We start from the raw sequence: 230,686 nt of genomic DNA, 5'->3' as shown, positions 1-230,686 counted from the left end.
AAACCTGCTTCTTCTGCTGCTGAACCTGCTTCTGTTCCTTCTATTAAAACTCCATTATCTGCTTCACTCAAGTGCACACCCAGAAATGCTTTTTCTGTTGCCATTCCCATGGTGGAATCATTCCATTGCATTTCAAATTCCTTCCCCCAATCTTCCCATTGCTTACCATATTCTTCCCACTCATTCGATTCAAAATAATTTGCATTTTCTTTTAATGTGGTTTTAGCAGTTTGTGTTTTTCCATTACGAATATAAGTTACATTAATAGCAGTACCCGGTTCAAAATCTCCGATTATTTCAACCAGATTATTAGTTGACTCAACCGTCATTTCATTAATTTTTGTAATTACATCACCCACTAATAAACCGGCTTCTTTTGCAGCAGAATTTTCCACTACCTCGGTTATAATTACACCACCCTTTGTTTTTTCAGAAACCACTCCTAAGAAAGATTTATTACCATTAAAAAACATCATATTCGCAGTGCCGGGCATCGGGGGCATTTCAGGAATTGGCGGACATTCAAAATGCTGCATCTGCATTTTCATTTCTTCAAAAGAAGAATCATCTATATTCATTTCAAAAGGAGGAGGGGGAGGAGGAGGTCCATCATTTATATTAATATTTAATTCAGCTACTTCATCGCCAAGGCCAAGTTCTTGTAAATATTGTTGAATATCGAAATCATTCATATTGTCAATAGTAGTATCTATCACAATAGATTTACCATTCACGTTTGCATCAATTTTTATTGTTACTTGCTCTTGATTTTGAGCCGATACTGTGAGTCCGATTAATGAAACCACTGTAATGAAACCGCTAATAATATTTCTCTGAAAATCCATGCGCACCATTTTATTTGTATTGAGAATAATTCTTTTTCTGTGATTACAAATTTAATTCAGCAACTTACCGTTGGTAGTTAATACGCAACTAAATTCTGTTAACATTTAGTTAAACCACCCAAAAGCGATTTTAACATATTGTAGATTTGTAGAGATGAAGAAAAGCCGTATCTGGATTATCATTGGATTAATGAGTACCGCATTGCTCGGTATAATCATGGTACAGGCGTATTGGATTAACAGTACCATTTCGCAAAAAGAAAAAATATTTAGTTTTCAAGTTCAGGAAGCATTAAAAACGGTAACTGAAAAATCGGAGAAGCATTGGATAGCAACTATGTTTCAAAAGCAATTGGCAGATCCGGGATTTGATAGTTTATATGCAGCAGTTTCTGTGGATGATTTAACGGCAGAACAAATATTAAACGACAGCATAATTTTACAGATAGTAAAGGACACAAAATCCAACGAAATTCTTACTCAGGATTTGAAGGGTATTCGGGGTACAATTATTTCAGAAGGAATTTCCGGTTCTCGTCCAACGATGTATTTAACACCAATGGAATTTAATGGAAATATTTCCGGCGATCCATATTCAACAGGTGATGAATTAGCTTCAAATATTTTAAGTGAAATAGATAAACAATTTCAACTGAATGCAGGTAAACTAAATGAAGTGATGCAGCAAATGATGTTGGAAATGATGAGCCAGGGAATTACACCGGCAGAAAAAATTGACTCTGCATATTTAAATAAATTATTGTTGGAAGAATTGGGAGCAAGAGGTATTGAAACCGAATTTCATTATGGTGTTTTAGTGGATAATAAATATTTATTTTCAACACAAACATCAGATCAAAAAACTACACTTATTAATTCGCCATATAAAGCAAGTTTATTTCCGGGAAATATTTTTACGACTTCGGATATCCTGTTGGTGGATTTTCCTAATCAGCAAACCTATTTGATGAGCTCTGTAAAATTATTGTTGTTTGGTTCGCTGCTGTTTACTGCGATTATTATTCTGATGTTTGGTTACACCATGCAAATCATTTTCAGACAGAAAAAATTATCTGAAATAAAAAGTGATTTCATTAATAACATGACGCATGAATTTAAAACACCACTTGCCACAATTTCATTAGCGGTGGATGCAATTAATAATCCGACTATTTTAGGTAATTCTGAAAAAGTAAAATACTATTCGCATTTGATAAAAGAAGAAAACAAACGCATGAATGGGCAAGTGGAAAAAGTATTGCAAATGGCGCTGTTGGATAAAAATGAAATTGCAATAAGTACGGATGAAGTGGACATGCATGACATCATTCAGCGGGCAGTAGAAAACATCAGTTTGCGAGTAGCAGAAAGCGGAGGAAAAATTACCACAGAATTACATGCTGTTAATTGCGAAATAGTAGCCGATGAAGTGCACATGATGAATGTGATTTCAAACTTATTGGATAATGCTGTAAAATATTCCGACGATAAAGTGGAAATAAAAATTACTACGGATAGCGATGATAAGGGAGTGCATGTTTCCATTCAAGATGCCGGTATAGGTATGAGTGCGGAACATCAGAAAATGATATTTGAAAAATTTTATCGTGTGCCTACCGGTAACTTACATAATGTGCAGGGTTTCGGACTTGGACTTACTTATGTGAAGGCGATAGTGGAAGCACACAACGGACTTATTTCAGTAAAAAGTAATCCCGGAAAGGGCAGCAGATTTAATATTTTTTTACCCTTTAATAATTAACCTAACAAACCAAACTAGAAAACTATGGAAGAGCAAAAAACAAGAATTCTTTTAGTAGAAGACGACCCTAATTTTGGAGCCGTATTAAAAGATTATCTCACCATGAATGATTTTAATGTAACACTTGCTACCGATGGTGAAAAAGGTATTGAGATTTTTAAGAAAGATGATTTTAATCTTTGTATTCTGGATGTGATGATGCCTAAGAAAGACGGCTTCACAACAGCTACAGAAATTAAGCGCATGAACCCTGAAATTCCCCTCATTTTTTTAACTGCAAAAACTTTGCAACAAGATATTATAGAAGGGTTTAAATTGGGTGCAGATGATTACATCACCAAACCTTTTAATAGCGAAGAATTATTGTATCGGATAAGTGCTGTATTAAAACGTGGCAGACTAAAACAAAACAATCAGCAGAAAGAATTTCAGGTGGGGAAATATCATTTCAATTATAAATCACGCATACTCACTCATGAGGGTATTCAGGAAAAACTATCTCCTAAAGAATCAGAATTGTTGCGCATGTTTTGTATGAAAGTAAATGATATTTTATATCGTGAAGAAGCATTAAAACAAATTTGGGGTAGAGACGATTATTTTACTGCCCGTAGTATGGATGTGTTTGTAACAAAATTGCGCAAGTATTTAAAGGATGATCCTACACTCGAAATTGTAAATATTCATGGCAATGGATTTCGTTTGAACATGGAAGAAGAGGAAGTGGTAGAGAAGTAATCATTCAAATACATTTCTTGTTTTTTAATAATTTATTCGAATAGATATTTTGATTATATCCGTGTGTGATTACAATTAGTTTTTTAGTTGTTGATAATTGTAAAATAGATTTTACGTTTTACGGGCAACTTTGTAAATATGAATAATATATCACTGCGTAATCTGTATTTAATTTTTCTCGGATTTTTTTCACAGATTGCATTTACTCAAACAGAAGGCACGTCTTATATCAATACCGGAAGAGGTGGAACTGCAACTACTTTTGCTACCGACTATCAAGCTTTGGGAATTAATCCTGCTAATATTGATTCCTTTGCCAAGCATACTTCTCTTACACTCGGAATTGGTGAAACAAATATTTCGTTTTATTCCGAAGCACTTAAAAAAACAGATGTGCGAAATATGTTATTTGGGAGAAAAAACCCTATCACATCGCAAGAGGCTGAAGAGCTTGGGCAATCATTTGCCGAAGAAGGGATGACAGTAAATTATGATGTGCGGGCATTCGGTCTTGGTTTCAAAATTGGTAAAGCCGGTGCACTTGCTTTTGCGGTGGATTTACATGCTTCACATTATTCTATATTAGGAGAGCAGGCTTCTTCATTAATTTTTGAAGGATATAATTATGCAAATTATTTTGATACAATTGTTTTAACACCACAGGATACTTTTGGTGTAGCTAATAACCCACTTTCGTTTTATCAATTGGCAAAAGGAACTAGAATAAAAGGATCTGCGGATATGACTTTTAATGCCGGTTGGGGAATGCAGGTTTATGAAAATGAATTTATAAAAGTGCGATTAGGAATTGGTGCTAAGTATGTGTTGAGCTATGCTTACTATGATTTGAATGCAAACGAAAATTTTCTTGGTGGTTACACTGCTATTTCAAACAATCCATTTGATTTGACAACTACACAAACACCTTCTCAGATTTATAATAATTACAAACCTGTGGGTAAAGGTTTGGGATTTGATTTGGGGGCAAATATTACGCTCTTTAAAGATTTGGATGTGGGAATTTCCGTAGTAAACATCGGTACTATGAATTATACCGCCAACCTGATATCATTTAATGATTTTGTTTTGGATACTGTGAGTTTTTCAGGATTGGATAATACCAATCCGGTGGATATGATGTATGATATTGTAAATGAAGAAAACCTCATTCAATATAATGGTATTGAAAAAATAAGTGTGTCAATGCCTACAACATTGAGGCTGGGGATTGGATACCGCATTTTTAATAACCTGCAATTGGGTGCCGATCTGGTAATGCCGTTAGTAGAAGTTGCTAATAGTTACCCCGAACCATACTTTGGTTTAGGTGCTGAATTGCGTGTATTGAAAATTTTAAAAATTTCTTCCGGTATTGCAGTTGGCGGTGGTTATAAAAGTGCAATTCCTTTTGGTTTAGGTCTTGACTTCGGCATTTGGGAAATTGGTGTTGCTTCAAGAGATGTTACTACATGGTTTGGTCAGAGTTCTCCTTATGTATCTGCTGCGGCTGGACTATTAAGATTCAGATTGTAAGTAATTTTTCTTCTTATTCAATTACTTTATAGCGCATATTTGCTTCTTCTCTTGTGCAAGAATTAAAATGCCACCATTCACTTTCTATTCCTGTAAATCCGGATTGAAACATTACCGACCTCAATAATTTTCTATTCGCAATTTGATCTGCAGTTAACCTCCCTTCTTTCAACATCTGTTCTTCAAGTGTGGGATAAGCTAATTGCCCGATAAAATCATAAGGAGTTCCCATATCTAAAGGCACACCCTGAATAGTTGCAATAGTTAAGTCAACAGCGGCACCGTAATTATGTAGAGATTTATTTGTGGGATTGCTGAGAAAATTTTTCTTCTCTGCCAATGGCACATCCAAACTGTCCCACATTAATTGCTGTATATGCAATGGTCTTACACAATCATACACCAACAAGGTGAGTGTCGAATCTTTTAATTGCAATAATTTTTCTGCCTTCTTAAGTTTATCGGCTACATCAGTTTGTAAATATGCATTTATCAAGTCTCCATACATATCCTTTCTCAAAAAATTATTTGTGGTGGAATACCTAAGCTCAACCAAAATTCCAGGGATTATATCTGCAATATTTACCAGCCCTGCAGCTATCAATTCACTTTCGAGTTTACCAGGGGGAGGAGGCAAACTATCTTTTATTTGTATTGTAATGGATTCAGTCTCAATCATAGTTTGATTTTGTTCATTCGAATGAGCGCAACTTACTATAAACACAAGCAGCAAGCTGTAAAACACTAACCTATAAATTTTTTGCTTTTTTTGCATATATAAATTCATTCTAGAATAATCCTGAAAATACCTTCCTTTTTTAGGCTTAAACATCTACCTTTGCAGCGGTTTTTAAAGCCATATATGATCAAAGTTGTGAAATACTTATTAATAGGCTCGTGTTTTCTATTTTTTGGAATAGGAAATTCTATGGCCAAAGCTGAAGGTGAATTCAATGCAAAAGAATTTGCATTACACCACATTGCCGATGCAAACACATGGCATATTGTAGGGAATTTTACAATTCCACTTCCAATTATTGTGTATCATCCGGAAAGGGGTTTGGATATGTTTATGTCCTCTAAACTACCTGAGGCTCATTCTACTGAAGCAATATCTGAAGAGCATATTGAAATACATGCAGAAGAATCCGAAGGTGGTACTATAGAAGAAATGCATACGGAAACTACGGAGCATCATGCTATTGATTCCTATAAAGGATATGTGATGTCCCATGATAGAGTTGCTACAGCGGATGGCTCTAAATTTTATGATCTTTCAATCACAAAAAATGTTGCTACACTTTTAATCACATGCGCAATTATGTTGATTATATTTATTTCTGTAGCTAATGCATATAAACGCAATACAGGAAAAGCGCCATCGGGTTTACAAAGTTTAATGGAGCCTATAATTCTTTTTGTTAGAGAAGATGTAGTGAGGCCAAACTTAGGTGATCAGACAGACAGGTTTCTACCTTATATGCTCACCTTATTTTTCTTTATTTGGATTGCAAATATATTAGGACTTATCCCTTTTATTTCAAACCCTAACCTAACAGGAAATATTACAATTACAATGGCGCTTTCATTAATGACATTTGTAATTACTAATATTAACGGAACAAAAGATTATTGGAAACATATTTTTTGGCCTCCGGGAGTGCCTTTGGGGGTTAAATTTATCTTGGTGCCAATAGAAATTCTGGGTATTTTTATTAAGCCTTTTGCCTTAATGATACGTTTGTTCGCAAACATTACTGCCGGACATATTATAGTGTTGAGTTTGATTGGGCTAGTATTTACTTTTGGAAATGCAGGTGAAAGTTTAGGTGGCGGATTGACAGGTGCATTAATCGCAGTGCCATTTGCAATTTTCATGAGCTTTTTGGAATTGCTTGTAGGATTTTTACAAGCATTTATTTTCACGATGTTGAGTGCATTATTTATTGCCTTAGCTCTTGAATCTCATGATCATCATGTGGAGCCGCATGAACCAGGGCCAATTATTTAACGGATATTATTTATCACAATAAAAAACCAGTAACAATGGAATTAATGACAATTATGCAAGAAGCATCCATCAACGGCATCGCAGCTATTGGTGCAGGTATCGCTGCTATCGGAGCAGGCATCGGTGTAGGCCGTATCGGCGGAAGCGCTGTTGAGGCAATTGCCCGCCAGCCGGAAGCAACAGGCGATATCCGTGCAAACATGATCATCGCTGCGGCACTTGTAGAAGGTGTTGCTTTATTTGCAGTGGTAGTAGCTCTTTTACAAGGGTAATCCACACAAACTACATCCCCGGGAAGGCGGTTGGCTATACCGGGGAATTTTTAAAAACAATAACTATTAAAATATATGTTTCTTCTGATTGATGCTCTTGATTTAGTAAAACCGGATCCGGGTTTATTTATCTGGACTGTGTTAGTGTTTCTCATTGTATTCTTTATACTTTGGAAATTTGCATTCAAACCCATTGGCGATGCTTTACGTGATCGTGAAAATCACATCACCAATTCTTTGCTCAGCGCTGAAAAAGCCCGTGAAGAAATGGCAAATTTGAAAGTAGATAACGAGCGCATTTTAAATGAAGCAAGAGAAGAGCGCTCGAAAATGTTGCGTGATGCAAAGGAATCGAAAGAACAAATTATAACTGAAGCAAGAGACAGAGCGAATAGCGAATATAACCGCATTGTATCCGAAGCTCAACGTCAAATTGATAATCAAAAAATGGCGGCACTAATTGAAATAAAAAATAGTGTCGGTAAAATGGTGCTGGAAGTAAGTGAAAAAGTATTGCGCCGTGAATTGAGTTTGGAAAAAGATCAGGAAGACTTTGTACGCCAGATGGTGGATGAAATAAAAATAAAATAAAGCATAAACTATGTCAGTAAGTCGTATTGCCACACGTTATGCTAAATCACTTTTGGATCTTGCAATTGAGCAGGGATTATTGGAGGAAGTGTTTGCAGATATCCGCCAGTTAAATATTGCAACGGATGAAAGCAGAGAATTTTATTTAATGCTTAAAAGTCCAATAGTAAATACGGATGATAAGCATAGTGTAATTGAAGCAATATTTGCAAATAAAATACATGCAATCACGGAGAACTGGCTTTCGATAATGGTGCGTAAAAAGAGAGAATCTTACTTACCTGAAATTATTGATGCATTTATTGTTCAATACAATCAAAAAAAACAAATTACACCTGTTACCATTACTACTGCAAAACCAATTTCAATTGCATTGCGCAATGAAATTATAGAGCGGTTGAAAATTCAGGCAAACCTTGTTCATATAGAATTAACTGAAAAAGTTGACGAGTCATTAATCGGTGGATATATTCTGCGCTTTGATAATAAATTAATTGATACAAGTATAAGCCGTGGGTTAGCTATTCTGAAAGATGAATTCGACAACAACGATTATATACGCAAATTTTAAACTTTTATAATAACGAATTATGGTTGATGTAAAACCTGATGAGATATCGGCGATTCTCAGACAACAATTGTCAAACTTTAAAACTGCTTCTGATTTAGAAGAAGTGGGAACCGTACTACAAGTGGGTGATGGAATTGCCCGCATTTATGGATTAAGAAATGCAAAAAGCGGCGAACTTGTTTTGTTCGAAAGTGGAGTGCGTGCAATCGTACTTAACTTAGAGGAAGATAATGTGGGAGCGGTATTGATGGGTGCTTCGGATCAAATAAAAGAAGGTGATACCGTGCGCCGTACCGGAAAAATTGCTTCCATTAATGTTGGTGAAAGTATGGTGGGCCGTGTGTTAAATACACTTGGAGAACCTATTGATGGCAAGGGACCTCTTTCAGGCGAATTGTTTGAAATGCCTTTGGAGCGCAAAGCTCCAGGCGTAATTTATCGTCAGCCGGTAAAGGAACCTTTACAAACCGGAATAAAAGCAATTGATGCAATGATTCCGATTGGTCGTGGCCAACGTGAATTAATTATTGGTGACAGACAAACAGGTAAAACTGCAATTGCAATTGATACGATAATTAATCAAAGAGAATTTTTTGAAGCAGGTAATCCTGTGTATTGTATTTATGTTGCTTGCGGACAAAAGAATTCAACTGTTGCGCAGGTTGCTAAAACATTACAGGATAATGGTGCAATGGGGTATACAGTTATTGTTGCGGCTTCGGCTTCTGATCCTGCTCCTTTACAATTCTATGCGCCGTTTTCAGGTGCTGCCATCGGAGAATTTTTCCGTGATACAGGAAGATCTGCACTGATTATTTATGATGATCTTTCTAAGCAGGCAGTTTCCTATCGTGAAGTATCTCTTTTATTGCGTCGTCCTCCTGGTCGTGAAGCATACCCCGGTGATGTGTTTTATCTGCACAGTCGCTTATTAGAACGTGCCGCAAAAATTATTGAGAATGATGAAATCGCTTCTCAAATGAATGACCTGCCTGCCTCTCTGAAAGGTAAAGTAAAAGGTGGTGGTTCATTAACTGCATTGCCAATTATTGAAACTCAAGCAGGTGATGTTTCTGCATATATTCCTACAAACGTAATTTCAATTACGGATGGACAGATATTCCTTGAGTCAAACTTATTTAACTCAGGTGTTCGCCCCGCAATTAACGTTGGTATTTCGGTATCTCGTGTGGGTGGAAATGCACAGATTAAATCTATGAAAAAAGTAGCGGGTACTTTAAAACTCGATCAAGCGCAGTACAGAGAATTAGAAGCGTTCTCAAAATTTGGTTCTGATTTGGATGCCGCTACGATGGCGGTGATAAATAAGGGGAAACGCAATGTGGAGATATTGAAACAAAAACAATATTCACCAATGGCGGTTGAAAAACAAATTGCGATTATTTATTTGGGAACACGTGGATTACTTAGCGATGTTCCGGTAGATAAAATTCATGAATTTGAAACCACCTTTATTGCAAATATGGAAACACATCATCAAGGAATTTTAAATGATTTGAAAGCTGGGAAAATGACAGATGAGATTACGCACACACTTGAAAAAGTGGGTAAGGATATGGCCAAAAAATACGTTGCAGTTTAATATAGCTTATGTCGGGTAAATTAAAAGAAGTACGATTACGCATAACCAGCGTTACCAATACACAGCAAATAACCAAAGCGATGAAAATGGTTAGTGCTGCAAAATTGCGTAGAGCACAGGATGCTATTTTACAAATGCGTCCTTATGCAATTAAGATGGGCGAAATGCTTTCGAATATTGCCGCTGCAACGCAAGGTGATATAAACATTGAATTCGCTAAAGAAAAGGAAGTAAAACATCCTTTGATTGTAATTATTACTTCCGACAAAGGATTGTGCGGTGCTTTCAATACCAATGTAGTAAAAGCTGCAAAACGATTGATTGATGAGCGATACAGCAAATTACCTCAGCAAAATATTCATCTGATATTTGTTGGAAAAAAAGGATACGACCAATTAAAGAGAAGTAGTTGCAACTTGAATACAAGCTTTCAGCATTTGTTCCATAAAGTAAGTTTTGAATCGGTTACAGAAGCAACGGAACATATTAAATCCGGCTTTGTTAGCGGGCAATATGATGAGGTATTCGTTATCTATAATAAATTCAAAAATGCAGCTACTCAAATCTTGGAAACAGAACAATTCCTGCCCATAAAAAAAGTAGAATCTGAAACCACAAAAACTTCTAATACCGATTATATTTTCGATCCGGATAAATTCAAATTAATTGAAGAGCTGGTTCCGAAAATTTTAAATACCACTTTCTTCAGATATATACTTGATAGCAATGCTTCTGAACATGGTGCACGTATGACGGCTATGGATAAGGCAAGTGAAAACGCCAATGATTTATTGCGTGATCTTAAAATTCAATACAACCGTGCACGACAAGCAGCAATTACAACAGAGCTTACAGAAATCGTAAGTGGAGCTGCTGCATTGGAAGGTAATTAAACAGAAATATTTTATTTTATTAATACAGGTGTTTGCAAATGCAGGCACCTTTTTCTTTATAAGATATTTTCATCAATTACTACCCTATTGCGCAAAAGCAGTTATTACTTTTCTCAATACATCTGCGTGAATTTTTAAATCCGCATAATTCCTTTCTATAGTTCTAATCATTTCTGCCCGTTTCAAAAAAAATGTGAGTTTAAAAATCTGAATGCAGATTACCCTCGTAGGTAACTCGATATCAAATTTTATTTCACATTAAATTTTACAAAATGAAACGTTATGTACCGCAGCTTTTTCAGCTTGCCAAACATACCTGCTTTGCAGGTTTAGTTTCGGTGTTAGGGTTTAGTTCTCTGATGGCTTCAAGCCATAGGGAAGCGCCCTTTATTGCCAATGATCCGTTGGCTGACAACACCGATTTGTATGTATTCAGGAGTCCGGATGATCCGAATACAATTACCATTATTGCCAATTACATTCCGGCAGAATTGCCCTTCGGCGGGCCTAATTATCACACCTTTGGTGAAAACATCAGATATGAAATTCATATTGACAATGATGTTACCACTGTAGGTGATGATATTATTTACCGATTCACTTTTACTCGGGTGAATGAAGATCCCACCACTTTTTTTAACATCCGATTAGGTGCTCAAAATTTAAAGACTACCTATACTATGGAAAAAAGTACTGATGGTGGCGCTTCATTTACAGCTATCGTAACTGATGGCACTGTACCTCCGCCAAACATTGGTGCTCGTTCTATTGAAGATCCAGTAGTTGGTTTAGGTACTACTTACGAAACACTGATGACCAATGCAATTACGACCTCTGCAACTGGTGAAAAAGTATTTTGTGGTCCTGCTGATGATCCTTTCTTTGTGGATCTTGGTGGAATTTTCGATTTGGGTAACGCACCTCGTCAGGGTGAAAATCCCAGAGATGGTTTAGGGTATTATAACTGCCATACCATCGCTATTCAAATACCTATTAACATGTTGCAAAAAGATGGTTTAGGTGCGGATGATGCTGAAAATATTCTTGACGGCAATTATGTAATCGGTGTTTGGGCTAGCTCAAGCCGACCTGCTATGCGCACATTAAATGGAGATGGTACTGAAACTGTTTCTGGCGATTGGGTACAGATTTCTCGTTTGGGAATGCCTTTAACGAATGAGGCTATTATTCCAATTGGAGAAAAGGATTATTGGAATTCATTAACACCTTACACTGAAGATGCTGCACATAATGCGTATTTCTATAACCCTGAATTAGCATTGTATATGGATGATGATTTATTTGGTGGTGCAGTGCCTCAATTTAAAAAATTGCGCATTCAGAAAAATTCTTTAGGTGCTTATGGTTTTGGCAATGGTCAGGACGGATTGTATGCATTAAAAGGAACTGATGCCGTAGCCGGAACAGCTTTGGATGATGCTATTTTCGGAACGCTGTTATTACCTGCTGCTGGAAGTCCACGTTCGGTTGATTTATGGCCTTTGTTTTATACCGGTGCACCTAATCTTGCACCCTACCAATTAGCCACAGGCAAAGAAGGAAACCCATTAGCTCCCGGCAAACCATTCATCAACAATTTCCTGCCTTCAGGTGGTGATATGTTGCGTATTAATATGGCTGTACCGCCAACAGACCGCATGGATCCTTTATTCAGTTCTGAAGGATTATTATTTGCTGCGGTTTTGGGATTAATTAACTCAGACTATAATACAACTGCAGATTTGCAATTCATTCCTAATATGGATGGATTTCCTAACGGTCGTCGCCTGGAAGATGATGTAACTCGTATTGAGTTGCAAGCTGTCGGTGGAATCGTATTAGCCGCAATTGGTTTGTGGTATGATGATTATGATCCTGCTACCTCTGCTACTCCATTGACAAGTGATCTGCTTAAAAACATTTATTACACAACACGAGTGGAGGCAAATGATAAGCCATTTCAATCTTCATTTCCTTATGTGGCTGCTCCTTGGAGAGGCACAGATGTAAGTTTCGATTAATCCATTTTTAAATCAAATTATATGAAAAATATTTTAAATAACACAAGTAAAAAGCTAAGCACCATGCTAATTGCCGGCGCAATGGCTTTTACTGCAATGGCATCCAGCCACAGGGAGGCACCGATGATATCGGGAGATCCGCTGGCGGATAATACCGACTTGTATGCCTTTCGCAGTCCGGATGATCCCAACACGATCACCATTATAGCGAATTATATTCCGTTACAATTGCCGCATGGCGGACCAAACTATGCAAGCTTTGGTGAAAATATTCGCTACGAAATTCATATTGATAATGATATTAACACAACCGGTGATGATATTATTTATCGTTTCACTTTTAGTCAGATGAATGAAGATCCAACAACGTTTTTTAATATTCGTCTTGGCGCTCAGAATCTGAAGACTACCTACACTCTTCAAAAGAGTATTGATGGTGGTGCTTCCTTCACTACAATTATTACAGATGGTATTGTACCACCAAACAATATTGGTGATCGTTCCATTTCAGATCCTGTTGTAGGATTAGGAACTACTTATGCGGAATTAATAGCAGGCGCTATTGCTACCACAGATGGTGGTGAAATGGTGTATGCAGGTCCTGCAGATGATCCATTTTTTGTGGACCTCGGTGGTATTTTCGATTTGGGTGATGCACCTCGTGCTGATGGTATGCCGCATGACGGCGTGGCTTGTTTAAATGTACATTCCATCGCATTAAAAATTCCTATTTCTCTTTTGCAAAAAGATGGTCTGAGTGCCGATGATGCAGAAAATATTTTAGACGGTAATTTTGTGATTGGTGTTTGGGCAAGTGCAAGCCGCCCTGCAATGCGTACTTTAAATACTGATGGAACTGTTTCTGATTCCGGTGAATGGATTCAAGTTTCTCGTTTAGGTATGCCGCTTACTAATGAAGCTGTAATTCCAATTGGTGAAAAAGATTATTGGAATTCTCTTTCTCCATATGCAGAAGATGCTTCACACTCTGAATATTTCTACAACCCTGAACTTGCATTGTACATGGATGACGATTTGTTTGGTGGAGCCGTTCCAGGATTTTCAGCATTACGTATTCAAACTGCATCTTTAGGTGCTTATGATTTTTCAAATGGAGCTGATGGTTTATATGGTTTAAAAGGTTCTGCAGCTGTAGCTGGAACTGCATTAGATGATGCTATTTTCGGAACACTGTTATTACCTGCTGCCGGTAAGCCTCGTTCAGTTGACCTTTGGCCGCTATTTTTAACAGGTGCTCCTAATCTTGCCCCTTATCAATTGGCAACAGGTAAGTTAGATGGTAACCCATTAGCTGATGGTAAGCCTTTCATCAATAACTTTCTTCCTAACGGAGGTGATATGTTGCGATTGAATATGGCAGTTCCTCCAACGGATAGAAACGATCCTGCATTTAGTTCTCTTGGACTTATTCAAGCGGCTGTGTTAGGACTTACTGATCCTATTTATACAGCAACTGCAGATTTGGAATTTATTCCGAATATGGATGGATTTCCAAATGGTCGTCGTTTGGAAGATGATGTAACTCGCATTGAATTACAAGCAGTGAGCGGTGTAGTATTAGCCGCAATCGGTTTGTGGTATGATGATTATATTCCTGGGACTTCACCATCTCCGGTTACTACCGATTTGTTGAATGTATTAGGTTATACTACCGGTGTAGAAAGTAACGATACTTCTTTCAAAGCTGAATTTCCTTATGTGCAAACTCCTTGGAGTGGTACAGGAAAATGCAGTGGAGTAGTGGTTGATTATTTTGCTACTGCCGGCGATTGTTCTGCACCTACAGATTTAGTAGCAACTTCTATCACAGATAATTCTGCGGTTTTAAGTTGGACTTTAAACGGTTCATTAGCATACGATATAAAATATGCTGCAGTGGGATCAGGTATGTTTACTACAGTAACTACCACAGAAGGATCATTAACTATTACTGATTTAATGCCATGTACCGCTTACCGTTTTAAGGTATCCGCTATTTGTGCTACAACGGGTAAAGTTGTATCTGCTATTTATTCTTTCACTACTACTGGAGAAGGATGTGGCAGAATTGCAAACAATGAATCTTTTGCCGAAGTATTTCCAAATCCTGCAAAGGATGTATTGCAAATAACTTATGCAATGCAGGGAGCATCAACTGCCCGTGTTTTGGATATTACAGGTAAAGTATTTCTACAACAATCTTTTGCCGCTTATGATGGCATACAAACAGTTAATTTAAATGTACAATCACTTCCTTCAGGAATGTATTTCCTTGAAATGAATAATAGTACAAATCAGATTATTAATAAAATAGTAATCGCCAAATAGTTTTCATTGTGTGGGTGGTGCGCAGGTATCACCCACACATTTTTTTTACAACACAAAAAGTTACCACAATGAAAAAAATATTTTACACTGTAATTCTGGTTTCAGCAATCGGTATTACCACGTTACAATTTTCTGCATGTTCCAATACACAAGGCAACACAGCACAAACATTTAGCGGAATTGAAATTCCTGATTTAATTGACAGAGATATTGCCGCAGGTTCAGAAACGGAATATGAAGAATTACATACTCGTTTTGATAATGCAATTTTAGTTTTAGAAAAACATCCCGATGATATCAAACAATTTCTCACTATTGCTTCAGTATATATTGCCGAAGCTCGCATTACTGGAAATGGAGCGTATTATAATGATGCTGCATTGCGCATGTTGAATCATGTAATTGATCAGAGTATGGGAAATAATGATAACCTCTATCTTGCAATGAGTATGAAGAGTGGTGTGCTTTTAAGTTTACATCAATTTGGTATGGCCTTAAATACAGCGCAAAATGCATTGGCTTTAAATAACCATAATGCAACCGTGTATGGTGCACTTACAGATGCAAATGTTGAGTTAGGAAATTATAATGAAGCAGTAAAAGCATGTGATGCCATGTTGAGTTTAAAACCGGATATCCGCTCTTATGCAAGAGCTTCTTATATACGCCAGATTTATGGTGATAATGCAGGTGCCATTGATGCAATGAAAATGGCTGTAACTGCAGGTGTTGCCGGTATGGAAAATACAGAATGGGCAAGAGTTACTTTGGGTGATATTTATTTTACCATGGGCAAATTGGATATTGCAAAACAAATTTATAATACTTCATTACAATATCGTGCGGATTATACTCCTGCACTTGCCGGACTTGCAAAAGTGGCAATGACAGAAGGAGATTATAAGCAAAGTATTGATCTTTTAGAACAAGCTATTACTATCAGAAGTGAATCACATTATGTAAGTATGCTTGCAGAAGCTTATCAATTATCCGGTAATACAAAAAAAGCAAAAGAAATTAATGAAGATGTGCTTGAGTTATTATTAGATGGTGAAAAAGAGCAGAAAAATTATGTGGTAAAACATCATAGTGCAAGAGAATTAGCACAAGCATATTTTGCAGCAAATGATTTAAAAAATGCAATGAAGTATGCATTGCAAGATTTAGAAATGCGTCCGAATAATATAGATGCAAATGCACTTGCTGCATGGATTAGTTATAAGAGTGGTGATATGCAAACTGCAAAAATGTATGCAGACAAAATGCTTGTAACCGGAATTCAAAACAGTGATTATTTATATAAGGCATCATTGATTTATAACAGCAATGGGGATGTAGCAAATGCAGAAAAGTATGCGGAATCAGCAAGCAATATTTCGCCATACTATAACAAAGTGTTTTCAAGTATTTAATGCTCCTGTAAAATTCAAATGATGAAAAAGTATTTGATCTTTTGCGGGTTGCTATTGCTTGGCATCAGTGTATCCGCACATACTATAAATTATACGCTGGAAGAAACAAGTGGTAATAGAGTATTTATTGATTATGTGTTGCTTGGGTTTAAACATATTTTGCCTTTGGGTTTAGATCATATTTTATTTATTCTGTGTATTTTCTTTTTAAATAAAAATCTGAAATCCGTTTTAATTCAGGCGAGTATGTTTACACTTGCGCACTCTATTACACTTGGATTAACAGCCGCAGGAATTATTAATCCACCGGGTAGTATTGTTGAAACTCTGATAGCACTTTCAATTGCAATGCTTGCTATAGAAAATATTTACAGAGATAAAGTAACCGGAGCCCGATTGATTACCATTTTTGTTTTTGGTTTAGTTCATGGAATGGGTTTCGCCGGTGCGCTTGCGGAAACAGGAATTCCCAACGATGCATTCCTGGAAGCAATAATCGGATTTAATGTTGGTGTGGAGTTAGGTCAGGCAACAATTATTCTTCTCGCATTTATAACTATCAGCTATAATTTTTCTAAGAAAATTTGGTATCGCAGGCGCATTATTATTCCTATTTCTCTTTCTGTGTTATTGATTTCGTTGTGGTGGACAGTGGAAAGATTTTTAACAATTCAATTCTAAAACAATGAAAAATTTTATACTACTTTTTTTATTCTCAGTTGTAATAGTTAAAACAAATGCGCAATCATTGCATGGTGTAATTTATGATAATGACGGTGTAACTATTCCAGATGTGTATTTAACCAATACTACAAATACAGAACATGCACATACAAATATTAATGGTGAATTTACTATCACCGGAATTGCAATTGGCGATACTTTAAATATCAGTCATATTGGATATGCTTCTACAATTTTTGTTGTGCAAAATGATGAGGAAATTAAAATTACTTTACCTGATAATGCAGTGGAATTAAATGCCGTAGTTATTTCGCCTTCGGTGCAATCACTCAATGTGATTTCTAAAGTGGATTTACTTACAATGCCTGTAAATTCAAGTCAGGAATTATTGCGCAAAGTACCCGGCTTATTTATCGGCCAACATGCCGGTGGTGGCAAAGCAGAACAAATGTTTTTACGTGGATTTGATATTGATCACGGAACAGATGTAGCAGTTACAGTTGATGGTGTTCCGGTGAATATGGTTTCGCATGCGCATGGACAAGGATATGCTGATTTGCATTTTGTTATTCCAGAAACAATTCAATTTATTGATTTTGGTAAAGGCGCATATTATGCTGATCATGGTAATTTAAATACTGCAGCATATATAGATTTTCATACTGTGGAAAGGCCTGAAGAAAGTATTATTAAAACAGAATTTGGAAGTTTTAATACAATGCGTTTAGTTGGTTTATTAAATCTACTGAATACCAAAAATCATCACTTGTATTTTGCAGGAGAGAATATTAATACCGATGGACCATTCATTGCTTCTCAGAATTTCAGACGATATAGTGGAATGATAAAATACAGCGGCATTTTAGCAAATAAGGATAAAATAATTTTCACCGCTTCTGCATTTAATAGCAGTTGGGATGCAAGCGGTCAAATACCAAACAGAGCAGTGGAAGAAATTGGCAGATTTGGTGCTATAGATTCTACCGAAGGTGGAAATACCGGCAGAAGAAATATTGCTTTGCAGTATAACAAATATATCAATCGCAATACTTCAATTCAGAATACTATTTATTTTGTGAATTATGATTTCGAATTGTTTTCCAACTTCACTTATTTTTTAGAAGATTCAATTAATGGTGATCAAATCAGACAATACGAAAATCGAAATTTATATGGTGGTGTTTCTGAATTATTACATGAAATACAAAAAGGTGCAGTTGATATTACACTGAAAGCTGCTATCGGTTTGCGCAATGATCAGGTGAATGAAATTGGATTATCACATACGGTAAACCGAACAGAAGAATTAGAGGTAATTCAATCTGGAATTATTAATGAATTAAATGTATATAGTTATCTCGATCTTGAATTTGCTTTTGGAGATTTTTTAATTAATCCGGGTGTAAGAGTTGATTATTTTAATTTTATGTATGATGATAAAACCGCAGAATTATATACAAACGAATCACAATCAAAAGCGATAGTAAGTCCAAAATTTAATCTGATATATAATCCCAATAATACCATTCAATATTATTTTAAATCTGGTATGGGATTTCATTCCAACGATACACGCACTATTATTTATGAGAATGTAGAAAATGCATTGCCAAAATCAATAGGTTCTGATTTAGGCGTATTATGGAAACCTTCGCAAAATGTGTTGGTGAATGTAGCAGTTTGGACTTTATTTCTTGAGCAGGAATTTGTATATGTAGGTGATGCAGGTGTGGTGGAACCCAGTGGTAAAACATGGCGCAGTGGAGTAGATGCAGGTGTACGTTTTCAAATTACCAAAGGCTTATTTATGTATTCTGATTTTACCTATGCTTACGCACGATCAGTGGATGAAGAAGAGGGTGAAAATTATATTCCACTTGCTCCTATTTTTACATTAACCGGTGGTATTACTTATAATACCGGAAAAGGATTTTATGGCGGATTGCATTACAGAGGCATGGGCGACAGACCGGCCAATGAAGATTACTCAGTAGTTGCAAAAGGGTATAATGTATTTGATGGAAATATTGGTTATGCATTTAGTAAAATTGACATTGCTTTTTCAGTGCAGAATTTATTGAATACCGAGTGGAATGAAACACAATTTAATACTGAATCCCGCTTGTATGATGAGCCTGCTCCGGTAGAGGAAATTCATTTTACACCAGGTACCCCCTTTGCATTTAAATGCAGTTTTCAATATGCCTTTTAACGCAGATAGAATATTGATTGTGGAATAGGTGCTTATTGTTTTACTGAGAAATCTATACTGTTTAATAAATAGAAATTCTCAAAAGTATTATCTTCATACGAAATCTGTAAACTGTATGAAGTACCACACCTATCTAATCCTTGCATGTTTAATGGCAATTGTTTCATGCAACACATCAGAAAAAATGGATGCAACTTCCTTACAAAATTTTGGAGAAAAATATGCAGAGGCTTGGAGCAGTCAAGATCCACAGAACCTTGCATCGTTTTATGCCGAAGATGGCTGGTTGCAGATAAATGATGGAATTCCCGCAGTAGGACAAACAGCAATTGCGGTATCCGCTCAGGCATTTATGTTTGCCTTTCCTGATATGAAAGTAACTATGGATAGTCTTGTTACAAACGATACGATAACTGCATTTCATTGGACACTAAATGGCACCTATAAAAAGAATGGAAATAAAGTACAAATCAGTGGAATGGAATTATGGAAGTTGGATACACATGGTTACATCACACAATCCAAAGGAAGTTATAATCAGGAGGAATATGATAATCAACTTAAAGATTCTATAAATGGTATCGGGTATTGAGTATCGGGTATCTCTAATTAACATTGACTATTGACTATTGAGCGTTGACAAAAAATGTTTCGGGTTTCAGGTTAAAAAACTCATCGTTAATTAGAGATTACTCACCATAAGGCTATTGGCAGTTGGCAAAAAAACTATGACTTTTGACTTTGACCATTGACAAAAAAAAATACTGAGACTATTTTACAAGAATGTTTCGGGTTTCAAGTTATACAACTCATCGTTAATTAGAGAGCACTCACCATAAGGATATTGGCAGTTAGCATTTGGCTATTGGCAAAAAATTTTGACTTTGAAAAAAAATCATTACTCATTGCTGATTTTTTTATTCACTATTCACCACTCACTATTCACTATTTGCGTTTTGCCAATTGCTTATTGCTAATTTTTCTCACCATTCACCATTCACCAATCTTCATTGTCTGAACTGTGATTGAATGATTTGTTGATTTGTAGGAATTAAAAAATTCCACTCACTACAATAAGTTATTTTTTAATTGCTTTGCGTTCTTTGCGTATTTTTTCTTAGCGTTCTTTGCGGTAATTTTTTCACTATTCACTTTTCACCACTCACCATTTACCATTGCATTTTGCTTATTGCTAATTGCTAATTGCTTATTATTTATTCACCATTCACCATTCACCAATCTTCATTGTCAGGAATTCAAATTCCACTCACCACATAAGTTATTTTTAATTGCTTTCTTCTGCATTTTTTAGCTCTTGCGGTAATTTTTTCACTATTCACTTTTCACCACTCACCATTTACCATTGCATTTTGCTTATTGCTTATTGCAAATTATTTTTCACCATTCACCATTCACCATTCACCATTCACCATTCACCATTCACCATTCACCATTCACCATTCACCATTCACCATTCACCATTCACCACTCACTTTTCACCATTCACTACTTAACCGCAGTTACACCTTGTTGCAAATACGCATCCAATCCACATTGTAAAAACTCTGCATACTTACTTACATCCGGTTCGTAAGGTGAAGGTTGATTCAGCATTTTTCCATCAGGTGAAATAAGTACATAATACGGTTGTGAATTCACGCCGAAATAACTGCTTTGAAAATCACTCCACTTATTGCCAACCGTGCGAATTTTTTTACCACTAAATGCAGAAATATATTGATCCTCTTCCGGCAACATTTCTTTATCATCCACATATAAACTCACCAATACATATTTTGAAGAAATCAAATCATACACTTCTTTCTCCGGCCACACATGCTCTTCCATTTTTCTGCAATTCACACAAGCCCATCCTGTAAAATCTATCATTAGTGGCTTACCTGTTTCTTGTGCAAATGCAATTGCTTCATCAAAATCATGAAAGCAATTAAGCCCTAACGGACAATGTGAATCCTGCTGATAAATACTATAGAACATCGGTGGTGCAAATCCACTTGCCAATTTCGGATTAGAACCTTTAATTACTCCATATCCAAAATATCCCGTAAAAATAAAAATATCACAGCAAGAATTCCACGTACAGGAGAAAGTTTTAATTTCCCCGGACTATCATGCGGAAATTTCAGCCATCCCATCAGATAAATAAATATGCCTAAACTGCAGACTGCCCATATCGCAAAAAATATCTCTCGCTTTAATAATCCCCAATGCGAAACAAGATCCGCATTACTTAAAAATTTAAATGCAAGTGCCACTTCTATAAATCCCAATACCACTTTCACACTGTTCAGCCATCCACCGGATTTTGGAAGTTTATTCATCATCTGCGGGAATGCCGCAAATAATCCAAATGGAATTCCGAGTGCCACACCAAAGCCTATCATGCCTACTAATAAATTCATTTGTCCGCCTTCTGCTGTTAGTGTGCCCACTAATAAACTGCCCAGTATCGGACCAGTACATGAAAACGAAACTAAAGCTAAAGTCAGAGCCATAAAAAATATACCTACCAATCCGCCAACAGAAGAAGCATTATCCGCTTTATTCAACCATGAAGCCGGTAGTGTGATTTCGTAAAAACCAAAAAATGAAAATGCAAACACCATGAACACCACAAAGAATCCCACATTCAAATACACACTTGTAGAAATTGCATTTAATGTATCCGGAGGTAGTTTATAAATTACAAACGGCAGAGATAACAATGCATAAATAAGCACAATACAAAAGCCATAGAAAAATGCTTCGAATACACCCTTCGATTTATTTTGCGAACGCTTCGTAAAAAAACTCACCGTCAGCGGAATCATCGGGAACACACACGGCGTAAGCAATGCAATTAATCCCCCGATAAATCCCAATAAAAAAATACTCATAAATCCTTTGTTCGCTTCATCAGCCGCCACTGCCTCGCCACCACATAAACTCAACGGTGTATTATCAATATTAAATTGCAGTGCAGCAGTATCCACTTGTAGCGAAGTTTCTTCACCCTCTTCAGATACTACACCACTTATTAAATCAACAGAAAACTCTTTTATTTCCGATGGCAAACATTGCGTAGCATCACAACACATAAATTCATAAGAACCTTTCACGGTTGCGCTGCTGTCGTTAACCGTAATTTTTTGTCGGAAGTGTGCCTCATGTTTAAAATATTTCAGCAGCATATTATCAAAAAGCGGTTCCTTCTGTTCCTCTGGTTTTATCACCTCTTCCACCTTACCATTTAAAGTATAGCCACCCGTTTTAGCATTCGAAAAAGTAAACGAAGTTGGTATCGGTCCGCCCGGTTTTATATCCTGCGCATACAGTTTCCATCCATCATCTATCGTAGCCTTAAAATGAATATAATATTCCGTGTCCGATATCTTTTCCGAACTCACCTTCCATTTCACCGGAGTCAGCAAGCCATTCGTAGTAGTAATTTTATTATCAAGTGTTTCGCCCGCATCCGCTTTCAGATTAAAAGTAAAATCAATTGCATCCGGTGGCAGACATTGCTTATCGTCGCAAGTCATAGATTCCACATATCCTTTCAGCACCACATCTTTAGTAACCGTAACCACTTTGCGCAGCGTCAGTCTTTTCTTGTAATAACTCAGCGTCATGTTGTCGAACAGCGGTTCCACAGCCACCTCTTTTCTACCCAATGCCTCCAATGGTTTCGACAAATCAATACCCGCAGGCACCCCTTCAAAATTCACCGAAGTCGGTATCGGTCCACCCGCATCTATGTCTGTACCATACACTTTCCAGCCATCCTCTATCGTCGCTTTAAATATTAAAGTGTATTCATTAGGTCCTGTTTTTTCCGAGCTCATTTCCCATTGCACAGGATTTAATATCTGCGCCCGGGCCACAAAAGCGAATAATACCGATACTATTAATGTGCTGATTGTATAAAAACTTAATTTCCTCATACCGTTAAAAATTACATCGGTAAAGTTAACCCATTCACCTTTTAATTAATTCCTGAATGGCTTTCCACTTCTTATCTTGACATGTGGAGGAGAAGAATTTTGAAATAGATTTTTTAGGAGCTATTTCCTGGAAAAGATTTCGGATGAAGTGTTGCAGCAATTTAATAAACAAGAATAAAAATAATTAGGAGCTATTTCCCGCTATCCGTTCCAAGTCCGCCCCCGTGAAAAACGGGGGGGCTTCTTCTCCCTGGGGGCTAAAATGCTATGTGTTTTAAAAGTTCTAATTCTTCAATATAAAAATCTATAAAAAAAAAAATTGGATTAAAATAATTTTAAGCTTTCAACACTTAAAGTATCCAATTTTCGATGTAACATGCGATGACAATTTGAACATACAAGTGCAAGATCAATTAGACTTGTTTTAGTTGTGCTTGTAAAATCTGAAAGTGGAATACGATGATGACATTCAATATATTTATATCCTAACTCACCATATTTTTTATGAAAATCAAATTCGCAAGCTTCACATAATAAATATCCATTTCTCTTAAATTCTGCTTCCTTCTTTTTCTTAATAATAGTAGAGTCTCTTTCACGATACTTATGTAGCTTAAAAATAACGGCGCCTTCTTGAACGGTATTAAGTTCTCCTTCTTCCTCTTCAGGAATAATATAAAGCTTGTTTGGCAATTCAGGATCTGAAGCAATTTGCCTTATATGTATAGCTAATTTATGAAGATGCTCAGTATTAAATTGAAATTCTTCAAATACTTTTTTATCTAAATGACTATATGCTTGCATTCCTTTACCAGTATAACTTGAATCTATTGCAAGAAAATTACTGAGCTTTAATCCAACCCCATTTGGATTTCTAAATTTCACCTCATCAGGTCTTATATCAAAAATGGGTAATCTATTAAGCAATCGGGAAAGCTCAATAATGTCTGGATTATTTGCATGTATTTTACCTGGCTCTAATCTGGAATAAAGGTCAAGTGCTAAAATAATTTCATCTCTATGCCAAGGTGGATTACGCATTTGAACCTTTAACTATTTATTCTCAAGATTTATTTAATGGTTTGAAGATAGTTATTTCTTGCTCATTCTATCCCATTATGAAAATAAGACTTAGATTGATAAAAATCATATAGACTTTTATTTCGGTAAATACCCAGTACTCTTTTTCCAATAATAAATAACCGAACATCAATACTCACCCGTTTTTTCAATTTCTAGTTTTATGCTACTTTCATGCTCACCTCAGATTAGTAATAGTACTTAAGGTCAAATAAAATTTCGTTCTTCATTTTTTTTATTTCCAACTTTAATAAAAATTTTTTTTTGATAACAATATTATTAATCAACAATTGTACTTTAGCCTATTCATAGTTATTAATTAATAATTACATAGCTCTAAGGTGCTAATCAATTATGGAGTAGCATTATTGCAGCTATCTAAATAAAATTAATCATGCAAAAATATTTGTACCTAATTCTTATTTCTTTTTTTGGTTCTAATTCTTTCTCTCAAGACTATAATTTAACATTAGAACTTCAAAGAACATATAATATTCTAAAGGATAGTGCAACTGGAACATGTTTTTTAATAGAATCAAATCAAAAGAACTATTGGGTTACAGCAAAACATGTATTAGGTCAAGTTAAAAACAATCAAAAGATTGATTTTTATATTTTGCACGATAATAGTTGGACAATTAGTTCTGGAATTGTTTTATTGCATTCAAACCCTTCAATTGATATCGCATTAATAGTTCCATCTGACACAACTAAAGTAAATGCAATAAGTATAAGACAAGTCGAAGCTGTATTGGGAGATGAAGGCTTTTTTCTTGGATATCCTTTTGGTATGAGGACTAATGATAATAGCAAGTTAAATGGAGGTTTCCCTTTTCCTTTAATTAAAAAATGTGTGTTCTCTGGCAACTACAATGAAAACGGACTTAATATCTTGATTTTTGACGGAAATAATAACCCTGGATTTTCAGGAGGACCAATATTCATTAACGATAGATTCGACTCAAATAATACTAAGCTATATTTATTTGCAATTGTTTCTTCTTATTATCCTCAGAAGAATCAAATGATAACACCTGTTGGTACATTCGACTACGTTGAAAACTCAGGGATTATTTTCGCCTACAGTTCAGGATACATAAAAGAAATACTTTCACTAAATGGACTTTAAATTTTTAATGATGATAATCTTTTATCATCTATCCATTAACAATCAGAACCCCACATCCCCCTTCCCCACCTTTTTAAATTTAGCTTTACACTTTGCAAAATCAGAACTTTTCTTTCTATCTGAAATAGCAACTCCTCAAAACAAAAACAATATACCCAAAACCGAAAAATGATTTCTAAAATTAAAGTATCCACTATCTATGAATGCTCCTTAGAAAGAGCATTTAAAACACCAATGCTTTGCGATGTTTCAAAAGTGCATACCGGTTTTGGAATTATGCCCAAAGTAACTCACTGCACCGAAGATGAAAATTGGGGACAGCCGGAAGTACAAAGAAAGTATTTGCTGCAAAATCATTCTCTCAAAAAGGGGGCTTTGCTTCCGTTGATAAAGTAATTGAACGCATTGAAAATAAATATTGGAAAATAGAGGTGAGTGATTTTCAATCTTGGATGTTAGGCTTCTATAAGTTTGAAGGCGAATGGAAAACGACAGAACTCGAACCTAATAAAATTGCTGTTGAATATGTGTATTCCTTACATTCAAATATTGCTATTCTTTATCCATTAAATTGGTTGTTTGCAAATGCATTCTGGAAAACATATATGAAAAGAGTGTTAGAAAATGTAAGAGTGATGGCATATAATAATGAACCCTATTTATATGCATAGAAAAAGTTAAAAACGTTTTAATAAATAAAATTCAACAATTTTGAATCGTAAAGAACTTCTAATATTTTTTACCTTCTTTATACAAGCTTGCAATACTCCTGATATGAAAATTACTGTCGCTGATAAAATAATAATTGCAAACATTCCCAGTGGTTCAGGTATTATTAAATCAGGTGATGCCTATTATATTATTGGCGATGACTCTCCTTTTTTATTCGCATTGAATAATGAATTTAAAGTCACTTCCCAAACACAGCTTTTAGATGCAGCTAATTTTTCAGATAATAGAATTATTAAATCAGAAAAGCCTGACTTTGAAGCAGTGGAAATGATTGGAGAAAATGAAGTCGTGATTTTTAGTTCCGGTTCTAAATCTCCTCAAAGAAATATTTTTTTTCGTATCCTATTAAACGATTCTTTAATTATCGAGAAGCATGATGTTACTGACTTTTATGATAAGCTCAGAAAATTACCGATACTAAAAGATTCAGAATTAAATATTGAAGCAACTGCTTTTACAACAATCAGATTTTTCTTTTTAATCGCAAAAAGAATGTAATTATACAATTTGATTATAAAGATTTATTAGCTTACTTAAGAGAAGAGATTGCATTTCCAAAACCGGAAATCAAACAATTTATCTTGCCAAAAATAAATGGAATAGAAGCCGGCTTTTCCGGAGCCACAGCTTTAAAAGGAGAACCCAAAATTATTTTTACCGCATCGGTGGAAAATACAAATAATGCGTATGATGATGGTGAAATCTTAGGAAGTGTTATTGGTGTAATTGATATTTCAAATAATACAATCTCTGATGCTATTATTTATTGTCAAATACCTAATACAGATATTAATTTAAAAGTGGAATCAGTAACTGTTGAAGAAGAAATTGCAAAAGGAAAAATAAAAGTGATTCTGATTACTGATGATGATCAGGGTAATTCAACTATACTTAAAAGTATCCTGGAATGGCAAAATTAATTCTCAAATAATTCACTCGTTAAGTACTTGAATTAATTTAAGTTTTATATTGTGATATCAGAAAGCATCACCCTGTTCTCTCCATTCCCTGCACCGGAAAACTATTAATACACCATCTAAACCTATTAAAAAAAATACACGGCAAAGTGCAATAAGATGCACTTTAAGTGGTAATAGATAGGAAATTTTTTTCTTTTCCAATTAAAAGAGCCGTATAATGCACCTTTTTTAAATAAAAAAACAAAACACACCTATTTACAATTCTATCAAACCAGATATAAAAAACTGATAACGGAATGAATCACGATATTGACAATTTTTATTTAACCAAAGAAGAACCCAACAGAAGTTGTTTGATTGCATTGCGAAATATTATTCTTAATCAGGATACTGATATTACCGAAACTCAGAAATATGGAATGCCTTGTTTTTGTTTTAAGAACAACATGTTTTGCTATTTATGGACTGACAAAAAATCGAATGAACCATACATACTTATGGTAGAAGGTAAATATCTTAATCACCCGGAATTAGAAGAAGGCAATCGTAACCGAATGAAGATTTTAAGAATAAATCCAAACAAAGACTTGCCGATAAAAACTATTGAAAGCATTTTGCTAAGCGCACTGGAATTATATAAGAATGGTAAGATTAATTCAAAAAAATATGAAAATTAATATTTCGTACTATTTTTAGAAATCATCAAAAATTATCACTTCTAAAAAATATGTATGTCACCTGAAGAACAAGAAGAGCTATTCAAAAAAATTTTTTATGGACTTGAAGTAACTTATGAAAAACTTATTGAATATTAAAAACAGAAGAATTCTGTGCTAGTTATTTTACAGGAGGGTAAAATCGTAAAAACAAAACCGGAATAAACGTATATTTTCTAAACATGAATTATTGATATACCTATTTTTTTTTACATATATCCCTGCGCTCTTCGCCCTCTGACCACAGTAAAAAAATAATTATTTACACGCCCACCGGCACACCTTTTAAAAACGATTGAAAAATTAATCTGCCATCTGTGTTTTTAAGAATTTCTTCCGATGCTCTTTCAGGGTGTGGCATCATACCAAACACATTGCGATTTGCATTACAGATACCTGCAATATTATACAAAGCACCATTCGGATTTGCGGCATCTGTTATATTGCCTTCTTCATCGCAATAGCGAAATAATACTTGTCCGTTATTAATTACTTGTTGTAAAGTTTCTTCATCTGCATAATATCTTCCTTCTCCATGCGCCATAGGAATTTTTAATACTTTCGACAATGGAATATTTGCAGTCATGCGGTTATCATTATTATCCGCTTTCAGATAAATATTTTTACAAATAAATTGTTGACTTGCATTTTCTAATAATATACCGGGCAACAATCCAGCTTCACATAAAATCTGAAAACCATTGCAAATACCTATTGCATAACCACCATTATTACAATGCGCAATCACTGCTCCCATTATCGGACTGAAACGTGCGATTGAGCCTGTGCGCAATGCATCACCATAAGAAAATCCACCGGGCAATAATACACAGTCGTTGGTGGTGAGTCCGCCAAGATCATTTTGTTTGTGCCATAATTCTACTACTTCACAATGCATTACGTTGCGCATTACGTGAATTAAATCCTGATCGCAATTACTTCCCGGAAAGGTTACTACTCCAAATTTCATAGTTGAAAATTATTATGCAAAGTTAATATATTGAAAAGTGAAAACAATTCCCATACATGTCAAATGTAATATCTCGGCAGTGTCCCGATTTTTTAAATACGATAAATAGTAACCAATGATAATTGCAAATGGAATTGCAGCAGAAACAAATGCAGGAATGGTGATATAGCTATATAGAAATCCGGAAACTGCTCCAAATACTGCAAGGATCATCAGGGCATAAAGGTATTTTCTAATCTGTACTAAAAAGCCTCTCGAACGCTGATTTACAAAAGCAATAGCTGGTAATAAAAAACAGAGTACAAGAAAACATTTTATATACACGATAAAATGAGTTTGCGGAATTGTATTTTTGAAAATGGAATTATTACAGAAGTGGTCAATAAATCCGTGGAATCATACCAGAAACAAGCAGTAAACACTAAAAAATACTATTGTAATAAAACCGGAAATAAAAACGAAAAATTCACGCACAGTAGAAGAGCGCAATGCATATAATGCGTAAATACTAAACAAGGAATAAATTGCTGCAGGGAAATAAATAATACTCATGCATCCATTTAAAAAACCCGAATTGAAAAATGTCGTATCTGCACTTTTTTGATTATACACGCCAAACAACATTGCAATTAAAAGTGGTATAAAAAGATTAAGTATCAATGCTGGGGTAAATGCAATGAACTCATCAAATAAATAAATCAATAAATAATAAATTGCTGCCGGCACCAGATTTAATTTAGATGTAATTTTAAAAGCACGCAACAGTATAGAAAGTAAAATGCCCTGAATAAAAATGATGGTTATAGTGATATAGAATAATTGCTCCGGACTCAAATTATCCATATTTAGAACGTTTATAAAAAACCAATCAAAAATAGGAGTATGTAATTCAATGGGATTATAAGCATTAAACAAAACAGGATGTATGTTTAATGCAGCAAAATAGAGCAGCAAAAAAACAAAAGAAAAAGGATTGGCCGACTGCAATAATTTTAGCACCGTGTGAAATTAAAACTCAATACTGATAAAGGCTAAATTGCGCTTGTGAATACTTGGAATGATTACTTCATTAAATGCCACTTGTTTACCGGCTTGCGGTCGCAATTCTACTTCTTGCTTAGATGGATTGAACAAGCTTTTGCGATTTAATGTGCCGTCTGCCAGCATTTCATATTGTATCACATTCGAATTTTGTGAAATGTCTTCATTGTAAATAAAAAATAACCGCTCGATACAATTTGCAAATACAAAAGAGGAATATGCACCACGATCTTCTTTAGATACCTGTCGCTTGCGAATAATATTTGTCCAGTCAATTGTTCCCAGAGGGGATATACTTATAAGAAATACATCATTGTATTCGTAATAATCAACTTCCCGGGTAGAAGTGCGATAACCGTAATAAGGATCGTAATTAGTAAAGTCGTAATTCTCTGTTGTTTTTTGAAAATATTCCGATACCAACAATGCACCACCATCGGCTCTTGGAATTATCTGCATTGGTTTGTAAACAGGTATATACTTTTCTGATTTATCTGTTTTTGAAGAAATACTACTCAGCAATTCGGGTGAAAATTGTTCTGCATTTCTATTTAAAATTTCTCCGTCGAAAGGATCTATTTGCAGAAATACATAACCTGTCATCGAATTTTTATTTTGATCACCTGTAAAACCAATTGCAGTTATTGTATTGGTATGATTATCTACATCCAATTGCATCTCCCGCATACAATCCTCTTCTTTTATGTAGGCAATAATATAACTGTCTTTCACCGTTCCGCATGCAATGATATAAGAAACTTCCGCTTTTTCTTTTTTACAGGAATATTCTTTATTGCTGAATAAAAAAATAGGTATTCCTGCATTGCTCACCAAAGATTTTTCATTGGTAGCATCAAAATTAGCAGTGGGCATATCCACCACATTTACACTGGTTATTTTTCCTGTTGAATTTATAACTGCGGAAAGTAATTTACTGATTTTTCCTCCGCCAAATTCATATTGATATGCCATTGCAAATTCACCATTGCCAGAACGCAAGATGGTGTAATCAGAAAAATTATCTCCTATACGTCTGCTTGTTGAATCAATAATAATCGGTTCACCTTTTCTATCCGCATCTTCTCCAAATACCTGTGCAATTAGGAATGTTTGTTTGTTTTCTTTTTTAGTATAAAAATGAAATATTTGATTGCCAATTTTCAATACTTCTTTGCTTTGATATTCAGGTGCTTTTACGGTGATTTCCTTTTTGCGTCGCAAAGTCATTTGAGCATCATAAAACTCAAGTTCATCTTTATACTTGTATTTTTTATAGACTACAAGATCGCCGCCATTCATTCTGCCAACCACATCAAAACCCTCTAATTCAGAACTGAGTTTTTCTTCGTTAGAGATATAAATATTTTGAGCAATGGAAACAGAACCATTGTAAATGGTGAAAAGGAGAATTAAAATTTTAAAATAATTTTTCATTGCAAAATATAACGCAGCCAAACATAGCTTGTTTTGATTGTAAATTTACAAATATCAATTGTTAAGCTTCGGGTCAAATGCATCACGCAAACCTTCACCTATCAGATTGTATGTAGTTACAGTAATAAAAATTGCCAATCCCGGGAAAACAACCAGCCACCATGCATTGAAATTTGAACGACCTTCATTTACTAAGGAGCCCCATGTTACCGATTCCGGTGGAACTCCTACACCAAGAAATGATAGCGAGGACTCTACTAAAATAGCGGAAGCAATTCCAAATGCAATGGCAACCAACGCCGGAGCAATTCCATTGGGCAAGGCATGTTTTAATAACATACGTTGCCGGCTATAACCTAAAGATTGTGCTGCTTGCATAAATTCCAAATTGCGAATGCGCAACATTTCCGCACGGGTAAATCTTGCAATACCTGTCCATGATGTGAGCCCGATAATTATCATCACATTGACAAGCGAAGGTTTTGCAATTGCAGCAATAGTAATTATCAAAATAAAAATTGGAAGGGAATGAATGATTTCAATTAAACGGGAAACAATATTATCGGCAGGAATGTGGATGACTTTTTTTGCAAAAGGAAGCATGCCAATAAACTTTCCAATAAATGAAAACATAAAAACAATAATTGCAAATATGCAAAGGCTGATTAAGAATTGAAATGCAGCAGCTATTCCGGAATGTTGCAATGCATCTTCCAAAATAAAAGTGCGCATATGAAATGCATAATACCATGCAAAGAAAAATCCGAGGATAGTTGTCCAGAATCTGCCTCTGCTTGTTTGTAAAATATTATCGCCAAAAAATCCTGCAATCATGCCGAGTAATAATCCGACTATAGTTGCAATACCCATTGAAATAATTCCAATGCTAAGGGAAATACGTGTGCCGTGAATTAATCCGGCAAGTACATCTTCTCCTAAATTATTTGTGCCCAACCAATGACGAAAACGAGTGGGCATTTCAATCAATTTTCCATCCGACGATTTAAAAAATTGTTGACCGGAAGGACTTTTAAAATTGCTGTTCGCATAATCTTTTACTCCGGGAGAATAGGGAATAGGTGCCCAAATTACATTATCAAAAGGCAATTGTTTCCAATCGTCATACTGTGCATTTATTTGTAAAGTAGTTTCATTATTCTTTGTTAGTGTATAATTTTTTTTATGACTGAATGCAGGAAAAATAGTTGTGTGGCCATACTTTGCATATAATGGTTTTTCATTTGCAATTATTGGAGCTAATAGTGCAACACAAATTAAAATGAACAATACATATAAAGCAAAATAAGCAGGGCGATGTTTTTTAAATTGACGCCACACCATCTTATTGTAATGCTGATATGTAATTTGTTTTTGCATTTATTTGTTGTAAATAATTCTTGGATCTGCAATGCTGTATAAAATATCCGCAATTAAATATCCCAACAAAGTGAGTACACCGGTAATTGTAAAAACACTTACTATAACCGGGTAATCCTGATTGTAAATTGCCTGTATTATTTCCCTACCCATTCCCGGTATTGTGAAAATAGTTTCGAGGATTACAGAGCCACCTATTGCTGCCGGAAAAATATTTGAGAACACAGTAATTATTGGAAGCAAAGCATTGCGGAAAACATGTTTGTACAACACTTTATTTTCACTCAATCCTTTTGCTTGTGCAGTGCGGATATAATCCATAGAAATTATTTCGAGTGCGGATACTCTTGTAATTCTGCTGAGGAAAGCAAGTTGAGCATAGGTGTAACATATTGTCGGCAAAATAAGATAGGGAATATGAATACGAATCATTTCGAAAAAGCTAGCATCTTTTGGAATTCCTTCTACAGGCTGCACACCAGAAGCAGGAAATATTTTTAATATATCCGGATTTGAAAACGTCATTAATAGTAAGGTTGCAGTCCAAAAAACAGGCATGCTGTATAACACAAATAAAATCACTGTACTGCTGCGATCAAACAATCCATTTTTTTTGCTGCCGCTTTTAATCCAATTGGAATGCTAATTAAATATGCCAACAGCACAGAAGTGAATGTGAAGAATAATGACCAGCCAATGCGTGAACGGATAATATTTGAAACGGGTAATTTCGTGGTATAAGAAATTCCCATATCACCACGAATAATTCCTTTTGAATTCAGTGCATTTTTTCCGGTTAACCAATTGCCATCACCAAATATCCAACGATGATATTGATTGTTGGAATGCCAATGCAATTGTGGAATATAATTTTTCCAGAGTGATTTATTTTCTTGAAGTGCTACATATTTATTTCTGACATCATTCACCAATGCAATATCAGAATTAAGGAAAGGATTGTCAGTATATATTTTTTCTAATGTACTGATACGTGATTCAATGATTTCAGTGTCATAAGAAATCAGCAATGCCTTCACCGCAACTATTCCATTATTGGTTTCACTCACTGCATCAGCATGCGAAACAGGTGCAACAGAAACGGAGTCTAATTGAATATTTTGGAAGGAGGTATATAAATTATGTAATGCAGAATTATAATCACTTATTAATTGCCAGTTACCATTTTGTGCAATCAATCTTTTTAACGCATTGCGTTCGTTAGCATCTGCAATTTTATACAATGTATCCGGGGTGGCGATATTGCTGACATTGATATAAAATACAGGAAGGTCAAGTCCTAATTGTTTTCGAACCACCATTTTTTGTTCCTGCAAATTTTGTGGTTCCAATTGCAAATCTCCTCCCGATTGTGAAATAGATACCATGCGGTCAACAGGATCTCCGGGCGCATTAATACTGATTATAAATGCAAGCAGAGATATCAGAATAAGCGTAGGAATAAAAAACAACATTCTTTTCAGAATATATCTGCTCATTCTTTTACATTTTCCTGGAACAAATTATTTATTGATTTCTGTTTGCTGCATTGCCGATGTCAGCAGTTTTAAATTATTAAGAACTACACCCGGCCGCTCGAAAGTCATATATACATTTCCAAATCGTTTATGCATGACTATTTTTCTTGAACTGGAAAAAATCATGATATAAGGTTGTTCATCGTAAATGATTTTATGCAAATGTTTTACCATGGGTAAACGCAAACTATCGCTTACCGTAGTTTTTATAGAATCAATTAACGCATCAGTTTGTGCATCTCCGAAACCGGTATAATTACTACTGCCATTTGCCCATGAGCTTGTATGCCAGAGTTGGGTATAATCTTCAGGTAAAAAACTACCTGCCCATGCACCCATATACATATCGAAATCATGTTGTGATACTTTACCGGCCAATGTAGATAAATCCATTTGCGATAGTGTTACTTCATACCCTGCTTTTCGTAATTCACCTGCCACCATTTCTGCCATTTGCTCAATAAATTTTCCTCCCATGCTGAATATAAATTCAATTTGCAGCTTTTCTTTTTTACCATCAATTACTTTATCTAAAATATTATCGCCATCCGTATCTGTCCATCCTGCTTCTGCTAATAGTTGTTTTGCTTTTTCGAAATTATATTTTACTAAAGGTAAATCATGATTATACCCATCTTTAAATGGCGGGATTGCCGCATTCCATTGTTCTGCTTTTCCTGAATAGACTATATTGATAATATCATCAGTAGGGATTAAATACGAAGTTGCCCATCGCACATTGATGTCATCAAAAATTTTCTTGTGTTTTACTCCATCGGGTTTCATATTTAAACCGATATAATTAAAATTATAATTGCGGGCAAAAACATAATTATAATTCTTTATGAAATTAGAATCTTTCTCCAGATCAATGACATTTTGTGTAGAAAGCCAAACGCTCACATCAATATCCTGAGATTTTAATTCCAGCGTTTGTGCATTTGCATCCGTAATGATTTTAAAAATGAGTTTATCTGGAAAGGCTGTTTGAAAATTTTGTTTATCTGCAATATTTGTACTCCAATGGTTTTGTTTTTTTTCCAGAATCATGGATTGCCCTCGTTCCCAACTTGTTACTTTATATGCGCCTGACCCATTAAATAATGTTATGTCATTTCCATACTTTCCATTGTTGAATTCCGTACACCAATTTTTTATTGGTGCATCCGCTGTATTGGCAAATTCTGTATTATTAAATTGTTCAAAAGAATAATTATTGAGTACACCATTCGGATCATAAAATTTTTGTTGAATTATTGCCAGGTTAGTTGTAAAAGCAATGCTTTGCACATAAGGCCTTTTCATCACCATTGTAAAGCGTTGTGGATTGGATGCATCAACAGTTATTGTCTGTAAATTTTCCATGTATGATTTCTGCATCGCATTTTCAATCAATGGGCATTTATTTACTTTATAGGTGAAAATAATATCTGCAACAGTTATAGGTGATCCGTCATCCCATTTTGCATCAGATCTTAATTCATAAGTAAACGACAATCCATCATCAGAAACTGTCGGTAAAGCGACTGCAAGATCAGGTGCTAACGTCAAATTAATTGCATCACCCGTTAATAAATAATTATAAGTAAGATTTAGTAACCATGATCTGGCGGAAGTACGGCCATTTGTAGGATGTATATTATCCGGATCACCAATCCAATGATTCACCACAACATTATCCGTTTTCCATCCGGGCAAAAATTCTTTTGCATCTTCAATAAAAATAGATTTTTGACTTTCTGTGATATTCTTTACTTCGGCAGATTCACCTGAGTCCTTATTGTTACATGCGGAAATACTTAAAACAAGAATATAAGCTCCGGAAATAAATAATGTCTTATTAAATTTCATAATGGATGATTTATGTTACGATTAAAAGTACTGTATTTTGAAATACCTATTTTAACCGATACACAATTTGAATGTTAGATTGAACAATTTGACTACATTTTACTTTAATGAGAGAGAATGATGAAAAAAGTATTAATAGCAGGAGGCAGCGGGTTAATTGGTAGCCGCTTAACAAAATTGTTACTGAAAAATAATTATGAAGTTGCTTGGTTAAGCCGTGGTAAAAGAGCGATACATGGAGTGCAATTATACCATTGGGATATTGATAAGCAAGAAATTGATATTACTGCTGTGTTATGGGCCGATGCAATTATTCATCTTGCAGGTGCAGGCATTGCAGATGAAAAATGGACTGAAAAACGCAAGAGTGAAATAATTAATAGTCGTGTGAAAAGTATTGCTTTGTTGCGCAATACAATGATTTCTCAGCAGCATTCCATTCAATGTATTATCGCTTCTTCTGCTGTGGGATTTTATGGTGATAGAGATAATGATTTACTTACAGAAACTTCAGCTTCCGGTGATGGTTTTTTAAGTAGCTCAGTAGCGAAGTGGGAAAATGCAATTGATACATTTGCAGATGCAAAGGTGCGTTTGGTTAAACTGCGTTTTGGAATTGTGCTTTCTGAAAATGGTGGTGCTCTTCCGGAATTAAAAAAAACATTACCTATTGGAGTTGCGCCGTTGTTAGGAAATGGGAAGCAATTGTATCCATGGATTCATATTGATGATATTGCAGGATTTATTTTATTTGCTTTGCAACAAGAAAATGTGGTGGGATTATATAATGTAACAGCAAATGTGAATTCCCAAAAACAAATTATGCAATCCTTGCAAAGCGTATATAATACATTTTCAGTTTTAATTCCTGTACCTGTTTTTGTATTAAGAATTATGTTGGGAGAAATGGCAGATACTGTTTTGGTAAGTCAGAATGTGAGCAATAAAAAAATGTTAGATACAGGATATGATTTACAATTTTCGGAAATAAAAACTGCATTACAACAAATAAAAAACAGCCACACCTAAGCATGACTGTTTTATTTACCAGGACGACAATTATTTTACTTGCGCAAAGCCGATAAAAGTTTGCACCATGCCGATGAATTCAGCACGATATCCTTCTTTATCCGAGCCTTTCGCACCATTTGCAAGTTTTACAACAGACTCATAAGTGGCACTGCCTTTATATTCTGAATCACGCAACAACATTCCGAACTCGATAACACTGGAAGCAAAACGAAAATTATCGGATGTCTGTGCAAATGGAATTTTAGTATCTGTAATTGATTTTTCTACAAGCTTGCTTACATCTCCATCCGGTTTTTTATAGCGTAGTTTCAATGTCATTATCTCATTGCTGTATTTTGCATTTTCATTTACTTGTGTTGTTTGATATTTCAAATCTTCACCATCTGTTTTTGATCCTTGCGGAGAAAAATTTGCATTGTCTTTCAGCTTTACTTCATACATGGCAGTAACACGATGTCCTGCACCTAATTCGCCGGCATCTTTTGCATCATTATCAAAATCTTCATTATTTAATAATCTGTTTTCATAACCAATCAAACGATATTCAGCAACTTTTGCAGGATTAAATTCCACTTGTATTTTCACATCTTTTGCGATGGTAAATAATGTGCCCCGCATATCAGTTACAAATACTTTCTTTGCTTCATTTTCATTATCTATGTAATAATAATTTCCGTTACCATTGTTTGCGATACCTTCCATTTTTGAATCTTTATAATTGCCCATTCCAAAACCGCAAATGGTTAAGAACACACCGCTCTTTCTTTTCTCTTCAATTAATCTAACCATATCTGCATTGCCTGATGAGCCAATATTAAAATCACCATCTGTGCATAATATCACACGGTTATTTCCGCCTTCAATAAAATTTTCCATAGCAGTTTTATAAGCAAGTTCAATACCCGCACCACCGGCTGTAGAACCACCGGATTGCAATGCATTTAAAGCATCATTTATTTTTTGTTTTTGAGTTGCAGGTGTGGATGACAATACTAACCCGGCTGCACCTGCATACACTACAATTGCAATGCGATCTTTTTCATCTAAATTTTCAATTAATTTATTTAAAGCAGTTTTTACCAAAGGCAATTTATTTTCTTGCGACATGGAGCCGGATACATCTATCAGGAATACAAGATTTGATGGATCAGCTTTTGAATAATCAATATCTTTCCCCTGTAAGCCTATCATAATTAATTTGGTTTCCGGATTCCATGGACAATCAGAAATTTCAGTATTAATTTCAAAGGGATGTTCCCCGGTTGGATGCGCATAATTATAGTCGAAATAATTTATCATCTCTTCAATACGGACAGCGTCTTTTGGTGGAGCTTGATTATTAGAAATAAATCTGCGAATATTTGAATAGGATGCATTGTCCACGTCAATAGAAAATGTAGAAAGCGGATTTCCAATTACTTTTTTAAATCCATTTTCGTTGATGAAATCGTAGTCTTCTGTATTAAAATCTTCATTGTAATAATCAGAATAGGAATCCTGCATTACAGCACCAGATGAATATTCTCTCTTAGAAACAGCATTTGTATTATATCCAAGTGTTTTACTTTCATATACTGATTCTGCCGGAGTGGAGATAATTATTTCTTTATTCTCAGATAAAACATCTTGTTCATCAATTATAACTTCTTGTTCTAATTGTATTGTAAATTCTAAAGATTGATTTTCTTGTAATTGGATTAAAGTGTCTTTTTCTACATATCCCTTTGCTGTAAATTTCAATGTATAGCTTGCTGCTGCAAGTGCGTTAAAACTAAACGCACCTTTCGCATCGGTGCGTTGAAGAATTTGTTTCCCTTTTATTTCTACCAGTACATTAATAATTGGTGAGCCGGCATCTGTAACAGTTCCGCTGATACTGGAATTTTTATTTGATACAAATGTGGAATGGTGTGTAATTCTCGGTTGAATTGTAAAAAGAGTGGCTGCGGATAAAACAGTTCCCAGAACAATTGCATGTACTATTTTCATTATAATATATTTAATCTGTGATTAATTAGCTGACGAGGAAGAGATGCACAGATTATTTTATTCCATAAATATTTAAGTAAGCATTTATAATTTACAATTGATTCATTTTTTCTTTCGCACTCAAAAATTCTCCCCACATATTATTTAAAATTTCTGCTGCCGGTAAAATGGAATTAAATGTTGCGGATATTTGACCTATCTCTAATTCTCCTTCCTCCAAATCTCCTTCAAACATGCCTTTTTTTGCACGGGCACGTCCTAATAAATTTTTTAATGTTTCTACATCTGCTTTTTCAGAATATGCTTGTTGTACATCTTCAAAAAATTTATTCTTAATAAGTCTTACCGGAGTCAATTCTTTTAATGTTAATTGCGTACTTCCTTCATCCGTATTTATAATCGCATTTTTAAAATTTTGATGTGCACTGCTTTCTTCACTTGCCGCAAATCTGCTACCCACCTGCACACCTTCTGCACCCAACACCATACTTGCAAGCATTGCTCTGCCATCACCAATTCCGCCTGCAGCAATTACAGGAATATCAATTGCATCCGCCACCATAGGAATTAAACACAGTGTTGTTGTTTCTTCTCTTCCATTATGTCCACCGGCTTCAAATCCTTCGGCAACTACTGCATCGCATCCTGCATCCTGCGATTTTAATGCAAACTTTTTACTGCTTACTACTTGCACAACAGTAATTCCTTTTTCTTTTAAAATTGTTGTCCATGTTTTTGGATTGCCGGCACTGGTGAAAACAATTTTTACACCTTCATCTATAATAATCTGCATGTGTTTATCAATGTCGGGATAAAATAATGGCACATTCACACCAAATGATTTTGAAGTAGCTGCTTTACATTTCCTAATATGTTCACGCAATATATCGGGATACATACTTCCGGAACCAATTAATCCTAGTCCACCTGCATTAGCTACAGCACTTGCAAGTTGCCAACCACTACACCAAATCATACCTGCCTGAATTATTGGATATTCGATTTTAAATAATTGCGTGATTCTGTTCTGCATGTTTCAAAAATGTAAAATGATTTTGAAATAAATTTCTATTCAACGATTAAGAAAACAGTTCTACAGTTAATCAAATCTTTGTGAAAGATCAATCTCTGTATTATCGCCGATATTTAAACTCTGACTTAAACCTTTAATCGTTGCATCGCTGCCGATTACGGAGTGATGTAATACCACGTCATCAATAATTGCATAATTTCCTATTATAGAATCTTTAACTATGGAATAGCCGATAATGGTATTTTCTCCAATAGTAACATTTGGCCCGATGATAGAATTTTTTATGTTACATCCTTTTGCAATACTTACAGGTTCATTGATAATTGTATTTTCTACTTTAATATCCTCCGATGTATTGCCTCCGGTTTTGCGCAATAGGATTGCATTGGTTTCCAATAAAATTTCTTTTTTGCCACAGTCATACCAGTTCAACACCTTAAAGCCCTGAATTTTTATTCCTTTTGTTATCAATACCATCAGAGCATCTGTCAGGTGAAATTCGCCTTGTGTTTTAAAACCTTGTTGAATATTAAAATCCAATGCTTCGAATAGTGCATCCGACTCTACAATTTTATAAAAACCCACCAAAGCAAGATTAGATTTTGGAATAGAGGGTTTTTCAATCACACGAATAATAAAACCTTCATCATCTAATTCGGCTACACCGAAATCACGTGGATCATCTACTTTTTTTAAACCTAATGCAGAATAAGGTGAAGCTATTACACTTTCTATATCAGCATCAAAAATGGTATCACCTAAAGCGATGATGATACTTTCATTTTCTTCTATTAATGATTTGCACAACCAAATAGCATGACCTAATCCTTCACGAGTTTGTTGCGGAACAAAATAGGTTTTGATATCTGGAAAATTATTGGTGACATAATCTTCAATTTTTTCTCCCAGATAACCAATTACAAAAACAAATTCTGTAACACCTGCTTTGATTAGTCTTTCTAAAATAAAACCCAATATTGGTTTGCCTGCAACAGGCATAAGTGGTTTTGGTTGAGAGTAAGTATGTGGTCGTAGTCTGGAGCCAACACCAGCTACCGGAATTATTGCCTTCATAAGTTCAAAGATAACCGAAATGAAGAGGCTTTCAGATTTAAACACTTTGTACTTCTATATATCTATGCTTAACCGCTGTCACGAATGGTTGTTTAAGTAAAATCGACTGACAAGCGGCTGACATTAACAGGCTATTAATATGTAACTTTATACATTGTTATAATATTCACACAATGAAAAAATATTTACTCCTTCCTGTCATCTCTATTCTAATTATTTTTCAATCACTCAATGCCCAAGTGGTTATCAATGAATTTTCTGCAGCAAATTTTTCTGATGTTGCAGATAATCATAGTGAGTATGAAGATTGGATTGAATTGTATAATGCCGGAGCAACATCAGTGGACTTAGCAGGATATTATTTAAGCGATAGAGTGGATGAACCTACAAAGTGGATTATACCTTCCGGAATTACAATTGATGCAGGTGCATTTAAACGGTTTTGGTGTTCTGGTCGCAATGTGATTGAAGGAACAAATTATCACACAAATTTTAAAATAACACAAACAAGAGATGTGGAAGCCGTTGTATTTTCAGATGCTTCCGGAACTGTATTAGATTATAATGAAATCGAACAACCCAATCAGATGAATCACTCATGGGGAAGATCAACTGATGGAAGTGCAAACTGGAAAATTTTTATCGATCCCACACCGAATGCATCTAACACCACTACTTCAAAAACAGCGTATGCCACCAAACCGGATATGGAACCTAACTCAGGAAATTATGCAGGTTCTGTTTCAGTAACAATTACATCACCGGATGCGGATGTAACAATCAGATACACAACAAATGGTTCTGCACCAACAGCGGCATCCACATTATATAGCAGTGCAATTAATATTACAGAAACTTCAGTATTGCGCACTATAGCATTTTCGACTGATGGTGAAATTTTACCGAGTTTTATTTCTTCTAATACCTATTTTATTGATGAAGTAACTACAATACCTATTCTTTCAATTGCGAGTGAAAATGTAGATGATTTATTGAATGGAAATGGATGGCTGGAACCAATCGGTTCGTTTGAATTATTTAATGCAGCATTTGAATTAGAAGATGAAGCGCAAGGTACTTTCAATGAACACGGAAATGATTCATGGGCTTATGATCAACGTGGTTTCGATTATGTAACTCGTGATCAGTTTGGTTATGATGATGATATTGATTTAGATTTTTTTAGTGATGTTACTGATCGAACTGGTTATCAAAGATTAATTGTGAAAGCTGCAGCAAATGATAATTATCCGTATGAAGACGGGGCACATTTGCGTGATGCATATGTACATCACTTAACAGAGCTCGGACATTTAGAATTAGATGAGAGATCTACATTCTTTGCTATCGTTTTTGTGAATGGTGAATATTGGGGAGTATATGATGTGCGTGAAAAAGTGGATGATGCGGATTTTACAGATTATTATTTTGATCAGGATGAATATGAAATGGATTTTATTAAATGTTGGGGATGGACTTGGGCAGAATATGGCACTATGGATGAATGGCCTCCATTTGTAGATTTTGTATTGACCAATGATATGACTGATCCATTAAATTATGCCTATGTAGATGATAACTTAAATACTTTAAGTCTTTGCGATTATTTTATTACAAATACACAAACGGTTTGTAAGGATTGGTTGAATTGGAATACCGGTTGGTGGCGAGGTTATGATCCAGATGGTGGTGCATTGAAGTGGAGATATATTTTGTGGGATGAAGATGCTACTTTCGGACACTACGTGAATTATACCGGAATACCTGATGATTCTCCAGAAGCAGACCCTTGTGATCCTCTTGATATTTCTGCAGATGGCAACGGCCATGTTGACATCATTAATGCGCTGCTAGAAAATGAAACGTTCTTCTCTTTATATGTAAATCGTTTTGCCGATTTAAATGCAACTACGTTTTCTTGTGATTTTATGTTGAGTGTGCTTGACAGTATGAAAAATGTTATTGATCCAGAAATGGAAAGACAAACAGATAGATGGGGTGGATCCTATTCAGGATGGAGTAGTAATTATGATGAGCTTTATGAATTTATTGAAGATAGATGCGCCTATATGCTTGAAGGTATTGAAGATTGTTTTGATACACCTGCTTATCCGGTTACATTAAAAATAGAACCTGTGGGAAGTGCAAATCTTATTAAAGTAAATACATTAACTCCTACTGCTTATCCATTTAATGCAACTTACTATGGTGGTGTAACTTTTTCATTAAATGCATTACCTGCAACAGGATATTTATTTGATCATTGGGAATTTCTACACCATACTCCTACGCCTTCCGATATAGACCCTGCGGTTACTTTAAGTCTTACTTCTTCTGATACTATTATTGCATATTTTACTACTGCAGAATTACCGAGTTATAATTTCTCTTTAGATATTGATCCGATTGGTTCAGGAAATGTTGCAGTTAATACACTCACTCCCGGTTCTTATCCGTATGCTGCTACTTATTTAAGTGGAACAATTATGAATATGGATGCAGTAGCAAGTCCCGGCTATGTTTTCGATTATTGGGAATTGGATAATCATATTGTAAATCCGGATCCATTTACTGCGGATGTATATTTTGCAATGAGCACTTTTGATAATGTGATTGCGCATTTCAGCGATGGAACTCCGATATTAGATTCTGAAAATGATTTTAGCTTTAATATAACTCCGAATGTTACATCGGCAACTATTCAAATAAATATTTCATTAGCGAATGCGGCCGATGTACAAGCAGAATTATTTAGTGTGTCGGGTAATCGCATTGCAGAATTAATTCCTGCATCACAAATAGCCATCGGTACTTTCCAATCATCGTTTGATATATCTACTTACGGAATCAGTTCCGGAATTTATTTTGTGCGATTAATTGCAAACGGAAATACCTTTATTGAGAAAATAATTTTCAACGCAGATTAATAATCATTACATAAAAAAATTAAACGGCTACTTTTCTCAGGTAGCCGTTTTTGTTTTTCTAAATTTGCTGTTATTAAAAAAATGATATGCAACGGGATACCACAATATTTCAATTAATTGAAAAAGAATTACGTCGTCAAACAGATGGCATCGAACTTATAGCAAGCGAAAATTTTGTAAGTCAGCAAGTGTTGGAAGCAATGGGAAGTTGTCTTACCAATAAATATGCAGAAGGATATCCTGGTAAAAGATATTATGGCGGTTGCGAAGTGGTAGATGAAGTAGAGCAGATTGCTATTGACAGATTAAAGGAATTATTTGGAGCGGATCATGCTAATGTGCAACCGCATAGTGGCTCGCAGGCAAATGCTGCTGCAATGCTTGCATGTATAAATCCGGGTGATGTAATACTCGGATTTGATTTATCGCACGGCGGGCATTTAACACACGGTTCACCGGTGAATTTTTCAGGAAGAATATATCATCCGGTTTTTTATGGTGTAGAGGCAGAGACAGGTATCATTAATATGGATAAAGTGGAAGCAATTGCACAAGAAAACAAACCGAAACTTATTATTTGTGGTGCTTCTGCATATGCCCGTGATTGGGATTATAAACGCTTTCGTGAAATAGCAGATTCTGTGGGGGCAATATTATTGGCAGACATCGCTCACCCTTCCGGATTAATTGCAAGTGGCTTATTAAATAATCCAATTCCGCATTGCCATATCATTACTTCTACCACACATAAAACGTTGCGTGGCCCAAGAGGGGGGATGATTTTAGTTGGAAAAGATTTTGAAAATACCTGGGGAGAAAAAACTCTAAAAGGTGAATTAAAAATGATGAGTGCTATAATTGATAGCGCCGTATTTCCCGGTACACAAGGTGGTCCATTAGAGCATGTAATTGCAGCAAAAGCAGTTGCATTTGGTGAAGCACAAACTGAGGATTATAAAAGTTATTGCAAGCAAGTAATTCGCAATGCAAAAGCAATGGCGGATGAATTAGTGAGACGAGATTATAAAATTATTTCAGGTGGAACTGATAATCATTTAATGCTAATTGATTTGCGCAATAAAAATATTACTGGTAAAAAAGCTGATGCATTGTTAAGTGAAGTACATATCACCGTGAATAAAAACATGGTGCCTTTTGATGATAAATCGCCATTCGTAACTTCAGGTATTCGTATCGGCACGGCAGCCTCTACTACAAGAGGTATGAAAGAAAAAGATATGGTGCAGATTGTTGATTGGATTGATACATTAATTATGGCTCCGGATAACGCATCACTGAAAAATCAATTGCAAAAACAGATAAAGGAATTTGCTTCTTCATTTCCTTTATTTCAATAAACTCTTGATTGAGTCTAAAACATTTCTTACGTCTTCAATGTTATTACTACAATTTTAAATTAAGTAGATACATTACTTTTTATTCTTTATTGTATTTTTCAATTCTACACTTTCCAATTGTATAGAAGAGAATAAAACAGTATATTTAAGAATATCAAATTGAAGTGTACTTATATTATTCCTTAACCATGAATTTTCTGTTTTATCAGAGCTACCTTACTAAAATCAATTATCTATGAAAAAAATTATTTACACTTTTTTTATTGCAGTAATAGCAAATATTTCTTTTGCGCAATATGCCCCCGTGAATTTTGATTTTGAAAAATCATGGTTTAATGAAGGAGGTACCTTGCCGGCCGAACAATATTTTATTATTAATAGTCAGGTTTCTTCGGCAACACAATTAGTGGAAGTTACCATTTATAAAAGTGATCCCAACAAACCTCTGTATTTCTCAAACTGGACAAGATCTTTTGGCAATACCTCTCAATCTTTTTCGATGCCGGTGAATTTTCCGTTAAGGGGAAATTCAGATTATTCTTTTCAGATAAATTATTTTATTAATTCCACCGATTATGAAAAAAGTGAAGTGAGTAGAATATTAAATGAAAGATTTGAAGCTTATGTAGATCAAATGGTGGAAGTAAATAATAAGCATATCCGATTAAGAGATAATTATAAAGTGATAATGAGCGATCTGAATGAAATTATGAATGTGAGCATGCGAAATTATAGAAGCAGAACAGGGTTTGACTTTGAGGGATTTAGCAGTATTGTTGAAAATAAAATCAAACAGTTAGAAGATTTAAAATTGAAACGTGCATTTTTATTTGTAGGTAAAAGTGAAGATCAGGAAAAGGTAGATGCAAAATCGGAATTACTGAAAATGCAATTAGATGCGATTAAGCAATTAATAAATTCTGAAGCTGCTCAATATATAAATGTCAACCTTTTATCTCAATTTGATAAAAAAGAAATTACAGATTATCCAACTGAAAAAACAATGCGCACCTTGCCTGTAAATATTGGTTATGCAGGAATTTATGAAAGCGGAAATCTTAAAAATCTTTCTTATGGAACTGCACCCTTTGCAGGTATGTCATTTCCATTAGGTAAGAAACAATTTTCATCTCTATTCTGGAGTAATACTTCCCTATCAATTGGTGTGATGCTAACTAAAATTACGATGTCAAGCGATACGGAATATTCCGGTGCATTATTCGGTGTGCCTCTGTATGCTGCCTTAGGTTATAAGGTATTAAATGTGTTGCGGATTAACGCCGGATTTACCTTGTTGCAAAAAGAAAATAATAACGGTGTTGACGAAAATTTTAATTCTATTTATTTGAGGCCTTTTCTGGGGGCAAGCTTTGAATTTAATGTATGGGCAGGATTATCTAAATAGACTTAACATGCTACGTACAATAAAAATTTCCGGCTTTTTATTCCTGTTTTTAATGCAGGTGCAATTATTATTCTCTCAACAGAATATATATAATTGGCGCTTTGCTGTTTCCGGTGGTGCAATGATGTACTATGGTGATATAAATACAGAAATGGATTTTGATGATTTTAATTATCCTGCAATTGGAATTGAATTCGGAAAAAATATTTCTACTTCGTTGAGTTGGAGATTAAAATATTCAAATGGAAAAATTTCTGCCAATGATTTGATGTTTGATAATTCTACTTTAAACTTGAGTTCTTCAAATTTTGAAAGAGGACTAAATTTTAAAACAGACATTCATGATCTCTCTTTGCAATTCGTTTTCTCTACGGACAACAATGCAATTTTTTATAATCGCTCTTTTATTTCACCCTATATTTTTGCCGGTATCGGACATACTTATTTTGAAGTGTACAGCGATTTATACTTTAATGATTCCATGCGCTATTATTATTATAATGAGGGAATTTTTGATGAACCCGAAGGTGGAAATGCACAATCAATAATGCAGGATGGAATTTTTGAAACTAATGTTTCTGATTTGCAAACCGAAGGTGTAAACTATTCCAAATATGTATGGAATATTCCCGTGGGAATTGGTTTTAAATTTAGAATCGCAGAACGGATTACAGCAAACTTGGAAGGAACTTATACTTTTTATTTTACAGATTATTTAGATGATATCAGTGGAAAATATCCGGCAGAAAGTTTAGTGCCTTATGCCACAAATCCAACCGGATCTTCTGCAGAATACAGAGGCAATGCAGATGGGAAATATGACAACACCTTTTTAATTTCTTTTTCTATTGCTTATAGTTTTGGAAATAAGAAAAGCGACTTTGAATTATATCCGATTCAAGCGGCGAGATATGATTATTTAACTCAGGTAAATCCCGATAGCATTTATACAGATTCAATAATTACAATGTATGATTCATTAACTGTTGATTCCACAATTACAAATTACACGTATAAAGTGGACACAACATTTACCGGTGATTCAGTTTTAGCTCAAGAGATTAGATTTTATAATTTGGATACTTTAAGTTGGGATACACTTTCTCAATTGGTGAAATATGATTCTACTTTCTACAATCCTGTATATCGCATTGATACTTTATTTTCAGAAGCAGACAGTAATTCTACCGATTCGCTTTTTGTAAGAACAGCAATTGGTTTTGATTCTGTTATTGTTGATTCCACTGCAAGTATTATTACTCTTGATTCCATAATGTATTCATATATTCCTGTAACGGATACAGTATTTAAATCGGATGGGAAATATGCATATACAACGACGGTGTTAATTCCTGAAATGGTTTTGGATTCTATGATTATTGATTCAATTCAAACACCTTATTCATATAAAAAAACAATACTTATTTATGATACCATAAGAATTGCACAATTTATTGCCGATGATTATAAAATGCCACAACAACAATATTCTGATTCTACAAATCAAGACATGAATCAGAATAAAATGAATACTGATAGCAATTCACAAGCAATTGAAGATGATAAAGAACAACAAAGTAAATTATCAACTTCTACAGCAAATGATATTTCAGAAACAAGTAAAGTTGCAGCAGAGGAAACAGCAGCAGTTTTAGCAACAGAAAGTAAATCATCAAAAAATTCTGCAAGTCCTGCAGAATCCACTGTGGTAAAAGTAAATGACAATGATGCCGCAATTATGAAATCACTAAATGAAATAAAATTTTTAATTGTGGGTGGTGCTTTGGTAAGTGGATTGACAGGAAATAAATCTTCAAAAAAACAAGATGCGGCAAATACAGAAATTGATTCGGCTACTCTCAAACAAATAGATTCTTTAATTGTAGAAATGCAAAAGTTAACGGAGGCAACTCAATTTTCAGATTCAATAAAGACTGATACGACTATAATTTATAAAGAGAAAGGAATATCTGATTCCGATTATCCAACTTATATTCCTGCCACTTCAAAAGGGTATGATTACACACAACAGAATACACTCATCTTATTTAAGTTGCTGGAAGAAATAACAGCATTGAAAAGTGAAGTTTCTGAAATGAAAAATCAATTGCTTAACCCTCAGAAACCGGACACTGTTGTAATGGAAAAAACAATTACTGAAAAGGGAGAACCGGCAACACAAATCATTTATTATAAAACGGGCAAGACAGCTCCAGATCAAAATGATTTAAAAGCATTGAAAGCAATATTAGCTTTTGCGAAGGCGAATGAAACATCTAAAATTAAAATTTCTGGATTTGCAGATAAGACAGGTAGTTCAGCAGGAAATAAATCAATAACTCAAAAGCGGGCAAATGCAGTGAAGCAATATTTTATTGATCAGGGAATTGCAACATCACGCATTACTGCAATTGGTTATGGTGATGAATTTTCTCCGGCAGGTGCAAATGCACAATATCGCAAAGTGGAAGTGGAAGTGCTGAAGTGAGTTTAAAAAAATTCTGTCCAGTAAGGATTTATTTAAGAAAATATTATTTGTAGCTTAAATAATTAATTCTATTCTAGAATCCTGTAAGCATGTTTTACTTTTAAGTTTAATTGCAGAAGGAAGTGGGCATTTAATATAAATTATTCTATATAAATAAAACTTTGATCGGAGCGAAAATGACCTTATAAAAGTTTGCTTGCAAAATAAGGAATGCTTCTGTGCGCAGGGGAATGTGTAGGAAAACAATCCAGTCAGCCAGGTGATAGAATTTTTGCATTTTGTTTAAATACAATGGTTGCAAAATATAACTAATTTGAAAATACTCGGCTGACCTTATTGTTTTCTGCAAGAAGCATGACGTAGATTTTGCTGCTTGCTTTTATACAGTCTTGATTTTTTTGTTTCTTTTTGCATCAAGGCAAAAAGAAAAGAAAGAGAATATTGAAATACGGAAATTATAAGTTTAAAAAAATTCTGTTCTGTAAGGATATCGTATTTGATAAGCTTCAATAACTCTATCTAAAATTAAAGTGCGCAATTCTTCCATATTTCTTTTTTCAGTAGCGGAAATAAATACACAGTTATTATCAGTTTTTGCAATCCATGACTGTTGCATTTCAGTAATCAAATCTTTTTTTACTTCTTCCTGCAAATACGAATCGAAATATTTTTCTTCGTAGAGATCCATCTTATTAAAAATCATTATCACGGGTTTATCGGCAATACCAATATCTGTCAGTGTTTCATTCACCGTACGAATTTGATCTTCAAATGCCTGATGCGAAATATCCACTACATGCAATAGCACATCTGCTTCCCGCACTTCATCTAATGTAGATTTAAAACTTTCAATTAAATGATGTGGTAATTTGCGAATAAATCCTACTGTATCCGATAATAAAAACGGAGTGCGTTCAAACACAACTTTGCGAACGGTAGTATCCAATGTAGCAAACAATTTATTTTCTGCAAACACTTCGCTCTTGCTCAACACATTCATCAATGTACTTTTTCCAACATTTGTATAACCCACCAATGCAACACGAATCATCTCACCACGACTCTTTCGCTGTGTTTCATTTTGACGATCAATTTTTTCCAGACGACCTTTTAACATTGCAATTTTTTCTTTCGCTACTCTTCGGTCTGTTTCAATTTCTTTTTCACCAGTTCCCCGCATTCCAATTCCACCTTTAATCCTATCTAAGTGCGTCCACATACCTTTTAATCGTGGCAATAAATATTGCAACTGTGCTAATTCTACCTGAGTTCTTGATTGTTGCGATTGTGCTCGACTTGCAAATATGTCGAGTATCAGCATACTGCGATCCAGCACTTTCATTTTCAGCGCATCTTCAATATTGCGTTGTTGAGATGGTGAAAGTTCATCATCAAAGATGATAAGATCTGCTTCATGTTCTTCAGCATAATCTTTTATTTCCTGAAGCTTACCTTTTCCCACATAGGTGCGAATATCAGGTCGTTCTAACTTCTGATAAATTTTATTTATCGTCACAGCACCTGCGGTTGCTGCAAGAAATTCAAGCTCATCTAAATACTCATTTAGCTGCTCAAGTGTCTGTTCTTGCGTAACTAAACCGACAAGAACTGCTTTTTCAAATTCTTCTTTTTGTAAATCGTGCATTTATGGTGTGAAAATAAATCACAGAAGCGAAAGGTTCATTTAAGCTTTTCTATTTCTTATTTTATTTAGTATATTTTTGAAATCCATTCACTCAAATCAATGCTTAACCGCCTAATTGTCCTGAGTAAATTTATTTTCCTTTTGTTTCTTTATTCAGGGATAAGCTTTGCGCAAGCTCCTGTGTTGCCAAATGGATATGCGCCCTGGGAATTAGATTTAAAACGTTGTAATATTCCTTATTATAGTTTAAATGGAATTGTTACTCCACCACAATCACCTGTTCGGGCAAGTGCCGAATGGGAAGAGATAGATGCATTGATGGTAACATGGACAAGTTATATCCCGATAGTAAGAGATATTGTAAAATATGCCCGTGAAGAATGTGATGTATATATTGTGTGTGATGATTCCAATAGTGTAAAATCAAACTTAATAACTAATGGAATAAGCCTTGAAAATATTTTTTATATCCAGACTGCATTTAATTCTATTTGGATTCGTGATTATGGCCCATGGAATATTTATAAAAACAACACCGACTCTTTATATCTGATTGATTGGGTATATAATCGTCCACGACCTGAAGATGATGCCATTCCCGGAGTGATGGCCGAATATGCAGACTTGCCAATTTATCAGACAATTGATGTTCCATACGATTTAGTACATACCGGTGGAAATTTTATGACGGATGGTTGGGGAACAGGATTTTCTTCAAAATTAATTTTAGATGAAAATGATGGATATGATTTTAGCTTATCGGCAAAATCAGAATCAGAAATTGATTCTATCATGTTGCAGTTTATGGGTATCAATCGCTATATAAAAATGGAAACATTGCCTTATGATGAAATTCATCATATTGATATGCATTTGAAATTGTTGGATGAAGAAACATTATTGGTAGGCGAATATCCTGAAGGTGTTGCTGATGGTCCGCAGATAGAAGAAAATCTGCAATATATTCTCGACAATTATAATAGTGTATTTGGTACTCCATATAAAGTAGTACGCATACCTATGCCACCGGATTTTGAAGATCAATATCCTGACGAAGGTGCGGGTTGGAATACGGGAGATTACAGAACATATACGAATTGTGTTTTTATAAATAAAACTGTGTTGGTGCCTGTATATGAAGAACAATATGATACAACGGCAATCAGAATTTTAAAAGCACATTTACCCGGTTATAATGTGGTGGGAATTGAATGTAATGATATTATTCAATCGCTTGGTGCTATACATTGTATCACCAAAGAAATAAGTACAAATGATCCATTGGTAATAACACATCAACCATTAGCGGATACAGAAAATAGCAGTTCGGATTATGTAGTGAATAGCTGGATATTGCATAAGGATGGAATTGATGTTTCTACAATTTTTTATTCAACGGATGGAATAAATTGGTTATCATCTGAAATGGTTTTAACAGATGCAGCTTTAAATTTATGGACTGGATATATTCCTGCACAACCCATGGGTAGTTTAGTTGAATATTACATCTATGCAAAAGCAAATAATGGAAAGGAACAAGTGAGGCCGATAACAGCACCGGATGGTTTCTGGCATTTTAGAGTGGGGGAAATACTTGCTGAAATTTCAACAGATGATTTTTTAGATATCGCTTTTAATGTCTATCCAAATCCGGTAGTTGATAATTTACATTTTTATGCATCCTCTGATGATTTTATCGAATTAGGATTTGTTATCAAAGACATTACCGGACAAATTATTTATCAGCAACCGGAAATATCCGGCACTGATTTTAATTTTAATATACCCATGCAAACATTTCCTTCAGGTAATTATTTACTCCAATATTATTCAGGCAATACAACGGCTACTATAAAAGTTGTAAAATTGTGATTGCCGGGTTTGATAAAATTTATAACACATAAAAATATTGACAAGCAAAAGTGGAATGCATGTATTGACAATTCCATAAATGCTTTGCCATACGCTTACAGTTGGTATCTTGATATTGTTACCAATAATAAATGGGATGCTTTTATTGCAGATGATTACTCAGCAGTGTTTCCATTACCTTACCACAGAAAATATATTATTAAATCTTGTTATCAACCGTTGTTTACTCAGCAGTTGGGATTGTTCTCCGCCAATCATGAAATGGTAAACCAACCTTTACCATTTATCCAATTACTTAAAGAAAAGTATTTTAAATATTATTTGCACCTCAATGCATCAAATCCTTATCATGCCGGATTATCGCAAAGGATTACACAACAAGTGCCTTTGAATAAAACCTACGAATCTGTTTATGAAAATTATAGTAGTGTTGTAAAAAATAATTTGCACCGCTTTAGTAAAATAAATTTTGAAATTCATTACAGCACAGATACATCTGCAATTGTAGATTTTACCCGTAAAAACATTGGTGATAAAGTGAAAGGCTTGAAGAATGCGGATTACGAAAGGTTGAAAAATTTACTGCAAACTATCGTAAGAAATAACAAAGGATTTGTAGTGCAGATAACGGATAAAGATCACCAAATTCTTGCTGCTGCTTTTATAATAAAAAGTAATAACAAGCTGATTTATCTTTTAGCGGCTTCCACTAAAGCGGGTAGAAAATTAAATGCGATGACTACACTTATTGATGATATATTTAAAAAATATATCGGCGCTGATTTCATCTTCGATTTTGAGGGAAGTATGATTCCCGGGATATGGAATTTCTACAAAAATTTTGGTGCAGAAACAATTGAGTTTGGTGTGGTGAAAAAGTAAAATATTTTAACCACATAGGTACATAGGTTAAATTCTATTGAAAACTTATCTTTTTTATTTTCTATGTATCTATGAGGTTAAAGAGTTCATAAATAAACTAAAATTCACACGGATAATCCCCTCTCTTCCGAAGAGAGGGGCAGGGGTGAGTTGGAAGAATTATTTCACAAATAAATAAAATGAAAACTTATCTTTTATATTTCTATGTGCCTCCTATGTGGTAAAAAAAATTAAGTATTATTTGGTTTTTATCAAAGTATCTATGTGGTAAATATTTTAATTACATAAAAAAAACCATCTCGAAAGATGGTTTTATATTTTACTTAAAAAAGAAATTAAACATTAATCATAACAGGCATCACCAACATCAATAAGTCTTCTCCATCTTCTGCTTCTGTAGGTAATAAGATCCCGGCCCTGGAAGGTGTAGAGAGTTCCATTTTTACTTCTTCATTATCCATTGCATTCAGCATCTCCAATAAAAATTTTGCATTAAAACCAATCTCCATATCCTCACCTGAATATTGACAGTCCAAACTTTCTTTTGCCTCATTATTAAAGTCAAGATCCTGTGCTGACATAGTAAGTGCATTGCCATTAATTTTTAAATTCACCTGATGTGTTGTTTTGTTTGAAAATATCATTACACGACGCAAGGTGTTTAGTAAATCTGCACGGCTCACCAATAATTTATTCGGATTGTCTTTTGGTATCACTGCATTATAATCAGGATAACGAGCATCAATCAAACGGCAAATAAGTTTGATATCATTAAATATAAAAAATGCATTAGAGCTGTTGTAAGAAATCTGTACTTGAGAATCTTCCGCAGGCAACACAGATTTTAAAAGATTTAATGCACGTTTTGGAACGATGAAAGAATTGTTTTTATCGTGCTTGGTATCTGTTCTTTTATAGCGCACAAGTTTATGTGCATCCGTGGCAACAAAAGTGATCCCTTCATTACTCAATTGAAAATATACACCCGTCATTTGCGGACGCAATTCATCCGTACTTGCTGCAAATAACGTTTTATTTATCGCCTTCTGCAATACGCTAGTACTCAAAGTAAGCTCGCTCACTTCATCAGCCACAGGAATGCGGGGGAAATCATTTCCGTTTTCACCGTTCAGTTTATACTTACCTCTGTCTGTAGTTATTTCCACTGCGAAAGATTCTTCATCTATATCAATAGTAAGTGGTTGCTCGGGTAATGTTTTCAGATATTCCACTAAAATGCGGGCAGGTATCGCCACCTTTCCTTCCACTTTTGATTCAATATCAAGAGTAGTTGTAATGGAAGTTTCTAAATCAGTACCCGAAATAGTCAGTTGATTTTTATTTAATTCAAAAAGAAAATCTTCCAATATTGGTAATACAGTGTTGCTGCTAATCACTCCATTCACCATCTGCAGATTGCGGAGCAACGATGTGGTGCTTACAATAAATTTCATTTATAAGGCTCTTTTATTTTGACCAAAGGTAATTATAAGGGTTTAATTTGTTTTCAACAGATAGTGGATTACAAAGTATCTTTGACACTATGTTTAAAAGCTTGAAAATACTGGTGTTCACAGCCTTTTTATGTAACTATATCCACATCGTTGCACAACAAGATTCTATTCCCTATTCCATCAGCCTTCAGGAAATTACCTGGATGGACTGGCCGGGATTGCAATCTTCCGCATTTGGAGAGTGGGATGGTAAATGGTTTTTTTTAGCCGGAAGAATTGGAGGTATGCACGGTATGTTTCCTCCTGATCCATTTGCACAAGAAGAGGCAAATCATTTTGTTTGGATGCTCGATCCGGTGTCTGGTGAATATTGGTCTAAAGAAGTGTATGGTCTTGATTTGAATTTAGCAGATCAGTTGCGTTCTACAAATACTGAATTTTTACAGCGGGATAATTACTTATATATCATCGGTGGATATGGACTGGATTCTGCATCATTAACTTTTATTACGTTCCCGCAATTAATTGCTGTTGATCTGGAAATTTTAGAAGAGGCGTTGTTATCTGATGGTGAAATACATTCTGCTTTCAGATTTATTACTGACGAAATGTTTCGCATTACCGGTGGAGAATCACAATGGTTAAATGATAAAGCATATCTTTTTGGTGGGCAGAATTTCAGTGGCATCTACACACAAATTCATTCGGAGATGTTTACGCAGATTTATACAAATAGCGTTTACAAGTTTTTTATAAATGATGATGGTGTTTCTCTTTCTGTAGGTGAAGTGGAACAGATAACAGATAGTATAAATTTTCATCGTCGTGATTTAAATTTCAAACCAATAATGTATCCCGGAGCTGTTCCAGGATTAGCGGAATACTCCGGCGTATTTCAATACGAAAGCAATATTCCGTGGTTAACTAATATGTATTTATCCGAGGATAATTACACCGTAGATTCTTCAATGCAACATCGCTTTAGTAATTATACTTGTCCGGTGTTGAGTGTTTATGATTCTGAATCAGAAATTGCTTACACTACTTTTTTTGGTGGCATCAGTCAGTTTTATTTCGACACAATAAACAAAGTTGTTTTAGAAGATTTAAATATTCCATTTACTCCTGATATTTCTACAGTAATAAGAAATCCCGATGGAAGCAGTGCGCAATTTTTACATCCCGAATCTTTTGAAACTTTGTTGGGAAGCAATGCCGTATTTATTCCTTCCTCTGAAGTACCACAATACAGCAATCATGTAATTCAATTAGATGCAATTGATGGAGAAATTTTCGCCGGATATATTTTTGGAGGTATAGAAGCCGAGGCAGGTAATTTTGGATTAAGCAGTGCGAGTAATAAATTATTTAAGGTAATGTTGCAACGTATAATTCCTGTTGATATTCATACATCATTAAGCAATAGCCAAATTTTAATTTATCCAAATCCTGTAACAGATAATTGCAGTATTACAAATAATTCTACGATTTCAATTCAATCAATATTTGTCTATACGATAGAAGGTAAATTGATTTGGCAAAACAAGATGAGCATTGTTCCCGGTACACAATTGCAATTTCCGGTAAATCAATTTGTAAAAGGAATATATATTTTGCGATGTGATACAGACCAGGGCTCTGTTTTTAATGCATTGATAAAGCAATAATCAAAACTTCAATTTAATTTGCCAGAGGTTTTGTAATTGCATCCAATAATAAATTCTCCTGTGCCGGCCGTGTACGATAGAAATAATGCGGGCCAATAAATAATTTTCCGAAAACAAAATTCTGAATCACTGCAAGACTTTGTTTATCGTTGAAGATTGCGTAGAATTTGTCAACGTCATAGCTTAATTCCACATCTCCTTTAGCAAATTGTGTGCGACTGGTAAATCCAATTGGTTTGAAATAAATATCCACAGTATTTTCTTTGCCTTCATTATTTGTAACGGTGATAATGCACACCGGTTTTTCTTGCAACAACGAATCCATGATAAAATTATCAATCACATAAAATTCACAATTCAGTCTTTTAAACTGATTGAAAAAATATCTGCCTAACTCCGGATTCATAGTTCCCGAAGTAGTGCTTTGCATTGTAAATACAGAATCATTAGTGCGCAAAATAGTGAAAGAAGAATCGGGAATATGCGGATATTCTACTTCTACTTTTATTATTGCAGCAGGGTTGTAAGCAAAAATGCTTCTATCTTTCCATTGATCCGGTTCTAAGAAAAATCGTGAGGAAACGAATCCCTGAAATCCGGGTATAGTAACTACAAAAGGAACTTTAGAACCTTCCATCAACATGAAGTTGCCACGATAAGAACTGTTGGGAGATCCGATAAAATAGCTTTTTAGTTTTTTGTTTTTTCGATTGTAAATCTCCACTTTAATATGATCGCCGGCAATATCTCTAACAACTGTATTGTACATGGATTTAGCAACAGGTGCATTCACTTCCAATTGCATAAAAGTGATGAGTAAACTCTGTACAATTTCGGGCCTTGCATGAAAAGAATTATTTACTTCCCAATAGCCTTCTTTGCGTTCCACGAGAATAGTATTGCCTTTTAAATCAGCTAGAAATATTTTTCCAATACTTGCGGTATCGCTTACTTTAAATTCTGCTTCATTGCTTTCAAAGGAACCGGTATCCTTTTTATTAAAAATAAAAAAAGCAATTGTGCCGAGAATAATAACTATTGCGAAATAGAATAAATTTCTTTTCATGTTAATGATTGTATTTCCTGTTGCGTATATAATTATAAATACCGCTGAACAAATAAAGTAAAAATATTGGAACCGCAATATTAATGATTTGCCATTGGGTGCGGTCTGCTTTCACACGTTCCTGATTAAGTGGTCGCAATTTTACTTCTTTAGCACGAGTTTCCATTAGTCCACTGAGATCACTTAAATATTCAATGCAATTCAAAAGAAAATCTTTATTCCCGAATATATATTTCTCAATATTATTTGCTCCCAACGGATATATTTTCCCTTCCTGATCCACATAATTTTTTATCATATCACCATCGCCAATCACTATCATTTTTGCAGTTTCGCCCTTCTCTTTAAATACACCATTACCAATGCGCTGTTGCTCTAATAATTTTGCTGTGGGTTTACGTGATATAAAAGCAGAAGTAAAATTTCCTTCTAATAATACAGCCACCGGTAAATTGGGTTTATTAAACTGCTCATCTTTAGGCATATATTGCGATTGCACAATATTATAAGTAATACGGGTAGGACTTATAAGAAACCTGCTTGCAGGAGAGGTGGTGAGCAAAATAGTTTTTTTAATGCCGGGCACTGCAAGTGTATCTACAGTACTCATAAACTTTCCTTCAATGGCATCAATGTTTTTTACAATCGGACTTTGTTTATTAAAACCGGTAATAATTGGATTGTATAGCCAGGGGCGAGGTTGAAATGTATTGCCAAACGGTACCATAATATTTGTGCATTGCTTATCCTGAATTATCGTATTATTTACTCTTGCACCATATTGAATTAACTGATCCATTATCCGCAAGTCGTAATCAACACTAGTAAATTCACCACTGCGTTTCAAGCTATCAAAATCTGCAATTACCGGATCTATCAACCATAAAATATTTCCGCCGTACATCAGGTACTGATCTATTTTATATTTATCTGCATCGCTGAAAGCACTGCGTGGTTTTGCAATTACAATTACATTATAAGTGGTGTCAATATATTCTGAATTCGGTAAGTCGAGACGATACACATCGTACAATTCATTTAGTGAAATTGCAATGTCCTGAACATACAATGTGTCTAATTCATCATGACCGGCAATAAAAGCAATGGACGGTTTTTTATCATCCGATAATAAGCGGATAGCTTTTGAAAATTTATATTCCAATAATGAAATTGCAACTGTAGGATCATACACAGGAGAGAGGGGTTGAATTTGATCAATCAACATCACCGTTTTATCTTTCCCATGATAATTTACAACAGCATAAGGAAATAAAAAGGAACGGCTGCTCTGTTCTTTTTCCGAAATACCAAAGGGAATAGAAAATACTTGTTGCGCTTCCAACTCTTTTAAATATGCAGCAAGATTATTTTCATCGGGAATGTCAAATGGATTTGAAATTTCATACTGAATATTTTCGTTGCCATACGCCTGAAATTGTTTTAGCATTTCAACTGTGCTTTGTTGCAATTGCTTCAGGTTTGGTGTTAAGTCGCCACTCAAATAAATTTTCACATAAATAATATCATCCTGATTGCGCAGTAATTCTTTAGTCGGTTCGCTCAGCGAAAATCTTTTTTCTTCAGTAAGATCAATGCGATAAAATAATTGTGAGCATGCATAATTCAGCAATATCAGCATTGCGGTAACTAACAATAATCGCAGTAGAGCTCTGCGTCTGTTGCGTGAATAGTGTGAAAGATTATTTACCATTTTCTACTTTCAAAACTTGTTTTAGTTAAATAGAGAAATAATCCGATAGCACTTGCAAAATAAACTACATCTCTAAAATCAATATAGCCTTTGCTGATATTTAAATAATGTTGGTTAATGCTAAATGCATAAAATATTTTATCTGCGCTTCCCACAAAAAATGGCAACAGCGCCATGGCATCGAATGCATAATAAAAAAAGAAACACGCAAACAAACCACCAATAAAAGCAACAATCTGATTATTGCTGATGGATGAAGTGAAAATGGAAATGGCAACAAAAGTGCAGCCCAATAAAATTAAACCAATATAAGATCCGATAATGCCGCCGGTATCTACATTGCCGGGAGGCGATGCAAGTCTGCTCACGGTGAAATAATATAAAATAGTTGGCAGCACGGAGAACAGCACCAAGGTGGATGCAGCAAAAAATTTCCCGAGAATAATTTGTAAATCCGTAACAGGTCTTGTTGCAAGAAATTCAATTGTGCCTGTACTTCTTTCTTCGGCAAACGAACGCATTGTAATTGCGGGAATTAAAAACATAAAAATCCAGGGAGCAAAATTGAAAAATGGATCTAAGCTGGCGAATCCACTTTCTAAAATACTGGTATCAGTAAATACCCAATTAAATAATCCATTCGCCAACAAAAAAATGGTGATAGTTATATAACCAATTAAGGAACTCAAAAAAACATTTAATTCTTTCCTGTAGATTGCAATCACGCTTATAGATTTATTTTATTTCCTGAAGTGAGTTGTTGGAATATGTCTTCCAGTTCTTGTCGTTCTATTTGCAAGTTTAATAGTGTAAGTTGATTATCAACTGCAAAACGAAAAAGCTGTTCCCGCATATCTGCATTGCCGCTGTATTGAATAATAAATTGACTGTTTCCAATATGCTTTACATGAGTAACACCTTGAAGTTTTTTTATCAATGCTATTTCCACAGTTTCTTTAAATGTAGCATTGATTATAGATGTATCGGCAGAGGTATTGCGCAAAGCGTCAACAGTATCATCTGCTACAATCACTCCTTTATTAATAATAATGGCTCTGTTGCAAATGGCTTGTACTTCCTGCATAATATGTGTACTGAGAATCACTGTTTTTTCTTTTCCCAATTGTTTTATCAGATTGCGCACCTCCACCAATTGATTTGGATCTAAACCTGAAGTAGGTTCATCCAAAATCAAAACATCCGGATTGTGCAACATTGCCTGAGCCAATCCCACACGCTGTCTGTACCCTTTTGATAGTTGCCCGATTTTCTTTTTGCGCTCAGGAGTTAGTCCTGTTAATGCAATCATTTCCTCCACTCGCTTTCCAAAGGATTTCATCCCATGCAGCCTTGCCACAAATTCCAGATACTCCTTTATATACATATCGGTATAAAGCGGATTATTTTCCGGCAGATATCCTATATGTCTTCTTACATCTAAACTTTGTTTCTCCACATCAAATCCGCAAACAGTTGCACTACCTGATGTTTGTGGAATATATCCGGTAATAATTTTCATGGTAGTACTTTTTCCTGCACCGTTTGGCCCCAGAAATCCCAGAATTTCACCTGGGTTTACTGCAAATGAAATATCATTAACAGCAGCTTGTTCGCCAAATAATTTTGTGAGATGAGAAATATGTACAGACATAATAGCGGGTAAAATTACTATAACGGTTATAATCCTATTGTTTTATAATAACAGCAAAACAAATAATCGGATTTTTCATATTGATATTATCAAAATAATAATTGTCAAATTTTATTTGACAATTCATTTCTGCAACCATTTTATATACCTCAAGTGTCTTAGCTGTATTCAAAAGGGTTATTAGGGGTGACTAGTTTTGATCCTCCGCATACGAACAGGTAAGCGGAGGTTTTTTTTGGATATCATTGAGTTGAAAATGAATATTAAATCTGCGGAAATAAATTCCGGATAGCAATGGAGAGTCTTTGAGTATTAAGATTCAAAACTAGTTCCGCAACCGCAAGTCTTAGAAGCATTAGGATTATTAAAAGTAAATCCTCTGTTATTCAATCCTTCAATAAAATCTATTTCCATTCCTATTAAATACATGCCATGTGTTTTATCCATATAAATTGTTAAGTCATCGTATTTATAGGTATTATCATTTTCTTTGGCAGAATCAAAACCAAGAAGATAGGACATGCCGGCACATCCGCCACCTTTCACGCCAATACGTAAGCCATAGGTATCGCCGAGATTTTTTTCAATCAGTATTTTTCTTAATTCAGTATATGCGCTTGCAGTTAGGGTAACAGGTGATTGTGTTAAAACATCCATGATTGTTCTTTTCTTTTTTACAAATTTACTAAACTCACTTTTGTGTCGTTAAGTTTCTTTACATTCACTTTTATATTTTTACCACACTTAAATTATTTATGGAATTACTTTCTCAGATTTTAGTTTACCTCGTTCCAGGCATTATCATATTTCTAACTACTTATTTGGTAATCAGAGCATTTCTGGACAGGGAACAAGCCATACGATTGTTGGAATACCGACAAGCAAACCTCAGGGAATCTTTACCAGTGCGCTTGCAGGCTTATGAGCGGCTTACTTTATTTATTGAACGGATTGCATTGAATAATTTGCTGCCACGCATTCGCAAGGCGGAAATGACAGTAAGCGATTTTCGCACAGCACTCATCAGCAATATACGTATGGAGTACGAACATAATCTCAGTCAGCAGATATATGTTTCTAATGATTCATGGGCAATGATTCGAGCAGCGAAAGAAGAAATAATAAGTATGATTAATCAGCAATCATTGGAATTGCGACCAGATGCAAGCTCAATTGAACTCAGTAAAAAAATTATAGGCATTCTGGCAGACTCCGAAGAAGAAACTCCGGGAACAAAAGCAATCAATCAACTCAAAAAAGATGTGATGCTACTTTATGAAAGATAAATGAGAAATTTATTTTGTACACATATAAATATACATTTAAAATTAAAATCAATTTTATCTGAATTCTTAAGTTGAATTTCCACTTTGTCTGATTACTTTAACTCGCACATTTTGAATGAGAGATGGATTTCTTTTATTCACAAATTTTAGATTCTACACTTCTATTTTTAATTTTTATACACTTACAGATTTTAATTTTCAAATCATTTTTTATCTGATTAAAAAAAATATTTTCAATATCAGGGTTGTTTATGCATTATAGTTATTACATTAGTCGCTTCGGTTGTTTTCAGCCACTAATACAATTTTTATTTTGTATTTATTTTGAAAATAATTTGGAGAAATAGGTTAAAAGATTTATTAAAATGTTTTTAAATTTTACATTAAATAATAAAAAAAAATAAATAGACAGGAGGAAATTTTATTGGCAATAATCCTGCCCATACAATTTAAATTTTTATTATCAAGTATTAAATTTTTTGAGAGTAACATTTAAAAAAAGAATTAAAAATATTTATGTTGAAAAATGGGATTTTTGAATACACTGTTATTGGTAGGAAAAATACAAGTGCAATTAAATTTTTTTTAAAAAAATTTTTTCAACAGTTTCGTATTTCCTTATTGTTAAAAATTTATTAAGCAGAGTTTAAAAGAGGAGATGAGCATCAAAAATCATAAATCAATATGGGATAGTTGTCTGAAAGTAATTAAGGACAATGTGAATACCCAAAGTTATAAAACATGGTTTGAACCCATAGAAGCCGTAAGCCTGGAAAGTGATGTATTGACGATACAAGTGCCGAGTCAGTTTTTTTACGAGTGGCTTGAGGAACATTATGTAACTTTATTAAGAAAAACAGTAAAACGTGAATTGGGAAGCGAAGCCCGTCTGGAATATCGAATTGTAGTAGAAAACAGTTCGGGAAGTAATTCGCCGTTCACAATTAATTATCCAAATTATAACACAGGAAATAATAAAAATCCTGAAGTAGCAGCACCTTTTGTAATGGGAAACGCAATTAAAAATCCTTTTGTAATACCGGGCCTTAAAAAGGTAAACATAGAATCAGGCCTGAATCCGAATTATAACTTCGATTCTTTTATTGAAGGTGATTGCAACCGCTTGTGTCGCAGCGCCGGATTTGCAGTTTCGCAAAAACCCGGAGGCACCGCTTTCAATCCATTGGTGATTTATGGTGGTGTGGGTTTAGGTAAAACGCATCTTGCACAATCCATCGGCAATGAAGTAAAACAAAACTTTCCGAACAAGACAGTTTTATATACAAATGCGGAGCGATTCACTAATCAGTTTATTGAATCATTGAAAAATAATTCAGTTAATGATTTCGTACATTTTTATCAATTGATTGATGTACTCATTATTGATGATATCCATTTCTTTGGCAACAAGGCAAAAACACAGGATATATTTTTCCATATCTTCAATCACCTGCATCAGGAAAACAAACAAATTATTTTAACAAGTGATAGGCCTCCGAGAGATTTGGAAGGAGTGGAAGAAAGATTGCTCTCCAGATTTAAATGGGGATTAAGTGCGGATTTACAACCACCGGATTTTGAAACACGAGTTGCTATTCTTGAAAAGAAAATGTATTCCGATGGAATTGAATTGCCAAAAGATGTAGTAGAGTTTGTAGCCTATAATATCACCAACAATATTCGTGAACTGGAAGGTGCATTAGTTTCTTTACTTGCGCAAGCTTCATTAAATAGAAAACAAATTGATTTAGATCTTGCAAAAAAGATTGTAAAGAATTTTGTAAAGAATATGAGCCGTGAGGTTTCCATTGATTTTATTCAGAAAGCAGTGTGCGATTATTTTGAAGTGCCGGTAGAAAAGTTGAAAGAGAAAACACGCAAGCGGGCAATTGTGCAGGCAAGACAACTGTCCATGTATTTATCAAAAGGCTTTACTAAGAATTCATTAAAATCTATTGGTAAACATTTTGGCGGACGAGATCACAGTACAGTAATACATTCCTGTCAGGCAATACAAAACTTGATGGATACAGATACGAAGTTTAAAGAAAGCGTGGAGGAGTTAACGAAGAAACTTCAAATGAGTATTTCATAAAACGAACTTTTACTCTTATAAAAGTCTCATATAAAAAATATGAGATTTTTTTATGGGGAATTGTTTGCAGAAGTTTGGCAGTACTTAAATGTATGTATTAACTTTGCCTGCCTTCACATAAAAAGGAAGGATAAATAAAAGGAAGTAGCAAGCCTTTTAAAATTAAACTGGTGAGGTGGGTGAGTGGCTGAAACTAACGGTTTGCTAAACCGTCGTACGTGTTAAAGCGTACCGAGGGTTCGAATCCCTCCCTCACCGCAGAAAATTGAAATGTTTTTTGCACTTGCAGTTCTTACAATATTTTTCGGGGTGTAGTTCAGCCCGGTTAGAATGCCTGCTTTGGGAGCAGGAGGTCGTAGGTTCGAATCCTGCCACCCCGACAACCGGTTATTTTCCTTTCTTTGGGATGAAACGCAGTTTGCTGATTTGATTGGTAAACATATTTTTCTATTCTCTTTTTCATCCACCTCCAATTCCTACCAATACAATTTTAATTGTTTTAAACAGTATTAAATCCCATTTAAAAATCCACCAATTTGATTGGATATTTATTATGTATTTGAATATGAGTTTACAAGCCTAAAATATATAGGTAAATACTAAATACAAATACAATTTATATGCTTTCACCAAATCCAACAGGCACATATTTTCTGATTACTAAAAATGAAGTGGATGCCGAAGAATATTCTGTTGATATAAAAGATGTATCAGGAAGAGTAATTTTACAAACTGATAACTATACATTTGGTAAATTGATAGACATTCGTAATGTAGCACAAGGCATTTATTTGGTAGTTATAAGTAAACCAAATGAAGTAATGTTTACACAAAAACTTGTAATTACCAAATAGGTATTTACATTAATTTAAATACAACTTTAATGAAACAAACTTTTCTAATAACCATAGCAGCTTTACTTAGCTGCTATGGTTTTACCCAAAACAGAGCTATCAATTGGGCTTTTGGCGACAGCGCAGGTTTGAATTTTGCAACGGAGCATCCAACACCTTTTTTAAGCAGTATTGTAATGTCTGAACCATGTGCAAGCATTTCTGATGAGGAAGGTAATTTATTATTTTATACAAATGGAAAAACAATATGGAATGCAGCGCATGAAATTATGTTAAATGGTAATTTTTTAGATTTAGGTGCCGGAACCTTATCGAGTACTACTCAAGCTGTAATAATTCTACCTGATCCTGGAGATTCAAACAAATATTATATTTTTCATCATGATTTTAATTACCTAAAATATACTATAGTTGATATGAGTTTTGAGGATGGATCAGGTTTAGTTACTACAAAAAATAATATAGCATCAGATATACCATTTACAGAAAAATTGCAGGCAGTGCGCCATGCAAACGGACGTGACTGGTGGCTAATGATTGAAACAATTACGGAAGTTGAAGAAGGATCACTTATTGATTCAATAAATTTCTATTCTTTTTTAATTAGTCCTTCGGGTATTTCAGAACCAATTCTACATGAAGGAACAATTCTAACAGACCAAGAAACATTAATTTCATTAGGTCAAATGAAATTTAATCAACAAGGCAACATGTTAGCTTGCACAAATGGCCGTTCAATTAATCTATATTATTTCGATAGATGTAGTGGTTATTTATCCCACTTTTATAATATAGACTCAATTTTTATTGGAAATAATAATGATCGGTTATATGGTTTAGAATTTTCTAATCAAGGTAACAAATTATATATTACTAAACCCGGTGAAGAAGGTAAAGGTTATTTGTATCAATACACATTGGACTCAATTTCAGATATTAAAAATACAGAGGTAATTATTTATAAAAATTTAGACACAGGTTTTCAAAAGTTATATTTGGATCAATTACAATTAGGTATTGATAATAAGATTTATTTAACTTCTGTAGGGCCTTCTTATCCTACATTTCTTTCTGTTATAAATGAACCAAACTTGGGTGGATTAGCATGTAACTTTGACACTTTAACTATAAGTACAGGCGGCAAAATTGTTAGATTAGGTCTCCCGAACATGCCCAACTATAACCTTGGTGTTATGGAAAAAAGTGGATGTGATACAATAGGCACCTCAGCAGTAAATAATATTAATAAAAATGCTATACAGTTATATCCAAACCCTGCACATAATTATATATATCTAAAACACGCACCACAGGGCATAGTGCAAATACATATAGCAGATATATATGGTAAAGAAGTGTTGTATTTTAATCAACAAAGCACAGATGTAATTAACATCAGTACATTACCATCGGGCTTATATTTCATAATTATAACACAAGAAAACGCAATGCTGATAACACAGAAATTGGTGGTGGAGAGATGAATAGATATTTAGTAGAACTTGGATATAATAGATCTTGATATTTCTTTCAAAAAAAATCATACATTGCTTTTTGATTTATCCTCATTTAATTATTCATTTCTACAGCAATAAAACGAAGCCAATTCAAATACGCTTTAATTAACATTAAGAAAGATTACTATTCCTGCAATATTATCTTCCTGAATCGTCAATGCATTTTCTATAAATTTTTATTGAAATAAATTCCTATTAAAAATCTAAATCAATTAATTAAATGTCAACAGCATTAATTACCGGAGCATCCGGCGGTATCGGCTTGGAAATAGCAAAGCTGCATGCATCTAGAAAAGGCAATCTTGTTTTGGTGGCTCGTAGTCAGGATAAGTTGCTTGCAATTAAAAATGATTTGGAGCAACAATTTTCAATTCAAGTTGAAGTAATTATAAAAGATTTAACTATGGAAAATGCAGCGCAGGAAATTTATGACTATTTAAAAAGTAAAAATATTGTAATTGATTATCTGATAAATAATGCGGGATTTGGAGAGTTTGGTTTATTTACTTCTACACCATGGGAAAAAGAGAAGAGCATGATGGATTTAAATATGATTGCGCTTACACATCTCACAAAATTATTTGCACTTGAAATGCAAACCAGAAGAAGCGGAAAGATTTTAAACATTGCATCCAATGCTGCTTTTCAACCGGGGCCTTCAATGGCTATTTATTATGCAACAAAAGCGTATGTATATTATTTCTCTTCTGCATTATATAATGAGTTGAAACCATTTCATGTTTCTGTTACTTCATCACATCCCGGACCTGTTGAAACCGGATTTATGGAAGCCAGCAATTTACATACAGGCAATACACGCTTATTAAAATATTATCCAATATTAAGTGCAGAATTTGTTGCGAAAGAAAGTTATAACGCAATGCTAAAAGGAAAGCGCATTGTTATTCCCGGATTCTTAAATAAAGTGAATGCATTTTTTTCTAAAATATTACCGTGGTCAATTGTGATACCGGTTACTCGATGGTTGCAAGGAAGCTCAAAGCCATAGCTATAGCCATAGCCATAGCTATAGATGACAAACATTCTATTTATACTTTTTAGAATCAACAAACTTTGACGTTGGCAATGGCTCATATTTTTTAAAAGGCATTGTAAGTAAATTACCGATTTGTTGACTGTCTTTTTCCTGCATTAATAAATCAATTCCATACTGCAAATTTTCATTGGGTTTTTCTACACTTGCAAATGTTTTAAATAGTCTGTCCCAAATAGAAAAAATATTTCCATAATTGGTATCCGTTAATGGTTGTAAATAATGATGATGCACTTTATGCATGTTAGGTGAAACTATTACCCAGCTTACTGCCTTATCCAACCAATGGGGTAAAGTAATATTCGCATGATTGAATTGTGAAAAAACAACAGATGCACTTTGATACATCATTACCAACCACATCGGCGCACCGGAAATTATTACAGCAAGTAAAGTAAACACCGCACGAAAAATACTTTCTATTGGATGATGTCTGTTGGCAGTGGTAGTGTCCACATGCATATCGCTGTGATGCACTATATGAAATTTCCACATCCATTTTACTTTGTGTTGAATTACATGAATTATATAAGCACCGATGAAATCCAATAATAATAAACCAGCAAAAATGAATATGATAACAGGCAGATTAAACACATATAATAAACCGATGTGATGTTCTGAAAAATAATCTGCTGTTAGCACGATGACAAAAGCAAACGGGAGATTTATTAATAAGGTAGTAATTGTTAGAAAAATATTTGTCAGCGCATGTCTCGGCTTTTTATAATTGAATTTGAACAGCGGAATTACAGACTCAATCAACCAAAAAAAAGTTAATCCCCCTGCAAGAATTAATGCACGATGTAAACTTGGAATAGTTTCGAAGTAATGTATTACCGTTTCCAACTTTTTATTTTACTACAAATTTATATTTATTATTAATCTGATTTGTTCTCGTTAAATTGGCTATTGGCGGTTGGCTATTAGCAGTTGGCAATTGGCAGTTGGCTATTAGCAGTTGGCAATTGGAAGTTGGATAGAAAAAAAGGGGAAAATGATTTAAACTATGTGCCTATGTGGTTATATTTTTTTACCCTATCGGTTTGGTGTCCTCACCAACCGAAACATATAATACAACTCCGATAGAAAAGCTCAGGCTAAATATTTTTTTTTCACATAGATACATAGAAAAAAATAACTTAAACTATGTGTCTATGTGGTTAATTTTTTTTTACACAGAGCCCAAATCACAATCTCGGATTAAGAGTTTTTTCCCAACTTTATACTTCATTTTCAAACTATGCAATTAAAAACTATTATAACTCTTCTTAGTATTTCCGCAATAGGTATTTGTAATGCACAGGATAGCCTGCATTATAAAAATACGTATCAGGTAAATTGGGGATTAAGCACACTCAACCGACAAGACATACTTATTTCACCATTTGCATTTAGCGATGTTTCAATAGGAAACTTTGGAATTAAATACAGACGAGATGCGAAATTGTGGCAAGAGTTTTCTCTCACTTATAATACTTTCAATACCATTAATGGTGAATCATTTGAATATTATAATTCAGATTCAACAATTGCAGAAACATATCCTTCCTATCATACTTATGTGAACCTCGATTATTATTTGGGAAAGGAATTATACAATACAGAAAAGATAAAATATTTAGCGGGTGGACGGTTCAGCAACAATATTGATGCTTCAAATATTAATTATGGACGCAATGGAGCATTTACATATTTTGCAAATTTCGGTATTGACATTTGGGGTGCAATGCAATATCAGTTTGACGAAAAAAATGGCGTATATCTGCGATTGGGATTACCCGTATTTTCCTGGGTAGCCAGATCGCCCTATTTATTAAATGACGATGAATTTATTGAGAATATCTCTTCGCATAAATCTCTGAATACTTTTTTCGCTTATCTGGCTGATGGAAATTTAGCAACATGGAATACCATTCAAAGTTTAGATTTACTGGCCGAGTACAATTATCATTTTTATGATCAATGGGTTGTTGGTTTTGCATATAAATTTAATTTCCTGCATTATTCTAAACCATTGCCATTAACTTCTTACGAAAACAGAATTACACTAACCATTAATTATAGCTTCTGATGAAAACAAGATATTTAATATTGATATTTTCTATTGCAATTCTTGGCTCTTCTTGTAATTTATTTTTTGAAGAAGAACCTGCTAATGATCCCGTATCTGTTTTTGAATTTATCTGGCAATCATTCGATGATAGTTATGCACCTTTTGATGAACGCCATGTAAATTGGGATAGCCTGTATCTTATTTATCGCCCGATGGTGAATGCAAATACGGATGATGATTCTTTGTATATTGTTATAACAAACATGCTCGCAGTACTTGATGATGGACATGTGCAAATGACAGTGCCCGGCAAAAAATATTTCTTCTCAAATCATATTTATAATTATCAAATTGATGATGCATTGTTTGATTTAAATGTGATTGAAAATAATTATCTCGACAATGGTTTTATAAAAGATGATAGTGAATATCCGGGTTTTGTATTTGGAACAATTAACAACGATATTACCTATGTAAATTTTGCTTACATCGCAGATAATTTAGATGTGATGAATGATGTGTTGGATAATTATGATACCAAAGGTTTAATCATTGATTTACGACATAATAGTGGTGGTGATTTCACATGGGCATTTTCGAATATGAATCGTTTAATTCAAAACCGCACATTAATATTTTCATCAAAAACAAAAAACGGAAAAGGAGAAAATGATTATACCGATTGGTATGATTGGTATATAGAACCACAAACACCTTATTACTCAAAAAAAGTAGTATTGCTTACAGATAGATATACGATAAGTGCTGGTGAACGCACTGCGATGATATTTAAAACAATGCCGAATGCAATTGTAATTGGTGATACTACGAACGGCGCACATTCTACAATGATTGGTCGTGATCTTGCGAATGGTTGGTATTATACATTGCCAACTCAAAAAGTAAAATTTGCAGATTGTATTTCGTATGAAGGTATTGGTGTAATTCCCGATATATATTTTAAAAATGAGTTATCGGATATAGAAAATGGAATAGATAGATGTTTGGAAAAAGCGATTGCGGAATTTTGATTTTGCAAAGGGCTATTAGCCGTTAGCTTTTGGCTATTGGCGAAAAAACTTAAACCATTGACAAAAAAATGTTTCAAGTTTCGTGTTTCGGGTTTCGTGTTACATGTTTCAAGTTTATTTTAATTTAGTTATCGTAATTATCCTTTCTTATCGTTTCTTTCGATTACATAGTTCATTAATTCGACGATAACACTTTTTTCAGTTCTACAATTCTACAATTCTACAGTTTTACGATTCTACAATTAAACACATTTGCACATCAATCACATTTGCACATTTTTTTCCAATTCCCCGATTCCCCGATTCCACTTTTTTCAGTTCTACAATTCTACAATTCTACGATTCTACACATTCTCACATTAACCCCATCAGCTAATCTGCTAAACATTTCATTTGCACATTTGCACATTTGCACATTAACCACATTTGCACATTTTTCCCCGATTACCCGATTACACTTTTTTTCAGTTCTACAATTCTACAAATACCTCCATCGCATTTGCCAATTCCACAATTACCATTATATTTGATACATGAAAACAAAATTCCCTTCTTTTTATAAATTATTTTTTATTTTTTTATTATTTACTGGAAGTGCGCAAGGATTTACACAAACACCGGAGTTTGCACCGGTGGGTGTGAAGTGGTGGTACTATTTTCACCAATATGGATTCCCACCCAATCAAGCAGTTTATACTCTGGAGGTTGAAAAAGATACTATTTTTTTAGGAGTTCCTTGCAAAAAGATAGTTGCAACTATCTTTAATGGTTCCACTCCTATTTCAGATCAAGCATTTTATATGTATCAATTAAACGATACAATTTTTGCTTCAGTCGAAGACAGCTTCAGTATAGTTTATATTTTGAAACCTGAACCTAATGATAGTTGGGTTATGAGTGTTACAAATTTTTATTATGGTGAAATAGCTCCAATGAATCCAACTACAGTTTATGTTGATTCAATTAGTTATTTTACATTCTTTGATGTAGAATTTCAAGTAAGTCATATTCATATGGAGGATTGGTTGAGTTTATGTGTTGCAGATTCCATTGTTGAATTGTATGGAAATCCAAACTATCTCCTCCCAAGATATTGTGATCTTCCAGATTTATCCGAACCACTTGGTATAAAATGCTTTTATCATCCTGTATATGGATTATTGAATTTTGATGGAGGTGAATGTGATTTTATTTTAGAAATAGAAAATAGTGAAATTAATTACAATATTTATTATGATATTTTAAGCGCACAAATAAAAATCTCAATAAATAATTCAGAACCTATAATCCAATTTACTCTTTATGATCTAAATGGTAAATTTTTACAAGGAGGAATAAATTGTTATACTGGACTAAATATTCCGATGTATGAATATCCAAAGGGTATTTATTTGTTACATATTAAAACTAAAAGTAATTCTTCTATTTATAAATTTTTAAAATAATTTTTTATGAAAACATACTTAATCTTAACTATTATATTATTATTATCAAGAGGCCTTCTTGCGCAAATTAATTGCCTAACGGAATCTAACAATACTACCGCCGGCTCTCTTCCGTCCTAGCCGAGTCACTGGAACAGGACTCGGCGTATAATAATTGATAAACTCTATTTATTAGTTTTATAATCATGAGTACTAAAGTAAAACAAGTTAATACGGGCACTACATATTTCTGCACTTTTACGAATTTCGTCTCAGCCGAGTCACTGGAACAGGACTCGGCGTATAATAAATGATAAACTCTATTTATTAGTTTTATAATCATGAGTACTAAAGTAAAACAAGTTAATACGGGCACTACATTTCTGCACTTTTACTTTCGTCCAGCCGAGTCACTGGAACAGGACTCGGCGTATAATAAATTATAAACTCTATTTATTAGTTTTATAATCATGAGTACTAAAGTAAAACAAGTTAATACGGGCACTACATATTTCTGCACTTTTACGAATTATAATTGGCTACATCTATTTGAGATAACAAATTTTTATACTCGGATTTATAAATGGTTTGATTTCCTTATTGCAAAAGGATGCCATTTATTTGGCTACGCCCCGATAGCTATCGGGGTGCCAAACCACTGTCATATAATTTTATATTTGCCGGTGGAAAGTGTAATCATTCAAAAAGTAATAGGGGAAGGAAAACGTTTTATGGCATATCAAATCGTAAAAATTCTAAAGGGGCAGAACAATTTTAAAATACTTCAGGAAATGACAAATGGTGTAACCTCATCAGAATTAAAAAACAATGTAATACACAAAGTATTTGAAGATTCATTTGATTGTAAAGAATGTTATTCTTCAGAATTTATTCAACAAAAATTGCAGTACATACATAATAACCCTATAAAAGATAAATGGAAATTAGCGAACTTGCCTGAAGAGTATTTACATTCATCCGCAAAGTATTATTTTACCGGTGAAAAAGGAATATATCCAGTTACACATTATCTTGAATTTTATGATATACCATTGGCAAAATAGAAATAAGAACGCCGAGTCCTTTTCAAGTGACTCGGCTGGTACCTCAGAGAATAAGATGCATTTTAATAAATACATCTGTTCTGTATTGATTTTATTTCTGTTTTTCACAAATCAAATACAAGCGCAAGCTACATTTAATAAAACCATAGATTTTAGTAATGGAGATGATGTGGGGTTTGGTATTGTAAAATTAAATGATGGATATATTTTAATTGGGAACGGATGGGGTTACGAAATTGGAGAATATTTTGATGAAAAAATTAAATATGCAAAAATTGATTTTGAAGGGAATTTGCTATGGCAAAAGGTTTTGGGAAGTGTTGATTCGCAATACTATTCTTATTTTATAGCTGGTCAATTATTAACTGATGGGAATATTGTATTTGCAGGTTCTAAAGCAGCAGATGGTTTGTCAAATGTGTTGTTAGTCAAGTTTAATCCCAATACCGGAGATACCATTTTTACCAAAACTTATTTTAGCGAACAATGGCAAACAGGTATGCAGGTATTTGAATTCAGCAATGGTGATTTGCTTTTGTTTTGTGCAGGAGGCGCTTCAGTATTTTACCGCACTATCTTAAAGAAAACAGATGCAGATGGAAATTTGCTTTGGAGTAAACTGATTGGTGATTTTGGTGAGTATAATTCAACTGTAATGGGGCCTATTGACTCTGAAAATATCTTTTATTTACTCCATGCTTTTATAGACTGCCCTACACCAATATATGAAATAAGAAAGTTTGATTCTGCGGGTACAATATTAAGTGAAGAAATTCATGAAGGTGGATGTTTTACAAATGGAATAAAATCAATTGTAGGTGGATATTATGGAGGTGGTATAAACAAACCCGATTATCCTTATAACTCTTTGGTTTTCCGTTTAGATGATTCAGATGAATTACTTTGGATTTTCAATTCTACGTATGATATAGACACTATTTATGATAATTTTCTACAGCTTTCCGTTGGGTTTGAATATCCCAATGGTGATTTACTTGTCATTGGTTATCTGGCAACAGAACCCGTAGGAGATTATCATGGCTATATAGCAAGGGTGGATATAAATGGAAATGCGATTTGGGAACACAGATATCTTTCACCCGGCGGCTTAGGTCAGGATAATCGTATTCATGATATAGAACTCACCGATGCCGGAGGTATTATTATAGCAGGTGCTGCGTATGGAGAAGTGTATGAAGAAGATCAGAATTTTTGGGTAATGCAGTTGGATAGTGTGGGTTGCTTAGTGCCGGGTTGTGATAGTTTAGATGTAAGTATTTTACCCATGCCCTTCAATAATGATTTTATAGTATTTCCAAATCCGGCAAATGAATATTGTGTTATTCAAACAGGTACACCATTAAAATCCAATACAAGCATTGAACTGTTTTCAACCAATGGCGCACTCATAAAAACATATCAAATAAATGCAGGAAATATCTCAGCTACTCTAACCCTTGAAAATATTCCGGCGGGCATGTATTTTATAAAAGTGCAGAATGAGGATGATGTAAATGTTGTGTTGAAATTGATGGTGGAATGATTAAAAAAACTTAGACCATTGACTTAGGACATTGATAAAAAAAGTTTTGGGTTTCGGGTTTCAAGTTTCGGGTTAAAAAAACTCATCACTGATTAAAGGGCTATTTGTTGGTTTTTTAAAAAAATAAATTTTTTTTTTTTTTTTTTAAAAAAGGTTTTTGGGTTTTGTGTTTTGTTTTTGGGGTTAAAGACTCATTACTCTTTTTTTACTCACTACTCACTCACCTCTCACCACTCACTACTCTCCACTCACCACTCACTACTCACTCACTACTCACCACTCACTACTTCGCCTGCACCTTTCCTGAACCGGAAATACTGGTATTTACTTTTGGGCTTCCACCATAATATACATTTCCACTTCCTGAAATATTTACTTCCAAAGTATTTTGTGCTGTTATATATGTATTACCACTTCCTGATATTGAAATCTCAGCGCTATTAGCAATAAGTGTTTCACATTTAAAATTTCCAGATCCGGAAATTTCAAAATCTACTTCATTTGCTCTTCCGCTAAACATCATTTCGCCACTGCCGGCAATACTTGCATCTAACTCATCAGCATTTACATCAATAGCAATTGTGCCCGATCCGGAAATTTCAAAATCCATATCCTTTGCACCACCAAATGTTCCGTTACATTTTATTGTGCTGGAACCTGCGGCTTCAATTTCATATAATTCAGGTACAGTAATTTCAATAATTACTTTTCCCATATTATAATTTTTATTTCCGTTATTATCAATTTCAATTTTCAGTGTCTTATCTTTTACTTCAGTTTTTATATGTTTAACATCCTCATCACTACCCATAATTTTTATTGGTGTTTGTGCTCCCTGATTAATTTTTATTTCAAAACCACCGGATACTTTTATTTCATCAAAAGGGGCTACAAGTCGGTTTTCATCAGCCAATGATTTATCAGTTGTGGTTTTTTTATTTAAACTAAAAGAGAAGATCACGATTACTAAGGCAATAATACCTGTCATCGTTAAAAAATTACCCGGAAAGTTTTTCATATTACATGTATTTATAAATCCAAAGTAAGCACTTAAAAAGAGATTTAAAAAATAAGAGCGTTAAAATTTGTTATGCATGCTCTGCTATCTTTGCAAGATGCAAATAAATGATGCGGATAAATTCAAGAAAGTAATCAGTCATGCGAAAGAGTATGGATATATTTTCCAAAGCAGTGAAATTTATGATGGCTTAAGTGCTGTTTATGATTACGGTCCTTATGGTGTAATGCTGAAAAATAATATCAAAGAATATTGGTGGAAAGCAATGGTGCAGATGCATGAAAATATTGTGGGTTTGGATACTGCAATTCTGATGCATCCCACTACATGGAAAGCATCCGGACATGTGGATGCATTTAATGATCCGCTGATTGATAATAAAGATTCAAAGAAAAGATATCGTGCTGATAATTTAGTGGAAGATTATATTGCGAAGCAAGAAGATAAAATAAAAAAGGAAGTTGAAAAAGCAGCTAAACGATTTGGTGAAAGTTTTGATGAAGCGATGTTTATTTCTACGAATCCAAGAATATTAGAAATTGCAGAGCGAAAAAAAAATGTTGCTGACAGGCTCGCTAATGCAATGCGTGAAAATAATCTGGAAGAACTGAAACAAATAATTATTGATTGCGAAATAGCAGATCCCGAATCCGGTTCACGCAACTGGACAGATGTGCGTCAATTCAATTTAATGTTCAGCACAAAAATGGGAAGTGTTGCACAGGATGCGGATACAATTTATTTACGTCCGGAAACTGCACAGGGAATTTTTGTAAATTTTTTAAATGTGCAGAAAACTACTCGTCAAAAAATTCCTTTTGGTATTGCACAAATTGGTAAAGCATTTAGAAATGAAATTGTTGCACGACAATTTATTTTTCGTATGCGTGAATTTGAACAAATGGAAATGCAGTTTTTTGTAAGACCGGGTGAAGAAATGCAATGGTATGAGTACTGGAAAAATAATCGCATGCAATGGCATCTTGCTTTGGGAACAGATAAGACAATGTTGAAATTTAAGAATCATGAAAATCTTGCGCATTATGCAAATGCTGCCGTGGATATAGAATTTCAATATCCCTTTGGATTTAAAGAATTAGAAGGAATTCACAGCAGAACGGATTATGATCTGCGTCGTCATCAGGAATTTTCAGGAAAGAAATTGCAGTTTTTTGATCCGGAATTAAATCAAAGTTATATTCCGTATGTAGTAGAAACTTCTATTGGTTGCGACCGCATGTTTCTTGCGATGTTATGTAATGCATATCAGGAAGAAGCGGTGAAAGATGATGTGCGCACTGTATTAAAACTACCCGCCTCATTAGCACCAATAAAAGTTGCAGTATTACCATTAATGAAAAAAGATGGATTAGCGGAAAAAGCAATGGAAATTTTCAATACATTAAAGTATTATCATCTGTGTCAATACGATGAAAAAGATTCAATCGGAAAACGTTATCGCCGGCAAGATGCAATCGGCACACCATATTGTATCACTGTTGATCATCAAACATTAGAAGATAATACAGTAACAATTCGTGAACGGGATAGTATGCAACAAGAAAGAATTAGTATTGATGAAGTACAAAAAGTAGTTTCCGAAAAAGTGGATATCAATCAAATTTTAAAAACACTTAAGTAGTAGAAAAATTTTTCTGTAATAGCTGTCGTAAATCAGCAATAACAATTTAATAAATGGATTTCATCAAACACATAACATGGAATTCTTTAGCAAGTGCAATTCTATATTTTGCATTGTTTTTATTTGTTGTATCCTGCGAGAAAGATCCTGATGGAAAACCATTTCCGAATAATGATAATAACAACAGAGCAATTGAAGTAACGCTGCATCATGTATTTGATACCATTTTATTTACTGATAGTTTAATTGCGAATGTTGAAGTAAAAATTTACAGCAGTTACGATCAGTTTATAACAGATGGTCCTGCCGATGCAATTCGATACAGTGATTCAACAGGTGTAGCATTATTCGAATATCGCAGTGCAGATTATTACTGGATAAAATGTTTTCATCCCGCACATGGATTTATAACCGATAGTGTCAGCACACCATCGCACACAGTTGCCTTTGTACAATTGTATTATTACTTCTGAAACAATTATTTCTCCGGGATATTTGTAAACTCAAATTGTAGAGTAAGTTTTTCCCAGGATAAGTGAATTATTCCACCATCACCTACTGCATTCGGAGAAACATTAAAAGTGAGATTTTCTGCAAATGCATCTGTCATTACCGGTGTAACAGTAAAGCGAAGAGCATCGTCTGTTTCATTATATTTAAATGCACCCCATTGCTTTTCATCCAGATTAAAAATAATTGTCCAATCTGTTGCAGTTGGGATTGCAAAAAAAGCGTAAGTATCTTTTTTCAATAATTGTCCATTAATCATCACATCCTGAGTAAAGGAAATAGTGGTTGCTTCATTAGCGCCTGCACGCCAAACTTCATTATACGGAACCAGCTCGCCCCAAATTGTTCTGTCTTTCACTCTTGGTGATCCGTAATTAATTGTAACTATATTTTCTCCGATAGTTGCTGTAGCAGTTTCCGCCGGACTCACTCTGTTTTCTTTTTCACCAGTTTCTGTATTATTTTTTTTATCACCTGCTTTCTGTGAATCGCTGCAAGAAGTGATGGCTAATACAGCAACTAAAACTATAATATTGAATATACGCATTGTAATTTTTTTATTTTGGTAAAGGTAGGTATAACGCCTCATTTTATTAAAGTGAAGAATTGCATTTAAGGATTAATTAACTTTGATATCTATGAAAGAAGAAGAGCAATCACCGTTTGACAAAATGTCCAACAAAACACTTATGCTTTTTGGATTGGTTGCAATAGTAATTGTTATTGTAATTAATTTATTCTCACGTTTTTAAAGTTTAATGCGACGGGTGATACCGTACAGTATTACAACACTTACCAGCACACCAATACTAAACCATAGATATAATTTGATTATCAGCAGATAAATCAGAATTATAATAATTAAGATGATGAGAAATAAAATGCCAACCTGTATCCAGTCGCCATTATTCATTATAAATCAGGATTTTCAGATTTAAAATTTTCGAGAGAGTTCACATGTAATTCCCATTCAGTCATTACAGTTGCTAATTGTTTTTTCAATGCATTGTAATTATCAAAAACGGTGGTATTGCCTTGTTGTTCTTTATAAAAATCCGGTTCACGCAATTGCTCTTCAATTGTGGCTATTTTTTTTTCAAGATCGGAAATTTTTTCTTCTGATAATTGTACATCTCTCTCAAATTTCTTTAGCTCTTTTGTTTTATTTTTTTTTTCAAATTGATTTTCTTTCGGAGCAACAGGAATTTTCACTGCTTCTGTTTTTTTTGCAGCCACTTTTATTTCAAGTTCTTGTAGACTCTCTATTTTTTTTGCATCCAGATAATCGTAGATGTCACCAACAAATTCAGTTATTTTCTTATTGTTAAATTCAAATACACGATTGGTAAGTCCCTGTAAAAAATCTCTGTCGTGCGAAACTAAAATTACAGTGCCTTCAAAAGTGTTTAATGCATTTTTCAATACATCTTTAGAGCGCATATCTAAGTGATTTGTCGGCTCATCCAGAATTAAAAGATTTTGTGCATCCAGCAATAATTTACATAAAGCAAGACGTGATTTTTCACCACCACTCAGCACTTTTACTTTTTTATAAATAGCATCTCCACTAAATAGAAAGGTACCTAACAGACTGCGAATCTTTGTCCGTATATCGCCGGTTGCTGATTTATCAATAATATCAAAAACTGTTTCATCTCCATCTAAAGAATCCGCCTGATTTTGTGCGTAATAACCGGTAACTACATTACTTCCAATCACCATTTCGCCTTCGTAGGATTCTCTGTTTGCAATGATGCGGGATAGGGTGGATTTACCCTCACCGTTTTTTCCAACAAATGCAATTTTATCACCTCTTTCAATAGTAATAGAAATATCTTCTAATATATTTTTTACATCGTATTTCTTAGTAAGATGACTGATTTCAATTACTTTTTTTACTGATCTTGGTGGTTGAGGAAATCTGAATTTTATACTCGCAGTTTCTTCATCATCTACTTCGGTCATCTCCATTTTATCTAACTTGTTAATCAGCGATTGTGCAAACTTTGCTTTTGATGCTTTGTATCTGAATTTTTCAATTAACTGTTCAGTTTGCTCCACATATTTTTCCTGATTTTTTAAAGTATTGCGTTGTTGATCAATACGCTCTTTTCTCAATTCAGTAAATCGGGTATAAGCCACCGGATAATCATAAATCTTTTTATTTACTATTTCAATTGTTCTATTCGTTACGTTATCTAAAAACTTGCGATCGTGAGAAACAATAATTACAGAATCGGGATAAGCAGATAAATAATTTTCCAGCCATTGAATACTTTCAATATCCAAGTGATTTGTAGGTTCATCTAATAAAATAAGCGCAGGTTTACGTAATAAAATTTTAGCAAGTTCAATACGCATTTGCCAGCCACCGCTAAACTCTTCAACAGGACGGCTTAAATCATTGCGGTCAAACCCTAAACCTTTAAGTACTGTCTCCACTTGCTTCTCAACAGTAGCTACATCCATCACTTCAAAATGATGATGCAGTTCATTCAATTCATCCAACAGATCATTATAAATTTTACCGGTGTAATCAGTTTCGATTGTTAGTTGTTCGTTTATTTCTTCAATGCGTTGTTCAATTTGCAATGCTTCATTAAATGCAGAAGCAGCTTCCTCATAAACACTGCGCCCTTTCATAGCGGCAATTTCTTGTTGTAAGAATCCTAAAGTGGCACCTTGTGGTATTACTACATTGCCCGAATCATACTCCTGCAGTCCTGTAAGAATGCGCAGTATTGTAGATTTTCCTGCACCGTTTCTTCCTACTAACCCTATTCTGTCGCCGGGTTTCATAGCCATTGAAATGCTATCTATTATTACTTGTCCGCCAAATTGAAGCGATAAATTTTGTATTGAAATCACGTCGCAAAGATAGAAGGATGCACGTTAATACTTTTAATAAGATATTTTTCTTTGGTAAATAATTAATTGATGATTACTAAATTTGAGTGGATACATTATTCATTAAAGAATCTTTCTTAAGCAATGATTTCAAAAAATATATTTAGCTTTTTAAAAGCACTATCAGAAAATAATAACAGAGAATGGTTTGAAAAACATAAACCGGAGTATCAGATTATTCAAGCACAATTTAAAGAATTTTTAGAGGAATTAGTAATTGAAATGTCGAAGTTTGATGACACACTACAGGATGTAGATGTATCCAAAGCAATCTTTAGAATTTACAGAGATGTAAGATTTTCAAAAGATAAAACACCTTATAAAACAAATATGGGTGCATGGATAAATAAAGGCGGGAAGAACAGTATTAATGCAGGATATTATTTGCAAATACAGCCGGGAGGAAATTCTTTTGCCGCAGCAGGATCTTATTTTCCCGATGCATCGAATTTAAAAAAGTTGCGACAAGAAATTGACTATAATTCTATTGCTTTCAAGAAAATTTTGAATGTAAAAAAATTAAAAGAAACATTTGGCGAATTATCTGATTTTAAATTGAAAACAATTCCAAAAAGCTATGATCCCACCAATCCGATGATTGAATATCTAAAGCAAAAAAGTTTTATTGTTACCAAACAATTAAAAGATAGTGAGATTTCTAAACCTGATTTTATTCGATCTCTTTCTGATATTTATAAAACTGCTCAGCCGTTGGTTCAGTTTCTAAACAATGCATTAGACTGAGTTAAAATGGAAGCAATCTGACAAATGGTTTTTCAAAAATGTTAACTTTATCATTCAGAAATTTTTGAAAAGATGTATGGTAAGTTCATTTTTTTATTCGTTGTTATATTATTAAGCTATTCAACCTTTGCCCAATCCATAATCGTGCATCAGGATACGGTTATATGTAGCGGCGACCCGGTTACACTTTATGCTGAAGTTGATGGAGTATTAGGTACATTAACTTATGAGGTAGAAGAAATTCCATTTGCTCCCGAACCTATTGGAGGTACAAGTATGACTATGGTAGATGATACTTATCTGGGTGGTTATGATATAGGTTTTGATTTTTGCTTTTTCGGCGAAGTGTATGATGAGGTTTATATCTGCTCTAATGGATGGATAAGTTTTGTAGTGCCCGGAGCAGGTTGGAGTACGAACTGGACTCCAGATGGGACGATTCCAGACAACGCTATGAATGTTCCAAAAGCTGCAGTAATGCCTGCTTGGACGGATTGGCATACAGGATTATGTGCTAATTGTATTCATCGGGAGCTTCTAGGCACTGCACCTTACCGCAGATTTGTAATCACCTATGAAGAAGTACCACTTTTTTCTTGTACCGGTTTTGAGGGTACTTTTCAAATAATATTATATGAATCCACGAATGTTGTAGAACATCACCTTACTGATGTGGATGTTTGTGGAGCATGGGATCTTGGAATTTCTACAGAAGGAATTCATAATGCAGATGGCACTGAAGCATACACTGTACCCGATAGAAATGCTGAAGACTGGTCAGCAACCGACAACAGTTGGAGATTTAAACCCGACCAGATTACATGGTATGAACTTCCTTCAGCAACAGTAATTGGTTATGGTGATTCTATAGTTGTAAATCCTGATGTTACCACTTCCTATTATGCAGAAGTAAGTTTTTGTGATGGAGGTACACTATCTGACACAGTTGAAATTGGAATAAGCACTCCATATGATGTTGTTTATCTGGGCCATGAAATTACCTGCCATGGAGAAAGTGATGGTTGGTTAAGCCTAACTGTAACCGGGAATTCTAATCCTGTTACGTTTACATGGAGTACAGGAGCATCAACAGATAGTATTGGTGGATTAGGACCTGGAACATATTCTGTTATTGTGGAGGAAGAAGGTGGATGTAAAATAACTTTAGAATTTGAACTAACTGATCCACCATTATTGGAATTAGGAATTGCAGATACACAGAATATAACTTGTTTTGAAGGTACTGATGGTGAAATACTCTTAGATGCTAGCGGTGGTGTACCTCCTTATATATTTTTTCTGGATGGTAATGTCTATACCGATAGTCTTTTTATAAATCTTTCTGCCGGCAATTATATTTTCACAGTAAAAGATCAAAGAGGCTGTTGGGATACTTTGGAAATTGAATTAACTCAACCACCTGAAGTTATTGTGGATGCAGGTAATAATCTGATTATTCCTTACGGAGGATTAACACAAATAAATGCAAGCACCGATGCTGCCACTCCTTATAATATAGTTTGGACACCTACAATTGGTTTAAGCTGTACTGATTGCATAAACCCAATCGCATCACCTTTGCAAAACACCAGTTATCTATTATCAGTCATAGATCCAAATGGATGTATAGGTTTCGATGTAATGGATTTAATAGTAGAACTAGATCTTATTTTGCCCAATGTATTTACACCAAATGGAGATGGAATGAATGATAACTTTCATGTTTCCATGGATTTTATTGAGTCCGGAACTATGGATATATATGACAGATGGGGAGCATTGATACTATCTACAAGTGAAATAACAAGAGGCTGGGACGGGACAAAAAATGGAGCAACTCAAGAAATTGACTCCTATATATATATTATAAATGTAATAACAACCTCCGGTGTACAAATAGAAAAATCAGGTACAATTACATTATTGAGATAGTAATCAAACCTTTGAGGTTAAAGGTTTTCAAAAACGTTGCATCATAGTGTGTAAAATCTTGTTCATTTTCTTGTTTGAAAGAGTTTTAGCGCTTAGTTTTGTTTCGCTTGCAAATAAAAAATGTTTAATTCAGTCTTAAAAGTGAATTAATCTTATTGAAAGTGCTTGCATGGCTTATAGTTTAAAGCTACTTTTGCGAACAATTATTTATAAGAAAAAAATCAATACAAAAATGCAAATCATGGTTACCCGTAAATTTATCATTGCAGCATTGCTACTTATAAGTGGCTCTGCTTTTGCTCAGATCGAGCCTGTTATTAATGAAGAGTGGATCCCTGACAGCCGTATGGAACAGCACGAGCAGTTTGTTGCAGGGGATTATGCCTTTCCGGCAAAACCACGCAACCAGTGGAATATCGGAATCGCCTTAGGCGTACCACAATTAAATGGAGACGTGAGAACTGATCCATTTGGAAGCAGCCACAGCCCAGCTTGGGGTGCAGGTTTAAACATCCGCAAAGGTTTAGGATATGTAACTTCTATTAGATTACATGCCAGCTATAACACAGCCTATGGTATGGATTACGAAGATTCAGGTATTAGCGAAAATAAAACACTAAATGGTGCTTTTGCAAGCCAAGATCCAGGTACTAATTATTCAGATGGTGCAGATTATTCAACTCTACCTTGGGTTAGTAATTACAAAACCACCATTATTCATGGTTCATTTGATGTAATGTTCAATTTGAATAATGTGAATTTTCATAACGCCACTCCTAAATTCTTACTTTATGGATTTGGTGGTCTAGGCTTATTCGTTTATGAAACTCAGATGGATGCTAAAGATGCCAATGGTGCGGAATATGATTTCGTTACTATTATTGGTGATAATCCTTTATCCAACGATGATGGAAAAAGCAATCGCCTTGATAATTTACATGCTGCTTTAGATGGCGATTATGAAACTCAAGCTGAGGTTGCCAATCCAGTAACTTGGGGAGAAGGTACGCAAGTAGTAAACCCAAGCTTTTCTGTAGGTGCTGGTATTTCCTGGAAATTAGGCCGTGCAGTTGAATTAGGTTTAGAACATAGAATGAGTTATTTCTTCGATGATCTTGCTGATGGTCAAAGAGCTGGTGGTGCAAATGATATGTATCACTTCAGTACAATTAATCTTGGATTTAACTTAGGAAGTAAATCTCAGCAACCACTTTGGGAAGTGAATCCTTTGAATTTTGTTTATAATAAATTAAATGAAATAGATCCTGCTAATTTATTAGCTGATGCAGATGATGATGGCGTAATTGATTATTTAGATCGTGAGCCTAACACACCTGCAGGAACACCTGTTGATACTCATGGTGTTTCTCTTGATAGCGATAAAGATGGTTGTATTGACAGTGAAGATCCAGAACCATTCTCTACTCCTAACTTAGCTATTGAAAATTGTCAGAACATTCACATGACTGATGAAAGAGTAAATGAATTAATTGATGCAAGATTTGCTAAGCAACCTGCAGCAGCTACTAACTGGTATTTACCAATGATATTCTTTGATTTGGATAAATCCAAGATTCGTCCTGATGCAGTTCCTCAATTAGTTTATGTTGCTGATATCATGGCTCAGTATCCTAAAATGAAAGTTGAATTAGTTGGACATGCCGACTCTCGTGGAAGTGAATCATACAACTTAAAACTTTCTGAAGAACGTGCTAAAGCCGCTCTTGATTATTTATCAACTGTAAAGAAGATTGATCAAAGCAGATTTATTATGAAGTATGAAGGTGAAAGTAATAACCTTATACCTAATGCTCGTCAGGAAGCAGAACATCAAACAAACCGTCGTGTGGAATTCCACATTTCGAAATAATATAATTACATGATTTGGAAAGGGGCCGAAAGGCCCCTTTTTTATTTTATAGATTTTCTTAAGTTGAAAAATTCATACATAATTACTGCATAGAGAATTAAATATTCAATAGCAACAATAATCAAATTCTCCTGATAAGGTAAATAGTTGTAAGTGATATATGTAAAACAAATTAGAAAAGACCAAAGAATAGAATAGCGTAGGATAGTGATTGATGTAAGAGCAATTAAAGGAGTTAAATACCATGGGTGAATAGTAGTAGAACATAAGAAATATAAAGTGAAAACCAGAAGAGACAGTGTTATAAAATCTAACTTAATTCTTTTTGAAAATGCAATCAGCAATATTGTTATTGTTAATATAACAGGGAGTATGCGCTGTATAAGTATTACATAATTGTAGTTATTCTGAAACATCCATTTTAACGCATAATATATACTTGCATTAAACTCAAAAGTTTGAAAGTATAAGCGGAAGCTAGTGAAATAGTTTAAAATACTTCCTGATTTATAATAAGGTAGGAATGAAATTCCAACTATTAACAGTGCAATGACGATTATTTTTAATGCATGCCTGATTTCCAATCTTCTAAATAATAAAGGCAACAACATCAATGGCCAGAGCTTTACTGATATACTTATTCCCAAAAATATTGCAGCGGGTAAAAAGAAATTATTCAAAAGCAAATAAATACTCAGCAATAAAAAAAATATCATCATTGCTTCCATGTGAATATTGCCCGTGAGTTCAATAATTACTAATGGATTAAATGCATAGTACGCTGCTTTTGAAATAGGCAATTGCAGTTTTCTTAAAATGCGTATCAGCAACACAATTGAACCTGCTTCAAATAATACCATACATGTCTTTAATAAAAGCACATGTAGAAAGATGGAATTACCCGCAACATAACTTACACCGGTAAATATCCATTGACACACAGGAGGATATATGCTGTAATATTCTGTTGAATTCAGATTGGCATATATATCAGTTTGCAAAAACTCAGATCTAGAGGAATTATTAAATTGATTTAATAAAAATTCCGGAGTAAAAGCAAACGGATTTACATGTAAAGTATTTACAACGCCATCCCAAATAAATCTGTAATAATCATCAGAAAGATTTGGGATATTACCAATTAATAATAGGCGAATTCCAACAGCAGCAATTATTATTTCTGATGATGCAATTTTTGAAGAGAAAATATTTTTTATAAGTAATCCATACAACAAAAAGAGGCTGCTATAACAACTGATTAGTAATATAAAATCAGTTCTATCTACAAAGCGATTAAAGTAAAATGCAATTACACCAAAAAGCAAGTAGAGAAAGTAGCGGCTATTTTTAGAATTAGTGGTTTCCCATATCATGATTTAAGCCGTGAGTGTTTCACGGAAAAATAGAAAATAATTCCGAAACCAAATGCGGATAAAATATGAAATGGAAGCAAGCCATAATCCTCATAATAAAAAGCCATTACAATTCCGGTAATAAAATACATACAAAATAATCCTTCCAAATAAGTGATTGCAGTTATTTTTCTTGATATATATTTCTTGTTATTCCAAAGATCATTTGACTTCATGATATTGAATTTCGGTGTGCGGATAAATGCAGACTTATGCCCTGTCCAGCCACGTAACACAGCCCATGCATTATGTAATGAAAGTCCCATTGTTATTGCTAGAAAAATTGGGAAGCGGGTGAGAAATGCTTTCCAGGTTTGTTGTTTGGTTTCAAACGCTTGTCTTATAGAAATGTAATAAGCAAATGCGATAGAGATAGAGCCCAATAAAAATATACTGGCGTATTTAAAATAATTGAATTCTATATAAATATTTTTTACAAATAATAAAGGAACGCTTAATAGTCCTGTAAAAAATATGAAGATATAGTTAGTGGTATTAAACAAATGCACTATCGCATTTAACTTCACCTTTAATGGCAATTCAGAGTTTAATACTGTACGTCCAATTTTTTTTGCCGTTTCAGCACCGCCTTTATTCCATCTGAACTGTTGAGATTTTACTGCATTCATATCCGTGGGTAATTCAGCAGGTGAAGCAATGCTTTCTACATATTTAAACTTCCAGCCTTTTAGTTGCGCTCTATAACTTAAATCCAAATCTTCTGTGAGTGTATCACTCATCCAACCACCTGCATCATTAATAGTTGTTTTACGCCAAATACCTGCTGTACCATTGAAATTAATAAAATATCCTGCGGCACTTCTTCCTGTTTGTTCTATAGTAAAATGCAGGTCAAGTGCGAAAGCCTGTATCTTGGTGAGAATAGAATAGTCTTTATTAATATGTTCCCATCGAGTTTGCACCACACCAATTTTAGCATCATCAAAGTAAGGTAGAGTGCGTTGTAAAAAATCAGCATAGGGAATAAAGTCAGCATCAAAAATGCAAATGAATTCGCCCTTGGCATATTGCAGACCTTCTTGTAAAGCACCTGCTTTAAATCCTGTGCGGTCTGTACGTCTTATCTGTTGAATATCTAATCCTTTATTTTTCCATTCCAACACTTTTGCCGCAACTAAATCCACTGTTTCATCTAATGAATCATCTAAAACCTGAATCTGTAATTTATCTTTTGGGTAATTAAATGAAGCGATGGAGTCAATTAATCTTTCAACTACATATAATTCATTAAACACGGGTAATTGGACTGTTACTACAGGATATTCAGATTCCGGAATATTAAATTGAATATTACTTTCTTCATCCTTTAGTGACCTCTTAAATTTTAAGTAGTGTATGGCCAGATTCAATTGAGTAAGACAATAAAAAAATAATATTGTAATTGGTATAGTATAAAGTATAATTATGAGCAAGCCCATGTGTTCAGGCATATTTTATAATTGTGAAAATAATTTTATAACCCGCAAGTACAGTTCCTTTTATTGTACCGGTAATTTTTGATTTACCAATTCTTCGTCTGTAATCCACCGGTACTTCTGTATATCTGATTTTATTTTTTACTGCTTTCACCTGCATTTCCACTGTCCATCCGTAATTGGTGTCCTGCATTTGTAATTGTTTTAAACTTGACCATCGTATTGCTCTAAATGGTCCCAGGTCGCTGAAATCTGCTTTTAGAAACAACCGCATTAATGTTGTTGCCAGCCAATTGCCAAACAATTGATGCGGATACATCGAACCTTGTTCTCTGTTTCCTTTTGCCCGACTTCCAATAACCATATCAGCTTCGTTATTAATTATCGGTTTTACAATATCTATTAATTGTTCCGGATAATCAGAATAATCACCATCCATAAAAACAATTATATCCGGTTGATGCTCCGGTAATTTATTACTTATATATTCTAATCCTTTTAAACATGCAGCCCCATATCCTTTTGTAGTTTCTAAAAGTACAGTAGCGCCTGCATCCTTGGCAATACTTGCTGTATTATCTGTTGATCCATTATTTACAACAATCACTTCTTCAACCCGATCAACGGGTATATCGTTCAGGACATACCCAATGGATCCGCTTTCATTAAATACCGGAATTATTACATTTATTTTCATACCTCTTATTGCCTTTTTCGGCTTAATGTAAAGCGGTTGCTAAGGTAGTGAGAATAAATCTGTATCTAGGTTTTCAGGATAGAACATCTACATCATCTGCTGAAATAAAACTAATTGCATTCATTTGAATTTCTGTGCGTTTAGAAGTTTCCGGTCCGGTCTCCAGTTTTAATACTCCACGAGGACAAACAGCGGAACACACTCCACATCCAACACAACTTGCTCTTACAATATTCTGATTGCGCTGCGCATACCAACGTACATCAATTCCCATTTCACAATAGGTGGAACAATTTCCACAACTGATACATTGGGCGCCATTAGTTGTTATTCTAAACCGTGATTTAAATCTTTGAATAATTCCCATATATGCAGCCATCGGACAACCAAAGCGACACCAAACCCTGCTTCCTAAAAGCGGATAAAATCCCACACCAACTACTCCGCTAAAAATGGATCCTATAGCAAGGCCATAGCCTCTTGATAAACCTTTTGCTAAATTTTCACCAAGCAATCCGCCTTGAAGACTCACATCCACAAGTAGTAATATGGTGATAATAATAATTGCAGCAAGCACGGAATGAATTAACCACCGTTCTATTTTCCATGCTTTTAATGATTTATCAGAAAGATGACGAAATGGATCGCCGGCAGTTTCGGCAAGTCCGCCACAACCACATACCCAACTGCAATACCAGCGTTTGCCGGAAAAATAAGTGAGAATTGGTGTTGCAATAAATGCGAGTATCAATCCCCAGAAAATAGTAAACTGACCTAATGCGCCATTGCTTGCGATATAACTTAAATTTGATGGAAATAGCGCATCATAATCTAATGGGAAAAAATAACTCCAATAAGGTTCGTAGTTATATAATCGCAAAAGAATTCCCGGAAGCATCCATGCAAAAATTAATTGGAAAAACATTACTGAAATTGTGCGCACCTGCTGATATCTATTGTGTCTGTACTTCACAATAAATTTTATTCCCATAATAGTTACGGCAAGTGTATAAAATGATCCATATACAAACCATTGGTCGGAAGGACGGCCACGCAATAAATAACTAATCGGATCGAACATGGCGATTAATCCGCCAAGCGAATTTCCTTGTAATATTTTATCGGTGTAGTCTTTAAAATACAGGCACAGATAAAAGCCTGTAATTACAATTCCAGCTATCCATCCCAAGGCGCCTCGTGATGTTAATGATGAGAAAAAGTTGCTGTTATTTTTAATTCCTTCGGGTGAGTCATAATAAGAGCCATAAAAAAATAATCCACCTCCAATTGCAAAACCGCCAAGCATAAAGTATAAATAAATTGCCGGCGATACCAACGAAATATTTAACCATGCAAAAGTGATTGCCAAAAGACCAATTGCAATAATTGCTAAACCGATTTTTTGTAAAGTATTAAAATTTGCGGGATGTGGGTTTGCAAATGATAAGCTGTTGTTTACTTGCGACATAATATAATTATTAACCGAAAATTATTTTGTTTAACGAATTTTTTGAACGGAGTTCTATTTTATAATTTGGATTTTCTGAATTCCATTTTTTAATGATTTGCTTTTCATAAGTTCGATAAAGTTCAGGATCGAAATTAGCGGGTTTTAAATGTTCCAAAACATAATCAATGCTTCGGCTTTCTTTTAACCAAAGATTAAATAATTCATGTCTTAGTCGAATGCCAAAGTTATTTATACCTATAAATTTTCTATCACTTGTATTATAAATAAAATGCAAGCATTTTTTACCCTTAGGATGCTCCCAATAAAATTCACTTTCTCCTTCTCTTAATTGAGGTAACACAGTGCCGTATGTTTGATATTCTATATCCATAAATTTTGCACTGTTATACCAATAGCCCGGTGTATATTCTGTTTTAAAACCCAACATATTTAATGCGGCTGTTTCACCTTGAATTTTTCCTGTGTACCAAAGTTGTTCTATTGGTTTTCTATCAGTGAGTGCTTCTTGAAATTGAGCGCAATCTCCTGCTGCAAAAACATCCGAAATATTTGTTTGGAAATTGCTGTTTATTACCACACCTCTGTCGGTTTTAATTTCAGAATCTTTTAGCATTGAAATATTTGGACTTACACCAACCGTAATACCCACCACTTGACATGCAATGGATTCATTATTTTTAGTGATTACTGTTTTTACTCTTCCATTTTCATCACCAATTATTTCTTTTAATTCAGCGCCTAATCTTAAATCAATTCCATGTGCACGAATATGATTGCTAATTAATGTTGCTTCTTGTTGTGGTAAAACATTGTCCCAATAATTGGATTCTCGTACTAACATGGTAACAGGAAATTTGCGAGCATGTAACATCTCCGCCAATTCAATTCCTATTAATCCACCACCGATAATTACGGCTCGATTAATTCCATGTTTAGTATTCTGCTCCAGCAAATCCAGATCTTGCATAGAATATAAACTTTGAACTCCCTGCAAATTATTTCCCGGCCAGGAAAACATATTTGATTTGGAACCGGTAGCAATTAATAATGTATCATATTGCATTGTACTTCCATCTTCGAATACAATTTGTTTTTTTTCTGATTGTATTGCGTTTACCCATGCACGTTTCAATTCAATGTTATTTTTCTCCCAAAACCAATCTTCATACGGTTTGGTATCTTGATAGCGCATGTGCCCCATATAGATATACATTAGTGCAGTGCGTGAATAAAAATGATCAGTCTCACCGGAGATAACTGTTATTTTATCATTGCTTCTTTTGCGGATAGTTCTTGCCGCAGTTATACCTGCAATTCCATTTCCAATAATTACATGATGCATGATTAAAGTGATAAGTACAATTAAAAGTAATTAATAATTATTAAGCATACTTTTTAAGTGAGAGTTCCTTAAGAAAAAGGAATAAAAAAACCCGGCATAATTTACGCCGGGTTAAGCAATGATAAAGGTATTATCCTTTAATAAACTTGAATATTACTCTTTTATAAATTTAGCAGAAGCAATGCATTGTGTATCGTTATATATGCGTATCATATATAATCCGGAAGCAATACTATTACAGTCAATTGCAGCAATTCCGTTTGTGTTTGGTTCAATAGAAGTATAAACAATTCTGCCAGTCATATCATAGATTTTTATCAGCATATTTTCTTCTGCATAATTATTAAGTACAAGTTGAAATAATCCATCATTTGGATTAGGATACACTTGCAAATCAGAATCTTCACTTTTTAATCCAGCTTGCAATCCGGGTAAAATATTAATTGTATAATCTTCTACTTCACCTACTAAAAACGTTTCACATGGCGATGGGTAAGCGCCATTCTTCATTGCAATTCTAAACATGGTTTTACCGGTTAATGCAGATGCAGGCACAGTGAAACTGCTATTTATATTATTGGCAGATTTTGATTTTCTTGCAAACAATTCTTCACCGGAATCTTCAAAATCTCCATCTTGATTATAATCAATCCAAGCTTTGTAAAATTCTCTTGTAGGTAATAGTGTAAACCCTGCGCTGTATTTAATACTATAGGCATTTCCTGGCATTAGATCTATCACGTTGGCAGTGCCATCATAATATCCTCCATCTGAGCTTGAATTTCTAATAAATCCATTCAGTTCTATTTTATCTATCCATTCTGTTAAAGCACTTACACCTTTTGCATTACAATAATTTAAATCGGAAGCTATGAAGCTAACTGAATAATCTTCCACTTCACCATAAGAAAATAATTCGCACGTTGTTGCTCCGGCATTATATTTCATAGCTATACGCATTTTAGTTTCGCCGTTGGCAGCAGCAGGAACATAAAAAGTACCACTTACACTAGAAGTAACAGAGCCTGAATTATATACATTTTCTCCCACATCATTAAAATCCAAATCATTATTATAATCAATCCAGATACTAAAATATTCAGGATAAGCTGTTGCTGAAATATAGCCGGGAGTTAATGTAACATTTACCATTTCACCGGGTGCAAGTTCAGCGGTTAAGGCAGAAAAATCTGCATACCCAAAATTATTATCTGAAACATTACTTACTCCATTTATAGAAATACTTTGAATCCATTCGTATTCAGAATTTACACCAAGTGATGCACAATAGCCGGGATCTGTTTCTCCGGTAGCACCTTCAATACATGCAGCAGCCGTAATGGTATTTCGAATTGCGTTTCCTGGTTGTGCGCCAAATCCATTACTGAAATTAATTCCATATGCAGTTAAATGACAGTAGCTCATTATGGTTCCTCCACCAACTGGCGCAGGACCTGCCGGACAGCCACCTTCTGTAGTATAACAATTATCAATTGCACCGCCTACCCAATTGCAACTATGTGTATGATAAGAGCCAAATAAATGACCCATTTCATGTGTGATTACCATTACTGTCCATGAATATGTTGGGAAATCTGAATAGGTGGAATTCACATCGCTATAGCAATATTTATAAGTATTGCAAAGGCCGTTGATTGTATATGCAACGCCACCTAAGCCACCCGGATCCATTGCAATTAAATGTGCAATATCTCCATTAAAAGTAGGGCGGTTAATTTTAAAATCCGTTAGTGCGTTAAAAGAAGTGGCAGTTGAATAACTATCCGCTGTATTCCAAACAAATATTTCTGAAATCTCAATCGGCACATCTTCATTTGCATAAATAGCTGCTGAATTATTAAAGATGCTGGTTAAATAATTACTTGTACTTGTTACGCTTCCTTTATTTACATACAAATCGTAATCTGCTTCTAAATAAACTTTAGGGCATTTATCAATACGAGTGCCGCCACTAGTTTCAAGTAAATCGTGAAAAGTGGATTCATATCCTTCAGGTTCAGGAGTTGCACACCCCTTATTTTCATAATCCACCAAAATATCTTTATCTGAATACAGCATATATTCATTTTCTAAAGCACCTGGTTTTTTATTACGACCAATATTTATATTTCCATCTTTTTGAGAAGAGGCAACTCCAAAAATTTCATTTTGGAAAATACTAATTGCTACTATAGAATTGGGATCATCTTTTATTATCCCTCTATAATAAATTCCCGGGTTATAAGCTTCGTCACCACCTAAGGCACTTGTTACTTTAAATCCCGAAGACAATATATGCACTTGTATAAGCTCTAATTCCAATACTTCATCTCTATAAGGTATTGACAATGATATTGCATCTTTCTTTTCATTATATAATGATTCAAGAACACCTGCATCCACAGTAGTGAAGGTGATATTAGTTGCAAATGCATCGGTTTGCATTACTCGTTCGGTGGAAGGAGTAAATGGATTAAAGATTTCTATTTTACTGAAATCTTTTTTGAGTTTGCTTTCGGAAATTTCCCGAGCAACAGGTTTAATAATTTCTGATGATTGAGCTGCAATGTTGGTTATAATTAAAAAACTACATAGATACATTGCGCATTTTACAAAAAACTGGCTAGACATAATTAATCAATATTTAGGGTTAAGCAATATTGTGCGTGTGTCCAATAAGGTTTTGTAAAACTATAGTCTTACTTAATTTGGGTACTCTCTTAAATTTGTGTGGTGTGACGAGGAGAAGGCGGCAAATATATTTGCAGCCGTGCAAATGTATTTTTTCTTATTCACATTTATTCCATGCCCTGTGTTAAATTCTTAACAATTTTAATTTCGCTGAAAAATTCACGGGCAATAATTCGTATGAAAATGTAAGCAGGCACTGCTATTATCATCCCAATGATACCTGCCATGGATCCGAAAATAAGTACGATGGTAAATATTTCCAGAGGGTGTGTATTTAGACTATTTGAAAAAATTAATGGTTGAGAAATATAATTATCAATCAATTGAACACCTTGGCAAATTGCCACAATTGTAACAATTATACCCCCCAAATTGGCATCTGGATTCGTCGCAAATTGACTGGTGGTGGTGACAAGCAAAGCAAACAGGGTTCCTATAATCGGACCCAGATAAGGAATGATATTTACAATAGCACAAAAGAAGGCTATAAGCATTGCGTATTTATATCCGGCAATCGAAAATCCTATAATAATTAATATAAAAACTATTGTGGATTGTATAATAAGTCCTGTAAAATAACGGGTTAATGTTTTTTCGCTGCGGTTCATTATGCGAATTGCTTTTTCTTCAAAACGAGTGGGTGTAATACCGATTAGAATCTTAGAAAATAATTTATCATCACTCAAAAAGAAAAAAGATATAAAGGCGACAGAGAATATTGCCGTAATAATACTTCCCAGACTTACTAAGATGTTGCTAAAAATATTTGATACTGAAGTCATGGTTATCCAAGCATTAAGTTGTGCAGACAACATATCTATTAAGGAGGTATAAGTGGTGTCAGGATTATTTTGAAATTGCAAAATAAAATCTTCAAGTTGATGAAACCAGGGACCTAAACCGGCAGCAACTTCTTGTGTGTCTATACTTCCAATTACTTGCGCCTGTTCAATAATAAGTGGTATAAAAAGCATTTGTATTCCAACGATACCTGCAATAATAACTGCCAATGCAAATAAAGCAGAAAGCCATCTTGGTAATTTATATTTTCCAAAATGTATTTTATCTAATAGTCTTACAATGCGCTTTCCCAAAAGTGAAACCACCGCAGCCATTAAAAAATAACTGATGATGACATAAAAATTCCAAATAAACCAGATGCCGAAAGCAATGCCAATAGCACTTAAAATATTTCGATAAGTAAATACTCCTTTATTCAATGCATAATTAATTGAAGGCCGAAGTTAAGATGTGCAATTCAAATTGGTAAATATTAACAACCACCACCACCGTCATAGAACCATGTAGATTCTGAAATGAAAATATCTTTTCGATCCAAAGTTTGAAATTGCAAGGCAGTTTTATCACAAATAGATAATGGTTGATTTGGCATTAAGATGTGTCCTTTCTTGTCGTCAAAATAATCTGCATCACCAAAATAAATTGCTGTTTTACCTGTAAAAACACAGGGGCCGTCATTTAGCATTGGATCTTTTATAGCGCAAATTTCTGCACTCTCAATATAAATTAATTCAGGTGTATTATAATGGCCAGGATCAAGAATGCGATAAGGTCTTTTAGCTCGCACTTCAATTGTTCCAAATCCAATAGATGTGATTCGATTAATATATTCATTCAATGGCAAAGAACCACTTAAACATAAGGCCCTTAGTTTTTCATCGTCACGCAAATTATTTGGTATTGACTGCTCACAGATTGGATCACTCATTACTAATCTGCCATGTTTTTTTAATACTCGGTACATTTCTCCCAACGCTTTATTTAAATCCATATCAGTAAAAATATTGAACAAACAATTTTGTGCTGCGATATCTATTGAATTTTCTACAACGGGTAATTTAAATGCATCTCCTTTTCGCAATTCAACAAATTCACGTTTAAACCATGGATTGAGTTTTTCTGCTTCAATTAAATTTTCATCGCAAACAGAAAGCATTTCTTCTACTACATCTATTCCTATCACGCCACCATTTTTGCGATTGAAATAAGCAAATTGTAGTAACTCCATTCCGCCTCCAACACCTACATACATGATTGTTGGATTATTTATTAAATCTCTTGGATTTACCGTGCTGCCACATCCATAATTCATTTCGAGCATTTTTTGAGGAATCACTAATTCCGGCAATTGCCATACTGGTGTTGTTGTGCAACACAATCCTTTCTGTGGATTTTCGGCTGCTTCTTTGTAAACATTTCTTGTGGTTTCTAAATATGTTGTTGACATTTTGAATGTATTTAAATAAAAGTATTTTAAATTGATTAAAAGATAAATTGAATGCATAAATAAATTATAGCAGAAAGAATTGCGGCTAATGGTAATGTAATTACCCATGAACCTATTATCTTACCAACCATTTTATAATCCACTTTTTTATTTGATATGCCTATTCCAAAAATTCCACCTACAGATACATGAGTTGTTGAAACAGGCATCCCACTAATACTTGCTGTCCAAACTAAAACTGCTGTAACTAAGTTTGATGTAAAGCCCTGACCAGCATTCATACTTGTAATTTTCTTACTCATAGTAATAGCTACTTTCTTTGCATGTAATAAACCTCCAATTGCCATAGCAACAGCAACGAGTACAATAATTAATGGTACACTAAAAAAATGAATTAGCAATAGTAAACCTGCAATTTTTGGTGCATCATTCATGCCTCGGGCAAAACCTACAGCACCTGCTGAAATAAAATGAAATGCATCTAATAATTTTTGTGCAGAAATACCGACTATATCGCCGGTGTATTTTTCTACTTCAATTTGTTGAACAGAAACTCCAGGAGCCATAAATTGATTTACATTTTTTATTGGTGGATTGGCAATAAAATGTGTGTCTTTATCAATCTTCAAAAACAAACGCAATCGGCGAAATAATAAATAGAGAAATATACTCGCAAAACAAGCAATAAAAGGACTTACTAATAGCGGAAGTAAAAAAGTATATGTAAGTTGACTTAAATTTAATGCGTTGCCAACGGCCATAAAACCTGCACCTACCAAAGCACCAACTATGGCATGAGTTGTTGAAATTGGAAGACCAATTTTTGTTGCAAAGAAAACAGTTACTGCTGCACCAAGAGCTACGGCAGTGGCAATAGCGGGGTCCTTTAACGATTCATCAGGAATTAATCCCTTGCCAGAAAAATTCTGCATAAGACCATGTGCTAAATAAATTGCAAATATGCTTCCGAGTAAAGTACTGATAGTGCCCCAGCCAATTGAAATAATAAAATTACTTGTACCACTTCCAAACAATGTGGAAACTCCTTTGAAATTATCATTTGCACCATTTGAATATGCGAGAAATAGTGCACTAATAATTAGAAGAATTTCCATATATAATTATGAGGTAGGTTTTGTTAGTTCCGGGTAGTTATTTAATTCAGTAATTGTATCAATATCGGTGAGAGGATCTAACAAAAATAGCTTTCCGTTATTTTCCTGAATAGCATTTCTTGTTTCTGCTAAAAGTTTTTCTGTACTCCATGGTTTGTCTCTAAAAATCCAACGGTTCCATTTTTTCATACCGATCAGATAATAGCCACCATCTTTTGCAGGCCCGATTACAAAATCATTGTTGTCTAATGCATCAAACGCATTTTGAATTTGTAATGATGTGAGATCATAACAATCTGCACCTATCATTACAACTTTATGATATTCATTTTTAAATGGAATTGAAAATGCGTATTCCATGCGCACACCTAAATCGCCATCACACTGCACATATTTTTTAAATCCATCATTAATAAACTGATCCTTTCTATCAATTATATCACTGTAAAAAACAAAACGATCAACCTGAATCTCTGAAGCAACTTTACAAGTATGCTGCAATAATTTATTGTAAACAAACAATGCTTGTTCCTCTCCGATGTCTTTAGTTAAACGGGTTTTTACTTTCCCTTTCACCGGATTTTTTATCATAATAATCAATGCATTCTTATGTGTCATGCAACGGCTCCTCCACAACTGGAACCTGCACCTGCAGTGCATCCATAACAATGTTGATTAAAAACGATTTGACGATTCTTTAACTTTTCAATATCAAATTCATTAATGTGCTGAGGAGCATTTGCATCTACTTTAAGACCTAACATTTGATTAAAATCACAATCGTAAATTGTTCCTTCCCAACCAACAGAAATTGTATTGCGACACATTACATTTAATGCAGCACCGGGATTAAATGCATTCACTAATTTTTCCATATAAGATTCATAGTTGCCCGATTCAATCAGATAATCTAAATATCTACTAATAGGCAAATTGGTCATACAAAACAAACTATTAAACTCTATATCAAAATTTTTCTTCAGCTCTTTTTTAAATTGTTGTTCTAACATTAATTGTGAACCGGGTAAAAATGCACCGCCCGGATTATACACTAAGTTTAATATTAAATCAGAATCCGGTTTGCCATAACCTATGTTATTCAACATTTGTAATGCCTGAATACTCGCTTCAAAAACACCATCACCACGTTGGCTATCCGTTCTTGATTTATTGTAATAAGGTAAGGATGAAATCACTTCAACTTTGTGCAGTTTAAAAAATTCCGGCAGATCATGATATTTTTTATTTGCAAGAATAATTGTGAGATTACATCGCACTAAAATTTTCCTGTTAAGCTTAGAAATTTCTTCAACAAACCATCTGAAATCAGGATTCATTTCTGGAGCACCACCAGTTAAATCAACTGTGGGAATATCCGTTGCAGCCAACACATCTATACATTGCTGCATTGTTTCTCGTGTCATAATTTCCTTGCGATCAGGACCTGCATCTACATGGCAATGCGCACAGGTTTGATTGCACATGTATCCAACATTCACTTGAAAAATTTCTGTTCTTACAGGTGTCAATGGAAATATCTGATGCTCTTTTAGTTTGCTTTCAAATTTTGGGAGATCAATGGTAAGTACTTCATGTGTATCCAGCACTTTTAATTGATATGCATTATCTGCAAGCTTATGATGTTGTTTATGCAATGATTTTTGTATAGACATGCGATATGAAATTTTTAATAAAAAAAGAAAATTTTAATACGTCTGTAATTCATTTACCTACATTGTTACTTCTTTAAAGCGATTCATCATTTGTGTGCTGTGCACTAAAGATGCGCCTCCTCGGATTGCAGCGGCAACATGCACCGCTTCCATCATTTGTTCTTCATCAACACCTTTTTCTAAACTATCCACTGTATAAGCATCAATGCAATACGGACATTGAATAGCGTGTGCAACTGCTAAAGCAATTAATGATTTTTCACGTTGGGTGAGTGCGCCTTCTTCAAATACTTTTCCATAATAATCGAAAAATGCTTTTCCTAATTCTTTATCCCAATCTGAGATATTTCCGAATTTTTTTAAGTCTTTTGCGTGATAATAATTTTCTCTTTCCATAATTGGAGTTTTAATATTTAAGTGATTGTATAAAAATGATTTCAGCAATTATTGTAATTGCTGTTGGGTAATTCAGTAAGTTGCAAGTATTATAATGCAGGTGGAGACTTCAGAGAAATAGAAGTGGGTAGTAATGCAGAAATAAAATGAATGCCATTTTTAAAAATTGCATTTTGATACCTGTTAAGTAAATTTCCTGCTAATTGTTTTAGGCGGAATAAAAACGTTTGAGAATTTAATAGTAAGGCTAAATCTCCTCTTGTATGAATATCTCTTTTAATGGTCGTTTTAAATAATGATAAACCATTTAGATTGCAAAATCGAGTAATTACTTCAGCAAGATTCCCTGTTCCCCATGGCAATAATGCAAAGCGTTTTTTATTAAAATCTTTGCGATGCATTGCTATTAAATATAAACCACCTTTTTGATCAGGGCCGGTTACAAAATCATAGTTATTTAATTGTGCAGATGCATTTATAATATCATTATGCGACAATGATGCACAATCGTTGCCAATTGAAATAATTTTTTGAAAACCCAAATTAAAAATATCTGCAAATGCATTTGAATAACGTTCACCAAAATTTTCACCTTTTTGATATTCGGAATTAATAATATAATACGGCAATCCTGTTTTTCTGATTATTGCTAAGGAATGATTTATCATGCAATTTGCCACTTGCTGAGATGCAGCGGTATCGCCTGCAATAAAATGTTTTACCCGTGCTTCCTCTTCTGCACTGCGGGAAAAAAATAAAATTGCTGTGGACGAGCTATTTTTAAATTGCATATTGCGTTCTAACAGTTGTATTATATCTACGGTTCGTTTAGCGAAAATAGAAATTTTGCATTAAGTAATTCACTTATAATTTATGATTACATCATGCAAAGCAGTTATTCTCCAATAAAACAAGGATAACCATGAAAATCTCCCGATATTTGCAGTCCAAAAACTTACCATAATTAAATCTGTTTTATTTTCTGAAATTCAATCGAAATGGATAAATTTTCCTATATCAGCAATGCGGAGTCGGGTTACCTGGAACAATTATATGAGAATTACCAGAATAATCCACTTGAGGTGGACCCGGAATGGGCCAAATTTTTTGAAGGATTTGACTTTGCACAAGCTAATTTTTCTTCTAATGGCAATGGTCAAAGCATAAGTGCCGATGAATTTAAAGTGTATAATCTGATTTTAGCGTATCGTGAAAAAGGACATTTGATTGCTGATACAAATCCTATACGACCACGTAAAGACAGAAATGCACAATTAAAATTAGAGCAACTCGGATTTTCAGAATCTGACCTCGATAAAAAATTTTATGCTTCTAAATTTATCGGTTTAGAACATGCAACATTGCGAGAGATTATTGCAATGCTTCATAAAATATATTGCGGCACTCTCGGTTATGAATTTGATTATGTATTGGATCCTGAAGAAAGACAATGGCTGTTGCAAAAAATTGAACAGGAAGGAAGAAATATTCAACTCTCCACAGAAAAGCGCAAACGCATTCTGCGCAAGCTAAATCAAACAACAGTATTAGAACAGTTTTTAGAAAAAAAATATGTAGGTCAAAAACGGTTTGGTTTAGAAGGTGGTGAAACTACCATTCCGGCACTGGATGCAATCATTCAAAAAGGTGCTGAATTAGGTGTAGAAGAATTTGTGTTTTGCATGGCGCATCGTGGTCGTTTAAATATGCTTGCAAACATCATGGGAAAAACCTACGAACATATTTTTAATGAATTTGAAGGTAACGTAGTTCCTGATCTTACAATGGGTGATGGCGATGTGAAATATCATCTTGGATATTCCAGTCAGGTAACTACCGATAGCGGTAAAAAAGTACATTTAAAACTTTCGCCAAACCCATCTCATCTGGAAGCAGTAAATCCTGTTATGCAAGGATTTGTAAGAGCAAAAGCAGATGTGTTATATGAAAAAAATTGGGATCAGATTGTTCCTGTAACTATTCATGGTGATGCAGCTGTTGCAGGGCAAGGTGTAGTGTATGAAGTATTACAAATGAGTAAGCTGAGAGGATATCGCACCGGGGGTACAATTCATTTTGTAATTAATAATCAAATTGGGTTTACTACAGATTTTGTGGATGCACGTTCCAGTAATTATTGTACTTCCATTGCCACTACCATTGAAGCTCCAGTAATTCATGTGAATGGTGATGATCCGGATGCCGTGGTATTTGCTGTGGAAATAGCAGTAGAATATCGCCAGAAATTTCATAAAGATTTTTTTGTAGATATGGTATGCTATCGTAAGTATGGACACAATGAAGGCGATGATCCTAAATACACGCAACCACATTTATATAAGTTGATTGGCAACCATCCAAACCCAAGAGAAATTTATATTAAAAAATTAATAGAGTCAGAAGATTTTGATACTGCTATTGCAGAAAGAATTGAAAAAGAATTCTGGAATGATTTGCAGGCAAGATTGGATTTAGTAAAAGAAAAACCATTGCCTTATATTCTTCAGGCACCGGAAGAAGCATGGAGGCAATTGCGCAAGGATATTACAAAGAAGGATTTTGAATCATCTCCTGAAACTGGAATCGGTAAGAAGCATTTGAAACAAGTATTAGAAAATATTTATTTTCTTCCTGAAGGATTTGAACCCTTACCTAAGATTAAAAAATTATTTGAATCAAATCAGGAATTATTAAAATCCGGAAAAGTGGATTGGGCAATTGCAGAACTTGCAGCCTACGGTTCTTTGCTGCTTGATAAAAATTCTGTACGCATCAGTGGGCAAGATGTAAAGCGTGGAACATTCAGTCACCGGCATGCAGCAATACGTGATGTAAATACGGATGAAGAAATTTATCGCTTGGAATATATTGATAAAGACCAAGGTAAATTTTATATCTATAATTCATTGCTGAGTGAATTTGCAGTGTTAGGTTTTGAATTTGGTTATTCTCTTGCAAACCCTCAAACATTAGTTGTTTGGGAGGCTCAGTTTGGTGATTTTGCAAATGGGGCTCAAACAATTATTGATCAATTCATCTCTGCTTCATTTAGTAAATGGCAGCGTATGAGTGGCATTGTTTTATTATTACCACATGGCTATGAAGGACAAGGGCCGGAACACAGCAGCGCACGTCTCGAAAGATTTTTATCTTCATGCGCAGAGCTTAATATCATAGTTGTGAATTGCACTACACCTGCAAATTTCTTTCACGTTTTACGTCGTCAAATGGAATGGGATTTCAGAAGACCATTGGTTGTGATGAGTCCTAAATCTTTATTGCGTCATCCCTTAGTTCAAAGTGATGTGAGCGAATTAAGCGAAGGGAAATTTCATGAAGTGATGGACGATAATTATGTAGATGCAAAAAAAGTGAAACGTGTTTTATTATGTAGCGGAAAAGTATTTTATGATTTATTGGAGTATCAGCAAAAAAATAAAATTAAGGATATTGCAATTATTCGTTTGGAGCAATTGTATCCTTTTCCGGAACATCAATTAACAACTGTTTTTAAAAAATATAAGCAGGATGAATTATTTTGGGTGCAAGAAGAACCATTAAATATGGGTGCCTGGTATTATATTTTAAATAGGATGTGTGGTAATGGAATTAAATCTATTGCACGAAAACCATCGGCATCCCCTGCAACCGGATTTTCAAAAGTGCATAAACAAGAACAACAAGAACTTATAAAATCTGCATTTGCATAATATACTTTTCTTTAATTTTAAAAATACAATCATTCAGGTTATATAATTTACAACGCATGGCAATAGAATTGAAAGTACCTACAATAGGAGAATCTATTAACGAAGTAACATTGAGCAAATGGTTAGTGAAAGATGGAGATTATGTAGAAACAGATCAATCCCTTTGTGAATTTGATAGTGATAAGGCTACATTAGAATTTCCTGCGGAAAAATCTGGAGTAATAACAATTAAGGCAGAAGAAGGAAGTGAATTGAAAATTGGAGCAGTGATAGCAACTTTAGATACCTCTGCAAAAGCTCCTGCAAAAAAACAAGAAGTTACGAAACTGGAAAAAACTTCTTCCAAACAAGAAGCAATTCAACCAGAAAAAAAACCGGCAACTATTGAAAAAGCAATTGAGAAAACTGCGGAGAAACCTGCTGTGCATATTACACCTCTTGCAGAAACAATTGCCAAAGAAAATAAAGTAGATATTGCTAATCTTATTGGCACAGGAATCGGTGGAAGAATTACAAAAGAAGATGTGTTACAAGCATTAAATAATGGAATGCATCCGAAAGAAATTGCACAATCCATGAAACGCAATAGCCGTGATGAGCATACTGAAAAAGTAAGCAGACTGCGCAAAACAATTGCAAGCAGATTAGTGAGTGTGAAAAATGAAGCTGCAATTCTTACTACATTTAATGAAGCGGACATGAGTGCAGTGATGGCTATACGGGAAAAATATAAATCCGCATTCGAAAAGCAACATGGAATTGGTCTTGGCTTCATGAGCTTTTTTGTAAAAGCATGTTGTAATGCACTGCTCGAATTTCCAATGGTAAATGCCTATTGGAATGAAGACCAAATATTGCATCATGCATATTGTGATATCTCCATAGCTGTTTCCACACCGAAAGGATTAGTGGTACCTGTTATTCGCAATGCAGAAAGTAAAAGTATGGCAGAAGTGGAATTGACAATAAAAGATCTTGCTGTAAAAGGCAGAGATGGCACTCTAACCTTAGAAGAAATGCAGGGCGGTACTTTTACAATTACCAATGGTGGTGTTTTTGGTTCTATGATGAGTACACCAATTATTAATGCACCGCAAAGTGCAATACTTGGAATGCATAAAATTCAGGAACGTCCTGTTGCTATAAATGGTCAAGTAGTAATTCGTCCGATGATGTATCTCGCATTAAGTTATGATCATCGCATTATCGATGGAAAAAATTCAGTGAGTTTTTTAGTGCGAGTGAAAGAACAACTTGAAAATCCGGAGCAATTAATATTTGGTGCTGATCCAATTAAATTATTATTGGACATTTGAAAATTCGCATAAATACAATTTCTGTTTTTGCTGTTTGCATTATGTTGTTATGCGGCGTTTCCTGCGCAGGTCAAAAAGAATCTATCGGAGTTATGTTTTACAATGTCGAAAATTTATTCGACACCATTAATTCACCAAATACTATTGATGAAGAATTTACTCCCGACTCAAAGAAGGAATGGAATACAGAACGCTATCAAACTAAATTAAATCATCTTGCACTTGTAATTGCTTCTATGGGTTCGCCATCCATTGTAGGATTGGCTGAAGTAGAAAATAAAAATGTGCTGGAAGATCTTATCAAGCAGAATGCAATTAAAAATGCCGGTTATGCAATTGTACATTTCGACTCACCCGATGAACGGGGAATTGATGTTGCATTACTTTATAAAAAGGATATTATCACAATTATTGATTCAAAACCTATTTATGTAAGGCTGCCGGATAATAATGGTGGCGCTACACGTGATATATTATTTGTACAGGTGAAGTTGAAGCAAACAAAAAAGGATATATACATTTTTGTAAATCATTGGCCATCACGTTCTGGAGGAAGTGTAGAAACAAAAATGCGAAGAGCTATTGCTGCAAATACTTTGAAGAATACTATTGATTCTTTGAATGCAAAACTTACAGATCCCGCTATTATCATTATGGGAGATTTTAATGATACACCTTCGGATGAAAGTATAACGGAAGTATTGCAGACGAATAAATTGAGAAGTAATTATTGTGATGAATGTTTAGTAAATCTGATGACGGATATAGAACAGGCAAATGAAGGCAGTTACTTTTATGATGGTGGCTGGCAGGTGCTCGATCAATTTATTGTTTCCGAGGTATTATTACAAAATGCAAAACCTTATGTACAAACCAAAAGTGCGCAGATTGTAAAAAATGATTTTCAATTATATAACAATAAAAAATACGGCTACCTACCAAACCGAACTTATAGCGGCGAAATGTATCATGGTGGTTACAGCGACCATTTTCCTATTTATATGGAAATGCAAGTGAGATAATTACTCTTTAAATTCAATCATAAATCCACCACCACCGGCTCCGCATAATTTCATAATTAAAGTATCGTGTGTGAGTTTATTTTTCCAAATTCCCTGTATGATTGGTGGAATTGCAAAATTGAAATACTTCAATTGAAATTCAGATAGTTTGCGCAATGTTTCAAAAAACATGTTTCTGTTATCCGATAACAAATATGATATACAATCGCTATTGAGTTGTAAAAGAGTTTCAAAAATTTCAGTGCGATAATCTTCATCTTTCATACGTTCCTGAAAAGTTTCCACCAATTGATTTGTAAAACGATTGATTGCAGTATTAAATAATTGCATGTGTTCCAGCAATGGAATTTCTTTCTCAATACTATGAATACTACCATCTGCATGTATATGTAATGGTTTATTTAAATAACAAACCAGCGGATCAAAACCAGAACTTTTGCTATGAAAAAAATCTTCCATGCGACCTAATACATTTTTCAATGCAAGAAAATCATTTTTATCAATTGGAGCTTTTGCAAACCTCTCGTACACAGCAGCCACCAAAGCACCTGAACTACCCGCACCATAACCAATCGGAATATTTGATTTAATATCCAATCCGGATTCAAGTGCATTTTTAAATGCAGTAACATCAATTATTTCCAGAAAATAATTTTCTGAAAAAAGATAATCTGCATATTGTAGTAAGTAAGGTTTAAATGCGGAATCTGATTCTGTTTTCTCCACCCAGTATGCAGTAAATTTTGGATAGGGAACAGCCAATGCTTCACCCTTTAATAGGATAGCATATTCTCCAAATAATAATATTTTAGAAGGATATTTTTTACGCATTATTCTTCAATAACCTGTATTGGCCCGTTGCCCATGTAATCATAAATTGGTGATGGTGTTGAACAGAATTTTAATAGTTCAGATTGGATAAAATTGCGCACTGCTTTTTTTTCATAGTATGGATATAACACATGTACATTAGGTCCGGCATCTAAAGTAAAATACACAGGTAGCTGAGTTTTTTCTCTAAATTTTCTGATCTTTTCAATAATACTTAATGTGCCGGGCTGCATTAAAATATATGAAGGATCGGACGTCATCATTAATGCATGTAATTCCAATGCTTCTTCTTCAATAACTTTTCCGAATACATTCCAATTTCCTTTTTGCAATGCTTGCAAAATACGTTTCATTCTTAACGCTGCATTATTATATCGCAAAGCGGCAGAAGGATGGTCTTGCATCAGTGCGTGACCTGCGCTGCTTGTAACACTTTTTGCTTCGTTATTTACAATGAGTATTGTATCTTGAATTTCATTAAACGCTGTATGAAATTTTATAGGATGTTTTATTGCATATAAATCATTTGCTTTTTTAACAAGTGCCGAGTTTCCCCACACCGAAAATTCGCCTATTACACTGCGAGATGCACTGCCCGATCCGATGCGTGCATAATGCGAGGCTTGCTCATAAAATTTCTTTACCTGAATAGTTCTTTCTTCTTGAAATAAATCCAACGAACAAATGCATAAGGCAAGTGCCGACATTGAAGATGCGCTGGAAGCTATACCTGCTGAATGCGGAAATGAATTTTCAGTTATAATTTTTATTTTATAATTCTTTAACCACGGAAAATCATTTGCGAGCTTGCTGAGATAAGTATTTATTTTTTTTGCAAATGCTGCATTTCTTTTTCCCTCAAACTTAAAGTCTATTTCCAAAGAGGTTTCTTTTTTCTTTGGCAATAATTCCACACTGGTTTGAGTATATGCTTCATGCAATGTAAGTGATAAGGATGCATTATTCGGCAACTGATTGCCATGCTTTCCCCAGTATTTTATTAAAGCGATATTTGATGGGCTACGCCATGTTACTTGCATCATGTGAACAATACCATTTCGTTATAACTCAAAATTGTATCAAATCCTTTTTTGTGAAAATAACTTCTTATTTCTGTCGGCGCAATATTCGCTGCAGCTAAAATAAAATCGCCACCCCATGCTCCCAACGATTTTACCACTCCCGGAAAATCTGCAAACATTGTTGACTGCATTTTTTCTTCTTGTAAAACATATTGCATTACCTCTTCATGTTCTTGCAACAACACTATAAAATCTTCAAACACATCGCAAAATAATAATGCTTCAGAAATTTCAGAAATGGTTTCTACTTCTTCTTTAAACTCTTTTTTCTCAGCAATAAATTTTTTCACTGCTTCTTTCGAGTTGCTTTTTTTATTCAGATGAATAAAAAATAATTGTTCCTGTGCGGGCGGATTAAAATTTACCATATCCCAAACTGCACCTTCTTCATCTTTACGAAATAAAATAGGGCGATGTGATTCAGCACATGCAATATCATAACCTGAACCTCCTGTAACTTTTGTATTTATATCAATCGCATTTGTATTACTCCACTTTGCAATAAGATATATTAATGTGGAACTGCTTCCCAAACCCCAATCCGATGGAAATTGTAATTGAGTAGTAACTTTTTTATTCAGCAATTCTTGTATAAAATCAGGGTTCGCTGAAAGTGCATATTTAAGAGTTTGCATTAGTATACTATCCTCAGATTTTATTTTGGATAGCAATATTGTTTTGCTGAATTCTTCTTGTATCCAAATGCTACCATCTTGTTTTAGACTTTGCCAAATCAATGAGGATGTATTTGTTTTTTCAATTTTCAAATCTTGCCCAAACTTGCATGGAGTTGCCAATGCAAGTGCACCTTGCAAAACAAGGTATTCACCTGATAAAAGTAATTTGCCGTTTGCTGAAAATGATTGCACCGTAATTAATTCTCAGGTGCTAAGTTCTGTTTTCTGTAGCTGTTTAAGAAATCCCGCACATTATGGAAGGAAATTGTTTTATCTGCAAAATATGCAAGTGCTTTTTCTATCTCGGTTTCTGAGGCACCAAAATGACTCAACATATTAGTGAGATGCATTTTCATGTGTCCTTTTTGAATGCCGGAAGTTACCAATGCTTTTATTGCAGCAAAGTTTTGCGCTAATCCTACACTGGTAATTATTTTCATTAATTCCTTTGCACCTGGATTTCCCAATATTTCTAATGATCTTTTTGCTAAAGGATGCAGACGGGTTAGCCCACCGATAGTACCAACCGCCAATGGCATTTCTAACCAGAATTTAAATTTCCCGTTTTCAATTGTGCAATTGCTTAAACTTGAATATGTGCCGCTGCGACCGGCATAAGCATGACCACATGCTTCAATAGCACGGAAATCATTTCCGGTGGCTAATATCACTGCATCAATACCATTAAAAATTCCTTTGTTATGTGTTGTTGCACGATATACATCATTGCAGGCAATGTTAACGGCTGTTCTGAATTTCTTTGCAAACTGCATTGCATCCAAATTTGCTTCAGGAAATTCGCCAAGATCTTTTACATCACATTCTACCCAAACTTTTACAAGACAATCCGGAGTGTAATTGCTCAGAATGCTCATTACTATCTCCACCTTTTTTTCTGCACCGGTGAAATATTTATATACCGCAATTTCTTCAGTAAGACATTGCGCAAATTGCTCAAGAATAGAATTGATAAAATTGGCACCCATTGCATCCGCAGTTTCGAAAGTTGCCTTTAATTGATAATAATCCGGTTCAATATGACTGCAGTCCACTAATTCTAAACTTCGCAATCCACCTCCACGAGCTTCCATATTTTTTGTAAGGGGTAATACTTCTGCCTTAAGAATAGGTTCTATTTCAGAATAAAACTGCATCAGTTTTTCTGCATCACCACGCCATAAAAAATGTACATGACCAACTTTAGTTGTAGAAATAACTTCTGCATGAAACCCGCCTCTGTCGCTCCAAAATTTAGCTGCACTAGATGCCGCAGCAACAACAGAACTTTCCTCAATCACCATTGGTACTGCATAACTCATCCCATTGATTACAAAGTTGGGAGCTATACCATAGGGTAAATAAAAATTAGTAAGAGTGTTTTCACTAATACCGTCAAACACTTTTTGCAATTCTGTATTTGCATGCATATAGCTGGAAAATTCCCTTGCAATATCCAATGGATTGCTGGTGAGAAAATGCTTGGCGAGCCAAGTTATTTTTTCAGTTTTATTTAATTTGGAAAATCCTTTTATTGTGGACATTGCGTTACGTTATTGTTTCGATTAGTATTGAATAGAACAGAAATATATTAGCATTATGAACGAACGGTTAAATAATTTTTACACAAAGCTAATCCATCAACCTGTGTTTTCACATATTCTCTCAACTGCTCTATATCCTCTTTGGCGTATTTCAAAAATGCCGAAGCCTGCGCATACACAGCATTAAATTGTAATTTTTCCAAGCAATAGTAACCATCCAGAAAGCCTGTGATACCGCCGGAAACGATAATTTCTTTACACTTCACTTTGACTCCTAAATTCATGGATGCTGCATTTATAAATTCCACCATCTCTTCTGCGGTATGTCCTACTTTTACCAACATCTCATAACTCTTAGCACGAGAAGATGAAGTACGTAACAACTCTAGTTTTGAAAAGTTTGTTCCACCTAATGCGCCGAACTCAATTCCGGCTATCGGCAATTGTAAAAGTGCTTTGATACTCGCAGGCCCAAAGCCCTGTCCAACTTCTTTTACAATCAGTGGATATTCTAAAATATCAAGGAGTTCAACTATTGTGTCAAGAGGAGGTTTTGTAAAACGGTCACCTTCAGGCTGAAGCCATTCTTGCAAAGGATTCACATGAATTATTAAGCCATCTGCTTTAAGCGATTGCATTAGATGTTGGATTAAGTCAGACTTGCCATCCTGAAGCAATTTTTCCACTTGAGCTACGCCAAGGTTTGCATAAAAAGGTAATGTATCTCCAATGATTGGGCGCATATTAAAATCTTCAAAAAACTGATTACTTTCTAACAGGCTGCGGCAAGAGCCCAAGCCCATGCCTAATCCGAACTCAGCACATACCTCAGCCAGATTGCGATTTATTTTTCCGGCTAATGCAGTTCCGCCAGTCATGCTGCCAACCCATATTGGTGCTTGCATGTGCTTTCCCAAAAAAGTGGTTGCTAGTGTATTTCCCTGAGGGTGCGAAGCCAACATAGGTTCATAATAAAATCTATTGTCCTTTTCTATTGCCTGTACCTGACTTTCAAAGGCTAAAGAAATGTGATCGGCTTTTCTGTTTTCTGCATTTGGGTCGCTCAAAATGATACAATTATTTAGTGGCAAAGGTACTAAATGGCATTAAGCAAACTTTTAAATACAATTCAATAAAATGCTTGCTATAAAAATGCGTTAGTATGCGGTTTCAATTATATTTTTGCATAACACTTTATTTGAATAAACACACATGACATTCACAGAATTTCCTTATCACCGCCCGGACTTAAAACAGATTGAATTCGAGCATACGACATTACTTGAAAAATTGCAAAATGCGGATAGCGCCGACACTGCCGCAACAGTAATAAAAAAAGTATATATTTTGCATAATAGCTTTAACAGCATGGCGCAAATATGTGGCATCCGACATTCCATAAATACCACTGATGAATTTTATAAATCAGAGCAGGAATATTTTGATACACACTCACCTCTTTTTGAAAACCTGATTCATAATTATTATACAACCTTATTGAATTCCAATTTTAAAAATGAATTGGAGAAAATTTTTGGAGAACAATTATTTCGGTTGGCAACACTTTCATTAAAAATATTTTCACCTGCAATTATTGAAGACCTTATAAAAGAAAATACTTTAAGTACTAAATATCAGCAGTTGATGGCATCTGCTTCCATTCTATTTGAAGGGAAAGAAAGAAACTTATCGGAGCTTGCACCTTTTATGCGATCAACAGATAGAGCAATGCGTAAAAATGCCAGTGAAGCACGTTGGGGATTTTTAAAAGATAATGCAGATGTCTTGGATTCTATTTTTGATGATATGGTGAAAATCCGAACTGCTATTGCAAAAAAATTGGGTTATAAAAATTTTGTTCAATTAGGTTACGACAGAATGTTGCGTACAGATTATAATGCGAAGATGGTAGAAGATTACCGCAAAGCAGTGCAGCAATTTGTAGTACCTATTTCAATAATGTTGCGCAAAGAACAAGAGGAGCGATTAGGTGTAGAATCTTTAATGTACTACGATGAAGCTTTGGTATTTGAATCCGGCAATGCAAAACCTAAAGGAGATGCACAATGGATTTTAAAAAATGGTCAACAGATGTATGCAGAATTAGGTGAAGCCACAAATACTTTTATGCAATTTATGGTGAATCATCAATTGTTAGATCTTGTGGCAAAAAAAGGAAAAGCCGGCGGCGGATATTGCACCTATATTGCCAATCATAAAGCACCATTTATATTTTCAAATTTTAATGGTACTGCTGCGGATATAGATGTACTGACTCATGAAGTTGGGCATGCATTTCAAGTATTTAGTTGTCGTGATTTTGAAGTGAATGAATATCATTGGCCTACTTCTGATGCTGCGGAAATTCATTCTATGAGTATGGAATATTTTACCTATCCGTGGATGGATTTATTTTTTGAAGAACAAGCGGATAAATATCGCTATGCGCATTTGGCGGATGCTGTTCTCTTTTTACCCTATGGTGTTTCGGTAGATGAATTTCAGCATGTAGTTTACAGCAATCCCGAGTTATCTCCTGCAGAGCGCAAGAACGTATGGACGTCAATTGAAAAAAAATATTTACCAATGCGTAAATATGAAAATAATGCGTATTTGGAAACTGGTGGATGGTGGCAAACACAAGCCCATATTTTCCAATCACCATTCTATTATATTGATTACACATTAGCACAAATATGCGCTTTTCAATTCTGGAAAAAAGCACGCACAAATCATGAAAATGCATTTGCAGATTACTTGCAATTATGTAAAGCAGGTGGCAGTAAATCATTTCTTGAATTAGTAGAATTAGCAGACCTGAAATCACCGTTTGCAACCGGGGTGATGGAAGAGGTTATGCATGATGTAACACAATGGTTAAAAGCTGTAAATGCAGAGGTGTATAATGTACCGGCGTAGATCTGTTAGCACAAATTCAGTCCTGGAAAGGGAAGAGGTGATCACTGTTGTTGGTCAGAAATTCCGTGTGTTTGTCTATTTGGAAAAACGCTATGATTGCAGAGCATCTATTGGCGCTAAAGGAATTCATATTCGTATTGCAGCATACTTAAATATAAAACGTCGTGAGCAGGAATATGAAACACTGATTGAATGGGCAAGAAAATATATTGTTGAAAATAAACTCTACATTAAAACTCCCCAATTTCGACAATATAATAACGATGATATTTTCTCCATTGCCGGTCATGAATTTAAAATTAAAATTGAATATCACGAGAAGGAAAGCAGCTCGGCACATTTAAAAAATGGTGTTATTCATATGCAGCTATCTGAAGGAATGAAACCGATTGGAGAAATGCGACATAAATCATATTTGGTAGCACGGTTGATAGGCAATGCATTTACTCCAATTATAGAAAAGCGCTTACATGAATTAAATAATGAATTTTTCGGAAAAAAAATAAAACGTGTTACGCTCCGCAATAATGCGACTAACTGGGGCAGTTGTTCTTATGACGGACATATCAGTATTTCATCCCGTTTATTATTCGCACCACAAGACGTTATGGATTATATTTTAATTCATGAATTAGCACATTTGGTAGAGCATAATCATTCAGATAAATTTTGGAAATTAGTAGAGTCTGTAAAACCTGATTATTCGAAAGCAGAAAAATGGTTAGAGAAAAATGGCAATCAATGTATGTTTTGATTTTCCGGAGTACCAAGCGTTACAGTTTTACGTATTTTACCATTAGAAAAAGATTTTACCTGAATTAATACTCCATCTACGGAATACACATTTGCCATACCTTCGCCATTACAAATTGTTCCTGCATCTACTGCATTTCCATCCTGATCATAATAAGCGAGTACTTCCATAAATTTTCCTTTTTCATAAAACGCATGCTGACGCATCTGTCCGTTAGAATAATAATAGTAATACGAACCTTCCGGTTTACTTTTATAATAATTGCCGATTGCCAATAATTGTCCACCGGGATACCATGCATAACGCCTCATTTTTTTGCAATTCTTTTTTCCATTTTCACAAAACAATTCATATTCCAAGGTGCCATCCATATTAAAAAAACATTGCCAGCCGCTTAATACATTTTTATCATTCTCGATTAAATATCTGGTTACACTCCATATTTTATCGTAGCGATATTTTTCAAGATATTTTACTGAATCTCCATTTTCAAAAGTGGTATAAACTTTTTTATAAGTATCCGGCAATTCTTCTCCGTTTTGATATCTGTAATCCGACTGTAAAAAATTATTGCCTGGCAATTTATTGATTTGCGTGGATTCCACTTGTGCGGCAAGCGAAAGATTTATTATTAACAAAAATGTAAACAGGGGAAAATGCATACATATAAATTTTCAGGGGGAACACTAAATTAAAATCTCGGGCAATCCACTTTGCGATCACGATGTGGTAGCGGACTTGTATAAACTATTGATAATTCAGGTCCACCAAATGAATTACTTGCATTGCGCAAATCAGATACATTGATATCATAACTGAGTCCTGCAGAAAAACCTAAATAATCGAAACGGGCAGTAATAATTGTAGCATCAGAATTTAATCCGCCGGAGCTATTACCCATCCGTTGCATTGCACCTAAAGAAAAGGAGGTAGGATTCACACTTTTCTCATTCAAATAATATTTAAAACTTACTCCGAAATTATATTCATTGTGTGGACCCTGATTTAAAACTAAGACAGAAGGTATAATATCTATTGCATCAGCTACAGGAATTTGTGCGCCGATATTTCCTGAAATCTTCATGTACAAATTATCCTTATCGGAACCACTAAAAGACATGTTGGGTGTATTCACATGATAGAATGCAATTCCCATCAACAGATTTAATCTGTCCTTCGGAACAAACAAATAAGAAACACCGCCGGATAGATCTAAGAATGAAAAACTATCAAAACCAATTGTTTCACCATTCGGCATTGAAGGATCATATTCATAACCATTGTATTGACTTCCGAAAGTAAGTGCTGCATAATCAAGACTGCGTTGTGCAATACCACCCTGAAATCCCATGGATAAATAACTTCTTGAAAATCGTTTACCCAATGTTTTGATATAACCGAATGAAACATTTACCTGTTGCGTAGAAAAATCGGCATCACCTGCTTTATCAGAAAAAAAGTTTACACCAAAACCAAATAGATCATCATTCAAAATATTCTGACCAAAGTTCATATCCACAGAGCCTGCAAACGTATTGAAAGGTGCAAAAGATGTCCATTGACTGCGATAATTTAATACGCCACGAATGTTGCCATTAAACACTCCCACGTTTGCGGGATTTAATGTGAGAGGCGAAGCATAGAATTGCGAAAAGTGAATATCCTGCGCTTTAACTGAAATCAAAATACCGATAGAAATAAAGAGAGTAAAGATTTTCTTCATGCTGTATCATTTTATTTTTGTTTCGGGTTTGCCTACCAAAAGTAATAAAAAACAATTGTAGTTGTAGCCACCTCCTCCAATGTATCTTTGCAAAGATGTCCGACACTAAACAAGCAATTCGCAATTTATCATTAGCAGAAATGGAAACATTATTTGCAGAATGGAGACAACCTAAGTATAGAGCAGGGCAGGTGTATAGTTGGCTCTGGCAAAAATTTGCACACACCTTTGATGCGATGAGTAATATTCCAAAAGCACTGAGAGAAAAGTTGGAAAATGATTTTTCAATTTTTCCAATAACTCTTGATCTGGAACAAAAAAGTGCAGATGGAACAGTGAAGTGCAGATTTAAATTGCACGACGGACATTTTATTGAAAGTGTTTTAATTCCTGCCGATGAAAGAATGACTGCATGCGTATCCAGTCAGGTGGGTTGTAATCTCGGATGTAAATTTTGTGCAACAGGATTTATGAAAATGAAACGCAATCTGGAGCATTATGAAATTTATGATCAGGTAGTTGCCATGCATCAAAAAGCAATGGAGCATCATGCAAAACCGCTGAGCAATATTGTGTATATGGGAATGGGTGAACCGCTGTTGAATTATAAAAATGTAATTGATTCTGTAGAACGCATTACTGCAGAAAATGGATTGGCAATGTCGCCGAAACGGATTACTGTCAGCACAGCAGGTCTTGCAAAAATGATTAAGAAATTAGGTGATGATAATGTGAAATTTAATCTTGCACTTTCACTACATGCACCCGACGATATAAAACGCAGTGCGCTGATGCCGATTAATGATGCAAATAATTTAGCAACACTGATTGAAGCATTAAATTATTTCTATTCGAAAACGAAAAATAAAATCACGTTTGAATATATTTTATTCGATGGCATAAATGAAACAATGGAAGATGCAAAAAATCTTGTAAAACTTTGTCGCCGTGTTCCTGCCAAAGTAAATATCATTGAATACAATCCGATTGCACAAGCCGATTATCACAAATCAAAAGAAGAGCAGCGGGAACGATTTATTGCCTATTTAGAAAAGCACGATATCGTAGCCAGAGTGCGCCGCAGCAGAGGTAAAGATATTGATGCCGCTTGCGGGCAATTGGCGAATAGATAAAAAAATGCCGCACTCAATTGTGCAGCATCTCTAATTATATTTTTTTTAAAAATTAACTCACATCATCTCATCCATCGCCACCACTTCTTTCACTTCCGGAACCATCCGTTTTAATAACCCCTCAATCCCCGACTTTAATGTAATGCTGCTCGAAGGGCATCCACTACATGAACCTTGCAACATCAGCGTTACCACACCCGCATCAAACGATTTAAATTGAATTGCACCGCCATCCATTTCCACAGCCGGCTTCACATATTGATCCAGCATCAGTTTAATCTTTTCTATTACTGCATCGCTTTCCATAGGTTCACCAGTTGCTTCAGCCACCGGAATTTCTCCCACCACTTCCTTGCCTTCCACCACCCAGTTGCGGATAAATTCACTCACCTTGCTCTTTATCTCAAACCATTCCATTTCCATATTCTTGCGCACTGTTACAAAGTTGTTCATCACAAACACACCCTTCACATAATCAAATTCATTAAACATCGCTTCCGCCAAGGGTGCGTACGACACATCATCGCCTCTTTCAAAATCTGCACTCCGTCCACTTAGCAGCATTTTATTCATTACAAACTTCAAACTGTCCGGATTCGGTGTCGCTTCCGTATAGATACTTATTATTGCATTGCTCATCTTATGATTATTTATTGTTTCAAAGTTACTTAACAAGACCGATTCTAAATAAGTTTTATAGCCAAAAAAAACCTGCATTCATTAATACAGGTTTTCATTTTCTTGTTCAATTCACTACTTAATGCGAGTAGCCACTATTTCAATACTTTTCATTTCGATACCGTCGTGCACCATATACATCGTCATCTTTTGCGTATTATCATCTACAAACTCAATGGTTTGTCGCATAGTAATTTCCGTTCCTTGCATTGGGTCCTGACTTACTCCAAATAGTTCAATCACTTTATTGGGTACTTTCCAATAGCCTTGCATTTGTGTCATACCAGTACTCATGTTATCTATCCATGAACTATAAAACTTGTTAACACCATTATCATACGCCATTGTACTCATTCCTTCAAAAGGCATCCCCATCATGTTGCCAGTATATTTTCCAACAAGATATCTACCGCCCAAAATCAGTTCTTCTTTAATTTTTGTAGTGGATTCCATCGGCGGTTGCGAAGGGTCCATATACATTTTCATTATTGCCGTCCATTCCCCCACACTTTTCGCCATAAATTTTTGTACATCACCCGGCGAAATATTTTCCATCATTGTGGCCATTTCAGCTTCTGTAGGTTGTTGGGCAAATGTGTTTATCCCAAGGCTTAAGCTTAACATTACTAATAACACTTTTAATTTTTTCATAACAGGTTTTTTTTACGGTTAATTAATTGACTTCTAAACTTAAATTTAATACTTCTTTAATATTCTGCATGTGTTTAATATTCTGCATGTGCGGCGGCAGCAATGCTGATTTTAATTTCCGGTATTCGCAATAATTGCATTGCACATGATTCCAGAGTTGAGCCGGTAGTAATCACATCATCAATTAACAATAAATGTTTGCTGCTTAACTCTGCTATATATTTTGGATTCGCTGCAAATTTTTCTTTCACATTTTCCCATCGCTCCATTCTGCTTTTTTTGGTTTGTGTGCCGGTATATGCAGTGCGCAGCAAAGCATTTTCTAATACCGGGATATGCATCACATCTGCAATACCCATCGCTATCATTGTACTTTGATTATATCCTCTTTGTTCTTGTTTCATTGGATGCAGTGGAACTGGAATAATAAAATCAATTGTATTATAAGGCGATGTTGTAATGAATGCATTACCCATAATCTGCCCTAACACTTTACCTACTTCCGGCTGATGTTTATACTTTAGATTATGTAGTAATTTTTGAATATGGCTCGACTTATTAAAATGAAACATTCCGGTGGCTCCTTCAAATGGAAATTTTCCCATAAAATGTTTTGCAACCGGATTATCAAAAAAAGTATGGTAATCTGTTTTAGGTAATTGCATCCGGCAGGCAATGCAAATAAATTCTTCTCCCGCACTTAATAAATTATCGCATGCCATGCATAAATGCGGATACATAAGATCACGAATCGGTATAAATACTTTTAAGGGGAAGTTCACACTTCGAATGTAGAAAATAATTGAAAGATTAAAAAGTTTTTTCTAACTCCTCTTATTCTTTAAGAGAAAAAAGATTCTTTGTAGTAGTATCAATGTGAACATTCAAAAAGCCTGCATCTCTACCAATCTTGCATACAGCCCATTTTTACCTATTAGCGCATGATGATTTCCTCGTTCCACTATCCTCCCTTCCTGCATCACTATTATATCATCCGCATATTGAATAGTAGAAAGTCTGTGTGCAATTACAATAGAAGTGCGGTTGCGCATCAGTTTAAACAGTGCATCCTGCACTAACTTTTCTGATTCCGTATCTAATGAAGAAGTAGCCTCATCCAAAATTAGAATTGGTGGGTTTTTAAATATCGCCCTTGCAATAGTTAATCGCTGCCGCTCACCACCACTCAGTTTACTTCCCCTATCACCAATTATGCTATCGAAACCATTCTCTAATCGCATAATAAAATCGTAGGCATTCGCCACCTTCGCCGCCCGTATTACCGCCTCCGAATCCGGATTGTCAACTCCAAAAGCAATATTATTAAATACAGTATCATTAAATAAAATTGACTCTTGAGTTACTATCCCCAATAGATTCCGGATACTCGAAATTCGAATGTTTTTTAAGTTATGTCCATCAATTAAAATCTCTCCTGAAGTAGCATCATGAAATCGTGGCAACAAATCCACCAACGTAGATTTACCCGAACCCGATGGTCCCACTATTGCCGTCATGCTACCCTTTGTTATTTTAAAATTGATATTCTTTAAAACTGCCACATCATTATCATAACAAAACCCCACATCATTATAAATTATATCGCCATTAAAACTTTTTAAACTCACCGCATCAATATTCTCTTTAATATCAAGCGGCGCATCCAGAATTGTTTCTACTCTCTCCAAAGAAGCGATACCACGTTGAATATGATAATAAGTATTTGCAAGAGATTTTGCAGGATTAATTAAGTTGGCAAATATCAATATGTAGCCGATAAACATTTCACCGCTAAGATTATTTTCACCATCCAAAACCATTTGTCCACCAAACCATAAAATCACTGCCACTACAATAATTGCCAATACCTCTGAAAGTGGCGATGATAAATCCCGTCTGTTAAACACCGACGTTTGCAAATTTGCATACAAACGATTCTCCCTTAAAAACTTTCCCTTTTGATAGCGTTCTGCATTAAATGCTTTTATAATTCTTAATCCACCAAGTGTTTCTTCAATAATAGATAGTAACAACCCAAGTTGATCCTGCGATTTCTTTGATTTACGTTTCAATGATTTACCAATTACACCAATTATTAAAGCGGTAATCGGTAATAGGATAATTACAAAAATGGTTAATTGAAAACTCAATAAAATCATTGCGATAAAAAAGAATATCATCGTTATCGGATCCCGAAAAGTGGATTCAATTGTACTCATAATGCTCCATTCAATTTCATTCACATCCGTTGTCATGCGAGCAATGATGTCGCCTTTTTTCTTTTCGCTGAAAAAAGCAAGAGGTAATAAAATTACTTTATCATAAATGCTTTGACGCAGATCACGGACTACACCATTGCGCAATGGGGCAATAAAATATAAAGCCATATAGCGGCAAATATTCTTCAGTAGAAAAATGATAATTATGAAAGTACATATAATTATCAGTCCTGACGCTTCTCCATTTTCAGCTACATAATTTCCGAATTTGTAATTAAAAAAATTGAGTGCAGATTTCACATTCCAGGTGAGCGTTGGTTCTTGTTCAGGTATTTGTACTGTTTTAAAAATTACCTGTAAAAACGGAATAATAGAAAGGATAGAAAATAAATTGAAAATGGCGTAAAGAATATTAAACATCAAATTCAAAAATGCATATCGTCTGTAGCGCACAGCTATTTTTAATATCCGTAGATAACTTTTCATTGGCGGTAAATTTACCAAAACAAAGACGCACTCACCTCTGTTGTATTGCATTCGGAACAGATACAGTTAATTTTTTAATTTTAAGGGTATGGAAACGAGGCGACAACAGAAAATGCAGGTATTGATAAAGGAGGAAATGAGTAAATTTCTGCAACGGGAAGGATCTAATTATTACGGGACTCAATTTGTAACCGTAACAGATGTAAGGATTACACCCGATATGCATCTGTGCAGAATTTATGTAAGTGTATTTAATGTAGCAACGCCGCAACAAACGGTAGATAGATTGAATGCACATATCAAAGATATTCGCAAACGTTTTGGCAATATCATGCGTGGGGATTTGCGAATAATTCCGGAATTAGAATTTATTTTAGATGATACTCTCGACAATGTCTTTAAGCTGGAGCAACTTTTAAATGATCTTAAATAACCATTTAATAAAACCGTCCTCATGCGTTTTACTTTAAAAGTTGCCTGGCGGTATATTTTTTCCAAAAAATCAACTAATGTTATTAATATCATTTCAGGTATTACCATGTCGGGAATTGTTATAGGTTCTGCTGCTCTTATCATTGTGCTTTCTGCTTTCAATGGTTTTGGTGACCTTGTAGTAAATCTTTACAGTTCATTTTATTCCGAAGTGGCAGTTTCTCCAAAAGAAGGAAAAGTATTTACACTCACCAATTTGCAATACAATAAACTTGAATCTTTAGATGCCATTGAAAATATTTCAAAAACATTACAGGAAAATGTGTTGCTTGCTTATAATAAGGATGAGCATATTGCAACCATAAAAGGTGTTGACAGCAATTTTGCAAAAGTTACTGCAGTGGACGACAGCGTGTTTGTGGGTGATTATTTATTTTATTATTACTACGATAATTTGCGTGTGCAATGCGCAGTATTAGGTGCCGGAATTGCATCTACCTTAAATGTGGCGCTCGGAACAGGTTATCCTTCAATACAAGTGTTTGTACCTCGCAGAGGAATTCACTCAACTTTAGATCCACGCAATTCTTTTATACAAAAAAGTGTGCAGCCGGTGGGCATTTTTAGTTTGCAACAAGAGTTCGACAGCAAGTATATATTTACGTCATTAGATTTTGTTCAGGATTTACTGGAATATAATAATGGTGAAATAAGTACGATGGAAATTCAACTCAAAAAAAATGCAAATACAAAATCAGCAATAAAAGAAATACAGAAAATTGTGGGTGATGAATTTTATGTGAAAGATCGTTTTATGCAAAATGAATTTTTATATAAAATTATGCGCAACGAACGGTGGGTAGTTTATCTGATTCTTACTTTCATAATCATCATTGCTACTTTCAATATGATAGGCTCTATTGCAATGCTGGTAATTGATAAACGAAAAGATATTGGTGTATTGCGATCTCTCGGCGCAACGGAAAGAAGTATCCGAAATATTTTTTTCTTTCAAGGATTATTACAAACAATTGTGAGTATTATGATTGGATTTACTATTGCAATTATTCTTTGCTCAATACAAATTTATTTTAATGTAATTACCATTCCCGGTTCTGATAGTTTTGTGGTTACTGCTTATCCTATCAGTATGCATCTTATTGATTTTATTCTGGTAGCGATAACCATTTTGATAATTGGTGCAATTGCAGCATACTTACCTGCTCACTTAGCATCCCGGCAAAAATGGATGTTTAGGAATGCCGCTTAGTTTTTTGAGTAACATTCAAACGATGTTTCAAGCTTGCCACCCGCAGATTCAGCACTTCTACCATTACAGAAAATCCCATTGCAAAATAGAGATATCCTTTTTCAATATGACCTCCCCAACCTTCTACAATTAATGATGCTCCAATCATGACTAAAAAAGAAAGTGCTAACATCTTTACTGTAGGTCGTTTGTTTACAAAACTGCTGACAGACTCAGCGGCAAATAACATAATAACTATTGCAATAATAACCGCCATCACCATAATGATTAAATCACTTGCCATTCCAACAGCTGTAATTACAGAATCTAATGAGAACACAATATCTAAGACTAATATCTGTAGGATTACTGAAGCAAAAGATTTTGCTTTTAAAGTTGTTTCGTGTTCTTCATCGCCATCAATTTTATCATGGATTTCAACTGTTGCTTTGTAAATCAAGAATAAGCCTCCTATAAGTAGCACCAAATCTCTTCCGGAAAACCCTTTACCCCAAAGTGTAAATAATGTTTCCTGCATACTCACAATCCAACTCAACGACATCAACAATAAAATACGTGTGATCAAAGCCAACGAAAGGCCGAGTCGTCTTGCTTTTTTTTGCTGATGCTCAGGCAGTTTTCCTGAAAGTATGGAAATGAAAATGATATTGTCAATTCCCAACACAATTTCAAGAAGTGTAAGTGTCAGCAAAGCAATCCACGCATCAGCAGTGGCAAATATTGAAAAGTCCATTTATAAAATTTTTGGAAGGCAAAATTCAGATATTTAAAATAGAATGCAAAATGCTTGGGGTATTTTTGATTTATTATGATGCAAAAATATTTTTTATTTCTAGTGCTGATATATTCCTCATTGCTAAATGCACAGCAATACAGTGGCAAGGTGGTAAATTCTAAAAGTGGTGAAATTATTCCCTACGTAAATATTGGTATTGTCAATAAGGGTGTGGGCACGGTTTCTCTTGGTGATGGCAGTTTTCATTTAAATCTTGAAGCAGAGTACGATAATGACACACTGCGTTTTTCGATGATTGGACTTGAAAGTGTAAGCTATCTTGTTAAGGATTATAAAACTCAGTTTAATGAAACCAGTGCTGAAATTTTAATGGCTGAATCTCTAACCGAATTGCAGACTGTAATAATTAAACCGGTGAAAGTGATTTCAGTAATTAAAGGAAATACATTTGATAATAAATCATTTGCCGCAGGTTGGAAAAGCGATGATCTTGGTGGTGAATTAGGTACAATAATAAATGTAAAAAAAGGCACAACCTATTTTATAAAAAACGTGCAAATAAATATTGCATGGTGTAAGTACGACAGTATTTTATTTCGCATGAATTTATATGATTATCAAAATGGAAAGCCCGGAAATTTTTTGCAAGCAGTGCCTATTTATCTGAAAGTAAAAAATGAACAACGCTATTTGTATGTTGATCTTGAACCCTATAATATTACTGTGGAAAGTGATTTTTTAATTGCGCTGGAATGGTTAGATGATCTACCGGATAAGCCAAGTTCACTGATGTTTTGTGCAGGCATGTTCGGTGCATCTACCTGTTATAGAAAAACAAGTCAGGATGCCTGGCAAAAGGTACCAATTGGTTTAGGCTTTAGTGTGGAAATGGAATATGAAAAAAAATAAAAACGAATAATATGAATTCTGATTTTACAACCATTTTAGGTAATGGTATTAATTCCATCATTACGGAATTACAACAATATGAAAACGAAACTGATATTTGGAATATTGAAGGAGAAATAAAAAACTCCGCAGGGAATCTTGCATTTCATCTTACGGGAAGTATCAATTATTTTATTGGTGCTGTGATGGCTAATAATGGCTATGTGCGCAATAGGGATGCAGAGTTTTCAGATAAAAATATTTCAAGAGAAAAAATGATTTCGGAATTGAATACAACCAAAACAATGATGGAGGAATTTATTTCGAAGCAAGATGCAGATTTTTATAATGCAATATTCCCATTACAAACTTTCGGTGAGAACCGCAGCAATCATTATGCACTCATGATAATTGCGGTACATCTCAATTATCATCTCGGTCAGATAAATTATCACAGGCGTTTGATTGGGAAATAATTTTTAATTCAGGATATATTTCCTTTGTAACACTTAATAAATTTTTTATAACTATGGATGTTGTTTTAGGAGTTGATATTGGCGGTACCGGAATTAAATTCGGTTTAGTTACTAAGCGGGGAAAAATTCTATATACTGATAAAGTAAAAACAAAAGCATATCCCAAACCTGAAAAATTACCTGAAGACTTAAAGAAAAGAATTGGTGCTGTATTGAAAGAAAAAGATTTAACGCTGCGAGGAATTGGTATCGGCACTCCCAATGGAAATTATTTTACAGGTACAATTGATAATGCACCCAACTTGCCCTGGAAAAATTTAGTGCCTTTAAAAGAATATTTTCAAAACACATTTAATCTACCTGTTGCATTAACCAATGATGCAAAAGCTGCTGCCCTTGGCGAAATGCAATACGGTGCCGGTAAAGGATGCAAGCATTATATTTTTATTACACTTGGAACCGGTTTGGGTAGTGGTATTATCGTGAATGGAAAATTAGTGTATGGATACGATAGCCTTGCAGGGGAATTAGGTCATATAATTGTGCATCGCAATGGTCGTGAATGTGGTTGTGGACGCAAAGGATGTCTGGAACAATACGCTTCTGCAACAGGAATTGTAAAAACATATTATGAATTGCTTCGCACAAAAAGTATTGATGATTTTCGTATGAGTCTTGGTAACATGATTGATGCTGAGGCAATTTATAAAAAAGCAAAAGCGGGCGATGAAATAGCTATTGATTCATTTAAAAGGACTGGCGAAATTTTAGGTTTTGCTTTGGCAAATAGTGTTTGCTACACACGTCCGGAAAAAATATTTTTATTCGGCGGACTTGCTCAAGCAGGAGATTTATTATTTGAACCAACCATTCAAAGTTTTAATGAAAATCTCTTGCGTATTTACGAAGGGAAAATTCAAATTCTTCCCAGCGGATTAAAAGAAAGTGAAGCTGCTATTTTAGGTGCCGCTTCATTAATCTGGAAAGAAATGCCACGCAATAAAAAAAAGTAATATTGCAAATTCTTCACAAGCCTATTAGTTTAAATACATGAGACAACTATTTAATTTTCTGTTTTGCATTTCACTGTTAAATATCAGCGCACAAAATGATGTTACACAATATGTAAATCCATTTATTGGCACAGGTGGTCATGGTCATACTTATCCCGGCGCTACACTGCCTTTTGGTATGGTGCAGTTAAGTCCGGATACTCGTTTGGAAGGTTGGGATGGTTGCAGCGGATATCATTACAGCGATTCGGTTATTTATGGTTTCTCTCATACACATTTAAGTGGTACAGGAGTTCCAGATTATTGTGATATTTTGTTGATGCCAATGATTTCTGATAAGCCTTTAAATGCAATGCAAAACAATAAAAGCATTGCAGGTTATCCATCAGAATTTTCACATGCAAATGAATTTGCTTCTCCCGGTTTTTATAGTGTGCTTTTAGATGATGAAAATATATTTGTTGAGCTTACAACAACTGCAAGAGTGGGAATGCATCGCTATACATTTCCGAAATCAAAAGATGCTCAAGTGATATTAGATCTCACACATCGTGATCAATTATTAGAAGGTTCTTACATTAAAATAATTGCACCGGATAAAATTGAAGGATTGCGCAGATCAACAGGTTGGGCTGCCGATCAATGGGTGTATTTTGCAATTCAATTTTCTCAGCCTTTTGAATCTGTTGTTGCATCATCGGATAGTATGCAATATGCAATGCATTTTTCTACTTCAAATAAAAAAGCAGTAGTAGTGAAATGTGCAATCTCTGCTGTTTCAACAGAAGGTGCATGGAATAATATGAATGTAGAAATACCTGATTGGGATTTTGAAAAAGTGAAATCTGATTCAAAAACTATTTGGAATACTGAACTCTCAAAAATAGAAGTGAGCACTGCGGATATCAATCGAAAAAAAGTATTTTATTCTGCATTATATCACTGCATGTTAGCACCTAATATTTATAATGATGCAGATGGAAAATATCGTGGTCATGATATGCAGATACATACAATCGAGGGACATAATTATTACACTGTATTTTCTTTGTGGGATACTTTTCGAGCTCTACATCCTTTGCTCACAATTATTGATCAGAAACGCACCAATGATTTTATTCAAACATTTTTATTTCAATATCAACAAGGTGGAAGATTACCAGTTTGGGAATTAGCTGCCAATGAAACAGAATGTATGATCGGTTATCACAGTGTGAGTGTAATTGCCGATGCGGCTGTTAAAGGAATCAGAGATTATGATATGCAACTTGCTTATACTGCAATGCAACATTCTGCAAACACAAATCTGTTTGGTTTGAAATATTATAACGACAAAGGATTTATCGAAAGCAATGAAGAAGGTGAATCTGTAAGTCGCACTTTGGAATATGCTTATGATGATTGGTGTATTGCACAAATGGGAAATATTATTCACGGAAAAAATGGTGACTACTGGAAATACTTTTATCGCAGTATGAATTATCTAAATTTATTCGATGGAGAATTTATTCGTCCGAGATTTAATGGTGGTTTTTTAGAACCTTTTGATCCAAGAGAAGTGAATTTTAATTATACAGAAGCTAATGCTTGGCAGTATAATTTTTTCTTCCCGCATGATGTGATGTATTTTACAAATAATCTCACTTCAAAACAATTCTTAGAAGAAAAATTAGATAGTTTATTTACAACTAATTCTGAAACTACGGGTAGAGAACAATCAGATATTACAGGTTTAATCGGTCAGTATGCACATGGTAATGAGCCCAGTCATCATGTAGCATATTTATATGCGTATGCCGACGCATCTTATAAAACTGAAGAACGTGTTCGGCAAATTATGGATGAATTATATCACGATGCACCGGATGGACTTTCGGGTAATGAAGATTGCGGACAAATGAGTGCATGGTATGTGTTGAGTGCAATGGGTTTCTATCCTGTTGCGCCGGGTTCTACAAAATATATTTTGGGTTCGCCGGTTTTTGATTCTGTAAAAGTGCATTTAGAAAATGGAAATGATTTTAAAATCACTGCAACAAATTATAGCATAGAAAATAAATATGTACGCACTGCTGCATTAAATGCAATGCCGATTACTGAACCGCAAATTGATCATAATGATATCATGAATGGAAGTACACTTGAATTTGATATGAGTGCTACACTAAATAAAAACTTTGGAAAATTTGCAGATGTATTTATGGAAAGAGATTTTGTGCCGGCTCCGGTTTTTGAACCTACAAATACTTCTTTCAACGGAACACAAATTGTTTCAATCTATTCCTTATCACCCGAAACAAATATTTTATTCAACGATACAAAGAAAGATCCTACACCCGGTGATCAACCGTATTATGCACCATTTAGAATTGATAATACGGTTGAATTAAAAGCAGTTGCTTATAATTCAATTGGTACTTTCAGTTCGGTGAGTACAGCAAAATATAAATCGTTGGATCAACATAAAACAATAGAATACATTACGGAATACGATCCGCAATATACAGGAGGTGGTGCCAATGCATTAATTGATGGATTGCGTGGCGCTGAAGAATTTAGAACTGGTGTATGGCAAGGCTGGTGGGGAAATGATATGGAAGTGCTTTTAGATTTAGGTGATGTTTATAGTGCGAGCAAAGTAAGTATTGGATTTTTACAAGACAGTAAAAGTTGGATTTTATTACCAACCGAAGTAACTATAGAAATTTCTGTAGATGGAATACACTTTAAAAAATTTAATCCGATTATTAAAAAAGTGGATGCAAATAATTTAATTCCGTTTACTGAAGATTATAATTTAAAATTTGGTACAACAGCAATCCGCTATATAAAAGTGCTTGCAAAAAGTTATGGTGAACTTCCACCAACTCATTTAGGTGCAGGTGGAAAGGCTTGGTTATTTTGCGATGAAATAATTGTGGAGTAGTTGGGGAACGTTGACCATTGGCTTACTGGCTATTGGCCGTTTGCCATTGGCAGTTGGCAAAAAAGTTACGAGTTTCGGGTTTCGAGTTTTAATCAAATCAACTCATCGCCTTTTCCAATTACAAATTTCCTCATCGGCTAGTCAACTAATTTGCTAATCATCTTAATCGGCTAATCGGCTAATCAGCTAATCGGCTAATCTGCACATCCGCACATTAATCACATCAATCAGACAACCATTTTTCTAAATCATTCATCCTTAAAACCATTGTAATTGCCTAACTTTGCGCCGCCGTTTGGCCTGAGATTGCAGAAAATGACTACAGTGCAGGATAACATTCACCCAATATTCCACCGCTTATTGCAGCGGGCCGATAAAGAGGCCTTTCTGAAACAGAATGCCCGTGTGCTATGGCTAACGGGTTTATCAGGCTCCGGAAAAAGCACAATTGCAGAAGCGCTCGAAAAGAAACTACATACTGATAGTTTTCTCACCATGTTATTGGATGGCGATAATATTCGCAGTGGAATAAATAAAAATTTAAGTTTCAGTGATGCAGACCGTATTGAAAATATCCGCCGGATTGCAGAAGTCAGCAAATTATTTCTGAATTGCGGTATCATTACCATGAACAGTTTTGTAAGTCCTACAAATGAAATTCGCACCATGGCAAAGCAAATAATTGGCGAAGAGAATTTTTTAGAAATATATATCAATGCGCCGTTAGAAGTATGTGAAGCAAGAGATGTGAAAGGATTATATGCAAAAGCAAGACGTGGCGAAATTCCTGATTTTACCGGTATCACTTCTCCCTTTGAAGCACCTGAGAATCCTGCAATGGAAATCCCCACCGATAAATTAAGTATTGAAGAAAGCGTAGATCAATTATACAATTTTATATTACCTATTATTAAATATCAAGTTTAAAATATCATGTCTTATAGTTTAACACATTTAAAAGAACTGGAAGCCGAGAGCATTTTTATTATGCGGGAAGTGGCGGCACAATTTCAGAACCCTGCCTTATTATTCTCGGGTGGAAAAGATTCTATCCTGATGGTTTATCTGGCACGTAAGGCTTTTTGGCCTGCGAAAATTCCATTTCCATTAGTTCATATTGATACGGGTCATAATTTTCCGGAGACAATTGAATACCGTGATTGGTTGGTGAAAGAAACCGGTGCCCGATTAATCGTTGGCGAGGTAGAAGATTCTATTTCTAAAGGTACCGCTGTGGAAGAGCAAGGAATAAATGCTTCCCGTAATGCTTTGCAAACGGTAACTCTTTTGGAAACAATAGAGAACAACAAGTTTGATGCATGTATGGGTGGCGCAAGAAGAGATGAAGAAAAAGCCAGAGCCAAAGAAAGATTCTTCAGTCATCGTGATGAGTTCGGTCAATGGGATCCAAAAAATCAACGTCCGGAATTATGGAACATCTTCAACGGGAAAAAACATCTTGGTGAACACTTCCGTGTATTCCCAATCAGTAACTGGACTGAGATGGATGTATGGCAATATATTCTTCAGGAAAATATTCCATTACCTACATTATATTTTTCTCATATGCGGGAAGTAATTGAACGTGATGGAACATATATATCTACCCATCCAAAATGGGTGAAATTGCGTGGCAATGAAAAGCCTGAAGTTCGTCAGGTGCGTTTCCGTACTTGTGGTGATCTTCCTATTACAGGCGCAGTTGCAAGTGATGCAGATACGGTAGAAAAAATTATTTACGAAGTAGCTACAACACGTATTACTGAAAGAGGAAATCGCTCGGACGACAAACGTTCCGAAACATCTATGGAAGACAGAAAAAAACAAGGATATTTCTGATCAAAAAATCATCAATTTATTTATCGCAAACAGAACAGAAGAAAATATAATGGAGCATTTATTAGAAGACGGAAAATTCGATCACAACGGTTATCTCAATATGGAATTACTGCGGTTTACCACTGCAGGAAGTGTTGACGATGGAAAATCTACATTGATAGGTAGAATGTTATATGATTCGAAATCAATTTTTCAAGATCAGTTGGAAGCTATTGAAAAATCATCATTACAAAGAGGTGAAGATTATGTAAATCTTGCTTTGCTTACTGATGGTTTACGTGCAGAACGTGAGCAGGGAATTACTATTGATGTGGCATACAGATATTTTGCTACACCAAAACGCAAATTTATTATTGCTGATACACCCGGCCATATTCAATACACAAGAAATATGGTTACCGGTGCTAGTACTGCGAACCTCGCCATCATTTTAGTGGATGCACGTCATGGTGTTGTTGAGCAAACACATCGCCATGCATTTATTGCTTCGCTGTTACAGATACCACATATTGTTATTTGTATTAATAAAATGGATCTTGTTGATTTTAAGCAAGAGGCTTATGATAAAGTGGTAGATCAATTCAAAAACTTTTCATCAAAATTAGATGTGCAGGATGTGCGCTTTATTCCTATCAGTGCATTGAAAGGCGATAACGTGGTTGACCGCAGCACAAAGATGGATTGGTATCAGGGACCTACCTTATTATATACTTTGGAAACAGTGCATATCGGTGGTGATCATAATATGATTGATTGCCGTTTTCCTGTGCAATATGTTGTGCGCCCAATGAGCGATGAATATCATGATTATCGTGGATATGCAGGTCGAGTGTCAGGTGGTGTTTTTAAACCGGGAGATTTAGTGATGCATTTGCCCTCCGGATTAACTTCAAAAATAAAAGCCATTACTACTATTGATGGCGAATTAGAATTCGCACATCCTCCTCAAAGCGTTACTATTTTATTGGAAGATGAAATTGATATCAGCCGTGGTGATATGTTGGTGCGTGAAAATAATATTCCGGAAACTGGCCAGGACATAGATGTGATGATTTGTTGGATGAGCGACAAAAAACAATTGCTGTTGAACGGTAAGTATGCAATTAAACATACTACCAGAGATGCAAGATGTATTGTAAAAGAAATACTTTATAAAGTGGATGTAAATACCCTGCATAGAGATCCAGATGTAAAAACATTTGGTCTTAATGAAATCGGACGAATTCGTATCCGCACCACAGTGCCTTTGTTCTATGATGAATACAGACAAAACCGTATCACAGGTTCTATCATTTTTATTGATGAAGGAACAAATGAAACGGTAGCTGCCGGTATGATTATTAAATAAATAACATATTTATGCTTATTTCAATCCCGCTTCAATTCAATTGTTGCGGGATTTTTTTTTCATGTTTGTAACGAATTTCTTTACAATAGCATCTACACACTATGCAGATAAAAACAGTATTCTTTTTTTTCTTTTTGATTGCAACACAATCCATCGCATTTACCCAATTAACTGCTCCCAATAAAACAGATAAAAATGGATTGCGCACTGGTAAATGGATTTTCTTTTATGACGTTGACAATAATTTATTAAAAGATGCTGTAAATGCAGATTGGTATAACACTGCAAAATTTAAAAAAAATATACCTGTCGGATTTGTAAATGAATATTCCATTGAGAATAATAATCTCGTCTATTCAGCACAATACAAATCTATGTTTCCAGATACGCTGAATGGTATTGCAATTTTGTATTACAAAAACAACAATAAAAAATATATCTACAATTATCAGGATGGATTAATGCAAGGATTGGCCGAACAATTTTATCCTTCCGGAAACATACAATGGAGATGTAATTATACCGACGATTTACCTGATGGCAATTATACAGAGTATTATGAGAATGGAAATGTAATGCGAAGTGGTTCTGTTACTCTGGGGAAAAAGAATGGCGTATTTAATTTTTATAGAAGTACAGGTGTGATAGAAAAATCTACAACCTATGAAAATGATTTGCGCATTGGCATAACAAAAAATTATGATTCTTCTGGATTGTTAACTTCTGTTTTTCCTTACGAAAATGATATGCTGACAGGAGTGATAAAATACTATAACACCACTGGTGAAGTAGGAAAATGTGTGATGTATTATCAGGACGCTATTCTTGATTTATACGATCTGATCGGTTCCACTGCAATGATGATTGCATTGGGTGATGCAAGTGAGGAAGCATTTACAAAAGGATTTATTATGGAGGAATATTTCCGATATACCTATGGTGAAGAAAATGTACTCTACGGATTTGCAACAGGATTTTTGTCGCAATTATATTTTTTAAATGGCGATAAAGAAAATGGTTTACCCTGGACTTTAAAAACGTATGCAATTGATATAAAAGCTATCGGTACAAAAGATGAACCTACTGCGGATGGATGGCATTTATTCAGTTTAATTTTTTCTACTTACGGCGAATATGACCTTGCGTTGGAAGCTTCGCAAAAGGCAATTGATCGCAGCAGATTACATGGTGAACCTACAGCAACTACATTGGAATATTTAAACCGTATGGCTGGTTTGCAAATTACTATTGATAATTATGATGAGGGTTTTGCAGTGTATGATACCATCTTGAATATCTGCGACAATATGCCTGACTCCATGATGTATGATTGCACCAATTACGGATTGGAATATGCTTCTTATTTAAATGCAACTTTTAATTCTGAGCAAGCGCTTGCTACATTAAATAGAGTTGAAAAAATGGCTGCAGGAACAGGATTAGATTACAATGTGCTGTATGCAAAAGGAAAATCTAAAATTGATTTGAACAGGGTGGAAGATGGTCTTGCAGATTATAAAATTGTGTATGATAATTTCAGAATAGCACAATCGGATACTGTTTTGCATTTGGACGTAGTGCGTGATCTTGCAAACTATTATACAGGAACGGGAAATTATTCTGCTGCTGAAAAATTATATCTTGAATCAATTGCAGTATCAAAAAATTATTTGCAATCAGATAGTTCAGATTATTTTAACCGCATGATGGATATCGCAGATTTTTATGTAAGAGTAGGTAGATATCAGCAAGCAATTCCTCTCGCAGAGGATGTTACTATGTTTCGCACTCGTGAATTGCAAAACAATACAAATACTTTTTTTGATTTTCTAACTGGTGATTTATTGAAAAGTAATTTCAATGCGCAGCTTATGGCGATGGGTCGCATTTATGAGAGTGCGAATAAAATGGAATCGGCAGAAATATATTATAGACAAGCATTTGATTTTGCATTAGCAGAAGAAGGCGACAGCTCTTTCAATTATATAAATGCAACTGCCGCACTCGCAGGTGTTGCAATGGATCAGGAAAAATATTTGGAGTCGGAAGAATTATATGCTTCCGCTTTGGCATTAAGCGAAAAATATTTGGGTGATCTCAATATTAATTATCAAACATGGCGGGATAATGTTTCTGAATTATATATTCGAATGGAAAGATATGATGATGCGCTTGCAATTGCAGAAGAAGTGTTGGATTACAGGAAAAATAATTATAATGAAACTGATCCATTAGTACTCGCAAGTTATCGGCGCCTTGCAAGTATTTATGATGCATTAAATAAACCCGAACTGGCGAGAGATTTATATGTGCGGAATTTAGATTTACAATTGGAACAACTGAATACAAATTTTAGTGTGATGAATGCTGCAGAGCAAGAAGCATTTCTATCTACTTTCCGCTATCAATTTGATGTATTTAATGATTTTGTTTTTGCCCATTCTCAACTGCCGGGAATTGCAGGAGATATGTATAATTATCAATTGGCAAATCGTGCAATGTTATTGTATTCATCCACCAATGCACGTCGCAATTTTGAACAATCACCTGATGCGGAAATCAGAAATGTTTACACCGAATGGTTACATACAAAACAATATGTTGCGAAATTAGAATCGCAAACAGATGCCGATAAATCGTATGTGGATTCATTAAAGATTGCAGCAGATAATTATGAAAAACAATTAAATTTAAAAAGCGGTAGCAATATCAGTTATGTTGTAAATGAAAAATGGACAGATGTAAAAAAACAATTACAAGCAACAGATGCGGTAATCGAATTTTTACAGATATATAGTTATTCTGATAAGCAACATCAAGGTGAATGGTATGCGGCAATGATACTTACCGGAACTATGCAAGAGCCGGAGTTAGTAATGCTTTGCAGCGAGGATATTTTACTTCAAATAATCGCAAAAAGAAAAGATGAAACAGATGCAGCCTATGCATCTCGTTTATATGGTTTTCCTGAATATGATGAGGAAGAAGCTTATTATGATGGTCAACATTTATATCAATTACTTTGGCAACCATTACAAAAATATCTCACTGTAAATGGAAATATATATATCACTGTTTCCGGTGTAATAAATACAATTAATGTTGCTGCAATTCCAATTGCATTTAATACCTATGCAGGATTTAATTACAATATTTCGCAGATTGGAAATTCGGCTGATCTTGAAAAGATTAAAAAAGCAGATACATTTAAATCAGGTGAAATTGCAATGATTGGTGGTGTGGATTATATGTCGAGTGATGATAAATTATATGCTGCAATGCAATCTGAAAATACATTGCAGAATGCAAATGAATTACTTGTATTAAATGATAGCAGAAATGCAGTGAATACCCGTGGTGGTGAATGGAATTATTTACCCGGTACTTTACAAGAAGTGAAAAGTATAGATCTGTTATTGCAAACAAGTAAAAACAAAACAGAAATGTTTACCGGCAGCAAAGCATCGGAAGATATGTTTAAAAATTTTAGTGGCAACGCACCGGAGATAATGCATATTTCTACACATGGATTTTTTGTAGATCAATTACCCGGCAACGCAGTTTCCAATTCAGATGCAATGTATCGTTCGGGATTATTGCTTGCAGGTGGAAATCGCAGTTGGAAAGGAGAAAAATTGCCTGCGGATTTAAATGATGGTATTCTCACTGCAGCCGAAGTGAGTTATATGGATTTGAGTAAATGTCGTCTTGCCGTTTTATCTGCATGTGAAACAGGTTTGGGAACTGTGCGCAGTGATGAAGGTGTGTTCGGTTTACAACGTGCTTTTAAATTAGCCGGAGTTGAAAATATAGTGATGAGTTTGTGGAAAGTAAGTGATAAAGAAACTGCTTTGTTCATGGAATATTTTTATGGGAATTTATTGAAAGGAATGGAATTGAATTCTGCATTTCGCTTGGCACAACAAACAATGAGTAAGCGATATGGCCCTTACTATTGGTCAGCATTTATTCTGTTGCAATAATTTTTACAATATATTTATGGAATAATCCGATGGTTTGCATCAACCAACAGCCGTCGCATTTGATGGATATTATTTCACACTAAAACCAAACATTATGAATCATTTTAAAAACACAGCTTTAAAAAGTGTTGCAACACTTTTATGTATTCTTTCTCTCACATTTATTTCAGAAACAGCTTCAGCGCAAAGCGCCGATGATATGCCATTAAAACAAGCAGAGGTGATGCCCACTTTCAAAGGTGGTGATGATGCAATGATGAAATATCTTTCTGAATCAATTCAATACCCGGCAGATGCAAAAGAAAAAGGAGAGCAAGGAAAAGTGTATGTCGGTTTTGTAATTGATGAAAAGGGAAATGTTACAGATGCAGTTGTTAAGCGAGGTGTTTCGGCAACATTAAATGCAGAAGCATTACGTGTTGTAAATGCAATGCCGCAATGGACTCCAGGTGAACAAGATGGCAAGAAAGTGAAAGTGGAATATGTAGTACCTATTTATTTTAAATTGAAGTAATTGTTTTTCTGATTACAATTTTCTTGGTCAGAGTTAAAAAGGTTGAATCAATTTTACATTGTTTCAACCTTTTTATTTTATTCTCATCCAATCAATTTACCTTAAAAGTACAAGCTAAATAAAGTAAAATAAGATTCTTGCTATTTTACTTTAAGCTATCGAAAGTAAAATAGCCTAGATTTCATCATGTAGATTTATTATCTATTTTTAATGCTGAATAATGCAAATTAAAATAGAAATCCAACAAGCAAAAATTACAGATGCAAAAGCGATTGCATCTCTTTCTGATCAATTAGGATACACAAGTTCTGAAGCAGCAATCCAACAACGGCTGCATGTAATATTTCAGGATTCAAATCAATGTGTTTCTGCTGCAATTTATAATCAACAGTTAATCGGTTGGATTCATGGATTCATTGCTTTGAGAGTTGAATCTGATGCATTTGTTGAGATTGGCGGATTGGTGGTGAACGAACAATTCAGGCAACAAGGCGTTGGAAAATTGCTTGTAGAAAAAATATATAGTTGGTCGCTTAACAAACATTGTAATCATATACGGGTGCGCAGTAATGTGATGCGCAAAGAATCACATCTGTTTTATAAAAAATTAGGATTTAATGAATTAAAAGAACAAAAAGTATATGGTTTAGAATTGCTTAAAAATTCTTAATTTCAAACTCTACACAATTAAAAAATAAATACAACATAATGGATTTATCAAAATTAGAACCCGCAAATATCTGGAAGAATTTCGCTGCATTAAATGCCGTACCTCGGCCGAGTAAAAAAGAAGAAAAAGTAATTGCTTTTATTGAAGCATTCGGAAATAAACTCGGTTTGCCAACTACTAAAGATGCAGTTGGCAATGTGATAATAAAAAAACCTGCAACCAAGGGAATGGAAAATCGAAAGACTGTTGTTTTGCAAAGTCATTTGGATATGGTGCATCAAAAAAATGCAGATACAAAATTTGATTTCAATACGGAAGGAATTAAAATGTTGGTGCAGGATGATTGGGTGAAAGCAGATGGTACCACATTAGGTGCAGATAATGGAATTGGTGTAGCTGCAATCATGTCAATTTTAGAATCAGATTCTATTCCGCATCCACCCTTGGAAGCATTATTTACTATTGATGAAGAAACGGGTATGACAGGTGCACTTGAATTAAAAGGCGGATTATTAGATGCGGATATTTTATTAAATCTTGACACCGAAGATGATGATGAACTTACAATAGGATGTGCGGGTGGAGCGGATGTAACTGCAACTACAAAATACACTGAAATAAAAACACCTTCCACTGTTTCTTTTTATAAACTCAGTGTAAAGGGATTAAGCGGTGGACATAGCGGAATGGAAATTCATAAAGGGTTGGGCAATGCAAATAAAATTATGAATCGCTTGTTATTGTTTGCTGATAATAAATTCAACATTTATATAAATAGCATTGATGGTGGTGGCTTGCGCAATGCAATTCCACGAGAGAGCTTTGCAATAATTGGTGTAGAGAAAAATGATACTGTATCATTAGAAAAATTTATAGCTGAACAAACATCTATATTAAAAATTGAATATGCCTCAACCGATAAAGGATTACAAATTGAATTAGAAAAAGCGGATGCACCTGCTAAAGTAATGGAAGACGATTTTCAGAAAAAAATACTCCGTGCAATCTATGCATGTCCGAATGGAATTTATAGAATGAGTCCTGATATTCCTGATCTTGTGCAAACATCTAACAATGTAGCAAGAGTTGAAATTAAAAATGGCAATGCATCTATTCAATGCCTATGTCGGAGCTCAGTAAATTCTGAAAAAGAAGATGCCGCAATAGCAATTACAAGTGCATTTGAATTGGCGGATTGCACAGTTTCAACAGGGGGTTCTTATCCCGGTTGGCCACCTGCGCCACATTCGGAAATTGTTACTATCATGTCTGATTTATATACCGAATTATTTAAAGGTGATGCACATGTAAATGCATGTCATGCAGGATTAGAATGCGGAATCCTCGGCAGAAATTATCCCGATATGGATATGATTTCATTCGGCCCAAATATTCGTGGCGCACATTCACCGGATGAGCGAGTGCAAATTTCAAGCGTACAAAAATTTTGGAAATATTTATTAGAAACATTACAGAGGATTCCTGTAAAGAATTAAAAAGTAAACCGTTAAATGTTGTTATTAAATACATCTCTAAAATTGCGGAATAAATATTTTTATAAAAACAAATTGCAATGGAACCAAGAGCAACAATTTCAATTCAAACAATCGTAAATGCACCCATAGATAAAGTTTGGGAAAGCTGGACAACTCCACAACATATTATGCAATGGAATAATGCAGATGTATCCTGGCATACAACAGCAGCAGAAAATAATTTACATGTGGGCGGTGCATTTAAAAGCAGGATGGAAGCGAAAGACGGCAGTATGGGTTTTGATTTTGAAGGTGTGTATGAAGCAATTGAAAAAAATAAATTAATTCAATATGTACTTGGTGATGGCAGAAATGTGCGTATTGATTTTAAAGAAGTAGGAAACAGCACAGAAATAACAGAAGCCTTTGAAGCAGAAGATGAACATCCATTGGAATTTCAAAAATCTGGTTGGCAATCTATATTGGATAATTTTAAAAGTTACACGGAGGCATTATAACCGGATATTGCTTAAACCTATTTCCTGTTTTTTACTACTTTTATTATCCTATTAATTTTAAAGCTTTTTAAAAATTTTCAATTAGAGAAGCACATATTGTCTCAACAATTTTAAATCTTATGTGTTACTAATTATATCGAAAGTATTAAAATCGGGAATCAAAAATGATTACTATTTTTTACTTTAAAACCCACGAAGCACTTTAGAAATTAAGAATGTTTATATATCCTGAATTTTTTAATCAAGATATATTTTACATTATAAAAATATTAAACCAATGAAAAAAATAGTATTCTTAATAATGTGTGTTGGCCTCATAAGTTTGACAGCATGCAATAAAAAATCTGTTTCATATAAAAATGTACCTGATAAGGTTAAAGTACCATTCAAGGAAAGGTTCCCGGATGTAAAAAATGAAAAATGGGCAATGATTGACACTGGTATTTATGAAGCAGAGTTTAAATTAAATGATACAGAAATGTTTGTGGATTATAGAGAAAATGGTGAATGGATAGAAACAGAACAGAAAATAGAAAAATCGGAATTACCGCAATCAATTTCACTGGTAGTGGAAAATGAATTTGCTGCTTATAATGCAGAGGACTATCGCAAAGTGGACAACCAACAACATGGTGAATGTTATCAGGTGAAGTTGAAAAAAGATAGTGAGACAATAAGAATTTTGTTTAGTGAAAACGGTATGGTGTTGAATAAGAAAGTACTATAATCGTAATTTTCAAAACGATCTATAAATTCTGAAATAACGATTCGACAAATGGATAAAGTAAATTTAAAGACCACGTATTATTAATAAACATTTAAAAATTGAAATTATGACAACAAACAAAGAAGTAAGCGATATCCTAAACGATTTAATTCTGATCAATAATGATAGAATTGAGGGATATGAAAAAGCCATTAAAAACCTTGGTGATGGCAGTATTGATTTAAAGGCAACATTTAATCAAATGGTGGATCAAAGCCGTGGATTAAAACAAGATCTTGTTGCTGAAGTAGGTAAATTGGGAGGAGATGTGGCCGATGGCACAACTAATTCGGGTAAAATCTACAGAGCATGGATGGATGTTAAAGCCACCTTTACTGGCAACGATCGCCAGACCGCTTTAAATAATTGTGAGTTTGGAGAAGATGCTGCGCAAAAAGCTTATAACGAAGCTTTAAAAGATGAAGATCTTACCGATCACTCAGCCAGAAAGTTAGTATCTGATCAAAAAGATAAACTGAAAAGATCCCATGATATTATTAAAGGATTGAGAGATGTGCATAAAGCGCTTTCCTAAAATACGATTTTCAATATTTAAAAAGGTTGCTTTTTTTAAGCAACTTTTTTTTGTTTTGTATGGTAAATTGCTTTACCAATTATCCTCTGATTTTATTTTAAAAAAATGCTATAACCTAGATTAAAATTAAAACTCCTGTTTTTAGATGTATTATATTTTTCAGCATCTGCTAAGCCATAGTAGTAATCAAATGCAAAATAGATTTGACTTTTAGATAAGTTATAACTTAATCCTGCACCATTATATATTCCATAATCCCATCTATTTAATACACCATTATTATCTAAAGGCATTTTCATTCTTGCCGTTGGTAAATCTCCAAACAAATCATCTTGTTCTTCATAAGCAGCTACTAGAAATGAAGTACCAATTCCTACTTTGCCAAACAAGGCTATTTTATTTTTAAATAGTGGTAAACTTCCTTTAAATAAAATGGGTAATTCGGCATAATTCAAAAGATATTTTGTGTCAAACACCGGTATAAAAAAGCCGGGGACACAAGCAGCGCCACGACCTGTATAGCCTGGTTCTACTCCCACACTAAAATATGTATCGATGATATAGTATGTTGTTGCATGTATATTAAAACGGTTTACAGTAGTTTCTGCATTCTCCGGAAGAATTACATCCCCATAGTCTTCTTTTGCATTTGTATAACCTCCGTTAATTCCAATAGCAAACTGTGCGTACATTGGTATGCTGAAGCAAAATAGCAGAGTAATTAAAACTGCGCTTTTAATATTTATAGTTTCCATATTGTGAAATTTATTAACCAAATGTAAACTGAATTATTTTTATACACTATCTACTTACACAATTTAACATTAACCATTGATTTTTTAAATTGAAAATAAAAAAACTCATCACTCATCATTCATTTTTTCATTTACCATTTACCATTTATAAATTATAATTGCATTTTGCCTATTGCTAATTTTTTTTCACTCACCACTCATGATTTCATTTACCATTTACCTTTATAATTTACAATTGCATTTTGCCTAATGCTAATTGCTTATTGTTAATTTTTTTTCACTCACTACTCACTACTCACTACCTGATACCCACTACCCCTCACAATCCACCTGCTTTCATTTTCTCTGCATTTTCTGCTATTTGCAATGCATCCATTAATTCGTCAATATTGCCATTCATTACTTCGGGTAAATTATACATCGTGAAATTGATGCGATGATCAGTTACTCTTCCTTGCGGAAAATTATAAGTGCGAATTTTTGCTGAACGATCACCTGTGCTCACCAATGTTTTTCTGTGTTTGGAAATTATTGCCATGTGCTCATTATATGCTTTTTCATAAATGCGTGTACGCAGCACTTTTAATGCTTTGGCTTTGTTTTTCATCTGCGATCTTTCATCCTGACATTCCACTACAATACCTGTAGGAATATGTGTCATGCGAATTGCACTCTCTGTTTTGTTTACGTGCTGTCCACCTGCACCCGATGCACGAAAGGTATCAATCTTTACATCGTTCATATTAATATCTACATCCACTTCTTCAGCTTCCGGCAATACCGCAACTGTTGCTGCGGAAGTATGCACTCTTCCCTGACTTTCTGTTTCGGGAACACGCTGCACACGATGCACACCTGATTCATATTTCAGTTTGCCGTACACATCTTGTCCTTCCACTTCCATTACAATTTCTTTATAGCCGCCTTTCTCACTTTCATTCATGTTTATCACTTCTGTTTTCCATCCCTTCTTTTCAAAATAACGGCTATACATTTTATACAAATCTCCGGCAAAAATGCCTGCTTCATCACCTCCTGTTCCTGCACGAATTTCGAGAATAGCATTTTTCTCATCTTCCGCATCTTTCGGTACTAACAACAGTTTTATTTTTTCTTCCAATTGTTCTTTTTCATCTTCTAATAATACCAGTTCTTCTTTTGCCATTGCCCATAGTTCTGCATCTTTTTCTGTATTGATTAATAGCTTACAATTTTCTGCATTGCTCACCACCAATTGATATTTATCAAATGCCTGCACCACTGGACTCATGTCTTTATATTCTTTATTTAATTGTTTGAAACGCTTCATATCTTTTATCAACTCGGGGTCGCTGAGTTGTTCTTGAATAAGCATCCATTTTTCTTTAATCGCCTGAAGTTTCGCAATCAATTGCATAGCGTGAAGTTGTTTGTTTTACTATAAAATAAATAAGCTAATATTCAACAGAATACACTCCAATCTGCGAAGCAGTACGCAGAAATAATCTGTTGGGATGTATGCGAACTTGCAATACATCTGGTAAAGGAAGCGGATAATTTTTTCTGGACAATAACGTATTGTCAATCATCTGCATTTCGTTGTCTTGTAAAAACACAAAGTTGTTATTTACTACTTGAATATATCCAATAGTCTGAGTTCGTATTTCATTGTAAAAAGAACCGTATAAATCAAATAGCAACACACGATAATTTTTATCAAGCAGATACACACTTTGATTGTAATAAATAATTTGCGATGGAAGAACAACATCACTAAACAATGCATCAAATGCTTCACTTTCTAACACCTTATTTCCACGTTCATCTAATTTCACAAGCTTGCGACTCAATTGATCGTAAATCCAAAAGTAATTATCATCCGCTTGTGAGCAGACCACATAAGGGAGATAAGAATTTTTATCGGAAGTAGAAGTGAGGTTAATAATATTCATCGCCGAACAAGTATTATCCATAATTACTACTGTATAAAAATCAGGGAAAAATACAAGTACTCGCATCGGATTACTTGCATCAATATATGTGGGTTTGCCTAATCGTTTGTCGCTGAATGTATATTCAATTCCGGAATTGAATTCATATTTTATCACTTCATTTTTCCCATTGATATAATATAAATTTTGCAGATGGTCTGTTGTAAAATAACTACTTGTTAAATCGACAGAATACAATAAGCTATCCGTTGCAGAAACACTGAAGGAAATACATAAAAACAGTATGAAACAATTACTTTTCAAAATATAATAAACTTGCTTTTTCACCATCAAACACAAGGTAAGTGAAATGTGTTATCCAATCTCCTAAGTTATAAAAAGTACTGTTATTTTTTAGTGGCACTTCTAAAACAATATGTCGGTGACCAAAAATGAAATAATCAAAATGTTCTTTTTCTAAAATTTCTTTGGCATAAATAATCTGCCACTCTTTATCCTCACCTAAGTATGCAGCTTCTTCATTCTTATTTCTACTTCTTCCCGACCAATAACGAGCCATTGAAAAAGCAATTGTAGGATGCAGCAATCCAAATAATTGTTGATTAAATTTATTGCGAAATACTTTTTTAATAAACTTATAACCATGATCTCCGGGTCCGATTCCATCACCATGTCCAACAAAAAATTTCTTTCCTCCCCATTCAAATTGTATGGAATCATGATGTACTGGAATGCCAAGTTCTTGTTGAAAATATCCGAACATCCACATATCGTGATTGCCGATAAATACTTCTATTTCTATTCCACTATCCTGCAATTCGGCAAGTGTTCCCAATAATCTGACATGACCTTTTGGAGAAACATGTTTGTATTCAAACCAAAAATCAAAAATATCGCCGAGTAAATAAATTTTTGCAGCATCATGTTTTATGCTGTGAAGCCAACGCACAATTTTTTTTTCTCTTTCTAAACTTTGTGCATGATCGGGAATGCCGAGATGAAAGTCGGATGCGAAATAAATTTTTTTCATTCTCCTGTTTCTGTTACCCAATTATCAATCAGGAAAACATATACTGCCCTTGGACCGTGTGCACCCAACACCAAAGTTTTTTCAATATCTGCAGTGCGGCTTGGTCCTGTTGCAAGATTTACCATACTCGGCATACTGCCATCATATTTTTTTCGCACTAATGCAAATGCATCTGAAATATCAAGTACTAATTGATTGGTGCTGGCAATAACAATATTGTAAGGAGGAAATACAGGTAATGTGCGGCCTAATGCCAATCGGCTGGAAAACAATACACTTCCGGTGCGGGCAACTAACGCTTCGCAAGGTGTTAAACTCACTTCTGTTTGTATAATATTTTTATCAGTTTCGTAATCGGTAAATACATTGCGATCAAAAAGTGTAAGTAAAGATTTATCTACACAACTTATTTTTTTCCATCCTTTTTGCGCAATTAATTCTTTCAATGAATCCACACATTCTTTTTCTGTTTCGCAAAAAATAAATTCACCATTCACTTTTATTAACTCCTGAGCAAATTGAATTTCCAATGGTTCTTCACTTACCGGATATGCCGGATCCATAGGTTCATTCAACGAGAAGGGAGCCTTGGTAGGGGATAACAATGCCTTCCTGATATTGGTGAGCATTGCTTCTTTACTGGATATGTTGCGTGCCATCAGCACAAAGTTAGGGAAAAAGCATTGTTGTTATTGAGCTTTGCATTGTGTCTATCATGATAGTTTAAATTCATTATCAAAAATATCTTTTACCTTGTGTTGCAATTCAGTTAACACAAAAATTATTTGTTATGCCTTGGTATAATGATCTGCGTCCTATCAGTGATGATAAAAAGAAAAATTTTGCATTGGTTTTTCCTGAAATGACTTATATAGAAAAAATGCGCTGTATCGAAAATCTTTTAATATTAATTGAAGCATTAGATAAAGAGTTTCCAACTCGAAGAACTGAATCTAATTTAATTATTGGCACCTGGAATTTAAAGGAGTTTGGACATACTACTCAGCGACTGCCCGAGTCCTATTTTTATATTGCTGAAATAATTAATCGCTTTGATATAGTCGCTATTCAGGAAATAAAATCTACGTTGAAAGATCTGGAAATAATTATGCGACTACTCGGCAAAGATTGGGCGTATATGATTAATGATATTACAGAAGGCAGAGATGGCAATAGTGAAAGATCGGGATATATCTATAATAAAAAAAGAGTGCAGCTATCAGGATTGGCAGGCGAAATAATATTGTGGGATGACCTTACAAAAAACAGTGCAATTAAACAACTGAAACGCACTCCTTATATCACAGGATTTATAAGTGGATGGAAACAATTTGAAATCGTGAATTTGCATTTGCATCCGGGTGATGGTGAAGACGATAAAATATGGCGATTGGAAGAAGTGTCTTTATTGTTACAGGCAATTGCGCATAAAATAAAGAGCAAACATTTGTGGTCGGATAATATTATTATAACCGGCGATATGAATTTATATCATCCGATTGGAAATAATCTGAATGATAAACCAACAGTGGAATTATTTAGCAGCAATGGTTTTATTGAATTAGAATCGTTGATAGGAAAGGATACGAATGCAACGGGCACACAAATGTATGATCGTTTGTTTTTTTATATAAATAAATATTTTCATTTTGTAAAAAATACTGAACAACAGGATAGCGGTGGAGTTTTTAATTTCTTTAATCATATTTATAGAGAAGAGAGTTTTTCTAAATATGTTCTTGAAATGCAAAAGGTGTACGGAGGAAGTACAGATTTAACAGTAGCAGAGAATCAAAAAAAATATTTTAAAAACACATGGCGCAAAAATCAGATGTCGGATCATTATCCTGTGTGGGCAGAAATTGTAATTGATAATTCAAAAGAGTTTTTAAAAGAAAAGTTGGTGGAGTTTGGGGAGGGTTGAAAAAATTACACAGAGCAACACAGAGATATTACTGAGTTACACAGAGAAAAAATATATACTCCATGGTCCTTCGTGAAAAACTTCGTGATCCTCCGTGTAAATAAAAAAAATTACACAGAGCAACACAGAGATATCACTGAGTTAAACAGAGAAAAAATATATACTCCATGCGCCCCTACACAGAGATATCACTGAGTTAAACAGAGAAAAAATATATACTCCATGGTCCTCCGTGAAAAACTTCGTGATCCTCCGTGTAAATAAAAAAGAATTACACAGAGCAACACAGAGATAACACTGAGTTACACAAAGAAAAAATAACCTCCGTGGTCTCAAACACCCCCAGATAACCTCCGTGCTCCTCTGTGTAAAAAGTAAAAAATTAAACATAGGAATAACACAAAGAAATCATTGAGTATAACTGAGAAAAAATTTAATCTCCGTGGTTCTCCGAGTAAACCTCCGTGCTTCTCAGTGTAAAAAAACTTCGTGCTTCTCAGTGTAAAAACTCCGTAGTTCTACGTGTAATAAAAAATGTGAATTGTAATCCGGTTATCAAATCGGCTCTGTAATTTCCTGTAAACTTGGCGGTAAAATTTCTTCCGGTTTTAAATGTTCATTCACTGGTTTTAATTTTTTAGCAATAATAATTGCAACGAAAGTAAAAGCAATTGCAATGTATCCTACAATATTATAATAGCGCAAACTGCCATCGCCATTTTCAACAATTATTAATCCTGCCATGAGTGATGCCAATCCGGAACCTAATTGCACAATAGAAGAATTAATACTCATAAATCCACCACGTTGTTTGTTGGGAACTACACTGGTAATCATTGCCTGCATTGGCACCATTCTACCACTTACAAATACAAAGAAAATAGAAGTGGCAACTAATGCAAGTGCCAATGGTAATGGTGGCATATTGGTAATTACAAAAACAGGAATTAGAGTTAGTAAACAAAACAATGCGAATATTGGAAACTTGCCTTTGCGATCAGATAGTCTGCCGATAAGTGGTGCAGTAAAAATGGTTAATCCGCCACCGATTAGATAGATATAAGTAATTTCCTGTTCAGAGAATCCCACATTACTCACCATATATTTTGCAAGGAAAGGAATGATACTGAAATGCCCAAACATCATTATGATACTCAGCAATATAGCACGTTGTTGATTTTTGTCTGCAATAATATTTGTATATACATGAAAGAATTTTTTCTGCGTATAATTTTCCAAGTGCGACGCCATTGGCGGAATGAATTTCCAAACAAAAATTAAAACAATAAATGCTAATGCTCCAACTAAATAAAATGGCGCATGCCAGCTTGTAATGTTTGCAAGAAATAAACCGAAGGGAACACCCAAAACAGATGCTAAAGAAAATGCCGCAGTTAATGATCCCATTGCGGCACCCCGACGCTGAAATGGAAATGTATCGCCGATAATACTCAACACTTGTGCGCCTATTAATCCACCGAATAAACCGGCCATAACACGAGCAGCCATTAATGAAAAATAATCAGGTGCAATTGCACATCCCAAGGTGCCGATTATAAATCCGCTATATCCAAACAACAACACTTTTTTTCTATCAAAGCGATCAACAAAAAATGCCGCAATTAATCCTGAGAAGAATGCACTGAAGGTATAAGCTGAAACGAGCACAGCGAATTGTGCAGGAGATAAATCAAAGATGCGCATCAGTTGCGGACCGAGCGGCATCATAATCATAAAGTCTAATATATGTGTGAAGTTGATTGCCGCTAACAGGAATACGATGAGCCGCTCGTTTTTATTCATTGCGTAAAGTTGAAAGTAATTAACGGCTTATCAAACAGCGCAATTTAAAAATGGTTTGGGTTGATAAGTTGGATGGCATTATTCTTGTCCTTTGCGCAGAAAACAATTTTATATGAAAACATCTTTTTTACTTTCAATTATCACCCTTATTCTTGCTTCCTGCACATCCGATTTAATTCCTTATACACAAAGCCTTGCCAAAGATGCGCAGCTAAATGAGCAAATAAAAAAAATTCAGTTTTATGTTTCCAACGATATTATTTTATATCACTATCTGGATAATGCGACTGTGGATGTGGTAGGCGGTGAAATAAAAATTATTGATGGACGCAGAGCAGAAGAAGTAATTATTGAAAGTGGTACACCGGGTGTTGCAGTTGGAAGAGAGGGCAATCAGATAATGATAAGTTTTGATGCCGATGGTAGTTTTTTACGATTTGCACCTAACCCCGGTTATGGCGGTCAATATACTTTGATGGCAAAAGATTGGGATGGACGCAATGGAATTGTGCAATATGCAGGAAGTGATTTTTATACTTCTGAAGGTGCATCAGTTGCAACGCTTTTAATTAATCTGCAACAAATTGATGAAAGTGAAACTACTTCAAAAACTGTGGGTGGAAGAACGGTGGAATAATTGATTACTCTATATATTAAATTTCATTTTCTTAAAAAATATTATTCAGAAATCTGTCTGAAAAATATTTGAGATATCATTAATAAATTGCAGATCAAAAATGATATTATAATTTAAAGAGTTTTCTTGTGCCGATAATTTCATTTTCTTTATTTCTCAATATAACAGCGTAAGAACCTGATGAAAAATTTTCAACTTTAATTTCACTTTCAGGTTCTGAAATAATTGTTTTTAATACAATGCGCCCGGTAAAATCTATAATTTCCAAAACATAATTTTCAGCAGAATAATGTTTCAATATAAATACATCATTTACTGGATTCGGATAAATAGAAAAGCTAATTAATTGCGGAGAAAATATTTGTGTAACACCCACTGTATCTCCTGCGATAATACCTACGCCATTCTGCAACTCATAAGCAAAATCTTTAATAATAAAAACTCTTCCGCTGTCGGGTGCATCGCAGCGCATCCAGCCGTAATGTAATTGTTCTTCTTCATCTGTAAACCGAAAGCCAAGGTATTTATCGTGCACCTCGCCAGCCCAATAACCTATTTCGCTTTTAAACCATGAAGGTGTATAATTAATCCAATACTCTCTGCCACATAGAAACATTGCATCACCTTCTGCCATTGCTACACCTTCATCAATTAAACTTTCTTCATATAATTTGAATGCATAGCCATGAACTGCAACTGAGTTTGTAAATACATTTCCGGCAACTTCATTATAAGGAAAATTATTTGCTATAATTCCAGGGCCTCTTTGATAAATATAAATTGTTCCTGTTCCCAAATAATAATCCAATTGTCCCCAAGTTACTTCAAAATCATCCACACCATCTGCATTAATATCAAGATATTGAATATCACTAAATTTATCTACTACAATATCAGGTTCTATATCCTGATAGATAACTTGCCCTATCAATTTATTAACTCCCAGAAAACAAACAGCAGCCATACTATATTGGTGAAGTCGGCTCATAGCTTTATAAATTGAAGCGTAATTAAATCAGTGTGTGTAGTAAGTTTTATAGAATATGAACCTGAAGGTAAATTTGCTACATCAATTTCATTACCAATTAAAATGCCTTCTTTTATCTTATTGCCTAAGGTAGAATAAATTGTAAAAAGAGAAATGCATGTTTTCATATTGAAGAATTTAGAAACAAACATAAAATATAATTTTAAAAAGCGAAAATTATTTTATTTCTACCTCCGGATAAAAAGCTGCCCATGCAAACCAGTAAGCTATAAATCCATTCATCGGTTGAAGTCTGCTGCCTTTTGCAGGTCCACTAATACAAAAACCAAAAATATCAAATACATTTCCATCATTGTCTTCTATAATTCCGGGTAATTTATTTTTTGCAATTTTTGGAGAAATACTTTTTCCATTAATTGTATTTTCAAACACAACAATAAAATTATCATCAGTACTTCCAACAACAATTACTGGTTTGTCGGAAAGTGTATCCATTTTAATTTCCATTCCATTTTTAAAATCAGAAAATCTGTAAACAACAGCATCGTCATTTTCAAGAACACCATACACTCTTTCTTTAGGATGTAAGGTATCATTTTCAAATTCCGTAGGAAAAAAAACATCTGTATTTTCTCTATAATCATAATAGGGATATTCGCCATAGTCTCTTGTAAAACCCGTTTCAGTAGAAACAACTTTGCTATCCGGATATAATGCTTTCCATGTTTTCCAACTGGTTTCAATAACAGGATATGTTTTTGCTTTTTGTTTATACAATTCTCCGTTCACACATTTCTGTTCCATCTGACTCCAATGCGATCCTGTTTCTCTGTCGTATGGAATTACATTGCTATTATATAACAAACCTGAAACACCAAATTCAGTGAGCTTACCATTTATCATTCTGTCCCATGCCATACCCGAACCTGTGAGCGGACAATAATTAATACTAAAATCAATTGCAGCAATATTATCATTTACTATTTCATGCCAGTCTAAAATTGCATGCGGATAACAACGCACTTCATTACCCATTTTTAATCCGATTACCAAATCATCATCTTGAATAAAATCTACTTTATCTACACTAATAAATTTTGGATGATCTAAAGATTTAATACAATCATAACCACCGTTGCATCCTGATTCCATATACTCCAAATCAATAGACCAATCAGCATAGTATTTATATTCTTCAGGCTCTTCTTCCTGTTGTGATTGTGTTTGGTTTTTACAACCGGATACTATTATCGTCAGCAGACAAAATAGTGCGCTATACATATTTTTGTTTGAATACATTTGCTTCAAAGATAAAATGAAAGGAACAATGCAATACAATACAGAAATGATTAACCATTTGATTCGACACCGTCGCACAATTAAACCCGCAGCATTTAACAAAACAACTGTGTCGCCGGAAATAATTCAACAAATGTTGGAGAATGCACGATGGGCACCCACACATGCACTTACACAGCCATGGAGATTTGTGGTTTTAAGTGGAGAGGCATTACAAAAATTTGCAACACTGCGAGAACAATTATATAAAGAATCAACTCCGCCTGAAAAATTTAATGAGAATAAATTCAATAAATTATCTGAGCAAGTTTTGGATTCTAATTATGTTATTTTAATTGGTATGCATCGGCAGCCGACAGAAAAAATTCCGGAGTGGGAAGAAATTGCCGCTGTAAGTTGTGCAGTACAAAATATGCAGTTAACAGCCTTCGCTTATGGCGTTGCCACTTTTTGGAGTACAGGCGGTATGCTGAATCATGCGAGTATAAAAGATTTTATGGGACTTGATGAAAAAGACTTATGCATGGGATTGTTATATGTTGGAAATACTGATACTGAAATGCATGATGTTCCAAGGCATCCGATTGAAGATGTAGTGCAAATGCACAACAAATAATTTTTTCGTTTTACATTTGCAGTCCTGCTAAAACAGGAGGGCCTATAGCTCAGACGGTTAGAGCACCTGACTCATAATCAGGTGGTCCCTGGTTCGATCCCAGGTGGGCCCACTTCAATCCAAAAAAAAACACTTAAGATTTTCTCAAGTGTTTTTCTACTAAAATTTTTTCTATCAAAAATTACTCATCTGTTTTCGTGGACATTTCATCAAGACCTTCCTCAATCATTGAATAAAACTGATCGAGTTTTGGTAATATAACAATGCGTGTTCTGCGATTAAGACTTTTATTTTCCGGTGTATCGTTTTCAGCAACGGGTACATAGTAACTTCTTCCGGCGGCAGTCATACGTGCAGGGTTTACGTTATACTGTTCTTGCAAAATCCGAACTACTGCAGTTGCACGTAGTACACTCAAATCCCAGTTATCCTGAATACCCGGTTTACTAATAGGCACATCATCTGTATGGCCTTCCACCATAAATTCAAATTCCGGTTTATTGTTTACTACTGTTGCTACTTTACCTAATACTTCTTTGGCTTTATCGGTTACTTTATAACTTCCACTTTCAAACAATAATTTGTCGGAAATAGAAATAAATACCACACCTTTCTCCACATTGATTACAATATCTTCATCATTCATATTTCCCAAAACACCTTTCAGACTTGTAACTAAAGCAAGCGTTACAGAATCTTTTCTATTTACTGCATCCTGAAGGCGCATAATAGTTAAATCTTTTTCACGCATACTTTCCAAAGATTTTTCAAGATTCTCTGCTCCTTTGGTTGTTAGGGTGGTCATATTTCCAATTTGTATTATCAAATCCTGATTGGAGGACTTGAGATAAACTATCTGATCGTTCAATAAATTTATATTGCTCGACAATTGGGATTTTTCTGATAAACATGCATTCAGATCTGCAGTTGTCGAACTGAGTTGATCATTTGCGGCGATAAGTAATGTTTGTGTATCCCGATATTGAGTTTCCAAACCGCCATATTTCTTTTGAGAAACGCAGGAAGTTAGAATGATGCAACAACCGGAAATTATTAGGATATGCCTCTTCATAAAAATATATTTTGAAAGTTAAATAATAGTATGTTATTAAGAAAAATTTATTCGCAATGATAAAAACTTTTTTAGTAGTGATTAAATACAAACTGAATTTTGTTTTAATTGTTCAAAAATTCTATTCAATGTTAAGAGACACTATATTGCCGATTTACTTGTTTAATCCCTATTTTTACGCATTACCAAAAAAAATGCTATTCATAATGAAAAGATTTTTGATACCTATTTTGATTTGTGCCTTTGCAACACCACTTGTGGCACAAGAGATTGATGCGAGTAATCGTCCGGATATTGATCGTGATCGTTTAGTTTTTAATATCCATTGGGATGGTTGGCTCAATCACGCTGATTCATTAAAAATAAATGCATTTTCCAGCGGTATAGGATTTCACTTTTTTTATGATATTCCTCTAGATAAAAATAATCAGTTCAGCTTTGCTCCAGGCGTAGGTTATTCAACTTCTAATTATTATAACAATGCATTATTTGTAGAAGATAGTACCGATGTGGTGCAAGTGAGTATAATAGATGAATTTGTAAATGTGAAGAAAAATAAAATTGCATTAGGATTGTTGGAAGTGCCTATCGAATTCCGTTATCGTTCCTTGCCGGATAGTAAAGGCAATAGTTTTAAAATTGCTGCCGGATTTAAAGGCGGTTGGCAGTTTACAAACAAAACAAAATATGTGGGAGATGATATTATTTTTAATGGACCAACAGATGTTAAAGTAAAAATTTTCCGCTATGAAGCACTTAATATGTTTAGATATGGACCTACATTGAGAATTGGTTATGGTGCTGTAAATATTCAGGCATTTTATGGATTAAGTGAATTATTTAATGAGGGCGAAGGACCAACCGGTTTCCCAATGGAAATTGGTGTTTCTTTTAATCCATTCTAATTTTTAAAATAAAATATACGAATCCCTTCACAAGAAATTGGCGAAGGGATTTTTATTTTAGCAAATTGTTTTTCAAGTATGGAAAATTTATCAGCAAAAGATTTTGTACAAAATATTATTTCAGGGAATAAATCTGTGTTAGCTCGTGCAATTACGCTGATAGAAAGTCATTCATCAAAACATCAATTATTAGCCGAAGAAATTCTAACTGGTTGTTTACCACATGCGGGTAATTCTTTGCGCATTGGAATTACCGGTGTGCCCGGTGCGGGTAAAAGCACATTTATTGAAGCATTGGGAAATATTATTTTACAACAAGATAAACGCATTGCTGTATTGGCGATAGATCCGAGCAGTCAAAAAAGTAAAGGCAGTATTTTGGGTGATAAAACAAGGATGGAAAAATTATCTGCACATCCTGATGTATTTATTCGTCCAACGCCTTCGGGTATAACACAAGGAGGTGTTGCAGCAAAAACCAGAGAAACAATTCTGTTGCTGGAAGCGGCAGGTTATAATGTGATATTAGTGGAAACTGTTGGTGTTGGTCAGAGTGAAGTGGCTGTGCATTCCATGACAGATTTTTTTTTATTGCTGATGATTTCAGGAGCAGGTGATGAATTGCAGGGAATTAAAAGAGGTATTATGGAAATGGCAGATTTGGTTGCTATAAATAAAGCTGATGGAAAAAATTTGCAAAATGCCGAATTAAGCAGAATGGATATGAAACGTGCTTTGCATTTATTTTCTGCAAGTGAGTCAGGATGGATTCCAAAAGTTACTACTTGTTCTGCTTTGGAAAATACAGGTATTGAAACAATATGGAATTTGATTCAGGAATTTGAAACAATTACCAAGACCAACGGATATTTTAATAATAATAGAAAACAACAACGCATAGAGTGGTTTAATGCTACATTGCAAAATGAAATTGTGCTTTCATTATTAGCAAATACAAAAAATTTACAATTGAAAGAAAATTATTTATCTGCTATTAATGACGGAACATCTGTGCCATCCATAGCTGCACGAAGGCTCTCAACTATTTTGTTGAAATCCGGTTTATAAATATCAGCACTATTAAGATGAGTAAAGTCACTAGTTTTTTTAAATAATTATTTAATCTTTGAATCGTAATCAAATTAAAAAGGGCATATTATGAAATTTGAAAACAATCTTAAATTCGATGAAATCATTATGCGCTATGGCATTATGATAGTATTGGGAATTATTGCGGGAGCAACAAGACAATTTTGGATAATGATACCTATGATGTATATATTCATGGAATCAATTTTAGGTTGGTCTCCCATTAAACAAAGGTTTACTAAAAAGAGGACATAAGCTTATTTCAAACCTAAAAAGTTTGAGCAACGAAACCAATTACGGTTGTCTTTCTTTGAGTATGCCTGATCCCGCTCCTGTTAGGGAGCGGGATTCTTTTTTTAAATGTTTGCAGTATTACATTTGAAAAAAATCTACTATGGATATTTCGTATATAATAAATTCTTTGGGAGAAGAACGCAGTAATTATTTTAATGCAGTAACTCCACCAATTGTGCAAACCAGCAATTTCGCATTTCCGACAGTTGAGGATTTGCGCAATGCAATGCAACAGGAAATGACTTCGCATTTATATACTAGAGGAAATAATCCGACAGTAGAAATTGTAAGAAAAAAAATTGCCGCATTGGAACAAACGGAAGATGCATTATTATTTTCCAGCGGAGTAGCTGCTGTTGCGGCTGCTGTTATGCATGTGGTAAAGCAAGGCGATCATGTGGTTTGTGTAAGAAATCCATATAGTTGGACAAAGTATTTATTAGATGAAATATTAGTGCGATTTGGAATTACAATAACGTATGTGGATGGCAGAGAAACAAAAAATTTTGAACATGCAATTCAAAAAAATACCACACTTATTTTTTTAGAAAGTCCCAATACTTTTCTTTTGGAATTGCAAGATATAAAAGCAGTAACATCACTTGCAAAAGCAAAAAAGATCAGAACTATAATTGACAATAGTTATACAACACCATTATTTCAAAATCCACATGTATTAGGAGTAGATATTGTGATGCATACAGCCACAAAATATCTTGCAGGTCATAGTGATGTAGTGGCAGGAGTTTTATGTGCTGATAAAGAAACTATTGCTGCAATATTTAAAAATGAATTTATGTGTTTTGGTGCCATTCCTTCACCACATGATGCCTGGTTATTATTACGAGGATTGCGCACACTTGAATTGCGTTTAGAAAGGAGTGCTGCCAATGCGAAAGCCTTAACGCATTATCTTGCACAACATCCTAAAGTTGAAAAAATAATTTATCCGCATCATCCATCGCATGACCAACATACACTTGCTTTGCAACAAATGAAAAACAGCAGCGGATTATTTTCTATGTTATTAAAAACAAATGATCAGCAAAAAATAGAATTGTTTTGTAATGCATTAAAGCGATTTCTGTTAGCAGTTTCCTGGGGTGGTCATGAATCGTTAGTGTTTCCTGCATGTGCTTCTGCTCATACACAGTATCCTATAAATTTTATCAGATTTTATACAGGCATTGAACAAACAGATGTATTGTTGCAGGATGTGGAAGAGGCCTTGCGTTTAATTTAATTGTTCAATAATTTTTGGGAGAAAAATAATAATTCCAATAACTGCAGATGTAATTGCTGCCACTAATACTGCACCAGCGGCAATATCTTTTATTTTTCCGATATCCGGATGTTGCTCCTTATAAATAAAATCTGCAAGACATTCAATACTTTCATTCACTGCCTCTGCAAAAAATACGAACCCAATACATAGAATTATTAACAACCATTCAATCGTACTTACACAAAAATACCATGCTGCAATAATTGTAATGCATGCAGCGAAACTATGAAAAATGGCGTGTTCTGCTGAACTTAAAAATACCAACAATCCTTTAGCGGCATCACTAAATCTTTTTTGTTCTTTGCGAATAAATTTCTTCATATGATTGTGAAATTATACTGGTCTTTTTACTTTCTTAAAAGTATAAAAACCAATTATACCCAAATGATTGCTTGATGTATTTCCGGTGGTTGCAAAACCGGGACAAAATAATTCAGGTGAGTGAAAAATATAATCAATTGGAATTTTTACAAAAACAGATTGCGCAGGAAATGTGCCACTCAAATCTTTTCTGCTATCAAGTAAATCCGTTGATTTAAGAAACTCCGTAATTTGCGTACTCCAGGGCACAGCATTCATATCGCCCATTACCACCAATGCAGAGTCAATTGAATTACTATATTCTGCAATTAATTTAAATTGTTTTATCTGATTTGTATATCCCTTTTCACTTGTTGGTGTTGAAGTGGTTGCAGAAATAAAATGTACCTGACGGTTTTTAATGTTAACCACTCCATATAATATCGGAAAATCACGTTGAATAATTACTTCACTTTCTTTAATAGGATATTTAGAATAAACCGCCATACCAAATCCGGGAATACTTAAATCGGAAATGGAATAGGGATAAGTTTCTTTCAGTATTAAATCTATTGAATCAAGAGTAATGGTTTTTATTTCCTGAAAAGAAATAAAATCCGCATTCGTTTCCAATGCATTTCTTGTAACAGCTCCAATACGTTTATTATTTTCTTTTACATTAAAGTGGGCCACACTAAAATCTGATTTCACTTCTTCAATTTTTCTGAGTTCCTGTTTAGTGTTTGCCATTGGCGCCTGCCCCGGTTTGAAGTAAGGCCATACACCGGGAGCTAATATTAAAAGTGCAATTGCGCAGCAAGTAGATAGTATTTTTTTACCCCGAATAAAAAAGAATACTGTTACAATTGTAAGACCTACTGCATAAGGAATGCGTAATGCATCTAAGGCCCCTGCGATAAAATTGGGTTGCAAAACCAGTAGAATAGAAAACAATATTATAAATACACCAATGAATGCATACCATTTATTAAGATATAGCCACTTGAAGTAAGCCTTTATTTTTTCCTTATTGGTCACAAATAGATTGATTAAAAATTGTGAATTTAAAAAATGCAAATATCACAGAGCCGACTAAAATAAACAGACGATTTATTACAAACCGATTTATTGATAACTTTAGCGCCTCATAAAACATAATTACAACAATCATAAATAAAAAACATGAAAAGTCTCTATTTAACACTACTTTTTTTAGCAGCTATAAGTTTAGCGCAAGCACAAGTTCAATGCGATAATGATTCAACAGGAAATATTCCACTTACTGATTTAGGTGCGGGTACTTATCTTGGAGAGCAGGGTGGATTATATCCCGGTGGACAAAATACAATGCCTTCCTCTCATTTAAAGGCGGGTAGAAAAATGGCAAGATCAATTGTCCCTTTAGATTCTTTAGGTAATGAAGATTGGGTAAATGGTAAAGTACTTTTTATTGGAATGGGTGCATCCACAGCTGGTAATACATGGAATCATTTTATGGAAATTTTTGATACGCTTTCTAATGTAAACCCCTATTTAACATTAAATAATGCATGTCTTGGCGCTAAGGGAATTGAAATGATGATTGATACTACTTATAATAACTGGTATTGGGATGATGAGATTATTCCTAAACTGGCAAGTAAAAATTCTTCGCAGGCACAAGTGCAGGTGGTTTGGATTAAGACAGCTTCTAAGGTGGATACCATTATGGAATTCCCTCTTCATCCATCAGCTATTGCAGATAAGTATGAAATACTGATGGGAGTTCTGCAAGCAAAATTTCCAAATTTGAAATTGGTTTTTATTACGAGTTCTGTTTATGGTGGATATGCAGATCCTATCAAAACATTTTATGATGTGGTTTCTGAACCGGGATCTTACTGGAATGGCTTCGGTGTAAAATGGGCTATTGAAAGACAAATTCTTGGTGATCCGGATTTGAAATATAAAGGTGGTAGTAAAAAAGCACCTTTCATGGGTTGGGGACCTTATGTTTGGGCAGATGGAGTTAACCCAAGTTCTAAAGGATTATATTGGAATTGCGAAGAGGATTTTGCTGACGATGGTGGTGGATACCATCTTACAAATGGGGGTAAGAATAAAGAATCTAACTTGCTAAGAGACTGGGCGCTGACAGATCCAATTGCTAAGATATTTTTTGTGGATGGTCCGAAATGGAATCCGGTTTTACGTGAAGGTTCAAATGCATCTCAATCTTCAATTGCGAATAACAATATTTTACAACAAGGTCTGGAGATATATCCTTCTCCTAATCATGGAAATTTCTATTTACAGTTTGCACTTCCTGTAGATGGATATAGTCAATTAAGTATTGTAAATAATTTGAATCAAACTGTTTGGGAAAAAAGAATTGATAATGCAATTGCAAGTAATGGTATTGCTATTGACATTAGCGGTATGCCAACGGGTTTATATGTTGCTGTTGTAACTATTAACGGACAATTATTTTCTACGAAGTTCTTACTGAACTAACGCACTTCGATTTTAGAGTTTAAAAGAAGAGGCTGTATCTCATTTGATATAGCCTCTTTTTTTTAAAGATGTGTCCATCCTTGTGCTGTGATTTTATGTTGAGATCCACCTTTGGTTTCAAGAATACATCCATTTTCCAAATCAACAATTTTTCCAATTATAGTTATTGCAGGATTCTCCATTATTTTATTTAAATCTTTAGTTGGAATGGTAAATAACAATTCATAATCTTCACCGCCACTCATAGCACACATCGTCGGATCTAAATTGAAATTTAAAGCACTATTATATGTTTCTTCCAGTATTGGAAGTTTAGATTCATAAATATGCGCACCACATTTTGACTGTTTGCAAATATGCAGTAGGTCGGATGATAAACCGTCAGAAACATCAATCATTGCATTGGGAATTATATTTTCTTTTTCAAAAAAATCAATAATGTTTTTACGTGCAGTGGGCTTTAAAAACTTTCCAATAATATGGCTTTTATTTTCTAAGTCAGGTTGCACTGCCGGACTTTCCAAATATATTTGTTTCTCACGTTCTAACATTTGCAATCCTACATAAGAAGCACCGAGATCACCACTTACACATATGATGTCACCAGTTTTTGCACCGCTGCGATAACTTAATTTTTCTTCTGTTATTTCGCCAATTGCAGTTACACTTATTACAAGGCCGGATAAAGAAGATGATGTATCACCACCCACTAAATCCACTCCATGTTCATCGCATGCAAAATAAATTCCCTCATATAATTCCTCAAGTGATTCCACTGAAAAGCGATTCGAAACAGCAATGGAAACAGTAACTTGTTTTGGTCGTGCATTCATTGCATACACATCACTTAAATTCACAATTATACTTTTATATCCAAGATGTTTTAATGGCGTATAAGCCAAATCAAAATGTACATTTTCAATTAATAAATCTGTTGTAACAACAGTAAGATTTCCGCTATTATCAATCACTGCAGCATCATCTCCAACACCGCAAACTGTAAATGCACTTTTTAATTCAATGTTTTTTGTAAGGTGTTCAATCAGCCCAAATTCTCCCAGGCTGCTGATTTCTGTACGCTTCGTTATATCATTCATATTAACATCAAAGTAAAATCATTTATTTTTAAGGATAAAACAATACAGAAAAATGAGCGAAAATCTAACTATACTATCTCCACTTGAAATTTTTAGCAAATGGGAAAAAGAAAAAGCGGATGCTATTTATATGCGACAACCAATTGATGGTGAATGGAAAAATTATACATGGAAACAATGTGGTGATGAAGTGCGTCGAATGGCAACTTATCTCATTTCTTTACAATTGGAACCGGGCAGTAGAATTGCAATCCTTTCAAAAAATTGTGTGCATTGGATTTTAAGTGATCTTGCAATATGGATGGCAGGACATGTATCCGTTCCTATTTATCCAAATATTACGCATGTTACCTTAAATCAAATATTAGTACACAGCGAAAGTAAATTAGTATTTGTAGGAAAATTAGATGATTGGAAGCATCTTAAACCCGGCATTCCGAATGATATGAAATGCATTGCATATCCTTTTTACGGAATTACTGAATATCCGAACTGGGATGATATCATTAAAAATGTAGAACCTTATACTGGTGGTGAAAAACGCAGCATTGAAGATTTGGCAACCATCATGTACACCTCCGGAACTACAGGTACACCAAAAGGAGTGATGCATTCTTTTTACAATTTTGCTTTTGCAGTAACTTATGCATTGCCGGAAATTAATACTGGCAAGAACGAGAAATTTTTTAGCTATTTACCCATGTGTCATATTGCTGAAAGATTATTGATTGAGATGGGAGCGTTATATTCCGGTGGTATGGTTTCATTCGCAGAAACATTGGAATCTTTCCCAAAAAATCTTGCAGATACTCAGCCAACAATTTTTTTAGCAGTGCCGAGAATCTGGGCAAAATTTCAGGAAAAAATTCTAGAAAAATTGCCACAAAAAAAGTTGGACTTGTTTTTAAAAATTCCAATTGTAAACGGATTAGTAAAAAAGAAAATAAAAACAAATCTCGGATTAACTCATGCTACAAATATATTTTCCGGAGCAGCTCCAATTTCCAAAGAATTAATTAGATGGTTTTCAACTATTGGTATTCAAATTCAGCAAGCATATGCAATGACGGAAGATGCATGCTACTCCCATGTGAATGTAAAAGAAAGAGATAAGCCCGGATCAGTTGGTCAGAGTTTACCAAAGGTAGATGTACGTATTAGTGAAGAAGGAGAGATACAAATAAAACATCCTGCGATGATGCTGGGATATTATAAAGAACCGGAATTAACGAAAGAAGTATTTACTGAAGACGGATATTTTAAAACCGGTGATAAAGGTGAAAGAGATGCAAACAGATTTCTAACTATCACAGGAAGAGTAAAAGATTTATTTAAAACCAGTAAAGGAAAATATGTTGCGCCCGGACCGATTGAAATGCACTTAATGGATGATGCAGATATTGAACAAGCATGTGTAGTTGGATTAGGATTGCCTCAGCCAATTGCTTTAATAGTGCTTTCGGAAGCGGGACGAAATAAAGCAGAGCGTGATTTAGAAAATGGGCTAAGGCAAATCATTTTTAAAATAAATGAAACTTTAGACTCCTTTGAAAAACTGAAAAAAGCAATTATTGTAAAAGATGAATGGACAATTGAAAACGGGTTTATGACACCCACAATGAAAATTAAACGCAATGAAATTGAAAAAAAATACACTTCGCAATATGAGGATTGGTATAATTCAAATGAGGATATTATTTGGGAGCATAAAACATAAATTTGATTTTATTATTTGAATGAAATTGGAGAATACAAATGGAATTAATTATCACTATTTGGGTTCTCAATGCAGATTTAATTATGTTTTATAATCGGTACTAATTTGCGCATACTGGGTTCTCCATTTAATAAAATTTCAAACAAATAATTGCCATCCTGAATATAGTTTGGAATATTGTATGTAATCGAATGAGATCCGGCATTGAGTTTTAAATGGTTTTCTATAACTTGAATGCGTTTGCCTTGTAAATCATATATACTTATTTTGATTTCACTTTCTTTTTCAAGTGGAAAATTAATTGTTACAAAATTATTAGCTGGCACAGGATAAAAAGAAAAATCTTGAAAAGTACTTTCGGTTGCAACATACGTATTCAAGTTATCATATCTTATGCATATCGGTTTCCATCCATCCCACGTGGATCGCATTCCTGCTATTACAACTTTATCGTCTGGCTGGATCAAGATGTCTAATGGCCAAATATCATAAGATAAATTTAAAACAGAATGGGCATCTTCACTAAAAGTTGAATCGGCAACTCCATGCATTGAAATTTTAGCTAAATCAATTACAAGATGATCATTATCGGAAGCATAATCACTATCATGATAACCCACGGTAAAAATATTTCCATTTGAATCTGAAGCTGCATTTTCGGAATTTATGTGGGTTAGAAAGTCACCAGGGATTTCGGATTTCCCCTCCTCTCCAAAATCAGTATATAAATTTCCATCAGGTAAAAATTTATATACCGTAGGTCCATGATTAGAATCCCCTCCAATAAAAATAGTATCAAATTCATTTACCCATAAACTATGAGAGTAACCACCCCAAGGTCCCGTAATGCTTATTTCAAAAGAATTATCATAATCACCATTGGAATTGAAACGTTTGGCGTGAATTCCACCATCACATACTATTATTTTTCCATCACTTTGTAATGCTATAAAGTTGCCACGATCTAATATGTCTGACTCGAGTATTCCAATATCATTAAATGTAGAATCCAATGTGCCGTTTGGTAAAAATCGCACCAGTATTAAATGTCTAAATACTAAATCAGAAGAACCAAAATAACTATAACCACTTACTAAAATTTTCTCGTCAGGTTGGATTAAAATGTCACGTGGATAATCAGTAAGTCCTTCATTATCAAAAATAAAATATCCGACGTTATTAAATGTAGAATCTATTAAGCCATTGTCAAGTAATCTAAGTATGCAAAAATCAACACCAGATATGGGAGATGATGTTCCAGCAACAAGCATAATTTTGTTGTCGTCCTGAATTTCCATCCTGATTTTATGAGAAAATGTAATTGAATCATTCAAGAGGATTTCCTGCACACCGTCAATACCAAATTCAGGATCATAACTTCCATCAATCAATAGTCGAACAACGAATGCCTTATTATCTGAACAAAATGCAAAATAAATTTTATCATCTTTAAATGATAAACTCATTCCATCTGTATTGATTGCACTCTCTTCAAATTCCACTATTCCTTCATCACCAAATGTATTATCTAAGGTTTCGGATTGTGCTACGCTAGTCTGGCTGTGTAACAATACAATAATAAATGTGATTAGCGAGTAGAAATATTTTTTCATAACAGAGTTTTCTTATTATGTAGAATTAATATCCGAAGTTATTCAGTTGTTTTATTTTTTATCCATACATAATTCAACTAAAACTCCATTCGTAGTTTTTGGATGTAAAAAACAAATCAGTTTTCCATCAGCACCATCCAATGGTTCTTTATTCAGCAATTGAAATCCTTCCTCTTCCATGCGTTTCATTTCAGCATGAATATCATCCACAGCAAATGCGATATGGTGAATTCCCTCTCCTCTTTTTTCAATGAATTTACTAATGGCACTCGAAGCATTTGTAGCTTCCAATAATTCAATTTTTGTTTCTCCAATCATGAAGAATGAAGTACTTACATTTTCTCTTTCTACACTCTCCACTTTATAATGTTCTTTACCAAGAAGTTTGGCAAATAACGCATTCGAATTTTTTAAATCCTTCACTGCAATTCCAAGGTGTTCTATTTTTCTCATATTCTAAAATTTAAAAACGCACACATCTTAATCAATCTAATAATTATTTGTTTTCTAAAAATAGAACTTTTATAATAGCTTTGTGTTTTAGAATTTGTCTAAATAGTTAAATTGAATATGCTTAAACTACCTATATACCTTGATAACAGCGCCACTACTCCGATGGATCCACGGGTGCTGGAAACGATGATTCCTTACTTCACAGAAAACTTTGGCAATTCAGCCAGTCGCAATCATCCTTTTGGATGGACAGCAGAAGATGCAGTGGATAAGGCAAGAGAACAAGTGGCAAAACTTATAAATGCTACTGCTAAAGAAATAATATTTACATCAGGTGCAACAGAAGCTGATAATCTTGCACTGAAAGGTGTATTTGAAATGTATTCCAGAAAAGGTAATCATATCATTACTGTAACCACTGAACACAAAGCAGTGCTTGATAGCTGCAAACAAATTGAGAAAAAAGGTGGCGTAATTACTTATCTGCAAACAGATAGCGAAGGCAATATTGATTTACAGGAATTAGAAAATGCGATTACCGATAAAACCATTCTTGTTGCGATAATGTATGCTAACAATGAAATGGGAACAATTGCTCCGATAAAAAAAATAGCTGAAATTGTACATCGTAAAGGCGCTTTACTTTTTACGGATGCTACTCAGGCAGTGGGTAAAATTTCTGTGGATGTAGAACGTGATGGAATTGATTTGATGTCGTTTACTGCACACAAAATGTATGGTCCTAAAGGTGTGGGAGCATTATATGTACGTAGAAAAAATCCTCGTGTAAAAGTAACTGCTCAAATGGATGGCGGCGGACATGAACGTGGAATGCGTTCGGGTACTTTAAATGTTCCCGGCATTGTTGGATTTGGAAAAGCTGCAGAGTTGGCGATGAATGAAATGGATCAGGATGCAGAACGCTTATCTAAATTGAGAGATAAATTAGAAAAGGCATTGATGTCTCTTGAAGAATCCTATTTGAATGGAAATAAAGAAAGCCGTTTACCACAGTTATCCAATATCTCTTTTAAATATGTAGAAGGAGAAGGATTGATGATGGCTTTCAATCAAAATATTGCAGTGTCCTCCGGATCGGCTTGTACTTCAGCATCCTTAGAACCAAGTTATGTATTAAAAGCATTGGGATTAGGTGATGATTTGGCGCATTCATCAATACGGTTTAGTCTTGGTCGCTTTAGTACTGAAGAACAAATTGATTATACAATTGAAAAAGTTTCTACTGCGGTACTCAAGCTGCGTGAAATGAGTCCTCTGTGGGAAATGTTTAAAGAAGGAATTGACTTAAACAGCATTGAATGGGCTGCACATTAATTGAACAAATAAATTATAAAAGAACTTAAATAAGATATTATGGCATACTCAAAGAAAGTACTCGATCATTATGAAAACCCACAAAATGTGGGAACACTTGACATTAAATCCGAAAAAGTAGGAACCGGTTTAGTGGGGGCTCCTGAATGCGGCGATGTGATGCGTCTGCAAATAGAAGTGGATCCTGATTCACTGCTTATTACCGATGCAAAGTTTAAAACCTTTGGTTGTGGTTCTGCAATTGCTTCTTCAAGTTTGGCTACGGAATGGCTTAAAGGCAAATCCATTGACGAAGCTCTAACAATTGACAACATGGATATTGTAGAAGAACTCGCATTACCTCCTGTAAAGATTCACTGTTCTGTTTTAGCAGAAGATGCAATCAAAGCAGCGATTAATGATTACAGAAAGAAAAATGGAATGCCCGAATTAAAATTGGATGAAAAAATAGTACACTAATGATCTTTATCAGCGAAAAAGCGAAAGAGAAAGTTACTCACCTGATGAGTGAAGCCGGGGTAGGAGATGATTTTTTTATCCGGGTTTCAGTAGTTGGTGGTGGATGCAGTGGGTTATCCTATAAAATGGATTTTGATAATGAAAGCCGTGCAAACGATCAGGTATTTGAAGACAGAGGGCTCAAATTAGTTACAGATTTAAAAAGTTTTCTATATTTATGTGATACTACGCTGGAATACTCCGACGGGTTAAATGGCAAAGGATTTCATTTCAGTAATCCAAATGCTTCCCGGACTTGTGGTTGCGGCGAAAGTTTTGCGGTTTAAATCAAACTTCTGTTCATACTAGTGGGCCCTCTTGCAAGAAATTGTGGAGGGTTCTTTCATTTAATACATCTTGTATTCTTAATTCCTTAATTATTACTCTTAAATAAAAAATTTTATGCGCAACGTCCAATATGTTTTTCAAGCCGATACAATTAAACTTGGTAAATCAGATGTTTTACAAGCATTGCCAATTAAAAGTGTGGAGCAAGTAAGTCCATTTTTATTATTACATCATTTTAAAAAATTAAACATTCCTGCGGGTGAAGTGGACTTTGCTGTTTCACCACACCCGCATCGTGGTTTTGAACCGATAACATTTTTATTTGAAGGTGAATTGCATCATCGGGATTCCAGAGGCAATGAAGGATTTTTAAAATCCGGAGATGTGCAATGGATGACTGCAGGTATGGGTATCGTTCATAGCGAAGAAGCTACCAAAGAATTTATTGAAAGTGGTGGCAATTTGCAGCTTGTACAACTGTGGGTCAATTTGCCGAAAAAAAATAAAATGGCGACACCAAATTATCAGGATATTAAATCAGAAACAATTCCGGTTTATATCAGTGATGATGAGGATTTAAAAATAAGAGTGATTGCAGGAGAGTGGAATGAATTGAAAGGAGTTGCAAAAACCTTTACTCCCGTGAATGCTTTACATGTGATTTTGAATAAGGATAAGTATGACGAAATTAAAATGCCGGCAGGACATAATTTAATGCTCTATGTATTAAATGGATTTGTGGAGATAAATGGTAAGCATCATGCAAAAGAAGGATTCATTGCCATCTTTGAAAATGAAGGTGAATTTATTTCTGTAAAAGGATTAGAAAACAGTGATTTTCTGTTATTGAGTGGTACTCCTATTGATGAACCTGTTGCAAGCTATGGACCTTTTGTTATGAATAATCAAACAGAATTAATGGAAGCGGTGCGTGATTATCAGGCAGGGAAAATGGGGATATTAACCTATTAAAAAAGCAATCTGAATTAACAGATTGCTTTTTTTTAATTAGTCCATTGAGTAATCAGGTTATTTTATGATCCCTATATTTAAATTGATTTACAAGTAGTGGTAATAGTAGTGGAATCATTCACAGTTATATCTTCCCAATCATCACAAGTGGGATCGTTTCCAGCATTATGATATACATTTTTTTCTGAACTGATTACATTGCCGTTATCATTACGAGTTTCTTTTGTAGTGCATTCGCAAGTTGCATTTTTAGCACATGAAGAAACTCCAAAAGCCATAGCAAAAAGTATAAGTAATAAGAATATATTTTTCATTTTTTTATTTTTTCGTTTGATATTATTTTTTTATAGCAAAAGTTTATTCCATCATATCATGATGCTTTTTATTAAATAAGCGGTAGCTGTAATTAAAGAATACAGTATAGTCTGAAAATGCAGCATCACCATGACGTGGATCACCTGGAGGGCCCGGATCTACTTGTTGTCTTTCTATATCTTGCACACTTTGGGTACGGTTACGATACACCGAAATTGGTACACTCAATGAAAAAATATGATTGCCTGCAATGTAAGTAGCTCCCGGGTCAATAGCCGCAACTTTACCTGGTCTTCTTCTACCATTTGTTTCGCCAAAAGCATCCGTTACTGGAATTCCTTCGAATCGGAATCCCAGATTAAATGCCATGCCTGCAAATCTTGATGGCGAATAAGTAAAACCTCCACGAATTAAAAATTGATCAGGTATAGAATAATTTACCGCTGGTGGATTTGCCGGATCTATTTTGTCCACTCTTTTTTGCCATGATAACGTATCTCCCGGAGTAAACAGATAATATATGCTGTAATAGACAAACCACTGCTCTGTTTCTAATTGAGCATATCCTTGAGTTTGTAAGCTGAAGCCCCAACCACCATCGCCTAATTGAATGGATTGGTCAACTTCCTTAAATACATTTGCACCTTCGTTTCCTATGTAATAAAATGTATCTTGAAAAGCAAAGTTTCCGGTAGGAAATTTAATACCTGCACCAAGACTGAAGTTGCCTTTTAGATTTTCTTTATATGTATCCAACATCCATCTATCTGCTTGTAAACGGATATCTCCAATGCCATTTGAATGTGTGGCTTTACGTACATCTACTCCAGTTGCCGGATCATTACCATGTTCATACTTCGATGAACGGTAATTAAAAGTATATGGCAAATCCACTGTGGCGCTCCATTGCTGATTAATTCCATATGTATATATCAAGTCAAATGCATTCACATCATTTCTAACATCAGTACCTTCATCCACCCGATATATTTCTTCCTCAGTCCCTCTAAAGTGTTTATAGGAATGGAAATAGCGATAGCCTAATCCAATTTGCATATCACCTTTGTCGAGAACATTATTACCTGAAGAAACTTCTCCGGTTAGTGAGCGGACTGATACACAACCTTGTGCATTTACTCCCTGAATATTTGCCATCAATATAAAGGCAGCCGATGTACACACGATAATTAATTTAATTACGATGTAAGTGTTTTTCATAATAGTCTTTGTTTGAAATGCAAAGCTATTTTGACTATTTAGAAGTAATGTTTAACGAAGATTAAAGAAATTTAAAAATTTAATAAAATAATATTATTGTTTTGTCAATCTTGTTAAACCTCCGGCTTTGGAATAGGATTACCTGACAATTTAAATCCAATGCCCGGCCTTGCTTGAGTTTCCGGAGTAAGTGTAAATGCACTGATATCTTCCGGAGTAATTGTTTTAATTAATTCCGGTTTGCGATCCGCAGAACTTAGCGAAGCCATACGTAGATTTTGCTTATGTGTAATATCAATTACAAGCTTGCGCATAGTGCGTGCATTTCCAAAATATTTATTGCGGGTCAATAATAGTTTGGCGATGTGTTCTTTTAAAATTTCTGCAGCTTTTTCATTTAATGCAAGTGATTCTTTTGCAAATAATTTTTCTGCAATCATAAATAATTCCTCTGCACTGTAATCTTCAAAATGAATGAATTTATCAAACCTGGATTTTAATCCCGGATTGGAATCTAAGAATCGTTGCATCTCTTCTGTATAGCCTGCAACAATCACAATAAATTCACCACGAAAATCTTCCATGCGTTTCAATAAAGTTTCTATCGCTTCTTTGCCATACGAATCACCACCTTCAGTTAGTGCATAAGCCTCATCAATAAATAATCCACCACCCATTGCTTCCTGAATTAATGCTTCCGTTTGTATTGCAGTTTGTCCAAGATATCCTGCAACTAAACCTTTGCGATCTGTTTCAATTAAATGCCCTCGTTCTAAAATTCCCAGTGCTTTATAAATTTGTACAAGAATTCTTGCAACCGTAGTTTTTCCTGTTCCGGGATTTCCTGTAAAAACAGTGTGCATAGAAAAGGCTTTTTTTACATCACGATTTATCTCCTTATAATATCTTACAAGCTTTACTATTTCTTCAATATCATTCTTTACATTGGATAAACCCACCAACTCTTTTAACTGATTTAATGCATCTGTTAATAGTGCTTCATCAATAGGTAATTCAACTGATGTATTACTTCCGCTACCAAATATTACATCTATATCTTCCAATAAAATGGTAGAAAGTTCTTCATTTGTTTTATCAGCTAAATCGGTATGTTTCATTAATCGCAACGCCATATTTTGCTTGCCTTCCTCAACTACAGAATTTATTAATCGAGCATTGCCGAATTTTTCATCACGATTGCGATACAACTCTACCACTTTCATGTGCATGTATGTTTTTGCAGCTTCATTAATTGTAACGCCACGAAGATTTGCAGCGTAATCTGCTATTTGCATTAATTCATCCGGCGTATAATCTGGATAATGAATTACGTTTCCGATACGAGATGAAAGCCCGGGATTTGAATCCAAAAACTGACGCATTTCTTTTGGATATCCTGCAAAAATAAATGCGATATCTCCAGGGCCATCACTCATTTCTTTAATAATAACTTCAATCACTTCCTTTCCAAAATCTTTCCCATCATCACCTCGTGATGTGAGTGAATATGCTTCATCCACAAATAAAATTCCGCCTCGTGCTTCTTCAATCATCGCTCGGGTTTTTGGTGCCGTCTGCCCAATAAATTCTCCCACTAAATCCACACGACTTACTTCTGTTACTTCACTTTTTTTCAATAAACCCATCGCTGCATATAGTTTGCAAATTAATCTTGCAACTGTAGTTTTTCCTGTGCCGGGATTACCGGTAAAAACCATATTTAAATTTAATTTATTATCCTCTTCAAATCCTTTATCTCTTCTTATTTTTAAAAATTGCAAATAGGTAATTAATTCTTCAACTTGTTTTTTTACTGATTGTAATCCAATCAATGCATTTAATTCTTCTAATGCTTCTGCGAGAGTTTTTTCTGCTGATTCGGATTTGGGTTTGGCAATTATTTCTTCTTCATCTGTACCACTGAGCCATGTTGGATCGCCAACAAGTTCTACATTTTTTTCACCTACGATAAAGGGCACAATTGCGATAATGGTATCCATAAAAACAATTTCGCAAGTGTAGAAATCGGGGAACCAAAAGCCTTGAGTGTCTGCACCATATCCTGCATCTAACACGATATTTTTTCTGTTGTCGCTGATATGTTCAAACCAACTTGCCATGCCTTTCAGTTGATGTGTATCATTAAAAAAGAAAAAATTTAATTCTAATGGAAAATATTTTTCATCGGTTATTAAATTCTTTAAATCCAATTCTACAGAAATATATCTCGCTGTTTTAGTATCAAATTCTACTAAATATTTTCTTTGTTCTTTGGGTAAATTATTTTTTGGACTTTCATATAGACGAATTGCATTTATTTCAAAATACGGATTGTAATTCGCAGTAACTATTCCTTTATTAGTGATATAAAAATAATTGGTGCCAATTATTTCTTCGTCAATAAACACCTCCCATTTATAAGTTCCTTTTTTCCAGAAACCGGCAGTAGGTGTTCCCCATCCTTCACGCAGATAAATAATATTTTGGTCAGGCTCTACCTGCAAATCTTTCTCTACTAAACATATTTCTTTGTCGCCATAATATTCCGAGCAACGTACTTTTATTTTTGCAGACCATGCAGATTCATCAAATAGAATATTATATAATTGTACTTCTACATTTATATAAGTTGCTTCCGTTTCTTCATATACAATGCGATAATTTTTCTGATTGCCAAAAAAGTTTTCCAGCGAACCATACACTTTCATCTCTTTAAACTTGAAACGTTTTTTTTCTTCTTTTTTTTCTTCCTTATTCTTTGCCATAATGAGTTAGCTTCTATTTGTAAAAATATGGAATTGAAATTTTAAATGAATGTGAATTGCATTCTTCATGAAAATCAATTTTCGATTAATAATAATTAGTGTGAATGAAGATAAAAATAATTGCTATTTCAGAAATGAGCAATGAATAAATTATTTGATTATTAGGAATATGTATTACACAGTAGCATCCAGCTTTTCTATAAGTTGAATGGCGGCTTCACTGATTACAGTACCCGGTCCGAAAATAGCAGTACACCCAGCATCTTTTAAAAACTGATGATCTTTTTCGGGAATTACTCCGCCCACAATTACTAATATTTTATTATTGCCCTGCTCTTGTAATTGTTGAATTACTTGTGGCACCAATGTTTTATGTCCTGCCGCTAAAGAAGAAATTCCAATCACATGCACATCGTTTTCAATAGCTTGTTTCACTGCTTCTGCTGGTGTTTGAAATAATGGACCGATGTCCACATCAAATCCAATATCTGCAAATCCGGAGGCAATCACTTTTATTCCACGATCATGTCCGTCTTGCCCGAGCTTGCAAACAAGAATGCGTGGTCTGCGTCCTGCTTTATCTGCAAATGCATCGCTGAGTTCTTTTGCTTTAATAAAATTTTCGTTCATGCCCATTTCATTTTGATATACACCCGAAACTGTTTGCGTATTTGCTTTATATCGGCCAAATACGTATTCCATTGCCATGGAAATTTCACCTAATGTTGCTCTTTCTCTAGCCGCATTAATTGCAAGCTCCAATAAATTTCCATTATCATTTTCTGCACATTGAGTGATTGCATTTAAACTGGCATTTACTTTTTCATTATCTCGATTATTTTTTACGAATTGCAATCTTTCTATTTGCTGATTGCGCACAGCAGAATTATCTACTTCCAATAATTCAATAGCTGTTTTATTATCCGTAGCAAATGCATTTACACCAATAATAAAATCTTTACCAGCATCAATACGACCTTGTTTTCTTGCTGCGGCTTCTTCAATGCGCAATTTCGGAATACCTGCTTCTATTGCTTTTGCAATGCCGCCAAGTTTTTCTGTTTCTTCAATTAATTGCCATGCTTCATTTGCAATTTCTTCTGTTAATTTTTCTAATTGAATACTTCCTCCCCAGGGATCCACTGTTTTACAAATACCAGTTTCCATTTGCAAATACAATTGAGTATTGCGTGCAATACGTGCAGAAAAATCTGTAGGTAATGCAATCGCTTCATCTAATGAATTTGTATGTAATGATTGTGTTCCACCCAACACAGCAGCTAATGCTTCTATACAAGTGCGGGCTACATTATTAAATGGATCTTGTTCCGTTAAACTCCATCCACTTGTTTGACAATGTGTGCGCAACATTAACGACTTTGGATTTTTTGGATTGAATTGTTGAATCATATTTGCCCATAATAATCTGGCTGCACGCATCTTAGCAATCTCACGAAAATGATCCATACCTATTCCCCAGAAAAAGGAAATACGTGGTGCAAAATCATCAATATCTAAACCTGCTGCAATACCTGTTCGCACATATTCTAATCCATCGGCAAGTGTATAAGCTAATTCAATTGCAGATGTTGCTCCTGCTTCCTGCATATGATATCCTGAAATACTTATGCTATTGAATTTCGGCATATGCTTGCTGGTATATTTAAAAATATCTGCAACAATGCGCATACTTGGTGTGGGCGGATAGATGTATGTATTGCGCACCATAAATTCTTTCAGAATATCATTTTGAATTGTGCCTTCTAATTTATCCGGAGTTACACCTTGTTCTTCTGCAGCAATAATATAAAATGCAAGAATTGGAATTACCGCACCATTCATCGTCATGCTCACACTCATTTTATCCAATGGAATCTGATCGAATAAAATTTTCATGTCCTCAACGGAATCTATTGCAACACCTGCCATTCCTACATCGCCCAACACACGTTCGTTATCGCTGTCATAACCACGATGAGTAGCAAGATCAAATGCAACAGATAGTCCTTTTTGTCCGGCTGCTAAATTTCTGCGATAAAATGCATTGCTTTTTTCTGCTGTAGAAAATCCTGCGTATTGACGAATTGTCCAGGGGCGCATCACATACATTGTAGAATATGGTCCACGTAAAAAGGGTACAATCCCCGCTGCAGCTTGTTGCAATGTTTCAGGAATTTGTTCTGCATTTGTTGCAGACTTGAATGGTTTATAATTTTTGTAGGAAATATTTTTAAAATCCGGACGCATGCAATTATTTATTTCTTTTAAAATGAAATGGTGTTATCGGTTCAAAAGCAGTATTGGTATTATTTGATATTACTTCTTCTGCTGCTTCAAAAGTTTCATTATTATTTTCAAATACATTTACGCCAACTAATTTTATTTTTTCACTATCAAATGCAGCTTGTTTTTGTTCTCTGCTTTTGCGAATTGCTTGTTGAATATTTCCTGATTCCAGATTAAAAATAAATCCACCGCTATTTTGAATTTCAACAAAATAATTCCATGCATCTTCTGCAATAGTTGTGGTAAGTGATTCTAAATAATAAGCGCCATCAGCCATATTTTTATACTTATCTAAATACGATTCATAGCGCAGTAAATGCTGAATATTTAAAGCAAGTCGTTCTGCATTTTCATCTTTTGTTTTGCAATGCAAATCATAAGGTAAAATACTCAGCACTTCACATCCACCTAATATTGCACTCATCGCTTCTGTAGTGTTGCGCAATAAGTTTGTATGTGCATCTTCCGCTGTAATATTTGTTTGCGTAACTACGGCATGAATATATGCAGGTGCTATATAATCTGTATCCGGAATATAAGCTGTAAGCAGATTTATCCATAGCCTTTGAAATGCTTGCAATTTTGCAATTTCAAAAAAATATTCTCCACCAATACTCATTCGAAAATGCATCAATGGAAAAATCTCTTCAATTGGAACATTGCGTTTTGAAAGTGCAGAAATATATTCCACAGCCATTGCAAGTGCATATCCTAATTGTTGTATAATATCGGCACCGGCTTCTGCAGTAATTGTTGCATCTACATGAAATAGTTTGCAATCATGCAACTTGGGTGACAATTTAAAATATAAATCTGCAAGATGATTAAAGGAAGATTCTTTTTCCTGCATTGTTCCTGTTTTCATCCAATAGCCAATAGGATTAAATTCGATAGCAGTAATAAATAATTGATGTCCGCTTATGTTGTTTATTAAATCACGATACTGAGAAACTATTTCACTTTCCGAAAGATCATTATTTATACTTAGAGTAAAATGAGTTGCATCCGGACGCACCATGCGGAAATGTTTCAGAAATAAAGCAACATCACCGCTTATGCGAATACACATTGCACCATTATTTATTTCAGCATCACCCAAAGAATAAATATCACTTTCAGAATTAAAATTTAATTCTCGGCATACACTCCATGTGATGGCTTGGCCTTCCTCTTCAAATTCCATCATGTCCTCGAAATCATCATCGCCAAATTGTTCTGACTCAGGAATATCTTCTTTTGTATAAATTGGTTGTACCGGAATATTGCTGTATTCTGAAACTAATGCTTTATTAAAATCGGCGCCTTTCAAATCTTTCCGAATTTGTTCCAGCCATTCCTGCTTGCTAACCGGAGGCCAGTGACTGAATATATTTTTAGGTGTTGACATATTATGTGTTGTAAAGATAAAGCTTACCAAACAGAGCCTTTATATTTGTAAAAAAACAGAATTACTATGCAGCCGGAAAATATTTTAATAGAAGTAAAAGATGCAATATTATATATCACTATTAATCGTCCTAAGCAATTAAATGCGCTCAATATTAAAACCATTGTAGAATTGGATGAAGCATTTGAAGAATATTTATATCATAATGAAGTGAAGGGTGTGATAATTACCGGAGCAGGAGAAAAATCATTTGTTGCCGGAGCAGATATATCAGAGTTCACAGATTTTACACCTTCACAAGGAAGAACGATGAGTGAAAATGGACATGATGCATTTGATAAAATAGAAAATTTTCCAAAGCCTGTGATTGCGGCAATCAATGGTTATGCATTGGGTGGTGGTTCGGAGTTGGCAATGGCTTGTCATTTACGTGTTGCATCTGAAAATGCAATCTTCGGACAGCCGGAAGTAAACTTAGGATTGATACCTGGCTATGGCGGCACACAGCGATTAATTGAATTAATTGGCAAAGGAAAAGCAATGGAATTATTAATGACCGGCGATAGCGTGAATGCTGCAATGGCGAAAGAATTAGGACTTGTAAATTATGTGGTTCCGCAAACTGAATTGATTGCAAAATGCGAAGAGTTATTAAAAAAAATATTTACGAAAGGACCTGTTGCTGTGGGTAAGATAATTCAATGTGTGAATGCACATTTCCGCAGTGGTGGCTATGTTGGGGATTCTTATAAAACAGAAATATCACAATTTTCTCAATGCCTGGAAACAGAAGATTTTACAGAAGGCACCAATGCGTTTTTAGAAAAACGCAAACCTGTATTTAAAGGCGCATAACTTATTATTACAACTGATATTCTATTAGAAATTAAATAGGCTTGACAATATATTACTACTCAATTGAAAGACCAGCCAATTAATAAATACCTATTTGCATACAGGTATTTATTTAAAGATTTTTTAATATAAATAACAATTTAATAATTATTGAAAAATGAAAAATTTAAAGCGAAGCTGGGCCGAACCCTACAAAATGAAAATGGTGGAGTTGTTGAAAATGACAACGGAAGTCCAAAGAAAAAAAGCATTACAAGAAGCCGGATATAATACGTTTTTATTGAAGTCGGATGATGTGTATATTGATTTATTAACCGACAGCGGAACATCGGCAATGAGCGACAGGCAATGGGCCGGAATGATGATGGGTGATGAAGCATATGCAGGTAGCAGAAATTTTTATCATTTGGAAGAAGTGGTAATAGATGTATATGGATATAAATATTTAATTCCTACCCATCAGGGACGAGGTGCAGAAAATATTTTATCAAAAATTCTGATTAAAAAAGGAGATATCATTCCGGGTAATATGTACTTTACTACAACACGATTACACCAGGAACTTGCAGGAGGAAAATTTGAAGATATTATTATTGATGAAGCACATGATCCAGATAATGAATTTCCATTTAAAGGCAATGTGGATTTATCAAAGCTTGAAAAATTAATTGAGAAACACGGTGCTAAAAAAATTCCGTATGTAAGTATTGCAACAAGTGTAAACATGGCAGGTGGCCAACCGATCAGTATGAAAAATCTGAGAGAGTTGAGAGCACTTACTAAGAAACATAAGATTCGTATTATTCATGATATGACAAGGGTGGCTGAAAATGCATACTTCATTCAGCTAAAAGAAAAAGGATATGAAAATAAAACGATTAAAGAAATAGTAAAAGAAATTAATTCATATACCGATGGTGCTACGATGAGTGCTAAGAAAGATGCGCTTGTAAATATTGGTGGATTTTTAGCAATAAACGAATGGGATATTTTTGAAGAAGCCCGAAATATGGTGGTGGTGTATGAAGGCTTGCATACCTATGGTGGATTAGCCGGCAGAGATATGGAAGCAATGGCAATTGGTATTGCAGAAAGTGTAAGTGCGGACCATATAAAAGCAAGAGTGGGTCAAGTGATTTATCTTGGAAATAAAATGATGGATTATAATATTCCTATTGTAAAACCAATTGGTGGTCACGGCATTTTTGTGGATGCAAAAAAGTTTTTGCCGCATATTCCGCAGGATAATTATCCAGCACAAACATTAGCTGCAGAATTATATTTAGATGCAGGAGTGAGAACGATGGAAAGAGGAATTGTATCAGCCGGAAGAAAAGCAAATGGCAAAAATTATTATCCTAAATTAGAGCTTGTACGATTCACGGTTCCACGTCGGGTATATACACAAGCACACATGGATGTGATTGCAGAATCTGCAGCGTTTGTGTATGAACGTCGGAAAAAAATTAAGGGAATGAAGATGGTTTATGAGCCAAAGTATTTGCGATTTTTCCAGGCGAGATTTGAAAAATTAAAATGATTGTGTCAAGAGAGATTGAATGATGAGTTGATTGCATTTTAGTGTATGAGTACTATTTAAAATTTCTAAAAAAGGCTGGTGAGGACACCAACCTCGGAGAAATTAGTTCATCGGCTAATCTGCTAATCAGCACATCAGCTAATCATTTTCACATTCGCACTTTCACACAATAAATAATTTGCACATTTACTAATTTGCACATTGGCTAATCGGCTCATCCGCTAATCAATTAGAATTTGTAGATTTATCACAGATAAAAAAAAATGGCAAAACCTACTTCTATATATCACGGAATAAAATATGATACGGGAAAGACTACTGAAGTAAATGATACACTTGCTGTGGAAGAAATGCTGAGTATTTCTATTAATAGCAAACCCTTTACTATTACTATGCGCAGTCCTGGAGATGAACAGGAATTAGTGCGTGGATTATTATATGCGGAAGGTGTTTATACCGAAAAGAAAAATCCCTTAATACTTATCACCACAAAAAATAGAGAAGGTTATATAACCGGCATGAATGTGAGTGCCGAACCTGATATAGTAAATTTTGAAGCAATTGCAGAGCGCAATATTATTTCAGTTACCAGTTGCGGTTTGTGCGGACGTACAGAATTAAATATTGATCTGAATGGTAAACTCATTCACAAAGAAAAAATATATGCATCACAAGTGATTGATATGTTTGAATTGATGCGAAAAAATCAAAGTACATTTCACAGTTCCGGTGGTTCTCATGCTGCTGCTATTTTTGATGTTCATGGGAAGTTGCTTACAACAAAGGAAGATATCGGCAGACATAATGCAGTGGATAAAGTAATTGGTGATTTATTGCTTCAAAATAAATTAAAAGAAGCAGTTAGTCTTATTGTTAGTGGACGTATTTCATACGAAATAGTAAGTAAAACTTATACTGCCGGCATTCCTTTTTTGGCTGCAGTTTCAGCACCATCAAGTTTAGCAGTGGATCAATGCAGGGAAGCAGGATTAACATTGATGGCGTTTTGCCGTGATAAAAAATTTACAGTGTATAGTTGTGCAGAAAATGTAATAATGGATTAGCTGAAAATTTTATCAAAATTTACTATAAAGTAAATAATCCCTGCTATAACACCCAATACAATAAGCCAACTTACGAATTCTATAAATCTACTTTCGTTAACTTCTTGTCGGGATCGTAAATGTTCCATGTGTTCTATATGCATCGAAACTTTTTCTGAATTTGTTTTTCCATCAATTGGAATTTCATTGAGTGCGACCATGATAAAATTGTTTTATTGGTTAAAACACAAACAGCAAAATGTAGTCGAGCGTGTGTGCCTTTCTATCAGTATGCTTACCAAATATAGATATGATTTCTAATAAACCAATAATTGTGAATAAAATTAATTGTGACTTAACATTTGGTTTACACTCGCAGTAGGTAATCACTTTATAAAACAGGAAGATTGATTGATCTCCAATTTATTTTTTCCACAATTTTTTTTACAACTGTTTACTCTGCTATTGAAAGTGAAGGAAGTACAAACCTATTGCTAACTTCCTATCTTCAGAAATAATTGTAATTCCCAAACTTTAGAATCGGTTATTTTGCTGTAAAAGAAATGATTGGTTTGTAACACACTGTATAAATAAACATTATCGTAAAAAGCTGATAACCATTATAAAAAAAGTATGAGTGATAAATTACTTTTAAATTGTTATTTTTGGTAGGCATATATTTTAACAACGTAATATGTCAAAAAATCTAAGTGAGCTTTCAGGAAGAAAAGGATTAACAGATAACCTGTTTGAGAAATTGGGTACTATGGCCAAAGGAACGGGCACACCTGACGTACAAGAAATGGAAAACCTTGCAGAGGAATTTTTAATGGGCAAGGCCAACATTTATGGCAGCGCAACTTTTTATGATTTTACCCGGCCGGACAATGCAGGAAAAAAAGTTTATGTATGTAATGGTTCTGCATGTCTTACTGCAGGCACACAACCTGCTGTGGAGCAAACCTTAAAACAACATTTTGAAAACAGTGAAATAGGTGAAATGTGTTGCTTAGGTCGTTGTCATGAAAATAATTCTTTTCATTACAACGGACATTCTTATTCCGGTGATGCTATTAAAGATATTGCTGCAATAAAAAAATCTTCATCACCTAAAATGGATAAATATAATGTGCAACATATCGGCACACCAGTCCTCACCGAACCATTTCCGGGAATGGATATTTTTTATGAACTTCTTGAAACTACATTACAACAAACACCTGAAAAATTATTGGAAGAAATTCGAATTTCAAATGTGCGTGGTCGGGGTGGTGCAGGATTTCCAATGGCAATTAAAATGGAGAGTTGTAAAAGCACACCCAGCAAAACAAGATTTGTTGTATGTAATGCCGATGAAGGAGATCCGGGTGCATATAGCGATAGATATTTATTAGAAGAAAGACCACATAGTGTATTGCTCGGTATGATAATCAGCGGATATATTATTGGTGCAAGTTGGGGTGTGGTTTATATCCGTGCAGAATATCCGGAGGCAGTAAATATTGTTGAAAGAGAAGTAGAAAAATTATATGCATCAGGCTTATGCGGTGAAAATATTTTAGGGACTAAATTCAATTTTGATTTTAAAGTTATTAAAGCACAAGGTGCATATATCTGCGGTGAAGAAACAGCATTACTTTCTTCTATTGAAGGACAACGACCTGAAGTAAGAGTGCGGCCACCGTATCCTGCGCAACAAGGTTTGTTTAATAAACCTACGATTGTAAATAATGTAGAAACACTTGCAAGTGTACCTTATATAATTCGTGAAGGTGGAGCTGCATTTGCAAAAATCGGAACAGAAAAATCTAAAGGAACAAAACTGGTTTGCTTAGATGGATATTTTAATGCACCCGGCATGTATGAAGTAGATATGGGAACACCTTTGCGCAAAGTAATTGATGATTTAGGAAAAGGATTTAATCATAACATAAAAGCATTGCATATCGGCGGCCCGTTGGGTGGCTTGGTACCTGTTTCAAAAATTGATAATTTAAATGTTGACTTCGAAAGTTTTAATCAAAATGGATTTTTATTAGGACATGCATCGGTGGTTTCTATTCCAGAAGAATTTCCATTGATAAAATATTTAGAGCACTTATTTGAATTTACTGCACATGAAAGTTGTGGTAAATGTTTTCCTTGTCGTCTTGGTTCTGTACGAGGTGCTGAGTTGTTATTGAAAGCACAAGAAGAAGAATATAAAATTGACCGCAGTTTATTTAATGATCTTGTAGAGACTTTAGAAAAAGGATCGTTATGTGCATTAGGTGGTGGTTTACCATTGCCAATAAAAAATGCACTGCAATATTTTGAGAGCGAACTTTCTCCTTACTTTAAAAATGATATCGCATGAAAAATGCATTACAGCATAAATCAGATACTTCTGTTTCAGGCAATGGAAGTTTAAATGCAACACCAAAAATGAATGTATCATACATTGATGGACAGCCATTTGAATTTGTGAAGGGTGAAACTATACTTTCATTTATTCGCCGTAATCAGGGTAGAGAATTGGTGCCGACTTTATGTGATGCACCTAATTTAGAACCCTTTGGTTCATGTCGTGTATGCAGTGTTGAAGTTGCATTGAAAGAGGATGGTCCTGTAAAAACACAAGCATCTTGTCATACTCCATTAATTCCCGGATCATATATTCATACATCTACTGAAAGTGTAAAACGTTTGCGCAAAAATATTGTGGAGCTTGTGCTTACAGATCATCCATTGGATTGCATTAATTGTGTTGCAAATAATAATTGTGAATTGCAGGATGTTGCAGCGCAAGTTGGAATAAGTGAGATACGTTATCCCGAAGGAAAAAATCATTTCCATTATGAAACGGATTTATCACATCCTTATATGAGAAGTAATTTAAGTACATGTATTAATTGCTATCGCTGTATTCGTGCATGTGATGAAGTGCAGGGTGAAATGGTATTGAGTATGGCAGGCCGTGCATTCGATAGTAAAGTGATTAAAGGCTCTGATGTTTCATTTTTCGAAAGTGATTGTGTGAGTTGTGGAGCTTGTGCGCAAGCATGTCCTACTGGTGCTATCGGCGATATATTCGAGAGTAAATCTTTAGTGGGTACAGAAACTACAAGAACAGTTTGTACTTATTGTGGTGTGGGATGTAATCTGGATGTGTCCACGCTTGATGGAAAAGTAAAAAGTATTCAGGCACCTTATGATGCAGAAGTAAATGGCGGACATACTTGTTTGAAAGGTCGCTATGCATTTTCATTTTATAATCATCCCGACAGATTAACGTCACCATTAATTCGTAAAAATGGAGAATTAGTGGAAGCATCTTGGGATGAAGCTTACACTTTTATTGCTGATAAATTAACCGAAATAAAATCTGCTTACGGTCCTGATTCCATTGCCGGAATTTCTTCAGCAAGATGTACGAATGAAGAAAATTATCTGATGCAAAAATTTCTTCGCACAGTAATCGGAACAAATAATATTGATTGTTGTGCAAGAGTATGTCACTCACCAACTGCCCTTGGAATGCAATATACTTTTGGTACAGGTGCGGCAACAAATTCCATTGTGGATTTAAAAGAAACAGATTGCATAATGATAATCGGTGCAAACCCAACTGATGGACATCCGGTTACAGGAGCAAAAATGAAACAGTTTGCAATGAAGGGTGGAACTACAATCGTAATTGATCCTCGCAGAATTGAACTTGCAAGATATGCGGATTATCATTTGCAATTGCGACCCGGAACAAATGTGGCGTTGCTGAATATGATGTTGTATTACATTATTAAAGATGGCATAGAAGATAAATCTTTCATTGAATCACGCACAGAAGGTTATGATGAAATGAAGAAAGAAATTTTGCGATTGGATATGGAAGAACATGAAAAAATTACTGGTGTTGATCGCAACCTCGTTCGCAAAGCAGCACATGCTTATGCCACTTCACCCAATGCAATGAGTTTTCATGGATTGGGAGTAACAGAACATTCACAAGGAACTGCTTCAGTAATATTAATTGCAGACCTTGCGATGATTACCGGTAATATTGGTAGAAAGGGTGTGGGAGTAAATCCATTGCGAGGACAAAATAATGTGCAAGGTGCAGCCGACATGGGTTGTCAACCTCATCAGGGTGCCGGATATTTAGATGCGTATGATGCGGAAATAAATACTAAATTTCAATTGCATTATGGTAGAGAAATTCCATTAGGTAAAGGATTAAAAATTCCTGAAATGTTTGATGCATCCATTGATGGTAATTTAAAAGCATTATGGTTGATGGGAGAAGATATTGCACAAACAGATCCCAATACTCATCATGTAGTAAAAGCATTAGAACATTTAGATTTTTTAGTGATTCAGGAAATATTTATGACTGAAACCTGCAAGTTTGCAGATGTGATTTTACCTGCTTCTACATTCTTAGAAAAGAGCGGCACATTTACAAATGGCGAACGCAGAATTCAAAGAGTGAATGCTGCAGTAAAACCATATCCCGGAACAAAATCCGATGGCCTAATTATGACGGATATAATGAACCACATGGGATTTGAAATGCCGGATTATGATCCTGCAATTGTGTTGGATGAAATCTCGAAAATAGTACCCTTCTTTGCCGGTGTTAAGTGGAGTGAATTAGGTGATAATGGAAAACAATGGCCGGTGAAACCCGATGGAACAGATACGGATATTTTGCATATCAATGAATTTCAAAGAGGGAAAGGAAAATTTTATTTTACTGCCTGGCAAGAAAGTGCAGAGTTAGTTGAACACAGTAAAGATTATCCATATATTATCACTACAAATCGTGAGTTGGAACATTACAATGCAGGAACAATGACTCGGCGTACCAACAATGCTTTGATACTTTCAGAAGATGTATTATTAATTAATCCGGAAGATGCAGAATTAAATTTAATTGCAGATGGAGATATGGTTTGTGTAGAAAGTCCAAGAGGTAAAGTGGATATCAAAGCAAAAATTACGGATGATGTTTTACCCGGAATTTTAAGTTCTACATTTCATTTTCCGGAAGTGATGTTAAATAAGATTACATCGAATATTTCTGATAGCGAAGCCATGTGTCCGGAATATAAGGTAGTAGCTTGTCGTATTCGCAAAAGTAAAGGCAAGTTTAAAAATCAAAACGGAGTTGGTGTTGCATAATTTATTATTGAATACAATTATTACATGATAACCTGCAACCATTGCAACAAAGAAAATCCGGATGATTTTACCTATTGTCGTTATTGCGGAGATTTATTAAAACACTCAAAAACAACAATCAAAAAAAGTTTTTGGAAAAAACTTCCTTCCTGGGCATGGATACTGATTTTAGCAGGAGGTATTATCGGGATGATTGCAATTATCATTTTATCCTTTGTTGCCATTTCAACAATTGAAGGAGTTGCCAGCATAATTTTATTAGCAATCGCATTAGTTACGTTTGGAATTATTCCATTGCGCAAACCATTTATAACAAACAATTTTTTCAAAGGATTGAGCATTGGATTTTTTGCATTAATGGGAGCAACAATTGATCAACCGGGAAATTATATTTATAACAAGCCTGTGGAAATATGTTGTTGTGAAGATGGCAGCAAGTTAAATCGCAGTGAAAACACATTGCATCCACTACCCGGTTCTACTTATATTATACAAGACTACACATGTTATAATGATGCCGGTGAAGCAGTGAATACAATAAACATGTTTAAAGTTTTAGGAATAAGATTTATAGAATATATTTTGTTGGGTTATTTTTTGGTTGGCTTGCGCAAATTTTTGTGGCGGATGAAAATGAGAACTTAAATATTCCGTTTACACAATCTGTGTTACACAAAATGTGTTACACAAAATGTATATTTGCTGAATGGCTAAAATTATTAATCCATTTCCTGTAATTTCTTATTCGGGACCGGAATTTTTCTGTAATAGAAAAGCGGAAATTAAAACGCTGAAGTCCAACATCGAAAACGGAGTAAACACTACACTCATCTCTATCCGACGCATGGGCAAAACAGGATTGATACTCCATTTATTTTCTAAGTTATCTCGTAACGCTCAAATGAAATGCTTGTACGTAGATATGTATGCTACTCAAAATCAAAAGGATTTAATTGAACGTATTGCCTCTGCAGTTTTAAAAGAATTTCCCGCCAAGAAACCTATCGGAAAAAAAATATTTGACTTTATTACCGGACTGAGACCTATAATAAGTTATGATAATCTTACAGGACTTCCGCAGGTGTCATTCAATTATTCTCAACCTTTGCAACAAGAGAAATCACTGGAACAATTATTTCAATTTCTCGATAAATTAGGTATTACAATTGTAATCGCATTAGATGAGTTTCAGCAAATTAATATGTATCCCGAAAAAAATACGGAAGCACTTTTGCGCACTATTTTTCAAAGACTTAATACTATCCGATTCATTTACAGTGGTAGCAGTAAACATATTTTATCGCAAATGTTTACACAAAAAGCAAGACCATTTTTTGCAAGCACTCAAATGCTGAATCTTAATGAAATTTCAGAAGTGGATTATTCCAATTTTATTCAGGAAAAATTTAATCAGCACTCAAGAAAAATATCAGAAGAAGCCTTACAATTTATTATTCACTGGACTAAGCTTCATACCTATTATACGCAAGTGGTCTGCAATAGAATTTTTGCCAGCGGTTTTACTTTTACAGATATTGATGATGTGCGAAATATTTGTTACAATCTGCTGGAAGAGCATAAGCCTACATTTATACAATATAAAAATCTACTCACGCCTGCACAATGGAAATTATTAACAGCTATTGCCAAGGAAGAAAAATTATATCAGCCCGGTGGTGCTGTTTTTATTTCTAAATATAAATTAGGTACACCATCGAAAGTACAACGTTCATTACAGGCATTGCTCAGTAAAGAAATGTTATATACCGAAAATGATTCTATAGGAAATTATTATAGCGTGTATGATTGCTTCTTAGCAAGATGGTTAGAGCGAAATTGACAAGACATTTTTTTCCCGCCAAAGAAAACTTTTCCCAATTACACAATCTGTGTTACACATAATGTATAATTCAACAATCATAACCTATTCAATATTTTACTGCGCCCTTGACCTAATCTACGGGATTACTTTTTACTTGTATCAAAGCATCTGCGTTTATCTGCAAAATATGCGTGATTAATACTTTCTTTATTTATATGCGTATAATTTCTAATTTTAGGCACTATTTAAAATGTTATTAATCTAAATTTTTATGAATCATAAATTAATTCTATCCCTTTTGGTGGCTGTAGTAATATCTTCAGGTACCTTTGCTCAGCTTACTATTTTGTCAGGCATAAAACAAGCTACTCAATATAATATTGGGCAAGATATTTCTACAATCGTAGCTAAAGGATTAGACTATGATGTCTATAACAAGGAAACCAAAGGTGCAATGGATAGCTTCAATGCTTTAACAGATCCTAATTCAAAATTTAATCTGGCAATTATTCCTTCGGATCTTTTATATTATATGCAGGCGCAGGATATGCGATTGAATACCGAGAAAACAAAAAACTTGAAAGTATTAGTACCACTGGAATATCAACAAATTCATTTAGTAACTAAAGCAAGTGAAAACATAAATAGCTTGCGTGATTTACATGGTAAAAATGTTGCAATCGGATCATCGAATCAATCCACTCATCTCACTGCAAGTTTAATTAAAGATTATACCGGTATTGAATGGATTTCTAATAAGATGCCTTTTGATGAAAGCTATGAAGCATTAAGCAAAGGAGATATTGATGCTTTTTTTGTTGTGAGTGCGGCACCGATTCAAAAACTTGATATCAATCCGCAGGGAATGTCGGCTACTGATAAGCTTATTCTTGTTCCATTAACGGACATGAGTGATTGGGCGGAACATTATAAGCTTGATTCAATTACAACTGCTGAGTATAAGTGGTTGGATCATAATGTTGCTACTTATAGTGTACAAGGTTTACTTGTAGTAAATGAAAGTAAACTCGATGAAATGGAACGCAATGATGTGAAAGAATTGCGTATGGCATTAATTGCTAAATACGATCTGTTGAAGCAAAATGGTAATCCTATCTGGACAAGAATAAATCTCAAGAATTGGGATCCAAAAGCTTGGCCTGTTTTTGAATAACATAACCAGGATAAAACACACTTCGATTTATTTACACTTTAAATTTTAGTCATATTTAACTCCACAGAAATTATTCTGTGGAGTTTTAATTTTTGCATAAATAGACTGAGTCTTTAATTGCATCTTTATATCATCAAAAACAAGAACACCAAATTAAAAAGTATTCTGCTTTGGAAATGTCCACGTTGCAGAGAAGGTAATATGTTTAGCAATACAAATCCGTATCAGTTAAAAGGGATGATGCACATGCCGGATAGATGTCCGGTTTGTAAGGCTGATTTTCAAAGAGAATCCGGATTTTATTCTGCTGCCTTATGGACCAGCTATCCTATTTCAATATTAATTGGTGCTATCTGTATTGTGTTATTTTTATTTGTGTTTCATCTATCCGCAATAGTTTCATTGGTGCTGCTTGGAGTAGTTTTATTGGCATTGCAACCATTAATAATGCGCACAGGTCGTTCTATATTACTTCAGCAGTTTGTAAAATATAATCCCAACAGAAATAAATAAAATGTTATCTGCCAAAATGCATGTGCAAATTAGTTTTGGAGCAGAGGTAAACATATCAATTTGTAATTGCAATCCACGGCAATTAAAATAACATCTGTATTCGAGAAAATTATTTACATTTTACATTGGTCTATTAAGATTATCTCAATAATAATCGTTGTTGTAAATCAAGCATAGGCTGTTGACTTACTTTAATTATACTAGTGGTGCTGGTACCGCTTTTATCCAGATCGGCTATTAAAATAATTACTGCGGAAAATGCAATGGATAATATTATAAACATATACCAATTCCTTTCCTTTTTTAGTCCGAATAAATATCCCATACTCAACATCGAAAATAAAATGAGAATATATAATAATGCCCAAACTGCTGTAGGTATTCTGTACATAATACCTACAGTGTACCGCATGTTCTGCATAGTAATCAAATCATTTACGGAACCAATAAATAAAGAAACAATATCTGCATTTTGTAAATCTTCGTTAGCTAATGTTTTAGAAACAGACCAGATATCATTTTGTAATTCTATAGATCGTTGGGCATAATATTCTATACTATCCGGTGCATGAATTAACTGAACCCGGGCGTTCACATAATCAATAATATCTTTTTTCACCTGAGCCTGGTATTGTTCCGGGATTAAATCAGCACGCATATACAGCGTTTCAATTGTATTCACCTCTTCCAACAGTAATCCCTTTCTTGTATCAAACCGATTGGTGGTAACACTAAATGCAAATGCAAGAATAAAAGCAAGTAATCCCATAACAGCTGCTACCAATGTATTGGCTGGACCATCATCAATAATCGTATTTTTCTTTTTTAAATAAACTGCTAACTGATACCCAACGGTTAATGCAATGAGCACGATGAAAACAGTACTTACATAGGTAATCCATTGTGGTAAAGTTTGCATTGAAAAACTACTAAGCAATAAATTAGTTCTTGCTGATCCTCCGGTATTTGCATAAGCAAATAATCCTATAAACAGCATGCTACACAATGTGAAATACTTTTTCATATATAATTAATAAATGAGATTTATAACACAAATATCATTATTCTTTTAATGTTAAAGAGTGGTAATATCTTATCAAGTGCTAATACATTGAAATGAGCTGAAATTAGTTTGCATTATCATACACTCTTCTTCCACGCCATTCGTAATAGTGGCGGTATTTCCCTAAGATAGATTTATAGAAAAATACAGGTTGATATATCCAGCCGATAGGCATTAATAAACCCCAGAAAGGTGTGATTTTAAAATAGATTGAAAGCCCAATGCAAAGTGTGATAACAGAAACCGGCAACAGCAAAAAGAGCAGTGAAATAGTTGTAATGCCTTGCAAGAAAAATAACACGATAGCACTGATGAACCCCAGCATAATTATTAGATATCTGCTGCTTAAAAACAAAGCTTTAAAAACATTTCCTCTCAACAATCGCAGTAGCATTTTGGATATTCCTTTGGAAAGTGAATTATAGCTATCATACATACGGCAATCAAATAAATGTTCGGCAAACAGAAATGCAACAGCATATTTTTTATCGGATAAATAAATGGCGAATTCCAAATCTTCAGCAACAGTATTTTTTACAAGAGTATGTCCGCCGATGGATTTGTACACAGATGTTTTAAATAAAATAAATTGACCATTCAATGTAGTATTAGAATTGCGCAATGCGGTTGCTGTCATTACAAAAACCGGAAGCAACAATATTTTTTCGATAAAAGATTTTGCAAGCATGTGTGGAATTAAACTCAACACACCCATATCATGATTTATAGAGTAAGCTACTGCTTGTTTAAATAATTGTTTCTTTACAATTACATCTGCATCAATGAAACATAAATATTCTCCGCTTACTGATTCAGATGCAGTATGACAAGCATTACTTTTACCCGACCAATCAGAAGGTAATTCTGTAATAGTTATTAGTTTTAAGTTTTTAAATTTATTTGCAAAAGTTTGAATTATACTTTCTGTATTATCTGTTGACTGATCATTGACTACAATTATTTCTAACTTATCCGGAGGATAATCTACATTGCAAATAGATTCAAGGCATGCAGTAATTTTTTTTCCTTCATTTCTCGCTGGAATTATTACAGAGATTAGCGAATAGTTATCCAGCGATTCAACCGGTAATTTTTTTCTGAGTAATAAGGATTGTATGAGTGCATATATTTCATAAATAAAAAGCACACTTGCTATGATGAGAATTACGATACACAGTGTTGCCATTTAAAAATGTTGAGCACAAGGTTACAGTAAAATAATTGTAAGCCTCGCTTATTGAAAGTTAATCTTTTTTGACCAAAAAGTTAATGGCCGCAAACACAATTTACATGCATAAAACTATTGCTGTCTTCATGCCATTTAAAGTTGTCATTATAGCCTTCTTGTTCCCAGAAAAATTTACTTCTCGGTGTATCATAATTACCTACTTCATTCATTGTAGCAGTATTAAATAATCTTCCATTTACCATTGTGTAAGAAACATCATGTATGTTATGAATATCTGCAAGCGGATCGTTATTCAAAATAATTAAATCCGCAAGTTTTCCTTTTTCTATAGAACCTAAATATGCTTCCATGCCTATATATTCTGCACCATGCAAAGTTCCTGCTTGCAACACCTGCATATTCGTCATACTACCCTGAGATAAATTCCACATTTCCCAAATTACACTCAAGCCTTGTAACTGACCGTGACCACCAACACATATCCGCACACCGGCATCCATTAATTTTTTGCATGATTGTGATGTGAGAATATATCCGTTATCATATTCATCCTGCGGTATCATCATACGATGTCGTGATCGGCTGTCAACAATTGCACGGGGGGTATATTTCATAAGCTTTTCATCTTCCCATACATTGGTGTTTTGATACCAATAATATTCACCATTAATGCTTCCATAATTCACAACTAAAGTTGGAGTACTACTTGTTTTGCTTGCTGCCCATAATTGAATTACATCATCATATAATGGAGCTATTGGTAAGTTGTGTTCCACACTTGTATGTCCATCTAATATCATTGTAAGGTTATGATAAAATGTAGAACCACCTTCGGGCACCACCATCATTTCTAATTCTTTTGCTGCCTTAATTATTTGTTGTCTTTGTTCTCTTCTCGGTTGGTTGTAACTCTTCACACTAAATGCACCTAATGCTTTTGTGCGTTTCATAGCAAATACCGCATCTTCATAATTATTTACTACTGCTTTAAAATCTCCATCAGCGCCATATAAAATTGTTCCTGTTGTGAAAATACGTGGACCAATCATATTACCGGTGCGCACCATTTCCGATTGTGATAACGACATTTCAGAATTAGAAGAAGGGTCGTGTGTAGATGTAATTCCGAAAGCAAGATTTACATAATACGCCCAATCTTTTTGAGGACTCAAACCATACCGAAAAGCATTCAGGTGTGCATGTGTATCTATAAATCCGGGCATAATAGTTTTACCGGTTACATCCATCACTTTTGCGTCGGATGGAATTTTAATATCAGATGATTTACCTACACCAATAATTGTATTTCCTTCTACCAACACAGTTCCATCCTCAATAATTTTATCACCATTCATTGTAATAATTTTTGCATGTGTAAAGGCAATTTTTCCTGTAGGCTTATCTGATTTTAATAGTAATCCAATATCAATGTTATCGGTTTCAATTTTACCAATACTATCTGGTGAACCATCTAAAAATGTAAAGCAATTTTTTAATTCTACAGATTGATAGGTTGACCCTGTTGTCCAATGTAATTTTTTTCCATCCGCAGACCATTGCAGATTTATTCCTGAGTTATCAGAAACTTTTACCATCGGCACTGCCTTTTGATTTGCACTTACTTCAAATGTTTTTCCGTTGTCTGTAAATGGAAGTATATAAATATTATATAGCTCATTAAAGGCTAACCATTTATTATCAGGACTTAATGTAAACTGATTGGAATAGGTGGAATGGAAATGTGTCTTTTTATTTTTTCCATCCAATTGCACACTGCAATAATTTTTATTTAATGCGCCAAATAAATTTCCGCCTTCCTGAAAATATATTCTATCACCTTTAGTATTAAATACAGGATATTCACCATCATTAATTACAAATTTTGATTCACCACCTGTTGCAGACATTAAATAAATTCCGGGATTCACAGAGTACGAATATCCCATTGCGCCATTGCCTTCTTCCTTTAAAAACACAATGTTTTTTCCGTCGGGAGAATAGGAAGGAGTGCGATACATTCCTTTATCTGTTGTAAGTTTTACAGGTGTTCCACCAATTGCCGGAATTTTCCAAATAGATCCTTTGAATTCATCATTCCACGATACATAAATAATATTTTTTCCATCTGGAGAAAATGCAGGTTCAAATTCAAAATCAGTTCCTGTTGTTAATCGTATTGGGTTACCATCAGGCAATTTTTTTGTATATAAATAACCAGCTGCATTAAATACAATTAAACTTTCATCGGGAGAAGTAACTGCATTGCGAATTACATGCGATTCAAAATTTTCAGGTGCAGGATTGTGTTTAAATATTAATGCATCGGTAATTTGATGTTTCGCTTTTGCTTTAAAAGGAATTATTTCTGAAGCACCAGTTTCTATATTTATTTTTCTGATTTTTCCCTGTGCCCAAATTACGATGGTGTTATTATCCGGCATCCAATTGTAAGACGGATAGACTCCAAAAATCGCCCATGTTTCCTGTTGATCTTTGGATAAAGAATCATACACAGGAGTTTGAATTCCTGTTGCAAAATCATGAATGTATAACACGGATTTTGTGCGTACTCTTCTTACAAATGCAATCTTTTTTCCATCGGGAGAAATTTGAGGACGCACAGCACCGCCGGGTCCTTGAATTACATTTTCTACTTCACCACTTTCCATATCATAGCGGCGAATAACATAAATCTGACCGTTCGGATCTTTGTTGTATTGAAAATACCCACCGCCTGCCATGTCCTCACTGAAATATACATATCTGCCATCGGGACTTACCCATGGTTCGCCGGCATCCTGCTGATCATTTTTTCTCTTGGTTAATTGTATTCCATCACCACCACCAATATGATACATCCACATTTCGCCTGCACCTAAAGAACGCTCTGAAGAAAAATGTTTTCTTGCTACAATGTATTGCCCATCGGGAGTCCACACTGCATTATTTAATAAGCGAAAATTTTCTTGTGTCAATTGTTTAGCATCACTGCCATCTGCATGCATTATCCAGATATTATCACCTCCCCCTGCATCGCTGGTGAAGGATATTTTCTTTCCATCAGGACTAAACCTCGGTTGTACTTCAAAAGCATGTCCTTCACGCAATAGTTTTGCATTGCCCCCAGCAATTGGCATTGCATAAATATCACCCAACATATCAAACACAATTGTTTTTCCATCAGGACTTACATCTAAATTCATCCATGTGCCTTCATCCGTTTCGATGGTAACTTCTTTGTAGGGTTCCAATGGTTTTGATACATCCCATTTTTCTTTATCAGTTTGTGCTGAAAGAAATAAAAAATTACTGAGACATAGTAAAGTGCAAATCAATTTAATCATAGTGCTATGTTTTGTTTGTAAAAGCGAATGACGAAAACTACAACATTTTTTTTGAGGATTATTTTAAACAATTAGTATGTTATGATGTTTTTAAATCGGATGTATGAATTCCTCATAGAAACACTTGAAGTGTTGTTTACACTTATTTATAAAGATGTATTATTATTTTAAAATTGACTTTGTGTTATTGGGTATTTTAAATAGGGTTTTTTGCAGATGATAATTTTTAAATAACGAAATGGCGTATTCTTTTTATTAAAAGAAAACAACAACCTTAGAAAACGTATTTTCAGATTGATTTGAATAGATGGATAAATTTTTGTATATTAAGTATATAATTAATTAAATAACTAAATAAAAAAAAATATGAAAAATTCAGGAAAAATCGCACTTGGTTTGTTAGCAGGATTAGCAGCAGGCGCAGCGCTTGGAGTATTGTTCGCTCCAAAGAAAGGAAAAGAAACTAGAAAAAAACTTGCAGGAAAAGCAAAAGAATATGGTGATGCTATAAAAGCAACAGCAAATGAAACTGGTGAAATGGTTGCCGATATTCGGAAAGATGTCCGCAAGCATGCTGAAAAAATCTACAATAACTAAAACACATTCTTCAATTGAAGATTTTAAAATTCAATAATCAATGAAAAATGCAATTAGTCTCATGATTCAAAATGCCAGAGAATATCTGGAGTTGAAGATTGATTTATTTAAGGTGGAGTTTACAGAGCGAAATGCAAAGTTAGCTTCACGTTTAATTGCGACAGTTATAATCAGTAGCATCGGAGTATTTTCTCTGATGCTATTGAGCATAGCTGCTGCATTTTATCTCGGTACTATTTGGGGTGCATGGTATTGGGGATTTCTGGCAACCGGTTTATTTTATTTACTGTTGTTTATTATTGTAATAGTAAAAAAGAATGCATGGATTAAATACCCGGTGGAGGATATGATTATTGATAATTACTTTGAAAAAGAAGAAGAAAAAGAACAAGAAAAAGAAAACCAAGATGAGAAGCATGAATCGGTTGACGGCAAGAAAACAGCAGCTTGAAATAAGACAATTGGAACTAGAATCTGAATTGAAAAATGGTTGGGAAAATATTCAATCAACAGTTACAGATGGTAGTTTCATAAAAGAAACTGCAAAAGATTTCTTTGTAAATAAAATCTTTAAATCTCAGAATCCCGGTGGATTATTACTCGCTGGTAGTGCTTTATTAGCTGTTGGAGTAATGAGAACTAAAGCTCCGAAAATTCTTGCTATTGCCCCGCCTGTTATTTCAATAATAGGTAAAGGGATAAAAAACTTATTTAACAAAAAGAATAAGCGAATAGAAATTATTGAGCCTATCTCCATAGAAGAAAATCCTACAATTTTTTAACGACCAAAATCATCTTGCAATCGCACTATATCCTCTTCATCTGACGGCTGCGATTCATTTGTGTGTTGCCATATTTCAGCAACTACTCCCCAATTATTTAATCCAATTAAACGATGACGTTTACCTTTGGGTAAAGAGATGATATCCCCCGATTTTAAAATGCGTTGATGTAATTCTTTATCTGTATCGCTGAATGCTACAGCAACATCACCATCTACACATCGCCATATTTCAGATCGACGATTATGATATTGCCAACTTAGTCTTTTACCCGGAGCCACCATTAAAATTTTAGGACTGAGTTTACCTGCATTTTGCAACGTATTAAAATTTTCTTCCGGGAAAAAATGTTTTGCAAATTTTTCAGCCTGAGAATCATCAATCACAAAAAATCCACCCCATGGTCTGTGGCAATCTTCATTCACAATATTAAAATGTAGGGATTGCAATAGTGCTGCTGTATTAATAAATATATTTTCCATAATTAATTTACTTTTCAATGTTAATTAAAAATTACAATAATTTCTAAATAATAGAAATGAAACTGTTATACGAGGTATTTTAATTATGATTATTATTTAAGTACAATAAACATAATATACGCTGTCTTGTTTTTATAATTAAATAATTTAAGTAAAAATGAAAGCTACAACTATTGGCGTTTATGATACTGAAAAGCAAGTATTAGATGTAATTAAAAAATTAAAAGAACATCATTTTTCTAACAAAGAAATATCTGTAATCTGGCATAAGAAGGATACTCATGAAGAGGCGCAAGAACAGGAAAAGAAAATCACTGTTACTGCTGCCGCTGAAGTGGGGGCAGGTCTTACCATCGGTGGGGCATTGGGAGCGCTTACCGGCTTAGGAATTATTGCAATTCCCGGTTTAGGATTTCTGTTTGGTGCCGGGGCATTAGTGGGTATTGTGGCCGGAGTAGATTTTGGTGTAATAGCCGGAACAATTATCGGAGCACTTTCTATTCCCGGAATTAAAAAACATCATGAAGAAAAATATGATGCCGAATTAAAAGCCGGAAAGCATTTATTATTAGTGCAGGGAAACCGGGATAAAATGGAAGAAGCAAAAAGAATTTTAGATGAACATGGCCAACATAGTTCAGTGGAAATTCATGAATAGGAAAATTTCTATTTCCAACTTAAAAGGTTCATTAGTTAAAAATGAATTTTATAATGCAAGTAATATTTTTATAACACAAGATTTAATAATCTTAGATCAAAACATTATCTCAAATGGAATTTATGTAGTATGCCTGAAGCAAGGTGATTTTTCTATCTATGAGAAGTTGGTGGTAATAAAATAAAGTGGAGGTTCTGATATTAAGTTTATATTTTAAATGAATAAGATATTAATGCATTTGGAAGTTTGATAAGAATATCCATGTAGGAGTTCCGTTTTGGTGGTTCTATAAATCAATTAAATGAATAATGAAAATCGGCAGGTAATTGACCTGCCGATTTTAGTATTTTTAATATTTATATTCTATAATATACTCATCAATTTTTTTTATTTCATAATAAGAATATTCTTAGAAATTATTTCCTTATCAGAAATCAAATTGAGAATGTAAGTCCCGGACGAAACAGAAGAAATATCAATTTGTAAAACTGTACCTTCATTTTTGTATGTGGAATACACTATCTCGCCTAATGTATTTATAACATTTACGAGTAAGTCTGAATGTGTTAAATTATTATCAAACAATATTTGAAAATTTCCATTTGAGGGATTAGGATAAACTGTAAGGCTTTTACTTAAATCTAAATCGTTAATAGCCACTGTGTTTGTGGGGTCAACTCTCACTAATTCATTTTCATCCTGATCCACAAACCAAATATGTCCATCAGGACCTAAAGTAATTCCCATTAATCCTGTACGGCCAGTATGTAATCTTTTTAATTCAACAGCCGGAACAGTAGTGTGGTCATATATAATAATATCGCCATTTGCATGATCGCTAACCAACATATAATTATCAATTACACTAATTCCAACAGGCTCAATCAATCCCTCTGTAACTATTTCGTAATACTCACAACCAACTACTGATGTAGACTCTTCAAGTGGTTCGTTAGTAGGAGCCCAATCATCTATAATATTCCCGGTTGTTGTATTTAATTTCATTATTCTACCATTTCCTGCATCAACAATAAATAACCAAATTTTCTCCTTATCCAAAGTAATATGGCAGGGTAAGTTTTCATTAATTTTTTCAATACTAAAATCAGTATATTTTCTTACTATCCCATCGGCGTGGTCATCATTTCCCGGGCCATGATCTTTTTGAAAATCATAATAATGAATATGCCCATGCCAATCGCAAAATGCATAAAACGCATTATGTTCATCAGCACAAACACCCATAGTATATGGACTCTGATGCAGCATATCTATATGACTTCCATTTCCTCCGGAAGGCTCACCATAAATATCCATATCGCTGCTCCATAATGTTGGCCCTGTGAATGTTCCCCCACTGTGATTTGCATCTTGTGCTCCAACACCAGTTGCGAAATTTGTATTCTCACTAAATGCTATTGATGTTGGCAACAACATAAAGTGCCATGCATTTCCATCCTGTTTCCACAATGAAGTTTGATCTGGTTTTCCGGCATCCCAAAATGTTACAGTGGATCCGCCAGAAGCCATAGTCCCTTTATTAGTTATCCAAAGTTGATAATCTGAAAGCACCGGGTGAAAATCAAGATCAGTGGGATTATTTATTTCATCGGAAGCATTTCCTATTACTATATAATCTTCTACAAAATTGAAATAGTCATCAATAATATTGGGGATTGGATCACCAACAATAATCAATTTACTTAAGGTGTCATTTTCTATATTAAGGTCGTTATTGCCATTTATTTTTCCTGTTTGCAGAAGAATATTATAATCACCATTTTCTGTTACATTCCATACTATAGGATGGGAAAAACTATACTGCTCAAAAGGTGCAATATTTAATCCTGTTAGAGTGGATAAAACTTCGGGTCCACCATCAATAGAATACATTACTTCAAATGAAGTAATTGTATTTGCGCTATAATTGGCAACTGTGCCGGAAATTGTAACATCCCCCGGATTTACATATGCATTTGTACTAATAGCTGTAATACTCGCATCATAATCTAAAGGAGGAGTTACTTCAAACGTAAAAGTATTTCCGGCTCCCATTCCCATAAAATGATACATTGGGAAAATGTTATCTAAAACTATATGAAAAGTCATACCGCCATCACCCCAATCATCCACATAAATTAAATCATAAGTACCTTCTGATACACAACCAATAGATTCTGAAATTGTAATATTATCACCATATCCATAGGCAGTAGTTGCATCTTGACCACCACCACCTAAACAGCCAACTTGTACATCATTTCCTCCCTCCCAAATAGTGCCTGTTCCACATGCATTGCCAAATGGAATTAATTGCCAATAGCCTTCATATCCATAATCATCTGTTGAAACTTCTATCCTTAAGTCCATTTCACCAGGAGGGCATTGGGCCTTTAAATGTTGTGAAGTAATTGTGCTAATAACGCATATTAAAAACATGTAATTTTTTTTCATAATTATAAATTTTAGTAACCTCATAGGGGTAAATTTTAAATGAATGAATTTGTTTTGTAAAATATGAAATGCCTGAAACGATTGCCTGTTACTTATAAAAAAAATATTTTGGATTAGTATTTTAAAAATCCATTCTTTTTTAAAGTATCTACCTTAAAGTTAAAAATTATTTGTTAGCAAGCTCAGACTATTAATGTTTCAAAGAATCTGCATCTTTTGCAAAATTTATATTATTAATAAAGATTGTACCTGTCAATCTAAATTACATCAACCTACCAAATAAGCCAGACCATTATTTACAGGGGCGCATAGGTCGCTTATTTTTTTTTCTATACATATATTTTCAAAGAGAGATCTTACTTGTTTGTAATCATCATGTATAGGACAAGGATGTGTTTCTGAGCATTTACTTAAACCTAAACCGCAGTGATTAAAAACATCCTTACCATCAATAGCAGCAACCACATTTATAATTGGTTGATTCTTTTGATCTGCATTTATATAAAATCCACCGGTGGGTCCTTTTGAACTATGAATCACTTTTTCTCTTACTAGTGTCTGCAATATCTTCCCAACTGTATGTTCGCTTGCATCAATAAATTCAGCTATTTCTTTTATACCCGCCTTTTCTCCAGATTCAAATTTAGAGGCCAGATATATCACTGCTTTAATTGCTGTTTTACATGTGAGACTCAGCATTGTTATCTATTTAAAAATATTTTTCCTTCTTCCGATATCATGTCAGGTCCCCAGGGTGGATCGAAAGTTAATTCCACTTCAATTTTATATTCAGCAAATGAATACTGCAATGCATTTGTAACTCCATCTGTAATGGATTCTCCCATCGGACAGAATTGTGTAGTCAAGGTCATGTTGCAAATTATCTTTTTGTTTTCTTCATCAAAATCCAATTGATATATCAAACCAAGATCAACCACATTTAATCCGATTTCCGGATCTAAAACATTATGTAATGCACCAAGTGCAATTGTACTTTTAATATTATTATTTGTAATTACTGTCATAGCATTTTTGGTTTATGCGTCATTACGTTTAATACATTCCAGTTGTATAAAATAGCAGTTAACAACAGGAAGATTGCGCCAGCTTTTAACAGCAGTATATTGCTGATTAAAATTCCAATAACAAATATTATTAAACCGGCTATATATACAACACTCATCATCTTAAAAATTGTGTTGTTAAAAAGATCTTTTGGGTTGGGAGTTTTACCTAAACCGGATCGATGATGATATACTTTATTCCATACAATAAATGGAAGTGTTTTAAATGTCATGCCCAAAATAATTGCAGTAATCCAACCAAAGAAAATAAGAAAGCCATAAGTAAGAATCAGATTGATTTTTTCACCGGATGTTGCCATTAAAAAAATCAATACAATTACTAAAAGTAAAACAGGAAGCATCAGCATAACTACGGAGAGTAAGGATAATTTTACTTGTTCATCCACTTGTTTTCTTATGCGTTGTTTGTAGGCATTATAACAATAGCGAATAAATAACAGGATACCAATAAATGCAGCTACAACAGGAAGGAAATTAAGCGCTTTATAATCAGAATAAAAAAACAATAATATAAATCCAACTAAAGCGGTATTTAATAAAAAATAAATCACCCATAAGATTTTTACATTGTGATATTTTGAAATTAAAAACATGGGAATTAATCGGGATGCAACTCCAATGATTAATAAAAGAAACCAACCGATAATTCCAGCATGTGCATGCAGCGCAAGGTAATGCACTGAATCTGCCGGTAATATAAAAGCAGTGAAATTATATACCTGCGCCAATCCTAAAAATGCTGTTAGAAATAACCAGAAAGTAGCTGTAAAAACAAAGACCGCATGCACATTTTCATTCTTGCTTTTTATTATACTCACGGCAATGTTAATTAGATACGCAAGCATGCCCAACACCACAAATCGTCCACCCCATTTAGCCGGCCAAGTCATATCAAAAATATATAATCCATACACCAGCAGTGGTATTCCTATTGCAGAAAGTACGAAGGAAGTATATGCGAGTTTATTGCTATAAAGTTTTGATTCAATTAACACAGGAACTAACTGATGGCTTGCTCCTAGAATAATCATTGTTCCCCAGCCTAAAGCCATAATATGTGTAATTGCCAATAAGTGCGGACTAAAATAATGGGAAGTAAACGCAGTGGTTGAAGTAAGCAACAAAATCATGGAAGCAAGAAACGATAATGCGCCATAAACATAAAAAGGCAATACCACTTTATAAGAAGTATTCTTTACTTTATTCGAACCGAAACCGGGCCCAAACATATTATCCTTTATAAATTAAAAGATACACTTCACCATCACCCACTTCCTTAATGCGATATTCAAATTTGCGCTCGGTTAATTCAGGCAGAAGAAATACCGGAATACGCTTGTGAATTACATATAATGCGTTATCATTTGGAAGTGTATCTAAAGCTTCTAAAATAGTAAGCATAGGTAAAGGCATTTCTAATTGACGCACATCCACAGTTTCAAGTTTGCCTGCATAATGTTGCATCATTTCATCCCAACCTTCGGTTGCTTTTGAAGGATCTACAACTTTAATTTCATTACCATCTTGCTTATAAAAATACGTATAAACCAGATTGTCGTTTATGGTTTCCACATGCGATTCAAATCCTTGTTTTCCCAACAATTGAATTAATGGAAATGGCTCAAAACTATTGATGAGTTTTAGTATCTGACCTTGTTTCAATTGCTTCACTGCATTCATAATTAAAGTCAGCGGATCTTTGCCTGATTCAATATCAGCACGCACATCTAACTCCACCACTTTATCTGTTGAAATATTTTGCATAAACTCCGGAATATTATTTTGTTTTGAAACTTCTTCCATAGGTAATTCTCTGTCAATAGTAAATCCCAATGGTTCCAACTTATTAAAAAAATCATTTACAGAACAACCTCCCACTTTACTTGCCATACCGATAGAAGTACGAGCTGCCATTAATTTGCGCAACAATGGATTTCGAAGTTTATTAAACTTGGGAGATAAACTTATAATTGCTTCTAATGCATCGGGATTTTCTTTTAATACAACCGCAATTTTTGTATTGCTATTTATTGGCTTCACTATTCAAAATATTGAGAATATAAATTAACTTGTTCCTGAATCATTGCAAGCGACTCAGCACCTTCTTCCACAGAACCGGCTGCTTGTAATTTTTTATTCATTCCCATTAAAGGTTCTAGCCAAAGATGTAATGCATCATGATCAGCACCTTGCATTCTGCATTCACTTATCATTTTATTTATTCCTGTTTGCAATTCTTTTCCTGTTGCATGATACTCTTCAAGTGAAGCAGGCGAATTTGCGGCAAGAATACTTTTTAAAGCTTCTACATTTTGATTTGTACTTGCATCTGCTTTCCATTTTGCACCGTTGTTTAATGCCAGTGCCGATTCGCTTTCATGATCTTCATGGACATCACTCTCCATGTGCGTATCATGAGATTCTTCATCCTTCTTATCAGAAGAATTACAAGCAATAAATACACTGAAGACGATTGCTAAAATCGCAAGGCTTCTGTATCGAAATATCTTGTTGTGCATGGTGTTAAGATTAATAGTTTTCATATTTTTTATTTTAATTGATTACCCAAAAATGATCATTCCAATTATCATCAATATCTCCTTGTCTGCTTTGATGATTTTCTTCCAAAAATTTTATTTCTTCTGCAGATAAGCAATTTTGTAAATGACCAAATAAAGTGCGTTCTTCAAAGCGGATATGACGTTCCAGTGTATCTGCAAATTCGGTGAGCAATACAGGGTTGTTGTTATCTTTTTGAATGCGACTTAAAAATGCCTGAATATTTTCATGCTCTAAAAATGCCTGATGACGCAATGGATCGTTTTCCGGAAGTAAAGAAAATAGCTCCTTCTCTTCATTTTTAAAATGCGCATTCAATTCATTGTCGAAATAAAACTGAATGTAATTACTTATGCGCAGTGGTTGAATACTTTTTCTTAACCCTTGTCTAATTTTCCAAACTAATAATAATGCAAAGTGATGCTCTCTTGAAAATTGTATCAATGCTTTGCTGCGTTTAATCGGCGTAGTTGTTCCTTTCATCTTTACCGATAACTTTTCAATTAAAGTATCAGATATGTCGTCGGAATATATACCAAAGGCATTTACAATAGTACCTTTAATTTTAAATTTATCAGAAGATAACGCATACACAATCATTTCATCACCGGGATCAGATTGCCCTTCAAATCTGTAAAATTCATCTATGCTAAAATCATCAGGTGAAAGTTTTAACTGATGCTTGTGGCAGACAATACAATCTTCTCCATCTGCAACCGAAAAATCATGTGTATAGCCACGCTCATTTAATGCTGCTAAAGCTTCAGTTACTGTATCATAGTTTTTTATTTGCATACTATTGATTTAAAATGTTTAATAACACTATAGCTTGATTAAAATTAGGATCTTTTGCTCCATAAAGTAAACTTACATGTTTCGTTTTGGATAATTGTTTTATCCTGTGTAATTCTGATGCATGTGGTTGCAACTCTTTCTTATATCGCTTTGTAAATTCTGCAAATCGTTCTTCCCTATGATCAAACCATTTTCTCAATTCTGTAGAAGGAGCTATTTCTTTATTCCACTCATCTAAAAGTGCGTCTTCCTTTTTTATTCCACGTGGCCATATTCTGTCAATCAGTATTCTGTAACCATCCGAGGATTCCGGCTTTTCATAAATGCGCTTTATCTGAATATTATTTGACATCGTAAATAATTAATAGTGGTTATTTTTTAATAACCACTATTAATAAAAGACATTATATATGAAATAGTTTAAAAATGAATTGAAATGAATTGCAACCTTGTCAAAAAACTTTTTCTACTTCTCAATTCTTACTTTGATACCCTGTAAGAATCTATTTCTATTTAACTATTTTAATTCAATTTCTTTTCTATCTCCAATGCTTTTGGGAATAAAATATTATTCTCCAAATGAATATGAATAAACAAATCACTTTCAAATTCTTCAAGCATTTTAAATAATAAACTGTAAGAAGCACATGCATCTTCCGGCAAAGTATAATTACTGGAAAGCGATCTTATTTCTTCCATATCCACTCCCACTTGCTCATGTTCCATTTCCATCATATTAATTGGATTTTGTACAGTTCCGAAATGTGATGCTTGTGGAATCTTTGTGTCCTTATCGGCTTTTACCAATTCTTTTATATAAGGAAACAACACTCTTTCTTCTTTTTCCATGTGAGAAATTAATTCATCATTAATGCCTTTGACTAAATTGCGAATCTGTAATAATTCAGGATGGTTTCCACCATGTACACTTGCTACTTTAGTGGAATAACCCATTAGCTCAGGTAATGATTTTTTAACATAGCTATGGTGATTATTTACAATGTAATCGGCTAAGAAATCCGGATTCCAGTCATTGTAAGGAAGTGGGCGACCTGCAGGTGCTTTATCTGCCTGTTGTAACTCCTGCTCAATTTTGATTAAATCCAATCCCTTTTCTTTACACACTTCTTTTAATGTTTTTTTACCACCACAGCAGAAATCAATACCATATTTTTTAAATACTTCTGCTTTGCGCAAATCACCCACTGCCATCTGACCTATGGTTTCTTCTGATTCACCAATAATGCGTTTGGAAATTTTTATTTTCCATGCTGATGGGCCATTTTCTAAATATTCCCAGGTAAAGATGTTGCCTCTTTCTCCTAACAACTGATAGTAAAGTGGTTTTGGATCGTGATCATTATGGATTATTAAGCTTTCGCCTTCATTTAATTCGTCAAATCTTGCGAAGATTGTTGGGTGCTTTTGTCTGGGTTCAAGTAAGGTTACGTTAAGAATGTTTTCTGCTACTGTTTGCATATATAAAATTTTAATTTGAATTGATTCTGCAAAGATAAAAACTATTTTTTAATAAAAGTATTTATTTACTTTTATTATTACTTCAATGATGCATAGTGAGTGCTACTCCCACTTTACATTACCTTAATTAAATATAATCCAAAAGACCTCGATTCAATCTGAAAAATATTTTAGTAATTCTTTAACAAATTGTTTGCTCGTTTAATAATTAAAGATAAATTTGTCTTAAATTATTAAAAAGAAAGAATAACCTATTAAATGAAGAATTAGAAATTGTAGATCTGGATAGATAAAAGGGGCATAGAATAGCATTGATTTTTTAAACTGGAAAAATTCACAGTATGAAAATAGTCCTTCGCTTTTTCACCGTTACAGCGGTGTATCTTTTCCTTCCATTCCTTTCTGTTTCAGCGCAGGGAGATGGTGAAGCCACTTTTCAGCAAACATGCAGTGCTTGCCACACGGTAGGTGGAGGAAGACTTGTAGGTCCAGATCTGGTAGATATACAAAGCCGCCGTTCGGATGAATGGATTAAGAGTTTTATAAAATCATCTCAAACCGTTATTAAATCCGGAGATAAGTATGCGGATTCGCTATTCAAGGCATATAGTGAAATGCCTATGCCCGACCACCCAAGTCTTACTGATGAACAGATTGCCGGAATCATAGCTTATATTTCTGATAAGAGTTCCGCTCCTGCCACTACTGCAGTAGTAAGTTCAGTTGCCTTAACCGGAGATAGCCAACGAGGAGGAGAATTATTTTCAGGAAAAATGAGATTTACTAATCTTGGCGCTTCATGTAATTCCTGTCATAATGTGAGTATGGATGGATTTATAAGTGGAGGTGCTTTAGCCAAAGACCTTACACATTCGATAACAAGATTGACTGCAGCAGGAGTGGAAGGAGTAATATCCGGTTTGCCATTTCCGCAAATGAAAGAAACATATAATGCTAAGCCAATTACTCCCCAGGAAATTGCAGACCTCACAGCTTTTTTAACTACAGCAGATGAACAAGCACCGGATCAAGTAACAAGCAGTATTGGAAACTATTTAATAACCGGCGGAATAGTCGGAATCATCGCTTTATTAATACTCTATTCTTTGTTCTGGATAAGAAGAAAAAACAGAACAGTTAACCAGGCTATTTACAAGCGGCAAATCAAATCAATTTGAAAAAATATAAATGTTTACTCACCTCAAATTATAACAACTATGAGCTGGATTGAAGATATTATTTCACCCAAAACCCGGCAGTGGGAAGAATTTTACCGTAACCGATTTCAACACGACCGCATTGTGCGCAGCACTCATGGTGTTAACTGCACCGGTGGATGCTCATGGGCAATTCATGTGAAAGAAGGAATTGTAGTTTGGGAAACACAGCAATTGGATTACCCCTTATTAGAAGATCAATTACCTCCTTATGAGCCTCGAGGTTGTCAACGGGGAATATCTTTTTCCTGGTATTTATATAGTCCGTTGCGCATAAAATATCCGCTTATCCGTGGAACTCTGCTTGATTTATTTCGCAAAGAAAAAGAGAAGGCAGGCGGCGACCCGGTAAAAGCATGGGAGAATTTGCAAAACAATAAAGCAGACCGCAGCCGCTATCAAAACTCAAGAGGAAAAGGTGGTTTTAGAAGAGCTACCTGGGATGAAGCTTTGGAAATTATGGCTGCCGCAAATATTTACACCGCAAAAAAATATGGGCCTGATAGAGTAATTGGGTTTTCTCCGATTCCGGCAATGTCAATGTTAAGCTATGCAGCAGGTGCAAGATTTCTTCAATTGTTTGGTGGGGTTAACCTGAGTTTTTACGATTGGTATTGCGATCTGCCTCCGGCATTTCCTGAATTATGGGGCGAACAAACGGATGTTTGCGAAAGTGCCGATTGGTACAATGCGAAATTGATTGCAGATATGGGAGCAAATTTAAATATGACAAGAACTCCCGATTGTCACTTCTTTGCTGAATCACGGCATAATGGAACAAAGGCAGTTGTTTTCTCTCCCGACTTTAGTCAGGTTTGTAAATATGCCGATCAATGGATTCCATTACATGCAGGAAGTGATGGGGCTTTTTGGATGGCAGTTACTCATATTATTCTGAAAGAATATCACTATGAAAAACAGACTCCTTATTTTATTGATTATACCAAACGCTATACGGACAGTCCGATGCTGGTTCATCTGGATAAAGTGGGTGACAGCTATACGCCAGGCAGAATGGTGCGGGCAAATGAACTTGCAAAATGGAAGGATATTGAAAACGGTGATTGGAAATTTTTATCCATTGATGAAACAAGTGGAGAATTTGTTTCTCCTAAAGGAACTATGGGTTATCGTTGGGATAAGAATGGTGGTAAATGGAATATGAAATATGAATGTGGCGAAACAGATGCAGAGTTTAATCCGATGCTCACTTTACTAAATCTGAAAGATGAAGAATTGCCTGTGGAGTTCACAGAATTTGGGCTGGCCAAAAAGACTTTGCGCAATGTTCCGGTAAAATGGATTGATACTGTAAATGGTAAAACTCCTGTAACCACAGTGTATGATATTACTATGGCGCAATATGGTGTGGGCAGAGGTCTCGGTGGAGAATATCCAAAAGATTATACTGATCCGGATGCTGCTTACACACCTGCATGGCAAGAAATATTTACTGGTATAGATTCTAAAACTGTTTTTCAATTTGCACGTGAATGGGCAGAAACAGCAAATACCACTCAGGGAAAATGTATGATAATTATTGGTGCGGGTATCAATCACTGGTATCACCAAAATCTGACTTATCGTGCGGGTGCAATGGCTCTTATGCTTTGCGGATGTGTGGGTAAAAATGGTGGAGGATTAAACCATTATGTAGGTCAGGAAAAACTTGCTCCGGTAGAATCATGGGGCGCAATTTCTTTTGCTAAAGATTGGGTTCCTGTTGCCAGATTACAACAAGCACCTATTTGGCATTACATGAATACTTGTCAATACAGATATGATGGACATTACTCCAACTATAACACTGTACCTGAAAATAAATGGACGGATAAACATGTAGCGGACTCCATTTTCACATCGGTAAGAAATGGATGGATGCCTTTCTATCCGCAGTTCAATGAGAATACATTGGAGCTTACAAAAGAAGCGATTGCAAATGGAGCAAAGGATGATGAAGGTATCAAACAATATGTGTTGGATAAGCTTAAATCAAAAGAACTAAAATATTCTGTAAGCGATCCGGATGCAGAAGAAAATTTCCCTCGTGTTTGGTATATCTGGAGAGGTAATGCAATTCTGGCTAGTATGAAAGGTCATGAATATGCTTTGAAACATTATTTGGGGACTCATAATAATCTTATAGCTACTGATGATGAAGAAAAACCTGAAGAAGTGAAATGGCATGATGTAGCTCCGGTTGGGAAATTAGATTTAGTAGTGGATTTGAATTTCCGTATGGATTCTTCAGCACTGTATTCTGATATTGTTTTGCCGGCTGCTTCGTGGTATGAGAAAGCAGATTTGAATTCTACAGATATGCATTCATTTATTCATCCGCTGGGTCAGGCAGTTGCTCCGGTTTGGGAATCAAAAACTGACTGGGATATTTTTAAACATCTGGCAAAAGCAACGAGCGAAATTGCAAAAACACATTTTGCAGAAGTACAAAAAGATATCGTAGCTACACCTCTTTCGCATGATACTCCTGATGAAATTACACAGCCAACAATTAAAGATTGGTATAACGGGGAATGTGAAGCTGTTCCCGGAAAATCTATGCATAAACTCACCGTGGTGGAAAGAGATTACACACTCATTTATGAAAAATTCATCACACTCGGTGAAGGTTTCCGTGAGAAGGGTTTAGGAGCACATGGCAATCATTATGAATGTAAGGAAGAGTTTGATGAAATGTGTGTTTCAAATCATTTCCATAATAGAAAATTTCAAGGTAAAACACTTCCTTCTATTCAGGAAGATGTGTGGGCTGCAAATGCTGTTCTGCATCTTTCAACTCTAACAAATGGAAAGCTGACTCAGAAGGCATATAAGTACATGGAGAAAAAAACCGGGCTTGTACTTGCTGATCTTTCAGCAGGAAGTGCCGACGTGAAAATTCTATATGCAGATTTGCTGGTAAGACCACACCGCTACAATACTTCTCCTGTTTGGTCCGGCTTAATGAATAATGGAAGAGCGTATGCTGCTTACACTTATAATGTAGAACGGTTGGTGCCATGGAGAACACTTACAGGTCGTCAACATTTTTATCTTGATCAGGAATTGTACATCGCTTATGGTGAACACTTGCCAACGTTTAAACCGGCACCTAATCCTGAAGTATATGGCGATTTGCGTGAGACCTGGAAAAGAGGTAAAGCAATTGCACTTAATTATATCACTCCGCATGGTAAGTGGCATATCCATTCCACATATATGGAGAACTTAAGAATGCTTACACTTTCCCGTGGTTGCGAACCTTGTTGGCTGAGTGAAAAAGATGCAGAAGTGTTAGGAATAAAAGATAATGATTGGGTAGAAGTACATAATGATCATGGTGTATATGTTACTCGTGCTTGTGTGAGTTCACGAATTCCACCGGGTATGTGTATCGTTTATCACGTTCCCGAAAGAACGGTTGGTATTCCTAAATCTCAATTAAGAGGAAACAAACGAGGAGGCGGTCATAACAGCGTTACACGTATTCATCTCAAACCAAATTTCCTGAATGGAGGATATGGTCAATTCTCTTATCATTTTAATTATTGGGGACCGGTAGCACCGCAAAGAGATACGCATGTTATCGTAAAGAAAATGGAAGAACTTGTTTGGTAAGGAAAGAAAATATTTTAATTAAATAATTATAAAAATTTAATCATGAACGTTCGCTCGCAAATTGCAATGGTATTTCACTTAGATAAATGTATCGGGTGTCACACTTGTTCTATAGCCTGCAAAAATATTTGGACGGATAGAAAAGGTGCAGAATACATGTGGTGGAATAATGTAGAAACAAAACCGGGAACAGGTTATCCAACAAAATGGGAAGATCAAACTATTTATAAAGGTGGATGGGAAAAGAAAGATGGAACAGTGCGCTTGAAAGGTGCCGGAAAAAGAAGAGGTCTTACCAATATTTTTTACAATCCTAATCTTCCGGTAATTGATGATTATTACGAACCATTTACTTATAAATATTTAGACCTCATTGAATCTCCCGAGTTGGATGATCAACCAACAGCAAGACCGGTTTCTTTAATCACAGGAAAACCTATTGATATAAAAATGGGACCTAATTGGGATGATGATTTAAGTGGAACAAAAGACTTCGCCCGCAATGATCCTAATTTGAAAAACATTTCTCCCGAAGAACAAGAAGTAATGTTTCAATTAGAGAAAATGGCGTTCTTTTATTTGCCAAGAATTTGCAATCACTGTTTAAATCCTGCTTGTGTAGCATCATGTCCTTCTGGTGCAATTTATAAAAGAGGTGAAGATGGTGTGGTACTTATTAATCAGGAAGTTTGTCGTGCATGGAGAATGTGCGTTACTGCATGTCCTTATAAAAAATCTTATTACAATTGGTACACAGGTAAATCCGAAAAATGTATTCTTTGTTATCCTCGTATTGAAGCAGGTCTTGCCCCGGCATGTATGCATTCATGTGTTGGTAGAATCAGATACCTCGGTGTATTATTATACGATGCAGATAAAATAGAATCAGCAGTGCATGGTGATGATAAAGACCTCATCAAAAATCAGATGGATTTAATTCTTGATCCCTTTGATGAAAAAGTAATTGAAGCAGCTAAATTAAATGGCGTTGCAGATTCTACTATTCATGCAGCACAGTTTTCTCCGGTTTATAAATTCGTAAAAGAATGGGGATTAGCATTGCCGTTGCATCCTGAATTCCGCACTTTACCCATGTTGTTTTATGTACCACCGCTATTGCCTGTAATGGCTTCTGTGAAGAAAGTGGACAATACAGAACAAGCGGGTAAAATGGATCCTATTGCAAAAAAATGGGACGACAATTGGCTATATGATACAAGCACAAAAGAGTTATGGGGAACATTAGATGAAATTCGTTTTCCATTAAAATATATTGCTAATCTGTTGAGTGCGAGTGATGAAGAATTGATAAAAGATAAATGGAAGAAATTAATGGCTGTGCGTATTCATCGCAGAAGAGTTACTGTGGGTGATATCAGTGATGAAAAAGCAGAAGAAGTATTAGCCGAAGCAGGAATTAATTCTCAAATAGCAGAAGCAATTTATAACCTTACTTCATTGCCAAAATTTGATGAGCGATTTGTAATTCCGGCAGCACATCGTGAACAAGCAATTGAATTACTTGACTTCACCGGCGATAAAAAAGGTTCTACAGGATTTGGAATTAAAGGAGAAGTGAAAAGAGGTATTTAATAAAATGAATTTTTTTTCAGCACTGAAGGATTAAAAAATATTACAATGGAAAAATTATCAGAAGTAAATGGAATTATGGAGTCTTCAAAAATTCAATTACAGGTGAATTACGAAACACTTGCGGATCTGTTTTTTTATCCGCAGAATGAAGAGTATAAAAACAACATAAAAAATATTCATAGTTATCTTTCAAAAGATATTCCTGAAGCAGCAAATGCAATGCAGCCATTTATAGATTTTATTGAGGTTGCTACTATTCAGGAAATGCAAGAGCTTTTCCTGCGCTCTTTTGACTTACAGGCTATCACTACTTTGGATATTGGTTTTGTGTTATTTGGTGAAGATTATAAACGGGGTAAATTATTAGTGCACCTAAACAAAGAACATAGCGAAGCAGGAAATATTTGCCATACAGAATTATCTGATCACCTTCCCAACGTGTTGAATTTGATTGCGAAAATGAAAGATATAGAAATACGGGATGAGATAGCTTCACGATTGGTGATGCCGGCAGTGGATAAAATGATTTCTGAATTTTCTTTTGAAAAAATTGATAAGAAAGATGTGGTGTATAAGAAACATCAAAAAGTATTATTGGAATTTTCAAAACAATACAGAACAGTTTATCAAACGTTACTGCAAGCATTATTTATTGCTATGAAAAAAGATTTTGATTACGTGCCTGAGAATTATGAGGAGCTAATAAAAAATGCAGGTAATTCCGATAATGAAAGACCATCATTCCTCACTTCCAAAAGAGATTTTGCTACCGGTGAAGTAAAAGATTTTGTAGAGAATATTGAAACGGAAATGCTGACTGAAAAACAATAGCGGAGAAATTAAATATATAACCATAAAAATATTTAGCAATGAATTTTATAGATAGTGTTTTATTAATTGCACTTCCTTATGTAGCACTGGTAGTTTTTCTTGTAGGGACTATTTACAGATACAAGTATAAAAAATTTCAGGTATCATCTCTTTCAACACAGTTTCTTGAAAACAGAAGATTATTCTGGGGATCAGTGCCATTTCATTGGGGCATTCTTTTTATATTTTTTGGTCATCTTATTGCTTTTTGTTTCCCCGCAAGTGTGCTTGCATGGAACAGCCAACCTGTACGACTATTGATACTTGAAATAAGTGCATTCATTTTTGGAATTAGTATGTTGGTTGGGCTTACCAATCTTTTTATCAGAAGATATACTCAACCACGATTAAAGCCGGTTACTAATTATATGGATTTGGTTATTTATGGGTTATTGTTTTTTCAAATAATTATTGGTTTATGGGTTGCTTATAATTTCCGTTGGGGCTCCTCCTGGTTTTCTACTTTATTAACTCCTTACCTCTATTCTATTTTTACTTTCAATCCTGACATCACCGCAGTTGCACCATTGCCATTAGCAGTAAAACTCCACATAGTCGGTGCATTTTTAATTATTGGTATTATACCATTTTCAAGGCTTATACATTTTTTAGTATTGCCATTAAATTATTTATGGAGACCTTATCAGCAAGTAATCTGGAATTGGAGCAGAAAGAAGGTTCGTTATCCTCGTACACCGTGGTCGCTTCAGCGTCCTAAAAATAATTAAGCAATGCTTCTGAATATCGTTACCGATGAAGAATTGCTGGTAAGTGAGGTTGTAAAAACTATTCTATTAATTCTTATTGCCGGCGGTATATTTTTTAATTTGAGAAGATTAATACGCAGAGGTAATAGCGGCAGAAAAATATTTAGTTTTTTCATTCTGATATTTCTTTTTGTACTCGGTTTTTTTGTGGGAAGAGTTTATCTTATTGAATTCAGATTACTTAAAAATCCCGAATATGTAAAAGGAATTACCACCGATTATTGCAATGTGGCTGCATTGGGAAAAGGAATTGAATTTGAATATGAAATCAATGGAAAAAAATATCGGAATTGCAATACATTTTATCCGGATCCAATTGATAGTATAATAGTGCCTGGAGGTGAATACATGGTTAGGTATGCAAATGCTTTTCAGAATTTGGGGAGAATGGATTTCCAGAAAAAAAAGGAATAACAAATAATTGTCTTATATGGAAAGTTCTGCATTTTCCAATCGCATTTTATTTCTTAATACACTTGCATTTATGGTGTGCTTTGCTGCATGGATGATTAATGGTGTATTGGTAACTTATCTTGTTAATAATGGCGTGTTTAGCTGGAGCCCGGTACAAATTGGTTTCTTATTAGGAGTGCCGGTATTGGTGGGTTCAGTATTTCGATTACCTGTTGGAATTCTTACAGATAAGTTTGGTGGCAAATGGGTAATTGCAACTATTTTATTCTTCTGTGCAATACCCATGTTTTTTTTATCACAGGCAAATAGTTACAATGCATTTCTGTTACTCAGTTTTGGTTTTGGATTAACAGGTGCTTCATTTGCCGCCGGTGTTGCTTACACATGTTTATGGTATCCTAAAGAAAAACAAGGCACTGCATTGGGAATTTTTGGTGCAGGAAATATGGGTGCTGCTCTTACTACTTTGTTTGCTCCAACTATATTAAATAACCTCACAAATAATGGTGCTGATATTGAAGGATGGCGTGCGTTACCAAAATTGTATGCAGCCCTTCTTGTTATTATGGGAATCATTTTTTTATTGGGAACAAAAAATAAATTACCCGCAGAATCAAAAACATTATTGCAAAGATTATTGCCTTTAAAAGAAATAAGAGTATGGCGTTTTGGATTGTATTATTTTTTCGTGTTTGGTAGTTTCGTCGCTCTTGCACAATGGCTTATTCCATATTATGTAAATGTTTATTCTCTTTCCATTGTCTCCGCCGGATTTATGGCAACTGCATTTAGTTTGCCTGCCGGATTAGTAAGAGCTGCGGGTGGATGGCTTGCAGATAAAGTAGGCGCAAGAATAGTGTTGCTTTGGGTATTCGGAGTGTGTTTGGTCTGTATGGTTTTCGTCTTTGTTCCTCGTATGGAAATTCAGGCACCGGGGCAAGGTGTGATGGCAAATAAACCGGGTGTGGTAAGCTCTGTTTCTGACAATGAAATTGTGGTGGGTGATGACACTTATTTTTTGCAAAGCAAGGGTGGCGATTCATCAGAGGTTACAATTCGTTTTGGTATTCATCATGATCAGGAAGGCTTTTTATTTCTTCCCACTACTTCATTTCATCAGACACCAAATGTGAAAGTAGGTGATGAAGTTTCCAAAGGTGAATTATTGGCAAAGGGTGTAACTATGATTTATTTTCAAGCGAATAAATGGATATTCTCAGCTTTCGTTTTTATCATCGGTGTCATGATGGGAATTGGTGGTGCTGCTGTTTATAAACACATCTCTGATTACTATCCTACAAATATTGGAACTGTCGGAGGTATCGTTGGTGTGTTAGGAGGTTTGGGTGGTTTCTTCGGGCCAATAATTTTTGGATACTTACTTAAATCTACCGGTATCTGGACTTCGTGCTGGATGTTTCTTGCAGCATTAGTTGTAATTTGTATCGTACTTCAGCGCATGGCAATAAAAGCAATTACAGATAAAAAAATGAATAATTAAATTTTAAATTAATGATAATTAGAATTCTGTTTTTACAATTCAGTTCGGAGGTTTTATCAAATCTGTATGCAAGATAATTTGCTTGATAAAAACCATATCCAACAAGTTTCATCATTTACAATAATGTTGGAAGAATTTAAGAATGGTGTTAAAAATCTTTCTCCTGCATACTTTGCAATTGTAATGGCAACAGGAATAATTTCAACCGGAAGTTTTCTGATGGATATGAACAGGATTGCCAATTTTTTATTTGTACTCAATAATATCTTTTACATAATAATGTGGGCATTAACTATACTGCGTTTGGTATGGTATAGTAAATCATTAATAAAAGATTTAACCGACCACATGTCGGGCACAGGATTTTTTACAATTGTTGCCGGCACTTGTGTTTTAGGAATTCAGTATATCATCATGTTTGAATTTTTTGAAATTGCATTAGCGTTATTAATACTTGGAATTTTCTTATGGCTTTTTCTTACGTATGCAGTTTTTACAACACTTACAATTAAACAAGATAAACCAACTCTCGACAAAGGAATTACCGGTGGATGGCTTACTGCAATTGTTGCTACTCAATCTGTTTCAATACTCAGTGCATTAATAGCATCACATATAAAACAACCATATCGTATTGAAGTAAATTTCTTTGCACTTTCTATGTGGCTTTGGGGTGGTATGTTTTATATATGGATGATATCATTAATATTTTATCGCTATACTTTTTTTAAATTTTCTCCCGGTGATTTAGCTCCACCCTATTGGATTAATATGGGCGCAATGGCTATCTCCACTCTTGCAGGTTCCTTGTTGATAATAAATGCACCCGATGCTCCATTGCTTGAATCACTACTTCCTTTTTTAAAAGGCTTCACTGTATTTTATTGGGCTACCGGTACATGGTGGATTCCTATGCTGATTATACTCGCTATATGGCGACACATTTATAAAAGATATCCGCTTAAATATGATTCATTGTATTGGGGTGCGGTGTTCCCTCAGGGCATGTATGCAGTGTGTACATTCAGGATGTCGGAAGCTTTGGAAATTCCTTTTTTACATTATTTCTATAATGCATTTATTTATATTGCACTAATAGCCTGGGCACTTACATTTAGCGGATTGATACGTCATTTCCTTGCAGAGTTTGCAAAAGTGAAATTGAAAATCAATGCTATGAAAAATCAAGTATAGGAAATTTAAAGTCATCTTTTTAATTAAAAGAAAATTGTTACTTTATTCATCTTAAATATTCAACATTATGAACAACATTTTTGAAAAATCTGAAAACCAAAACCCTGATTATATAAAACGATTTGTTGAAAAAGATTCTGCGCAAGATCCTGTACAAGAAACTGTGTATTCGCCGATGGATCCACCGGATGCATATAAACCTCCTGCTGTTGATGCGGTGCCTTATGAGCAAATGCATGCTTCTATCCAGTTGCTTATGGATGAACATAAAACAACCCTGACGAAATTGGATGAATTTGAAAAAAATTTATTGGCAATAAGACAAGATGGAATTAGTAAAGGAAGAAATAGTGAGCTGGGTGCATTCTTTGAATTTCTGGATAATAATATTGTACTCCATAATTTAAAAGAAGAGAGAGTTTTATTTCCTTACATCCACGATCGTATGATTGAAAATGGAGAATGTAGCACGGGTCCTGTTCCTGAAACTGCAATTGATATTTTGGAACATGATCATATTAAAATGATGGAAATGGCTACACTTACTTTTAGTCTAATGGGCATTTCTTCACGGCTTACGGATGTTGTTTCAAATGCATTGTTAATTGATACAGCTATTGAGCAAGGTTTGGCTTTGATAGAATTACTTCGTCTGCATATTTTCAGAGAGGATAATGTAGTGTTTCCAATGGCGCATAAATATTTAACTGAAAAAGATTTTGAAGAGATTACCAAAAAAATGAAAAAATATTTTTCTATTGAATTGCCCTAACAATAATTGAATTTAAAATCATAGAAATGTTAACTGATAAATTTAATCGCACTCATGATTACCTGAGAATATCACTTACAGATAAATGTAATTTGCGTTGTTCGTATTGCAATCCGGTTGATTTGCCCAAAGGATATTTTGCAGGTGCCCCACGAATGACTGCTGATGAAATTGATCAGATAGTTTCTGTGTTTGTGAAAGAAGGTGTGAAAAAAATTCGCCTTACGGGCGGTGAGCCATTGGTGAGAAAAGATGTAAAAGAAATTATCGAACGCTTAGCTAAATATCCGGTAGAACTTGCCATTAGTACAAACGGCGTTCTTGTAGATAAATATATAGACATATTTAAAAGTGCAGGAATTAAATCTGTGAATGTGAGTTTGGATTCTGTGAAAAGAGAAAAGTTTTTTGCTATTACAAAGCGTGATGAATTTAATCACGTAGTAGATAATATTCATCTGCTGTTGCAACATAATTTTCATGTGAAGATAAATGTGGTGGTAATGAAAGGTGTAAACGAAAATGAATTAAACAGTTTTATTCTCTGGACAAAAGATTTTCCGTTGCATGTGCGCTTCATTGAATTTATGCCATTTACAGGAAATGATTGGAGTAGTGAGAAAGTGTTTTCTTATCATGATATGCTGGATAGCATTGCCACAAAATATGATTTTCAAAAATTACCCGATGCAAAAAATGATACTACAAAAAAATATTTTGTACCAAATTACAAAGGCACTTTTGCATTTATAAGTACAATGAGCGATCCGTTTTGTAATGGATGTAATCGCATGCGTTTAACTACGGATGGTAAAATGAAAAATTGTCTTTTTTCAAAAACGGAAACTGATATTTTAACTGCCTTGAGAAACGGAATGGATATCACGCCTTTAATAAAACAATGTGTGTGGATGAAAGAAGAAAAACTCGGCGGTCAGATTACGACTATTGATGAAAAATTAGATATTACAAAAATCAACAACCGCAGCATGATTCATATTGGCGGTTAAGCAAACAATAAGATATGCGTATTTTACTCACGGGTGCAAATGGTTATATCGGAATGCGAATTTTGCCTGTGTTGGTGGAGGCTGGTCATGAGGTAACATGTGTGGTGAGAGATAGAAATCGTTTTGTGCCAGCCAAAGATGTTTTGGATAAAGTAAATGTTATTGAATTTGATTTTTTACAACCGGAAAATGCAATTCAGCATTTTAATAATACACAATATGATGCAGCGTATTATCTGATTCACTCTTTAGGAGACACACGTACAACTTTGAAAGATTATGAAGCGAGATCGGCCGGCTGTTTTGTGTTAGTGGCTTCATTAACCAACGTAAAACAAATAATATATCTGAGTGGGATAAGCAATGAAGCAGTACTTTCAAAACATCTGCTTGCCCGAAAAGCAGTGAAGGATATTTTTATTAATTCCGGTATTCCTTATACCATTTTTGAAGCGGGAATTATTGTTGGTTCAGGTAGTATAAGTTTTGAAATTATTCGTGATCTCACTGAAAAAATTCCGATAATGATTGCACCTCGTTGGCTCAATTCTTTTTGCCAACCAATTGCCATTCGCAATGTGATTAATTACTTACATCTCTGTCTTTTAAATCAACAAACCTTCTCACGCACTTTTGAAATTGGTGGTCCGGATGTGCTTTCTTATAAACAAATATTATTGGACTTTGCAGAAGTGCGTGGATATAAGCGTTATATTTTTACCGTGCCTGTTCCCTTCCCGAATTTATCTGCCGACTGGTTATATTTTACTACTTCTTCTAATATTACTATCGCACGTCAATTAGTACAAAGCATGAAGAATGATGTGGTATGTAAAGAGTTTTCTATTCGTGAAATTATACCTCAGGAATTAATTACATATAAGGAAGCGATAAGAATGGCGTTCCGGCGTATTGATCAAAATATGGTGATATCAAGTTGGACGGATGCAGCTTCAAGTAGTCTCAGCAATTTAGATGTAAGTCAATATGTAGAAGTGCCTGTGAACGGATGTTATGTAGATCGTAAGTGGATTGAAATTGATAAAGAGGAAGTGGAAGAAGTAGCAAATCGTTTCTTTGGAATTGGCGGAGAAAATGGTTGGCATTATGCAGATAGATTATGGAAAATTCGAGGAGTGTTAGACAAGATTTTGGGTGGTGTTGGATTAAGTCGTGGACGAAGAAGTGATGTAGATATAGAGACAGGTGATGCACTTGATTTTTGGAGAGTGCTTCTTGCAGATCGAAAAAATAATCGCTTATTATTATTTGCTGAGATGAAAATGCCGGGAGAAGCATGGCTTGAATTTTCAATTGTGCAAAATCAAAATCGCTGCATATTAAAACAAACCGCCACCTTTCGCCCGAGGGGAATTATGGGTCGTAATTATTGGTATTCAATGGTGCCATTCCATTATTTTATTTTCAGGAATATGCTGAAAAATATTGCCGGAAAAAATAATAAGAGTTATAGGAAGAATATTATTAAAAAGTCAAAGCGTTGATTTTATTTTTTAATAAAATGAGTAAGATTTCATTATCTATTTAAATTCTCCAAGCACTTTAAGTATAATGGAAAGCAGATTTGCTTTTACAAATTCAAATAAATATTTATTTTATTTTATTATACTTCTTCTTCAAATAGTAAATAATAGTAAGCTGCTGGAGTCTCCAAAAAACTTTCGGATTATTGATGATTGTGTACCATTAAATAATTCATATAACGTTTCACACATCCAAAACAACCACTTGTGCATTACTAAATAATTTGTTAATGATTAATAATTTCTTTGTAATCGAACTTAAAAATATATAACATGAAAAATTTATTTAATTTAAAATCTCTCTTAATTATCCTGTTTCTAACAGTAACTGAGGTTATCTGTTACGGACAGGCGAATGTTAATCTTTCTAATTTATTACCTACCTCAATCAATCAACACTTATTGCCTTCAGGTAATAACAACAGAAACATCGGCTCAGCAGGAAAATCATGGAAAGATGTTTATTTAGATGGGAAAGTTTGGGTTGATGATGTAGTTTTTATGACCAATAGTAATATTGCAACCTGTACTTTTTTAGGAAGTTCAGCAGGAAATTCAAACGTGTCTTCAAATAATACGGGTGTTGGTTATCAATCCCTTTTTGCAAATACTTTTGGCAACGACAATACAGCAATTGGTATTCAATCATTGTTTTCAAATATCTCGGGAAGTTATAATAGTGCTGCAGGAAGATTTGCATTGTATTCAAATACTTATGGAAGTTTTAATACCGGAATGGGTACAAATGCATTGTATGCTAACACCACCGGCAGCAATAATACAGGTAGTGGTTATCAGTCGCTAAATTGGAATACAACCGGAAGCCAAAACACTGCAACTGGTTTGCAATCTTTATTTAATAATACAACTGCATCAAATAATGTGGCTGTTGGACATAAAACTCTTTTTACAAATACTACGGGTGAATATAACAGTGCAACAGGTGCTGAAGCTTTGTATTCAAATTCCATTGGAAGTAATAATACGGCGGATGGATACCAATCATTATATTCAAATAATTCGGGTGCAGAAAATACAGCGAATGGATTTAAAGCATTGTATACCAACCAAGACGGTTTTGCAAATGTAGCAAATGGAGCTTCAGCACTTTATTCTAACACTAACGGATACCGAAATGTAGCAAATGGGGCTTCAGCACTTTATTCCAACATCGATGGTTTCGCCAATACAGCCAGTGGTTTTATGGCGCTTAAAAATAATACCACCGCATATGAAAACACGGCCATAGGTTATCAGGCTTTATACTACAATACAGGCGGATCTGAAAATGTGGCAATTGGTAATAAAACTCTTTTTACAAATGCTAATGGTATCTATAATAGTGGAACTGGTGCTGAGGCATTGTATTATTCCACTGGAAGTAATAATACTGCAAATGGATTTTCTTCATTACATTATAATAGTTCAGGAAACGACAATACTGCAATTGGATATACCGCATTAGATGTAAACACAACTGGAAATGGAAATACTGCTTTAGGATCATATTCCAAGGCATCAACAGGAATATTAAATAATGCTACAGTGATTGGTTATTTTGCAATAGTAGATGCAAGCGATAAAGTGCGTATTGGCAACACTTCCGTATCGAGCATTGGAGGAGAAGTTGGCTGGACTAGCTTCAGCGATGCTAGAATAAAAGATAATATTCAGGAAAATGTTCCTGGCTTAGAATTTATAAATGAGTTGCGTCCTGTTACTTATCATTTTGATGTAACAAAACAAAATAAATTAGCCGGACTGACTGATACAATGCAGTGGGAAAGTAAATACGATATCGAAAAAATTCAATTTACCGGTTTCATAGCTCAAGAAGTTGAAGCAGCAGCAAGTTATATTGATTATGATTTTAGTGGGGTTGATAAAAGTGGCGAAATTATGGGTTTAAGATATTCTGAATTTGTAGTGCCCCTGGTTAAAGCAGTTCAGGAATTGGATGAATTAAACAAAACAAAGGATGTGATAATCGAAGATCTTCAAGCAGAAAATGAAGATATAAAAATGCGCTTAGAGAAATTAGAAAGTTTAATATTAAACACTTCAACATCAGAAGTGATATCAACTAAAAATGTCACTCTTACAGATGTTGACCAGTCTGCAATACTCGAGCAAAATATTCCTAACCCTTTCAATGGAAAAACAATTATCAAATATTTTGTTCCTGAAAATAATTCCTCAGCACAAATTAGAATACAAAATATCAATGGTGTTGAAATTGAATTGATAAATGTGGAAATAGGAGCAGGTGTTGTAAATTTAGATGCAAGCAAAATACCATCAGGAAGATATTCTTATTCATTAATTATTGATGGCAAATTAATTGACACAAAAAATATGATATTAACGAAATAAATCTGAAGTAAATAAACACAAGGTCTGTTAAAGCAGGTATGTGTAAATGGCTATTTAAAAATTGTCAATTTGGTAATATAAAATTATCGGATTGGCAATTTTCCGTTTCCACAGGGTTCTCGCCTCCATTTAAAAATAAATAATCTGCAAAACCCTGCGCAGTATTCCATTGTTCTTTTGTCCCAGCCGAGTTACTTGAAAAGAACTCGGCGTAAGTCTAAATTTCTACTAATGGCTGACTATAATCTGTTGTTTAAAAATTTCATCATTAATCTGAAGTGAAATAATATAAATTCCATTTTGCAACAACTTTGTATTAATATATAATTGTTGAGCTCCATTCAACTTGCCATAATGTTTTGAGCCCACTATTTTTCCTGTTATATCGCTGATGATAATTTGAACATCACTTGCTTGAGATAAAGTGAAATCAAGCATACTAAAATCATTAGCAGGATTTGGAAATACTTTTATGGTAGAAGGAATTATACCATATAAACCTTGTACAATAGTTGTATCAATTACAATCACGGTATCCTCTGGTTGTGTACTCAAATCAGTTAGTCTTACTTCCCTTGCATTAATGATTTTCCCGGATGCATTATCAATCACCATCCCCACAAGTTTTATATGATCAATATTCCATATTTCATCCATACTCAAATCATAATGAATATTGAATGTATCTAAATCATTTACATCCGAAGCAATACTTCCTTCTGCACCATACCATCCATCAGCAAGATACCGTGCAACATGGTCATAAACCATATCCACCGCTGGAACCGGATCGGGTAATAATTCAAAACCACCCATATCACCATACCCACCACCGGAATATGCATTCGATTGGTTCCAAGCAGAGCCAACGCCTGTAACACTATCTTCTTTTATTACAAGATTAAACCGATAGTCAATCCCATTCATTTGCGTTACAAATTTTGCTTTCAGGTTCACTTGTATTAAATCAGTTGAGTCATTATAATTTCCATACAGAAACAGATCAACTGGAACAGTTTTATTCATATATGCAGGCATCTTTTCAGGCATCTCCATGGGATCCATATAGAATTTATGTTCTGCAATAATAGATGGGTAAGCCGCCCCACCAGAATAACTTAAATAATTCTGATAAGCATATAAAGCATCATTATAATCTTCAACTTCCATTGGGTCAAAATTATGCACAGCAATACCAATAAAATCTTGAGGATATAACAAGTACATACTATCCATATATACATGGCCTCTCACACACCAAGCACACCATGTTCCGGTTGCAAGTTCTGCTACCACTTTTTTATCAGGTACACTGCTGCAACCAAATACATTTTGTTGCAGATAATTATCATACAAGTCACCGTCAATTCCCCCATTAGGATTAATAGCAGAAACTTCAATATCATATTTTATAGCTGCGTCAGGTATATAATTAATGGGATGTGTAAAGTGATAACTCTCAAACCGCAGAATATCAATGCCGGTTATTTCGGCCGAAGAAGAAGAGGTTCCATCATCCCAATTTACTGTAAAGGAAGTAAGATTGTTTAATCCAAAATTGGTAACCACTCCACTAATAATTACTTCGGAGCCAATAAGGCTATATTCACCTGAAACATAAATTGAATCAAGGCTGATATCATTTGGAAGAGATTGAAATAATTTTACATTATCCAATGCTGCACCATAGGACCACCAATCGCCACCATCGTTGTAACGAAAACCAATTTTTACATCACTATAACCTACATAATCGCTTATGTCGAAATATTTTGTTTCCCACCATCCATAATATCCAGCGGCACTAAAACTTAAATTTTCAATTACATCCCAATTATCTCCTCCATCTGTTGAAATTTCTAATGAAAATTGTTGCGGTGCAAAATCGAGAAAACTATAATCAAACAGCAGCCATAATTCTGAATAAGAAGATAAATCTACGGATGGACTTATTAAAAAATCATTCGACTTATCGCAAAAGCAAATATCATTTGTCCCTATAAAATTGCCATGTTCAATTACAGGAAAAATTGCACTGCCGAGGTCATGTGCTTCACCCAATAACCAACCGCCGTCAGTTGCAAGAGTTTCTTGTGTCCAACCATCGGGCAAAACATCGCCGTCAAATTTTTCTGATAAAATAATTTGGGCTTGCATTGAAAAAGCACACATGAGAATTAAAAGGAATGGTAAATATTTATTCATACAAGGAGTTATTAGTTGAATAAAGGTAGCAACTAAATTAATTCGCTTTGTTAAAAATTTATTGCGAAAATTCCATGTAAACAGCATACTCATAATATGTCCTAGCGAATTTGCTGTCTTTAAGCATTTTAATTTCTATTAATTTGACTTTTTACGGAGCTAAATTATTAAGTAGATTTTTTTTAAATAAAATTTTCAACACTGTAAATCTTAAAGACAGAAAAATGAAACAATGGAAAATTATTTTATTCCTTGTTATTTCTGCATAAGGCAATTGTAATACTCTCCAATCAGCACAGTGCGGAAAACAACTGAAACGAAAAACTTACCTTGCTTTGTGATGGTAAATCCGGGAAATTAAATGTGTGTCAATTCCATATCGATTCTGTGAATAAATAGAGATTTAAAACAGGCGAATTCATCTAATCCTTTGTTATTTTGCATAACGCACAATATTAAAATCTGAAATCTCTTTTCCTCCTGTGCAAACAATTAGAATGCATATCGGTTATTATTTAAGTTATTATCTTATTGAATTGTTTTTATTATTTCAATTAGTTGTAATGTCAATGCATATAATTTTTACTTCTTGTAAGCTTTATGTTTTGAAGAGCCAGTATAATATATTCTTTTAAAGTTCTATAATGCAAAATATAAAAAACATTACTACCTTATTTCTCGATATAGGTGGAGTGCTGCTATCCAACGGATGGGATTATAATTTCAGAAAAAAGGCAGCGGCACATTTTCATTTAGATTGGGATGTGTTTGATGATATACATGAAAGCATGGCTCCCCTTTTTGAGGTTGGAAAAATTTCACTGGATGATTATTTAAACAGAGTGGTTTTTTATACGAACAGAGATTTCACCCGCACCGAATTTAAAGATTTTATGTACTCCTTATCAACTTCTGATTCGGAGATGATTGCATTTATTAAAAAATTAAAAGCCCAATACAAATTAAAAATTATTGCAGTAAGCAATGAGTCCAGAGAATTAAATGATTATCGAATAAAGACTTTTAAATTGAATGAGATATTCGATTTTTTTGTGTCTTCATGTTATGTACATTTTAGCAAACCTGACGCTACGATTTTTCAAATTGCATTGGATGGCGCTCAAGTGCCCATAGAAGAAATTGTGTATATAGATAATACGGAGTTGTTTACAAATATTGCTACAGATTTAGGTATTACAAGTATTCATCATACAAATCTAAAATCAACAGCAAAGGCATTATCAAATTTAGGTTTATCTCTTCCTAAGGAAAATATTAAATTTCCCATAAAAAATACTCATAGTGAATTTTCTGACTCTACTGTTGAGGAAATAAAAATTTTAGGTATTGCATCTGATCATGGTGGATTTGAATTGAAGATTAAACTTATGGAGTTATTAGAAAAAGCTGGATATACCTTGAAAGATTATGGTGCTTATCAATTACATAAAGACGATGATTATCCTGACTTTGTAATTCCGTTATCCCAAGCCGTAGCGAATGGAGAAATTGAAAGAGGTATTGCTGTTTGTGGCAGTGGTGTGGGTGCTTGTATTGTTGCAAATAAAATTGACGGTGTACGTTCTGCCTTAATCACCGATGCATTCTCTGCGCAACAAGGTGTGGAAGATGATGATATGAATATTATGTGTCTGGGTGGAAATATAACAGGACCTGCATTAGCTTGGAAATTAGTGCAGCTATTTTTAAATGCACGGTTTAAAAATGAAGAACGATTTATAAGACGATTGAATAAGGTGACAGCAATTGAAAATGGTAATGTACAAATATGAATATTTAACAAATAAAAAGTATAAAACAACATAATGAAATAGTAGGTACATAGACTTTTGTAGTCTGAGGTGATTTTACAAATTTTCAACCTAAGTTAAATTATATCTTTAATTGTTTAATTATTATTGTAATGGTTATGGGAGCGATTTTTTTTATTGAAAATCCTTTAACCTAAATTATACGAATATGAAAGAGTCAAAATATGAATACGGCATGATTGGACTTGGCACTATGGGTCAAAATCTGGTGTTTAACATGAACGATCATGGATATAGTGTGATTGGCTTCGATAAAAAAACTTCTCAGGTGGATGCCATGAATAAAGAAGCGGGTGATAAAAAAGTATTTGCCACATCCAACCTCGAAGAATTTTTAAATGGATTGAAATCTCCCAAAGTAATTATGATGCTGGTGCCTGCCGGGAAAATTGTGGATGATGTAATTAATGAATTGAAACCGCATTTATCAAAAGAAGATTTGCTAATGGACTGCGGCAATTCGCATTTTACCGATACGAATAGAAGGATTGCACAATTACAAGATTCCGGAATTTATTTTATGGGTGTAGGAATTTCAGGTGGTGAATTAGGTGCGAGAAATGGTCCGAGTATTATGCCCGGTGGTTCTGAAAAAATCTATGATCGTGTTGCTAAAATGCTGGAAGATATTTCTGCAAAAGTGAATAACGAACCCTGTGTAACATGGCTGGGGCCGGGCTCTGCCGGACATTATGTGAAAATGGTACACAATGGAATTGAGTATGGAATTATGCAACTCATTTCTGAAGTGTATCACATCATGAAAAAATGTGGTGGTTTAAATAATGATGAGATACATGCTGTGTTTTCAAAATGGAATCAAGGGAAATTGCAATCCTATCTCATAGAAATTACAGCGAATATTTTTACTCAGAAAGATGAGTTCAGCGATAATAGAATTATTGATTTAATTGTGGATAGTGCAAAACAAAAAGGAACCGGTGCATGGACTTCTGAAGATGCGATGCATTTACAAGTACCAATTCCTGTAATTGATATTGCAGTTTCCATGCGTGATTTATCTGCATTGAGAAATGATCGTGATGATGCGCATTCTGCATTAGTAATTCCTGAAAAGAAATTTGATGGGGATAATAATGAATTAGTGAAATGGTTAGAAGATGCCCTTTATTTTTCTATCATCACTACCTATGCGCAAGGAATGGCATTATTACAAGCGGCATCTGATAAGTATAATTACAATTTAAATGTAGAAAATATTGCGGCGATATGGAGAGGTGGTTGTATTATTCGTGCGGCATTATTGGAAGACATTCGCACGGCATTTTTACATCAGCCGAAACTATCAAATTTGATGTGGAGTGAAACCTTCTCAAAAAAATTTATTCAATCGCAAACAGATCTGCGCAAGGTGATACAAACCGGTGTTGAATATGGAATTCCAATTCCGGCAATGATGGGAGCATTAGGATATTTTGATAGTTACAGAAGTGGTTGGTTGCCAGCAAATTTAATTATGGCACAACGAGATAATTTTGGTGCACATACTTATGAGCGCACAGATAGAGAAGGAACTTTTCATACACAGTGGAATCAAATAAAATAATATGTCAACTCATAAAAAAACAGACCCTACAATTATTGTTATTCTTGGCGCTACGGGTGATTTAACCTGGCGAAAATTAATTCCTGCAATCTATAATCTTTGGTTAGATAACTGGATACCTGAAGAGTTTGCAATTATTGGTGTAAGTCGAAGTAAAAGTACAGATGCGGAATTTAAAAAACACCTACATGAAGGTGTGAATAAATTTTCACGACGTGGAAAAACAAAAAAAGGTGATTGGGAAAAGTTTGCAAATTTTTTGAGCTATCAGCAAGGCGAGTTCAAAGCAAACACAACTTATTCTACATTGAAAAAACAAATAGCTGCTCTTGAAAAAAAATGGAATGTAACTGCCCATCGTGTGTTTTATCTTGCTGTTCCGCCCAATGCATTTGAAGAAATTGCCATGAAGGTAGGTTCGGCTGGACTTGCAGATAGTAAATTAAAAAGCAGAATAGTTGTAGAGAAACCTTTTGGACATGATTTGAAAAGTGCGATTGAATTAAATGCATTATTACATTCCAAATATGATGAATGCCAGATCTATCGTATTGATCATTATCTCGGCAAAGAAACGGTGCAGAATATTCTTGCATTCCGTTTTGCAAATGCATTATTTGAACCGATTTGGAATCGGAATTATATTGATCATGTACAGATAACAGTATCTGAAGCATTAGGTGTGGAACTCAGAGGAAATTATTACGAAACTTCAGGGGCATTGAAGGATATGATTCAAAATCATTTGCTGCAATTATTTTGTCTTATTGCAATGGAGCCACCTATTTCTTTTGATGCCGATGAAGTGCGCAATAAAAAAGTGGATGTGCTGAATGCAGTGCGTGAAATTAAACCGGAGCAAGTACATAAAATTGCTGTGCGAGGTCAATATGGTGATGGATGGATAAAAGGAAAAAAAGTAAAAGCATATCGGTTGGAACCAGATGTATCGGAAACATCTAATATTGAAACGTTTGCTGCAGTAAAATTATTTATAGACAATTGGCGCTGGCAGGGAGTACCATTTTATTTGCGTACAGGAAAACGCATGGATGAATCAATTTCTGTAATTACAATTCAGTTTAAACCGGTGCCGCATCATTCATTTCCTGTGGAAGCAATTGAAAATTGGCAATCGAATAAACTCATTTTAAATATTCAACCATGGATGGGAATACGTTTAAATTTTCAGGCAAAGCAACCCGGATTAGATATGCTTTTAAATCCTGTAGATATGTTATTTAATTATCATGATACTTATACCGGAGGAACACCGGAAGCTTATGAAACTTTATTACTTGATATTTTTCAGGGAGATGCTACATTATTTATGCGGGGAGATCAGGTGGAAGCAGCTTGGGCTTTACTGATGCCTGTTGTCAATGCTTGGAAAGGAAATTCTTCTCCTAACTTTCCGAATTATGATGCGGGTTCTGAAGGCCCGGATGATGCAGATGCTTTAATTGCAGTGGATGGTAATCATTGGATAACAATTCCTTTTGAAAAAAATGAAATTGAAACAGCAAAATAACATTAGTGTATTTAAATCGAAAACTGCATTGGCTAAAGCTGCTGCGGAATTGATGATTGAAATAGCTGAGAAGGCTATTAAAAAATATGGAAAATTTTCTTTGGTATTATCAGGGGGAAGTACGCCGGAAAATTTATTTTCTCTATTGGCAACTCCGGATTATCGTGATAAAATTGATTGGAAAAATACATTTATTTTTTGGGGAGATGAGCGTTTCGTTCCAGAGAATGATGATTTAAATAATTCTTATAAAGCCAAAAATTTATTACTGGATCATTTAACCATTCCATCAAAAAATATATTTCCCATTCCGGTGAATATCAGTCCTGACCTTGCTGCAAAAAAGTATGAGATTACAATACAAAAATTCTTTGGAAAAGAAACTCCCCGATTCGATTTGATCTTTCTTGGGCTGGGAGAAGATGGACACACCGCATCTTTATTTCCCGGAAGTGATATTGTTTTTGAAAAAAATAAGCTTATAAGAGAGGTGTATGTTGCAGATCAAAAAATGTATCGCATTACAATGACAGCCGTATTAATTAATAAGGCAAATAATATTGTTTTTCTGGTGGAAGGAAAAAATAAAGCAGCGATATTAAATACTGTTTTAAATGCGCCAAGAAATCCTGAAAAATTTCCCGCTCAAATAATTCATGCGGATGCAGGTTATTTATATTGGTATGTAGATGAAAAAGCAGCAGCATTGTTAGCTGATTGAAAACAATACAAATACAATAAGAAATTGAAAAGCTACATAGAAGAATTTATAATTAAACTGAATTACTTTATTTTTCTTAATATTAGAATAATCAATTGAGTTATAAATCTTCTTTTTCCGGAAGAGTTGATGAGAAACTTTTGGAAAATAATATTGTGGAGTTTTAATTAAAAAATGTAATTCGAAATATTTCAATAATTAATAATAGAAAAAATAAAGTACAATGAGAATAAATCCTCAGGCAGGGAAACCTGCAGAACAAAATATTTTAGTAAATATTCCACGACTGGTAACTAAATATTATACAGGTAAGCCAGATTATAAAGTGCCTTCAGAGCGGATTGCATTTGGTACTTCAGGCCATCGGGGTTCTTCATTACATAATTCGTTTAATGAAAATCATATACTTGCAATTACACAAGCAATTTGTTTTTATCGCAATGAGCAAAAAATAGATGGGCCATTATTTCTTGGTTTTGATACACATGCACTTTCTGCTCCTGCCTTTGCAACTACTATGGAAGTATTAGCAGCAAATAATATAGATGTGATGATTGCAACGGATGATGAATATACACCAACACCTGCTATCTCTCATGCAATTTTGCAATATAATAATGGACGCAAAAATGGTTTGGCAGATGGTATTGTAATTACGCCTTCACACAATCCACCGGATGATGGAGGCTTTAAATATAATCCTACGAATGGTGGCCCAGCATCCAGCACAATAACAAATTGGATTGAGGCAAAAGCAAATGAATTGTTAGAAAATAATCTGCAATCCGTAAAAAGAATTGCTCTTAAAAAAGCATTGTCTGCATCCACTACACATCGTCATGATTATTTACATAATTACATTAAAGATTTAGGGAATGTAATTGACATGAATCTAATTCGTGATTCAAAAATTAATATAGGAGTAGATCCGCTGGGTGGTGCAGGAGTAAATTATTGGGAGCCTATTGCAGAACATTATAAACTTAATCTCACTGTAGTAAATAAAAAAGTAGATCCCACATTTAGTTTTATGACTGTTGATTGGGATGGGAAAATTCGCATGGATCCATCTTCGTCTTATGCTATGCAGGGATTGATTGCAATGAAGGATCGCTTTGATATTTCTTTTGCATGTGATACCGATCATGATCGCCACGGCATTGTTTCAAAAAGTGTGGGGTTGTTAAATCCAAATCATTTTTTATCTGTTGCGGTATTTTATTTACTACAACATCGTCCGCAATGGAATACCAATGCTGCTGTTGGAAAAACAGTAGTAACTACTCAACTGATTGATCGCATTGCAGAAAAATTAAAACGTAAAGTATATAATGTGCCTGTCGGTTTCAAATGGTTTGCAGATGGATTAGTAGATGGTTCACTTTGTTTTGTTGGTGAAGAAAGTGCAGGGGCATCTTTTTCAAGATTAAATGGAAATGTTTGGACAACAGATAAAGATGGATTTATACCTGCATTATTATCTGCGGAAATAATGGCGAAAATGCAAAAAGATCCGAGTGATATTTATAAAGAAATTACAGATGAATTTGGTAAACCTTTTTATGATCGCATTGAAGCAAAAGCATCTCCGGCACAAAAAGAAAAAATAAAAAATCTTTCCGAATCACAAATCAAACATAAAGAACTTGCAGGCGAAACAATTGAAAAAATAGTAACTACTGCTCCGGGAAATAATGCATCCATTGGTGGTTTGCAAGTGATAACTAAGAATGGTTGGTTTGCAGCAAGACCTTCCGGTACTGAAGATATTTATAAAATTTATGTAGAAAGTTTTTTGAGTAAAGAACATATGAATAAAATTATTGATGAAGCGCAGACTATTGTGAATGCTGCTATATAGTTGAATAAACAGAGGCATGAAATTAAAATTGAATTCGGAAACGACCGCACTCATATCCAATATGAGAAAAATGTTGAATGTAAATGGGAGCACACCAAATTATTTAACTGAAGAACCCATGCGGGACGAGCTGTTTAGTTCTGATCAAATGATTCAATTTGGTAAGGCACTCGCAGCACGACATGTAATCAGTACTAAGCCATCCAAAGACCATTTATTAAAAAGACTTGCGAATAATGAAATTGTGTTGCAGGAAATTCGTAAGCTCATCACCGATGCAATTAAAAAGGATTATCAGATAACACCTGCGGGTGAATGGTTGATTGATAATTTTTATTTGATAGAAGAACATATCCGCATTGCTAAAACACATTTTCCAAAACATTACAGTGAAGATTTACCACAAATTATTATAGGTAAATCCACAGGTATTACTCGCAGCTATGATATTGCTCTCCAAGTAATTTCTCATAATGATGGAAGAATAGATATTGAAAATCTCAGTAATTTTTTAGAAGC

The 230,686-nt window shown here is 34.6% G+C and carries 194 protein-coding genes, 3 tRNA genes and 2 pseudogenes (2 of these 199 only partly in view); 113 read left to right on the top strand and 86 right to left on the bottom strand.

The annotated features are described in order from the left end of the window. Positions 1–845: the 5' portion of a PDZ domain-containing protein gene (locus IPN31_04150; protein MBK8681093.1), read on the bottom strand. Its footprint begins 625 nt before the window's first position; only the first 845 of its 1,470 coding nucleotides appear in the window; the start codon lies at positions 843–845; its stop codon lies beyond the left edge, outside the window. Positions 846–999: 154 nt separating this feature from the next. Here IPN31_04150 and IPN31_04145 point away from each other — a divergent pair, with 154 nt between their 5' ends. The 3 genes from IPN31_04145 (at position 1,000) to IPN31_04135 (ending at position 4,878) form a co-directional block, all read left to right on the top strand. Next, on the top strand, positions 1,000–2,607 hold the full coding sequence (locus tag IPN31_04145; protein ID MBK8681092.1) for a HAMP domain-containing histidine kinase: 1,608 nt from the start codon (positions 1,000–1,002) through the stop codon (positions 2,605–2,607). A 24-nt stretch (positions 2,608–2,631) separates the two neighbouring features. Further along, positions 2,632–3,345, top strand: a complete 714-nt coding sequence (locus IPN31_04140; protein ID MBK8681091.1) for a response regulator transcription factor — start codon at positions 2,632–2,634, stop codon at positions 3,343–3,345. A 138-nt stretch (positions 3,346–3,483) separates the two neighbouring features. Continuing rightward, complete coding sequence (locus IPN31_04135; protein ID MBK8681090.1) at positions 3,484–4,878, top strand: hypothetical protein; 1,395 nt, start codon at positions 3,484–3,486, stop codon at positions 4,876–4,878. 13 nt (positions 4,879–4,891) lie between these two features. Here IPN31_04135 and IPN31_04130 read toward each other — a convergent pair whose 3' ends face one another. Then, a complete protein-coding gene (locus tag IPN31_04130) occupies positions 4,892–5,557 on the bottom strand; it encodes a M15 family metallopeptidase (GenBank protein ID MBK8681089.1) in 666 nt (221 codons plus the stop codon). Positions 5,558–5,752: 195 nt separating this feature from the next. Between IPN31_04130 and atpB the strand changes: the two genes are divergently transcribed. From atpB to IPN31_04070, 12 genes are all read left to right on the top strand, one after another. Next, positions 5,753–6,889 (top strand): F0F1 ATP synthase subunit A, encoded by a 1,137-nt coding sequence (gene atpB, locus IPN31_04125; protein MBK8681088.1) that lies wholly within the window; start codon positions 5,753–5,755, stop codon positions 6,887–6,889. Between the two features lie 35 nt (positions 6,890–6,924). Continuing rightward, positions 6,925–7,161 (top strand): ATP synthase F0 subunit C, encoded by a 237-nt coding sequence (atpE, locus tag IPN31_04120; protein MBK8681087.1) that lies wholly within the window; start codon positions 6,925–6,927, stop codon positions 7,159–7,161. Between the two features lie 75 nt (positions 7,162–7,236). Beyond that, a complete protein-coding gene (atpF, locus tag IPN31_04115) occupies positions 7,237–7,752 on the top strand; it encodes a F0F1 ATP synthase subunit B (GenBank protein MBK8681086.1) in 516 nt (171 codons plus the stop codon). A 10-nt stretch (positions 7,753–7,762) separates the two neighbouring features. After that, positions 7,763–8,323 carry an ATP synthase F1 subunit delta gene (atpH, locus tag IPN31_04110; protein MBK8681085.1) on the top strand — a complete coding sequence of 187 codons (561 nt, stop codon included), beginning with the start codon at positions 7,763–7,765 and terminating at the stop codon, positions 8,321–8,323. A gap of 19 nt (positions 8,324–8,342) precedes the next feature. Further along, positions 8,343–9,926, top strand: a complete 1,584-nt coding sequence (locus IPN31_04105) for a F0F1 ATP synthase subunit alpha (GenBank protein ID MBK8681084.1) — start codon at positions 8,343–8,345, stop codon at positions 9,924–9,926. 8 nt (positions 9,927–9,934) lie between these two features. Then, on the top strand, positions 9,935–10,819 hold the full coding sequence (gene atpG, locus IPN31_04100) for an ATP synthase F1 subunit gamma (GenBank protein ID MBK8681083.1): 885 nt from the start codon (positions 9,935–9,937) through the stop codon (positions 10,817–10,819). A gap of 272 nt (positions 10,820–11,091) precedes the next feature. Continuing rightward, positions 11,092–12,840, top strand: a complete 1,749-nt coding sequence (locus tag IPN31_04095) for a DUF4331 domain-containing protein (GenBank protein ID MBK8681082.1) — start codon at positions 11,092–11,094, stop codon at positions 12,838–12,840. A gap of 21 nt (positions 12,841–12,861) precedes the next feature. Beyond that, on the top strand, positions 12,862–15,168 hold the full coding sequence (locus IPN31_04090) for a DUF4331 family protein (protein ID MBK8681081.1): 2,307 nt from the start codon (positions 12,862–12,864) through the stop codon (positions 15,166–15,168). 68 nt (positions 15,169–15,236) lie between these two features. Further along, positions 15,237–16,580: a tetratricopeptide repeat protein gene (locus tag IPN31_04085; GenBank protein ID MBK8681080.1), complete on the top strand. Its 1,344-nt coding sequence runs from the start codon at positions 15,237–15,239 to the stop codon at positions 16,578–16,580. Between the two features lie 21 nt (positions 16,581–16,601). Next, positions 16,602–17,261 (top strand): HupE/UreJ family protein, encoded by a 660-nt coding sequence (locus tag IPN31_04080; GenBank protein ID MBK8681079.1) that lies wholly within the window; start codon positions 16,602–16,604, stop codon positions 17,259–17,261. A gap of 4 nt (positions 17,262–17,265) precedes the next feature. After that, positions 17,266–19,476, top strand: coding sequence for a TonB-dependent receptor plug domain-containing protein (locus tag IPN31_04075; protein ID MBK8681078.1), 2,211 nt, complete (start codon positions 17,266–17,268; stop codon positions 19,474–19,476). 115 nt (positions 19,477–19,591) lie between these two features. Beyond that, entirely contained in the window at positions 19,592–20,068 is a 477-nt protein-coding gene (locus tag IPN31_04070) for a nuclear transport factor 2 family protein (protein MBK8681077.1), read from the top strand. A 914-nt stretch (positions 20,069–20,982) separates the two neighbouring features. Here IPN31_04070 and IPN31_04065 read toward each other — a convergent pair. Further along, positions 20,983–23,321, bottom strand: a pseudogene (locus tag IPN31_04065) (thioredoxin family protein). A gap of 423 nt (positions 23,322–23,744) precedes the next feature. Next, complete coding sequence (locus IPN31_04060; GenBank protein ID MBK8681076.1) at positions 23,745–24,461, bottom strand: HNH endonuclease; 717 nt, start codon at positions 24,459–24,461, stop codon at positions 23,745–23,747. A gap of 433 nt (positions 24,462–24,894) precedes the next feature. Here IPN31_04060 and IPN31_04055 point away from each other — a divergent pair, with 433 nt between their 5' ends. The 5 genes from IPN31_04055 (at position 24,895) to IPN31_04035 (ending at position 27,958) form a co-directional block, all read left to right on the top strand. After that, positions 24,895–25,629 (top strand): trypsin-like peptidase domain-containing protein, encoded by a 735-nt coding sequence (locus IPN31_04055; GenBank protein MBK8681075.1) that lies wholly within the window; start codon positions 24,895–24,897, stop codon positions 25,627–25,629. A 311-nt stretch (positions 25,630–25,940) separates the two neighbouring features. After that, positions 25,941–26,300, top strand: coding sequence for a hypothetical protein (locus tag IPN31_04050; GenBank protein MBK8681074.1), 360 nt, complete (start codon positions 25,941–25,943; stop codon positions 26,298–26,300). A 40-nt stretch (positions 26,301–26,340) separates the two neighbouring features. After that, positions 26,341–26,859 carry a hypothetical protein gene (locus tag IPN31_04045; protein MBK8681073.1) on the top strand — a complete coding sequence of 173 codons (519 nt, stop codon included), beginning with the start codon at positions 26,341–26,343 and terminating at the stop codon, positions 26,857–26,859. An 83-nt stretch (positions 26,860–26,942) separates the two neighbouring features. After that, positions 26,943–27,281, top strand: a complete 339-nt coding sequence (locus IPN31_04040) for a hypothetical protein (protein ID MBK8681072.1) — start codon at positions 26,943–26,945, stop codon at positions 27,279–27,281. 296 nt (positions 27,282–27,577) lie between these two features. Next, positions 27,578–27,958, top strand: a complete 381-nt coding sequence (locus IPN31_04035) for a DUF1801 domain-containing protein (GenBank protein MBK8681071.1) — start codon at positions 27,578–27,580, stop codon at positions 27,956–27,958. Positions 27,959–28,259: 301 nt separating this feature from the next. Here IPN31_04035 and purQ read toward each other — a convergent pair whose 3' ends face one another. From purQ to IPN31_03995, 8 genes are all read right to left on the bottom strand, one after another. Beyond that, entirely contained in the window at positions 28,260–28,967 is a 708-nt protein-coding gene (gene purQ, locus IPN31_04030) for a phosphoribosylformylglycinamidine synthase subunit PurQ (GenBank protein MBK8681070.1), read from the bottom strand. A 12-nt stretch (positions 28,968–28,979) separates the two neighbouring features. Further along, the gene (locus IPN31_04025) at positions 28,980–29,180 is read right to left on the bottom strand and encodes a hypothetical protein (protein ID MBK8681069.1); all 201 of its coding nucleotides are present in this window, start codon (positions 29,178–29,180) and stop codon (positions 28,980–28,982) included. A 183-nt stretch (positions 29,181–29,363) separates the two neighbouring features. Next, entirely contained in the window at positions 29,364–29,966 is a 603-nt protein-coding gene (locus IPN31_04020) for a hypothetical protein (GenBank protein MBK8681068.1), read from the bottom strand. A gap of 9 nt (positions 29,967–29,975) precedes the next feature. Next, on the bottom strand, positions 29,976–31,442 hold the full coding sequence (locus IPN31_04015; protein MBK8681067.1) for a hypothetical protein: 1,467 nt from the start codon (positions 31,440–31,442) through the stop codon (positions 29,976–29,978). Positions 31,443–31,496: 54 nt separating this feature from the next. Then, complete coding sequence (locus tag IPN31_04010) at positions 31,497–32,819, bottom strand: ABC transporter permease (protein MBK8681066.1); 1,323 nt, start codon at positions 32,817–32,819, stop codon at positions 31,497–31,499. Further along, positions 32,820–33,422 (bottom strand): ABC transporter permease, encoded by a 603-nt coding sequence (locus IPN31_04005; GenBank protein MBK8681065.1) that lies wholly within the window; start codon positions 33,420–33,422, stop codon positions 32,820–32,822. Further along, a complete protein-coding gene (locus IPN31_04000) occupies positions 33,398–34,315 on the bottom strand; it encodes a hypothetical protein (protein MBK8681064.1) in 918 nt (305 codons plus the stop codon). The genes IPN31_04005 and IPN31_04000 overlap by 25 nt, the downstream gene beginning before the upstream one ends. 24 nt (positions 34,316–34,339) lie before the next feature. Further along, positions 34,340–36,205: a hypothetical protein gene (locus IPN31_03995; protein MBK8681063.1), complete on the bottom strand. Its 1,866-nt coding sequence runs from the start codon at positions 36,203–36,205 to the stop codon at positions 34,340–34,342. A gap of 117 nt (positions 36,206–36,322) precedes the next feature. Between IPN31_03995 and IPN31_03990 the strand changes: the two genes are divergently transcribed. After that, on the top strand, positions 36,323–37,234 hold the full coding sequence (locus tag IPN31_03990) for a TIGR01777 family protein (GenBank protein MBK8681062.1): 912 nt from the start codon (positions 36,323–36,325) through the stop codon (positions 37,232–37,234). Between the two features lie 30 nt (positions 37,235–37,264). Here IPN31_03990 and IPN31_03985 read toward each other — a convergent pair whose 3' ends face one another. From IPN31_03985 to IPN31_03975, 3 genes are all read right to left on the bottom strand, one after another. Next, the gene (locus tag IPN31_03985; protein ID MBK8681061.1) at positions 37,265–39,226 is read right to left on the bottom strand and encodes a von Willebrand factor type A domain-containing protein; all 1,962 of its coding nucleotides are present in this window, start codon (positions 39,224–39,226) and stop codon (positions 37,265–37,267) included. A gap of 91 nt (positions 39,227–39,317) precedes the next feature. Continuing rightward, a complete protein-coding gene (locus tag IPN31_03980; GenBank protein ID MBK8681060.1) occupies positions 39,318–40,259 on the bottom strand; it encodes a nitronate monooxygenase in 942 nt (313 codons plus the stop codon). 66 nt (positions 40,260–40,325) lie between these two features. Then, on the bottom strand, positions 40,326–41,333 hold the full coding sequence (locus IPN31_03975; protein ID MBK8681059.1) for an NTP transferase domain-containing protein: 1,008 nt from the start codon (positions 41,331–41,333) through the stop codon (positions 40,326–40,328). A gap of 173 nt (positions 41,334–41,506) precedes the next feature. Between IPN31_03975 and IPN31_03970 the strand changes: the two genes are divergently transcribed. From IPN31_03970 to IPN31_03955, 4 genes are all read left to right on the top strand, one after another. Beyond that, on the top strand, positions 41,507–44,260 hold the full coding sequence (locus IPN31_03970; GenBank protein ID MBK8681058.1) for a CotH kinase family protein: 2,754 nt from the start codon (positions 41,507–41,509) through the stop codon (positions 44,258–44,260). Between the two features lie 86 nt (positions 44,261–44,346). Further along, on the top strand, positions 44,347–45,618 hold the full coding sequence (locus IPN31_03965; GenBank protein MBK8681057.1) for a serine hydroxymethyltransferase: 1,272 nt from the start codon (positions 44,347–44,349) through the stop codon (positions 45,616–45,618). Positions 45,619–45,853: 235 nt separating this feature from the next. Continuing rightward, entirely contained in the window at positions 45,854–47,023 is a 1,170-nt protein-coding gene (locus tag IPN31_03960; protein ID MBK8681056.1) for a hypothetical protein, read from the top strand. A 7-nt stretch (positions 47,024–47,030) separates the two neighbouring features. After that, positions 47,031–49,511: an OmpA family protein gene (locus tag IPN31_03955; GenBank protein MBK8681055.1), complete on the top strand. Its 2,481-nt coding sequence runs from the start codon at positions 47,031–47,033 to the stop codon at positions 49,509–49,511. 463 nt (positions 49,512–49,974) lie between these two features. Here IPN31_03955 and hflX read toward each other — a convergent pair whose 3' ends face one another. Continuing rightward, positions 49,975–51,156, bottom strand: a complete 1,182-nt coding sequence (gene hflX, locus IPN31_03950) for a GTPase HflX (protein ID MBK8681054.1) — start codon at positions 51,154–51,156, stop codon at positions 49,975–49,977. A gap of 141 nt (positions 51,157–51,297) precedes the next feature. Between hflX and IPN31_03945 the strand changes: the two genes are divergently transcribed. Next, positions 51,298–53,028, top strand: coding sequence for an agmatine deiminase family protein (locus IPN31_03945; GenBank protein MBK8681053.1), 1,731 nt, complete (start codon positions 51,298–51,300; stop codon positions 53,026–53,028). A gap of 9 nt (positions 53,029–53,037) precedes the next feature. Then, positions 53,038–53,910: a hypothetical protein gene (locus IPN31_03940; protein MBK8681052.1), complete on the top strand. Its 873-nt coding sequence runs from the start codon at positions 53,038–53,040 to the stop codon at positions 53,908–53,910. Positions 53,911–54,245: 335 nt separating this feature from the next. On the opposite strand, the gene dnaN is transcribed toward IPN31_03940, so the two are convergent. Continuing rightward, on the bottom strand, positions 54,246–55,364 hold the full coding sequence (dnaN, locus tag IPN31_03935; protein MBK8681051.1) for a DNA polymerase III subunit beta: 1,119 nt from the start codon (positions 55,362–55,364) through the stop codon (positions 54,246–54,248). An 89-nt stretch (positions 55,365–55,453) separates the two neighbouring features. Between dnaN and IPN31_03930 the strand changes: the two genes are divergently transcribed. Next, positions 55,454–57,031, top strand: coding sequence for a T9SS type A sorting domain-containing protein (locus IPN31_03930; GenBank protein MBK8681050.1), 1,578 nt, complete (start codon positions 55,454–55,456; stop codon positions 57,029–57,031). A 13-nt stretch (positions 57,032–57,044) separates the two neighbouring features. Here IPN31_03930 and IPN31_03925 read toward each other — a convergent pair whose 3' ends face one another. The 5 genes from IPN31_03925 to IPN31_03905 all read right to left on the bottom strand — a co-directional run bounded on the left by IPN31_03925 (position 57,045) and on the right by IPN31_03905 (position 62,116). Further along, entirely contained in the window at positions 57,045–58,097 is a 1,053-nt protein-coding gene (locus IPN31_03925) for a hypothetical protein (protein MBK8681049.1), read from the bottom strand. Between the two features lies 1 nt (position 58,098). Next, positions 58,099–59,808: a gliding motility-associated ABC transporter substrate-binding protein GldG gene (gene gldG, locus IPN31_03920; GenBank protein ID MBK8681048.1), complete on the bottom strand. Its 1,710-nt coding sequence runs from the start codon at positions 59,806–59,808 to the stop codon at positions 58,099–58,101. Continuing rightward, positions 59,802–60,533, bottom strand: coding sequence for a gliding motility-associated ABC transporter permease subunit GldF (gene gldF, locus IPN31_03915; GenBank protein MBK8681047.1), 732 nt, complete (start codon positions 60,531–60,533; stop codon positions 59,802–59,804). Before gldF ends, gldG begins: the two co-directional genes overlap by 7 nt. 2 nt (positions 60,534–60,535) lie before the next feature. Then, the gene (gene gldA / locus IPN31_03910; protein MBK8681046.1) at positions 60,536–61,459 is read right to left on the bottom strand and encodes a gliding motility-associated ABC transporter ATP-binding subunit GldA; all 924 of its coding nucleotides are present in this window, start codon (positions 61,457–61,459) and stop codon (positions 60,536–60,538) included. Positions 61,460–61,771: 312 nt separating this feature from the next. After that, positions 61,772–62,116 (bottom strand): iron-sulfur cluster assembly accessory protein, encoded by a 345-nt coding sequence (locus tag IPN31_03905; protein MBK8681045.1) that lies wholly within the window; start codon positions 62,114–62,116, stop codon positions 61,772–61,774. Positions 62,117–62,214: 98 nt separating this feature from the next. Between IPN31_03905 and IPN31_03900 the strand changes: the two genes are divergently transcribed. The 7 genes from IPN31_03900 (at position 62,215) to IPN31_03870 (ending at position 68,220) form a co-directional block, all read left to right on the top strand. Continuing rightward, positions 62,215–62,745 carry a hypothetical protein gene (locus IPN31_03900; GenBank protein ID MBK8681044.1) on the top strand — a complete coding sequence of 177 codons (531 nt, stop codon included), beginning with the start codon at positions 62,215–62,217 and terminating at the stop codon, positions 62,743–62,745. 658 nt (positions 62,746–63,403) lie between these two features. After that, positions 63,404–64,840: a chromosomal replication initiator protein DnaA gene (gene dnaA, locus IPN31_03895; GenBank protein ID MBK8681043.1), complete on the top strand. Its 1,437-nt coding sequence runs from the start codon at positions 63,404–63,406 to the stop codon at positions 64,838–64,840. Between the two features lie 169 nt (positions 64,841–65,009). Beyond that, a tRNA-Ser gene (locus tag IPN31_03890) sits at positions 65,010–65,098 on the top strand. Positions 65,099–65,145: 47 nt separating this feature from the next. After that, positions 65,146–65,220: transfer RNA gene (locus IPN31_03885), tRNA-Pro, on the top strand. A 240-nt stretch (positions 65,221–65,460) separates the two neighbouring features. Further along, complete coding sequence (locus IPN31_03880) at positions 65,461–65,694, top strand: T9SS type A sorting domain-containing protein (protein MBK8681042.1); 234 nt, start codon at positions 65,461–65,463, stop codon at positions 65,692–65,694. 29 nt (positions 65,695–65,723) lie between these two features. Beyond that, positions 65,724–67,178, top strand: coding sequence for a T9SS type A sorting domain-containing protein (locus IPN31_03875; protein MBK8681041.1), 1,455 nt, complete (start codon positions 65,724–65,726; stop codon positions 67,176–67,178). 253 nt (positions 67,179–67,431) lie between these two features. Next, positions 67,432–68,220, top strand: a complete 789-nt coding sequence (locus IPN31_03870; protein ID MBK8681040.1) for an SDR family oxidoreductase — start codon at positions 67,432–67,434, stop codon at positions 68,218–68,220. A gap of 36 nt (positions 68,221–68,256) precedes the next feature. On the opposite strand, the gene IPN31_03865 is transcribed toward IPN31_03870, so the two are convergent. Next, a complete protein-coding gene (locus IPN31_03865; GenBank protein MBK8681039.1) occupies positions 68,257–69,114 on the bottom strand; it encodes a sterol desaturase family protein in 858 nt (285 codons plus the stop codon). A gap of 394 nt (positions 69,115–69,508) precedes the next feature. Here IPN31_03865 and IPN31_03860 point away from each other — a divergent pair, with 394 nt between their 5' ends. The 5 genes from IPN31_03860 (at position 69,509) to IPN31_03840 (ending at position 75,383) form a co-directional block, all read left to right on the top strand. Further along, on the top strand, positions 69,509–70,339 hold the full coding sequence (locus IPN31_03860; GenBank protein MBK8681038.1) for a hypothetical protein: 831 nt from the start codon (positions 69,509–69,511) through the stop codon (positions 70,337–70,339). Further along, the gene (locus IPN31_03855) at positions 70,339–71,352 is read left to right on the top strand and encodes a S41 family peptidase (GenBank protein ID MBK8681037.1); all 1,014 of its coding nucleotides are present in this window, start codon (positions 70,339–70,341) and stop codon (positions 71,350–71,352) included. Before IPN31_03860 ends, IPN31_03855 begins: the two co-directional genes overlap by 1 nt. A gap of 533 nt (positions 71,353–71,885) precedes the next feature. Then, positions 71,886–72,797 carry a T9SS type A sorting domain-containing protein gene (locus IPN31_03850; GenBank protein ID MBK8681036.1) on the top strand — a complete coding sequence of 304 codons (912 nt, stop codon included), beginning with the start codon at positions 71,886–71,888 and terminating at the stop codon, positions 72,795–72,797. Positions 72,798–73,459: 662 nt separating this feature from the next. Then, positions 73,460–73,840 (top strand): hypothetical protein, encoded by a 381-nt coding sequence (locus IPN31_03845; GenBank protein MBK8681035.1) that lies wholly within the window; start codon positions 73,460–73,462, stop codon positions 73,838–73,840. A gap of 55 nt (positions 73,841–73,895) precedes the next feature. Then, complete coding sequence (locus IPN31_03840; protein MBK8681034.1) at positions 73,896–75,383, top strand: T9SS type A sorting domain-containing protein; 1,488 nt, start codon at positions 73,896–73,898, stop codon at positions 75,381–75,383. 283 nt (positions 75,384–75,666) lie between these two features. Here IPN31_03840 and IPN31_03835 read toward each other — a convergent pair whose 3' ends face one another. Beyond that, a complete protein-coding gene (locus IPN31_03835; protein MBK8681033.1) occupies positions 75,667–76,401 on the bottom strand; it encodes a DUF2807 domain-containing protein in 735 nt (244 codons plus the stop codon). A 103-nt stretch (positions 76,402–76,504) separates the two neighbouring features. Here IPN31_03835 and IPN31_03830 point away from each other — a divergent pair, with 103 nt between their 5' ends. Together IPN31_03830 and IPN31_03825 are read left to right on the top strand one after the other, a co-directional pair. Beyond that, the gene (locus tag IPN31_03830) at positions 76,505–78,043 is read left to right on the top strand and encodes a glycine--tRNA ligase (protein MBK8681032.1); all 1,539 of its coding nucleotides are present in this window, start codon (positions 76,505–76,507) and stop codon (positions 78,041–78,043) included. Positions 78,044–78,096: 53 nt separating this feature from the next. After that, positions 78,097–78,516 carry a hypothetical protein gene (locus IPN31_03825; GenBank protein ID MBK8681031.1) on the top strand — a complete coding sequence of 140 codons (420 nt, stop codon included), beginning with the start codon at positions 78,097–78,099 and terminating at the stop codon, positions 78,514–78,516. Positions 78,517–78,521: 5 nt separating this feature from the next. Here the strand turns inward: IPN31_03825 and IPN31_03820 are convergent, their stop codons facing one another. Both IPN31_03820 and IPN31_03815 read right to left on the bottom strand, forming a co-directional pair. Next, entirely contained in the window at positions 78,522–79,100 is a 579-nt protein-coding gene (locus IPN31_03820) for a DUF2911 domain-containing protein (protein MBK8681030.1), read from the bottom strand. Positions 79,101–79,465: 365 nt separating this feature from the next. Next, positions 79,466–81,421 (bottom strand): ABC-F family ATP-binding cassette domain-containing protein, encoded by a 1,956-nt coding sequence (locus tag IPN31_03815; protein ID MBK8681029.1) that lies wholly within the window; start codon positions 81,419–81,421, stop codon positions 79,466–79,468. 123 nt (positions 81,422–81,544) lie between these two features. Between IPN31_03815 and IPN31_03810 the strand changes: the two genes are divergently transcribed. From IPN31_03810 to IPN31_03800, 3 genes are all read left to right on the top strand, one after another. Then, positions 81,545–82,204: a DUF2461 domain-containing protein gene (locus tag IPN31_03810; protein MBK8681028.1), complete on the top strand. Its 660-nt coding sequence runs from the start codon at positions 81,545–81,547 to the stop codon at positions 82,202–82,204. A gap of 72 nt (positions 82,205–82,276) precedes the next feature. Then, positions 82,277–84,136 (top strand): gliding motility-associated C-terminal domain-containing protein, encoded by a 1,860-nt coding sequence (locus IPN31_03805; protein MBK8681027.1) that lies wholly within the window; start codon positions 82,277–82,279, stop codon positions 84,134–84,136. 169 nt (positions 84,137–84,305) lie between these two features. Next, positions 84,306–86,006 carry an OmpA family protein gene (locus IPN31_03800; GenBank protein MBK8681026.1) on the top strand — a complete coding sequence of 567 codons (1,701 nt, stop codon included), beginning with the start codon at positions 84,306–84,308 and terminating at the stop codon, positions 86,004–86,006. Positions 86,007–86,047: 41 nt separating this feature from the next. Here IPN31_03800 and IPN31_03795 read toward each other — a convergent pair whose 3' ends face one another. From IPN31_03795 to IPN31_03735, 13 genes are all read right to left on the bottom strand, one after another. After that, the gene (locus tag IPN31_03795) at positions 86,048–87,379 is read right to left on the bottom strand and encodes a DUF2029 domain-containing protein (GenBank protein ID MBK8681025.1); all 1,332 of its coding nucleotides are present in this window, start codon (positions 87,377–87,379) and stop codon (positions 86,048–86,050) included. Further along, on the bottom strand, positions 87,376–88,857 hold the full coding sequence (locus tag IPN31_03790) for a glycosyltransferase (GenBank protein ID MBK8681024.1): 1,482 nt from the start codon (positions 88,855–88,857) through the stop codon (positions 87,376–87,378). Before IPN31_03790 ends, IPN31_03795 begins: the two co-directional genes overlap by 4 nt. A 4-nt stretch (positions 88,858–88,861) precedes the next feature. Further along, positions 88,862–89,551, bottom strand: coding sequence for a glycosyltransferase family 2 protein (locus IPN31_03785; GenBank protein ID MBK8681023.1), 690 nt, complete (start codon positions 89,549–89,551; stop codon positions 88,862–88,864). A 73-nt stretch (positions 89,552–89,624) separates the two neighbouring features. Then, positions 89,625–91,019 (bottom strand): 4Fe-4S binding protein, encoded by a 1,395-nt coding sequence (locus IPN31_03780; protein ID MBK8681022.1) that lies wholly within the window; start codon positions 91,017–91,019, stop codon positions 89,625–89,627. Between the two features lie 10 nt (positions 91,020–91,029). After that, positions 91,030–92,367 carry an FAD-dependent oxidoreductase gene (locus IPN31_03775; GenBank protein ID MBK8681021.1) on the bottom strand — a complete coding sequence of 446 codons (1,338 nt, stop codon included), beginning with the start codon at positions 92,365–92,367 and terminating at the stop codon, positions 91,030–91,032. 150 nt (positions 92,368–92,517) lie between these two features. After that, a complete protein-coding gene (locus tag IPN31_03770) occupies positions 92,518–94,995 on the bottom strand; it encodes a T9SS type A sorting domain-containing protein (protein ID MBK8681020.1) in 2,478 nt (825 codons plus the stop codon). A gap of 167 nt (positions 94,996–95,162) precedes the next feature. Beyond that, the gene (locus IPN31_03765; GenBank protein MBK8681019.1) at positions 95,163–96,275 is read right to left on the bottom strand and encodes an AI-2E family transporter; all 1,113 of its coding nucleotides are present in this window, start codon (positions 96,273–96,275) and stop codon (positions 95,163–95,165) included. A 53-nt stretch (positions 96,276–96,328) separates the two neighbouring features. Continuing rightward, positions 96,329–97,303 (bottom strand): arsenosugar biosynthesis arsenite methyltransferase ArsM, encoded by a 975-nt coding sequence (gene arsM, locus IPN31_03760; protein MBK8681018.1) that lies wholly within the window; start codon positions 97,301–97,303, stop codon positions 96,329–96,331. Positions 97,304–97,338: 35 nt separating this feature from the next. Continuing rightward, the gene (locus IPN31_03755) at positions 97,339–98,418 is read right to left on the bottom strand and encodes an anion permease (GenBank protein MBK8681017.1); all 1,080 of its coding nucleotides are present in this window, start codon (positions 98,416–98,418) and stop codon (positions 97,339–97,341) included. Positions 98,419–98,424: 6 nt separating this feature from the next. Further along, positions 98,425–99,036: a TIGR04282 family arsenosugar biosynthesis glycosyltransferase gene (locus tag IPN31_03750; GenBank protein ID MBK8681016.1), complete on the bottom strand. Its 612-nt coding sequence runs from the start codon at positions 99,034–99,036 to the stop codon at positions 98,425–98,427. Continuing rightward, complete coding sequence (gene arsS, locus IPN31_03745) at positions 99,033–100,091, bottom strand: arsenosugar biosynthesis radical SAM protein ArsS (protein MBK8681015.1); 1,059 nt, start codon at positions 100,089–100,091, stop codon at positions 99,033–99,035. The genes IPN31_03750 and arsS overlap by 4 nt, the downstream gene beginning before the upstream one ends. Positions 100,092–100,148: 57 nt before the next feature. Further along, a complete protein-coding gene (locus IPN31_03740) occupies positions 100,149–100,487 on the bottom strand; it encodes a carboxymuconolactone decarboxylase family protein (GenBank protein ID MBK8681014.1) in 339 nt (112 codons plus the stop codon). Between the two features lie 89 nt (positions 100,488–100,576). After that, entirely contained in the window at positions 100,577–101,278 is a 702-nt protein-coding gene (locus tag IPN31_03735; protein ID MBK8681013.1) for a DUF2064 domain-containing protein, read from the bottom strand. 207 nt (positions 101,279–101,485) lie between these two features. Here IPN31_03735 and IPN31_03730 point away from each other — a divergent pair, with 207 nt between their 5' ends. From IPN31_03730 to IPN31_03720, 3 genes are read left to right on the top strand one after another with little or no spacing between them, the layout of a single operon-like run. After that, positions 101,486–104,197: a 2-oxoglutarate dehydrogenase E1 component gene (locus IPN31_03730; GenBank protein ID MBK8681012.1), complete on the top strand. Its 2,712-nt coding sequence runs from the start codon at positions 101,486–101,488 to the stop codon at positions 104,195–104,197. 56 nt (positions 104,198–104,253) lie between these two features. Further along, on the top strand, positions 104,254–105,513 hold the full coding sequence (gene odhB, locus IPN31_03725; GenBank protein ID MBK8681011.1) for a 2-oxoglutarate dehydrogenase complex dihydrolipoyllysine-residue succinyltransferase: 1,260 nt from the start codon (positions 104,254–104,256) through the stop codon (positions 105,511–105,513). Beyond that, the gene (locus IPN31_03720; GenBank protein MBK8681010.1) at positions 105,510–106,535 is read left to right on the top strand and encodes a hypothetical protein; all 1,026 of its coding nucleotides are present in this window, start codon (positions 105,510–105,512) and stop codon (positions 106,533–106,535) included. Before odhB ends, IPN31_03720 begins: the two co-directional genes overlap by 4 nt. On the opposite strand, the gene IPN31_03715 is transcribed toward IPN31_03720, so the two are convergent. From IPN31_03715 to IPN31_03695, 5 genes are read right to left on the bottom strand one after another with little or no spacing between them, the layout of a single operon-like run. After that, positions 106,536–107,366, bottom strand: coding sequence for a hypothetical protein (locus tag IPN31_03715; GenBank protein MBK8681009.1), 831 nt, complete (start codon positions 107,364–107,366; stop codon positions 106,536–106,538). Then, a complete protein-coding gene (gene mvaD, locus IPN31_03710) occupies positions 107,366–108,409 on the bottom strand; it encodes a diphosphomevalonate decarboxylase (GenBank protein MBK8681008.1) in 1,044 nt (347 codons plus the stop codon). The genes IPN31_03715 and mvaD overlap by 1 nt, the downstream gene beginning before the upstream one ends. After that, complete coding sequence (locus IPN31_03705; protein ID MBK8681007.1) at positions 108,406–109,317, bottom strand: GHMP kinase; 912 nt, start codon at positions 109,315–109,317, stop codon at positions 108,406–108,408. Before IPN31_03705 ends, mvaD begins: the two co-directional genes overlap by 4 nt. A 5-nt stretch (positions 109,318–109,322) precedes the next feature. Further along, on the bottom strand, positions 109,323–110,666 hold the full coding sequence (locus IPN31_03700; protein MBK8681006.1) for a hydroxymethylglutaryl-CoA reductase, degradative: 1,344 nt from the start codon (positions 110,664–110,666) through the stop codon (positions 109,323–109,325). A gap of 53 nt (positions 110,667–110,719) precedes the next feature. Next, positions 110,720–111,739: a type 2 isopentenyl-diphosphate Delta-isomerase gene (locus tag IPN31_03695; GenBank protein ID MBK8681005.1), complete on the bottom strand. Its 1,020-nt coding sequence runs from the start codon at positions 111,737–111,739 to the stop codon at positions 110,720–110,722. A 139-nt stretch (positions 111,740–111,878) separates the two neighbouring features. Here IPN31_03695 and IPN31_03690 point away from each other — a divergent pair, with 139 nt between their 5' ends. Together IPN31_03690 and IPN31_03685 are read left to right on the top strand one after the other, a co-directional pair. Next, the gene (locus tag IPN31_03690) at positions 111,879–113,585 is read left to right on the top strand and encodes a M3 family oligoendopeptidase (GenBank protein ID MBK8681004.1); all 1,707 of its coding nucleotides are present in this window, start codon (positions 111,879–111,881) and stop codon (positions 113,583–113,585) included. Next, the gene (locus tag IPN31_03685; GenBank protein MBK8681003.1) at positions 113,572–114,339 is read left to right on the top strand and encodes a M48 family metallopeptidase; all 768 of its coding nucleotides are present in this window, start codon (positions 113,572–113,574) and stop codon (positions 114,337–114,339) included. Before IPN31_03690 ends, IPN31_03685 begins: the two co-directional genes overlap by 14 nt. Here the strand turns inward: IPN31_03685 and IPN31_03680 are convergent. Both IPN31_03680 and IPN31_03675 read right to left on the bottom strand, forming a co-directional pair. Continuing rightward, complete coding sequence (locus tag IPN31_03680; protein ID MBK8681002.1) at positions 114,324–115,001, bottom strand: hypothetical protein; 678 nt, start codon at positions 114,999–115,001, stop codon at positions 114,324–114,326. The genes IPN31_03685 and IPN31_03680 overlap by 16 nt on opposite strands. 29 nt (positions 115,002–115,030) lie before the next feature. Beyond that, complete coding sequence (locus tag IPN31_03675; protein MBK8681001.1) at positions 115,031–116,062, bottom strand: PorP/SprF family type IX secretion system membrane protein; 1,032 nt, start codon at positions 116,060–116,062, stop codon at positions 115,031–115,033. Between the two features lie 95 nt (positions 116,063–116,157). On the opposite strand from IPN31_03675, the gene rlmN reads away from it, so the two are divergent. Further along, positions 116,158–117,195 carry a 23S rRNA (adenine(2503)-C(2))-methyltransferase RlmN gene (gene rlmN, locus IPN31_03670; protein MBK8681000.1) on the top strand — a complete coding sequence of 346 codons (1,038 nt, stop codon included), beginning with the start codon at positions 116,158–116,160 and terminating at the stop codon, positions 117,193–117,195. 57 nt (positions 117,196–117,252) lie between these two features. On the opposite strand, the gene IPN31_03665 is transcribed toward rlmN, so the two are convergent. The 4 genes from IPN31_03665 to IPN31_03650 all read right to left on the bottom strand — a co-directional run bounded on the left by IPN31_03665 (position 117,253) and on the right by IPN31_03650 (position 121,229). Further along, entirely contained in the window at positions 117,253–117,834 is a 582-nt protein-coding gene (locus IPN31_03665; protein MBK8680999.1) for a NifU family protein, read from the bottom strand. A 114-nt stretch (positions 117,835–117,948) separates the two neighbouring features. After that, positions 117,949–118,524: a DUF1579 domain-containing protein gene (locus IPN31_03660; GenBank protein ID MBK8680998.1), complete on the bottom strand. Its 576-nt coding sequence runs from the start codon at positions 118,522–118,524 to the stop codon at positions 117,949–117,951. 74 nt (positions 118,525–118,598) lie between these two features. Beyond that, positions 118,599–119,327 (bottom strand): ComF family protein, encoded by a 729-nt coding sequence (locus tag IPN31_03655; protein ID MBK8680997.1) that lies wholly within the window; start codon positions 119,325–119,327, stop codon positions 118,599–118,601. An 81-nt stretch (positions 119,328–119,408) separates the two neighbouring features. Then, entirely contained in the window at positions 119,409–121,229 is a 1,821-nt protein-coding gene (locus IPN31_03650; protein MBK8680996.1) for an ABC transporter ATP-binding protein, read from the bottom strand. 88 nt (positions 121,230–121,317) lie between these two features. Here IPN31_03650 and rbfA point away from each other — a divergent pair, with 88 nt between their 5' ends. Both rbfA and IPN31_03640 read left to right on the top strand, forming a co-directional pair. Then, entirely contained in the window at positions 121,318–121,662 is a 345-nt protein-coding gene (gene rbfA, locus IPN31_03645) for a 30S ribosome-binding factor RbfA (protein ID MBK8680995.1), read from the top strand. 21 nt (positions 121,663–121,683) lie between these two features. Then, positions 121,684–122,931: an ABC transporter permease gene (locus IPN31_03640; protein ID MBK8680994.1), complete on the top strand. Its 1,248-nt coding sequence runs from the start codon at positions 121,684–121,686 to the stop codon at positions 122,929–122,931. Here IPN31_03640 and IPN31_03635 read toward each other — a convergent pair. Beyond that, entirely contained in the window at positions 122,915–123,664 is a 750-nt protein-coding gene (locus IPN31_03635) for a TerC family protein (GenBank protein MBK8680993.1), read from the bottom strand. The genes IPN31_03640 and IPN31_03635 overlap by 17 nt on opposite strands. A 102-nt stretch (positions 123,665–123,766) precedes the next feature. Here IPN31_03635 and IPN31_03630 point away from each other — a divergent pair, with 102 nt between their 5' ends. The 14 genes from IPN31_03630 to IPN31_03565 all read left to right on the top strand — a co-directional run bounded on the left by IPN31_03630 (position 123,767) and on the right by IPN31_03565 (position 140,618). After that, entirely contained in the window at positions 123,767–124,576 is an 810-nt protein-coding gene (locus tag IPN31_03630) for a carboxypeptidase-like regulatory domain-containing protein (GenBank protein ID MBK8680992.1), read from the top strand. 11 nt (positions 124,577–124,587) lie between these two features. Next, positions 124,588–125,031 (top strand): DUF1572 family protein, encoded by a 444-nt coding sequence (locus tag IPN31_03625; protein MBK8680991.1) that lies wholly within the window; start codon positions 124,588–124,590, stop codon positions 125,029–125,031. 53 nt (positions 125,032–125,084) lie between these two features. Then, positions 125,085–126,044: an ROK family protein gene (locus IPN31_03620; protein ID MBK8680990.1), complete on the top strand. Its 960-nt coding sequence runs from the start codon at positions 125,085–125,087 to the stop codon at positions 126,042–126,044. Positions 126,045–126,081: 37 nt separating this feature from the next. Then, complete coding sequence (locus IPN31_03615) at positions 126,082–128,970, top strand: GH92 family glycosyl hydrolase (protein MBK8680989.1); 2,889 nt, start codon at positions 126,082–126,084, stop codon at positions 128,968–128,970. Between the two features lie 315 nt (positions 128,971–129,285). Next, positions 129,286–129,897: an adenylyl-sulfate kinase gene (gene cysC, locus IPN31_03610; protein MBK8680988.1), complete on the top strand. Its 612-nt coding sequence runs from the start codon at positions 129,286–129,288 to the stop codon at positions 129,895–129,897. Between the two features lie 3 nt (positions 129,898–129,900). Then, the gene (cysD, locus tag IPN31_03605; protein ID MBK8680987.1) at positions 129,901–130,809 is read left to right on the top strand and encodes a sulfate adenylyltransferase subunit CysD; all 909 of its coding nucleotides are present in this window, start codon (positions 129,901–129,903) and stop codon (positions 130,807–130,809) included. 49 nt (positions 130,810–130,858) lie between these two features. After that, positions 130,859–132,157: a sulfate adenylyltransferase subunit CysN gene (gene cysN / locus IPN31_03600; GenBank protein MBK8680986.1), complete on the top strand. Its 1,299-nt coding sequence runs from the start codon at positions 130,859–130,861 to the stop codon at positions 132,155–132,157. Between the two features lie 101 nt (positions 132,158–132,258). Continuing rightward, the gene (locus IPN31_03595; GenBank protein ID MBK8680985.1) at positions 132,259–136,140 is read left to right on the top strand and encodes a CHAT domain-containing protein; all 3,882 of its coding nucleotides are present in this window, start codon (positions 132,259–132,261) and stop codon (positions 136,138–136,140) included. Positions 136,141–136,174: 34 nt separating this feature from the next. Next, on the top strand, positions 136,175–136,654 hold the full coding sequence (locus IPN31_03590; protein MBK8680984.1) for an energy transducer TonB: 480 nt from the start codon (positions 136,175–136,177) through the stop codon (positions 136,652–136,654). 220 nt (positions 136,655–136,874) lie between these two features. Continuing rightward, the gene (locus tag IPN31_03585) at positions 136,875–137,324 is read left to right on the top strand and encodes a GNAT family N-acetyltransferase (GenBank protein ID MBK8680983.1); all 450 of its coding nucleotides are present in this window, start codon (positions 136,875–136,877) and stop codon (positions 137,322–137,324) included. A 38-nt stretch (positions 137,325–137,362) separates the two neighbouring features. Continuing rightward, positions 137,363–138,820 carry an aminoacyl-histidine dipeptidase gene (locus tag IPN31_03580; GenBank protein MBK8680982.1) on the top strand — a complete coding sequence of 486 codons (1,458 nt, stop codon included), beginning with the start codon at positions 137,363–137,365 and terminating at the stop codon, positions 138,818–138,820. A 77-nt stretch (positions 138,821–138,897) separates the two neighbouring features. Next, complete coding sequence (locus tag IPN31_03575) at positions 138,898–139,317, top strand: SRPBCC family protein (GenBank protein MBK8680981.1); 420 nt, start codon at positions 138,898–138,900, stop codon at positions 139,315–139,317. 277 nt (positions 139,318–139,594) lie between these two features. Further along, positions 139,595–140,044 carry a PepSY-like domain-containing protein gene (locus tag IPN31_03570; protein MBK8680980.1) on the top strand — a complete coding sequence of 150 codons (450 nt, stop codon included), beginning with the start codon at positions 139,595–139,597 and terminating at the stop codon, positions 140,042–140,044. Between the two features lie 106 nt (positions 140,045–140,150). After that, positions 140,151–140,618: a PA2169 family four-helix-bundle protein gene (locus tag IPN31_03565; GenBank protein ID MBK8680979.1), complete on the top strand. Its 468-nt coding sequence runs from the start codon at positions 140,151–140,153 to the stop codon at positions 140,616–140,618. Between the two features lie 92 nt (positions 140,619–140,710). On the opposite strand, the gene IPN31_03560 is transcribed toward IPN31_03565, so the two are convergent. From IPN31_03560 to IPN31_03540, 5 genes are all read right to left on the bottom strand, one after another. Beyond that, complete coding sequence (locus tag IPN31_03560) at positions 140,711–141,373, bottom strand: outer membrane beta-barrel protein (GenBank protein ID MBK8680978.1); 663 nt, start codon at positions 141,371–141,373, stop codon at positions 140,711–140,713. A 319-nt stretch (positions 141,374–141,692) separates the two neighbouring features. Further along, positions 141,693–142,763, bottom strand: a complete 1,071-nt coding sequence (prfA, locus tag IPN31_03555) for a peptide chain release factor 1 (protein ID MBK8680977.1) — start codon at positions 142,761–142,763, stop codon at positions 141,693–141,695. Between the two features lie 43 nt (positions 142,764–142,806). Beyond that, the gene (locus IPN31_03550) at positions 142,807–143,607 is read right to left on the bottom strand and encodes a hypothetical protein (protein MBK8680976.1); all 801 of its coding nucleotides are present in this window, start codon (positions 143,605–143,607) and stop codon (positions 142,807–142,809) included. After that, on the bottom strand, positions 143,597–144,334 hold the full coding sequence (locus IPN31_03545) for a UDP-2,3-diacylglucosamine diphosphatase (protein MBK8680975.1): 738 nt from the start codon (positions 144,332–144,334) through the stop codon (positions 143,597–143,599). Before IPN31_03545 ends, IPN31_03550 begins: the two co-directional genes overlap by 11 nt. Next, entirely contained in the window at positions 144,331–144,993 is a 663-nt protein-coding gene (locus IPN31_03540) for an LUD domain-containing protein (protein MBK8680974.1), read from the bottom strand. The genes IPN31_03545 and IPN31_03540 overlap by 4 nt, the downstream gene beginning before the upstream one ends. A 131-nt stretch (positions 144,994–145,124) precedes the next feature. Between IPN31_03540 and IPN31_03535 the strand changes: the two genes are divergently transcribed. Further along, positions 145,125–146,258: an endonuclease/exonuclease/phosphatase family protein gene (locus tag IPN31_03535; protein MBK8680973.1), complete on the top strand. Its 1,134-nt coding sequence runs from the start codon at positions 145,125–145,127 to the stop codon at positions 146,256–146,258. 555 nt (positions 146,259–146,813) lie between these two features. Here the strand turns inward: IPN31_03535 and IPN31_03530 are convergent. Next, entirely contained in the window at positions 146,814–148,061 is a 1,248-nt protein-coding gene (locus IPN31_03530; GenBank protein ID MBK8680972.1) for an MFS transporter, read from the bottom strand. Positions 148,062–148,173: 112 nt separating this feature from the next. Here IPN31_03530 and IPN31_03525 point away from each other — a divergent pair, with 112 nt between their 5' ends. Further along, on the top strand, positions 148,174–148,698 hold the full coding sequence (locus IPN31_03525) for a hypothetical protein (protein ID MBK8680971.1): 525 nt from the start codon (positions 148,174–148,176) through the stop codon (positions 148,696–148,698). 106 nt (positions 148,699–148,804) lie between these two features. On the opposite strand, the gene IPN31_03520 is transcribed toward IPN31_03525, so the two are convergent. Genes IPN31_03520 through IPN31_03510 form a run of 3 tightly spaced genes read right to left on the bottom strand, consistent with a single transcriptional unit; the run spans position 148,805 to position 150,967 of the window. Continuing rightward, positions 148,805–149,686: a T9SS type A sorting domain-containing protein gene (locus IPN31_03520; protein ID MBK8680970.1), complete on the bottom strand. Its 882-nt coding sequence runs from the start codon at positions 149,684–149,686 to the stop codon at positions 148,805–148,807. After that, positions 149,683–149,853, bottom strand: a complete 171-nt coding sequence (locus tag IPN31_03515) for a T9SS type A sorting domain-containing protein (GenBank protein MBK8680969.1) — start codon at positions 149,851–149,853, stop codon at positions 149,683–149,685. The genes IPN31_03520 and IPN31_03515 overlap by 4 nt, the downstream gene beginning before the upstream one ends. Positions 149,854–149,902: 49 nt before the next feature. Beyond that, positions 149,903–150,967, bottom strand: coding sequence for a DUF3179 domain-containing protein (locus IPN31_03510; protein MBK8680968.1), 1,065 nt, complete (start codon positions 150,965–150,967; stop codon positions 149,903–149,905). A gap of 34 nt (positions 150,968–151,001) precedes the next feature. Between IPN31_03510 and IPN31_03505 the strand changes: the two genes are divergently transcribed. Further along, positions 151,002–151,601 (top strand): nitroreductase, encoded by a 600-nt coding sequence (locus IPN31_03505; protein ID MBK8680967.1) that lies wholly within the window; start codon positions 151,002–151,004, stop codon positions 151,599–151,601. A gap of 38 nt (positions 151,602–151,639) precedes the next feature. Further along, positions 151,640–151,713 (top strand) — tRNA-Ile (locus IPN31_03500). Between the two features lie 69 nt (positions 151,714–151,782). Here IPN31_03500 and IPN31_03495 read toward each other — a convergent pair. After that, positions 151,783–152,673 carry a flagellar motor protein MotB gene (locus tag IPN31_03495; protein ID MBK8680966.1) on the bottom strand — a complete coding sequence of 297 codons (891 nt, stop codon included), beginning with the start codon at positions 152,671–152,673 and terminating at the stop codon, positions 151,783–151,785. 206 nt (positions 152,674–152,879) lie between these two features. Here IPN31_03495 and IPN31_03490 point away from each other — a divergent pair, with 206 nt between their 5' ends. From IPN31_03490 to IPN31_03480, 3 genes are all read left to right on the top strand, one after another. After that, positions 152,880–153,578, top strand: a complete 699-nt coding sequence (locus IPN31_03490) for an outer membrane beta-barrel protein (protein MBK8680965.1) — start codon at positions 152,880–152,882, stop codon at positions 153,576–153,578. Between the two features lie 78 nt (positions 153,579–153,656). Next, on the top strand, positions 153,657–154,646 hold the full coding sequence (gene meaB, locus IPN31_03485) for a methylmalonyl Co-A mutase-associated GTPase MeaB (protein ID MBK8680964.1): 990 nt from the start codon (positions 153,657–153,659) through the stop codon (positions 154,644–154,646). A gap of 415 nt (positions 154,647–155,061) precedes the next feature. After that, the gene (locus IPN31_03480) at positions 155,062–156,204 is read left to right on the top strand and encodes an aminotransferase class I/II-fold pyridoxal phosphate-dependent enzyme (protein MBK8680963.1); all 1,143 of its coding nucleotides are present in this window, start codon (positions 155,062–155,064) and stop codon (positions 156,202–156,204) included. On the opposite strand, the gene IPN31_03475 is transcribed toward IPN31_03480, so the two are convergent. Continuing rightward, complete coding sequence (locus IPN31_03475) at positions 156,196–156,567, bottom strand: diacylglycerol kinase family protein (GenBank protein MBK8680962.1); 372 nt, start codon at positions 156,565–156,567, stop codon at positions 156,196–156,198. The two genes, IPN31_03480 and IPN31_03475, sit on opposite strands and share 9 nt — an antisense overlap. A gap of 12 nt (positions 156,568–156,579) precedes the next feature. Beyond that, positions 156,580–157,584: an endonuclease/exonuclease/phosphatase family protein gene (locus IPN31_03470; protein ID MBK8680961.1), complete on the bottom strand. Its 1,005-nt coding sequence runs from the start codon at positions 157,582–157,584 to the stop codon at positions 156,580–156,582. Positions 157,585–157,728: 144 nt separating this feature from the next. Here IPN31_03470 and IPN31_03465 point away from each other — a divergent pair, with 144 nt between their 5' ends. Further along, positions 157,729–159,039 (top strand): T9SS type A sorting domain-containing protein, encoded by a 1,311-nt coding sequence (locus IPN31_03465; GenBank protein MBK8680960.1) that lies wholly within the window; start codon positions 157,729–157,731, stop codon positions 159,037–159,039. Between the two features lie 62 nt (positions 159,040–159,101). Here the strand turns inward: IPN31_03465 and thiL are convergent, their stop codons facing one another. Continuing rightward, positions 159,102–160,136 carry a thiamine-phosphate kinase gene (gene thiL, locus IPN31_03460; GenBank protein MBK8680959.1) on the bottom strand — a complete coding sequence of 345 codons (1,035 nt, stop codon included), beginning with the start codon at positions 160,134–160,136 and terminating at the stop codon, positions 159,102–159,104. A 52-nt stretch (positions 160,137–160,188) separates the two neighbouring features. On the opposite strand from thiL, the gene IPN31_03455 reads away from it, so the two are divergent. Further along, positions 160,189–161,853 (top strand): AMP-binding protein, encoded by a 1,665-nt coding sequence (locus IPN31_03455; GenBank protein MBK8680958.1) that lies wholly within the window; start codon positions 160,189–160,191, stop codon positions 161,851–161,853. Between the two features lie 77 nt (positions 161,854–161,930). Here IPN31_03455 and IPN31_03450 read toward each other — a convergent pair whose 3' ends face one another. Continuing rightward, a complete protein-coding gene (locus tag IPN31_03450) occupies positions 161,931–163,466 on the bottom strand; it encodes a T9SS type A sorting domain-containing protein (GenBank protein ID MBK8680957.1) in 1,536 nt (511 codons plus the stop codon). Between the two features lie 51 nt (positions 163,467–163,517). Next, positions 163,518–163,919: a methylmalonyl-CoA epimerase gene (gene mce / locus IPN31_03445; protein ID MBK8680956.1), complete on the bottom strand. Its 402-nt coding sequence runs from the start codon at positions 163,917–163,919 to the stop codon at positions 163,518–163,520. Between the two features lie 117 nt (positions 163,920–164,036). Here mce and IPN31_03440 point away from each other — a divergent pair, with 117 nt between their 5' ends. The 4 genes from IPN31_03440 (at position 164,037) to IPN31_03425 (ending at position 167,012) form a co-directional block, all read left to right on the top strand. Next, entirely contained in the window at positions 164,037–165,254 is a 1,218-nt protein-coding gene (locus tag IPN31_03440) for an IscS subfamily cysteine desulfurase (protein ID MBK8680955.1), read from the top strand. A 39-nt stretch (positions 165,255–165,293) separates the two neighbouring features. Further along, complete coding sequence (gene iscU / locus IPN31_03435; GenBank protein MBK8680954.1) at positions 165,294–165,713, top strand: Fe-S cluster assembly scaffold IscU; 420 nt, start codon at positions 165,294–165,296, stop codon at positions 165,711–165,713. Continuing rightward, positions 165,713–166,039 (top strand): iron-sulfur cluster assembly accessory protein, encoded by a 327-nt coding sequence (locus IPN31_03430; protein MBK8680953.1) that lies wholly within the window; start codon positions 165,713–165,715, stop codon positions 166,037–166,039. The genes iscU and IPN31_03430 overlap by 1 nt, the downstream gene beginning before the upstream one ends. A 115-nt stretch (positions 166,040–166,154) precedes the next feature. After that, positions 166,155–167,012 (top strand): pirin family protein, encoded by an 858-nt coding sequence (locus IPN31_03425; protein MBK8680952.1) that lies wholly within the window; start codon positions 166,155–166,157, stop codon positions 167,010–167,012. 77 nt (positions 167,013–167,089) lie between these two features. On the opposite strand, the gene IPN31_03420 is transcribed toward IPN31_03425, so the two are convergent. From IPN31_03420 to IPN31_03400, 5 genes are all read right to left on the bottom strand, one after another. Beyond that, the gene (locus IPN31_03420; GenBank protein ID MBK8680951.1) at positions 167,090–167,326 is read right to left on the bottom strand and encodes a hypothetical protein; all 237 of its coding nucleotides are present in this window, start codon (positions 167,324–167,326) and stop codon (positions 167,090–167,092) included. 43 nt (positions 167,327–167,369) lie between these two features. After that, a complete protein-coding gene (locus tag IPN31_03415; protein ID MBK8680950.1) occupies positions 167,370–168,545 on the bottom strand; it encodes a hypothetical protein in 1,176 nt (391 codons plus the stop codon). Between the two features lie 113 nt (positions 168,546–168,658). Further along, positions 168,659–171,310: an AAA family ATPase gene (locus IPN31_03410; GenBank protein MBK8680949.1), complete on the bottom strand. Its 2,652-nt coding sequence runs from the start codon at positions 171,308–171,310 to the stop codon at positions 168,659–168,661. A 174-nt stretch (positions 171,311–171,484) separates the two neighbouring features. Beyond that, on the bottom strand, positions 171,485–173,557 hold the full coding sequence (scpA, locus tag IPN31_03405; GenBank protein MBK8680948.1) for a methylmalonyl-CoA mutase: 2,073 nt from the start codon (positions 173,555–173,557) through the stop codon (positions 171,485–171,487). Positions 173,558–173,561: 4 nt separating this feature from the next. Further along, the gene (locus IPN31_03400; GenBank protein ID MBK8680947.1) at positions 173,562–174,983 is read right to left on the bottom strand and encodes a hypothetical protein; all 1,422 of its coding nucleotides are present in this window, start codon (positions 174,981–174,983) and stop codon (positions 173,562–173,564) included. Positions 174,984–175,049: 66 nt separating this feature from the next. Between IPN31_03400 and IPN31_03395 the strand changes: the two genes are divergently transcribed. The 3 genes from IPN31_03395 (at position 175,050) to fdhD (ending at position 178,442) form a co-directional block, all read left to right on the top strand. Further along, a complete protein-coding gene (locus IPN31_03395; GenBank protein MBK8680946.1) occupies positions 175,050–175,838 on the top strand; it encodes an enoyl-CoA hydratase/isomerase family protein in 789 nt (262 codons plus the stop codon). Positions 175,839–175,995: 157 nt separating this feature from the next. Further along, the gene (locus tag IPN31_03390; GenBank protein MBK8680945.1) at positions 175,996–177,378 is read left to right on the top strand and encodes a tyrosine phenol-lyase; all 1,383 of its coding nucleotides are present in this window, start codon (positions 175,996–175,998) and stop codon (positions 177,376–177,378) included. Between the two features lie 263 nt (positions 177,379–177,641). Next, positions 177,642–178,442, top strand: a complete 801-nt coding sequence (gene fdhD, locus IPN31_03385) for a formate dehydrogenase accessory sulfurtransferase FdhD (protein MBK8680944.1) — start codon at positions 177,642–177,644, stop codon at positions 178,440–178,442. Here fdhD and IPN31_03380 read toward each other — a convergent pair. After that, a complete protein-coding gene (locus tag IPN31_03380; GenBank protein MBK8680943.1) occupies positions 178,439–178,642 on the bottom strand; it encodes a hypothetical protein in 204 nt (67 codons plus the stop codon). The genes fdhD and IPN31_03380 overlap by 4 nt on opposite strands. 473 nt (positions 178,643–179,115) lie before the next feature. On the opposite strand from IPN31_03380, the gene IPN31_03375 reads away from it, so the two are divergent. From IPN31_03375 to IPN31_03350, 6 genes are all read left to right on the top strand, one after another. After that, positions 179,116–180,777: an NAD(P)H-dependent oxidoreductase subunit E gene (locus tag IPN31_03375; protein ID MBK8680942.1), complete on the top strand. Its 1,662-nt coding sequence runs from the start codon at positions 179,116–179,118 to the stop codon at positions 180,775–180,777. A gap of 68 nt (positions 180,778–180,845) precedes the next feature. Then, on the top strand, positions 180,846–183,581 hold the full coding sequence (gene fdhF / locus IPN31_03370) for a formate dehydrogenase subunit alpha (protein ID MBK8680941.1): 2,736 nt from the start codon (positions 180,846–180,848) through the stop codon (positions 183,579–183,581). Positions 183,582–183,605: 24 nt separating this feature from the next. After that, on the top strand, positions 183,606–184,226 hold the full coding sequence (locus tag IPN31_03365) for a hypothetical protein (GenBank protein ID MBK8680940.1): 621 nt from the start codon (positions 183,606–183,608) through the stop codon (positions 184,224–184,226). Between the two features lie 61 nt (positions 184,227–184,287). Beyond that, entirely contained in the window at positions 184,288–185,421 is a 1,134-nt protein-coding gene (locus IPN31_03360; protein ID MBK8680939.1) for an ATP-binding protein, read from the top strand. 253 nt (positions 185,422–185,674) lie between these two features. Beyond that, positions 185,675–186,577, top strand: a complete 903-nt coding sequence (locus IPN31_03355; protein MBK8680938.1) for a TAXI family TRAP transporter solute-binding subunit — start codon at positions 185,675–185,677, stop codon at positions 186,575–186,577. 201 nt (positions 186,578–186,778) lie between these two features. Further along, complete coding sequence (locus tag IPN31_03350) at positions 186,779–187,090, top strand: DUF983 domain-containing protein (protein ID MBK8680937.1); 312 nt, start codon at positions 186,779–186,781, stop codon at positions 187,088–187,090. Between the two features lie 139 nt (positions 187,091–187,229). On the opposite strand, the gene IPN31_03345 is transcribed toward IPN31_03350, so the two are convergent. From IPN31_03345 to IPN31_03335, 3 genes are all read right to left on the bottom strand, one after another. Next, positions 187,230–188,114: a hypothetical protein gene (locus IPN31_03345; protein MBK8680936.1), complete on the bottom strand. Its 885-nt coding sequence runs from the start codon at positions 188,112–188,114 to the stop codon at positions 187,230–187,232. 103 nt (positions 188,115–188,217) lie between these two features. After that, positions 188,218–189,339, bottom strand: coding sequence for a glycosyltransferase (locus IPN31_03340; GenBank protein MBK8680935.1), 1,122 nt, complete (start codon positions 189,337–189,339; stop codon positions 188,218–188,220). Positions 189,340–189,419: 80 nt separating this feature from the next. Beyond that, on the bottom strand, positions 189,420–192,686 hold the full coding sequence (locus IPN31_03335) for a PD40 domain-containing protein (GenBank protein ID MBK8680934.1): 3,267 nt from the start codon (positions 192,684–192,686) through the stop codon (positions 189,420–189,422). 366 nt (positions 192,687–193,052) lie between these two features. On the opposite strand from IPN31_03335, the gene IPN31_03330 reads away from it, so the two are divergent. Genes IPN31_03330 through IPN31_03320 form a run of 3 tightly spaced genes read left to right on the top strand, consistent with a single transcriptional unit; the run spans position 193,053 to position 194,065 of the window. Beyond that, positions 193,053–193,283, top strand: coding sequence for a YtxH domain-containing protein (locus IPN31_03330; GenBank protein MBK8680933.1), 231 nt, complete (start codon positions 193,053–193,055; stop codon positions 193,281–193,283). 40 nt (positions 193,284–193,323) lie between these two features. Continuing rightward, positions 193,324–193,734, top strand: a complete 411-nt coding sequence (locus IPN31_03325; GenBank protein ID MBK8680932.1) for a phage holin family protein — start codon at positions 193,324–193,326, stop codon at positions 193,732–193,734. After that, entirely contained in the window at positions 193,709–194,065 is a 357-nt protein-coding gene (locus tag IPN31_03320; protein MBK8680931.1) for a hypothetical protein, read from the top strand. Before IPN31_03325 ends, IPN31_03320 begins: the two co-directional genes overlap by 26 nt. Here the strand turns inward: IPN31_03320 and IPN31_03315 are convergent. Further along, positions 194,062–194,547 carry a phosphoheptose isomerase gene (locus IPN31_03315; GenBank protein MBK8680930.1) on the bottom strand — a complete coding sequence of 162 codons (486 nt, stop codon included), beginning with the start codon at positions 194,545–194,547 and terminating at the stop codon, positions 194,062–194,064. The two genes, IPN31_03320 and IPN31_03315, sit on opposite strands and share 4 nt — an antisense overlap. 157 nt (positions 194,548–194,704) lie before the next feature. Here IPN31_03315 and IPN31_03310 point away from each other — a divergent pair, with 157 nt between their 5' ends. Both IPN31_03310 and IPN31_03305 read left to right on the top strand, forming a co-directional pair. After that, a complete protein-coding gene (locus tag IPN31_03310) occupies positions 194,705–195,205 on the top strand; it encodes a hypothetical protein (protein MBK8680929.1) in 501 nt (166 codons plus the stop codon). Beyond that, positions 195,198–195,389, top strand: coding sequence for a hypothetical protein (locus IPN31_03305; GenBank protein ID MBK8680928.1), 192 nt, complete (start codon positions 195,198–195,200; stop codon positions 195,387–195,389). The genes IPN31_03310 and IPN31_03305 overlap by 8 nt, the downstream gene beginning before the upstream one ends. 203 nt (positions 195,390–195,592) lie before the next feature. Here IPN31_03305 and IPN31_03300 read toward each other — a convergent pair whose 3' ends face one another. From IPN31_03300 to ric, 9 genes are all read right to left on the bottom strand, one after another. After that, a complete protein-coding gene (locus IPN31_03300) occupies positions 195,593–197,659 on the bottom strand; it encodes a T9SS type A sorting domain-containing protein (protein MBK8680927.1) in 2,067 nt (688 codons plus the stop codon). A gap of 267 nt (positions 197,660–197,926) precedes the next feature. Next, on the bottom strand, positions 197,927–198,358 hold the full coding sequence (locus tag IPN31_03295) for an Rrf2 family transcriptional regulator (GenBank protein MBK8680926.1): 432 nt from the start codon (positions 198,356–198,358) through the stop codon (positions 197,927–197,929). A gap of 2 nt (positions 198,359–198,360) precedes the next feature. Then, positions 198,361–198,684 (bottom strand): metal-sulfur cluster assembly factor, encoded by a 324-nt coding sequence (locus IPN31_03290; protein ID MBK8680925.1) that lies wholly within the window; start codon positions 198,682–198,684, stop codon positions 198,361–198,363. Then, positions 198,681–199,973 carry a cytochrome C oxidase subunit I gene (locus IPN31_03285; GenBank protein ID MBK8680924.1) on the bottom strand — a complete coding sequence of 431 codons (1,293 nt, stop codon included), beginning with the start codon at positions 199,971–199,973 and terminating at the stop codon, positions 198,681–198,683. Before IPN31_03285 ends, IPN31_03290 begins: the two co-directional genes overlap by 4 nt. A gap of 1 nt (position 199,974) precedes the next feature. Next, positions 199,975–200,784, bottom strand: coding sequence for a DUF2249 domain-containing protein (locus IPN31_03280; protein MBK8680923.1), 810 nt, complete (start codon positions 200,782–200,784; stop codon positions 199,975–199,977). Continuing rightward, a complete protein-coding gene (locus IPN31_03275) occupies positions 200,784–201,287 on the bottom strand; it encodes a hypothetical protein (protein MBK8680922.1) in 504 nt (167 codons plus the stop codon). Before IPN31_03275 ends, IPN31_03280 begins: the two co-directional genes overlap by 1 nt. Positions 201,288–201,297: 10 nt before the next feature. Then, positions 201,298–202,098 carry a hemerythrin domain-containing protein gene (locus IPN31_03270; protein ID MBK8680921.1) on the bottom strand — a complete coding sequence of 267 codons (801 nt, stop codon included), beginning with the start codon at positions 202,096–202,098 and terminating at the stop codon, positions 201,298–201,300. 1 nt (position 202,099) lies between these two features. Next, positions 202,100–202,450 carry a DUF488 domain-containing protein gene (locus IPN31_03265; GenBank protein MBK8680920.1) on the bottom strand — a complete coding sequence of 117 codons (351 nt, stop codon included), beginning with the start codon at positions 202,448–202,450 and terminating at the stop codon, positions 202,100–202,102. Between the two features lie 170 nt (positions 202,451–202,620). Then, positions 202,621–203,577, bottom strand: a complete 957-nt coding sequence (gene ric / locus IPN31_03260) for an iron-sulfur cluster repair di-iron protein (GenBank protein MBK8680919.1) — start codon at positions 203,575–203,577, stop codon at positions 202,621–202,623. Positions 203,578–203,918: 341 nt separating this feature from the next. Between ric and IPN31_03255 the strand changes: the two genes are divergently transcribed. The 12 genes from IPN31_03255 (at position 203,919) to IPN31_03200 (ending at position 220,450) form a co-directional block, all read left to right on the top strand. Continuing rightward, positions 203,919–204,755, top strand: coding sequence for a cytochrome c (locus IPN31_03255; protein MBK8680918.1), 837 nt, complete (start codon positions 203,919–203,921; stop codon positions 204,753–204,755). A 39-nt stretch (positions 204,756–204,794) separates the two neighbouring features. Then, the gene (locus IPN31_03250) at positions 204,795–208,412 is read left to right on the top strand and encodes a nitrate reductase subunit alpha (GenBank protein MBK8680917.1); all 3,618 of its coding nucleotides are present in this window, start codon (positions 204,795–204,797) and stop codon (positions 208,410–208,412) included. Between the two features lie 42 nt (positions 208,413–208,454). Beyond that, positions 208,455–210,005, top strand: a complete 1,551-nt coding sequence (gene narH / locus IPN31_03245) for a nitrate reductase subunit beta (protein MBK8680916.1) — start codon at positions 208,455–208,457, stop codon at positions 210,003–210,005. 45 nt (positions 210,006–210,050) lie between these two features. Then, on the top strand, positions 210,051–210,836 hold the full coding sequence (locus IPN31_03240) for a hypothetical protein (GenBank protein MBK8680915.1): 786 nt from the start codon (positions 210,051–210,053) through the stop codon (positions 210,834–210,836). Positions 210,837–210,874: 38 nt separating this feature from the next. Then, positions 210,875–211,603: a respiratory nitrate reductase subunit gamma gene (gene narI, locus IPN31_03235; protein MBK8680914.1), complete on the top strand. Its 729-nt coding sequence runs from the start codon at positions 210,875–210,877 to the stop codon at positions 211,601–211,603. Between the two features lie 3 nt (positions 211,604–211,606). After that, positions 211,607–212,056, top strand: coding sequence for a hypothetical protein (locus IPN31_03230; GenBank protein ID MBK8680913.1), 450 nt, complete (start codon positions 211,607–211,609; stop codon positions 212,054–212,056). Positions 212,057–212,072: 16 nt separating this feature from the next. Beyond that, positions 212,073–213,557 (top strand): MFS transporter, encoded by a 1,485-nt coding sequence (locus tag IPN31_03225; protein ID MBK8680912.1) that lies wholly within the window; start codon positions 212,073–212,075, stop codon positions 213,555–213,557. Positions 213,558–213,680: 123 nt separating this feature from the next. After that, positions 213,681–214,751 carry a tellurite resistance/C4-dicarboxylate transporter family protein gene (locus IPN31_03220; GenBank protein MBK8680911.1) on the top strand — a complete coding sequence of 357 codons (1,071 nt, stop codon included), beginning with the start codon at positions 213,681–213,683 and terminating at the stop codon, positions 214,749–214,751. Positions 214,752–214,818: 67 nt separating this feature from the next. Then, positions 214,819–215,523 carry a hemerythrin domain-containing protein gene (locus IPN31_03215; GenBank protein ID MBK8680910.1) on the top strand — a complete coding sequence of 235 codons (705 nt, stop codon included), beginning with the start codon at positions 214,819–214,821 and terminating at the stop codon, positions 215,521–215,523. Positions 215,524–215,549: 26 nt separating this feature from the next. Beyond that, positions 215,550–216,533 (top strand): GTP 3',8-cyclase MoaA, encoded by a 984-nt coding sequence (gene moaA / locus IPN31_03210; GenBank protein MBK8680909.1) that lies wholly within the window; start codon positions 215,550–215,552, stop codon positions 216,531–216,533. 14 nt (positions 216,534–216,547) lie between these two features. Further along, positions 216,548–218,038 (top strand): SDR family oxidoreductase, encoded by a 1,491-nt coding sequence (locus tag IPN31_03205; GenBank protein MBK8680908.1) that lies wholly within the window; start codon positions 216,548–216,550, stop codon positions 218,036–218,038. 312 nt (positions 218,039–218,350) lie between these two features. Further along, positions 218,351–220,450, top strand: coding sequence for a tail fiber domain-containing protein (locus tag IPN31_03200; GenBank protein MBK8680907.1), 2,100 nt, complete (start codon positions 218,351–218,353; stop codon positions 220,448–220,450). A 228-nt stretch (positions 220,451–220,678) separates the two neighbouring features. On the opposite strand, the gene IPN31_03195 is transcribed toward IPN31_03200, so the two are convergent. Then, on the bottom strand, positions 220,679–222,655 hold the full coding sequence (locus tag IPN31_03195) for a T9SS type A sorting domain-containing protein (protein ID MBK8680906.1): 1,977 nt from the start codon (positions 222,653–222,655) through the stop codon (positions 220,679–220,681). 644 nt (positions 222,656–223,299) lie between these two features. Here IPN31_03195 and IPN31_03190 point away from each other — a divergent pair. The 7 genes and pseudogenes from IPN31_03190 to IPN31_03160 all read left to right on the top strand — a co-directional run. Further along, a pseudogene (locus IPN31_03190) lies at positions 223,300–223,914 on the top strand (HAD-IA family hydrolase). A gap of 72 nt (positions 223,915–223,986) precedes the next feature. Next, complete coding sequence (locus IPN31_03185; protein ID MBK8680905.1) at positions 223,987–224,448, top strand: RpiB/LacA/LacB family sugar-phosphate isomerase; 462 nt, start codon at positions 223,987–223,989, stop codon at positions 224,446–224,448. A 187-nt stretch (positions 224,449–224,635) separates the two neighbouring features. Then, positions 224,636–226,054 carry an NADP-dependent phosphogluconate dehydrogenase gene (gndA, locus tag IPN31_03180; GenBank protein ID MBK8680904.1) on the top strand — a complete coding sequence of 473 codons (1,419 nt, stop codon included), beginning with the start codon at positions 224,636–224,638 and terminating at the stop codon, positions 226,052–226,054. 1 nt (position 226,055) lies between these two features. After that, complete coding sequence (gene zwf / locus IPN31_03175; protein ID MBK8680903.1) at positions 226,056–227,585, top strand: glucose-6-phosphate dehydrogenase; 1,530 nt, start codon at positions 226,056–226,058, stop codon at positions 227,583–227,585. Next, positions 227,569–228,306: a 6-phosphogluconolactonase gene (gene pgl, locus IPN31_03170; GenBank protein MBK8680902.1), complete on the top strand. Its 738-nt coding sequence runs from the start codon at positions 227,569–227,571 to the stop codon at positions 228,304–228,306. Before zwf ends, pgl begins: the two co-directional genes overlap by 17 nt. Positions 228,307–228,529: 223 nt before the next feature. Next, positions 228,530–230,167 (top strand): alpha-D-glucose phosphate-specific phosphoglucomutase, encoded by a 1,638-nt coding sequence (locus tag IPN31_03165; protein MBK8680901.1) that lies wholly within the window; start codon positions 228,530–228,532, stop codon positions 230,165–230,167. 61 nt (positions 230,168–230,228) lie between these two features. Beyond that, positions 230,229–230,686 carry the 5' end (the start) of a cyclic beta 1-2 glucan synthetase gene (locus tag IPN31_03160; protein MBK8680900.1) on the top strand. The gene runs 8,182 nt beyond the window's last position, so 458 of the gene's 8,640 nt are visible here — the first part of the coding sequence; the start codon lies at positions 230,229–230,231; its stop codon lies beyond the right edge, outside the window.

The sequence above is a fragment of the Bacteroidota bacterium genome (assembly GCA_016715425.1).
Lineage (GTDB): Bacteria > Bacteroidota > Bacteroidia > Chitinophagales > BACL12 > JADKAC01.
Note: the sequence above shows the minus strand (reverse complement) of the source record. Positions and strands in the feature narration are given on the sequence as shown.

Coding starts and splice junctions, on each gene's coding strand:
- IPN31_03960 (MBK8681056.1), top strand. CDS start 45,854: ATGAAAAAAATTATTTACACTTTTTTTATTGCAGTAATAGCAAATATT.
- arsM (MBK8681018.1), bottom strand. CDS start 97,303: ATGTCAACAACATATTTAGAAACCACAAGAAATGTTTACAAAGAAGCA.
- IPN31_03730 (MBK8681012.1), top strand. CDS start 101,486: ATGGATAAATTTTCCTATATCAGCAATGCGGAGTCGGGTTACCTGGAA.
- IPN31_04060 (MBK8681076.1), bottom strand. CDS start 24,461: ATGCGTAATCCACCTTGGCATAGAGATGAAATTATTTTAGCACTTGAC.
- IPN31_03240 (MBK8680915.1), top strand. CDS start 210,051: ATGGAAAAATTATCAGAAGTAAATGGAATTATGGAGTCTTCAAAAATT.
- fdhD (MBK8680944.1), top strand. CDS start 177,642: ATGGCAAAACCTACTTCTATATATCACGGAATAAAATATGATACGGGA.
- IPN31_03770 (MBK8681020.1), bottom strand. CDS start 94,995: ATGTCTAGCCAGTTTTTTGTAAAATGCGCAATGTATCTATGTAGTTTT.
- IPN31_03905 (MBK8681045.1), bottom strand. CDS start 62,116: ATGGATGTTTTAACACAATCACCTGTTACCCTAACTGCAAGCGCATAT.
- IPN31_03290 (MBK8680925.1), bottom strand. CDS start 198,684: ATGACAGTAATTACAAATAATAATATTAAAAGTACAATTGCACTTGGT.
- IPN31_03230 (MBK8680913.1), top strand. CDS start 211,607: ATGCTTCTGAATATCGTTACCGATGAAGAATTGCTGGTAAGTGAGGTT.
- IPN31_03750 (MBK8681016.1), bottom strand. CDS start 99,036: ATGACACATAAGAATGCATTGATTATTATGATAAAAAATCCGGTGAAA.
- IPN31_03475 (MBK8680962.1), bottom strand. CDS start 156,567: ATGAAGAAATTTATTCGCAAAGAACAAAAAAGATTTAGTGATGCCGCT.
- IPN31_03225 (MBK8680912.1), top strand. CDS start 212,073: ATGGAAAGTTCTGCATTTTCCAATCGCATTTTATTTCTTAATACACTT.
- IPN31_03310 (MBK8680929.1), top strand. CDS start 194,705: ATGAAAGCTACAACTATTGGCGTTTATGATACTGAAAAGCAAGTATTA.
- IPN31_03400 (MBK8680947.1), bottom strand. CDS start 174,983: ATGTCAACACCTAAAAATATATTCAGTCACTGGCCTCCGGTTAGCAAG.
- IPN31_03930 (MBK8681050.1), top strand. CDS start 55,454: ATGTTTAAAAGCTTGAAAATACTGGTGTTCACAGCCTTTTTATGTAAC.
- IPN31_03790 (MBK8681024.1), bottom strand. CDS start 88,857: ATGGGCTTGCTCATAATTATACTTTATACTATACCAATTACAATATTA.
- IPN31_03450 (MBK8680957.1), bottom strand. CDS start 163,466: ATGAAAAAATATTTCTACTCGCTAATCACATTTATTATTGTATTGTTA.
- IPN31_04140 (MBK8681091.1), top strand. CDS start 2,632: ATGGAAGAGCAAAAAACAAGAATTCTTTTAGTAGAAGACGACCCTAAT.
- IPN31_03900 (MBK8681044.1), top strand. CDS start 62,215: ATGGAATTACTTTCTCAGATTTTAGTTTACCTCGTTCCAGGCATTATC.
- IPN31_04130 (MBK8681089.1), bottom strand. CDS start 5,557: ATGATTGAGACTGAATCCATTACAATACAAATAAAAGATAGTTTGCCT.
- IPN31_04080 (MBK8681079.1), top strand. CDS start 16,602: ATGAAAAAGTATTTGATCTTTTGCGGGTTGCTATTGCTTGGCATCAGT.
- IPN31_03795 (MBK8681025.1), bottom strand. CDS start 87,379: ATGATATGGGAAACCACTAATTCTAAAAATAGCCGCTACTTTCTCTAC.
- IPN31_03850 (MBK8681036.1), top strand. CDS start 71,886: ATGAAAACAAAATTCCCTTCTTTTTATAAATTATTTTTTATTTTTTTA.
- IPN31_03575 (MBK8680981.1), top strand. CDS start 138,898: ATGGAACCAAGAGCAACAATTTCAATTCAAACAATCGTAAATGCACCC.
- IPN31_03535 (MBK8680973.1), top strand. CDS start 145,125: ATGCCTTGGTATAATGATCTGCGTCCTATCAGTGATGATAAAAAGAAA.
- IPN31_03165 (MBK8680901.1), top strand. CDS start 228,530: ATGAGAATAAATCCTCAGGCAGGGAAACCTGCAGAACAAAATATTTTA.
- IPN31_03635 (MBK8680993.1), bottom strand. CDS start 123,664: ATGGACTTTTCAATATTTGCCACTGCTGATGCGTGGATTGCTTTGCTG.
- IPN31_03700 (MBK8681006.1), bottom strand. CDS start 110,666: ATGTCCACAATAAAAGGATTTTCCAAATTAAATAAAACTGAAAAAATA.
- IPN31_03285 (MBK8680924.1), bottom strand. CDS start 199,973: ATGTTTGGGCCCGGTTTCGGTTCGAATAAAGTAAAGAATACTTCTTAT.
- narH (MBK8680916.1), top strand. CDS start 208,455: ATGAACGTTCGCTCGCAAATTGCAATGGTATTTCACTTAGATAAATGT.
- IPN31_03975 (MBK8681059.1), bottom strand. CDS start 41,333: ATGAAGGCAATAATTCCGGTAGCTGGTGTTGGCTCCAGACTACGACCA.
- IPN31_03505 (MBK8680967.1), top strand. CDS start 151,002: ATGAAAGGAACAATGCAATACAATACAGAAATGATTAACCATTTGATT.
- IPN31_03805 (MBK8681027.1), top strand. CDS start 82,277: ATGTATGGTAAGTTCATTTTTTTATTCGTTGTTATATTATTAAGCTAT.
- IPN31_03560 (MBK8680978.1), bottom strand. CDS start 141,373: ATGGAAACTATAAATATTAAAAGCGCAGTTTTAATTACTCTGCTATTT.
- IPN31_03195 (MBK8680906.1), bottom strand. CDS start 222,655: ATGAATAAATATTTACCATTCCTTTTAATTCTCATGTGTGCTTTTTCA.
- IPN31_03490 (MBK8680965.1), top strand. CDS start 152,880: ATGAAAAGATTTTTGATACCTATTTTGATTTGTGCCTTTGCAACACCA.
- IPN31_03690 (MBK8681004.1), top strand. CDS start 111,879: ATGACATTCACAGAATTTCCTTATCACCGCCCGGACTTAAAACAGATT.
- IPN31_03200 (MBK8680907.1), top strand. CDS start 218,351: ATGAAAAATTTATTTAATTTAAAATCTCTCTTAATTATCCTGTTTCTA.
- IPN31_04035 (MBK8681071.1), top strand. CDS start 27,578: ATGAATCACGATATTGACAATTTTTATTTAACCAAAGAAGAACCCAAC.
- IPN31_03415 (MBK8680950.1), bottom strand. CDS start 168,545: ATGAAAAACACTTACATCGTAATTAAATTAATTATCGTGTGTACATCG.
- arsS (MBK8681015.1), bottom strand. CDS start 100,091: ATGTCTATACAAAAATCATTGCATAAACAACATCATAAGCTTGCAGAT.
- IPN31_03570 (MBK8680980.1), top strand. CDS start 139,595: ATGAAAAAAATAGTATTCTTAATAATGTGTGTTGGCCTCATAAGTTTG.
- IPN31_03665 (MBK8680999.1), bottom strand. CDS start 117,834: ATGAGCAATGCAATAATAAGTATCTATACGGAAGCGACACCGAATCCG.
- IPN31_03275 (MBK8680922.1), bottom strand. CDS start 201,287: ATGAAAACTATTAATCTTAACACCATGCACAACAAGATATTTCGATAC.
- IPN31_03715 (MBK8681009.1), bottom strand. CDS start 107,366: ATGCGTAAAAAATATCCTTCTAAAATATTATTATTTGGAGAATATGCT.
- narI (MBK8680914.1), top strand. CDS start 210,875: ATGAATTTTATAGATAGTGTTTTATTAATTGCACTTCCTTATGTAGCA.
- IPN31_03970 (MBK8681058.1), top strand. CDS start 41,507: ATGAAAAAATATTTACTCCTTCCTGTCATCTCTATTCTAATTATTTTT.
- IPN31_04010 (MBK8681066.1), bottom strand. CDS start 32,819: ATGCAAAAACAAATTACATATCAGCATTACAATAAGATGGTGTGGCGT.
- atpH (MBK8681085.1), top strand. CDS start 7,763: ATGTCAGTAAGTCGTATTGCCACACGTTATGCTAAATCACTTTTGGAT.
- IPN31_03205 (MBK8680908.1), top strand. CDS start 216,548: ATGCGTATTTTACTCACGGGTGCAAATGGTTATATCGGAATGCGAATT.
- IPN31_03495 (MBK8680966.1), bottom strand. CDS start 152,673: ATGAAGAGGCATATCCTAATAATTTCCGGTTGTTGCATCATTCTAACT.
- IPN31_03525 (MBK8680971.1), top strand. CDS start 148,174: ATGAAAACATCTTTTTTACTTTCAATTATCACCCTTATTCTTGCTTCC.
- IPN31_03680 (MBK8681002.1), bottom strand. CDS start 115,001: ATGCATTTTCCCCTGTTTACATTTTTGTTAATAATAAATCTTTCGCTT.
- IPN31_03340 (MBK8680935.1), bottom strand. CDS start 189,339: ATGGCAACACTGTGTATCGTAATTCTCATCATAGCAAGTGTGCTTTTT.
- scpA (MBK8680948.1), bottom strand. CDS start 173,557: ATGCGTCCGGATTTTAAAAATATTTCCTACAAAAATTATAAACCATTC.
- IPN31_03925 (MBK8681049.1), bottom strand. CDS start 58,097: ATGAAAAGAAATTTATTCTATTTCGCAATAGTTATTATTCTCGGCACA.
- IPN31_03355 (MBK8680938.1), top strand. CDS start 185,675: ATGAATCATAAATTAATTCTATCCCTTTTGGTGGCTGTAGTAATATCT.
- IPN31_03955 (MBK8681055.1), top strand. CDS start 47,031: ATGCTACGTACAATAAAAATTTCCGGCTTTTTATTCCTGTTTTTAATG.
- IPN31_03395 (MBK8680946.1), top strand. CDS start 175,050: ATGCAGCCGGAAAATATTTTAATAGAAGTAAAAGATGCAATATTATAT.
- IPN31_04105 (MBK8681084.1), top strand. CDS start 8,343: ATGGTTGATGTAAAACCTGATGAGATATCGGCGATTCTCAGACAACAA.
- odhB (MBK8681011.1), top strand. CDS start 104,254: ATGGCAATAGAATTGAAAGTACCTACAATAGGAGAATCTATTAACGAA.
- IPN31_04145 (MBK8681092.1), top strand. CDS start 1,000: ATGAAGAAAAGCCGTATCTGGATTATCATTGGATTAATGAGTACCGCA.
- fdhF (MBK8680941.1), top strand. CDS start 180,846: ATGAATGTATCATACATTGATGGACAGCCATTTGAATTTGTGAAGGGT.
- dnaA (MBK8681043.1), top strand. CDS start 63,404: ATGAGCATCAAAAATCATAAATCAATATGGGATAGTTGTCTGAAAGTA.
- IPN31_03315 (MBK8680930.1), bottom strand. CDS start 194,547: ATGGAAAATATATTTATTAATACAGCAGCACTATTGCAATCCCTACAT.
- gldA (MBK8681046.1), bottom strand. CDS start 61,459: ATGTCTGTACATATTTCTCATCTCACAAAATTATTTGGCGAACAAGCT.
- IPN31_04055 (MBK8681075.1), top strand. CDS start 24,895: ATGCAAAAATATTTGTACCTAATTCTTATTTCTTTTTTTGGTTCTAAT.
- IPN31_03650 (MBK8680996.1), bottom strand. CDS start 121,229: ATGAAAAGTTATCTACGGATATTAAAAATAGCTGTGCGCTACAGACGA.
- IPN31_03755 (MBK8681017.1), bottom strand. CDS start 98,418: ATGGAAATTCTTCTAATTATTAGTGCACTATTTCTCGCATATTCAAAT.
- IPN31_03625 (MBK8680991.1), top strand. CDS start 124,588: ATGAATTCTGATTTTACAACCATTTTAGGTAATGGTATTAATTCCATC.
- IPN31_03640 (MBK8680994.1), top strand. CDS start 121,684: ATGCGTTTTACTTTAAAAGTTGCCTGGCGGTATATTTTTTCCAAAAAA.
- atpG (MBK8681083.1), top strand. CDS start 9,935: ATGTCGGGTAAATTAAAAGAAGTACGATTACGCATAACCAGCGTTACC.
- IPN31_03595 (MBK8680985.1), top strand. CDS start 132,259: ATGCAGATAAAAACAGTATTCTTTTTTTTCTTTTTGATTGCAACACAA.
- IPN31_03810 (MBK8681028.1), top strand. CDS start 81,545: ATGATTTCAAAAAATATATTTAGCTTTTTAAAAGCACTATCAGAAAAT.
- gldG (MBK8681048.1), bottom strand. CDS start 59,808: ATGGTAAATAATCTTTCACACTATTCACGCAACAGACGCAGAGCTCTA.
- dnaN (MBK8681051.1), bottom strand. CDS start 55,364: ATGAAATTTATTGTAAGCACCACATCGTTGCTCCGCAATCTGCAGATG.
- IPN31_03840 (MBK8681034.1), top strand. CDS start 73,896: ATGCATTTTAATAAATACATCTGTTCTGTATTGATTTTATTTCTGTTT.
- IPN31_03820 (MBK8681030.1), bottom strand. CDS start 79,100: ATGCGTATATTCAATATTATAGTTTTAGTTGCTGTATTAGCCATCACT.
- IPN31_03345 (MBK8680936.1), bottom strand. CDS start 188,114: ATGAAAAAGTATTTCACATTGTGTAGCATGCTGTTTATAGGATTATTT.
- IPN31_03335 (MBK8680934.1), bottom strand. CDS start 192,686: ATGATTAAATTGATTTGCACTTTACTATGTCTCAGTAATTTTTTATTT.
- IPN31_03875 (MBK8681041.1), top strand. CDS start 65,724: ATGAAACAAACTTTTCTAATAACCATAGCAGCTTTACTTAGCTGCTAT.
- IPN31_03990 (MBK8681062.1), top strand. CDS start 36,323: ATGATGAAAAAAGTATTAATAGCAGGAGGCAGCGGGTTAATTGGTAGC.
- gndA (MBK8680904.1), top strand. CDS start 224,636: ATGAAAGAGTCAAAATATGAATACGGCATGATTGGACTTGGCACTATG.
- IPN31_03215 (MBK8680910.1), top strand. CDS start 214,819: ATGAACAACATTTTTGAAAAATCTGAAAACCAAAACCCTGATTATATA.
- IPN31_03255 (MBK8680918.1), top strand. CDS start 203,919: ATGAAAATAGTCCTTCGCTTTTTCACCGTTACAGCGGTGTATCTTTTC.
- IPN31_03390 (MBK8680945.1), top strand. CDS start 175,996: ATGAAAAATTTAAAGCGAAGCTGGGCCGAACCCTACAAAATGAAAATG.
- IPN31_03265 (MBK8680920.1), bottom strand. CDS start 202,450: ATGTCAAATAATATTCAGATAAAGCGCATTTATGAAAAGCCGGAATCC.
- IPN31_03220 (MBK8680911.1), top strand. CDS start 213,681: ATGTTGGAAGAATTTAAGAATGGTGTTAAAAATCTTTCTCCTGCATAC.
- ric (MBK8680919.1), bottom strand. CDS start 203,577: ATGCAAACAGTAGCAGAAAACATTCTTAACGTAACCTTACTTGAACCC.
- IPN31_03740 (MBK8681014.1), bottom strand. CDS start 100,487: ATGGAAAGAGAAAATTATTATCACGCAAAAGACTTAAAAAAATTCGGA.
- rlmN (MBK8681000.1), top strand. CDS start 116,158: ATGTCCGACACTAAACAAGCAATTCGCAATTTATCATTAGCAGAAATG.
- hflX (MBK8681054.1), bottom strand. CDS start 51,156: ATGCACGATTTACAAAAAGAAGAATTTGAAAAAGCAGTTCTTGTCGGT.
- IPN31_03480 (MBK8680963.1), top strand. CDS start 155,062: ATGGATATTTCGTATATAATAAATTCTTTGGGAGAAGAACGCAGTAAT.
- mce (MBK8680956.1), bottom strand. CDS start 163,919: ATGAGAAAAATAGAACACCTTGGAATTGCAGTGAAGGATTTAAAAAAT.
- IPN31_04090 (MBK8681081.1), top strand. CDS start 12,862: ATGAAAAATATTTTAAATAACACAAGTAAAAAGCTAAGCACCATGCTA.
- IPN31_03545 (MBK8680975.1), bottom strand. CDS start 144,334: ATGAAAAAAATTTATTTCGCATCCGACTTTCATCTCGGCATTCCCGAT.
- IPN31_03410 (MBK8680949.1), bottom strand. CDS start 171,310: ATGGCAAAGAATAAGGAAGAAAAAAAAGAAGAAAAAAAACGTTTCAAG.
- IPN31_03295 (MBK8680926.1), bottom strand. CDS start 198,358: ATGCTGAGTCTCACATGTAAAACAGCAATTAAAGCAGTGATATATCTG.
- IPN31_03785 (MBK8681023.1), bottom strand. CDS start 89,551: ATGAAAATAAATGTAATAATTCCGGTATTTAATGAAAGCGGATCCATT.
- IPN31_03375 (MBK8680942.1), top strand. CDS start 179,116: ATGTCAAAAAATCTAAGTGAGCTTTCAGGAAGAAAAGGATTAACAGAT.
- IPN31_03360 (MBK8680939.1), top strand. CDS start 184,288: ATGGCTAAAATTATTAATCCATTTCCTGTAATTTCTTATTCGGGACCG.
- IPN31_03270 (MBK8680921.1), bottom strand. CDS start 202,098: ATGCAAATAAAAAACTATGATACAGTAACTGAAGCTTTAGCAGCATTA.
- IPN31_03995 (MBK8681063.1), bottom strand. CDS start 36,205: ATGAAATTTAATAAGACATTATTTATTTCCGGAGCTTATATTCTTGTT.
- IPN31_03780 (MBK8681022.1), bottom strand. CDS start 91,019: ATGTCGCAAGTAAACAACAGCTTATCATTTGCAAACCCACATCCCGCA.
- IPN31_03520 (MBK8680970.1), bottom strand. CDS start 149,686: ATGAGCCGACTTCACCAATATAGTATGGCTGCTGTTTGTTTTCTGGGA.
- IPN31_03965 (MBK8681057.1), top strand. CDS start 44,347: ATGCAACGGGATACCACAATATTTCAATTAATTGAAAAAGAATTACGT.
- IPN31_04025 (MBK8681069.1), bottom strand. CDS start 29,180: ATGATCCTTGCAGTATTTGGAGCAGTTTCCGGATTTCTATATAGCTAT.
- IPN31_03735 (MBK8681013.1), bottom strand. CDS start 101,278: ATGCAATTTAAAAATAGCTCGTCCACAGCAATTTTATTTTTTTCCCGC.
- IPN31_03880 (MBK8681042.1), top strand. CDS start 65,461: ATGCTTTCACCAAATCCAACAGGCACATATTTTCTGATTACTAAAAAT.
- IPN31_03675 (MBK8681001.1), bottom strand. CDS start 116,062: ATGAAGAAAATCTTTACTCTCTTTATTTCTATCGGTATTTTGATTTCA.
- IPN31_04075 (MBK8681078.1), top strand. CDS start 17,266: ATGAAAAATTTTATACTACTTTTTTTATTCTCAGTTGTAATAGTTAAA.
- IPN31_03380 (MBK8680943.1), bottom strand. CDS start 178,642: ATGGTCGCACTCAATGAAATTCCAATTGATGGAAAAACAAATTCAGAA.
- IPN31_03565 (MBK8680979.1), top strand. CDS start 140,151: ATGACAACAAACAAAGAAGTAAGCGATATCCTAAACGATTTAATTCTG.
- IPN31_03440 (MBK8680955.1), top strand. CDS start 164,037: ATGCTTAAACTACCTATATACCTTGATAACAGCGCCACTACTCCGATG.
- purQ (MBK8681070.1), bottom strand. CDS start 28,967: ATGAAATTTGGAGTAGTAACCTTTCCGGGAAGTAATTGCGATCAGGAT.
- meaB (MBK8680964.1), top strand. CDS start 153,657: ATGGAAAATTTATCAGCAAAAGATTTTGTACAAAATATTATTTCAGGG.
- cysN (MBK8680986.1), top strand. CDS start 130,859: ATGGAGCATTTATTAGAAGACGGAAAATTCGATCACAACGGTTATCTC.
- IPN31_03530 (MBK8680972.1), bottom strand. CDS start 148,061: ATGAATAAAAACGAGCGGCTCATCGTATTCCTGTTAGCGGCAATCAAC.
- IPN31_03980 (MBK8681060.1), bottom strand. CDS start 40,259: ATGCAGAACAGAATCACGCAATTATTTAAAATCGAATATCCAATAATT.
- IPN31_03870 (MBK8681040.1), top strand. CDS start 67,432: ATGTCAACAGCATTAATTACCGGAGCATCCGGCGGTATCGGCTTGGAA.
- IPN31_03540 (MBK8680974.1), bottom strand. CDS start 144,993: ATGGCACGCAACATATCCAGTAAAGAAGCAATGCTCACCAATATCAGG.
- IPN31_03580 (MBK8680982.1), top strand. CDS start 137,363: ATGGATTTATCAAAATTAGAACCCGCAAATATCTGGAAGAATTTCGCT.
- rbfA (MBK8680995.1), top strand. CDS start 121,318: ATGGAAACGAGGCGACAACAGAAAATGCAGGTATTGATAAAGGAGGAA.
- IPN31_03325 (MBK8680932.1), top strand. CDS start 193,324: ATGAAAAATGCAATTAGTCTCATGATTCAAAATGCCAGAGAATATCTG.
- IPN31_03350 (MBK8680937.1), top strand. CDS start 186,779: ATGTTTAGCAATACAAATCCGTATCAGTTAAAAGGGATGATGCACATG.
- IPN31_03615 (MBK8680989.1), top strand. CDS start 126,082: ATGAGACAACTATTTAATTTTCTGTTTTGCATTTCACTGTTAAATATC.
- IPN31_04085 (MBK8681080.1), top strand. CDS start 15,237: ATGAAAAAAATATTTTACACTGTAATTCTGGTTTCAGCAATCGGTATT.
- IPN31_03985 (MBK8681061.1), bottom strand. CDS start 39,226: ATGAAAATAGTACATGCAATTGTTCTGGGAACTGTTTTATCCGCAGCC.
- iscU (MBK8680954.1), top strand. CDS start 165,294: ATGGCATACTCAAAGAAAGTACTCGATCATTATGAAAACCCACAAAAT.
- atpE (MBK8681087.1), top strand. CDS start 6,925: ATGGAATTAATGACAATTATGCAAGAAGCATCCATCAACGGCATCGCA.
- IPN31_04015 (MBK8681067.1), bottom strand. CDS start 31,442: ATGAAAAATTATTTTAAAATTTTAATTCTCCTTTTCACCATTTACAAT.
- IPN31_03365 (MBK8680940.1), top strand. CDS start 183,606: ATGATAACCTGCAACCATTGCAACAAAGAAAATCCGGATGATTTTACC.
- IPN31_03585 (MBK8680983.1), top strand. CDS start 136,875: ATGCAAATTAAAATAGAAATCCAACAAGCAAAAATTACAGATGCAAAA.
- IPN31_03685 (MBK8681003.1), top strand. CDS start 113,572: ATGTACCGGCGTAGATCTGTTAGCACAAATTCAGTCCTGGAAAGGGAA.
- IPN31_04135 (MBK8681090.1), top strand. CDS start 3,484: ATGAATAATATATCACTGCGTAATCTGTATTTAATTTTTCTCGGATTT.
- atpF (MBK8681086.1), top strand. CDS start 7,237: ATGTTTCTTCTGATTGATGCTCTTGATTTAGTAAAACCGGATCCGGGT.
- IPN31_04070 (MBK8681077.1), top strand. CDS start 19,592: ATGAAGTACCACACCTATCTAATCCTTGCATGTTTAATGGCAATTGTT.
- IPN31_03330 (MBK8680933.1), top strand. CDS start 193,053: ATGAAAAATTCAGGAAAAATCGCACTTGGTTTGTTAGCAGGATTAGCA.
- IPN31_03420 (MBK8680951.1), bottom strand. CDS start 167,326: ATGAAAAATATATTCTTATTACTTATACTTTTTGCTATGGCTTTTGGA.
- mvaD (MBK8681008.1), bottom strand. CDS start 108,409: ATGATGCAAGTAACATGGCGTAGCCCATCAAATATCGCTTTAATAAAA.
- IPN31_03300 (MBK8680927.1), bottom strand. CDS start 197,659: ATGAAAAAAAATTACATGTTTTTAATATGCGTTATTAGCACAATTACT.
- IPN31_04095 (MBK8681082.1), top strand. CDS start 11,092: ATGAAACGTTATGTACCGCAGCTTTTTCAGCTTGCCAAACATACCTGC.
- thiL (MBK8680959.1), bottom strand. CDS start 160,136: ATGAATGATATAACGAAGCGTACAGAAATCAGCAGCCTGGGAGAATTT.
- IPN31_03510 (MBK8680968.1), bottom strand. CDS start 150,967: ATGTATAGCGCACTATTTTGTCTGCTGACGATAATAGTATCCGGTTGT.
- IPN31_03825 (MBK8681031.1), top strand. CDS start 78,097: ATGGATTTCATCAAACACATAACATGGAATTCTTTAGCAAGTGCAATT.
- IPN31_03620 (MBK8680990.1), top strand. CDS start 125,085: ATGGATGTTGTTTTAGGAGTTGATATTGGCGGTACCGGAATTAAATTC.
- IPN31_03455 (MBK8680958.1), top strand. CDS start 160,189: ATGAGCGAAAATCTAACTATACTATCTCCACTTGAAATTTTTAGCAAA.
- moaA (MBK8680909.1), top strand. CDS start 215,550: ATGTTAACTGATAAATTTAATCGCACTCATGATTACCTGAGAATATCA.
- zwf (MBK8680903.1), top strand. CDS start 226,056: ATGTCAACTCATAAAAAAACAGACCCTACAATTATTGTTATTCTTGGC.
- IPN31_03855 (MBK8681037.1), top strand. CDS start 70,339: ATGAAAACAAGATATTTAATATTGATATTTTCTATTGCAATTCTTGGC.
- IPN31_03250 (MBK8680917.1), top strand. CDS start 204,795: ATGAGCTGGATTGAAGATATTATTTCACCCAAAACCCGGCAGTGGGAA.
- IPN31_03430 (MBK8680953.1), top strand. CDS start 165,713: ATGATCTTTATCAGCGAAAAAGCGAAAGAGAAAGTTACTCACCTGATG.
- IPN31_03425 (MBK8680952.1), top strand. CDS start 166,155: ATGCGCAACGTCCAATATGTTTTTCAAGCCGATACAATTAAACTTGGT.
- cysC (MBK8680988.1), top strand. CDS start 129,286: ATGACTACAGTGCAGGATAACATTCACCCAATATTCCACCGCTTATTG.
- IPN31_03305 (MBK8680928.1), top strand. CDS start 195,198: ATGAATAGGAAAATTTCTATTTCCAACTTAAAAGGTTCATTAGTTAAA.
- IPN31_03860 (MBK8681038.1), top strand. CDS start 69,509: ATGCAATTAAAAACTATTATAACTCTTCTTAGTATTTCCGCAATAGGT.
- IPN31_04000 (MBK8681064.1), bottom strand. CDS start 34,315: ATGAGCAGATATATTCTGAAAAGAATGTTGTTTTTTATTCCTACGCTT.
- IPN31_03660 (MBK8680998.1), bottom strand. CDS start 118,524: ATGAAAAAATTAAAAGTGTTATTAGTAATGTTAAGCTTAAGCCTTGGG.
- IPN31_03800 (MBK8681026.1), top strand. CDS start 84,306: ATGGCTTATAGTTTAAAGCTACTTTTGCGAACAATTATTTATAAGAAA.
- IPN31_03835 (MBK8681033.1), bottom strand. CDS start 76,401: ATGAAAAACTTTCCGGGTAATTTTTTAACGATGACAGGTATTATTGCC.
- IPN31_03465 (MBK8680960.1), top strand. CDS start 157,729: ATGAAAAGTCTCTATTTAACACTACTTTTTTTAGCAGCTATAAGTTTA.
- IPN31_03515 (MBK8680969.1), bottom strand. CDS start 149,853: ATGAAAACATGCATTTCTCTTTTTACAATTTATTCTACCTTAGGCAAT.